Below are 230,686 nucleotides of genomic sequence, written 5' to 3' on the forward strand. Positions count from 1 at the left end.
GAAAATCCATCATGCAAAGAAGAGATACAGGAGCGTTTTCTAAAATTAATTACAGCTGTAAAAAACATAGAACCAATGCTTGCTTCTATTCCAAATGATTGTAAAGTGGAGCATCCTGGACTTGGGTACTTAAATGCTGCAGAGTGGTTCCAGCTCATTTCTATGCATTTTTCACATCATCTTCGTCAGAAAGAAAGATTAGAACTTAAGGTTTGCTCAGTGTAAACATTTCCACTAAAGAGAGACTGCCAATATTGGCAGTCTCTTCACTGACTATACGATTACTCATAAAATCCTGTCTCCACGCATGTTGCTTACTACTAACAGAACATCCCTCTTTTTATTCAATATAAAAACCCATCAACACGTCGTCTCCATATGATCCATCTTCATATTTAATTTGCTTTCTTTGTCTTCCTTCTTCTACAAATCCCATACGTTTATACACCTTAATCGCCCGATTATTAATAGAAACTACGCCTAAGCAAATTTTCTCTAAACCTTTCTGCTCTTTAGCCCAACTAATAAGAAATTCAATTAGTTTCGTACCAATGCCTTGATTACAATACGCCTCCCTAATCCCCATTCCCATTGTGCCTGCATGTCGTAACCGTTCTAGTTCATATCGATTGAAAAGTAAAAAACCAACTACCTTACTATCTACTTCATAAACTATATAAAGATTACCTTTTTCATTGCTTTTCCGTATCTTTTCTCTTTCTAAATCAATATCATTTGGTAATTTATTTGGAGATACTATGAAAAACTTTGTAGTACTTCCCGATAATATAATTTCCTTTCTAATATTCATAATTGATTCCGCATCAACCTCTTTTGCTAATCGTATCACCGAATCACCTCTTACCTTTTTCTTAAAAGACTAATACTGAATCTATCAAACTAAGAACCTCTAAAACTCTCAATATGCAACATTACATATTGAGAATCTTTTCACTTTTGATACAATATTCTTACATCTATATAAAAGGAATGCATAAAATGAATCCAATTTTAACAGCTGCAAAACAACTACTATATAAAGGTGAAGTTATTGTCTCTATTTTAAAATGTTCACTTACTGACTATATGAATACGCATAAAGTCCCGTATCCAGGTATGTTATTTGCTACTAACAGAAGACTTCTCTTTTTGGGCCAACATAAAAATACATTAATTGCCGAATTTGAGTATGAAAAAATTGTATCTATAGAAACGAAGAGAAAAATCTTTGACAAAAAAATAATATTTTATTATGAAGATGAATATATAACGGTGGGATACATTACAAGTTCAAATATTGCAGAGTTCATAGACTTACTACAAAGAAAAATGCAAGACTAGCGCGGGCTACTAATCGGGCATTTACGGGCAATTGATCTCCCACCTAATTTCTTTGCTCCAGCCAAATTTTGAGGTGGGAGTCTTACTGCCCGGCAAATAGCGGGATAAAGGGTGGTTTGTCCATATCCAGACCACCTTTTTCATACAAGCTTATAATTATACTTCCCACCTATCCTTACGGTTTAGATATTTCCTGCATAAATCCAGCCATGCTCGCTAATAAACTAGTGAAAACGAAAAGTACAATAATAAGAGGAATAAGCTTATCTTTATTTAAATTCGTAATCGTTTTTAAACCTATTCCTAATAAAACGTAATACCACATGTTAAATATATCTATTCTTTGAGCGATTGTATGCAAGATCATATTATCTGTCGCTATTGCACCTAAACCTGTATAAGATATCTCATATCCACTTAGAGAAAATGCAATTAATCCGTTTAAAATCATCCCTATCCTTAATACAAACGAAGCATAAATAATTACCGGGAATGTTTCTTTATAGTTAATATCAACTCCAAAGAAAATCATAATATTCTTATAGAATATAGGTGCAAAAAGTATAGCTACGATTCCGCCGACTGCTGAAATTCCAAATGTGGTAAAGAAAGTTATGTATTTTGGAACAGTAAATCCCGTTTTATCATGAAACATACTGAGTGCAGGATTATTTAAAGAATTCCAAGACATTAAGGCACTTGAAATTATAATAAGCACAATTAAAAGAGCTAGTGGGAATAATATATTTCTTTGATTCTTCATCCTTTTGAATTGTAGTGTTGGCGAAGTAAATATCCCCAAAATCGATGGTTTTTCCGAAAGTTCTTCATGCATAAGACTACTAGCTTGCAAAAAAATTCCCCTTTCTCATTACATTTATAACTCTTCCCATTTCCTCCATACTTCTCTCTCATTTACACGATACACATTATCCTCTCGATCCATAAACCCATGCACGATAAATTCTCGTCTAATCGTACAAAAATCATCATGATATTGTTTTATGAACGTATTAATTTCTTTTTCCGTATACTGATTTTCAGCGTTTAATTTGCTAATCAAATGTTCTAATAACACTAACTTTTTCTTCTTTTGACCTGGAATCGATTTTAAACGATTCTCTTTATCAAAAAAGTTACGAATGGTTGTATCACGAAATTTCATTTCACTTTCGGTCATTTTGTTGTCCTCCATCAGTCTTTATGTAATAAAACTTTATCCCGCATTAATGGGCAGTAAGACCCTCACCTCAAAATTCAACGGAAGCAAAGAAGTTAGGTGCGGGATCAACTGCCCATAAAAGCCCGATTGGTTCAACTAATAATCAGTGGGGGATGAACAAAACCCCCACTGATTAAAGTTTCACTTTATTGTTTGTCCTGATCATTTTTCTTCATTCTTTCACTTACAACATCCATAAAGTAATACCCACTAATTAGCACATAGTAGACTAAAAGTATTCCCAGTGTATCTTTCATACTTGTATATTCTTCTTTATGAAACAAGATAGGTGAAAGGGTGAAAACAAGAAAGAAGATTAACGGATATAAGATAAAATAATAGGTTAGATTTCCTTTCATCATATCAACTCCCCTATTCTAGTTTTCTCTGTAAATTGTTGTTATTCCTTTTCTTTCGTTTAGACTACACATACGATATGGTAAAGTTAAGGAGAAGGAGGGCTACAAATGACATTCCACTCTAAAATTGATAAATTTTTCTTATTTATTATCTTTTTTGCTATTTTCACCATAGGTGCTTCAACACTGCTTCCTCTCTTCTTTGATGATGAAGCTACTACTACAGACTTATACATTCTACTATCTATTTTCTTTGTATCTTCTGGCTTCCTATTATGGAGTTCTTTTTCTATTACATATACATTCTATGAAAACCACTTATTTGTTAAAGGTGGTCCATTTCGAAGTAAGATTCCGTACGTTCATATAACGAAAATCTCAAAAACAGATAACATTTTAATCGGATATCGTATTCTCTCTTCGAAAGATTGCTATGAAATCTTTTATACATCAGGAGCTTGGGGAAGTGTAAAAATCTCACCAAAAGATCCTGAAAAATTCATATCCGAACTACAAAAAAAATGCCCTGCACTAAAATAAAAAAAGCACCAAAAAGGTGCTTTTCTCTACGCTTCAACCGATTGATTTTCAACAACATTTCTAAATTGTCGTTTATGCATCCAAGTTAATGAAGCGATTGTTCCAAGTGATAATACGACGATAAAGATCATGAGTATTCCTATGTTTTGCCACATGAAGTTAAAGTCTCCGCTTGATACGACTGCTTTCAATCCTGATACAGAGTATGTCATCGGTAGCCAAGCATGAAATGGTTGTAAAAACTTCGGAATCAATTCTAGCGGGAATGTTCCAGCACTTGTTGTAAGCTGAATAATTAATGTGATGATGGCAATGAAACGCCCTGCATCACCGAATGCTGTTACTAAGCATTGAATTAATGAAATAAACGCTAAACTCGTAACAATGCTAAAGAGTATGAAGTATGGAATACTTTGTACTTCTACACCTAATCCGAATAGTAATATGACATCTGCTACTATTGCTTGAATGATACCGACTGATAATAAAACGCCAAACTTACTAATAAACCAGCTGAATCCTGATTTCGGAACGCCGACTGTATCGCGTAATGGGTATACGATAGATAATAGTAATGCCCCAACGAATAAACCGAGTGATAAGAAATACGGTGTGAATCCTGTTCCGTAGTTTGGAACTTCCGCTAGTTTCTCTGTCTTCACTTTTACAGGGCTTGCAAACATATCATACGTTTTATCTGTTCCTTTTACTTCACCTGTTTTTTCTGCACCTTCACCAAGTTTCTCAGCCAGTGTACCTGAACCATCGTTTACTTTCACGAGTCCATCTGTCACTTTTCCTGATCCATCTGCTAGTTTATTTACTCCGTCGATTAGCTGGGTTGAGCCAGTTGACATTTTATTTAGACCACCATTTAAAGTGCCTATGCCTGTTGTTACTTGGCTTGAACCGTCTGCTAATTGTGTTATTCCGCCTGTCATTTGGCTTGCTCCTACAGATAATGTACCTAAACCGCCTGTTACTTGGCTTGAGCCATCTGCTAATTGGGTTACTCCATCAATTAATTGACCTGATCCGTTATTTAATTTATCTACACCTACTTTAGCATTACTTAATCCTTCACCAAATCCATGAAATTTACTTACAAATTCGTTTTGCGCATTCATTAATTTCTCAATACCATCCGTTAAAGTTTTGACCCCTTCTGAATTCGGTAGTTTGTTTTGCATTTCACTTGTCGTTTGATTTATTTCACCTTTTAATTGTTTTACTTCTTCATTTAATTTATTTGTTCCACCTGCTACTCCAATGGCTTTCTGCTGAACTGTCGCTGTACTTTTTGCCGCATTTGTTATATATGGTTGTAACTGCTCTTGATATTCTTTCGGTAAACTTTCAATTTGCTTTTGCAAATTCGCTACATCTTGTGCTGCCGTTTTTGCATCCCCTGCTGTTGATTGAGTAAATTCATTTAACTGATTTACATTTTCCCCAGCTCCATCTATTTTCTGATTTACCGTATTTAATATAGAAGGAACTTTCGACTGCATTCCCTCTAAACCTGCAACAGAATTTTTCACTGTACTATTTAACTCTTGCAAACCCTTTTCAATTTTTTGAGAACCTTCTTCTAATTGACTTTGTCCTCCAACAAGTTTTTCCATACCAGTTGATAATTCACTCGTTCCTGCTTTTAATTCACCTGTTTTACTTACTAATGTATTTAAACCTGCTGTTACTTTCTGAGATCCATCTTGTAATTTTCCTATACCAGTCTGTATTTCACCTGTTTTGCTATTTAATGTATTTAAACCTGCTGTTACTTTTCCGGACCCATCTTGTAATTTATTAGATCCATCTGCTAATTTCTGAACTCCATCTTTCATCTCTCCAGACTTCCCTTGAAGTGTATGAAGACCATCCGTCACTTTACTTGAACCATCATGCAGCTCACTTGATCCGTCATGTAGTTTATTTGCCCCTTCCGCCCCATCTGCTAATCCTTTTGAGACGTCTTTAATGGAATCAAACATTTTCTCTGCATATGTTTTCGTTAACGTGCTTGATACTTCACTTTTAATTTTTTCAATTGCTGTTCCGCCAATTTGTGAAGATAAGAAGTTTAAACTTTCATTTGGAATATATTCTAAGTTTAATGGTTTCGGATCGTCTTGTAATAACGTTGTAGCGTTACTGGAGAAGTCATCTGGAATACGTACTAACATGTAATACTTTCTGCCTTCCATTCCCTCTTTCGCTTCTTTTTCACTTACAAATTCCCATTTAAAACTTTTATTATCTTTTAAGTTATCAACGAGCCCTTTCCCGACCTCAATTGGTTTCCCATCAAGTTCTGCACCTTTATCTAAATTAACTACCGCAACTGGCAAGTCATCTAGCTGTTCATACGGATCCCAAAAGGCCCATAAAAACATACCCGCATATAAAATCGGTACAAATAAAACCGCAATGATTGGGATTAATATTTTTTTACTTTTTATAATCTCTGCAAATTCTTTACTAAGCAACTTATGCCATTTCATAATTTATCCCCCTTTTTAAAAATGACCAAAATGTCTATTTAGTCATTTTTACCCAAATAAAAAGGCTATATCTGTTCATACATATGCCTTATCCCCAAATTTATACTATGCACATTTTCATCTACTTGATTATACTATTTAACCACCCCTCTCATACATTTGACCATTTTGTTCAATTAGTCATTTTTTATAATAATAAAAGGATTATCTTAATTTGACAATCCTTTTAGTAAATAAAGTTCGAATAATTCCGATATTTTCTCTTTTTCTAACGGTTCATGATTTTTTTCCCAATCAAAAATAAGCGATACGTATAGGCGAAGCATAATAAACGCTGTAATTTCTGGATCACATTTGCTAATTTCACCTTTTTCAATTGCAATCTCTAAATAAGATTGAATGACAGAAACGATTTCCACATCTACTTGTTGCATCACTTCTTGTACTTCTTTCGTTCCCATATCGCGCTCTTCTTGAATTAATTTAATCATGAGCTGATGTTCTTTTCTAAATTCTAAGATGCTATATAATGCTCTATGTACATTTTCAAAAAATGAAATATCTGAACGAATTGCGTCTTTTGCGACTTGCTTCATTTCTGTAATTAAATTAGAAATAATTTCGCCAAATAGTTCTTCTTTATTTTTGAAAAAAGTATAAATTGTTCCTTTTCCTACATTCGCTAACTTCGCAACTTGATCCATCGTCGTCGCCTTATAACCGAACGCTGAAAAAGACTTTGTTGCAGCTTCAATAATAGAACGTTTTCGATCTATTGCCACATCGTCACCTCCAAAAATGACCAATTGGATAATATAGTCAATCGGTACATATTTGATATTACCACACGCTTACATTCTATACAAGTTCTCTTTTTTAGTTATTCCCAGTTTAAAAAAATTCCAGTCAATCTATATAATACTGTCATAGTGTATCAGAAAAAAAGGGGAAAGGAAAAGATGTTCTTCACATATAATTTTTATGAACACCTTTTTCTTATTTCAGCGTAGAAAGCGTAATTTTGTCTAAACTTGAATTCCATATGTCCTCTCTTTTCCTTTCACTCTGAAAATCTTCTTCCACAGTTAAACCTTACCTAACAACAACGAAATCCCTCTTTTTCTAATAAACAAATAAAAAAACAAGAAAATCCTTACATTTAATAGTAATATAGAAAGTAGACAGATTTATAAAAATAGTGGAGGCTTTTTCAGTCATGATGCGTGCGCTTCGTTTAAATATAAGGCAAGCTTTTGGTAATCGTGTTTCTTTAATTATTATGTTTAGTGGATTAGCTCTTATTTCTATTTATCATTATTATTATGTAATTCGTTATTTAGGAGACGCAACGAATGGAGCTATAGCAACTGCTTTTAAATGGATCGGGTTTCGTGATAATGAAATGGATGTTTATTTATTATTAATGCCTGTTATTGCAAGTTTACCATTTAGTACAAGTTATAATTCCGATAAATCCGATGGTTTCAAAGCTTTTATAAGTAAGGAAATTTCCCTATTCTCGTATTCCTTTACAAAATATATCGTTACATTTTTCTGCGGTGGATTTCTTTATACTTTACCGTTCATTCTTTCTTTATTACTTTGCAAATTAACAATTCCAAATGGAGATCCAACCGTCAGTACGAGTATGATAAACGGCAACGGAATGTTCGCAGAATTATATTTCTCTTCTCCCATCACTTATATTTATCTATATATTGGGATTAATTTTTTATTCGCTGGTTTAATGGCCCTCTTAGGTTTAGCAGCGTCCACATGGTCACAAAAGGAGTACATGGCACTTCTATTTCCATTTGCAGTTACTTCCATTCCTTTCGTCCTAATAAATACAGTATTGCCTACAATAGGCGGAGCACCTATTCACTTATATGATCCGAAACAACCATTACACGGGATGTCACCGTACATTTTACAATGTACATTTTTCTTCCTTGTCAGCTTATTCATGTACATAAAAGGAGTACAACGGGACAAAAAAAGATATATGAGAAGACTTCAAAAACGAGATCGATGTAGAAAGGCTTTTCAGCCATTATAAAAACCTAATTTCCTCACGTTATCTTGGAAATTAGGTTTTTTATATTCATTTACGGCGTACCAGCCAATCCCCACAAAATAACAACAGCCGCAAAGTAAATTGCTTTAATAGCTACCACTAAACATAATGAAATAATTGCATATTTACTTAATTCTCTTCTTGCACCGATCAAAGTAAAAATAACCGCCAAACTAAACGTTATATAGGAAGTTGCTGTATTCATTAAGTAATACATACTATCTAGATTCTGTGTAAGCCCTGTTATATCAGCTACAAACTGAAGCATGACGATCGTACTAAAAAAAATTGCAAGCTGATTCATTAATTTTCCATTTATTCGGGCTACCATATGTCTACACCTCCTCCGCATTAAAGAGTGAATGTTCAATCTATTTTACCATAAAAATCCCTAATAATGTAAAAGAACGCTTAGTATATTTCTAAGCGTTCTTTCTCGACTATTTAAGAAGCCTTCTTCAAATCAATTTGAACAAGTACTGGATCGTGGTCACTTACACGTCCATGTTCTTTCATAATGTTTGAGTTTAAGTGTACAGGGTCTACAATTGTGTGCGGTGCAATGTTATTTGTTACTAAAATATGATCTAGCACTTGTGCGTTACCTTCATGAATGTACGTGTAACGATTCTCTTTCGGCACTGTATTTAACATATCTTTTAATATAGTTCCTTGCAGCGCTTCTAAAGGTTTAGAGAATTCAAAGTCATTCATATCACCTAATACAACAACTGGCGCATTCGTATTCTTTTTCTGAATACCTTGTACGAAATGATTCACTTCTTGTGCTAATTGAACTCGTTTTTCTTCACTCTTTAATACGAGCGGCTGCACTTTTCCAAATGGCGTTGCATCTCCTATTTTTGAGTTTAAGTGATTTGAAATGACAACAACATTTTGTCCTTGGAACGTAAATTCTGCTGCTAACGGTTTACGTGTACTTTCAAATAATGAATTTTCATCTCCAATACGAACAACATTTTTATCAAGTAACTTTGGTACTGTCGCTAATTTCACACGTGATGGATTATAGAAGAAACCGACGCGAATGTTCGCCCCTGGTGCTCCTCCGTCTTGATTATTGTTCGGAGCAATTTCTACATACTCATACTTCGGTCCACGAATTTCTAATACCGCATCAATTACACGTTTTGCGCTTAAAGATGCATCTGTTGTACCGTCATTAATTGATCCATTATTATCTTGCATCTCTTGGACGCCGATAATATCAGGCATTTTCAAGTTATATTTAATAGAATAAGCTAACGCTTTTACTTTTTCGTCCGTTGTTTCTTTTTTGTTCGCTGAGAAGTTTTCAATATTATATGTAGCAACTGTTAACTTATCAAGACGCGGCTGAATATTTGCCCCTACTTGCTTAAATCCACCGTCCGTTACAGGTGGTAATTCCGTTACTGGCGAAATGCGGAACGCACCGTAGTCATATCCTACTACGCCTGTTATATTACCAGTGAACGTATCCCCTACTTTCGCGACATAATCACGAGGTACTTTTACAGAAAGACGCTCTGGGTTTAATTGCTCTTTATCTAATAGCGGTGTGCCATACTTCGTTATAACTTTATCCCCACCGTTTTTTACTGTTACATATAAATTCCCGTTTTTCTGAGGAGCAATAATTTTTGGCGTTGGCATCGTAACTCGCATACCTTCTACACTTTCATAAAAATCGATTGCATCTTCGTTCGGATCAAATAGACCAAATCCATCATTATCAATAATTTGATCTGGAATTTTCACTCCGTTTTCTCCTAATACAATCGCTTCTGGTAAAGTTTGATCTTTTGCGATTACACCAATACGACTCGCCTTAATTTCAGTCGTCGTTAAGTCTGTTTCAAATCGTTCTGCATATCCAGGTCCAACATATTCTTCTACTTCTCCATCAACTTGGACAAGATCTCCTACCGCTACATTCGCATCTTTTTTGTATACGTAAATACCTTCTGAAGTAGCTGGATCATTATCCGGCTGATTATCTTCTATATAAAAACCGTTTTTATCAAGCGCTGTGACAACGCCTTCCACATTGTTTACTTTCTTCCCAGTGTAAGGAGAAATATGTGATTTCCCTTGAATATCATGAATACGAACTGGTTCATTGTTTACGATAATAAATGAAAATGTCGAAACTGCTGAAGAAGTAAGCCCTTCTTTTTCTGCGATTGCTTTCACTACACTATTTTCATTCACTACAATTTGTCCGTTATAACGAACACTTTTATTTGTAGGATTAGATCCATCTAACGTATAGTAGATTGTTGCTCCTTCTGTATTCGTTGTTAATGTTACCGCTGTCCCTTTTGCAACTTCCCCGCCATTTGGTGATGCCACTACATCGCTAACGCGGTTTTGTTCTTCCCCTTGAAACTTATGAGCTGTTACTGATTTTAAACCAGGACTACCGAAATATAACTCAAGCGTCCCTGTTAACCTAACTTTCTTCCCGATATTTTCAGGATGGTCTTTCACATTTACAGCCGTCCTCACATCACCTTTTGGCAATTGAACAGGCATGATTTTGTCTGGATTTGTTTCGTTTGGCGAATCGGCAATTGCCACGTTTGTGTCGTCAAACTTAGCCGGATCTTTCGTGTATTTAGAAGGACTTTGTGTATATCCAACGATATATCCTTCCACTATCCCCTTTGTTTTCCCTTGCTGCTTGAATACTTGAATTGCTTTTTCTACTGACATAGAAGTATTTTCTTCTGCTTGTGCCAAAGTTCCAGTAAATGAAAGCAATAGTATGAATGATAAAAAGATACTTAACAGTTTCTTCACAGTCATTTTCCTCTCCCTAATTCATATTTTCTCAGCATATCTATCATAACAAAAGATTCGTTATATAGAACTATATTTCGACAAGTTTTACACAAAATTTATTTAATTTACAAGTTTTCAAACTATAATACAAAATAATAATTTTACAGATTCTACGAATGCGCTCTATAATGTTAGGGAGAGAAAACAGAAAATACCGAATTTTTTATCGGTATGTAAAATGTATTCATTTGAATTGGAGTTGATTGGATGGAAGTACAAACGGAAACATACCGTGCAGCTATGAATGGAACATTAGAACGTCATTTTTCAGATATGATTGCTGTTATCCCAACTAGAATTACAATTGATCAGCTAAAACAGCGGCTAGAAACTATCTCTACTAAAGTTGATGAATTAAAAATTGTTTATAGTGATGAGACAAGCCTTATTGTTGAGTTACATATGGATGAAAAAGTCATACCGTATGAACTGCATATTGATGAAACTAATGATCCAGAAGAATATAAAATGTACAATAGACAAGATTCCACAATAGTAGACCGTACTTTTGAAGATACGGCTTTCGGCACTGAAATTTTCACTCGTACGCTATTTGTAGGCGATGTACTCAGCTGCTTTTTCCAGCAGGTACAATTTTTATGGCACCTCGCACCAGATTTGTTATTTGTAATCGATTCAAGTGCAGCAATGAAAGTGATATCTAGAAACTATATTGAATATCACGTTGAAAATGAATTGTTACCTGACATTCCTGACTTATACGTTATTCATTCCGTTTATGAAGATGATAAAGAAGGCGAGCCTACGCAATATTGGTTTCATACACACGGCCTTTTAAGAGCAGGCGTAACTGAAATAGAATTAATTATTCCAAATCGCATTTCTTCCTACTACGGCATTGGCGATCTTTTTCAAACATTTGCTAATAATGCCGTTGAGAATGGCCAAGTCCCAATGAATGAGCCTATCATTATCGCACATAGTCAACAAGGTTCCATACATACAGTAGCTGTTCCGTGGGAAAAAGGTTTATCTTATATTGGACGTAAAACGAGTATGGATCAATTATCTTCAATTGAAGATGAAGAAGTGAAATTACAACCAATAGATGCACAAAACGTATTCCTTGGCGGGATGGATTCCCGAGATGAGTACCATCAATCTCCATCTGTTCTCTTGTTCCAATATAATACTTCCGGAGAATATATAGAAAGCTTTTTCAAAGAACATGAAGAAGCTACAGGGCTCATGTTCTATAAAACAAACAGTGAAACGGCTCGTATGGCTTATAATGCAAAAAATACTTTCGGGTATTTCAGCAACATTTTTCAAATTGAACAATCAAATGAAGATTTCCGTTTCCTCGCTAAGTTTGGTGTCTCTTACGAAGAAGGGAAAAGTGAACATATGTGGTTTGAAATGCAAGACCTTACTGAAGATCTCATTCAAGGAATACTCATTAATGAACCGTATTTTATAGAAGAGATGCATGAAGGGAATTCTTATCATTTAGATTTTGACAACTTAACAGAGTGGGTTATTTATGCGGGAGATGCGGTTATAAAACCAAATAACTTATATATGTTTATTGGTTAATAAGTATTTTATATAATAAACGAAACGCCTTCAATATGATTGAAGGCGTTTCGTTTGAAATATTTTAATGTGCAACTAACTCAGTTTCCGCTACCTTCTCTAAATGAAATACTACCCGCTTTGCCGCTAACTCACCTTGCTCAATACAAGCCGGAAGACCAGAACCAGCGTAAGAACTACCTGCCAAATACACACCTGGCAACTCATTCTCCATAAATGTTGTGAGCTTCTTCATTCGCTCTTTATGACCTACTGTATATTGAGGCATCGCTTCTTTCCAGCGGCTTACAATTGTAAACTCTGGATCCTCTGTAATATCCATTGTCTTTTGTAAATCCTCTAATACGAGCTGCACAATTTCTTCGTCAGTTTGTTCAACAATCGCTTCATCACCTGGGCGTCCGACGTAACAACGAAGAAGCGCTTTTCCTTCTGGCGTTGTATGTGGCCATTTTTTGTGTGTCCACGTACACGCTGTAATTGTGTAATCACTATTTCTTGATACGACAAATCCTGTACCATCAATATCACGCTGAATTGCAGACTTCGGGAAAGCAAGTGCCACGTTGGCAACTGATGTAGACGGAATGTTACGAAAGAAACGAAACTGCTTGTACTGTGCAAACATAGAAGGCAATACTTTGTGCGGCGTCGCAACTACAATCGCATCTGCTTCCATTTCTTTTCCGTTACTAAGAGTAATCGTATAACTATCACCAAGTTTTGCAACTTTTTCAATACGAGTTCCCTTCATTACCATATCATTAGGAATCTTCACTTCAAGAGATTCTACTATAGATTCTAAACCGTTTTTCACAGTTTTAAAGATTCCCTTTTTCAATTCAGCCTTCTCTTGCTTTGGAGCGAGCGTACGCATACCGAGTGAAATGCTACGATGCTCCTGTTCAATTTGATAAATTTGAGGGAATGTTGACATTAAACTCATTTCATCAATATCCCCTGCATAAATACCAGATAATAATGGCTCAATTAAATTTTCAACAACTTCATTTCCAAGGCGATGCCTGAAAAACTGCCCGAGTGATTGGTCAGATACTGGCTTTGATCTAGGCATTAACAGATCAAAACCAGCTCTTAGTTTACCAATTGGGGAGAACAATCCGGAAAATAGAAACGGCGTAATTTGCGTTGGAATTCCCATCATTGAACCGCTCGGCATTTTATGTAACCGATTGTTTACGAGAACGAACGATTGACCGGCCTTATTATTTACAAGTTCAGCATCAAGTCCTAATTCTTTCACTAATTTAGCTGCGCTCTTTTTTCTTGCTAAGAAAGAATCAGGACCGCGTTCAATTGTAAATCCATCTTTTTGAACGGTTTGAATTTTCCCGCCAAGTTTACCGGACGCTTCTATAAGCAATGCATCTATCGGCAAGTTTTTTTCACGAATTTCTTTTTGTAAGTTATACATTGTTGTTAATCCTGTGATGCCACCGCCGATGATCACAACTTTTTTCCTCAAGTAAGCTCCCCCTTTCTACTTACATTACAGATTCTTTTTTCTTTAATACAACATCTGCTAAACAGTCGATAAATGCGTCCGATGCGTTGGGCATTTCTGGACGATAATATTTCGCGCCAATTTCATCAGTTACTACTTTACACTCAAAGTCATTGTCATATAAAACTTCTAAATGTTCCGCAACAAATCCAACTGGTGCATATACGAATGAACTGTAGCCGTACTTTTCATTTAATTCTCTCGTTAAATCTTGTACATCTGGACCAATCCAAGGATCTGGTGTATTTCCGGCACTTTGCCAGCCAACTGCATAATTTGCTACTTCTGCACCACGTGCAATATAGTCAGCTGTTTCATTTAATTGATCTGGATATGGATCGCCAAGTGCGATAATTTTTTCTGGTAAGCTATGTGCAGATACGATTAACACTGCTTTTTCACGTTCTGCTTCTGACATACCGTTATATATACCTTTCACTGCATCGACCCAATACTGAATAAATTTCGGTTCTTTATACCAGCTATCGATGCCGTGAATTGTTAAGTTTCCAAGTTTCCCTGCTTCTTCTTGCGCTCGTCCTACATACGACTTCACGCTAAAAGTAGAATAATGAGGGGCAAGAACGAGTGCAATTGCATCTTCTATTCCATCTTTATGCATAGCTTGTACTGCATCTTCAATGAACGGTTCAATATGTTTTAAACCAAGATACATATGGTACTCTACTTCATCTTGCATTTCATTTAAACGCGTCTCTAACTTTTTAGCTTGCTCTAATGTAATAGTAGCCAAAGGAGAAATACCACCAATTGCACGGTAACGCTCTGTTAAATCTTCTAGCATTTCAGGACTTGGCTTTCTTCCTCTGCGAATATGTGTATAGTAACGTTCAATATCTTCTTCTTTATACGGCGTTCCGTATGCCATTACAAGCAAACCAATTTTCTTTTTCATACAGCCAATCTCCTTTACTTCGCTAACTGTTCTTTAGAGTACTCATGAATAAATGTAGTTAATCGTTTTAATATATCTGGATTTACTTCTGGGAATACACCGTGACCTAAGTTAAAGATATAACCTGGCTCTTTCATCCCTTGATCTAAAATACCTTTTACATGTTCTTCAATAACAGACCATGGTGCTAGTAAGAACGAAGGATCCATATTTCCTTGTACCGCCTTATGAACGCCACGTGCGCGTGCTTCTTCAATCGGTAAGCGCCAATCTAAACCTACTACATCAAGAGGTAAGTCGTGCCATTCATTCACTAAATGTGCAGCACCTACGCCGTGCATAATCATTGGAACACCCATCGGGCGAACTTCTGCAAAAATACGCTCCATCGCTGGTTTAATAAATATACGGTAATCCGCTACATTTACTGTTCCAACCCAAGAATCGAAAATTTGAACAGCTTTTGCTCCTGCGTTAATTTGCGCTTTTAAATATGTAATAACCATATCTGCAAGCTTATCCATTAATGCGAACCAAGCTTTCGGCTCTGCATACATGAACGCTTTCGTATTATGGTAGTTACGAGAAGGACCGCCTTCAATCATATAGCTCGCTAACGTAAATGGAGCTCCTGAAAAACCGATTAACGGTACATCTAACATTTCTGTCGTTAATAAACGAATTGTATCTAGTATGTAAGGTACGTCATCTTCTGGATTGATTTCCCCTAATTTTTCTACATCTTGTAAAGAACGGATTGGATTATCAATTACTGGACCAATACCAGATTTAATTTCCACATCAACACCAATTGCAGGAAGTGGTGACATAATATCTTTATAAAGAATTGCTGCGTCTACGTTATATTGATCAACTGGCAACTTTGTAACGTAAGCGCACAACTCTGGATTATGTGTAATTTCAAATAAAGAATAGTTCTCTTTTATCTTTCTATATTCCGGCTGTGAACGACCTGCTTGACGCATATACCATGCTGGTACATACTCTGTACGTTCCCCCCTACATGCTTTTAAAAATGTCTCATTTATAGTTCTTACCAAGACTCTAGCTCCCTTCCTTACCAATGCTTTTTCTTTAAATATGCTCTATTCCGATATTTATCTTTTTTTACTATACAGCTTGTAAAAACAAAATGCATAACATTATATACGTTGTTCATGAAATTGACACAAATGTTCGTAAAACCGCTTACTATTTTCACAACATTCTTATTATAGCACAGAGAAAAACTACGGTTTAGCTACTTTTGATTTTTCTCCTTCACGGTTCGTTTGTGTGTTAAATGGTACAACGTAAAAACTTGGTTTTGAGAATATATTAATAAACTTTTCCTCATATTTCCCTGTTCCTTTTACCGTTCCAACGTGAGTATGAATTCCTTTTTCAACTTTATAAATCCGGTACATAATTCGCTCATCAGGAAGCGGTGTCCAGCTTAGTTTCATTGCAAATAAACCGAAAGGACTAAAAGCCAGTTTTGCTTCCACGTTTTTAATCTTATCTAAACGAATTGGCAGTCCAATTGTTTCAACACCTTTTGGCCTATGAAAACTCGCTTTATCTTGTATATGTGCTTTCGTTAAAATCTTTTTAAATAACATCGTTGCAGATGCATTTCCATCTTGTAATTGATGCTCTTTATCAGTGCGGTCATAGCCAATCCAAACTGCACCTACTAAATTCGGTGTATATCCAACAAACCACATATCACGCGCACCATGGTCATCATTCGGCAGTGAAGTTGTACCTGTTTTTCCAGCTAAAGCTCCATTATATACACCAGCTTTCGCCGTACCTTCTTTCACAACCCCTTCCAGCATCTTTGTCATATACCATGCCGTTTGCTTTGAAAAGACTTTCGTTTCAGCTTTTGATGACTCTCCAATGACTGCCCCGTGTCTATTTAATACTTTATCGATAACGTGCGGTTCGATAATATTCCCGTTTGCTAAAAAAGAGCGGTACATTTTAACAAGATCAAATGGAGAAACACCATTTTTCAGTCCGCCAAGTGCTGTGCTTAAACCTGAGTCCGCAATATGAACATTCCCTTTCTCTAAATATTGCTTTCCCTCATCTACCCCTAATTCATTTAATAAAGATACAGCTGGCACGTTTGCTGATTCTAATACCGCATCGTACATCGTCATCTCTTTCGTATACTCATGATTGTAATTTCGAGGTTCATAGCCTTCAAACGAACTTTTTTCATTCGTTAATAAAGAATACGGATTATATTTTTTCGTCTCAAGTGCAGGTCCATATACGATAAGCGGCTTTAAAACAGAACCAGGCTGCCTTTTTGCAAAAACCCGATTAAGCCCTCTCGGAACATACTCTCTTCCGCCAATCGCAGCTTTAATTCCGCCAGTCTGATTATCCATTAATAAAAATGCACCTTGGGTCCCGTTTTCTTTACCAGGGAAATTTCTCGCATCTTGAAACTGGTTATATGCTACCTTTTGAACTTTTTCATCCATCGGTACGACAAACGTATATCCTCCGCGCAGTACTTCTTGATGCGATAAACCATATAAACGCGCCGCTTCATCTATAACCATATCGATATACGGCATATATGCGAGTTCACGTTCATCTGAATTTTTATAAAGAGCGATTGTTTTTCCTTGGTAACGAACACTATCTTCCGCTGTTAAATAGCCTTGTTTATGCATAAGTGACAAAACAAGATCACGGCGTTCCTTGCTCTTCTCAGGAGATAAGTACGGTGAATAGCCATTTGGCGCTTTCGGAAGCCCTGCAAGCATGGCTCCCTCTTCCACAGTTAAATCCTCTATATTTTTATTAAAATACAATTTTGCTGCCGCTTGAATTCCATATGCCCCGTGGCCAAAATAAATATGGTTCATATACATTTCAAGAATTTGCTGCTTCGTATATTTTTGCTCTAATTGAAGAGAAATTGCGACCTCTTTCAATTTACGCGTAAATGTTTTTTCGCGAGTTAAAAAGACATTTTTAGCTAGTTGCTGCGTAATCGTACTACCGCCTTCTACCTTCTCTCCAGCTAACGCGTCTTTATAAAGCGCCCGAAATATAGAAGGGTAATCAATTCCTTGATGCTCATAAAAACGAGAATCTTCCACAGCAATAAATGCTTGCTGCACATACTTTGGAATTTCTTCGATCGGCACGAGCTCCCTATTTTCTACATATAATTTCGTAATTTCTTTTCCTTTCTGGTCAACGATACGTGATGAAGAGTGGAAAACAAGCTGCTTTTCATCCATCATATAGCCACCAGTTAACACAATAAGTTTATAAAATACAATTGCTACTACAAACGTTGCTAACCCGCCCAATAAAGTCCACTTTGCTTTCTTCATACATCGTCCTTCTTTCCAAATGATGGTACATTTATTATTTGAAAAAGAAGTATCTTTATGTATATAATCTTCGAAGTTTTTTAAGAGAATTGATATAATAGAGACAAACCATAAAGGGGGCATTAAAATGAAGGCTATTATTTCATACGAAACACCTCTAGAACAAGCACATTTCACTGCAAAAAATAACGAAAAAGATATGTTTTATAAAGAAAATACTGAAGAATCTGTAGAATCCACACTTCAATATGACGTATTAGACGCTGTTGGAGAATTTAAAGGACAACCTGGCTACATCGTTTGTAACAACATTTCTGTAACAGACGAAGGTCGCCCTGTATTTGAAAACCGTTTTAAAAACCGCGCAGGTCTTATCGAAAACGAACCTGGTTTCCAAGCAATTCGCGTTCTTCGCCCATTAAGTAACGATACATATGTCATCTTAACGATGTGGGAAACTGAGCAAAACTTTAAAGACTGGACAGAATCACGTTCATTCGAAAACGCTCATAAAAAACGTCCTGCACAAGCAGAGGGACAAGCTCAGGCTCAGGCTCAGGCGCATCCACATGCAGAACAGCAAAAAAGCATTTTCTCTCGCCCGTCGTTCGTGACTACTTTTGATGTTTTAGTTTAATTTTCTTGTTTTAGAGACCTCGGTACATGAAATTATATTAGCGATTTTTCGAATATATCGACTTATCGACAAATCACAACACAAATAAAGGAAACACCATTACACGGTGTTTCCTTTTTCTTTATACCAATTATATATGCGAAGCGCGTCTTCTTTTTGCATATGCTTCACTTTATACCTCTGCCCCGCTACTGATACGGCAGCTGTACATAACTCGTCTTTCTTTTGAAAATGCGATTGATTGTATCCTATTGCTTGAACATGCCTTCTTCTCATGATCCCTGTATATTTCGCAAGACCTCGGTACACCATTATTAACTGATTTTCTCGTATCATATATCCACCACTTTTATATCTAGCGTATGCAAGTATTGTAAATACAATAAATAGTGGGATAAGAACGAATAACGCAGTATGTTGTTTAAAATATATACTCGCACCAGCGATCGGGACAGCGAGCACAGCACTTGTAATCCAGCCCATTACGACGTAACGGCGCAAAGCATCCTTCGGTAAATGAACGATTTCCTCTTCCATTTCATACGGCAACTGCAAATACGTAAGTAACTGCTGTACATCTTTTTTCTTCATAAAAGGATGTAACATCACTTCATTCCCGGCGGATTCTATACTTTGAATGATTTCCACTTTGACAGAACAATAACCGAAAGGCTGGCGGAGAATTCCTTCTTTCACCGTAATCGCTTGAATGCGGTGTAATTTTAAAACAAACTCTTTCTTATCAAATAATCCTTGAACGATGCGAACTTCATTTTCATTGCGCTCTATTTTAAAGTTCGCATATTTTAACGCATAGCCAGCTGTCGAAACGACCCACGAAACTGCCATTAAAATCGCGGCCATAACGATTAATTCATATACACCGTTATCCATCACATACGCTTCCACTTTATTTATGAGCCATTCTGGAAGAAATTGATTAAACTCTGTGTAAATAAGAAGTAATCCAGAAAACACTAATCCGAATCTACCAGACGTAATGGAAGCCACTAAAATCTCTTTCATCGTTAACTGATAAATCGTCTTACTTTCTTCTGCCATGGGTACTTCTTCACTCGCAGCGCTTCTTTTTTTATTTAATAAGGCAATCAGTTCCTTCGCTTCATCTTCTTTAATGCCAGCTAACATCACTTCTGGCTCACTACCGCCGCCCGCTACTTCTATATTTAATTTCGTAAGTCCAAGCATTTGATAAATGACATTAGAAGATGTACTAATATTTTGCACACGGTCTTTATTTAAATAACTTTCCTTCTTTACAAAAACACCGTGTTTTATATGTAAAATATTATTCTCAACCCAGTATACTTTGAAATACCATTTTACAGCTGAAAAAATAGCCATAATAAATAATATAGCCAAAAGAACAAGATGTAAGAAATACCAAGGCTCTACTTCACCATCTGAACGAAATAGTACAAGTAAAATAAAAGGCAACAAATTCACAATTTTAATGCCTAATAAAATCGTAATCGGATGTTGCCTCTTATACATCCTCATCACTCACTTTCGCAAGCTCTCCAATTTGTCTTTTCAACTGCTCTGCTTCTTCTTTCGTTAAACCAGGAATACTATGAGAAGTTGCCGCTGTTGAAATATGTAATTCTGCTAAATTATACTTTCTCATAATTGGTCCTTGCTCAATTGTTACGTGCTGCACGCGGATCATCGGAATAAGTACGCGTTTTACAACGAACATTCCCTTTTGAATTTCAATCTCTTCTTCATTTAATCTGTAACTATAGTAACGTTGACGTAAATTTGGAAATACAAAATAGTCGAGTGGTATATATATAACTGCTCCTGTCACTAACAATCCAAACAACCAACCCCACCAGTTAAAGCTAATCATAAAAAAGAAATACGCAATTACGACTGCTAGTATAACCACTGCCCCAATTAAAGCGTGAATTCTCCACACTTTCAGCATATTAGAATGAATCTCCTTTTCTAACGGCTGCATCTCATCACTCCAATTATATGAATTTATTAATTATATACTAGTTGTTATATACAGTTTTGTAAAATTATAGTTTTTCACATCGTATCCATTACTTCTTTAAAATTCCCTTCATTTATGGAATACACCTGAAACTGAATGTAATCTGTTTCATTCGTATTAGGACGAGCATATGGCAAAAGGTTAAATTTAGAAGCAGATCTTCCTAACATATCCGTAACCATAAGGGCGACGTCAATATACTCAAAATCTACACGGAATACTACCGCTTCTCCCGTAAATTCATAATCTTTAATCGCATCATAAGACTTATTTGCACTAATTAACGTCACTTTTAATAGTTGGTTCAAATTTTCTGGTTTGAAATTAATCATTTATACAACTCCTTTTTCGAATAAAACACTACGAAAATAGTGTAATCTTTTACTTTCATAGCCTCACACATTCATTATATTAAAAATAAAGCTAGTTTTTTATAATTTTTTTGATATAATTACTTACGGGAAACGGGAAGAACTTTATCTTCCCTTGTGTTTTTTATTTGCATCTAGTACTTTTGCTAGATGCCTTTTTTTATGCCAAATAAGCTAAAAAAGGTATCCTCAAATACTTTGAGGATACCTTTTCACTTTCATTATCTCTGTTTTTTTCTACCTAATACAAGTAAGCCAAAACTCATCATTACAAGAAGTGCTCCCATATATGGTTCCACAGGCATTTTCTGCCCTGTCTTCGGTAATTCTTTTTCAGGCTTCTCTGGGTTCGTTGTTCCAGGCTTCTCTGGATTCGTTGTTCCAGGTTTCTCTGGATTCGTTGTTCCAGGTTTTTCTGGATCTGTTGTTCCAGGCTTCTCTGGTTCTGTTGTTTCCGGTTTTTCTGGACCTGGTGTTTCAGGCTTCTCTGGTTCTGTTGTTTCCGGTTTTTCTGGACCTGGTGTTTCAGGCTTCTCTGGTTCTGTTGTTTCCGGTTTTTCTGGACCTGGTGGTGCTAAAGGAATCAATTTGTTTAATACTTCTAATTGAACTGAACTTATCATTCCTTTTGTAATTTCAAATGGAATTGGATTAGTTAATTTTTCATATCCTTTTGGTGCTTCTACTTCTACAAGTGTATAGTTACCTACAGATAGATCTGAGACTTTTGCTTTTCCTTCTTTATCTGTTGTTACTCTCGCTACTACTTTACCTTTTTCATCTTGTACTTCAAACACAGCTCCTGATAATATATTCTTGCTTTCAGCAGCCATTTTTGTAATTTCCACTGAACCTTTGTCTAATAGTTCATTCTCTACTTTCAATGATAAAACTTTCGTCATACCTTTTGTAATCTCGAATGATACTGGTTCTGTTAGTTTTTTGTAGCCTGGTAAGCTTTCTACCTCTACTAGTTTGTAACTTCCTACAGATAAATCTGAAACTTTTACTTTTCCTTCTTTATCTGTCGTTACTTTTGTTACTACTTTACCTTTTTCATCTTGTACTTCAAAAGTTACGCCCGCTAATACTGCACCACTTTCTTTGTCCACTTTTGTAATTTCTACTGAGCCTTTATCTAACTGCTCATTCTCCACTTTCAACGATAGGACTTCTGTCATACCTTTTTTAATTTCAAATGATACTGGTTCTGTTAATTTTTTGTATCCTGGTAAGTTTTCTTTCTCTACTAATTTGTACTTACCTACAGATAAATCTGAAATTGTTGCTTTTCCTTCTTTATCTGTCGTTACTTCTGTTACTACTTTGCCTTGCTCATCTTGTACTTCGAAGACTACGCCTTCTAATACTTTTTGGCTATCTTTGTCTACTTTTGTGATTTCTACAGATCCTGTATCAATCATTTCATTTTCGACTTTTAAATCTAGTAATTTTGTCATGCCTTTTTCAATTTGGAAAGTAATCGGATCTACTAGTAACTTATAACCTTTTGGTGCTTTTACTTCGACTAATTTGTATGTGCCAACTGATAAATTAGTAACTTTTACTTTCCCTTCTTTATCTGTCGCTACTTTTGAAACTACGTTTCCTGCTTCATCTTGAATTTCAAATACTGCATCAGCTAAAGCGTCTTTATTTTCTTTGTCTACTTTTGTAATTTCTACATTTCCTGTATCCACTAATTCATTTTCGACAGTTAACTTTAATGCTGTTATTCTACCCTTTTCAATTTCGAATGAAATTGGTTTTTCAAGTGGTTTGTATCCTGCTGGTGTTTCTACTTCTACCAACTCATACTTCCCAATAGATAGATCTGAAACATTTGCCTTTCCAGATTTATCCGTTGTTACTTTCGCTACTACTTTACCTTTTGAATCACGTACTTCAAATACAACACCTTCTAATGGCGCTTTACTATCTTTATCTATTTTTGTAATTTCTACATTCCCCGTATCCACCATTTCATTTTCTACAGTGAACACTAGAGATTTCGTCATACCTTTTTTAATTTCAAACGGTACCGGCTTTTCTAATTTTTTATAGCCTGGTAAGTTCTCTACTTCTACTAGTTTGTACTTTCCTACTGATAAATCTGAAACGTTTGCTTTTCCATCTTTATCTGTCGTTACTTTTGTTACTACTTTTCCAGTTTCATCTTGCACTTCGAAGACTACACCTGCTAACGGTGCCTTATTATCTTTATCTATCTTCGCTATCTCTACATTTCCCGTATCTATCATTTCATTTTCTATTTTTAATGATAGAACTTCTGTCATACCTTTTTTAATCTCGAATGATACTGGTTCTGTTAGTTTTTTATATCCTGGTAAGCTTTCTACCTCTACTAGTTTGTAACTTCCTACAGATAGATCTGAAACTTTTACTTTTCCTTCTTTATCTGTCGTTACTTTCGTTACTACTTTATCTTTTTCATCTTGAATTTCAAAGACTACGCCTGCTAATGTCTTCTGGCTGTCTTTATCTACTTTTGTAATTTCTACTGAACCTTTGTCTACTAGTTCGTTCTCTACTTTCAGTGATAAGACTTCTGTCATACCTTTTGTAATTTCGAACGATACTGGTTTCGCTAGTTTTTTGTATCCTGGTAAACTTTCTACCTCTACTAGCTTATATTTTCCTACTGATAAATCTAAAATTGTTGCTTTTCCATCTTTATCTGTCGTTACTTTCGTTACTACTTTATCTTTTTCATCTTGCACTTCGAAGGTTACGCCTGCCAATGCTGCGCCACTTTCTTTGTCCACTTTTGTAATTTCTACTGAACCTTTATCTACTAGTTCGTTCTCTACTTTCAGTGATAAAACTTTCGTCATACCTTTTTTGATTTCGAACGATACTGGTTTCGCTAGTTTTTTGTAGCCTGGTAAGCTTTCTACCTCTACTAGCTTATATTTCCCTACTGATAAATCTGAAATTGTTGCTTTTCCATCCTTATCTGTTGTTACTTTTGTTACTACTTTATCTTTTTCATCTTGTACTTCGAAGGTTACGCCCGCTAATACTGCGCCACTTTCTTTGTCCACTTTTGTAATTTCTACTGAACCTTTATCTAACAGTTCGTTCTCTACTTTCACCGATAGGACTGTCGTCATACCTTTTTTAATTTCGAACGATACTGGCTCTGTTAGTTTTTTGTATCCCGGTAATCCTGCTTTTTCTACTAATTTGTACTTGCCTACAGATAAGTCTGAGACTTTTGCTTTTCCTTCTTTATCTGTCGTTACTTCTGTTACTACTTTGCCTGCTTCATCTTGTACTTCAAAGACTACGCCTGCTAATGTCTTCTGGCTGTCTTTATCTACTTTTGTAATTTCTACTGAACCTTTGTCTACTAGTTCATTCTCTACTTTCACCGATAGGACTGTCGTCATACCTTTTTTAATTTCGAATGATACTGGTTCTGTTAATTTTTTGTATCCTGGTAAGTTTTCTTTCTCTACTAATTTGTACTTACCTACAGATAAATCTGAAATTGTTGCTTTTCCTTCTTTATCTGTCGTTACTTCTGTTACTACTTTGCCTTGCTCATCTTGTACTTCGAAGACTACGCCTTCTAATACTTTTTGGCTATCTTTGTCTACTTTTGTGATTTCTACTGAACCTTTATCTAATAATTCGTTCTCTACTTTTATTGATAAAACTTCTGTCATACCTTTTTTAATTTCGAATGATACTGGTTTCGCTAGTTTTTTATATCCTGGTAAGCTTTCTACCTCTACTAGCTTATATTTCCCTACGGATAAATCTGAAATTGTTGCTTTTCCATCTTTATCCGTTGTTACTTTTGTTACTACTTTATCTTTTTCATCTTGCACTTCGAAGGTTACGCCCGCTAATACTGCGCCACTTTCTTTGTCCACTTTTGTAATTTCTACTGAACCTTTATCTAATAGTTCGTTCTCTACCTTCAATGATAAAACTTTCGTCATACCTTTTTTGATTTCGAACGATACTGGTTCTGTTAGTTTTTTGTAGCCTGGTAAGCCTGCTTTTTCTACTAATTTGTACTTTCCTACAGATAAGTCTGAGACTTTTGCTTTTCCTTCTTTATCTGTCGTTACTTCTGTTACTACTTTGCCTGCTTCATCTTGTACTTCAAAGACTACGCCTGCTAATGCTTTTTGGCTGTCTTTATCTACTTTTGTAATTTCTACGTTACCCTTGTCTAACATTTCGTTTTCTACTGTTAAAGTAAGAGATTTTGTCATGCCTTTTTCAATTTGGAAAGTAATCGGATCTACTAATTGCTTATATCCTTTTGGTGCTTTTACTTCTACCAACTTGTATGTTCCAACTGATAAATTAGTAACTTGTGCGTGCCCTTTTTTATCTGTCGTTATTTTAGCAACCACTTGTCCTGCTTCATCTTGAATCTCAAATACGGCATCCGCTAAAGCATCTTTATTTTCTTTGTCTACTTTTGTAATTTCTACATTTCCTGAATCCACTAATTCATTTTCGACAGTTAATTGTAATGCTGTTACTCTACCTTTTTCAATTTCGAATGAAATTGGTTTTTCTAGCGGTTTGTATCCTGCTGGTGTTTCTACTTCTACCAACTCATACTTTCCAATAGATAAATCTGAAACATTTGCTTTTCCATCTTTATCCGTTGTTACTTTAGTAACTACTTTCCCTTTTGAATCACGTACTTCAAACACAACACCTTGTAATGGCGCTTTACTATCTTTGTCTATCTTTGTGATCTCTACATCCCCTGTATCTACCATTTCATTTTCTACAGTAAATGTTAAAGACTTCGTCATACCTTTTTTAATTTCAAATGATACTGGTTTTTCTAACTTTTTATAACCAGGTAAACTTTCTACCTCTACTAATTCATACTTTCCTACAGGTAAATCTGAAACATTTGCTTTTCCATCTTTATCTGTCGTTACTTTTTTCACCTCATTGCCCTTTTCATCTTGGACAACAAACGTTACTCCCGCTAACGGTGCCTTATTATCTTTATCTATCTTTGTGATCTCTACATTTCCCGTATCTACCATTTCATTTTCTATTTTTAATGATAGTACCTCAATCATGCCTTTTTTGATTTCAAATGATACTGGCTCTGTTAGTTTCTTATAGCCTGGTAAACTTTCTACTTCTACTAGTTTGTACTTTCCTACTGATAGGTCTGCAACTTTTGCTTTTCCATTTTTATCTGTTGTTAATTTCTTTATTACTTTTCCAGCTTCATCTTGCACTTCGAAGACTACACCTTCTAATGCTTTTTGGCTGTCTTTATCTACTTTTGTAATTTCTACTGAGCCTTTATCTAACTGCTCATTTTCTACTTTCAATGATAAGACTTCTGTCATACCTTTTTTAATTTCGAATGATACTGGCTCTGTTAGTTTTTTGTAACCTGGTAAGCTTTCCGTCTCTACTAATTTGTATTTTCCTACTGATAAGTCTGAGACATTCGCTTTTCCATCTTTATCTGTCGTTACCTTTTTCACCACTTTGCCTTTTTCATCTTGGACTTCGAAGACTACGCCTGCTAATGCTTTTTGGCTGTCTTTATCTACTTTTATAATTTCTACTGAGCCTTTATCTAACTGCTCATTTTCTACTTTCAATGATAAGACTTCTGTCATACCCTTTTTAATTTCAAATGATACTGGCTCTGTTAGTTTTTTGTAACCTGGTAAGCTTTTCGTCTCTACTAATTTGTAATTTCCTACTGATAAGTCTGAGACATTCGCTTTTCCATCTTTATCTGTCGTTACCTTTTTCACCACTTTGCCTTTTTCATCTTGGACTTCAAATTCGACACCCGCTAATACTGCGCCGCTTTCTTTATCCACTTTTGTAATTTCTACTGAGCCTTTGTTTACCATTGCATTTTCTACTGTTATTGGGAATATGCCGTCCCCTGCTACATTTACTTCGAACTCTTTTTCTTTTAATTGGTATCCTTCAGGCGCTTTCGTTTCTTTTAAAATATATTTTCCTGGTGCTAACGGTTTAGAGATTGCCTTACCGTCTTTATCTGTAATAATATGTTCAACTACTACACCGTCTTTTACTACATCAAACTCTGCATTTGCTAATGCTTTACCACCATTTTCCGAATCAATTTTCTTTAATTCAATTTGACCCTTTTGCATGGTATTTTTAATTTCAATTGTCTTTGTTTCTCCAGCTTGAAGTGTAACCTCTACTGGTTCTTTTAATTTTTGATATCCTTCTGGTGCTACTGTTTCATAAACTTTATACGTCCCAGGAGCTAAAGTTTGAGGTACTGAAAAACCGTTTTCGTCCGTTTTCAGTACTGCAACAACCTTATCCGCACTATTTCGAACTTCAAATTCTGCACCTGTTAACCCTTTATTCGGATTCTCAGCATCTATTTTATGAATAGCTACTGTACCGTCTTTTGGAGGTTCAGGCGGTGTAACAGTTACTTCTTTCGATGTTAATTTATTATCATCAAAATGTAACTCTGCTTTATTAGGAATTTTCTTATCTACATAAGAAGATAAGTCTGCATCAGCTTTAATTTTCGCCTTAATATTCAAGTTAATTATCTGGTCTTCATATGACTTATAGTCAAAGCTCTCACCGAACGTAAATGTTACTTCACTTTTTTGTTTATCTATCGTTAGTGTTCCTTTAGAAGTAATATCTTGGCCATTTTGATCATATACTTTTGCCTCTAATACTTCTAAAACATCTTCTAAATCATCACTAATTACCATTGATGTATACTTAGGCGGATCTTTCGGTATATGCGTACCAACTTGATATTGAATAGGTTGTTCCATTTGTGTTAACTGCTGATTCTCTACAAGCTTACCATTCTCATCAACTATATTTTTGTCAATGCTAGGTGGATTATTGTCACCTGAACCGCTTCCTCCCCCACCACTTACAAATACTTGTCCTACTTTTTCTTCAGTTTCAATATTTTTGCCTTCTAATTTCACTGTATTTTTATGAGGCTTTGCAGCAGGATTTGTAATTTTTGTTTTATATCTTAAAATATAACCTTTTGAGCTGTCTGGAAATTCAATTGTAAATCCAGTCTTCGTTGCATTGATTTTAATTTTAGATAAATCTGCTGGCTTAATATTTGTTGCTGCATAACCATCTTCAAATACAGCCTCTTCTAATACTATGCTGTCTGTAATTAACTCATGCCCAGGTCCTAATGTGTCTGTTAATTTAAGATCTTGCATTTCTGTTCCAGTTGCATTTACATATACAAGCCAATCAGCAATAGACGGATCTTCTTGATTGTAAGAACCCCATTTCAATAGATTATCTGTATTGGGCTGCGGCTTCGGTCTTTCTGTCGTATTACTTACATTTACTTCTTTATTTACGATTTGTCCATCAACGTTAAATTCTAATGGGATTTTTTGGACACCATCATATGCTTCTAGAGCAAAATAGAATTCTACGAATAAAGAACCTTTAATATTATTCTTTCCTTCTACATAATCACCCATAGTACACGTCAATAGACCCTTTTTCATCTCACATGTACCAACTATTTTTCCTTCAGCATCTTTTAAAGGAAAATTCATATTCATAAGATCTTTTCGAAATTCTTTTGGCATATCAATTGTGAATTGATCTCCACTTTTTATCTGCTCTTTAGCTGACCACTTCACTTCTACTTTCATACCATCTGAAGCCTGATATGGTTCAGATGTCGTGCCATCAGTACGGGAAATGCTAATATCATCCACTGGACTTTTCATCACAGCAGCTTGAATAACTGGAGCCCACACATTCAGCACTGAAAATAATACTAGAAAAACTAATGAAACCATTGAAATGTGCCTTTTAGTACTTTTTGTTTGCATATTTTCCTCCTTGAATATTATATTTATATAATAAAAAAGATCGTCCGGTTGCATCAAAATGTGCAACCAGACGATCTTAGTAACCAATATATATTACCGTAGACTCTAAGCTTTGCGGCCTATCCTTTCGAATAGTGTGCTAAAAATATTTTCTATTATTTTTTTGTTTCATTTTCCTTTTGAACCAAATATTACTATACCGTCTAGACGGTTATAATTCAACACTCTATACAATTGTTCTATTATTCTAATAAAAAAATAATTCCCCACCAGATTAAATAAACCAATGGGGAATTACTTTTAATTCTATAGTTTATATATTATATTTATAGGAATTATCAATAAGGGCTTGAATCACTTTTTCTCTTAATTCGGGGCTTAGTCTTCCAACCCCTAAACATTCCGAATACCATAACCCATCTGCTGCTAATCTAATAATTGTTGCACAAACTGAATCCATTTCATCATTTTCTATTTTAGTTTGCAATTGCTGAAATGCTTGTTGTAATGGCTCAAGTAGTTCAGGTTTTAGCATTAATGCTGCCATCATACTACTAGACAACTCTTCTGTTCTCCTCTCATTACTTAATCTTTCCTCTACAAAAGAGCGAACCCATCTTCCTTTCCTCTCTGGGTCTTCCTCTACTTTATTGTGAATAGCACCCTCATAATCCGCTACGCCTTTAAGTATCATACCTTCTATTAAAGCTTCTTTATTTGAAAAGTGATACAACAGTCCACCTTTACTTACACCCGCTTCTTTTGCTACTGATTCTAAGGTTAATTTAGCAACCCCTTTATATTGCACAATTTGAGAAGCGGCCGATAAAATTTTTTGCCGTGTTATGCTTGTACTCATTCCTTTTTAAAACCCCATTTCTACTAAAATTATATAAATACATATCTTATTTTTAATATTGTTGAGTACTACTAAGTATTTTCTTTATACAACAAAGGCTTCATTACCTTTGAATTGTTAGTTGCTTCTTCTATTAAAAATTTCTATATCACAATATGATAACATCAAATACACAACGTTGACTATACATCTATACTTTTATATTCATTCCTAATATATCCATTAATATGAAATAACCTTTTAACAAGTTGATTCTCCTCATACATTTAATCTATAATTTAAAAGAATTTATATTTTTAAAAAAATACCTAACTGAGGCAATCAAAATTTTATAAGGATGATTCCATTGAAAAAATTTTCTATTAGCTATTTAACATGCTTACTAGTTTTCTCTGTCGTTGTGAATGTTTTACAGTATACACTAGTTCCAAATTATGCAGATTCATGGGGACCGATTTGGGTATCAATTATTATGTATGTGATTCTTGGAAGTATTCCTGTTCTTATTGGTTGTTTATTGGGGGAGTTTTGCTATAAAAAAATAAAGATAAGTCACGAATTAAAAATCGGAATTCCTTTATTCTTATTATTAGGTTTCTTCTATAATTATTTATTCGGTATATTTATGACTAGAGAACTTTTTATATCTTTTACTCCAATAGGATTTACTGGTTTAGATCTTCCTATTACTTTATCATCTTTATTGTTTTACTTTATAAGACGACGGTAATTCTTTCATCACTAAATAAAAAATGTTATTACTCCCGTTGAATTGAGTAATAACATTTTTTTATTTATAAACTACTTAACAAATTCACTTCACAAAGAACGAATTTATCAAAGTCTTCTATTACTACAATTTTGTGCACATTTAAGAAAAATCAAACCACCTATCCCCTAAAGAATATAGGGAACAGATGGTTTAGATGTTTTATTAGAAAGTAGTACCTTCTTTTTTATAATATTCTTTTGAAATCTCTTCATAAAATGCTGCCGATGTCGCGTAGAAATAAGGTGCTAACCATAAGAAACCGATTCCTACAGTAAGAATACTTAAAATGAACCAGCCAAGGAAACTTAAGCATAGTAAAAAGTAATCCATTTTATGTCCATTCATCATACGACGACTTTCAGTAATTGCTTGATTCGCTGTGTATTCTGGATGATCATTCAAAATAAAATACGTCATAGAATAAGAAAATGATTTAATAATACCTGGAATAATAAGAAGTAATGTCCATAGAATTACGTATACATACATTAGTAAATATGTTAAAAATGCCTTCATAAACTTACTTCCATCGCTAAACCATCTAAATAAATGACCAATACTAGCATTAGTCCCACGAATTACATTTAAAACAAGGTAATAGGCACCCATTGTTAACGGACCGATAATAAGCATTGCAATAATACTTACTGTAAGCGACTCACTTGCTTCTTCCCAACCCCAAAACATCGAGAAAACACCTGTGGTTAGAAGTTCGATAGCTCCAATAAGGATTCCAAGTAATAAGGTTGCCCCTACCGCTAATCCCCATTTTCCTTTTAATGCATCAAGTGCTTCTCTTTTCAACTGACTTATCATATATAACCTCCTAATACTATTTCTACATTAGTATACCATTTATATCAAAAATTCCACTAATTTTCCTGAAACGGAAGTATTATACCTTTTTTCTGATACGTATTGATAAATGTGCGCTATAGTTGTACTAATAGATTAAACTAAAGAAAACCTGGGCCAATTAAAAATTACTTATTTCTTATTTCTATATAACAAAAAAGCCTGCCTTTCATACTAGGCAAGCCTTTTCAGGTTAATTCTCACTTATTCTCTTCTTATACCAATCCAGCATTCTCTCCGCATCTTCTACTCTCGTATGCTCTAGTTTATAATTCGATGATGCACTAGAAAACGTATACGTACATAAATCCGCTCGGCGCTGGAAATATGATTGTGTTTTTTCAATTGATTGGACGTGTCTTCTTCTTACAAGTCCTGTATGTTTCCCAATACTACGATGTATAATCGTAATTTGTTCTCCGTTTACGCCGTAACCATTTGTTTTAAATGTTGCATATCCAAGTGTAAAGATGAGGATAGCAAGTGGTAGTAACGCCCACATGATGTAATACTTTTCAAAGTATATGCTTATCCCAGTAAGCGGGATTGCTAGCATTGCAAAGAAAATGAAACTATCAATTAAATAACGGCGCAAGGCTGCTTTTGGTAATGCAATAATGTTTGTATTCAGTTCATATGGCAATTGTAAATGAGCGAGTAACTCTTGCACACGATCTTTGCGAATAATCGGATGCAGTGTAACTTTTTCTTCTTTTCCCTCACTTTGGATGACTTCTACTTGCACAGCACAATAACCGAACGGTTGGCGTAAAATGCCTTCTTTTATCGTAATCCCTTGAATACGATGCAGTTTTAATACGAGTTCTTTTCTCTCAAGTAACCCTTGGGAAATACGCACTTCATCATTTTTTCGATTTACTGTGAAGTTACCATGCTTTAACGCATAACCGATTGTGGATATAATCCAAGAAATGACAAGCAAAATGGCTACCATGTAAATCCAGCCATATATATCATGGTCCATTACATAGGACTCTACTCTATTTTTGATCCATTTCGGAATGTACTCGTCCACTTGGTTATAAACGAAGAATATTAAAGAGAATAATAATCCAAATTGACCAGATGTAATAGACGCTATTAAAATCTCTTTCCACGTTAATTTGTATTCTGTCGCTTGCTTCTCCTCTGTAATGACTTCTTTTTCTACTACTTCTTCTAACGTTTCTTCTGCTTTCACTTCTGGAGTTGGCTCATTTAGCAAGGAAATAAGCTCCGTCGCCTCTTCTACTGTAATACCAGCTAAGCTAACTTCTGCATCATCGCCTCCGCCAGCTGTTTCAATCTTAATTTTCTTTAAACCGAGCATTTGATATAACACGTTAGAACTTGTGTTTATCGTTTGGACACGTTCTTTATTTAAGTAACTCTCCTTTTTCACAAAGAGCCCTTGTTTAACATGTAATACGTTATTTTCAACCCAATATGTTGTGTAATACCATTTTTCAAACGCTGAAAAAACGGTGAGTAAACCGAATCCAGCGGGAATTAAATACCAAAATGGGAACTTTCCGTTTAAACTAAACATGAAAATAAGTAATGGTATAAAATCTGTTATTTTTAATTCTAATAACATCGTAATGGGATGCTGCCTCTTATACATCCTCATCACTCACTTTCGCTAATTCTGCGATTCTCGTTTTCAGCATTTCTGCTTCATACATCGTTAAGCCTGGAATACTATGAGAAGTTGCTGCCGTTGAAATATGTAATTCTGCTAATCCGTGTCTTCTCATAATTGGCCCTTGTTCAATCGTAACGTGCTGTACACGAATCATCGGTACTAATACACGCTTCACTACGAAAAGACCGTGCTGAATTTCAAGCTCTTCTTCATTTAATTGATAGCTATAATAACGCTGACGTAGTTTCGGAAACGTAAAGTAATCAAACGGCGTATATACAATTGTTAATCCGATGAGCACATAGAAAATCCAAGCCCACCAATTAAACTTAATCATAAAGAAAAGATATGCCAAAATGACTATAATACTAATTCCTAGCTCAATTAAGGAACGCGTTTTCCACACCTTGATCATGTCAGGGTGAATTTCATTTTTCAATGGATCCATGTAACCACTCCAAATCTATTAATCTAATATATGAATACTCTCAAACTATATTTTACATAACTTTACAGAAAATTGAAATTCAATTATCTTTCTTCTCAGGAATAAAATATCCGAACCAAAGTAACCACACGAAACCGATTAATGCAAACCAACCTTTATCCGCTTGAAAAGCTTCAATCATACCTGGAATTTTATAAACGCCAATAAATCCAAGAAAACCGAGCCACCAGTTTTTTTGCATTTTCATCTTTAGTCCTCCTTCATTACGTTTTTCACATTTCGAATCCAAATTTCTTTATACTTTAAATCGAATCCTATTAATATGTAATTACTCATATTATCAATAACGAGCGCTAACGTATGCGCGTTTTCTTCTGTCCCATGTTTTGACACAACACCAAGTTCCACACCTTGCTTTAATAAATCGTGGAATCCATTTAAGAAATCTTCTTGTATTTCAAATAAACGCTTCTGGTACTTTTCATTTCGCGTCGCAGTTACGATGAATTCATTTATAACGCGTAATATGCCTTCTTGACCTCTATACTCCGACAACATATGTAAACCATCTGCGATTAACTTTTCTGCAAAGTTTTCTTTCGTATATTGTTCTTTAACGAAGTAACCCACGAATCGATATTCAGAAAAAATCTCTTCAAATAAAAAATCAACTAGCGCTTCTTTAGACGGAAAATGATAATAAATAGCTGGCTTTGATATGCCTACTTCTTTCGCAATCATTGAAAGACTCATCTTCTCAATGCCGTGCTCTGCCATTAGTTTAAATGATGCATCTACAATGTGCTGCGATGTTTGTAAATTTTTTGTCATACTGTACCTCTTTTATTTTTACTTACCGGTCGGTAAGTAAATTGTAAAATGAAAATGAATAATTTGCAAGTTTTCTTTATTAAAACTACTATATGGTACTTTCTTGATCTACATTATGGATCCGAGCCATATTCCTCAATAATTACTACAGTAATCTTTAATCCATTTAAACCACAAAAAGCACCTTTATGAGTGCTTCTTGTAATCTAATATTTAGGACCCATGTAATCATAACTTTGGTCCAGCGCTTTTAGTAAATCAATCGCACCCTTTAACTCTCTTTTATCAGACTCTAATTCTTCCATCCTTCTTTCGATATCTTTTTTAAAAGATTCTAAATCGCTAATGGCCTTCTTCCCCACTTCAAGTTGCGACCAGCTTGATAAGAGTAAATTATGTACATTACTTACAACTCTTTTATTATGATTTAAGTCTTGAATCATAATAAAAGAGTTGTAAAGCTTGATTCAAAGCTTCTTCATTTAAGTAAATTCTCGGCATCCTAATCTTCTCCCTTAATATTGTTGATCCGTCTTCTTATAATCATCGGCTTTCTTCTCAATAAAATCTGAAATTTCCGTTGCTGTTCGTATGTACCAAAAACTTAAATGCTCTACATGTGCACGTATATTATTTACTTTAGCTTCTACCCGTCTACTTTCAGCCGTTTCTAATAATGTCATCATATTAGAAATTAACCTCGGTACTCTATCTTGAAATTCTTGTGCGTTTCGCTTCATTTCTCTTACGGCTTGTTCTAAATCCTCTACAACTACACGAATCTCTCCCCCGCCTAATAACGCGCCTGGTGAATCATAAACTCTTTCATTCGTGTCTACATTTAACAAGTATTTATTGGATAAAGACCCATTCTCTCCAAACCGGAAGTTCTGATCTGTTTGATAGTGATAACCAGGGCCACTTATCGAATTTAAAAATCGAGTAACATCCATCCCAAGCTTTTGCTGTAATGATAGCTTTGACATTTCTTCTTTCGAAATTGGTGGTGTTACCGCATAAGTAGATCCTATATGACTTTCATATGCACCAAATGGTCCGTAGCCAATTGAATCATTTCCATGAACAACACTTACAATTCTATAATTAAACTCACCCTTATTTGCTCTTTCTTGTAAATCAGGTGGTAACAAATGTTTTGCACTCGGCGCATTCCATGACATACATCTTACATTGTCATTAGATGCCGCTGCATATTCCGCTAAAGCTCCCCCTAACGAATGACCCGTCGTATATATCTCCACATCATCTCTGTCTTTGTATGTATCCGTTACTTGTTTCATGACCCTTTCAGCTTGTTCGAATTGATTGTGTGTTTCCCAGCGCTGATTCTCTTCATTCCAATATTTCTTTGAACCTGCATTCTCAGTCCCTGCTACAGGAGGTGCTGCTGGTTCATGAACACCTTCTCGTAATACAAAATGATTTACATCCGCTTTGGCATCCTTCATACCTTCCCCTGGCTTCATCGGAATGCCTAAAGAGTTTTTCTCTATAATTTTATCCCCTTCTGTACCTCGGAAAGCTACCATAACTTGCTTTTTTCCATCGATAACTCGTTCAAAGGCTACTGCATCCATTCCAGTTTGTTTGTCATGGAATGTTTCTCCTACTTTCCATGTTTGTACCGTACCCTCTTCAGCATTTTTAATGTTAATACTATCTTCTAAATCCTTATCATTTCGATAAGCCTCTTTAGATAAACGGTAAAAAGTTTCATCTGTAATTTTATTATTTTCTTTCAAAATATCCCCTCCTTGTAAAAAATGGTATATTCTAATAACTAGGATAACATCATTGAAGGGAGAAAATGGTTATCAAATTCAAAAAAATTAGTTTTTATTTCCTTTTAATCTTTGTATTTGCTACTTTAGGAGGGTGTACTGTGGATAATAAAAAAGAAGAGCAACTAATAGTAGATAAGGCTACAGAAACAACTATTAAATATTTTAAAGAAAAAGAAAATCTAGATGTAGTGATTACTAAACATAAATTTGCCCCGAAGGACTTTCAAAGTGTTTGGATTTCAGGACATGTGAAAGATGATAAAAATAAAAAATTTTCGGCAGATGTTGAATTCGCTAATGATTATCACATCGGTTCCATTTCCACATCTGAAGGTTTTGATTTAAAACACTAAATCTAATAGTTTCACTTCAACATAACTATTTAAGTTTGCTTCTTTAATTCAGGAGTGTTCCTTATAAGAAAGAAAAACTAAAAAGCACCCAACATCAAAAGAGATGTAAACATAGAAAGGGAACGAAAATCGAAAAGCTACAGCAACCATTGATTATGAAAACAATTACGAAATGGAATCAATTAGTTTAGATCCAGAAAAATAACATTTTGATGAAGCACAATACATACAACTTTAAGAGGATTCAAGTCGGAGAAAGGCACCTTAGGGTGTCTTTTTTACGTAAAATATTTTAGCATATGAAGTTTTTTTCTTAACAAAATGATTTGTATCTGTTTTTAAATCCTTCATACCTTCCCTGGCTTCATTGGAACGCCTAAAGAGATTTTCTCGATAATTCCGTCCCCTTCTGTCCCCTAGAAAGCTACCATAACTTGCTTCTTCCCATTTATATCTCGTTCAAAGGCTACTGCATCCATTCCGGTTTGTTTGTCGTAGAATGTCTCATTTACGCCCCACTCTTGCATTACATTATTGCTACTATCTTTAATATAAACTCTATCTTTAAGTTTCTTATCATTATAATATGCCATATTAGATAATTGATAATATGTACTATCTAAAACTTGATTATTTCCAGTCATCTTTTCTCCTCCTATAAAAAAAATATTATAATAATTAAGATAACATTTTTTGGAGGGTAATTATGGCAAATAAAAACAAAAAAATTAGTTTTTATTTAGTTTTAATTCTTATTCTTACTATATTAGGAGGGTGTACTGTGAAACAAGAACAAGACGAACAACAAATAATTGAAAAGGCCAAAGAAGAAACCATTCAATATTTCAAAAAAACAGAGGGCTTAGATGTATCAATTACTGATCATGAATTTGGACCAAAAGACTTTCAAACTATCTCTATATCAGGCTATGTGACTAATGATAAAACTAAAGAATTTACTGCTTCAGTTGAATACGCAAATAATTATCATATCGGCGCTATTTCAACCACCAAAAATTTAGAGCTTAAAAACTAATAATCCAGGCACTTTAGAGTGCCTTTTCTTTATACTTCACCACACAATGTTCAGTGAATATAAAATTTATTGAAGAGGAATATAACGCAACATTCATGGAGTGATTATTCGTGAAAAAATATGCTATAAGATTATTCTTTATCTTTACACTTATCCTTTTAGGAGGGTGTACTATAGATCAAAAGAATGAGGAACAACAAATCATTGAAAAGGCACAAGAAAGAACCATCCAATACTTCAAAGAAAAACAAGACTTAGATGTAGTAATCACTGATTATAGATTTGGTCCAAGTGATTTACAAGGTATCTTTATCTCCGGCTATATAAAAAATGATGAAAGCAAAACATTTAATATTACAATAGAATACGGTGGAGATGAATATACAATAGGTTCTATCTCTACAAGTGAAAATTTACATTTAAAATAATAAAGAAAAGGCACTCTTTTAAAGTGCCTTTTCTTTATACCCCACCACAATGTTCAGTGGGTATAAAATTTAGGAAAAAGAAATATAACGCAATATTAATGGAGTGATTCTACGTGAAAAAATTTGGTATAAGATTATTCTTTATTTTTACACTTATACTTTTAGGAGGATGTACTATGGAAAATAAACAGGAAAAACAACAAGTAATTGATAAAGCGAAAGAAAAAACTGTTAAATATTTCAAAGAAACAGAGGGCTTAGATGTAACAATTACTGGTCATAAATTTGGACCAAAAGATTTTCAAACTATCCTTATCTCAGGTTATGTAACAAATGACGAAAGTAAAAAGTTTACTGCTTCAGTCCAATACGCTAATGATTATCATATTGGTTCTATTTCAGCGTCTAATAATTTTGATTTTAAACACTAAATCTAATAGTTTCACTTCGAAATAATTATTTAAGTTTGTTTCTTTAATTCAAGAATGTTCCTTATAAGAAATAAAAACTAAAAAGCACCCACTATCAGAAAAAGTGAGTGCTTTTTTTGCTTCTAGGAGTACGCCAGTAAAGTGGATATAAACATAGGCACGCAAAATAGAAAGCCCCGGTTATATTTAACAGCCAGTGCTTTCTATTTTCTGTATTCTCATAAATGTTAGTGTTTCATCTATATTTCCAACTCGTATGCGCGGGCGCTCTCTCACAAACATAAATCATTATTGATCATCCACAATAATATATGCTGTTCTAATTGGCCCGTGTACACCTACGACAAGGTTCATTTCAATATCTGCGCTATTTGACGGACCAGAAACGAAGTTCACACAAGCCGACAGGTTTTCTCCCGCTTTACTTTGATCATGAATCAGTTTTGTAGCTTGGGTTAACCTTGGTACGATCGTACTTTTAGGAACGATTGCAATATATGACTCTGGAAGCAAACTAACATGCCTTCCTTTTAACCCATCATTAAATAACACAACGGTTCCTGATTCCGCTAGAGTCATATCACTGAACGTAATGCCAAGATCAGCAGCTTTCGCAAATTTTATGTCCTCTTCTTTATCATCTAATCCCCATGCACGAAAATGTGTTGTACCTTCATTTTTGAAAAATGGAGTAAGACCATACTCATTAAAGCGCCCATCATTCGCATACATAGCAGATTTGATATTCCAATCTTTTATAAAAGACCCCAATGTTTCAACAAGATTTTCCTTTGTTGTTCGCTTTACTTCTGTATGAATGACTTCGCAGTGTTCTATTAACTTTAATACAAGTTCGTCTTGCGAAAGTCCGTCAAAAACAGTCCACTGCGGTGAAACAGACCATTTCGGTTTTTTCACTGCTTCTGGACGTTTCCTACCAAGTTTTTCTGATAATTGGAGTAAAAATTCATCACGATTTTGGATGGCCATCATTGTTCTCCTTTTCGTGTTTTTTAAACCACTCTCGAAACGGTTGTTTTTTCGGAACCGGAAAATCTCTCGCATCCGTCCAATCTTTTAACGGCCCAATGCCGCGCTCGATTTTATCTCCTTTTGCGAGAGGTTTTAATGCATACGGAGCGCTCTTCGCAGCAAAAGAAAATAATCTAGGACTCTTCACCACTTTTTCAAAACCTTTCATAGCTACGTTCCAAGCTACAGGCGATTGTTTTTCTTCTACGATGCGGCTGCGATGTTTAATTAATAAGTCGTGTAACGGGATTTTCACTGGACACGCTTCTGTACAAGCTCCACAAAGGCTAGATGCATAAGGTAAATCCTTATATTCATCATATCCCCCTAAAAGCGGTGTTAACACAGCTCCAATCGGTCCTGGATAAATAGAGCCGTATGCATGTCCACCAATATGCCTGTATACAGGACACACATTAATACATGCCGCGCAACGAATGCACTGAAGGACACTTTGGAATTCTGTTCCTACAATATCGGAACGACCATTATCAACAATGACTAAATGGAATTCCTCAGGTCCATCTGTTCCGCCGGGCTCTGTTAACCCTGTAATATAACTTGTTAACTTTTGTCCTACAGAACTTCGGCATAGAAGTGTGACTAAAACATCAAGCTCTTCCCACGTTGGAACAATACGTTCCATCCCCATAACTGTAATCAACGTTTTCGGAAGTGTCGTAGTAAGTCTTGCATTTCCTTCGTTTGCTACGATAGAAATTGACCCCGACTCTGCAACAGCAAAGTTACATCCAGTCACCCCTATATCCGCTGCAAAAAAATCATCACGTATATACGATCTTACAAACCTCGCCATTTCCGTAGGATCAGATGTTCCGGTATACTCTAACTTTGTTTTAAATATTTCACAAATGTGTTCTTTATCTTTGTGAAGACACGGAACAACAATGTGTGATGGAGGATCGTGGTCGTTCACTTGTAGAATAAATTCAGCAAGATCTGTTTCTAACACTTCCGCTCCAGCTTCTTCAATTGCTTCATTTAAACTAATCTCTTCCGTTACCATAGATTTTGATTTCACAATTTTTTTCGCGTTTTTCTTTTTTACAATCTCTTTTACATATTCCCTTGCGTCTTCTGCAGTTTTTGCGAAATAAACAAAACCACCGTTTTTCTCAATATTTTCACTCAGCTCATATAAATAATAATCAAGGTTTTCTAATGTATGCTTTCGAATTTCTTCTCCTAAAGCTCGCCATTCCTCCCAATTCCCAAGACTCTCAGTAGCTTTTAATTTCTTGACTCTAAGACCATCTTGCGCTTTCCTGACAGCCTGTCGCATAAATTGATCCCCAATGCCTGTTTCAGTACGCTTATGAAAGGGATCGTTCCCAATTTTCATTCCCATCTCTATATCCCCCTCTTATTTTCGATCTTCATTTAATACTTGAGCAATATGTTTTACATCAATTGGATAACCATTACGTGTTAAACGTCCTTTTATATTCATTAAGCAGCTACAATCCATCCCAATTAACACTTCCGCACCGGTTTCCATAATATGCTTTACTTTTTCCTCAACCATTTGCTCAGAAATTTCTGGCATTTTCACTGAGAATGTACCCCCAAATCCGCAGCAATCATAATTATGCGGCAGTGAAACAACTTCCAGTCCCTTTACACATTTTAATAATTTTTGCGGCGGTTCCTTAATCCCCATTAATCGGCTCATATGACAAGATGTATGAACCGTTGCTTTTTTATGAAGCTCCGCACCTAAATCTTCTTTTCCTAATACTTCAACAAGAAATTGTGTGAATTCATATGTTTTATTTCCAAGTTCAGTAGCTTTTTTCTTCCAATCCGCTTCACTTTCAGAAAATAAGCTAGAAAACTCGTGAACCATCATAGCGCAAGACCCCGATGGTGCCACAACATATTCTGAACTAGCAAAGGCTTCAATCATATGTTTTGCAGCTGTTTTTGTTTCTTTAACATACCCGCTATTATAAGCAGGTTGTCCGCAGCAAGTTTGAGTTTTAGGAAAATCAACTTCACATCCTAAATCTTCAAGAATTTCCACAACATCTCTTCCTACTTCTGGATAAAAAACATCTGCAACACAAGTAATAAATATTGATACTTTCATATTTTGCACCCCTAAATACAGTAAAGTAAGCTCAAGCAACTTTATAACCAAATCTACTTTATCTGTATATTATTGGTAAAAAATTAAAAAATATGAATAAAAATAGCAAAAAGCATCCTAAATTACATATTTAGGATGCTTTCTTTTTAATTTCTATTCAGCAATCGCATACGATAACAATTCATCGTCACTTCCCCAAGCCTTTGCAATAATTGATAATTCGCATATGCTCCGACCGGGGCACCGATGATTGGAACGAGTTGAAGCATTTTTGCTAAATCGATATAGTCTCGGTACTCTGTTTGGAACTTTTCCCAGTCCATATGATTTTCTTCTTCTGTATCCCAAGTTTCAATTGCTTTCCATATTTCTTTTCTATGATCATCACTCGAAAAAGCAAGCTGGAAAACGTGAAGAATAAAAAGACGCTCTTCTTTTTTACTCGTATCAAATCCGTATAATGTCGCTGCATCAAATAAAAATTTTATTTTAATAGTAAGTAATAACGGAAAATCGGCAAGACCGAGGAGAATACCACCTGCTCCCGTTCCGGCTCCTTCTGCCGCTGCGACTTTTTTGTACTCATCCATTTTTTTACGTACTTCATCGTCTCTTCTTTGCAGTGACCAGTTCGTTTCTTTTAGCTTCGGTTTTATGAAGTTTGATCCAGCACTAATTGTTTGTACCATCATCCGAATCGTTTCTGTTAGTAACTTTTGCACTTTCGCCGGAATGAGCTGTTGTACTTTCACCTGCACTTTTTTAGAGAACCGTGTCATCATAGAAGAATCTTTCATGAATGTAGCTTTCCACTGCTCCAATTCTTTTATAACCTTCTCTTCATATGTAATCATAGGTTCATTCCTTTCAGTTTAAACGCTCAATGCGCTTCGCACCGTATTGATAAACGAAACCAATACTAAATAATATGCTTACGACAAATAAAATGCCGGTCATAATGAAATCTTTCGTCGCAAGTGCAAATAAAATTGTAAATACAGCACTACCGATGATAAGAATCGCATTTAATAAAGTAAGAAAATCTTTCTTCTTCTCATCTCCCCCTACCGGATATAAATCAAGCCAGATTTTCATACGGTGATGTTTCCAAAGGGTTAATAGCTGGTAACCGATTAAGTATAAGAAAACAAGGCTTACGATAAAGCGTCCATATAAAAATGGGATAAAGTAAAGAATGACTCCTCCAAGAACGAGTAAACGCATATATAAGCCGAAATAGTTACCTGATCTTAAAAACGTTCTCGTATATAAGTATAAATATGTACGTTTCTCACCGATCATCGAAAGGATGAAATCAAGCCATTTCCTACGTGATACTCTCTCTTTTAACGCCGGTACATCAACGAACATATTCGCAATGCGGTACAGCAGCATCATTTTTTTACCTTCTTCAGAAATTAAATACTCCCAGTTCAGCGGCTTCCCTTTCACCCTTTGATGCATAACAGCAAGGTATAGCGCCATTAAAAAGACAATTACACCGGTAAAAATGACTGAAGTACGTTCTACAAGGAAGTACACAAATAAGCCGTTTAAGATAAAACGAATGAACCAATCTGCTTTTTGAACGCTTTGATCTGTTAAAAATGATTTTTCCCACGCTACGAATAAATTCCACGCCTTTACAATGACAAGCGCGATTACAATCCATATGTAATTTGCTCCTGTTTGTTTCATTTGCTGGAAATATAACGGAGCAAGCGAAGCTGCTACCATTGCGATTATGTATAACTGAATCATAAACGTAAAGAGAAATGCCTTTGTAAAGTAAGGCTTTAACTTTTCTTCAACTGGTAGTAAATAAACGAGGTCTGCTTCTTTTAATAACGTTTGGATTGATCCAGCTGTTAATACGAGGCCAAGTAAGACTGCCATAACAATCGCTGTCGGAAACGAAGGTGTTAACGTTTGTAACCATTGCTGGTAATAATACGCCCCTGCACCGATGATAAATACGAAAATAAATTTCAAATGATCATTAAATACGTATTTACTATATGTACGAACTTCTTTTAGAAAGTGCCGAAATCGTTCTTTCCATAACGCTGTGCTATTCATAATCTTCTTCCTTTGTTAACGCAATGTAAATATCATCTAACGTTGCACCAGGCATATTAAATTGTGATTGGAGCTCTGATAGTGTTCCCATCGCTCTCACTTCACCTTGATGCAAAATGATGAATGAATCACAATAGCGCTCTGCTGTCGCTAAAATATGTGTACTCATTAAAATGCCCGCACCACTCTTTTTCATTTGATCCATCATTTGAAGAAGTGATTGAATCGCTAACGGATCAAGCCCAACGAAAGGTTCGTCCACAATGTAAAGTGACGGTTCAACTAAAAATGCACTCATAATCATTACTTTTTGTTTCATCCCTTTTGAGAAATGAGACGGAAACCATTTCAAGCGATTTTTCATGCGGAACTCTTGTAATAGTTGTCCTACACGTTCTTCATATTGTTTTTCATCTACACCGTACGCCATCGCTGTTAATTTCAAATGCTCTTCTAACGTTAATTCATCATATAATACTGGCGTTTCTGGAATGAAGGAGAAACTAGAACGGTACGCTGTCATATCATCACGAATTGTTTTCCCGTTAATTGTGACAGTTCCTTTTTTCGGTTCCATTAAACCGATGATATGTTTAATTGTCGTACTCTTTCCGGCTCCATTTAAACCGATTAAGCCGACAAGTTCGCCTTTATTAACAGAGAACGAAACATTTTGCAGTACAGGTCGTTTCGTATATCCTCCTGTAACATTTTCTACACGCAATAACTCGCTCATACGACACCACTTTCTTCATTAGTATTCATTCTACATTCATCTTACCAAAAATGGCGCTGTACTACATAGTATCGATGTCTTAAAAAAAAATTTAAATTTCTTGGCATATATTTTTACGAAAGCGGACATCATAATTAGTGAAGAAGGAACACATTGAAAAAGCAACCACCAATTGATGAGTACAACAACATAGTGAAGTCATCATGAAATGGGGTGTCCAAGTTGGACAATGAAATTTACACATAACCAGATAATTTGTTTCATTTTCGAAACGGGGTGTCTCCGAAAGAGCATATACTGTTTTAAAAAATAAACAATTTCATTTTAAAAAAAGATTGCAATTCATTTCACTTGAAAATGGGGTGTCTACGGCAGAAACTTTAGCCGATTTACCGTGCATTTCTTAAATAAATGAGGTGTCTGCGAACCGTAAATTATAAAAAATGCTTTTTCAATCCATCTTCAGAAAACAGGAAGCTGAGTCAGCTTCCTGTTTTTCGTGTTTGTTCTCCTATGTAATTATGGTAAAATACGGCTAAGACTATTTGAAAGGATGAGATCGATGAATCATACAGCGGACAATTGTATTTTTTGTAAAATCATTGACGGGCAAATCCCTTGCTCAAAAGTATACGAAGATGAGCATGTACTTGCATTTTTAGATATTAGTCAAGTAACAAAAGGACATACTCTTGTTATTCCGAAAGTACACAAACAAGACATTTTTGCGTTAACGCCAGAAATCGCATCACATATTTTTGCTGTCGTTCCAAAAATCGCAAATGCAATGAAAGCAGAATTTAATCCAGTTGGCTTCAACTTGCTTAACAATAACGGCGAGAAAGCTGGACAAACTGTATTCCACTTCCACCTTCATTTAATTCCACGCTACGGTGAAAACGATGGTTTCGGTGCTGTTTGGAAATCACACCAAAATGAATATACAATGGAAAATTTACAAAACATCGCAAGTACAATTGCAAATAGTGTGAAATAGTGCCACTATAATAAGAAGTAATACATAACAAGCCGATTCCTCTGGCATTTATTGCATGGCTTGTTTCTTCACAAAAGATGCCGGGGGTATGATTTTTTTTGTGCATAGCATGTACAAGAGAGAAAACTCACTTTTCTTCCCCTTGTCTTAAAGATATGCACACTTTTATACATCATGAATACGAACGAAAAATAAGGAGGTTTCCTTTTATGTCAAAAGCTAAATCCTTTATTACAGGTGTAATTTGCGGCGGAGCAGTTGCTGGACTAGCCGTTCTTTTCTCAACTCCTTCTTCTGGTAAAGCTATGCGCGGTAAGCTGAAAGAAAAAGGAACTGATATTAAAAAGACTTTAGCTGATATTACAGCTGATACGAAGTTATTAAAGCGCCAAATCGTTGAAACTGCTTCAGAAGGTAAAGAAGTATTCCAAGAACTAAAAGACGATATGCAAGACACGCTGTCTAACTGGAAACAAGATATTTCTCAAAACAAACGACATATTGAAAAAGAAATTTTAGACATTCAAAAGTCAATTGAGAAACTACAAGAAGCCGTTCCAGAAAAAGCGTAAACATATTCCTGCTTAGTTTTTTGCATATAACAAATATTTTTCATACGAATTGACCTTAACACGGCATATCACATAGATATGCCGTGTTTTTATGCATTTACAATATATGTTATCTCTTAACATGTAAAGAAAACACATGTATTCTTGACTCATAAAACGCTTCCATAGTTATGCATGATTTGTATAGAATGTTGTTTTTGCGAAAAATTTTCACAATTCTCACAAAAAGACTTTATTAATTTTTATTTTACTGGCATAATAGATAATAATGAAAAAAGAATGTTAAAGTGGGTGAGTAAATGAAAAGTGGAGAAAAAGATTACTCGGTAAAAGAAGCGATGATTTTCAGCCAACGTATTGCTCAATTATCGAAAGCGTTATGGAAATGCGTAGAGAAAGATTGGCAACAGTGGATTAAACCTTACGATTTAAACATTAACGAGCATCATATTTTAACCATTGCTTATCATTTAAAAGGGGCTTCTATTTCTGAGATTGCTAAGTTTGGAGTTATGCACGTATCAACGGCGTTTAACTTCTCTAAAAAGCTAGAAGAACGCGGCTATCTTGTATTCTCAAAAAAAGAAGATGATAAACGAAATACGTATATTGAAATTACAGACAAAGGGGAAGAATTACTACTTCGCTTAATGGAGGAGTATGATCCTGAAAATAATTCTGTGTTTAATGGGGCTCTTGCACTTCGTAATTTTTACGGTAAGTTCCCAGAAAATATCGAACTTATCGCGATCCTTCGCAATATTTACGGACAAGACTTCATCGATATTTTTGAGAAATCATTAGAAGATATTGAGGAAAACTTTACGGAATCCGATCAAAAGTTAGTTAAGAAATAATCTATTTATTTTTTCGCAATCATGCTTAAGAATTCATTCATAAGCGGCTTAAATAAACCTTGTTTTGCTAGCGCTTCCGCAGTTTCGTGTACTTCGAGCTGATGTGGAAGCGCTTTTTCAAATTGATCTAATAGCGCATCAAACAATAAAAGGCCTTCTGCTTTCTCCACTACATATTGTTCGTTCAGCTTTTCACAAAGTTTTAGTATACGTTCAATATCTTTTTTACGAGCTTTTTTCTTTATGATTAAAGAATAAAATGGACACTTTTCTTCATCAATCATTTTAAATAGTAGGTCTACGTAGTATTCAGCTTGTTCTAGTCTTCTTACAACGTCCATTTTCTCCCTCGCTTCCTAACACAAAGTCTTCTATTTCTGAATTTTATAACACGAACAAAATATCGTATGATACAATATATAAAGTATATGTATTTTAGCCAAAAGGAGGTCTCGCCTCATGACTCTTATAACCGTTGTTTTTGTCGCATTCGCACTTCTTGTTATATTTTACACGAATTTCATGACACATACACTGTGTGAGCGAAAACAAATATCTGCGAGCCGCCAGCCCGGTGTCTTTCGAGTTATTAATGTATGTATTACCATTCTATTAATTTCTAGTTATGTAGAAATTATATTTCATGGAAAGTGAGGAAGGAAGCCCCTTCCTCATTTTTTTCCTCTATAAGCAAATTATACCTACTATAACTAATAAAATAAACAGTACAAGTAATAAAATAAGTTTTGAGTTCATCCCGCATCCCCTCCTCTTTTCTGTATATGCGGCATGCGCCCAATATGGTACCTTTTCAAAATCTGACACAAACTGGTTAAAATTTCTTTATCAATAGGAAAACCCGTCGAAATATGATATATTAAATTTTGTACATATTGCTTATACTATGAAATAAACGACACGCATCTAAACTTTATCCTAAAGCCTCGGTAAGCCCTGTTAAGCGTGCTTTTACATATAAAAAAAGCAAAGACATCAGTGAGACTTAATCAGGTTCTTATGAACGAAAATAACCTATCATAAGGCGTTTCTTCATTTGTACGGGATAAATTAAAAATACATAATAGTAGGAGTGTTTATTGAATGAAGAAAGCTATGCTTGCCTTAGCCGCAACAAGTGTAATCGCATTATCAGCATGTGGAACACCATCATCATCAGACAAAATTGTTACATCTAAAGCTGGTGACATCACTAAAGAAGAGTTCTACAATCAAATGAAGACACAAGCTGGTAAACAAGTACTAAATAACATGGTTATGGAAAAAGTACTTATTAAGAACTACAAAGTCGATGACAAAGAAGTGGACAAAAAGTACGATGAAATGAAAAAGCAAGTCGGTGATCAATTCGATACACTAATGAAACAACAAGGTCTTAAAGAAGAAACAGTCAAAAATGGTGTTCGTGCTTCATTAGCCCAAGAACAAGCGATTGAAAAAGCAATTACTGATAAAGACTTAAAAGCAAAATATGAGGACTATAAGCAAGAAATTAAAGCAAGCCATATTCTTGTAAAAGATGAAGAGACTGCTAAAAAAGTGAAAGAAGAACTTGCACAAGGTAAATCTTTCGAAGAGTTAGCGAAAAAGTACTCTGAAGATCCAGGTTCCAAAGAAAAAGGTGGCGACTTAGGATTCTTCGGACCAGATAAAATGGTAAAAGAATTCGATGAAGCTGCTCGTAAGCTGAAAAAAGACGAAGTAAGTGAACCAGTAAAAACACAGCATGGTTACCATATCATTAAAGTAACTGATACTCATGCTGACAAAACTTTCGATCAAGCAAAAGCTGACATCAAAAAAGAAGTAGTTCAAGAAAAAACACAAGATGCTCAATTTATGAACGATCTTATGATGAAAGAAATCAAAAAAGCTGACGTAAAAGTTGACGATAAAGATTTGAAAGATCTTTTCGAAGAACCAAAAGCTGACGCTAAAAAAGACGAAAAGAAATAATGAAAAACTCGGGCTAAGCCCGAGTTTTTTTGTATGTACAAATACTTTTTTAAATAAGAAGTAGTCCAATTTTACGGTAAATGAAATTATATCGATGCTTTTTGGAATATATCGAACACAACTGCAAATATATCGACGCAAATTGAAATATATCAATCGCAACTCTTATTATATCGACTTACCGACAAAATCAGACATGAGTGCCCTCTCCTCTTTTAAAAAGGAAAACAAAAAACCTTGGTCCCACCACATGCGGAACCAAGGTTTATCTTATTATCATTGATTAAATTAAAAAACTATGTTAAATTAGTACAGAAACACGTTTTCGAAAATACAAAGAACGTATTTATCCGTATCTTAATTGTACACCAAAACACATCTTCAGTCAACCTCTATTTTTCACTTTTAAAGGAGTGCTTACCGTATGAACAAAAAACTTGATTTAGAGCAAAAACGATTAGATAACGTAATAGAAACAATTACGGAGCAAATTGATAAACTGGAAAGCGAAACTGGCAGACGCCGGGCAGAAGTAATCAACATTCGTAAACACTTCTGGGATGATGTAAAAGTTAACACTGATACTTTTGACGATTATCTTGAAACAGTTATCAACTTAAGACAACAAGCTCAGTCACTAGCCGTAACACAAATCACCCATAAGCACACCTTTAATCGACTTGCCGCACTACGACGTATGCATAAGGCACCTTACTTCGGACGAATCGATTTCAAAGAAGAAGGAGAAGTTGGTGCAGAACAAATTTATATCGGCGTTGCTACACTTACCGATGCAAGCGGAGAAAACTTTCTTATATACGATTGGCGCGCACCCATTTCAAGTGTTTACTACGATTATCCACCAGGACCGGCTGAGTACAGTACACCAGGAGGCGTAATCCACGGTAATGTGGAAAAGAAATTGCAATACATTATTCAAAATGGCGAGATTGATTCTATGTTCGATACGAGCCTTACAATTGGCGATGAAATCCTGCAACAAGCGCTCGGAAAAGGTACAAACAAACATATGCAAAGTATCGTTGCTACGATTCAGCGCGAGCAAAATGAAATTATCCGTCACGATGAAGGGCGACTACTTATCGTGCAAGGCGCTGCTGGTAGTGGTAAAACATCAGCTGCTCTGCAGCGAATCGCTTACTTACTATATAAATATCGCGAATGGCTAAAAGCAGATCAAATCATTCTCTTCTCCCCTAACTCCATGTTCAACAGCTACGTATCTAACGTATTGCCAGAACTCGGTGAAGAGAATATGCAGCAAGTTACATTCCAGGAATATTTAAACCATAGACTAAGTAAGTCATTTGACGTTGAAGACCCTTATGAGCAATTAGAATATATGCTAACTGAAACGAATAGCCCTGCTTATAAAACTCGAAATGCGAGCATTCGATTTAAAGCATCTACTCAATTTTTCGAAATGATTAGAGCATACAGACAATCTCTTGAATCTTCAGGCATGCTATTTAGAGGAATGAAATTTAGAGGAAAACTGATTGCCTCCGCTAAAGAAATCGCAGAGCAATTTTATAATACTGACTTCTCCCTCCGCTTCCATAGTCGAATTGAGAAGTTAACAGATTGGCTAAATAAGCAAATAGATGCACTTGAAAAAGCAGAACTGAAAAAGCCTTGGGTAGAAGAAGAAATTGAATTACTTAGTAAAGATGAATATCAAAAGGCTTATAAATACTTGCAGAAAAAGGGCGAGTTTGACGACAACTCCTTTAATGATTATGAGAAAGAAACGAAAGTACTTGGACGTATGATTGTCCGTAAAAAATTAAAACCGTTACGTAAAGGCGTTCAAACATTGCGTTTCATCAATTTTACAGGCATATATAAACAACTCTTCACAGATGCATCATGGGTTACTGGAGAAAAGCCGAAAGAATGGGACGACATTTGCTCACTAACGGTGAACATGCTTGATGAAGGAAAGCTATATTACGAGGATGCAACTCCATTTTTACTTTTAAAAGAGTTAATTGAAGGCTTCCAAACGAACAGATCGATTAAACACGTTCTCGTAGATGAAGCGCAAGATTATTCTCCGTTTCAGTTCGAGTTTTTAAAACGTCTCTTCCCTGCTGCAAAAATGACTGTACTCGGAGACTTTAACCAAGCGATATTTGCCCATGCGAGTGAAGCAGTGAATTTCAATACACTTACTAGCTTATACGGACCAGATGAAACGAACGGCATCAACTTAACTCGTAGCTATCGCTCAACAAAACCGATCATTGAATTTACACGTGCTCTCGTACCAGAAGGCAAGAACATTCACGCATTTGAACGTGACGGCGAAAAACCTACAGTAACTAAAGTATCGAATAACAGCGAACTGCACGAGCATATTACTGCCAAAGTTGCTGAACTACAAAAACAACAGCACAATACAATCGCAATTATATGTAAATCTGCAGCTGAAAGCGCCGCTGCCTACGAGGCACTCAGTCATATCGAGAATATAAAACTTGTGCAAAGTAACTCAGCCGAGTATGAGCAAGGCATCGTCGTTATCCCTGCTTACTTAGCGAAGGGTATCGAATTTGACGCTGTTATTATTTATAATGCTTCTAAAGATGTGTACAGTGATGAGAGCGTTCGTAGATTGTTTTACACCGCTTGTACGCGGGCTATGCATGAATTACAACTTTATAGCGTTGGCGAGGTTAGTCCTTTTATACTCGGGGCTGCTTCAGAGAGTTTTGAACTTATTACAACACCTTGATACGAATCAAGGTGTTTCTTTTTTATGCAGGATTTACACCTTTAAAATAGAATATATCATTTTAGAAAAAAGTAAGGAGTGAAAAAATGAATCATTATTTTATCGCTATTTGTGACGGTGAGTTTCCTGCCGAAAAATTACATACCATTTTAAAGTCTAATTCTACTTTTACCGACCTAAACGTCCGCACCATTTCAATCTCATCACCAAGACCTTTCACATTATTAGTTGACGAAGAACATGATGCACTCACAACTGGACTTACAGACAAATACCACTTATTAACCAAAGAGTTGCAAGCACTTGAGCAGCACGAGAAATACTATTACGTATACGATTATAAAATTAGAAAAACCATCGAGAATCCCACCCAAAAATGCTTTCCATTAGCAAAAATCAATATAAATGTTACGAAATTTCATCAGATGATTCAAAAAGTAAAGGACTTAAAACGACCTGTATTTGCAGGTTATAACATCATTTCTCATGATGCAGACATACTTACGATTGATGTACTTCTTTCTTCGCCTTTATTGGATCCTAACACTTCCGAAAAAAACACAGAAGAATACGCCTATTTACAGCAACTAGCTGAATCAGTTTCTCGTTCTGAATTATGTACTTCTATTAAAGCGAGTTCACTTATTTAAATAGTAAAAGAGGGTTATTTATCATAACCCTCTTCTGCTATCTATTTACGTTTGTACTTGATCATATACAACTTATAATAAGTATCAAGGTGTTTTTCTCATTCTAAACGACATATCTTTACGCCGATATACACTTAGCACGATTCCCATTATAAATGCGTGAAACAGAGTTGGTACTAATCCATAACTAATAAAAGGTAATGATATAGAAACACGTGGTAATAATCCTAAAATCATGCCCACGTTATAAATGAAATGGAATACAAAAAGAGTTACTCCACCAACGAGTAGCAATTTACCATATCGATCGTTTATTTTATAAGATATGGTCATTATTCTTACTGCAAAAAGAGAAAGAATCAAGACAAGAACTAGCGCAAGCACATATCCATAATAGTAAGTCAAACTTGCAAATACAAAATCAGTATGGGTAGCAGGGATAGACTTTATATTTCCATATGTACCAAACCAACCTGCCGATGCCATTGCCTCTTTTAAACGTAAATACCATTGATCATGCTCTGGGTTTAAAAACCCTAAAATTCTAGCTATCCGGTATTCTTTTACGGCAGACCAGGAAAATAAATCCCTAATAATAAAGAAACAAATCGGTAACATTGTAATGAGCCATGCCGTTTTCTTTCCTAGCTTACTCCACCAAAGCATAACAAATACCATCGTGATATAGATGAACAGTGGTAAAAGAGTTGATGTAGTTAGAAATAAATATAAAGAAAATAAATACAACATGAGAAGATGTATAAACTTTAATCTACTGTTATTGAAAAAAGAAGCCCAGGCTAGAAAGAAGAATGGTATCGTCATTAAACAGTCAATTGTGATGGAACCAATTTTTATTAATGGCTCTCCAATCAAAAAAGCAGTAGGAAAATACTTTATCATTAACAAGATAAGTACGCCAATTGTATAAAACAGCCACCCGATTTTCTCTAACCTCCGATAATCAAATAGCATCATCCCAATAGCTGTTACAACACCGAGAATAACAAATATCACCTTATTCATTAATAAGTCAGCATGTCCAAAAGTTATAACCGGCAAAAAACCTAACCCCATAGCAGCCACTAATAAACCAATTAAGAACCAATCAACCTTTGGCTTATGCAGTTTGTTAAGTTCTTGCCCTAGTTTAATTGGACTTCCCATTTGTTCAACGGCCTTATCTTCAGCAACTTCCTCACTTAATCCTTTTTCTATCCACGTGTTCTTCGCCTGTTTCATGTGAAAATCTAGTTCAGTTGCCACAAAGCTCTTTGCTTCTTTTGATTTAATATGATTGGTAACTTCGCTTAAAAAACGCTCCCTTTTTTTATTCAATTCCGCCTCACTCCTGTACTAAGCCTTTTAATATAAACCGTGCCTTTGTAGAGTTTTTCTCTGCCTTTCGTAGCATCTTTCTTCCTTTATCATTTAATTGATAATATTTCACCCCTGCTTGATCCCAACTTGATTGGATAAAACGGTTCTGTTCTAGACGATGTAATACGGTATATAAAAAACCTTCATTTCCTTCGAATTTCCGAATCCCTCTTCCCCGTAATAACTGCATCAGTTCGTATCCTGTTTTTTCATTACCGAGGAGTTGTAAAACTGCTAAAAGGATATCTTCTTCCTTTTCGTTTGATTGATTGATTTTTTCGCGCACCTGCTTTCGATGCTGATTAGAAAAACTCAAATGTTTAAACGTTGTATTCTCCATTGATTTTCGTAGGCCTTTTAATCTATCTTCCATTTGATTATTCCTCCAATCCTTTCTTCAAAAGCTCCTTCGCTCTTTTCAGCCTCGTTTTTATCGTGTTTTCTTTCACCTCTATTACAATAGCAATATCTTTAATTGATAATTCCTCATAATAAAATAGATAAATGACTTCTCGATATTTTATCGGTAAATTCATTACTGCAGAAGCCAGCCTACGGTCCTCTGCATTTTGAATAACAGTTTGTTCAACACTTTCTTTTTGACTCCCAATATACGTAAATTCATCTTCTGTAACGATTACCTTTTTGTTGTACCAACTTTTTATATAGTCCTTACAATGATTAATGGCGATTCTCCATAACCACGTTTTTACATTTGACTTTCCTTTGTATGTATGAAGAGATTTATAGCATTTCACAAATATATCTTGCGTTAAGTCCTCCGCAACCTCTTTATTATTCACATATGAATACACAAGCTGCAAGACCTCTTGTCCATGCTTGTTCATTATTTCGTCGATAAGGTCCTCCTTATCTTCTATTTCAAACGCTTCTACCGTTAATTCATCCACATCATTTCCTCCTTCCCATATATTAGACGACGCACTCTATGGAAAAGTTTTATAAATGCATAAAAAAATACGGATGGCAATGTCCATACCGTTTTTTTATGAATATTTATTTGCTTCTTGTCCCCTGACACTAATGCTCTGCTTAAAGATAGGAATTTTCATCCATATGTCTTGTTCCCTATTTTAAAACATAATACAATTGAAATGTAACTTAATAAGCTATAACTAGTAGGTGTGGTAATCATCTCTTCCATTTTGAAAAAAGGGGGGAGGTGATAAAATGATCGCGATGTTTGTAATTAAATTAGTGTATGGTATCCTAACCGGAGCTGGCGTTGTCATCGGTAGAAGATACGTCGGTCCGTGGCTAATTTCTGTATACAAAAAAGCGAGAACCACCCTGCTTCGTGGAAAAGGTAAGGGCGGTTCTCGGCTAAAACGTTAATGTAATTGTCTTATAACCGCACCTACTACCACCACAATAGCAAGTTAGGTTACACAAGGCAGAAGTTTCTCAGGCTTCTGTCTTCTTTATTTTATGCAAAATTCATACTACATACTCTATCATCATTGTAACACATTCTATTTATTTTTAGTCAAGATAAAAAACACCTGAAGGGCTCTCCTTCAGGTGTTTCTCTATTTTACGCTAACGCAGCTGCCTGTTCTTGTTGATCTACAGGAATTACAGCGTCTGTTAGTGCTTTTTCTAGTTCAGCTGTGTATTTCATTTGCTCTTCTTTGCTCCAGCCAAGTTTCGCAGCCATGTAGTTGATTACTGCTTCTTTCCACTCATATACCCAGTGGATGTTGAAGAATACAGCGCCTCTGCGGCGTACGAAGAAGTCAACTGGTTTCGCTGTCATTTCGTAATCCATTGCGTATACAAGCGGGATTAGAACGTCAAGCGGCATGTTGTATTCTTTCGCTTCGTCTTTATGTTTTTTTGCTAAGTCGAACAGTACGTCAACGTTAGAGCCGTAGAATTTCGCGAATTCTTCCGCTTGCGCTGTTGTTAAACCGTATTTCGTACCTTCGCCTGCTTTTTTCGCGATAAATGCCGAGAATCCGTGTGAACCACTTACATGACCACCAGAGATTGGCATATGTTTCGTGTCGCTCTTCGGATATGCACTATGACCTTCTTTTTGTAATAGATTCGTTACGTAGTCTACTACCATTTCAGCCATTTTGCGGTATCCTGTTAATTTACCACCTGCGATTGTAATTAAACCAGATTCAGAAGTCCAAATTTCATCTTTACGAGAAATTTCAGATGCATTCTTACCTTCTTCATAGATTAACGGACGTACACCAGCCCAGCTTGACTCCACATCTTTTTCTGTAATTTTCACGCTTGGGAACATATAGTTAATCGCATTAATGATGTATGTGCGATCTTCTGTTGTCATGTGCGGTACAGCTGCGTCTTTATCATAGAACGTATCTGTTGTACCTACGTACGTTTTTCCTCCGCGAGGAATCGCGAACACCATACGTTTATCTGGTGTATCGAAGTAAATCGCTTGCCCTAATGGGAAACGTTTTTGGTCAATTACTAAGTGAACACCTTTTGATAACTGTAGTACTTTACCTTTTTTCGAGTTATCTTTTTCACGAAGTGTATCTACCCAAGGACCAGCTGCGTTTACAATTTTCTTACCGTAAACTTCATATACTTCTCCGTCTAGTAAATCGATTACACGTACACCGCATACTTTTCCATCTTTATATAAGAAACTGTCTACTTTTGCGTAGTTAACAGCTTTCGCACCGTGTTCAATCGCTTCTTTCATTACTTCAATTGTAAGACGCGCATCGTCTGTACGATATTCTACGTAGTAACCGCCGCCTTTTAATCCTTCTTGTTTTACAAGAGGTTCTTTGTTCAGCGTTTCTTCACGGTTAAACATCTTTCTGCGCTCGCTTCGTTTTACACCTGCTAAGAAGTCGTATACACGAAGACCAATTGATGTACTAAATGACCCGAACGTGCCGCCTGTATGGAACGGAAGTAACATCCACTCTGGTGTTGTTACATGGGGACCGTTCTCATATACGATCGCACGCTCTTTCCCCACCTCTGCTACCATTTTCACTTCAAGTTGTTTTAAATAACGTAAACCGCCGTGTACAAGTTTCGTTGAACGACTTGATGTACCTGCTGCAAAGTCCTGCATTTCAAACACAATCGTTGATAAACCGCGTGTTGCCCCATCTAATGCAATACCAGAACCAGTAATACCTCCACCAATTACGATCACATCTAACTCTTGTTTATTTACTCCATTTAATACGTCTTTACGTTGTTTACTTGAAAATTTCATGGTAATTCCTCCCTTTGATAACGAAAAAAGAGACCACGAACTCCGCTATAGATTTCGCCTCTATAGCGTGTTGTGGTCTCTCCAAATCTCCTACCGAATTATTAACTTGTCACCATTATAACACTGTTTATGATTATTTGAAAGCTTTTGTTGCTTCAATTGCTTTTTTCCATCCAGCATATAGCTCTTCGCTTGTTTCCGCTTCCATTGCTGGTGTAAAGCGTTTATCCATATGCCACTGCTCTTTAATTTCGTCTTGATTTTTCCAATATCCAACCGCAAGACCAGCTAAGTATGCTGCCCCTAAAGCTGTCGTTTCATTGATCACCGGGCGTTCTACAGGTACGTCTAACATATCGCTTTGGAACTGCATTAAGAAGTTATTCTTAACTGCTCCCCCGTCAACGCGTAATGTGTTCAGTTTAATACCTGAATCAGCTTCCATTGCACATAATACATCTTTCGTTTGGTATGCTAAAGATTCTAGCGTCGCACGAATGAAATGCTCTTTCGTCGTACCGCGTGTTACACCAAACATAGCGCCGCGCACTTCACTATCCCAGTACGGTGTACCTAATCCTACGAATGCTGGTACAACGTATACGCCGTCAGTTGATTCAACGCGAGAAGCGTACACTTCACTCTCACTTGCATCTTTAAACATGCGCATTCCGTCACGTAACCACTGAATTGCAGAACCTGCTACGAAAATACTTCCTTCTAATGCGTAATTTACTTTACCATCTAAACCCCATGCAATTGTTGTTAATAGGCCATGCTCAGAAGCAACTGCTTTTTCACCTGTGTTCATTAACATGAAGCAACCAGTTCCGTAAGTATTTTTCGCCATACCTTCACCGAAACAAGCTTGTCCAAATAATGCTGCTTGTTGGTCACCAGCTACACCTGCAATCGGTACATTTTGACCGAAGAAGTGATAATCAATTGTTTCTCCATATATTTCAGATGATGGACGTACTTCTGGAAGCATACTCTTTGGTACTGTTAACATGTCTAGAAGCTCATCATCCCACTGTAAGTCGTGAATGTTAAACATTAATGTACGTGATGCATTTGAGTAATCTGTTACGTGCGCTTTACCACCAGACAATTTCCATACAAGCCATGTATCAATTGTTCCGAATAATAGCTCGCCGTTTTCCGCTTTTTCTCTTGCACCTTCAACGTTATCTAAAATCCATTTTACTTTCGTACCAGAGAAGTATGCGTCAATTAAAAGACCTGTTTTTTCGCGAACCATATCGCTATAACCTTTTTCTTTTAACTCATCACAAATTTCAACTGTTTGACGAGATTGCCATACGATTGCGTTATAAATTGGTTTTCCAGTTGTTTTATCCCATACAACCGCTGTTTCACGTTGGTTCGTAATACCGATACCAGCGATTTGTTCCGGTTTTACATCCGCTTCACTTAAGCAAGTTGCGATAACTGCTAAAATAGATCCCCAAATTTCTTGTGCGTTATGCTCTACCCAGCCTGGCTTTGGAAAATGTTGCGTAAACTCTTTTTGAGCTGAATGAACGATTTTTCCTTCTTTATTGAAAAGAATTGCGCGTGAGCTTGTTGTTCCTTGGTCTAATGAAAGAATATATTTTTTCATATCGGTTTCCCCCTATGCTACTTTTCTACTTTTTGTAGTTGTTCCACTTTTTTTACTTGTCATATAAGAGATTGCTAGTACAATCACAGTTGCAATAATCACATAAATAAGTGCTGAATTTTGTTTTCCTTCAAATACAACTTGATGGAATAAACCTGCAAGTGATCCACCTAAAATTGGACCAACTACTGGAATCCATGCATACTTCCAATTTGAACCGCCTTTTCCTGCAATCGGAAGGAAGAAGTGTGCAATACGCGGACCTAAATCACGAGCTGGGTTGATTGCGTATCCTGTTGTTCCACCTAATGATAAACCAATACTTACAATTAAGAAACCTACGATAAATGGATTTAATCCATCTGCAAATTTATTTGCTCCAATTGCTAATATACCAAATACTAAAACGAATGTTCCAATCATTTCACTTAAAAGGTTTGTAAATGTGTTCGGAATTGCCGGACCTGTTGCAAATACACCTAACTTTGTTCCTGGATCTTCTGTTTCTTTCCAGTGTGGTAAGTAGTGTAAATATACGAGAACTGCCCCGATAATTGCCCCAATCATTTGTGCTGCGATATACATAGGTACATCACTCCATGGGAACGCTCCCTTAAAAGCAAGTCCTATCGTTAAAGCCGGATTCAAATGTGCCCCACTAATTGATCCAACTGCATACGCTGCCATAGCAACCGCTAGACCCCAACCCATTGTAATTACAATCCAACCAGAATCTTTCGCAAACGACTTCTTTAAACTTACACCAGCGCAAACGCCGCCACCAAGTAAGATTAACAACGCTGTCCCTATTAATTCCCCTAAAAATGCTGACATAAAATCCCTCCACAATCAATTTAAATGCTTTCGAAAAGTGATAGAGGTAAAATGAATGGCCATTCGTTTTTTTTCAAAAGAAAAAGATCCACAGCTTACATGCTTCTATATAATATATATAGAAACAATAAAATGTGGATCTCTTCTTTTCTCCGTCACGTTTATTAACTTGTCTATAATGTTAACCTCTAATGAAAGCGGTGTCAACAGAATTTTTTCACATTTTCGTCACTTTTTTTGGTAATGTTTCCATAGTTCTTTTTTCGATGTCGTAATTGCTGTCGCACCAGCGTTTAAAGCTCTTTCAACATCCTCCACAGTACGAATGAAACCACCCGCTAAAATCGGTACACCTGTACGCTCTTTCACTTCAGCGATCACATCCGTTAGCGCACCAGGAAGCACCTCTATATAATCCGGCTTCGTCTTTTCTAGCAAATTACAGCTCTTTTCCATCGCACTAGAATCAATTAAAAAGATGCGTTGAATGGAGACGACACCCTTTTGCTTCGCCTTCATAATTACGCTCGCCTTTGTTGACAATAACCCGTACGGTTTATATTCTTGGCATAAAAACTCCGTCGCATGCCCATCACTTTGTAACCCATGGATCAAATCAACATGTAAAAACACCTTTTTAGAATGTTGCTTCGCAAGTGACACAACACTCTTCAATTGACCAACATGAATATCTAAAATAACAATATACTCATACGAACTATGTAATAGCTTTTCCAAATCTTTAATTTGCCTCACTGCCGGCAAAATCTTTTGCTCATGAAATTCCATTCTAAATGTCCCCTTCTTTATATCATCCTATCCTTTATAGTACACAATTTAAGTGAAAAGAACAGCTAGTGTAGGGGATTTCTTACAAATCTTTCTCTTATCTATATATTTTCTTCAGCTTATCAGAAACCGTACCACCTATAACCATTAATATGAGCGGTAAAAAATTCATTACATATGGTGCATCTGCTACAATTGTAATGCTTGCTCCTGCAAACTTATTTACCATCCATACAACGATTTTTGTAATAAACAAAAATACCCCCAGCATGAATAGACTATCAAAAAACACCTTCCATTTTGGATATGCTAATTGTTTACTATCTTCAATTACTTTCTGCGTCAACTCTTCATCACTCCTCAATAACTCATCAATTGTAATACCGAACAGATCACTTAAATGAATAATAATTTCAATGCTCGGATAGTTCTTTCCCGTCTCCCATTTCGAAACAGACTGCCTACTTACATGAATTTTTTCAGCCAAATCATTTTGCGACCAATTTCGTTTTTCTCTTTCTTCTTTTAAGCGTTCACTAAAAATCATACTGTGTTTATCACCTCTCTACGTCTAGTATGGGCAAATAAATGATGAAGAGTAAAGCTAGTTGTCGTTGCGTAACTTACGCAACTTGTGCGTTACACCTTATAATGGCGCCGTTTCATACTCTATGTCATGCAGATTTCATATGTTTTTCTTCTATAATAATTTCCCGAACAATAATACAAATAACGAATACTAGTAAAGACAGGACTAGACATAAAAAATACGCCATTCCTTCCTATAGTTCTCCAGAAAGAATAACGCATATATCCATGTTTACTCATCCGTTTTCGGTTTATAAGAAAAACCCGGATATTTCACAACAGGCCACTTTTCTTTACGTAAAGAATCCATCAATTGCGGGCCAACATGTACATTACTTTCCACTATTTCTTTAGGAGTCAGTGCCATCCATTGATTTAACGATACATCTTCAAAACGGTTACTTTTAAACATCTCTAAAAACCATAATGTTTCATTGCCTGTGTTTTGAATATAGTGTCCAGTCGCAAACGGTACATATCCGACATCACCAGCTCTATAATCAAATGTACGAGCTGTACCATTTCCAAGAAACACCGTCATTCTCGCTTGCCCGGTAAGATAATATTGCCACTCATCATTATTCGGGTGCCAATGAAGCTCTCTCATTCCACCAGGCTCAATTTCAACGAGCGCTGCTGCGATTGTTTTTGAAATAGGGAAATTCGTAGAATCTACAATTCGAACGCTACCACCAGGTGTCTTAATCGGTTTTTGTTTTAACAGTTCATGTTTAAACGTTAAAGGAACTTCTCCTTCTGGCGACTGAACTTCCTGGCTCTCAAGCGAACCCGGTACCTCCCCTTGATAAATATATACTTGATCTGTAGGAATGGAGTTAAAAGCACTCTCTGGTACTCCGAAGTTAGCCGATAGAACTTCTTTTGGCGTATGTGCAAACCAGTCGGAAATAGCTAAGGTAGATAAATCAGAAAAGTGTCCATCATCGAATGCGAGTAGAAATTCACAATGTTCCAATCCTTGAATGGAATGCGGAATTCCAGGTGGGAAATACCAAAGATCCCCTGGACCAACATCAGCAATAAAATTCCGTCCATTTTGATCAACTGCAGTTATTCGTGCCCGTCCTAAAAGCATATACGCCCATTCTGCCTCTTTATGCCAATGAAGTTCACGTACTCCCCCGGCCGTTAAGCTCATATTTACCCCAGCAATCGTAGTCGAAACCGGAAGTTCCCTAACAGTAATCTCCCGAGACCACCCACCTTGTTTTAAAATCATAGAAGTGTCTGAGAACGAAAATTTCAAGTTAGGAACTAATCCCGCATCCGTAATAGGCGGCACGAGCATATTCGGATTTTGAATATCCCGCATAACATTACGTGGCCCAGAATCAATCGCACCTGCTCCATCACTGCGGATTGGTTGTGGCACATTCCCTCCTGTTTCATTAACAGTACGTTTTTTCATCATTACACTCCTTTTTCATCCGATTATTAAGTAAAAAGCCTCCACCATAGTGTATGAATTGGGCTTTGGATGGTTACTATGCCTATGCATACAAGGGTTTTCCTTAACAATCCAATAAAGCTTGATTCGACCTTAATTTAAAAGGAAGTATCCAACAAACTAACATATAAAAAAGAAGAGAAATCCCTTTCTCTTCTTTACAAGTTTCTATTAAAGTAATACCGAATCTTTATCACTATCCTGATTCCGTTTCTCTCGTTCTTCTTCTAAGCGCTTCATATATACTTCGCCTTCTTTTTCGATAAAATCATTATCCATCTCTTGCTCTTTTTTCGAAGTATATAAAACCATGTAGCCACTTAATACTATCCCAATGATTACAAGATAAATCCACCATGGTAAAGTTTCCACTTTCGTTCATCCCTTTCCTTAGACAAGCCTTATTAGTTTCACTCTATGAGGAAAGAAGTGGATTTATGCTTAAAATTTATTGTGGATTCTTCGCGAAGAACGCTTGTACATATTCCATAAACTCGATTGGCTCCTGACGGAACGGTGCGTGGTATCCTTTTTCAATAATATGAAACGTACTATTTGCGAATAACTGATGATACAGTTCACCATTTTTCCAAGAAACGCTCTTATCGTGCCTACCCCAAATAATTAAAGTCGGCACCTTAATTTTATCGGCTTCCATCGCAATGCGGCGCTCTCTCATTTTCGTAAGCTGATCGTAATGCTCTTTATCATCACGACTATTTTTCACTTCATTTTTATTATAATCCGTAATCTCTGTTACAGTTTGTAAGTCCGTCGATAGTGGCGTCACTTCATAACTTTCTTTTTGCTGGAAAGATTCAATCCCTGTAGAATCCGCTAAAACGAGATGGGTAACCGCGTCTGGATATAGGTACGCTAAATTAAGCGACATCTCTCCCCCCATCGAATGACCAAGTACCGCAAATTGATCATATCCAAGTTTCTTCATTAACTTATAATATAAATTAACTTGCGTGGGAAACGAATACTGAAAATCAATCGGCTTAGAAGAACGCCCAAATCCTAAAATATCAACAGCGATAATCGTATGATCTCCCGCGAGTTCCGGATAAATATCACTAAACCCATCTGAAGAACCACCAAACCCGTGAAGCATAAGTAAAGGCGGTTTTCCTTCACCAATTTGCTTAAAATAAATCGTCTGTCCATCAATCTGCGCCATCTTCTCTTTCGTATTTATCTTCATCATAACAGTATCCTTCACTTCTTCAACCTTCGCAATCGGTTTATCAACGAAGTTACATACTATTAACAAAACGAGCACAATACCGCTAATCATATAAAACTTAAACCGTTTCAAAATCCCCGTCTCCTTTCTCATGTTGCTATTTAAAGTTTTTACATTTTTTGGTCGTTTTATGTTCTTTTTTAATTGTAACCATAGCAGTTACAATTATATTAAAAAAATATTACTCACCGCTATTACAGATGGTTGTTATGTAACCATTATAGTTACGTATTAAAAGTAAGTCAATTCTTTTTAACCGTAAAAAGAAAAGGGACCTCGTTGTGAGGTCCCTTCACTTTATTATTTAGTTTAAAAATGATCAGCGTGTGAATCTTGCTTGCTAATACCGCCACCGTCTCCTTTATTGAAGTTAGCTGGCGCTCCTCCATCGCCTTTATTATTTGCTGGTGCTCCACCTGTATCTCCTATATTAATGTAGTCTGGTCTTGCTGGTGCTCCTCCCGTGTCCCCTATATTAACGTAGTCTAGTCTTGCTGGCGCCCCTCCCGTGTCACCTATATTTACAGCTTGATTTGTAAAAGAACTATTGAATCCAATTGATAATCCCCCTACTAATGCAGCACCAACAATAGCTAAACGAAATTTCTTCATTAGTTTAACGCTCCCTTTTCCAATATATTTTTTTGAGCCTTATTATTCATATAAAAATATTTACTTGCCTTAACATGATCATCAACCTCATAAAATTTCATTGCTAAAATTTCAGTGTATTCTTGAATACAATCCCATAATCTTTCTCTCTCAAAATAAGAAAGGCCTTTTAAAATTACATCTTCAATAATTGATATAGAAGAATTTCCATTGAGTTCTTTCAAAATTTTAAACCGATGTTGAAATTCTTTTTCACCTAAATCAATACAAATATTTAAACCTTTTTCAACAATTGGATTCGCTAAATTATATTCTCCTAATTTGTAATGTTCACGTGCTTCTACAAACAAGGCTTTAAAATGTTCTGGGTAATTTTTTGTCACCTCAGATATATGGCGAATCGCTAATTCTGAAAGGTTTTGACTGGCATAAAGCCAAGCTAAATTATGTCGAACCATTAGCGTATATTTTTTTTGATTTGCTTTTTGCAATACTTCCATAGCAGCATTAAAGTTCTCTTCCGCTAATTCATAGTGATCTATGTCTACGCAACATAGTCCAAAAGCATTTTCACATAATCCTACTTTTATTTCATAGCCTGGATATTTCAAGAATACCGCTTTGGCTCTATTCAAGTAATCTATTGCATGAACTTGGTCATATTTTTGATAATAGAAATTCCCCATCCGATAATTAAACTCCGCATGCTCTATCGGATCTGCAATATATTTCAATAGCTTCTCAGCTTGTTCATACTGTTCTTTCGCTTCGTTATAATTTGAAATTAATGTACTATGAAATCCTTTAAAAAAGTAGTAGTAATACGCTAAAAATCCTTCTGCTGGAATTTCAAAAGATTCCACTTTATCGAAACTATCTTCTCTAATTGAAATCCAATCAACTAATGCATCATATCTGAATTTCAATAACGCATGATAAAGCAATACATCTTGATCTACTTCCAAACCACTAATCTTACTATCAATCTCCTCTTTCATTTCTGTAGCTTTCTCTATATGTTGCTGCAACATTACACGATACCAATCATCTAAAGAATGTTTCATTTGCTCCTTCGTTACTATATTCATTCCCATACCTTCGCCTCTCCCTTGCCAAATTATAAATTTGGGATATTTATACAATTATCCAAATTGTATATTATCACCTCTTTTCTATGTATTGAAAAATAATTATCAGAAAATTTATAATTTAAATGAATTATACCGAATTTTTCTATTTATAAAACTTGAGAAACATTTTTCAGAAAACTTTATAGCCCAAATAAAAAAGCAAGTAGTTCTAGCGATTCACTAGAACTACTTGCTCTCCTACTTATTATCTCTACTTTTACTCTTTAATAAATTCCTTCGTACTTCTCACTGTATCAATTGGACGAACTAATTTTTCGATTTCTTCACGTTTTGGCTCTAGGAACGGAGGTAACGATAATTTTTCTCCAAGTGTTTCGTATGGCTCATCTCCCATAAATCCTGGGCCATCTGTTGCAAATTCAAATAAAATTTGCGGTGCAACTCTTGCGTATAATGACTCGAAGAAGTGACGATTTACATATCCAGATGACGGAAGGCCAACGCTACCGATTCTCTCAATCCACTCTTCTAATACAGCGCGATCTTCTACGCGGAATGCAGCATGGTGCACTGTACCAAATCCTTGTTGTGCTTCTGGAAGAACCGTATTATGTTCTACAATGACAGAAGCACCGTTTCCACCTTCGTTTACTTCAAATAAATAGAATTCTCCTTCTTGCGCAATCTCTTTAAATAATAGAACTTTTTCTAACACTTCTTTAAAGAAACTAAAGTTTGCAATACGGATAAATACAGGTCCTAAGCCAGTAATTGCGTACTCTAATGGAACTGGACCGTTTTGCCACGGTGTACCTGATTCTATCCCTTTATCTAATTCATCAGATATTAATTGATAGTGTTGATCATCAAAATCAACGAAAGAAAGAGTTTTCTTACCAAATTGCTCTTTAATTCCTGTATGTTCCACTTCAAGACGGTCAAAACGTTTCACCCAATATGCTAACGCTGCATCAGTTGGAACGCGGAATGAAGTTTTTGAAATTTCATTTGTACCGTGTACTCCTTTTGGAACGCCTGGGAAGTCAAAGAATGTCATATCTGTTCCGGCACTACCTTTATCATCTGCAAAGAATAAATGGTACGTTTGAATATCATCTTGGTTTACCGTTTTTTTAACTAAACGCATTCCTAACACATGAGTGAAGAATTCATAGTTCTTTTCTGCACTACTTGTAATCGCTGTAACGTGGTGTATTCCTTTTAATTGATTCATTTTATATTCCTCCAATAGTTTTAATTTGTATTTTATAATTTTATTTCTGCTCGTTGATCAACGAAGCACGTGTTTATAAAAGTAATCATTTCATTTTACTAGTCAAGTGATAACCGAGAAAATAATTCGTTCGAAAGTAATAATTCCTTTCGTTACTATCACTTTACAACTCAAGTGATTAAAAAGCAAGTAAATTATCTTGAATTCGAGATATTTTTTAATATCTCAGTATTAGTTTAAAATGCTATATGTTTTGTGGCGTAATTATTTTCATATCTACTGGTAATAAAACCTTTTCACTCGCCAAAATAAATAGCCTACAATCAATGAACTAATCATAGGCTATTAAAATTCTTTAATGGTTAAATATCCTTACAATAACTTGTAATTTTAGCGAATAATTAATATTAGTAATTCTCTGTTTCATTAAACGATTTATTTTATATATTCCAAAAATCACTATTTATATCACTGTTATATTTATAATCAACCTTTTCTTTACCACATTTTTCGCACTTATAAATATTAGCTGTCCCAATCTGCCCTGTTTTAAAATTTTCACTATCCTGAGTTTTAATAAATTTATAATTGTGTATACATCTAGGTTCTCTTACTTTATCCATCCATTTTCCTAGCATAAAGTAATCACTCTCCTTAAAAGAATATTCCTAATACAACTCTATATTTAGAATACTCTACAAAAGATTTCCAATCAACGAACACGTTCTCTTGCCTCCCGTGCATCACATGATATGCAAAAGAATTGTTTTGTCTAAGATCCGTTTTTTTATTGAGAACAGACTCTCATCCATTAGCTTTACACGAGCTAATGCAATATAAATTTGCCGTATGATTTACTTCTTTTTCTCTCATTATTTCTTTCCTCATCAAGGAATAAATAATGATTTTTAAAGCTGTTTGCAGTGTCTTCCCTTATCAGGGCAATAAAAGATGGTGTGAAAACTTAATTTCACACCATCTTTTTAAACAATTTTATTGTCATGCCACACTTAATGAGGCCATTCTATTCACAATCTTAATTATGGAACGTCGGTTTATAGAACGAACGATTATCAAGAGCAAAGACACGCTCTGTGTATTCGCCTGGTTTTGTACGTCCTAATGCGCGGTCCATCATGTTCATTTTTGCATCTAAGTTATCGATGTAGTGCAGAATTTCTGCTTCTTTTACTAACGGTGGTTTTGGGCTACCCCATTCTGCTTTTCCGTGATGGGAAAGGACGATGTGCTGAAGAATTAATACTTCTTCTGCATCGATTTGTAGTTCATCTGCTGCTTTACCAATTTCGTTCACCATGATAGAGATGTGGCCAAGTAAATTTCCTTCTAACGTATACGTTGTAGAAATTGGGCCAGATAGTTCGAATACTTTACCAAGGTCGTGTAAAATAACACCTGCATAAAGTAAATCTTTATCTAACGATGGGTATAGAGCCGAGATAGCTTTCGCTAAATCTAACATCGATACGACATGGTAAGCTAGTCCAGATACGAACTCGTGATGATTTTTCGTCGCTGCTGGATATTCTAAAAATTCGTTTTGATGCTTATTTAATAAATGTCTTGTTAGACGCTGAATGTTCGGGTTTCTCATTTCAAATATGTATTGCGTAATTTTCTCAACCATATCTTCTTTTTTCACTGGTGCTTTTTCTACGAAATCCGAGATATCTGTTACTTCATTTTCATTCGCAACACGGATTTGTTTCACACGTAATTGAATACGCCCTTTGTAGTTTAGAATATCTCCAGCTACTTTAACGATCGTTTCCGCTACATATTGTTTTTCAACTTCTGGTGACACGTCCCATAGCTTCGCTTCAATATCTCCACTTGGGTCTTGTAAGATTACTGTTAAAAACGGCTTGCCATTGCTTGCGAGACCTTTCGTCGCTGTTTTAATTAACAAGAAAACATCGACTTGTTCACCAACTTCATATTCTGCAATTTTCTTTTTCATTCGAATTCCTCCACCAAATCAGTTACTTTTAGTATAGCATACTACAACTCATTTTCTTTACGCTTACGTGTTAATTTTATAATCTCATTTTCTGTAAAATACGTTAATAAATGCGCATGACATGTAAAGAAGATAACTTGTCTATCTTTCGCAATTTCCTTTATTAGTTCAATCGTTCGATTCGTCCTTACCGCATCAAAATGCACGAAACTATCGTCAATAATAAATGGATAATCGTGCTCAAACGTTTTCGCTAGTGCAAATCGTAACGATAAATATAACTGCTCCGCTGTCGCTTGGCTTAGTTCATGACTGTAAAAACGCATACCATCGTTACGTTCGACAATGAACGATTCCGCCTCTGACGGTGAGAATATTTTACTATATCTTCCGCCCGTTAAATACATGAAATACTCTTCGGATTTTTGTAAAATACGCGGAAGATGCACTTCATGATAATATTGCTTCGTTTTCGTTAATACTGTCTTTGCGGCCGCATATGCAGCCCACTTCTTCACTTGTTCACGCACTTGTGATTTTTTCATTTCCCACTCATGTAGTAAATCACCATACGTACTGCCTTCTTCTAAATTCGCAATTTCTATTCGATGCTTCGCAATACGCTCTGTCAGTTCTTTCTCTTTCGCAAGACAGTTTTGCGCGGCTGTAATTTCTTGCTTTAATTTTTCATCATAACCGTCAGCCTCATAATGCTCAGCTAACGACAAACTCGTTAAGCGCTGTTCTAAAAGATCAATTTGAGGTAATAAACGCCCCACTTGCTTATCCGCATCTTCACGTTTTTCCGCCAATTTTCCTGCTTCTAAAAACATCTCTTCATCTGTAGATTCTGCGATATGCCATAACCCATCTCGCTCTACTAAAAGTTGTTTTAATTGCTCTTGCATGAACTCGTATTCTTCTTGCCATTCCGCCAGCTTCTCTTTCAGCTGCTTACAAGTTTGGCGCTTCTCTTTCTCATTTTGCATACGACTTTGCGCCTCATGCAAATTACTATACTCTTTACTACCGATAACAGTTTCTAGTTTATGTTCAAAGTGCGAAATCATTTCATATAATGAGGATTTCCGCTCAACTTTTTTCTCTAGCTCACGATATAATTGCTGCATTTTTTCAATACGCTCAAACGCTGGCAATATGTGCACATACGTATAAAATTCCGGGAACATATAGCGCGTTTTATACGCATCTACTTGTTCTCCCATATGGAAAGTTTCTCTCTCCCATTCTTCATACGATGAAACGACTTTATCATAAGCACGTTCCATTTGCTGCAATTTATAAGACTCTCGCTCAAATAACTTGCGAATCTCTTCATCCTTTTCTAACTGATAGCGAACCGACATCGCTTCTTCACTTTGACGCCCGCCAGCACTTTGCTGAAGAGTAAGAAGCTCTTCTTGCAATCCACCCGAAGGATCTTTATATAAAACGAGAGCAAGGACGATCCCTACAAAAACAATAACACTAATAAATAACAGCACGCGGTTATCTATAAATAGACTCGTGAATAAAACAAGCGTATTAATAAGAAGTAACAGAAGACAAACTCGTTGCCACTGCTTTTTCTTTTGCACCGCCGCTCCTGCTTTTTCCTCATACTTACGCTTCATTCTTTCTGCGCCCATACCGATAAACGCCGCATCTTGAAATGATTTTTCTTTCTCAACTAACATATTTCGTTCTTTATCAGCTAACATTTGCTGGCTTATTTGTCTTATATTTTCTTCTTGCTCTTCTAATTGCTCTTGAGCCGTTTTAAAACGTTCATCTAGTTGTGCTTTTTGCGTTTCTAATTCACGCGCCTTTTGCACAGTTTGCGTAATTAATTCTTTCGTCGCTAAACTTATATCAAACGAAAGAACTGTTTCTTTTTCAAAAGTAGCGCCAATTTGCTGCTCTAATTCTGCGATTTCTTCTTTTATATTCGCAATACTTCCTGTCATATCACGCATTTCTTGGCGTGCATTTTCATAAGACATGTGCTGCATACGAAGTTCTTCTACGTAACTTTCTTTTTGTAAAAATGCTTCATCTATTTCTGTGGAATCAATTTCTGATTGCACTGTTTCTATCTTTTTTTGAAGTGAATCTACTTGTACTTGCAGTGGTTCTATCTTTGCCTTTACCGCCTCATAGCGCGCCATCCCGTTTACAGGAAACTGCCCGTGCTCGTTTTCTAACACTTTCTCGTGCGCACTCTTTTCAATAACGAGAGGCTCAAGCGCCGCTAATATTTCATAGTCTTGCTTTCGTCTTTCCGCTGACTCTTTTTCCGCACGAACAGAAGCAAGTTTCTCTTCACTTTCTTTTAACTGCTCGACCTGTTTTTCATACGTGCCAATTTTCCCTTGCCACTCTTTCATCTTCTCTTCAAGCTTCTTCATTTCTTGCAGTGACACGTTAATTTCAGGATTACGACCACTCGGCTTAAAACGCTGATTCATTTCTTTTTCTAACTTTTTATCTAACTGCAATAACGCATCACTACCGACTGCGCTGGCCGAAAATAAATAATTACCGATATCTGCTTCGCCGAGCTGATGAATATTTTGAAGACCGTGCATATCAAATGAAAAGACTGAATCAAATAAGCTTTCATTCATGCCGCTTAATATATCGTTTAAAATATCTTCGCCGCCAGTTTTCCCGTCTTCAAAATAAACGGTCACCTCGCCTACTGCCGTCTTTGGCAATCGTTCAATTTTCAAACGACCGTACTTCTCTGTTTGAACAGTCATCGCTCCGCCGTACTTCCCGCCTTCTTTCGGCTCATAACGGCGCTGTCCTCTCGTCGGAAAACCGAATAAAATACTTTTCATAAACGAGCGAATTGTCGATTTACCCGCTTCATTTTCACCGTACAACACCGTCAGCAATGAAAGATCCATTTCCACATTTTCTAGTTTTCCATAGCCATAAATATGGAGTTTTTCAATTCTCATTTTTTATCCCTCTCTTGCTGGAATAATTGCTCTAAAATAATATTTTCCGCTTCCTTTTGAATCTCTCTCTTCTCTTCTTCTGTGAAAGATTCAATGCTATTACGCGCCACAGGAGATGTCCAAATGGTGCGCAACACTCCGTCCATATTTGTGAAAGCTTCTAACTCTTTCAGCACACTACCGACGAAATGATTTTCTTCTTTCAAACGTTCAATTTCCGCAAAAGAAACCGTCTCATTTTTCCACTTCATCGCATACACAAAGTCTTTTCGCTCTTCTCCTGCTGCTAAAATATGAAAAATCTCTTCCACACGCTTGTCTTCACGTAAATAAGGAGAAAGTGGTCCCTGCCCTGTAAATACAACAGTTAAAAGCGTGCCTTCCTCTTCTCTTCTGCATTCATTCATCGCAGTTGACGCGCTCGTCATAAGATCATCAACAGTTTCAAGTCCATCGATACTCACTTCTATCTCATCCCACACAACATCCGCAGTATGGAAAAACGAACATTGCGATCCTTGTTTCGTAAGTTCAATAAGGTATGCACCCTTTTCCCCTGTTTCCTTACGATGACGACCTTGTATATTACCCGGATAAATAATGTACGGCTCTTCTGCTAGAATTTCACGTTTATGTATATGGCCAAGAGCCCAATAATCAAATTGCTTTTCTTTCAGCTCACGAATTTGAAACGGCGCATAGCGATTATGCTCTGTATCCCCTTCCACACTCCCGTGAAGCATCCCAATATGAAAAGGCGCATCACTCATTTTCATATACTGCGCTGTCATATTATCCGTTACCGCTTGCTGCAAATAACTAAACCCGTAAATAGAAGCTACAAGCTCACCATTTTTATAAAACGATTTCTCTTCCACATAAGGCTCCGTAAACACATGAACATTTTCCGGAAACTCAATTGCTGCCCAGCTTCCTCCTAAATGATCGTGGTTACCGTGAATAATAAAAACGGGAATATCGTACTGCGAAAGTCGCTTCATTTGCTCACGCACAAATACTTGCGCTCTCAAACTTCTCGTCTCCGCATCATACAAATCCCCAGCCAGTAATACGAAATCAACGCGCTCTTGAATCGCTTTATCAACAATACGCTCGAACGATTCAAACGTACTTTGCTTCATTCTCTCCCAAACAGACTGCGCAACATTCATTTCCATCCCTTTAAACGGACTATCCAAATGCAAATCAGCCGCATGTATAAACTTCACTTGTTTCACAAATAAACGATCCTTTCTTTTTCCGTAATTTACTACGAATAGTAAACCCACCGATTAAAGTTTCACTCTATTTTACCACGCAATGTCATATATTTCTTTGCATATTCTATTGATTTATGACAAAATAGTTATAAGATTCTGATTTTAATTATTGGAGGGAATTTTCATGGGAGTATACGTTCTAACAGTCTTTGAAAAAGATGGTTCAAAAGCATTAGACGAATCATTCGAGGCGGCAACTGAAAAAGAAGCGAAAGCAAAAGGCGAATCTATTTTACAAGAAAAAGGATTGTATGAAAAAACACATCGCTGCACATCTTCTGCAGGTAAGCTTGTTTTATTCCAGCGCTAAAAAAAGAAGCGTCATCCGCTTCTTTTTCACTCTACTATATCTTCGTCACACCACGTAAACTCCACATCTAGAATACGATTACCGATACGTACGCGCTTATTCCATTTTCCTGTTTGGATCTGATGTTGCAATTCTTTCTTCATCTTTTCCGTCCAGTCGTGAATCGTTTCACTGCCGTCGTACGGATATACGCTCGGAAACTCTTCCTGCAGAAGATGAAGGCTCTCTGCATCAAAATGAAAATGGAAGAAGTAGTTTGCTGTAAGCGATGGTTCTTGTAATTGTAAAAAGTAATCGTCAACTTGCTTTCTATTTCGATAGAAAGTAAAGATATTCACCTTACCGCTCGTAATTTGGTCAATTTGAATTTCGTGCTTCTCTATAATCACGTCTTGTCCACCTCGTTGTATACTATCTTTAGTATATATGTCTTTTGCAACAAAGTTAACCATTTTCGCGCGAAATTCATTTCCTTCATTATATTACCTGTACCTCCAAGTACAATCAGAACTACTAAAAACAAAGTTGAAGGGGAGCGATCACATGTATTTCGGAAGCAAAGGTTGGTATGTAAAAGAACTTAAAAAATTAGGTATTCGTACTTACGAAGGTAAAAAACTAGAATCTTATCGTACGCATATTTTATCTAGCTTACTTGAGAGAATGAAGAAAGCTTCGGCTTAATAGATGTAGGAAGCAACAATTTGTTGCTTCCTTTTACTTTTATTTAGTAAATAAAAACTGGAATCATTATAAATTAACAATCTACCTTTACTATTATACTATCTTGATAAAAACCACCTAATATCAACTGAACCTTTATTATCAAATACTCTTCCAGATGATTATTCGTATATATTTTAAATTCTCCATACTCATTAACCCGTCCACTTCCAACAAGCATATCGCCGCTCGTTATGACAATTGTTGCATAAGGTTCCGCATGGCCCGATACATAATTATCACCATATTTCACAAAATCTATCGTTATTTTCTCATAAATATTACTAACTGAATCTATACATTTCTTTTCATACAAATTAGCATTTAGTTCTTCGGCCCTCGAAAACGCTCTATTCCTGCTAACCTTTTCTGAAGAAAAAGCAAAACTCCCCAGCCAACTAAACCTATAAAATGTAGTAATAGGTAGAAACATCTGTGTTAACTCCCCCATTTCTTATCAACTGCAATCTTTGAATGAATTTACAGCAATACGTTCTATGTTGGGATAAAAGAAAACGTCTGTAATTGTACTGTTCTTAAATCTCTCATACTTTCTGAAGCATAACATAAGGAAGAAATAAAAAAATCGTACAAAAGGGCAAGCCTATAATGTACGATTGGGCATATATAATGTTTTAAAAATGAATTAACTTCCTTTCAATAGATACAGCTACCGCTTCTGACCGTGAATTAACACCTAGTTTATTGTATATATTTGTTAAATGCGCTTTTACCGTTCGCTCAGCTATCCCCATATCAAATGCAATTTCTTTATTCTTATATCCGCGCGCAATAGCTTTCAGCACAAACAATTCTTTAACCGTTAAGTTATTTTCTGCAACCTTATCAGCATATACTTCTTTCCTTTTATACTTCACTATCTTTTCCATAATATTTGGTTGTAGTAAAATCTCACCTCGAATAGCCGCTTCCAACGTTCGAAACAAATTCTCACGATCCGTATCTTTTAGCAAATATCCTTTTGCTCCTAACTCAATTCCCTTTAACATTAATTCATCTTCGTTATAAGTAGTTAATATAATAATCGGCGTATGATTTTGTTTTTTATTTAAAGCCTCAATTGTTTCTAAACCACTCATTTTAGGCATATTTAAATCCATTAAAATGACATCAGGTTTCTTTTTTTCTATGAAAGAAAGGGCTTCTTCTCCGTTTGCAGCCTCACCTATAATTTGAAATGAATTACTCGTTTCTATTATTAATTTCAGACCTTCTCTTACAACGAAATGATCATCCACAATTAATACGTTATACTTCATGGCTATCTCCTTCTTTATTTATAGGCACTTGAATATACACTTTCGTACCCTTCATCTTTTCACTCAATATATGTATTTCTCCCTTAATCAATCGAACACGCTCATTTAAGCCAATTAAACCATAGTGTCCAGGATTCTTACCGATATATCCAGTGTCAAAACCAATTCCATTATCTTCAACTTCAATAGTAAGCTTTTCAAGGTCATCGATATATTCAACTTTTAAATTTACATCTGTTGCCTGTGAATGTTTTGCGATATTCGTTAAACATTCACTAATTACATATAAACAGTGCTCCTTTACTAAACTTGAAATATGCGGGGGGCTTTGAATAGTAAATCTCACATGTATAGACGTAGCCTCAGAAAAACGTTGAACCTCTTCCTCTACTGCTTCATTAAATGAATTGGTAGTATGACGCAAATCATCAATAACCAACCTTGCATCATGTAAAGTTTGTCTCGCTCTTACCATAGTTTGTTTCATAATTTCTTGAGATCGTCCTGTATTCCCTTTTTGCATATGGGCATCTATCGCTTCCAATTGCATAATTAAGCTTGCTAAACCTTGAGCTAACGTATCATGTAAATCTCTTGCCATACGCTGCCTTTCATTAGCTAATGTCAATTCTTCCACTCTCATATATGCAGACTCTAACTCTTGAATATAGCTCTGTATACGATTACGTGCATCAAATTGCTGCTTATTAATATAAGAAAAAGGAATAATAATTGCTAACACTAAAAGAAACATAGAGATAAGAATAGCTAATTTATTCACACCATAATTGATACTAATTGCAGCACAAAATATTGCATACATAAGAGTAAAAACTGCCATTACTTTAAATATATTGTTATAAACATATAAACTTTGGGCGATTAAAATAGGAGTTAATCCAACAAAAATCGCTATCGAAGCATTTGTTGCAATAAATGCAGCCAAAAACACAATGAAAAGTTGTACAAAAAAGAAGTACAACAATTGCCTATTTTTTAATGAACTCGCATACCAATGAAAAATAGTATGAATAACAATGACTATTGTAAAGAAAAAACTATCCATAGAGAAAATATTATTACGAAATTCTAAAAGCATTGAAGCTATATATACGAGTGTAATCCATAAAATAATAAACCTTCTTGGAATAAATACCACTTCCAATACATTTGTATCCAAATCTATATTTAAACTTATTTTTTTCATATCTGACCTCCACCATTACATTATACAAGATGCAACTTACATTTTGATAAAGTGAAGGCTTTTACATACAGCCCGACTCCCACAAATAGCGGGATAAGTCACTGATTTCTCTTCATCCTCATTACCGAATACAAATATGAAATATTGCATATCGAAATGCATTGATGTATTTGTAAACGCTTACTATAATGAGGGTATAAAGATTCATTACATCTTACTATTAAAAAAAGGAGGCAATCATATGGAAATCGCAATGGCAGTTTTAAAATTCGTAGGTGGAGTAATCCCGTTGGTTCAAGAACTTTTAAAAGCATTCATGTAAGGTTATCATTCAGCAATTATCTATAAGAATTATCATGCAAATGATCTGTATATCAAAACAAATTGATACACAGATCATTTGTGTGAGTAAACTTTAAACGAGAGCTATGTATCCTAATAGAACAATAATGATACATCTATCTCAAGTCGGAAAAAGGCGCTCACAAGGGCGTCTTTTTATTATATTACTATGTACCTAATAACTTATTCAGGAAATCGATTTTACAATCCATACAATGCTACATAATTCATGTATCTTTTTGAAATTTGCACAATCAAAATCCCCTCAAAGTATAAACGACGACCTTCTGTTCCCTTTTATTTAGTTCTAATGAAATAATCATTTAAACCCCAAATGCTATAATTAACCCAATTACACTAAGGGGGAAAATTTATTTTGCGCGGAAAATACATTCAATTTCATGAGTTTGGTAACCCAAAAGATGTATTACAAGTTGAATATAAAAATATAGAACCATTAAAAGATAATGAAGTTTTAGTTCGTATGCTAGTTAGACCGATCAATCCATCTGACTTAATTCCAGTAACCGGAGCGTATGCACATAGAATCCCTTTACCTAACATACCTGGTTATGAAGGTGTTGGTATTGTAGAAAATGTAGGCTCTTTCGTTTCTAAAGACCTTATCGGTAAGCGTGTTTTGCCATTACGCGGAGATGGTACTTGGCAAGAGTTCGTTACAACATCAGCTGACTTTGTAGTCCCTATTCCTGATTCAATCGATGATTTTACAGCGGCACAAATGTATATTAATCCCCTTACAGCGTGGGTCACGTGTACCGAAACTCTAAACTTAAAACGTAATGATGTTTTATTAGTGAATGCTTGTGGATCCGCTATTGGCCATCTTTTTGCTCAGTTATCACAAATTTTAAACTTCCGATTAATTGCAGTTACTAGAAACAATAAGCATACTGAGGAATTACTTCAGCTCGGTGCCGAATATGTAATTGATACTTCCACTACCCCGCTTTATGAAACCGTTATGGAATTAACAAACGGGATCGGTGCAGATGCTGCGATTGATTCTATCGGAGGACCCGATGGAAATGACTTAGCTTTCTCCTTACGCCCAAATGGACATTTTTTAACTATCGGTCTTCTATCAGGAATACAAGTAAACTGGGCAGAGATTGTCACGAAAGCAAAAGTGCACGCGAACATATTTCATTTACGACATTGGAATAAAGAAGTGTCACCATATAAATGGCAAGAAACGTTTCGTCATTTAATTCGCTTAGTAAAAAATAAACAATTACATTTCATGACAGTCCATTCTACCTATGACTTAGCAGATGTGAAAACTGCGGTTGATGTCGTTCAGTCTGCTGAAAAAACAAAAGGGAAAGTGTTTTTGACGAGTTATTAGATTCATTTTGATTGATCTTTTAAAAAGACTAAATTAATAAGAGGATAGTACGTTCAACTATCCTCCCACCTTACAAAATTGTAAGTATCTGGTATGATTCTGTTAAAAGGTGAAAGGAGATTCTAACATGTGGTTAATCACAGCAATTGCGCCTGTTGTAATAGTCGGAGGAATTGTATTATTTGTAATTGGAAGACTTAAACATAAATATAACGAAGGAAAATTAGGTCAGAAAAAATCAAAAGAAGCTCAAACTTTATTATTTTAGCCAAGAAGACTCCTTCCTCAAGGAACGTGAAGGGCCACATGGTGAGTAGGTGGGAGATGAATTGGCTTCGGACAAGGGATGGCAGGAAGCCATCTTAATTGTTCGATGCATAATAGACATATATCGAAATGGAGGTGAAACTTATGATTATCAATAAAGCATATAAATTTCGTATATATCCAAATAAAGCACAAGCAACTCTAATCAATAAAACGATTGGTTGTTCTCGTTTTGTATTCAATCATTTCCTATCTCTATGGGATAACGCGTACAAAGAAACAGGAAAAGGTTTGACATATGGTACATGCTCTGCCAAACTTCCTGCCATGAAGAAAGAATTTTTTTGGCTAAAAGAAGTGGATAGTATTGCTATTCAGTCGTCTGTTCGCAACCTTGCGGATGCTTATACACGTTTTTTCAAAAAACAAAACAGTGCCCCACGTTTCAAATCTAAGAAGAACAATGTACAATCTTACACCACAAAACAAACAAATGAAAACATTGCAGTTGTAGGAAACAAAATTAAATTGCCAAAACTAGGTCTTGTTCGATTTGCCAAAAGTCGTGAAGTAAACGGACGTATTTTAAACGCTACGGTTAGACGGAACCCTTCTGGTAGATACTTTGTGTCATTGTTAGTGGAAACAGAAGTGCAAGAATTTCCAAAGACACATTCTTACACTGGAATTGATGTAGGACTAAAAGATTTCGCCATTTTGTCAGATGGAACAACCTATAAAAATCCGAAGTTTTTTCGATCATTAGAAGAGAAGTTGGCGAAAGCACAGCGTGTTCTTTCTAGAAGAATGAAAGGATCTTCTCGCTGGAATAAACAACGGGTAAAGGTAGCTAGAATTCATGAATACATGACAAACGCTAGAAAAGATTACTTGGACAAAGTCTCAACTGAAATCATCAAAAACCACGATGTTATCGGTATAGAAGATTTGCAAGTATCGAATATGTTAAAAAATCAGAAGTTAGCAAAAGCAATTAGTGAGGTATCATGGTCACAGTTTCGAACCATGTTGGAATACAAAGCAAAATGGTACGGCAAACAAGTCATTGTCGTATCGAAAACATTTGCTTCAAGCCAATTATGTTCTTGTTGTGGATATCAAAACAAAGACGTTAAAAACCTAAACCTACGTAAATGGGACTGCCCTTCTTGTAGTACACATCATGATAGGGATATTAACGCAAGTATCAATCTAAAGAATGAAGCGTTAAGGCTTCTAACCGCAAGGACTGCGGGGATAGCCTAATAAATTAGAGTTCGATAGAACTCTTTACTTAGGAATCCCCCACTTTCGCTTCTAAACGAAGTGAAAGTGGGGGTAGTTCAATAGTTAGTTTAATACCTATGGGAATGCTTATTGGTTGTATTATCGGTTTGATTTTCGGCATGTTCTACCCGTATTCTTTATTGCTTACAGTTAGTTTAGGAGCTGGAATAGGCTATTTATTTGGATTTTTTGCTTATGAAATTTATAGCAAGACAGGCAACAATTATTCATAATCGAGAAACAGACGCGATTGTGGCATAAACGGGGCAGGACATATTAGTCATGTAAAATATGTCCTGCCCTTTCATTTATTCATCAACATTATTAACCTGACTTCTCTCCCCCTAAAAAATAACATTGTCAACAGACCTTAAATTGGTTATTATAAAAGCGAATATAACAGGAGATGAGCAGATGAATATAAACGAAAAGAAATCTTTTTCAAAAGTTTCTCGCCGAAAATTAGTCGATGAAGTGTTGGAACGTCTACAAGAAAAAATCTTTTCTGGCGAGTATGAAGTTGGTGATCGCCTTCCTACAGAGCCGCAATTAATGGAAGAGTTAGGTGTAGGGCGTTCGACGCTGCGAGAAAGTGTAAAGATATTAGTACATGCTGGCATATTAGAAGTTCGACAAGGACAAGGTACCCGTATTGTTTCACTAAATACAACGCAAGATTCATTTGAAAAGCGACTGCAAGCAGCTAATATTAATCATGTGTATGAAGCACGAAATATGTTAGATAAAGAAGTAGCGATGTTAGCGTCACAGCGCCGAAGCGAAGAGGATCTTTTATACTTAAAAGGACATTTAAATAAAAGAAAAAATGCCCTTCAAGAAGGAAATTATGTAGCATACATAGATGCAGATATTCAGTTTCATCTAGCCATTGCAAAAGCGAGTAAAAACGAAGTTCTACTTGATTTATATCAATCTTTCGTACCTGCCCTTCGCCACATTTTAAGCCAATTAATATTAAATACAGCGAACTATGAAGATAACTCTAACATTCATGAAAAGTTATTCCAAGCTATTTTAAAACAAAATGCCGAAGAGGCTCGAACATACGCTATTCAAAATTTGGAGCTGAAATAAGCTCCTTATATATTACACTTAAACATCAGATGATATACTCAATAACATCTGATGTTTATGAGAGGAGAAAAGCAAATTGAAGCATCGAGAACGAACTTATTTGTATATACTAGCACTATTTTTTGCTTCTATTAATTTACGTATCGGAATTACATCTGTTTCACCTTTATTAGAAACAATCCGACAAGACTTAAATATAAGCAATTTTTCCGTTAGTTTTTTAACAGCAATCCCTGTTTTTTGTATGGGGGCATTTGCCTTATTAACCGGGAAGGTAATAAAAAAATTCGGGGCAGAAAAAGCAATTATGGCTTGCCTTATTTTAATTGGCTTTGCAACATGTATGAGAGCTTTTACCTCTTCCATTTTCACCTTATTCACAAGCTCTCTATTTATCGGCATTGGAATTGCACTTGCAGGCCCGTTACTATCAGGTTTTATTAAAGAGAAATTCCCTACGAAAATCGGCTTAATGATTGGAATATATTCAGTAGGCATGGGAACTGGCGCTTCTTTAAGTGCAGGATTAACGATTCCTTTACAACATGTATTAAAAGACGATTGGAATATGGCGCTCGCTTTTTGGGGTGTACTTACTATTATCGCTATTATATTTTGGTATCCAGTTATGAAACGAAAAAAGAATACGAGCACACGAGATAAGAAGAATAATAGCTTACCTTTAAGAAATAAAAAAGCATGGTTGTTTACAATCTTTTTCGGACTACAATCAGGAATCTTTTATTCCATTACTACTTGGCTTGCGCCAGCAAATCAAAGTATGGGCGTAAGTGGCGAACAAGCAGGTACTCTCATAACTGTTTTTACAGTTATTCAAATGATATGCAGCTTTTTAATTCCAACATTAGCGGATATTTATAAAAACCGAGCACTTTGGTTATTAGGAAGTATATGCTTTGTACTCGTAGGTTTATCGCTTATGATTTACCCATTAACTCCGCCATGGATTCCTTCTATTTTACTAGGTATCGGGCTCGGCGGCGTATTTCCACTCGCTCTCATGCTACCGCTATATGAAACAAAAACTTCAGAAGATGCGAGTGCATGGACTGCTATGATGCAGTCAGGAGGATATATTATGGGCGGATTCATTCCTGTCCTAGCAGGAATTGCTCGTGACTATTTTAATGGTTATACGCAAGTTTTTATTATAATGGCACTTTTAAGCCTAATTTTATTCATGTTAACTTTAGTCATGAACAAAAAGAAAGTAGAAGCGAAAGATCTTATAGCTTAAATAAAAAGAATGGGATTTTTCCTAAAGGATCAAGCTCATTCTTTTTACTTCTACAACTTGAAAACAAAAAAAACCCTCAAAGCATAAGCTTCAAGGGGTGAGCCTGTTTTTTTATTCTATTATATACGTACAGCTGTACCACTTACAGCAACCATTAACATTCCATCACGAACAACTTCATAATCTACGTCAATACCAACGATAGCGTTCGCACCTTTTTGTTTTGCAAGTTCTTTCATTTCGTCCATCGCGATATCACGAGCTTCTTTTAACTTGCTTTCATAAGAACCAGCACGACCACCGACAACATCACGAACTGAAGCAAATAAATCACGAACAATATTTGCACCCATAATAGCTTCACCATTTACAATATCAATATACTCAATAATTTCTTTACCTTGGATTCCAGACGTTGTTGTTACAATCATGACTGACACTCTCCTAATAACTTATAGTTTTTTGATTAGCTTTCTTATGTCTTTATTATGACATGGAAAAAGTATCTAATCTATTGAATTACCTTACATGAATGTGACAATTTTGTAAGAGTGAAATATTATTCTACCTTTTCCTTACAATAACTACCTAAATTAACAGAATATTGTTATAATTAAATTAGAGGAGGAGATAAAATGAAAAAAATCACTTACATATGTGCTCTAAGTGTTCTATCTTTAACTTTAATAGGTTGTACAAGCACTTCTACTACAAACAATACTCCAAAAACTAAGCAAGAAAATACGAAAAATGCCATTCAATTAAACTCTGCAGACATTACAAATATTGAGTTACTTAGAACAACAAGTAATACTAGTTCCAAATCTCAAACAGATAACGAGGAAATGATACAATCAATTGCTTCAACAGTCCAAAACGGAACACCGAAAACAATCACATTAGATCAAAAAAAGAGAGCATCTGCGCATTCTACTATAACCGTTACACATAAAGATGACTCAAAAGAAGAATTTCTTGTTTGGGTTGATAATAAGGAACAAATTACGATTGCTAAAGATGAGAAGAAGGATAAAGTAGAAGCTGTGACGGTGAATATTAAAGGCGCTAAGATAATGAAGGACTTTTTTAAAAATGATAAAACGTAAAAGGATCTCCATCAACTTAAGGATTCAAAATTAGCACAAAATTTTGTTCAGAAACACTATAAAATTTCAGCCTAATAGGTCAGTGGCAAGACCGTATATTATTAAACTTAAAATGTTTCAAATCGAAGGAAGACACCTTATAAGGTGTCTTTTCTTTATTTTCAAAAGGACCTGCTCCATTCATAAATGCATAAAGTAAATTGAATCCGTTAAAACACATGAGTGAACCTTTGTTTTCCCCCTCCTATCTAAAGGAGGAACTGTTATGGGCTTTGGTGGTAGTTGTGGCGGCTGTGGCTTCGCTGGAGGATTTGCTTTATTAGTTGTATTGTTTACATCGTTGGAGCTGCTTGCTTCTGCTAAAAAACTATCGGAAAAGACACTCATGTGAGTGTCTTTTCTTCATGAAAAAATCCCCGAGCTAAACAAAAAATAAAATAAGCTGGCCATATGGACAGCTCATTTACATAATTATCGAAAGCGGAAGTTAAAAATTCTTAGTTTCTTGCTCAATTAAAGCACTACATTAATCTAGAAATTCAAGTAATTTCAATTCTTCAATTATCATTGACTTATATTTGATAGCTTCATACTGTGAATTATCAATTTTTGTCTTTTTTATATTTAACATATCAAATATTTCTCTTTCAATATCTCTTCTTGCTTCTAAGACTTTAATTGTTCCGTCTAAACCGTGATAGCCTTTCATTTTCGCATACCCTTGATTTGTATAATACTCAATAAATCCAGCAGACCATTCTTTTGCTCTTTCATTAAATACCTTTCTGAATGAGAATTCCAAATCATCTTGTTCTATATAAAACAATACTGGATTTAATTTCTCTATGATTTTCGCTAATGCATTAATATAACTTATAACTTTCTCTTTTTTTTCACCATATTTAACCATTCCGATTGTTAATGGATTTTGTATGAAGCAACATTCAAAAATATAAGTTTTATTTTCGTTGTTGGCTATTTCAACAAAATCCCTCCATTTTTCAGTTATTAATTCAATATTCCTCTCTAGCGGTAATTCATATATATCATTTTTGAAAATGGTATTTAATAAATTTTCAGGAAAATTAGAGCTGGATTCATTTTTAATTTTTTTATATGGCAATAAATAATTGTTTCCTCGCTTCGTGACTCTATCACTAATTACTTCCCTAAAATTACCACTATTCACTAACAAACTTTCGAATTCACTTTTATCAAAACAAGATACCCCATCATAATCAGCAGGGTGGTCTGGATTCCCTTCAAGAAATAACTCAACCTCAATATTTTTTTCAATTAGAATATCGTAAAGCAAGTTTGCAGTGGTGGATTTCCCAAAGCCAGGAAGCCCTTCTACTATGATTAATTTTGTATTCAAAAAAATCTACACCTTTCTAAGACAAAATAAAAAGTTTTAAATTAAAAATAAATTGTCCACTGAACTCACCCTTACCTCTTTTTCTAAATTTTACCATCTTAATAATGTGGTAGTAAAGAAGTTTTTCTTGTATATCGTATACATAATCGGTTGACATAACGTCTCATTATCGGTAGCAAGGACAAGGGGGAATCCCATTTTCACAGGGGAACCTCCTTTTTTGTTCTATCGATCTATGTATTTTATATATATTCCTATTCTGTCGCGGTTTTAGAGTTCTCGTTTGTTACTGGATTAGCCAAAAAACTGTATAAAATCTTGCATGCTCTTAGCGGGGTACCACCAACAAAACGCGATTTCGTACGCTAAGAAAACAGCCTTGCTACATAGGTAATGTAGCAAAGCTGTTTTAAGTTGTTTAATTCTCGCTCCACTATCGGCTTTGTTAACTAACACTTTAATTATTTTAACAGCCTTTTGTTTAATTCCCACAAAGCCGTTTTGTTACTATCCCATTTTAAAAGCGTTACGGCTTCCTCAAAGCACAGCCATTTATAATTGAAGTGTTCTTTAGATAACTTAATATTTTTTGTAGGAACTTTAACTCCAAAAGAAAATTCTTTTATTACATAAACATCTTCGCCCCAAAGAAATTCACCAACTACATCCTCTACTGGTAGTGAAGATACAGAATCTAGTTTTATATATGGACTTTCTCTTGTAATACCAGCCTCTTCAAACGCTTCTCGTTTTGCTGATTCAATAGGAGTCTCACCATCTTCTCCACCACCAGCTATTCCTTGCCAATAACCATAATCACTTCGATTAAAAATGGCATATTGAATGGAATCGTCAGTTTTTATATAAGGAAATATCAATACTTGATACGGTGCTCTCATTGCTTAACCTCCTTCCGAAAAAATATGAACAATTTATTCACTAACTTGCTATTTTAGTAAATAAAGTATTTGCATTTAAACTTTATAAAACTCAAATGTATTTTTTTCTAAACATATTGTTTCATTGGAATTTTTGATAATAATATTAAAACGTTGACTATACGGATGCATAAACACTTCATACTGAATCCGACGTTCTTCATGAGACTTCCTTAAGTAATTAATATCGGCTCCTCTTTCAATAATATCACGGCTAGACCTTCTCATTAATTCTGTTTCTCCATCTGTATAGAAGTAAATTTTCAAATCAAATAAATTTGGATTAATAAATGCGACACTCATTCCTTCTACAATCGTCACCTTATTTTTCGAAGAAATTAACTCACTTTTTATATAATGTGTATCCATTGTATAAAAATCTAAACCAGCTCTTACCATTTGAACATCTCTTTCTAATGCAGACAAATGATGGGCTGATGGATGACAAGCTGTCATTTTGTCATAATGATTTTCATTCTGATATGTATAGTGGATATTTGTATACTTTCGTACATTTGAACTAACAATGTATGGATCTGTATTAATATAACTCACTTTATTTTGATTTAATTGGTTTATGAGCTTATTGGCGAACGTTGTTTTTCCGGCAGCACCGTGTCCTGAAATGCCAATAACAATCTGTTCATCGGTCATACTGATCCAATTTATAATTTCTTGTAATAACTTTTTCATTATTCTCCCCCTGTTACTAATATACTCCCCTTATTTATATTATCTTAATATAGAGGTATCCTACTGTAAAATCATGCGTGAAGTGAAAAAATGGTATGATTATCCATCATATCATCTCTATTTTTAAAAAACTATATTAATTTTCGAAGGATTTTATTGTTATTTAGGGTAGTACCACATGCCCATCAAGCTAACCAAGTACACCATTTACAAATTCAAAAGAATCCCCCTCAAAGCATCAACTTTAAGGGGGTCCTCCTAGTATTTTCTCTCTTCATACAATCGATTTGCTTTATATGAGAAAAAGAAAAACATACCAATCGCAGCTGGGATAAACAACCATGAAATGCCCCTCATTAATGCAAATGGTGTTTCAAATAAGAATGATCCTAAAAATGCTGCACCGTGCATATCCCATAATCCTGGTGTATAGTATAAGTCTTTCGGATTTAAAATCGCTCCTAGATCAATTGTATCATTAAACATGAATAGGATTAACAGCGGTAAATAACATATCGCCACTTCTAAAAATGTCTTAGATAGACGCTTATACTTCCCTGCTCGTGACATTTGATCTGAAAAGATGTCATCTTCACTTTCCTCATCTACCTTTTTAAAATATTGCGTACCAGACCACCATTTACCGGCTATATGCTTCCAGCCACTATCTTCAAATAACGTACAATAATTAATAAAATCACTTCGTCTATTAAATACTCTATGGTCTATTTTAATTTTCGTATCTTCCGGTTCTGCGATTTTAAATCTATAACCGAATGTATCACTTTTTAGTTGATAGCCTTTCCAAGCCATCTCTTCTAACCATTTCTCCTCTTTCTCAAAGTCTAAAAAGAATTTCAATCTCCACATCATCGATTCCCCCTAACTATACATTTAATAAGCTTTTTGTAACTCCAACAATGTGCTGCATCCTCATAAAGTCTAAATGTAATACTTCTTTCCCTCGTTCAGTAATGACATACACTTTTCTTCGTTTATCTTCACTTTTTACCGACTCTATTAATTGTTGCTTTAATAAATTTTCAACCGCACCATACAATGTACCCGCTGCGATTTTCACTTGATGATTACTAAGTTCCTCCACCTTTTGCATAATTAAATATCCATGTGCTGGCTCTAATAAAGCTAAAAGAACGTAATACGTTGTTTCCGTTAATGGTAAATTTTTATCTCTATTCATAAAGACCTCCAATGTAACGATAAATATATAGTCAAACTATATAGTTTGACTGTACAGTTTCATTTTATACAGTATAACTGTATATGTCAAATTTAGGTACAAAAAAACAACCTAGATCTCATAGGATCTAGGTTGCTTTTTTACATAAACGTAATCGTCACTAAAGAATATCCTTCTTTCGCATTATACGGCTCAGCTTTATAAGAAACACGGTTCGCTCCTTGCGGATAACCGATTTCTCCAATTACTTTTTTCACATCTTGCAATGCACCATCCATTGATTGTTTATAAAGGATTTCAATCTTTGCTGACTTTGTGCTATAACGTTGCTGCATTTTATTTTTGAATTCATTATAGTTATTTGCAATATATTCATTTCCTAAATAATTTAACTTTGTATCTTTTAATATTTGCTGATATGCAGGGGCTTTCGCACCACCCGCCGCAATTTTATTTGTTAATGTACTATAATAGTTTGTTGTAGCTTGCGGATAATCCTCGCGGTTCCACTCATGATTTCTTGCGATTTGCTCATCTGATAAATTGAAATAGGAATACGTAACGCGGCCTTGTTCATCTGGTACAGGATCATCGAATGTTGTATCAAGATGGTACCATTTGTTATCGATTTTAACTAAATTCCAAGCATGAGGCTGACCGTCTCCAGTTCCTACTAAAAAATGATTCTCAATTCCAGCTTCTTTTAATAATTGATAGGTTAATAGTGTGTAACCTTGGCAAACGGCAGAACGATTCGCGAGTGCCTCATATGCTGTATACGCTTTATAAGACGTATCGTAAGAGACATGTTTTACTACGTAATCATGAACCGCCTTCACTTTTTCATGATCATCCATTCCCGTTTGAATAATAGAAGAAACGATCGCTTTCGCTTGTTTCATTACATACTCTGTTTGTTCTTTCGTTTCGCGATATGTAATATTTAGCGTAAATGTATAATTTCCAGGTGATCCAGATAGTGAGTATGAAATATTCGATCTATTATAATTTGTATATTCATTTTTATTTGCGACTTCTTCATATGCGTTAAAAAGTGTATTCATAACTTCTTTTGTATTATTATTTTTCGTTTTATATGGAAGTGTAATGTTCGTTTCATACGTATTAATACGTGTTTGCACTTCATTTTTGAATGCTGTTAATAATGCCGCATCTTCTGTATCTTGCACCGCAACCTCAGGCTTTTTATATTTCAATGCATTATATAAAAACTGTGCATACTGTTCACGCGTTACCGTTTTAGCTGGTTCAAATTTTCCGTCTCCTGTACCAGATGCAATCCCGTTTGACTGCACCGCACTAATCGCGTTTTCTGCCCAAAACCCATTTGGAACATCATTAAATGTATGTTTTTGTTTAGCTGAAACTTGGAACGCATTTTTAATAATTTGCGCCATTTCTGCACGGCTAACAGAATCTTTCGGTCTAAAACCGCCATTTCCATCGCCTTTAAAAACCCCCAATTTTGTTAACGTTAAAACCTCTTCCGGAAACATTGTAGAACCTGAGCGAATATCACGATACGGATTATTTAAAGTAGACCCATCTTTTAATACATAACGAGCACCATCATTACTAAACGTACCACCTTGCTTATTCGGTACTAACACACGATAAATTAAAGCTGCAACTTGCTCCCTCGTCGCAACATCACCAAAACCAAACATCCCATTTCCATAACCTGAAATAATATTTTTACTCGCTAAGTCTTTAATCGCAGGATAGGACCAGTGCGATGTAGGTACATCCGAAAAAGCACCCGTTTCAGCAGCTTTCACATCACTGCCATTTGTATATAATAAAGCACCACCAATAAGTGATAATGATGTAATTGATTTTAATAGTTTTATGTACATAATGCATTCTCCCAATACGTCTTCTATTTTTGTTATTTTTTGTCAAAAAATCTAAAAGAATATGACAAAACACATTATACAATTAAAACTTTTCGGAGGATATATTAAATTTCAAAATATGCAAAAACTCATATTGTTATATTTTTCCGTATTAATATTATGCTATTTTACTTACGAATATATAAATAAAAAGGAAAATACTAATGTAACATTCATTATGCATAGCGCTTTTTGAGATTTTATCGAAAATGAATTTTATATCTTCCTTTTCTACAATAAAAAGAGAGCTGCCCATAAGTCGGTTTCACCAACTTACGGGGCAGCTCCTCTTAGTTTCCCCTTATTCTATCGATGAATCCAAACTGCACCTGCAGACTTGTCTTCAGCTTGACCTACTACTTCAAACTTCAATCCTAGTTTCGGCAACTTACGTCCTGCATCTGGAATCATGCTGTTGATGTACTGCTTAGAATCATCAAATTTTGCAACTCCTGGTAATCCTTTATAGTCAAAGATACCGCGAGTTGGCGAATTCACTTTCCATGCTGGCGCTTGATCAAATGAGAATGCCGCATCGGCAATTTGATAACGCGTACTGCTCTTCACAGTCGGTTGTCCGTTTAATGTCCCTACAATTGCCTCTGGATGAGAATCTACTACTCCTAAGAATCCTTCACCTGGATGAACGCCTACCCAGTTATCTGTAAAGCTTTGATCCGCATACCATACAACCATTCCTGTATTAAACACTGGACCACGCGCATGTTGTAACGCCGTGTCAGAACCAGCGTAATTTCTCCACTCTACATAGTAGTTATTTTTTTTCTGTTCCAATCCGTTAGATACAGTAAATCCTTTTAACGTCATTGCTGGCTGGCCTTCTGCATCATCAGAGAAAACAACTTTGCCATCTACAGTTAATGCAGCATTATCTAACGCAAATCCTTTATAAGCTACTGCAATATCTGTTAAATACTCAAATTGCAGTTTTACTTTTTTCCCTTTGAATTGGCTTAAATCGTAAGTTTTATCAACCCACTTACCATCAGTTGTATCTGCGCCGCCTTTTACATCTTTTTCGCCCATTCTATCAATACGTGTCTTCGTTCCATCTTCCGCAATCGCATTTACATCAAGGAAATCATACTTCGCTTCAAGTTCGTAGAATGCCTTATAATCGAACTTAGCATTCGTTGCATTTGTTAAGTCAAATACTGGTGTCTCAAGTGTTGTATGAATGTCATTTCCTTTTGTACTGTAATAAAACTTCTTACCAAATGCCGATTCGATATTTTTGATATCTTTGTCCGGCAAGTTAACACGAACGATTCCTGGTCGTTTTGATTTTGTAACACTTTGATCTAAATATGTTGCAACACCAACTCCCGTGCGAAGTTTATCATAATCTACCTCAACGATATTCGCCCAGTTGCCCTTCATATTCTTTTGGAAAAACTCTTTATTTTGTGGTGAGAAACTCGTTGGCTCTGTTCCTGCAATTTTTCCAGCCCAGCTGCCGCCGCTCATAATAGACCATGACTCAACAGGTTCACCTTGTCCTGAATACTTTGTATCGTACTCATCTGGTAAGCCTAAATCATGACCATACTCATGCGCAAACACACCAACCGCTCCATCTTCAGGCTCGATTGTATAATCGTATGCAGCCATCTTTCCGCCCCAATTCGAAACAGAAGATTTTGTGCCATCAATCGCATATGGTTTTGATCCAAGTTTTGAACGATGAGACCAAATCGCATCATCTTTCAATTTACCGCCGCCAGCTTCTTGACCAACGCCAGCATGTACAACCATTAAATGATCAATAATGCCATCTGGCTCGTTTTTATTTCCATCACCATTTTGATCGTATTGATCAAATTGATCATAGTCTGCTAAATTAATTCCTTTTGCTACCGCTGCTTTTAATGCTTCTTTCACAAAATCTTTTGGCCCTAAAGGACCCTTGTTATCATGACCAGTGCCCGCATCCGAACCGTAATCTGAAGCTTTTCCTGGAACAGTAAGCCATTCCGTTACAGTTCCATCAACTGTGTAGCTACCACCAGATTGTTCTTCATAATATTGTTTAAATGTGTTAATCTTCGATCCATCAAATAACGTAAATGGTTCATCACCAAATAACATTTTTTGATAATGTTCACGATTAAAGTCCTTAGAATACATGTATCCTGGCTCTTGATCAATATTGTTATGCTTAAAATCGCTAAATTCTACAAGTAAAACAAGTACTTTATCTTTTCGAACAGCACCGTTGTACTCTTCTTGCTTCGCTGGTGCAGTAGGTACTTTTCCATTTAATTTACTAGAATTCAATCCTGCATCTTGTCCAGCTACCGGTCCTACTGTGGGCTGCTGCGCCTGTTCATTTTCCTTCATTTTTGCATCTTTTACTTTTTTCATAAAATCAGAAGCTTCTTGCGTAAGACTATCTCCTGTCAAGATTTCTTTACCAGGGTTTTCCCCTTTCTTTTTCTCAACATATTTCTCAACAGCCTTTGACGTCTCAGCTTGTGATGCAGATTGATCAATTACCCCCCGTTGTTTTAGCGCTTCTGCCAAACGCTCATCTGGTATTAGATGCTCATCTATTGGTAGAGATGATGTTGTTGGTGTCTCAGCATACGCCGCATGACTTCCAAAAGCAAAACTACTACTTAGTACTGCCGCTGTTGCTAAAACTGATAATGGTTTTAACTTCTTATTCTTTTTCAATGCATTTCCTCCCCAGTGTCTGCGAATTATCGTTTTTTTTGCCGATAGAAACATAATATTCTCTTTATAGAGAATATTCAATCTTTTTCAACAAATAAAATGTTGAGAAATATTTTTTCGTGCAGGGTGGGATACGTAGGATAAAAAAATACAAAACTTCTACTAGTTTATGTTTTGCACATAACCATACAATGGAATCACTCGTTCTTTTTTCTTGATGCGATGGAGTAGTGCTAGGAAAGGAAAGAAAATACAACATACAACATACAAACAGCCCAAGTTTCTTATTCGAACTTGGGCTGTTTTTTAATATAAACTGATACTTTTCTTTCTGATGCAAAAACTCTAAAAACCTTGTAAGTACTCTCTTAAACTTGGACATACTGATACTATTAATTTAGCAAAGCTTTGCACCAGAACCTTATTTTTTAATCAACATTATTTAACTGACTCTACTTGTTTTTCTAATTCTATTCCAAGGAATTTAGCAAGCTCAAACATACCAAATTGATTAGCTACAGACTCCGCGTCAGAATTATAGTTTGTGTTTGTATTAATATCATACGTATAAATTGTTCCATCCGAACTGCGAATAAATTCAATACCAGCAACGGTAATTTCATTTTCTTTCAAAAATTCTTTGTATTGTTCAATGATTGGCTCTTGGAAGTCCGATATAATTTCAAATTTTGTTGACGACTCTTTCTTACTCTCTTCTCCTACTGGGCAAAAAGCATCGTGAATAGAGCACGCATCTGCTGGACAAAGCTCAAATCCTTCTGATGTATCTACTTTAACTGCATATACAAACTGACCTCCTACAAACTCACAACGTGTAATATATGGTTCAGGTGCTTCAATATACTGCTGGATTAAAGTAATTCCATCAATCGGTTCTTCAAATGTCGGACCATCTAAATATTGCTCTAAAGCATCAATGGAATGAAATAATTGAACACCAAGGCCTTTACCTGCGCGGTTATGCTTTGTAATGAACGGTACTTCCCCTAACTCCCTTGCTGCTTTTACTATATTATCACGGCCAACAGCACCAATTGTTTTCGGCACTTGTATCCCAAAATTTCTTAATGCTGCATATTGATTTAATTTACTTACTTCAAGGCGTAATGCACGAGACCCATTAAATACTGTTCGCCCGTATCCCTCTAACCAAGCAAGAACCCCTTCAGTCAACTCAGGTGCATATCGATGCCCTCTCGTATATGAAGAGGCACTCATGCGGCTATAAAAAACACCATGGGGAGGTTCTTGTTCTAACGAAATGGTTCCTTCATCTAAAAACCATTCCTCATAACCTATAAATGGGATACCGCCAGCATTTTGGAAAATAACCACGCTAAGAGTATGCAAGATTTTATACAGTTTTTCGACTCATTCAGTAACAAACAAGAACCTTAAAACCACGCCAGGATAGGAATTTATAAAAAGATGAATAGAGTTATAGAAAAAAAAGGCGACTTCCTTTTGAAAGTAGGGATTCGCCTTTTTCTTGCTACCGATAATAGGATGTTATGTTAACTTGAGATGTATACTTATTCATGTTGCTTTTCTCTTTTTTAGTTGCTATCTCTTTTCTTCTTTCTCTATTTCTGACACTGATTTTTCAGGATCTTTTATAAGTTCCCCTAGTTCTCCAGAACGTGACAATTTATCTTCGAAATTTTTTGTTGTACTAATACTTGCATCAAACCATAATTTCGGATTCCCATTAATATATCCTTCTACAGACGGAACACCCATCGGACTTACATCATGTTTTGTAAAACTAATTGATTTTACATCTTTTACATTATAATGAATATACTTTTCTATCCGTGCTTCTTGTTCTTTCCAATATTGCTCCTCTTTTTCTTTTTGTTTCACATATTCCATCATGATATACCCTCCTGCTATAATACAAATAATGCTTACTGTAATTACCAATTTCTTTTTCATTTGGAATCTCCTTGCATTTAAATATAATCAAAATATATCACGAAATGAGTTGGAATATATGAGTGAATTTCAAAGAAACCCGATTGCCACAGAAGAAGATTACTATGAATTATCAGACAAAGTATATAAAGATAAATACTTAGATAAAGGAACTGAAATAAAAGGTAGTGGAGATAAAAAATGGGTTGTTATCGAATCTATCGATACAAACAAAACCGAAGCGAAAAACGGACTCCAAGCTATCGCTGTTGTACCTGCAGACAAATATGAAAAGGGAAAAACACAGTATGACGATATCATCTATTCTTTCCGAGGAACAGAGTTCGGAAAGTTTGATGGCGATTTATCGACAGATGTATTCCAAATTACAGCGGGACAGAAACACAACTGGGGTGCTGTCGGCGGAGAATTTCAAAATCTCCCAACATCTTTTGATAGTTCACTAGAATTTGTAGACAAAGTGAATCAAACCTATAAACCAATTTCTGTCCATACAACTGGACATAGTAAAGGTGCTGCGGAAGCTGCCTTTGTCGCTGCCGAAAGAAACTTTTATTCCACAACCTATGCGGCACCTAATATATATCGATTATTAAGTGATAAAGCGAAAAAGCGTGTAGATGAAGGCGTGATGGAACATAAAGTAGTCGATTATACACATGAAAAAGATGCTGTAGGGAATTTCGAACAATTTGGCGCAAATCCAATCGGTAAACAATACGTCGTAAAAAGTAATGGAACTTCTCATGGTTTAATGGGTCTTTTATTTATGTCAGAACATCCTATGGATACATTTCAAGGTATGTTTCACTCCGATGGAAGCCCATTGTTAGTATCAGAACCTCGTGGTGTTATTCAACAAGCCAAAGATACAGAAATTCAACTGAAAGTCGAAGATATCCAAGCCATTTCAACAGACTTAAAACGTGAAATAGACCATATTAACCAAAAAATCGTAGAAGCCAGTGCAAAGATCATACAGGTATTACAACAATCGCCAGCTAGTGTAGATGGTCATTTAATCCCTACCATCACGTACGCTGTCAATCAATTTCAAAGAAGCTATATAGAATCTCTACGTTCCACATCAGACTTTATTTATCAAAAAGCAAACGAATTTGAACGAGTAGATAATGAAGGTTAAATAGGAGAACATAACATGAAAAATTATGATGTCATTCAACATTCACTAGATGTACAAAGAGCAACCAATCAATTGGTTACATGTTTATCAGATTTAGAAAATCACAAAATCAAACTATACTCTATCCAAACATTATTAGCTCATAACTGGAAAGGTAACACTGCAAAAGAAATTGAAAAAAGATTAAATGAGACTGAAGATAAACTAATGTATATACTTAATCAGTTTCAAAATATAGAAAATGATTTAGAAAGATACAAGAAAACAGTAGACAGTTTTGCTAATCAATTTATGATGATGGGACCAAAATATTAATCTAAAAAATTAAAAATGAATACAGATAGCTATACGTTACCACAAATAAACGCCCAAGAATCTATGAATTCCTGGGCGTTTATTTGTACTTCGGATAACGAATTTTATGTAAATAAGCTGTTAAAAGTTTATTTTATTAATTGACTAAGTAATATTTTGAAAAAAATATCACTATAACAGAAAGAAGATTCTGTGTATTATGTTAATGCGCTGAATAGGTACATTATTGTATGTTAAAAATTTAGCTTAAGTTGGGATTATATATGACTGAATATAAAAGACTGAAAAAACCGGTGGTAAGTTTTATATTACGAACCAACATTATTTTTTGGCCACTTTTTCTTCTCGTTGGAATTACAAAGTTATTAGATTTTCCAACTTGGATTTTTGATGTAATGCTTTGTATATCAGCTTGGTTTTCCACCTTTGCTTTTGTGTTTCTATAAATTTTTTATAATTCTTGATTTCTCATTTTTCATTGCATGATAAATTTCTCTATACTCATTAACAACTAACATTAAAACCATTAATCCAATAGATTCTTGGAAAAAAGTGTTTGGACTTCTCTTAACAATTACCGTTACATTACTAGTATGGCAGCGCGAATCATTGTTTAACATAATGTTGAGAGCAGTTGGAATAATCCCATTTTCAGAAACTGGGACTCGAAACACTCCAGTAGATTTATGAGCCATATAATCACATCCTTTCAAAATAAAATATACTTACAATATATTAAATGCAAAAAACGTTCATTTTGATAGGGACAAATTATGTGATTAATATATCCATAATAACCCTCGGTATTACTAAGCCAATGATTTAAAAGATTAACAAATATCGCGAAAAATGCGGAAGAGAACCAATCGAATGTATATTAAAAATAAAAAGAATAAGGTGTCTAAAAGGACGCCTATTTTGAGCCAAAAATGAGATATTATGTTAACCTTAATAGAATCGCTTTATAATATGTATAGTTGCACAAAATTGAGAAACTTAAGGAGACAGATAAATTTTATGAGGAAATTATCCATATTACTTATTTTAATTCTAGTATTAGTCAGTGTTACGGCTGCTTGCACACAAGATAAAAAAGATAGTGCCGTTGAAAATGGTCCAATAGAAGAACCAACCGCAAAAAATGAAAATGAAGAATTAATAAATTTTGAAGAAAAAGAAGATATAAGCCGCTTGGAACAAGGTGTTTTATTAGTTAGCGAGAGTGCTAAAGGAGGCTATTACTTGACCACCGTTCAAAGTGCACATTTAAATGCTAGCAACGATTCCGTCGTTGTTAATGTCTCTATAAAAAATGTACGAGGTCAAATGATTGGACTATCAGAATTAAAATATAACTTAAAAGATGAAAAAGACGGAAAGGCCTATGAGGGAAAGGTGCTTGATCAAAACCCTTCTGATATACAAGTTAAACCAAATGAAACGGTAGAATTGAAAATAGCTTTTGAAGTACCAGGTACCGCAGATGAATATATGTTTTATATTGAAAGCTCTTTAGACCCTCTAGAAGCACACTGGAAAATTGATAAGCTGCAATCACAAAAAAACTAAGTCTAAAATACAATTTGATTGAAGAAATCTCTCAAATAAGCAAAAAGTACCGGAAAAATTTGATATAGATACAAATGAATAATATATAAAAGTCCCTCCACCTTAAGGCAGAGGGACTTTCTAATTACTATTTCAAACTACCCGAAATCTCCGTAAAGATAACCCCAAGTGCATGCGCACCTGCATCTGGATATCCTAAACTTCTTTCGCCAACTGTACCAGCGCGGCCCATGCGAGCTACGATTTCTTTCGTGTACTCTGCTCCTTTAACCGCTGCTTCTGCTCCTTTTTCGAAGGCATCTTTCATGTCTTCTTCGTTTGAAGCACTAGCTAACCAAGAGTCTACACATGGAGCAAGTGCATCAACAAGTGTTTTGTCACCAACTACCGCTCCTCTACCGAACGATCTTTCACCGATAGATTGTATGCCTTGAAGAGCTGATTGCAACATTTCAGCAAATTCTTTCACTGTTAGCTCACGCTTCTCGCCTGCTGCTTTACTAGCTGCGCGGAATGCACCGCCCCAAATTGGACCAGATGCGCCGCCGCAATGTTCCATAATAATCATAGAACAACCGTCAAGGAATGATCCGATCGTTACATTTTCTTGATCTACAATAGAATGCCACTCACGTTTTAATTGCTTAAATCCTTTTGCAACACTCATTCCGAAGTCACCGTCACCTGCATGTGTATCTAACTCACAGAACGGTACTTCATTTTTAATAATAATGTCGCTCATTTTATCAACGAGATAAATCATGTTGTTTAATGTAATGACATTATTTTTAATAACAGCGTGCTCTTCCGCTGTTTCTATTTCAAAGGAAACTTCCTTCTCTTCTACATCTTCAAGTACATTCACGTACTCAACACTCTCAACTGGTCCATCTACTTTAAACGCTGGTGTATCACATTCTTTCGATAGTAATGTTTTTAGCTCATCATCTAATTTCATTACTGTTAAAGACATACCCGCCATATCGATACTCGTCATATAATTGCCGACGAATACTCTATTAATTTTAATGTTTCTAGCAGCTAATTCTCTCGTAACTGCGTTATTAAATAAGTAAAGTTCTTGTAGTGGAGTTCCGCCAAAGCCATTGACTAGAAGTGCAATTTCCTCGCCGTCTTTTACTCCTAAATCTTTCATTAAATCATTTGTCATACGGTTCGCTAATTCATCTGCTGACATCGTTTTTTCACGTTTAATACCTGGTTCACCGTGAATACCTACGCCGTATTCCATTTCATCTTCCGCAAGTGTGAAAGTAGGTGATCCGCTCGCTGGTACTGTACAAGAAGTTAATGCTAAACCGATTGTGCGCACGTTAGCCGCTGCTTTTTCTGCGATAGCTTTTACTGCACCTAACTCCATACCTGCTTCCGCTGCTGCACCGGCAATTTTATGAACTAAAATAACGCCCGCAACACCGCGGCGTCCTACTGTGTACAGACTATCTTCTACCGCAATATCATCGTCCACTTTTACATAGTCGACTTCAATTCCATCTTCCGTCGCTAAATGCGCACCGTTTTTGAAATTCATAATATCGCCGCTATAATTTTTAATAATTAATAACGTACCTTTTTTACTAGCTGTCTCTTTAATTGCTTGGTATACCTGAATTTGCGAAGGTGAAGCAAACACATCTCCGCACACTGCGGCATCTAACATTCCTTTTCCGACTAGTCCTGCATGTGCTGGCTCATGGCCACTACCGCCGCCACTAATTAACGTTACTTTATTTTCGTTCATTTCTTTCTTCTTAATGACTTTATATTTTTTCAAAAGCTCAAGCTCTGGATGAGCCATAACCATTCCGTTGCACATTTCCATTACTAATGTTTCTGGTTTGTTTATAATCTTTTTCATTGTGATTCTCCCTCAATTCCTTTAATATATTGTGATATATTTGAAATCTTCTTCTTACTACTCATAGTAAAATGAAAGCGTTTTATAGTAAACGGACAAAATGGACAATCTGTCTAAAGACACCGCTCTCATTTTTGAATAGGATTTTTATATTACTAACATTCTAGGGATGATTCAGATGACCTCTTCTATAATTTCTAAAAAGATAATCGCGAATTCATTGAAATATTTAATGGAAACAGAATCATTTCATAAAATATCAGTGAGCGATATTATGTTACACTGTCAAATGCGTAGGCAAACTTTTTATTATCATTTTAAAGATAAATTTGAACTATTAAGCTGGATTTATAGAGAAGAAACGAAAGAAAATATTATCGACTTTCTCGACTATGAAACATGGGAAAACATTTTTGATTTATTATTTGATTACTTTTATGAAAATCAAAAATTTTACCGAAATGCTTTTAAAGTCATTGAGCAAAACTCGTTTAATCACTATTTATTTGAGCATACGAAAAACTTATATATGAAGATTATTGATGAACTATCTGTGAGCTGTGGATTCAGCCTTTCTGATGAGACAAAAAATACGATTGCCTCCTTTTATAGTCACGGCTTCGTTGGAACGATAAAAGATTGGATTGAAAGCAAATGCGAAGTAGATCCGTCCATTATGTCTTCTCTCATGAAAAATATGATAAACAATCAATTACTACTTTTACTTGAGCAATCAGCAAAGTAATCAAAGGGTGGCAAAAGCAATGAAAAAGATTATGAATGATGTAGAAAATATTGTTCAAGATATGCTGCATGGCTTTTATTTTGAACATAATGACAAAGTAAATTACGACGAAACACATAACATCATTTATGTAAAAGATATCGGAAAACTGAAGCAAGACGTCGCTATTATAAGCGGCGGTGGTAGCGGACATGAACCTGCTGATATTGGTTATGTAGGAAAAGGAATGCTTACAGCGGCAGTAAACGGAAATATCTTCACTCCGCCTACAGTGGAACAAATCGTCACGGCAACTCGCTTAATGCCAAAAGATAAAAGTATTTTATTCATCATTAAAAACTTTAAAGATGACGTAGAGAACTTTTTAGCTGCAGAACAAATCGCAAAAACAGAAGGAAGACAAATTGACCACATCATCGTAAATGACGACGTTTCAATTGAAGATGATGCTTCTTTTAATAAAAGAAGACGCGGCGTAGCTGGCACCGTTTTCGTTCAAAAAATATTAGGCGCGGCCGCTCTTGAAGGTCATTCTTTAAAAGAACTAACAACGCTTGGGCAAGCTGTCATCAAAAACTTACACACATTAGGAGTCGCCCTTTCACCTGCAAATGACCCGGTGAAAGGAAAAGCTTCATTTTCACTAAACGACGATGAAGTATTTTACGGCGTCGGCATCCATGGCGAAAAAGGTTACCGTAAAGAAGCGCTATCCTCTTCTGAAATATTGGCAATCGAACTTATGAATAAACTAAAAAGCATTTATCGCTGGAGAAAAGGTGACAACTTCGCTATCCTCATTAACGGACTCGGCGCTACACCATTAATGGAACAATACATTTTCGCAAACGATATTCGCCGTTTATGCGATTTGGAAGGCTTACATGTGAAGTTCGTTAAGGTCGGTACCCTTCTCACTTCTTTAGATATGAAGGGTGTTTCGCTCTCTTTGCTTAAGGTAGAAGATTTGGATTGGGTAAAGTGGTTGAAGGCGGATGTTGGAGCCGGTAGTTGGTAAGATTAAATAAAATTGATCAGAGAATATAGGGGTTTGTACTATCCAATATAAATATCCATCCCCCTTCTTCTCTCTCATTGGCTTATTCTAGATTAATTATAAATCAGTTAGTAAAATGAATCCTGAAATTTCCAAATATAAATTATGCGATGCATTAAGTAAATAATTTATATAAGGTAATATCTTTTTTAAAGATATTACTTTTGCTACAAAATATAGATTTGATTATTAAAGACACCACAAATGGTGTCTTTTTGCTTATGTAACTATATATTTAGCAAAGACTTCATTATTTCAAACTATTTTCAAAAAGTAGTTTTATCTCCTTTATTTGTTCTATGTGACGCTGTTCATGCAAATATATCAGTTCTATCCATTGATCAAGAAATAACTCTCCCAGAGCAGGATGCTTCACTGATTTTTTCGCTAACATGGATTCATCTTCTATTGTACTAAGAAAAGTCATCAACTTTTTTCTCGAATCGTTTAACAAATCAATCATTTGTTGAACTTCAAATGGTTCCAAGCTTGGTTCAAGAATTTCTGGAGCTGTAAATTTTTTCGTTCTATCTAACAATATAGAGTGAATTTCTTGACGCTCTTTTTGGGTACTATCAATCTCTTTTAATCCAAATGAAATAACTTTTATAGCTGCCTCATCTAATAAAACTAAGTGATGACAAACTTGTGCTATACTCCATTTGTTCATATCTGGCTTACTATCGAATTGAGCATCACTTAATAAAGTAATCTCCTTTAGTAGGTTATTTCTCGTTTCATAAAACTTGTCATTCACAAATTTATCCATAAGATTTCTCCCCCCGCCTGAAAGTACATACTTATATTCCTATTCTGTATATATTCTCTACGACAAAAAATTTCCCCTTCACCATTCTACGTTAAGGAGTAGTACCAACTACCCTGTCATCACCCCTATTTATCAGTTCAACAAGTTATATCTGAGAATGAAAGTAAGACTAGACCTATTTTTGCACCAGAACCTCTTATCTTAAATAACTGTAGACAGATCAAATTTTCCTTATGGAGAACAATGAATTTCTGCATTTTATAGTGCAGTACCCTATAAAGAAAAGACACTCTCATGAGTGCCTTCCCTTAGCAGCCGAATCCGCTGCAACTAGCTCCAACTATTATTAATAAAATAAAGAGCACAACAAGTAATGCGAATCCGCCACCAAAGCCACAGCCTCCACCACAACTACCGCCATATCCCATATTAATCCCTCCTTTTTTAGGAGAAAACGCGAGGTCACACATGCATTCCACTTGGTTCACTTTACTTTATGTTTTTAGGGATTAATTGAGCAGGTCCTTTAAGAAAAAAAGACCGCCTACTATGGGCGATCAATTTTTACTAAGTATTTTTTAATGTCTGTTTTAACGTTTCACCTGTTTGTTCAAGCCATTCTAGAGGAGTCAGTTTTAAAGCAGGAAAATAAATGTCAGTATAATATTCAATGAATTCTTCTTTTTTTCCGTGGATGGTTTCCGTGGCTGGATCACTGTTTAAAAATGTAGTTATGTACTTTATAGTATTTTCTATACAAACTTTGTGGGCTCCAATCTTTATGGAAGGGATTTAGAGAGGGCATCTAGAAAACTAAACTTATTCCCGAAAAAAGGCAGTATTTTCGCCCTGCTCGGCTCCAATGGGGTGGGCAAGACAACTGTTGTAGAATAAACATCTGATGAACACATGGCTCTATGCTAAGTGCAGGACATATCTCGATTCTGATAACCTAGAAAAGGAAGCGCGTCAGATTTTGATTGCCAGTATTCATTCTCTTTTGTTATTCATGCATCGAATCCACCTTTTTGACAAAGGGCTTTCAAGCATGAATAACAAAAGAGAATTTGTAGTTTTAAAACAATAGGGCTGGGAAAAAAGGAGAGATTCATGATGGGACAAAGTAACAAAGGCTTCTCCGAAACAGGGCTGCACAAAATGCGTAACGTGCTAGCACAACATGTCGATTCTGGGAAGATTCCTGGGGTCGTTGCCTTAGTCAGCCGGAACGGTGAGACGCACGTCGAAGCGCTCGGCACGATGCGCCATGATGGTGGTGCGCCGATGCGCCGGGACACGATCTTTCGGATGGCCTCGACGTCCAAGCCGCTTGCGATTGCGGCGGCAATGATCCTGCTCGACGAGTGCAAGCTGCGGCTGGATGACCTGGTAGACACATGGCTACCGGAACTCGCTGACCGGCGGGTGCTGAAGCGGCTCGACGGCCCGCTGGACGATACCGTTCCAGCACGGCGGCCGATTACCGTACGGGACCTGCTGACTTCCACGTTCGGGCTCGGCATGGATATTACGTCGCTAGGCACTCCGATCATGAACGCGATCTTCGAGAAGGGGCTCACGCCCGATCTACCGGTGCCGATGCCCGAGCCGGATGAGTGGATGCGCCGCCTTGGCGAGCTTCCGCTGATGTACCAGCCCGGAGAGCGCTGGCAATACCATATCAGCAACGATTTACTTGGCGTGCTCATTGCCAGGGTCACGGGCCAGTCATTTGAGACGTTCCTGCGCGAACGCATCTTCGACCCCCTAGGCATGAAGGACACCGGTTTCCACGTGCCCGCCAACAAGATCGACCGGTTTCCCACCCTCTACGCCCCCGACCCGCAGACTGGAGAGTTCATCGTGTGGGACGAGGCCAAGGGGGGACGCTGGAGCCAGCCCCCGGCGTTCCAGGGCGGCGGCGGTGGGCTGGTCTCCACCGTCGACGATTACAACGCTTATTTACGGATGCTGCTGAATCACGGGATGCACGAAAGCGAACGGATCCTGTCCCGGCCCGCCGTCCAGCTGATGACCACCAACCGCCTCACGCCCGAGCAGCAAGCAGCTCGAAACGCCATGGCCAAGGGCAACGTCCATGTGTCATTCGGCCAAGGGCAGCACGGCGGATGGGGCTTCGGGATGGCAGTTCGCACCTACCGTGGCGACTACGCGCCCATCGGCCAGTTCGGCTGGGACGGTGGAAGCGGCACCACGACCTACGCCGACCCGCACAACCAGCTCACCGGAATCCTGCTTACCCAGGTCGGGCTGTCAGTCCCGAATTCGGCACGGCTGATCCACGACTTCTGGACTACGGTCTACCAGGCAATCGAAGACTGACACCGATCCTGCGGTTCGTCGTTCGTTTAAAAAAAGGCCAGTGAATTTGAAATGCACCCCAATTATTAGACACTGTCTAACAATTGGGGTCACTTCAACAAGATCAACTTTTTTAATGGGTTAAAACTTCCTAAGCGTTGTAAATCCGCATAAACCTGACGCTACCCCATGCCCATCAACTTAAGAAATTTTAATACCCCCAAGTACCAAAAATCTGTTTCTTTAAAATAAAGTTTTATCAATCATGTGCTAACAACCTTGAAAAAAATGAATATTTTGGAGTATATGTTGTTGAGTATTAGCACCCTTTACCTGAGTAAAGAGAATGTTATTCATGTATGTAATTTATAACTTCTCGAATGTAACTTTCTAAAGGCTGTTTAGTATCTACAACTAAACACTTATATTCAGGAGGTTTTTTACTATTCTTGATGGTATATTGAAAAGATTCTTCAGACTGTATCTCTTTAATTTGGCTTAGCATTCTATCACGGTTTTTTAATCTGAAATTTATTTCATTACTATCATCTAGGTAACATTCAATATATTTATATTTAACATTATATTTTTTTGATAAATCTGTTCCTTTTTCAACCATTTCTTCATACAAGCAAGGACTATCAAATATTACAGCCTGTCCCTCAGATAAGTGAAATTCAATTAAAGACCAATCAATATTGTATGAAATCTTACCAGCAAGCTTTACATCAATTGGAGCTTCCTCAATAGAAAGTAATAAAGCGGTTTTTACAATATCGTGGTCAATAATAACTGCTCCTGTTCTCTTAGCGATTTTTCGAGCAAGTGTTGACTTACCAGAGCCAGGGAAACCTGACATTTGAACAAAAAACATATAAAACACCCTCTCATGTATTCTCTTTTAACTATCCTTCATCCGTCAGTTTAACTGAGTGAAAATTCCAAATTTTTATTATAGGATTTTAACCAAACCTTATTACAAACAATCAATTTTTATTATACATTAACAAACTTTATTCATAAGAAAACGTCATCCTTCCTAATTTAACTTGTTTAGAAAGAATAACGTTTTTTTGTACTTGGGGGTATTAAAGTTTCTTAAGTTGATGGAGATGGGGTAGCGTCAGGAAAATGCGGATTTACAACGATAAGGGAATTCCAAATTAAAAAGCCCAACTTCTCTGCAAATCAAAATAGAGAAATTGAGCTTTTTAGTTATTTCATTTATTTATTGAATTCATTAAATGGAAGAAGTATTCAGGTTTATGAGTCTTATTTAGGTTATACCATGAATGTAATGCATCTGGTGTAAATACATCTATTTTTTTCAGTACCTCCATTGCAAATTCCAGAGGAGCTATTCCTGATGCAGTAACTAAATTCGCATCAGATACCGCAGATCCCAACTCATAGAACTTTTCTCCTTTATAGTTAGGACATACCATTTTAGTATATTCTAAGTTATTACTTGTATGCTTTCTAGTATCCAAGTATCCCATATTCGCGAGGGCATCAGTTGCACCACAAATTGCAGCAACAATAGTGCCAAGCTTTAAAGCTTGGCCAATTCTTTCCAAGATAGGTTGATGAATTTCTTCACTCCAAGTAGTCCCTCCTGGTAAAATTAAAAGATCTTTACTCTCAAGAGTACATTCATCAAGGGAAATATCTGGTTTTATGCTCAGTCCTCCCATAGTAGTAATCATTTCTTTATTAACTCCTACTGTAATTACTTTTAAAGGTGCTAAATCTTTTTTGAAATATCTTCCTGAGTTTAGTTCAGCAATTAAATATCCATATTCCCAGTCCGACATTGTATTAAATACATATAGAAAAGCTTTTTTTGTTTGCATCCAATAACACTCCAATCACAATTGATATAGCCATTATAATATAACTTCCCTGACAGTTAACGTCAGGGAAGTTATCATACTTGATGAAATTTTATTAATTCCGACAGAACTTCAATAAGTCTTTTCTTAAGACTTATTGGCTCAATAACTTTAATAGATTTATTGTACGGTAAAAGTAAATAAGGTACATATTTATGTATCATATCTTTTTCAAGAAGAAAAACTGCTTGATTTGAAGTCCGTTCTTGTAAATAATGTCCTAAAAACCAATGTTGGCAACTATCAGCCAATACACTTTTATCCCCATTAATAACCAAAGAAATAATACCTTCCTTATCTTCTATAGTTGGAAGAAGACTTTTTATAAAAAAGTCACGTGCTGAAAAATTTTCTGGCCGGTTAAACTTATTTTCGGTTAGCATTAGACTTTCAATTCGATCTACTCTAAAACTACGGATATCATTCCTAAGATGACAAAATCCAATCACATACCACTTATTATTCCAATAGATAATTCTGTATGGATCGACCAATCTATAATTTAATTGCTTTTCGCCACTTTTATGGTAAAGAATTTTTACTGAGTACCCGTCAGCTACGGCCTGCTCCAACTCCTTCAAAAAAGGTTCTATAGAGAGTGAACTTAATCGACTTATTACTTCAAGACTAGTTAAATGTTGGTTTATCTTTGTTTCCTGCTCTTGATTTGAGTATTTACTTAGTTTTGAAATGGCCCTATTTAGTGCTTCACCTCCATAATATCCGGCTTCTTCTGCAAAAACAGCAGCGTGAAATAGTGAAGTTTGCTCCTCAAAATCAAAAAAAAGAGGAGCCTCAATAAAATTGTTCAATAAAGTGTATCCACCGTTATGTCCTGGTTCTGAAATTATAGGTACGCCACTTGTTGAAATTGTATCAATATAACGATACACAGTCCTTATATTCATCTCTAACTTTTCTGAAATTTGTTTTGCAGTAATTTTTTCACCTGAACGAAGCATTCATAGAATTGCTAACATATTGTCAATTTTAGGCATATAATTCCACCTCTATATGAAATTTATTTTCTATTATATATTTCCGATTTTTGGTATACCTCATCAACTGTTCCTTTCCGATAGCTTTCTATATAATGAGGCCCTAGACACATTTGTAATTTCACAAATTTGATTTACAGTCATATCTCCCTCTTTATAAAGCTTTACTGCATAATTCATTCCTGCATGGTTTTTATGATATTTCTTTAAACGGCCTTTAAACTTTCCTTCTTTCTTATTATATTGTTTTGTCTAATAAAAAAAGACACCCTAAGGTGCCTTCCTCTGACTTGAACCACTTTAATTTTAATAATATGTATTGGACTCCCATCCGAATATTATTTTACTATGTTAAGTAATATTTGGGTACCGCCAGCATTTTTGAAAAAAAACACGCTAAGTAAAAAATACAATAAGCTGCCCATATAAAACACGATCAGATAGATCATCTGTTTTATGGGGGTAGCAGCTTATCGTTATTCATATTTCTCTGACTATATCCTTTATTTATCAGAGTCTTTTAATATAGTCCTTTCTTTAGGAGGGAAGAATCAAGTTAGCCACAACTCCTGCATGGTCAGAAGGCCATAGTGCCGTTGGTGTACGATCCTCTTGCTCTTCTCCTACAACGTCCACTTTTTCAACTTTGAAATCGCCTCGAAAGAGAATTAAGTCTATTCTAACAAATAGTTGCGAGATCAAATTTAATACATCAGCATCTTGGCAACATGTTAATCCATTGCCTTTGCCTGCGATAGTCCATGTATCTTTAAATCCAGCATTTATCAAAAAGTTGTAAGATGAACCACTGCCGTCAGAATTTGAGTTGAAATCCCCTATGAATACTAAGGGAAGATCAGTCGCTCCCGGGCCAGTTAAAAGTTCGCGAGCTTGAGCGAGTTGTATTGGAAGTGTTTGGGGGATTTCAGGTGTAACGGGTTGTAAATGAGTATTTACGAGTCTAAATTTCTTTCCGGATATTTCGACATCAACAGATATAAAACCAAACAGGAGTTTTTCAACATTACCGCCAACTGGAACGGGAAGAAAAGCTTCAAAAATCTTTGTTTGTATATTTGAGAACTTAAGTCCTGAATTTTTTCGCACCAAAATCGCATCTCGATCTACAAATCGAACGTTGAAGCCCGTGCTACTAGGTAACGTAACATCCGTAGTGTCTACTATTGCTAAAACTTCATAATGCAATCCTCTTTTTTCTAACTCCTTGAGAAGGATCGAAACAAAATCATACTCTACTGCTACTTCAGAATTTTGAGGTAACAAAAGTTGCCATATTGCTGCTTCTTGAAGACCTATTATATCTGGTTTTTTTCTTGCAATTTGATCAGCAATAGCCCCTGCTCGTACCGGAAAATTTGTTGCTTGAAACAGTATAAAGACCTCAGTAACACGTTGTGGGAGTTGCTCTGGAGTGGTTCCTACTAAAGGCGATAAGATAGTTCCAAAATAGATGTTCCATGTCATGATCGTTAGTGGTCCTTGGGGTTCTGGAATCGGAGGGACAGCAGGTGGAAAAGCAGGAAAAAGTCTATGACAGCATCTTTGTTTTGAAAAATATGAGTTCAAAACAATTCATCTCCTTTTTTTCGAAATTTAATATAATTATTTATATTCGAATCTAGTACTTTGGCTTGTATGCTTGTTTACGCCTAATAAAATTCATGATGTATATCTTATACATGTAAGGTTAACATAACGTCTCATTATCGGTAGCAAGAAAAAAGTGGATTCTTACTCTCACAAGGAATCCGCTTTTTCTTTTTCTATAATTCTATTCATTTTGTATACATTCCTATCCTGGCGTGGTTTTTTCCGAAATGTTGTCGATATCCTTTTTGGAAATAAAGAAAAGACACCCTAAGGCGCCTCCCTTGATTTGCTAATCTAGTTTGATTGTATTACTTATTAGAATTGTATATGTATGTTAATGCGACTATAATAGCAAAAATAATGAATACTGTAGCTTTGAAATAAAGTTTGATCATTTTTGTGATCTTTCCTCCATTAAAGCGCCCGATTGCGGAAAATGATTATGATTGCTGCTTATAGCTTGTTGAACTAACGCACCCGTTACTTTAAGTAAATTGATTCACAATTTTACTGGGAATTTACCTAAAAAAGCTGAATTAACTTAATAAAAAAAGGACTCCCTTTTTGGGAATCCAATTCATTCAGTGTCACTTTGGTTAAAGTCTAATCTTCTCGGTTCGCAACACTGTCATTAGCCTCATCGGCACCTTCGCCGACTTTGTTACCCATCGCTCCTCCTGCAACAGCTCCTGCAACGGTACCAAGTGGACCAAGAACAGAACCCAAAGCAGCTCCAGCGACAGCACCGACACCAGTTCCTACCGCTTCGCCAGCATCATTATCGACACGGTTACGTTCGTTTTTATCAGCCACTCATCTCACTCCTTATTTAGAATAGGCAAGTGCTTTCCAGCACACTACCTTACATATTTTCCCCTATAAGGACAGATTTATGCGAAGTTTAAATCTGTCCTTAAAACTTTGCAATCCCCAAAAGTGTCTCTCCCTACTTGATCCACACAAGCTTTTTCTTGCAGCACAAATATATCTGGGTTCCCACCTAATTCTATTTTTCTACATCTATTTATAAAGTTTAATTAATTTAATGTGAATTTTATAAAGAAAAAACACCCATATAAGAGTGTCTTTTCCAATAGTTTTTTAGCAGAAGCAAGAAGCTCCAACGATGATTAATAAAATAAATAATACAACTAATAAAGCAAATCCTCCAGCAAAGCCGCCGCCACAACTACCACCAAATCCCATTTAAATCTCTCCTTTGAGTAGGAGGGGAAAATTAAGGTCACTCATGTATTTTAACGGGTTCACTTTACCTTATGCTTTTATGCATTAATTGAGCAGGTCCTTTTGGAAATAAAGAAAAGACACCCTAAGGTGCCTTCTTCCGACTTGAACCACTTTAATTTTAATAATATGTATTGGACTCCCATCCGAATATTATTTTACTATGTTAAGTTATTTTGTTCATTGAGGAATATGGTTCAAATCTGGGGTAGTACCACATCGCTATCTAGCTAAGGTTTTATGCTGCCCCCAAAACAATAATTTTTTACATTTTTACTCTGAGGATGCCAATTTTCTCGTTTGGGGATATTTACTTTTCTTAGCTTGATGGTCACGGGGGACTCCTATTAAAGAAAATTCCCATTCTAAAATTGAAGATACTTGTAAATTTAGTACGAATCTAAGTTGAACTCCTTTTACTTAATTGTCCCCATCGCACCAATTTCTACATTTACCTTGACGTTTACATCGCCCTTTGCTAATGCATTATTCCATTTGTATTGGACTTTTTTCCATTCTGGATATGTATAAGTTCTTGCGTATCCCCCAAGCCCAATAGGATCGATATTCGCATCTTGTATTTTCTTTATTACTTGCTTGAAATCTTCTTCTAATTTCGTTTCAATTGCCTTCTGTAATTTCGCTGCATCCTTTCTTATATTGAACGTAAAAAGCCGTTCTGTTATGCCAACTCTCATCTTTATATCTGTATCAAATATAAATTTATTGTCATACCTTGCCTTTGTTTTCACTTTAATACTATAGACGGAAAAGCTCATCCAATCTTTTTCCTTACTATCAGACTTTAATTTAATTGGAATTGTAAATGAAAACTCACCGGTAGTTTTTTGTTGCAAAATACGTAATAGTTTATTTTCATCGGGATTGAGCGTTAATTTATACTTCCCTTTTTCATCCAATAAAGCTGTACCTGTTACAATTATTTTATTTGTTTTTTTTATCTCAGTAATATTTGCTGTTTTCCCTTTGTCCGCCATTTGTTCATGTAGTTCTTGAAGATTTGTTTTTACTGTGATATTTCTTAAAGCTGCCGTCTCAATTAGCTTTGTTAAATATAAAGGAAGCCGTGGCTTATCTTTTTGTTTATGAAAAAAAATGTTCGAAACAGGTCCATCTACAGCAATAACTTTTGTTGTAACTGTATTTTTAGGATCTCGATAAAATGGATCAAGATTCTTTACCCAGTTTTTCTTTTTCAGTAACCGTTTTCCAACTAAAATAACTTGCATTTTGCTACCCGAGGTAAGTGCGAAAACAGTAGCATCAAATTTGTCTCTAGAATTTCGAATCGTTGTAGCTTTTACACCGACAATTTCTTCTTTGATCTTTGCTTCTTTATTAAAAATCGGGCTTGACTTGTAAACCAACAAATTATTATTACGATCTAAGTCGATGCCAATAGCAAGGGAAAGGGAAACATCTTCAATATTGGTTTGGTCATAGCATCCAGTCATCATAAATACCGATATCAAAATACAACATAATGCTTTTCTTTTCAATGCGTTCTCCCCCGATGCAGCTTCTCATATAACCAGCCATACATCAATAAAATGATAGGCAACATATAGGATAATACTACCCCCGCATTCGAAAATACTTGTTGCCAAATTTCAGCTTCATTCCAACTTGGACGAGTCCAAAATATGAAACCGATAATAAGCAATAAGAGAACAACTACATGAGAACTGTGATCTTGTTTCCCAAGTAATTGACTCGAACAAAATACTGAGCAGTATAGGGCAGGAATCCAAGATGTGGAAACAATTGTTAAGTATACAGCCAATAAAATCATGTCAAAGCGTTCTAAAAAACGAAATTCAATTACTTTAAGTAAATTTAGTACTGGTTGATTAAATTGAGTAATACTATCTGGACTAAAATAAGCGAAGCAAACAATAGTAGCAAATAAATAGAATAACATCGTTAAAGTGTTTGCAATAACCATTCCATGAACTGCATACTGCTTTTTTTGTAAAAATGGATATAAAAAGAAAGCAATATCAAACCCTAAATATGCAAAAATAGTGGTCGGTACAGCCGTGAATACAGATTTCCACCCTTCTTTTAAAACCGGAAAGAAGGGCATCCAACTTCCGCTCTCTTTTAGAGGTATTAAAAAGAATAATGGTATCCAAATCATCATATAAAAATTAAGTTCGGAATACCGTCCTATAATACGAGGGCCTTTACGTGCAACAAGTAAGGTAGGAATCGTAAACAAAAAGATAACAAGATAATCTGGTGTTTTCGGAAGAAGCCATCCCTTAAGATAAAGCATAGCGTTCACTAAAACGATGCAAGAATAAAAAGCGAAGTACATCATATAAGCAACAACTAATGCTTTCCCTACTATATTTCCAAAGAATCGTATAAGAATTTCATAAATTGTGTCATCGGGGTATTTTGCAGCTGTTTTTACTATAAAAACACCTGATATTGTAGAGACTAGCCAACCAATCAATATAGCTATCCAACCATCTGTTCCAGCTTTTTCTGCAAGAACACGCGGAAGAGATAGAACACCAGTGGCGACCTGCATTCCATTAATTAAAAAGATATACTGCATAAGAGTGATGTCATTATAGGCATATTTTTTCATAGTTTCACCTTTTATTATGACTCTTTCCTTGTCGAATAGATTGAATCGCACCTGTACCGTTCGATCGCTTTCTTATCGCCCATAAAGGAAAGCGCACAAAAGTATCTTTCATATCCCCAAAACGAAACGGTGCTAACGGTGTTCCATAAGGGGTTCCTAGCGATTCAAGAGTGATAAGATGCCCAAGTAATGTCATCCATCCGATTACCAATCCTACAATTCCAAATAATGCAGCTAAGATCATCATTGGAAATCGTAAAAGTCTAACTGCGGATCCCATATCATAGTTAGGGATAATAAAAGATGATATGGCTGTAACGGCAACGACAATAATCATAATGTTACTTACAATTCCCGCCTGAACAGCTGCTTGTCCAATAATAATACCTCCTACAATTCCAACTGTCTGACCAATCGGGGTAGGCAAGCGTAAGGCCCCTTCTCTCATCGTTTCCAAAGTTATTTCCATAAGTAACGCTTCCATTACTGGCACAAAAGGTACGCGTGTCCTTGACTCTGCAATAGATAAATAAAGTTCTACAGGAATCACTTCAAAATTAAAAGAAATAAACGCAACATAACTCGCAGGCAAAAATAAAGCAACCATAAAAGCGATAAAACGAAGTATGCGAATAAACGAAGCAACTAGCCATCTTGTACCGTAATCATCCACCCCTTGAAAAAAGGAGATAAAATTTGTTGGAGCAATTAAAACACTTGGCGAATGATCCACTACGGTCACAAATCTTCCCTGTAGAATATGCGATACGGCTAAATCAGGCCTTTCTGTTAACATAAATTGTGGAAATGGTGAATACGGGCTATCTTCAATGAATTCAATAAGTTCACCAGTACTAGTAACAGCATCAACCGTTATGCTTTGAATCCGTGTTTCTAATTCCTTCAGCACATCCTCAGAAGCTACATCTTTCAAATATAAAATAGAAATCTGTGTTTTGCTTCGCATACCAATCGTTATTTCTTTTATCACTAATTCACGATGAGGAATATACCTTCGAATCATTGCAATATTTTGAGCTCCAGTTTCTACAAACCCTTGATGCCCACCTTTTAGAGATATTTCGTTATGAGCATCTTCAATACTTCTTTGCGGCCATCCTTTCGTATCCAATTGATGAGCAGTTGTTTGATCCTGAACTAATAAAACGCTATCTCCTCCCAAAATAGCATTTTCAATCTGACTCCACGTATTAATATTTTTAATTTGTCCCAATGTAATTGGAAGTTCTGTATTGGTATCAAAATCACTATTCATCAAAGGACGTAGAACATGATTTTGAATCAATTCTTTATCTGTTAATCCAGACAAATATACTAAAGCGGCTTCTAATCCAGAGTCTGTTGTTTGAAACCGCCGAATCACTAGATCAGGTGATTGACGAAACACATTCTGAAGCTCAGCTATATTTTTCGATAAACTAGCTTCTAAGAGAGATTCCTCAATATTTTTTTGGGGAACAGGAGTATCGTTTCGTATGGAACATGATTTAGGATTTTCTCTATATTTTAACCATTTCAGAAATTTTCCCATGACTTCCTCACCTTCTATGCACCTTCTATAGTATGTTTAGTATGCATATATGAAGAAAAAATATCCTAATAATTAGAGAGGTAACGCCAGACTTATTACTATAAAGTTTTGGTGCATATTTCTTAAAAATCACGTTGCTATTCTCATTAACATAAGAAAATAGTAACTTGCTTTTAACTCCAAGAATAGTCCAAATCCTTAAGTTGATGGATGTGTGGTTCTACCCCATCACCATCAAGCTAAGGTTCTTAATTACCCCCAGAATGAAAATTTTATATCTATACAAATTGTATTACTATGCAACTTGAAGACAAGTTTTATTATCATTATGACAAGTTAACTTGTCATAATGATAATAAAACTGTACAATAAAAATATAATTAATAAGGGGTGGTTACTAATGATGCAAAAAGAGGAGATATTAAGAAAATACAAAAAAATGGGGAGAGATGAACGTAAAGAACTTATAGAATTAGATTCATCTAGTTACGGTTTAATGGCTGTGCTTGTTTTAGTCCTATTTTTTAGTTCTTGGAAATTGATGCATGGTATTAAAAGTTACGAATTAATTTCAATTTTTTCTGGTTATATAGCTAGTACAAGCTTTTATAAGTTTAAAAAATTGAAAGCACAAAAATTTCTTATTGCAAGCATTTTAGCAATAATGAGTACAATTGCAAGTGCCATAGCTTTCTTTCTGGAGGGATGATAATTGAAAGATGAATTAGTACTGCAAAATCGTTTGAAAGTAGCAAGAGCTGAGAAAAAAATATCACAGGGAGAATTAGCTGAAATGGTAGGAGTATCTAGGCAAACAATTAGTTCTATTGAAACAGGACAATTTTGTCCAACTGCAAAGTTAGCATTAGTACTTTGTATAGCACTAGATAAAAAATTTGAAGAATTATTTTATTTTTGATTAATTGGTGTACTTGGAGTCAAAATAAATCCCTATCAATCTAATTTTTTATTATCCATAAAGCAAAAAATACGCCATCCTTTCCTATGAGCCTACCGAAAGAATAGCGTATTTTTTCATTTTAAGAAAATTTAATTTTGTTAGCTTAATAGCGATATATGTGCTCTTTAAATAAGTTATTAGAATCTTGATGCTTTAAATAAAAATTTATATAAAATATAGAAAAATAAAGTTATCAAGGCACCTTGCCATAAACTTAAGTTATAAGAAAGATAAGGGTGTTTTTTAAAATACATATGTAATAATACTGATATTCCAAATGGAATAGAAATTGATAATACAAATATAATTCGGCTCTTCCAATTCATTATGAATTTAAACGAGAATCCTTTCATTACATATAAAATAATATAAAGACCTCCAATAAGAATTATGACAGACAGTGTGGTTTCCAGAATATCAAATGACACACCTTCAGTTGGATAGTTTTTTTGAAAAAACGAAGTTATTACAGCAGATATCGTATCTATTCCAAATTGAATAGCAAGTAGTAAACTAATAATAAAACCAATTGTTGAAAATTTTTCAAACATTGTTTGTTGAGGTAGGGCGGCAATTAATTCGTCACAATACGCTGGAAGATCCTCCCCAAATACATCATAAGCATTTTTTCCTTCTTTTTGAGATTCAAGAAGGTGGTCCAAAATCTCCAATAATAGTTCTTCTGATTGCCTTTCAGGAACATTTGAACAGCGAATATACACTAACATATTTCCATAAGCTAGTTCATTTTCTTCTGTTAGTAGCTCTCTTTTTTCATTATTCATTTTAGCCAGTTCATCTGGTTTCATTTTGTTTTTCCCCTCCTAATAACCGATTTACAGTTGTTGATACCATATCCCAACTTTCCTTAAATACCTCTAATTGTTCTAATCCCTTCTTTGTTAAATGATAATACTTACGTTTAGGTCCTAGATTAGAGGTTTTCAAAGTTCCTTCGATTAACTTTTCTTTTTGCATACGCAATAAAAGTGGATAAATACTGCCCTCACTTACAAACGTAAAGCCATATTGATTCAATTTGGTACTTAGCTCATAACCGTATACTTCTTCTTGTGAGATGATATATAAAATACAGCCTTCTAATACACCTTTTAGCATTTGGCTATGCATCGATTCATCTCCTTTCAGTAGATTGCTATGCAAGTTAGCATGTAGTTAGAGTGTAACACCAGGTAACTTGCTTTGCAAGTCACCTGTTAGTCTTTATTAAAAGACTAACAAAATCCCTAACAATTCTTTTGGATATTGTTAGGGATTTTTTCTATTTATGTTTTGTATTACTCCACGTTGTCAGCAAATTAAAAATTGCATGGTTTTCTAAAATAAAAAAATACGCTATTCTTTCTGTAGAATCATAGGAAAGGATGGCGTTTTTTATGTCTGTTTCTGTGTCTGACGAATTACAACTATTTGCTCAAGAGATTCAAAGTTTTTTATCTCCAAATACCTTACGAGATCTTGCTAGAGATGTTGGTTTTGTACAACGAACCAGTAAGTATCAAGCAAAAGATTTAGTAGCTTTATGTGTATGGGTGAACCAAAATGTAGCTATGACTTCTTTAACTCAGTTATCTAGCTGTTTAGAAGCATCAACAGCGGTGCTCATCAGTCCTGAGGGACTGAATCAACGATTTAATAAGAATGCCGTCCAACTTTTACACCACCTACTAGCCGAACTACTAAGCAAAAAATTGGCCGCATCTATGCCGATTTCTTCTCCATACACTTCTGTTTTCAAACGTATTCGTATTTTAGATTCAACTGCATTTCAACTCCCGGATGTATTTTCAACGGTTTATCCAGGTGCAGGAGGCTGCAGCCATACAGCTGGGATAAAAATTCAACTTGAGTATGATTTGTTAAGTGGACAGTTCCTTCATATTCATACAGGTCCAGGTAAACAACATGATCGCACTTACGGCTCTCTGTGTGCCCCAACTGTGAAAGCGAATGATTTATGTATCCGAGATTTAGGTTATTTTCACTTGAAAGATCTTCAATATATACAAGATAAAAAGGCTTACTATATCTCTCGTATTAAATCAAATACACGTATTTATCAAAAAAATCCCACCCCTGATTATTTTCAAGATGGAAGAATTAAGAAAGGTACAGAGTATATACAGATAGATATGGAGGTCTTAATGAACTCTCTTCAACCAGGACAAACATGTGAAATATCCGACGCTTATGTAGGAATGACTGATAAAGTCCCAACTCGTGTAATTGTTCATCGGTTAACAAAAGAACAACAACAAAAACGATTACAAGATCAAGCTGTAAGAGAAAAAAAGAAAGGAATGAAGTATTCTCCGCGTAGCAAACGACTCAGTGGCATCAATGTATATATGACAAACACCCCTACAGATATTGTCCCGATGGGACAGGTACATGACTGGTATTCTTTGCGTTGGCAAATCGAAATTTTATTTAAAACGTGGAAGTCATTCTTTCAAATTCATCATTGTAAAAAGATAAAACCAGAACGATTAGAGTGCCATTTATATGGTCAATTGATTGCCATTCTACTCTGTTCTTCTATCATGTTTCAAATGCGCCAATTGCTCCTCATGAAGAAAAAAAGAGAGCTTAGTGAGTATAAAGCCATATATATGATTAAAGACTATTTTCTTCTTTTATTCCAAACTATACAAAAAAACGCCCAAGAGCTATCAAAGGTGTTACTTCGCTTGTTCAATCTCCTACAGCAAAACGGGCGGAAATCTCATCGATATGAGAAAAAAACGGTCTTTGATATACTAGGTGTCGTTTACAATTGTACCATGTCTGATAATCAAGCCGCTTAATTCAAAAAAGTGAAACCCGTTAGGGTTTATTTCGTATGCAAATCTTTCAATCAACTACACTTGCCCTTTAGAAAAAAGAAACAATCTCGTCTAAAATTGACTTTGCATAAGCTTAGCTTGATAGCGATGTGGTTCTACCCCTATAAGCGCAAAAAAAGACACCTTAAGGTGCCTTCCTGCGACTTGAACCATCTTAATTTTAATAATATGGGGTACCGCCACATGCCCATCAACCTATATTTGTACCACCTGAGGAACAAGGCACCATACAGGGTAATCCGAAAATCTTGAGAGGTATTGTGTATAGTATGTTTACCTCAGGTACAACAAAAGAGCCTTACCTCTGTAGGCAAGACCCCACTAGTGTAGTTGTATAGTATTTATATAACAACTAAGAAACTGAAAACATATAACACCAAGTAGCAGAACCCTAACATTCCGCCTACAGCTAGTACCTGTTTACCCCAGCTCTTGAGTTTCAGATTACTGTCAATCGCTTGCATTCTTTCCATATATCGTTTCCTCCTATTAAGGAGAACCCTTGAAGACTCTCACCTCGCTATGATACCATTAAGAGATGACTAATAGAGGTCTAAATGTATAAATATGCAATATTACATATTAAAATGCATTATTATTATATATATATAAACACTTACTATAATAAGGGTGTAAAGATTTACCACATCATGTATGTCTCCTTATTTACAGTATAAACTCCTCCTTAATTGAAGCTGGATTTGTTTTATTCCAACCATTATTCTCTACTTTTACATACTCTCCAATTTTTACAGTAGATTTAAAGTCATATTGTACATTTATTGTTTCATCTGATTGTTTGTTTTCCGTAATTGTGACCTACTTCAATTACTTATTTCATTTGCGATGGTGTAATATGGTCTAGCCATAGAATACCATCATATTGTTCAATTGGATTCATTATTTCTTCAGATTCTTTCAGACCCCAGTATCTTCCCGCAGTAGGAGAGAACATCCAAGAGGTTTCTGGACGGTTTCTTTCACCTTTTAAATTGACAAATATATGTGGGTATTGTGCAGCACTTAATATTTTTTCAATACTCTGTTCCGTGTGATCAGTTTCTACAGGAACTATTTCACTAATATCGCTATTCCAGCTGCTTCCACTACAAGCGTACACACCGACCATATACATTTGATCTTTAATACGTTTAGGCATGTAATCAATCATAGTCGGTGCTACAAAGTTATGTTTTTGTATATCAGTAAAATCGAGTATCATCTTTGAATTTTGTTTTCGAATATGATAGTTATGTCCCCATACGATGATTTTTTTGTTTTTGTATTGAATATCACTTAACCATGCTAAAGTTTGTCCCATTTTCTGATCTCGAATATAAAATGAGAACTCAGACGCTTTTGGATTCGGTGAGAATATGAAGTTTTTTTCTTTTACTTTAGCATCTTGATGAGTTTTAATCGTATCAATTCGTATACTAATGGCTTTCTCTAACAGATTTACATCATATGTATTAACTGGCGCGACCTCGAGTAATTCAGTTTTATGCTCTTGAATAAATGCTTTGATTTTTTCGTATTTGTCTATTACTGGCTGAATGTCCTTTTTATATTGTTCATACGGATACTGATTATTTTTTGGGTTAAATGTCCGCTCTATATCGACCAATTCTTTATCCACTAATTCAACATCATTAGCAATTTCAGGACTAATTTTCTCTAACCATTCTTTTGCAAATTGTGGGAAAGATGAATTCCACCAAATTTGAGTATCAAATCCAGTTAAAATCAGTGGAGTCCCTTTTTCTTTTTGCTCTTTTAGATAATGAAACAGTTCCTCAATTTCTTCTGTATGCCATACGGTTTCTAAAGATTGTTTCATGGCTTGAGTAGCAGTTAATCGGTCCAGTTTTTGGTTAACAGCATTTGCTTCTGCAAATCCAGATTCAAATGCCAGTACATCATATCCCATTTCTTCATGCAAATACTTAATGATCCGTACTTTAGATTGGTTTATTTCTTTGGCACCATGTGTACTTTCACCGAGAAGAACAATACGTTTATCCTGTACTGTTTCTTTTAAAAAGGACAAATCTTCAGTTGTCTGAGCATTAGGCTTGTTTAATTTTTTTGCATGCTCCTTTACCCATTCTTCCCATTTTGGTTGATCTTTAGGTTTTTCTTCTGCAGAAACAACGGATGTAAACGTCATAAATGCTAGGAGAGAAGCAACCATACCTACTTTCCACTTTTTAAACACATATTTCCCCTCCATTAATATATTTTTAGAAAAATAGAATAACCATCCAAATATTTACTATTTTCCCCTCGTGTTTATAATACTTAATAATATCAAAAGTAACAAGTTGAATATTCTTAATGTTTTATATTAAAAGAATTATATTTTCTCATTTTGAAATGAAAAAATAGAGCCGCAGCCCTCAATGAAAAGTATGGTGATAATTTACCAATGGATATTGGAGAAATCCACCTTTTTTCTAATTAGGAATTTCCACCTATGTTGTGCAAATATTGAATAATGTTTTTTATCAGATTAATAGGGGGAGGTATGGTTTTACCGTGGGAAGGAGTGCGTTTCAAAAGGTGTAGAAGCGATGCATATGGTCAAAAAAGAACAAATTGATTTACGGGATCAGTCTCTCCAAAGTCAAAATATTTTTATCAACCAGCTGTTTGGATTAATTGCTTAACAGGTGATTCCGTTAGGAATCTTTGATTTTTTTTATTTATCATTTTTTTGCATCAGAACCAATAGCTCTCCGCCCAACGCTACAACAATTAATAATGTTTTTTATAATCATTAGCTGTATCCAGTGAAATTCATTAATACCACATCCTCACCTTAAAACACTTTAAATACTTTAAAAAATCAATATAGTTATTCTTTATTTAAAGATAAATAAAAACCATAAACCTTACTTAAAGAATTATAAGGACTATGGTTTTATTTAGTATAGTTAATACACGTATCTCGGCTGAACCCCGTTATAATTAAATCGTTTCCTTTTCGCCATTTATTAAACTAACGGGCAGGATATGTTAATCAATTCGCGAATACTTCAAATAATCATTAGCAAAGATTCTGCATGAACCATAAAAAATGGTAACCTAAAAAAAGTGAAGGGGCAGCATAGCCTTATGAAACTAGGACATATAATGATTTTCGTCAATGACATGACAAAGGCGAGATGGTTTTATTCTGAATTGCTGGGTTTGCAAACATTGTTAGAGCAAGAAAATAAGCTTGTATTTGCCCTTGACGGCTGTCAGCTTATAGCTTTTAAGTGTGAAAAGACCAAAGAAATTGGAGATTATTCAAACGAGGCTAGAACAGTTTTGGTGTTTGAGGTTGTATCTGTTGAGCAAACTTATAAGGAAATGAAGGAAAAAGGTATTCAATTTTTGCATGATAAACCTACTCAAGGGCGATATGCTGCTTTCGTTGATCCGTTTGGTAACGTGCATGAAATCGCTGAATCGTTCGTTAACTTTGTTACAAACAACGTGGTGAAGCATATTACAACTGAAAAAGTAGAAAATCAGGAAAAATAATAAAATTTTTATAGATGTTTTGAAGCCAAAAGATGACTTATTCAATGTCATCTTTTGGCTTTTTTCTAGTGAAATTAAAAGTAAACTTCTAATAGGGGGGGCACCACATTGCTATCAAGCTAAGATTTTAAAGTACCCCCTAAACGAAACGATAATTTTATGTTTTTTACAGCACCGAAGTTCATTTTTATCGTTTTGGGGCAACCTTTTCTGTTCTTCTACGATGTTTCAAATGCGACAGTTTCTGCTTGAAAAGAAAAAGCAGGAGCTGAGTGAATACAAAGCGATTTATATGATTAAAGATTACTTTCCTTTACTGTTTCAAGCAATAGCCGTTAACAAACATACTATGTAACAGCAAACGAAGCAAAAAATAAGCCCGTTACTAAAGCACATCATTCACATTTAAAAGGATATACCTATACCTTCTTTCCTTAAAATTACCAAAATCCATTTACAAATCTATAAAAGTAGATATAATATCCTTATGGAACCTTTATTAATTTATAAAGCATTGTCAAATGAAACACGATGTCAAATTTTATCATGGTTGAAAAATCCAGAAAACCATTTCGATGAAAAACCTTATCTAGAACAAGGCCTTAACTTTCAAGTTGGAGTATGTGTAGGAGATATCCAGCTTAAAACTGGCTTAGCCCAATCGGTTATTTCTAGCTATTTATTAACTATGAAAAAAGCAGGCTTACTAGAATCTGACCGAATTGGAAAATGGACATACTATCGCCGAAATGAAAAAACAATACGAGAGTTTTCTGAATACGTTCAAAACGAATTATAAAGTAAAAGCTACTAAGCAACCTACCAATTGATTAGTAGCTTTCACACATTCTGCTTTTTACAGGTATCCAATTACTTTTTTATAAAATTGCACTACCTATAAAAGCAAGAAACATAGAAAGGAGAAAAATTTTTAATATATCATATCTAGTTATTTAGATATCTGTTATTGTATTTCGAATTACATAATCCTGATAATATTGGCATCCAATCATGCTTGTAATAATGTTTCTTTGTTAATGAATTTACTTTCAAAATACTGATACGAATGGAGAGTTTTATAAATGAAAAAAGTAAATCCTTTACTTATTCTGACACTCGCAATAGGTGTGTTCGGAATTATTACTACCGAGATGGGTATTGTTGGCGTATTACCACAAATCACTCAAAAATTCGGAATTTCAACTACACAAGCTGGATTTTTAGTAAGTATATTTGCACTAGTTGTTGCTATTTCTGGTCCGTTTTTAATTCTGCTCGTCTCTAGTATTAATCGCAAAATAATTTTATTAACAGCAATTTTTATATTTGTTATTTCAAATATAATCTACGCTTATACAACACAATTTGAAATCATGCTTATTTTTCGTATTTTACCGGCTGCACTTCATCCACTCTTCTTTTCAATCGCTCTTGTAACAGCTGCTAAACTTGTCCCTCCAGAAAAGAGCGGTCAAGCGGTTACAAAAGTTTTCATGGGAATTACTGTTGGCTTTGCTTTAGGTGTACCACTAACCTCTTACCTTGCAGACCAATTTTCACTCGAAATTGCTTTCTTATTCGGAGCGTTCGTTAACACTCTTGCATTCATTGGAATACTAACCCTACTTCCTTCTATGCCTGTTAAAGAAAAAATGTCTTTCGGCAAACAAATTCGTATACTCGGCAAACCAGGTTTATGGTTAAATATTTTAACCGTCACATTCCTTTTTGCAGCCATGTTTTCCGTATACAGCTACTTCGCCGAGTACCTTGCAAAAGTAACTTCCATGAACGGATCTCTCATCAGTATCATGCTATTCATATTTGGTATAGTTATGATTTTAGGTAATCATTTATTTGGTAGTCTCCTGCAAAAAAGCATAATAAACACCGTAATATCATTCCCTATTCTATATTCTGTTGTTTACATATTGGTTTATTATTTAGGTTCCTACCTTGTTCCAATGATTTTTATAGTATTCATTTGGGGAATCGTACATGCTGGTGGATTAATTGTTGGTCAAACATGGTTAATAAGCGAAGCAAAAGAAGCACCTGAATTTGGTAATAGTCTATTCGTTTCGTTCTCAAATCTCGGAATTACTTTAGGAACAACAATTGGAGGCTGGTTCATTTCAAACTTAGGTATTCACCAGCTTATTTGGAGCGGATTTATATTCACACTACTCTCATTTCTATTAATTATAATAAAACTAAAATTTTTCAATTCAAATAACCAGGCTTCATTATCAAGTTAGTACATTTTCAGTTTCAAATTTGATAAAAAAATACTATAAATTCTTCTCATAAGATTTTATAAACTAAAAAGTATAATGCTCAAAGCCTTTAGCCATAATTACGACTAAAGGCTTTTTTGTATATAAAAATAAATCTAAAAGGAGCTAATTTTATGGAACATAATCAAAATGGAATACTTGCTTTAATTGTTTTGTTTTTAGGATTAGTATTTTTTGTTAGTGGCATGGTTTATCATTTGTGGGGTTCTTATTAATTTCAACTTTTAAACAAATAAATAATTCAAAAACTAAAACGTGTATTGTAATTATCGATATGGAATATTTCCAAAAACAACTTAACATGGTAAAATAATATTCGGACGGGAGTCCAATATTATTAAAATTAAGATGGTTCAAGTCGGAGGAAGGCACCTTAGGGTGTCTTTTTTTCTTAAAGGACCTGTGCAATTACGGTTGGAATTTCATTCTGTTTGACACATATCCCCAGGCTATCTGGACATGATACAAGATGAGGTGACTGACATGAAGGATAAAATATTAGAATTAGTACCAGGATCGGTAAAAAAATTACTCCTGAAAAAAGTTAAAGATGGAAACCGATGCATCATTGATTTGGTTGTGGATGATGCAACTGCTTATGGATTTGAACCGGAGCAAGTAATCCCCTGTATCATGGCGGGTTATTATGTTTATGAATCCACCACCTATCCCAGTGAAATGGAGGAAGAATGGAAGCTGAACTTGGTTTTTCATGCGGCCAATCGCTCGGCAATGAAGCTGCTGTCTTATGGAAAGTATAAAGCGAAACAATCTGAAGATGGATGGATGAGATATACAAATCCATAAGCTTTACTTAACATACACTAACTAGCTTGGTGAGTATGAGGCACCGTCACATGCCCATCAACTTGAGATTTTGAAATACCCCCAAGTATTTTGGTGAAAAAATGGATTACTCTTCTCTTGCCTATTTATAATGAATAACATTTCAAGAATACCAATAAAAAGCATAATCAGTCATAACTGAAGAATCACCCAACTGATGTAACATAGCTGAAATATTCCCTCTATGATAGGTTCCATGATTCACAACATGTAAGACCATTTCAGATATACTTGTTTCTCTTAATCCTGCCCATGGATTATCCAACATTATTCTCTTTTCCATATCTTCCTGTCTGTTCAAAAAGGTTTTAAACCGAGATGTTAAAGTGTGAAATTCCATTTCTAAGTCTTCAATGGGCAGTTTCTCAATCTTTTCTTGAATTTGAAATGAAGATTGCATTGCTTCATTCATACTCTGACCCTCGAGGGTATGAAGCCATCCATATTCCACCAAATAGAGATGAGATAAAACCTTTGAAACAGAAGAAAAGACACTTTTCATTTCCTTTTGATATTTCTCAGGAGAAAGTGTCTTAAGATGATCAATAATCCGTTGATTTGCCCATACATGATAGTTATATAGATTTTCTACATGATTTACCATACAATCCCCTCCTTATCATCACGTTTTTTAATATTCTTTATCAGAATGAATTATTCCTTTAAATATTATTACTTATCTGATGAGATCTTCAACTAAATGGCCCGATTGCTGAATAAGAAAAAATCCTGCACATCAACACAGGATTTTGATCAAACTTTTTTACATATTATCAATCTTTATTTTGAACAATCAGACCTTTTGTAAATTATTAAACTTTGTTTTAAAGCCACACTTTTTACAATTTAGGTCTTAATAACTTTAAAACAGTTAAACTTTATTTCAAAGCCACAGGGATCTCTCCGTGGAGATAATGGGAAATGCCGTATTTAAGCTAATGAAGCTTATGTTTCTCTCTAAAATGAGTGCGCTTTGGTACATTATGTTATTTACACATATTGCAACTAGTGTAGTAGCATTAGTAATTGGTCCTTTTACATTATCCACAAAATTTAGAGAAAAGAATATCAGTCGCCATCGAATGATTGGAAAAATCTATATGATTGGTGTATTATTTGGCGGCGTTTCAGGACTTTATTTATCCTTTTACGCTACGGGAGGATTGGTAGGAAAACTTGGTTTCGGTTTGTTATCCGTACTTTGGCTAACATCGGCATATCAAGCATTAAACAGAGTTAAGAATAAAAAAATTCAAGACCATCGGAATTGGATGATCAGAAATTATTCCTTAACCTTTGCGGCAGTTACATTAAGAATTTGGCTACCTTTATTTGTATTGCTATTTGGACTGAAGCATTTCGAACTTAGTTATGCTGTTATTGCTTGGTTAGCGTGGGTGCCAAATTTAATCATTGCAGAATTATTTATAAAACAAAGTCTTAATAAAGGACAACAACAGAAAAATGCTGATTTACATTTTTGATGCAATTTATACGTAACTCGGCTGAATCCCTTGATGGCAACCCGAAAGGAAGGCCGATGTCTTCCCGCCCTACATAAGAAGATCACCTTAGGGTATCTTTTCTTTATTTTCAAAAGGACCTGCTCAATTATTGCGTAAAAAGCATAAAGTAATTTGAATCCGTTAAAATACATGAGTGACCCCGTGTTTTCCCCTCCTATCTAAAGGAGGAACTATTATGGGATTTGGTGGTAGTTGTAGTAGTTGTGGTGGCGGCTTTGCTTTATTAGTTGTATTATTTATTTTATTAATCATAGTTGGAGCTAGCTGCTTCTGCTAAAAAACTATCAGAAAAGACACTCTTATATGAGTGTCTTTTCTTTATGCGTTAAAAAGCCCGCCTATTTCCGTAGGTGGGCTTTATCTTTATTACACAATACCAAAGTATACTCTCTTTTTCTCATAAACTTTATGTAATTATACATATTTGTAAAAATTACACTAACTAAATATTACATGTAGTAAAATGTAAATTGTGGACACGTTCTATAAAGCAGATTCTCCGATTAGAAGGCGTAACACATCTCAACCATATAGATGTGGCGTTGCTTTAATCTAGCCAAACAAACGATCTCGATTCTCTTGTATTTGTACACTAACAATCTGGTGAAAATAAATGATTCTATTTTATAGGACGTGTTTACTTAATGTCCAATACATATTATTAAAATTAAGATGGTTCAAGTCGGAGGAAGGCACCTTAGGGTGTCTTTTCTTTATTTTCAAAAGGACCTGCTCAATTATTGCGTAAAAAACATAAAGTAATTTGAATCCGTTAAAATACATGAGTGACCCTTTGTTTTCCCCTCTTATTAAAAGGAGGAACTATTATGGGATTTGGTGGTAGTTGTGGCGGCTGTGGATTTTCTGGAGGCTTTGCTTTATTAGTTGTATTATTTATTCTATTAATCATCGTTGGGGCTTCTTGCTTCTGCTAAAAAACTATCGGAAAAGACACTCATATATGGGTGTCTTTTCTTTGTAATAAAAAGCTCTCTATCACTTTCGGTCTTTAGTGTGAAATACAAATAATCCTTCTACGGGTAACCATATTTTTAAAAGGCCGATTGGTGTGTGTTGATTAAAGTTTCACTTTATTTCTTCGCATCTTTCATGCTGTAATATCCTAAATTAATAATAATCAAGAAATACCCACTCATAATTCCAGCAGCAAATGTCCACATGAAATTATGGTGTTCAATTTCATACATAATAATCGCGCCGAGTATCGCGGCTGCACACCGATTCATCATTCCCAGCATCGGTGCTTTTTCTTTTTTTACAATGCTATCTCCAAACTTTTCAATACGCCTTCCTAAAATCCAAACGCAGTACATGCTCACCAAAAGGCCAATGCTTATCCCTACAAACTGGGCTGGGAAAGGTGTTATAAACCATCCCAATAACATCACGCCTAGCAAACTATACATTTGTATGTTAAATGATCTTAGCGCCATACGAATCATGCCGTACCCCTTTACCTTTCTCATTATATTTACGTATCATCAATTCCATCTTTCAGACTCCAATTTTTCCGATATATCTTTTTTAAAATGTGGGAATTTGATATTGCTCACCATTAAATAAGCAAGTACGCATGTACCAAACGCCACAGAAACTGGATTATTCAAGAAACATAAAATGAGGAGGCACATTGCCGCAAATGGAATGGGCATTCCGATAAAGTGAAACTTTAATCAGCGGGGCTTTTGTTCCTCCCCCACTGATTATTAGTTGAACCAATCGGGCATTTATGGGCAGTTATCTCCCTCCTAACTTCTTCGTATTTACAGAATTTTGAGGTGGGAGTTTACTGCCCGTTAATGCGGGATAAACGTTGGGAGTTTACTTTGCTGCGTGTTAAATCTCGCAAGTCGAAGCATTCCACAAACACTGTAAGCAAGCGCACATAGCATGCCGATAGACTGCAAATCTTTTAAAGCGACACTATATGCAAGAATAGACGGTGCCACACCAAAGGTCACTAAATCCGCAAACGAGTCTAACTCTCCACCTATTTCCGAAACAGCATCAAGTTTCCGGGCAACCATGCCATCAAAAAAATCAAATAACATACCTGTAATAATAAAAACTGCTCCCAAATACATATCGTGAACGAAAACAGCGTAAATAGCCAAAAGCCCACATACAAAATTTGCTATCGTAATCATATTTGGTATGTAACTCATAACACGCTTCTCCTCCTTTCTACTAATTGCTTCATCCAGGTTCTTACTCATTACAATCAAGATCCTTCTGTTTTTCTTCCAGTATCACTTTATTTATTTTCGTTAACGTATCGGTCATTTGCTCTAAAGCATTTATATCGATTTTAGAAAAGTATTTCTCAATTAATACATCATCTAACTCAGACAACCGCTCTATATACTTACTACCATTTGGACCAAGTGTAAGGAAATACTCCCTTTTATTGTTGGGGTTTACTTGTTTCGAAATCATCTTCTGTTTTTCCAATTTCGATAAAACTTGGCTCACAGCACTTTTCGATATATTAAAAGTACTCGCAATGTTATTTGCTGTCGTGTTTTCATTTAAATTGATATGAAATAGCATGCTCTCTTGCTGTCCTGTAAGACCGAACTCATCCTTTAATTCCTGAAATAGTAAAATGTAAAATTCATTATAAGCCCGGTTCATTTCATTAATTACTTCTTTATACGATCTAGTCATAGCATTCTTCCTCCACTCATGCTGTTTTTTCGTTTCAACATATAGTTTAGTTTAGTTAACTAAACTAAATTATACCTTTATGTTCGTGTAAAGGGAAATATAGCTCCATCCTTTACTTACCATTGTACAAAAAAGAAGACATCTTAATTGATGTCTTCTTTTTACATGTGACTTTACCCACAAAGTTGCCGCTAAAGAAAGCATATCTTTGCCGTGGATTAGTTATTAACCCATAAGCTTGCCGTGAATGCTGTTGGTTTGTAATAAAGTTTGATTAAAACGCTTGGGTTATTTATTGTTTGTGAATAATTTTTTAAAAAAATTTACTCCTTTTTCTACCTGTGTTTGCCCAACAATCGCGCCCTATTGTTGAATAAGGCTCAATTTCAAACAAATAAAGCCATTAATATTAAATCTTGATAGTCGCCATCCAATTTTACACCCTTTGCTTTTCTACCCTCTTCAAAAAAGCCTAAATTCTTATATAACTGGATTGCCCCTAAATTATCTTCCATTACCTCAAGAGAAATTTTTTCAATCTTACTGTTATTTTTAGCCCAATTGATTAGCGTTTCTAGAAGAGCTCTTCCAATACCATAATTTCGATATTCAGGTAGTATGGTCATCGCAAAAGCCCCTTGATGACTAATTTTTTCTTTGTTTCCGTTCTTAAAATCGATTGCACCGACTAACTTACCATCAACTTCAGCAATAAACTTTACATAATTTGGATTTTCATAATAAGCTTTTAACGTTTTTTGAATAGCATCAACACTCGTCTTTTTTACATCCTCAACCGTACTTAGCATGTATGGAGCGTTTATTAAAGCTTTTGAAGCAGCATCTAGCACTCTTTCTGCATCCTGTTCTTTAGCTTCTCTAATTGTTACTGTTTTTCCGTCTTTAGATTTATAAGTAAAAACGTTAGTTGATAATATATTACACACACCCTTTCGGAATATAATTAATCAGATTTTTTAACTATTCCAGAATTCTTAAGTAAGAGAAAGTCGTATCACCTTTTTCTGCAATCGCTCTCCTTCAACCTAATAACAATCATTTCAAATATTTTCAATTTTGACAAGAATTCATTCCATTATATGGCCCTTTAGTGGAGTAACTTTATTGCTACTCAACAGTTCCTTAATCCGCCTTTCAGTCCAGACCTTCTTTTCACTATAAAAACATCTCTTTAGATAAACAGATTCAAAAGGACAAAACATCACGTCTTTTTTATAAACACCGTGACTTTATTTAAAAGCGGCATTAAAAATATTCTTCAAATCCTAGAAGCATAAGTTTGCCGCAACCAAAAAACATAAGCTTGCCGTTTCGGCAAACTTATGTTCATATCACATTACACTTAAGACTCCAAACTCTCACCATTCGTCTCAATTACTTCTTTATACCAATTGAAACTGTTCTTCTTCGATCTTTTTAATGAACCTTTTCCTTCATTATCTTTATCAACGTATATATATCCGTAACGTTTTTTCATTTCTCCAGTAGAGGCACTTACAAGATCAATCGGTCCCCAGCTTGTATATCCGATAATATCTACCCCGTCTTGGATTGCTTCTGACATTTCCGTCATATGTTTTTGCAAGTAATCAATACGGTATTCATCATTCACTTCGTCTTCACCATTTAATTGATCAATTGCACCAAGACCATTTTCAACAACAAATAAAGGTTTTTGGTAACGATCGTAAAGTTGGTTCGCTGTAATACGGAAGCCTTTCGGATCAATTGTCCATCCCCACTCTGATTTTTCAAGATATGGGTTTTCAACAGAACCAAATACATTTCCGCTCGTTATACTTTTTAGCACTTCGGGATCCGTACTTGTTGCTCGGCTTGAATAGTAGCTAAAGCCAATATAATCAACGGTATACTCTTTTAAAATTTCCTCGTCTTCTTTTTCCATCTCAATTGTTAAATTGTTATCTTTAAAGAAGCGTTTTGCGTATCCCGGATATGCCCCTCTTGCTTGTACATCAATGAAGAAGAATGATTCACGGTCTTGCTCCATCGCACGTAGAACATCATCTGGATTACATGTATATGGATACGTCGCACCTGCAGCAAGCATACAACCAATCTTCGCATCTGGAATAATTTCATGACACGCTTTTACAGCTAAAGCACTTGCGACAAGTTGGTGATGCGCTGCTTGATATTGAATTTGTTTTTTGTTCTCACCTTCTTTAAATGCTAGCCCTGCACCCATGAAAGGTAAATGTAAAAGCATATTAATTTCATTAAATGTCATCCAATATTTCACTTTATCTTTATATCTATTAAAAATCGTTCTTGCATACGTCTCAAAGAAAGTGACAAGTTTTCTACTTCTCCAGCTTCCATACTTTTCTACTAAATGAATAGGAACATCAAAGTGAGCCATCGTAACGACTGGTTCAATGCCATACTTCAACAGTTCATCAAATAAATTATCATAAAACTGTAATCCTGCTTCATTCGGCTTTTCATCTTCACCATTTGGGAAAATACGTGTCCAAGCGATAGATACACGCAGCGCTTTAAATCCCATTTCTGCAAACAGCGCGATATCTTCTTTATAACGATGATAAAAATCAATCGCTTCGTGTGATGGATAAAACTCCCCTTCTGCCGGTGTAAAGGAATGAATATTCCCCTTCATAATATCCCAACGTTTTTCACCAGTTGGTAATAGATCCACCGTCGTTAACCCTTTCCCGTCTTCTAAATATGCGCCTTCCACTTGATTGGCTGCGATTGCTCCACCCCATAAAAATCCTTTAGGAAAAATAACTTTAGACATATAGAAAAACTCCTTTATATAAGAATTGACGAGGAAAGGCATTACTATTTTTAAAGAATACCTTTCTTCGTTTGAACCTGTATGCAATGTAACTACTATTTAACTCCTAACGTTAGTAAGGAATCTCCTGCTTGAATCTTTTCTACTTCAGTTTTTTTAATGCTATATTTATCATAATTTGTAACAACAACTGGTGTTGTCACAATATAACCCGCCTTTTGAATTTCAGCTATATTAAATTCAATAAGTAATTGCCCTTTTTCTACTCTCACTCCTTGTTCAATATGAGAAGAGAAAAATTCGCCATTTAATTTCACAGTATCCATACCAATATGGATTAAAATTTCAGCACCTGAATCCGCCGTAATTCCTACTGCATGATTCGTTGGGAAAAGTGCAGAAATCGTACCTGATATTGGTGAAAATAACTTTCCTTCTGAAGGCTCAATTGCAACCCCTTCACCTAATGCACCTGATGCAAATGCAGCATCATCAATATGTTGGAGTGGCTTAACTACACCATGAAAAGGACTAAAGATTACTTCATCATCGTTTGATGCAGCAATTTTATCAATTGTTTCAGCTGTTTCTGTAGATGTTTTCTTTTTAGTAAAACCAAATAAATAAGTAAGAACAAAACCTAATATTAAGGAAACAACCATCGCAATAATTGCGCCCCAAAATCCAGCCGTGATACCTTCTTTCGGACTAATAAATGTTGGAAGCGCAAATATCCCAAGACCACCTGTCATATAAGCTTGCGTACCGAATACGCCAAGTATTCCGCCGCCAATTCCTCCAGCAATACAGCTCATAATAAATGGCCTTTTAAGAGGAAGTGTAATACCATAAATCGCCGGCTCTGTAACTCCGAAAATACCTGAAATAAAAGCTGGAATACTTAGCGTTTTTATTTTCTGGTCTTTCGTTTTCATCCAAACTCCAAGAACAGCCCCAATTTGAGCAAATGAAGTAGCGAATATGAGCGCTAATATAGGATCAATACCGTGCACTGCTAAATTATTATAGCCAATCGGGACAATTCCCCAATGAAGTCCGAAAATAACGAGCACTTGCCAGAAAGCACCAAGTACTATCCCTGCTACTAATGGACTTAAATTATAAACCCAAAGTGTAGCCTGTCCTAAAAATTGACCTGCCCACGTCGCAATCGGGCCAATCACAAGAAATGTAACTGGTACAACGATAAGTAATGTGAAAAATGGTACTACAAATGTTTTAACAACATCTGGAATTACTTTCTTTAAAGTTCTTTCTACTTTCGATCCAAAATAAGTAGCGAGAATAATTGGAATAACTGATGACGCATAATTCATTAAAATAACTGGTATTCCTAAAAACGTAATATGAATTGGTGATTCAAACATCGTTCCAGCAAATAGCGTATATAATGGCTCACTTGCTTTTAAACCTGATAAAGCCGGATAAACTAAAGCTCCTCCAATCGCCATACCAATGAATGGTGATCCCCCGAATTTCTTACTTGCTGTATATCCAAGGAAGATCGGGAAGAAATAAAATAACGAATCGCCAACTGCATTTAATATTTGATACGTTCCTGACTGTGTACTTAACCAGCCTAACGCTACAAATAATGCATTAAATCCTTTAATCATCCCAGTTGCAGCTAACACTCCTAAAATAGGAGTGAAAATGCTAGAAAGAATATCTATAAGACTACTCTTTTTCTTCTCACTCTCATTTTCTTCCTCAGCTTCTTGAAACCCTCCAGCAGCAATAACCGCTTTGTATACGTCAGATACATGGTTACCAATTACAACTTGATATTGCCCGCCGCTTTTCATAACAGTCACAATATCTTCCATACTTTTCAGTACTTCTGTATTTGCTTTCCCCTCATCTTTTAACTGAAATCGTAAGCGAGTTATACAATGTACAACGCTATGTATATTTTCTCTCCCGCCAACATTCTTCAGTATGTCTTTTGCTAATTTTTCATACTTCATAGTAACTTTCCCTCCCTACAATCATCCTATTTATCATTTTTATAAAAGAAAAAACCTAAACTAACCATAACGGCGTGATACATACGAATCACTTCATTAAAAGTCAATTTAGGTTTTGCCTGCCAAACAGTAACAATCCCGTCTATTCAATTACATAGTTCATTACGCTTCGTTACACGATGAATGTGCAACGTTACATACACTTTTTCATCTTTTGAAAGATGACTATTATGTGCTTTTCGTAAGTATGCTTCTATTTTTTCTGTACAACTATATGCTTCATGATACTTACTTCTCACTTGCTCATATAAAAAATCATCTTCGGCCGAATTCAATTCCTTCTGCATTAAACGCTGCGCAAAATATCGTAAATGCGTTACAAAACGACTATAATTAAATGAACTTTCATCTAAGTTCATCTTATAGTGGTACTTTACAACATTTAAAATATCTTGGACGATTTTCGTCATCGCCACCGTTTGCTGCATCGCCGGCTCTCCTTGCTGCGCATTAACGAAATGTAGTGCAATTGACCCTGCTTCATCTTCAGAAAGTCTAAACCCAGTCTCTTCTTCAATCATATTCAAAGCTTGTAGACCAATTTCAAACTCTTTCTGATAAAACCTCTTAATCTCCCAAAGCAAAGTATTTTTAAGATCCATTCCTTCTTTATGCCGAGTTAAGGCGAAACTTAAGTGATCCGTTAATGTAAGATAAATATAATCACTTAAAGTCCCCGGCAAAACTGTCTTAGCAAACTGAATAATTCTCTCTGTAATCTCTAAATTTTCTACAGGAATTTCAGTTAGCAACCTAGCAAGTTTCTCTGATAATTCTTTTGTCTCTAACACAAAGGTTTTTTCTACCTTAGATTCATCAATAGTATCGCCAACTTTTTTCTGAAATCCCAAACCTCTGCCCATCAGTACAACTTCTGTCTCATTATCCTTCATCGTACAAATAACATTGTTATTTAAGATTTTATGGATTCTCATATTGTTCCGCCTTCTTTTTCTACTAATATCACAAAAGGGTAATAAAAAAACCTAAACTGATTCCAAAAAACTACATATGTAGCCTCCTTGGATCAATTTAGGTTTTGCCTGCCGAACAGTAACAATCCTTGTAATTATTAACTTACCTTTATTATACACAAGAGGTAAGCGTTTGCAATGATAAATTATTGAAATTTTTTTTACAAAGGAAAACATGCCTAATCATTTTTCAATCCCTCATTAAATTCCATATAGACCCATTACTGGTTAAAATGTTATAATTAAATCACCCTACATAGTTACTCATATTCCGATTGAGGAACTAGCGTCTTATTAAGCAATGCGCATAACTCAAATAAAAAAGACACTTGAAAGTGTCTTTTTTATTTATTTTCATAGGAATTATTTCTTTTATAAACAAAATCTATTCAACAACAAAGGAGACTATCAAATGGTGAATACTGTATCAAGAGAACTACGTAACATACGTATATACCTTATCATCTTAATCATTGTCATTGCTTTTTGGGACCGTGAGAAACCTGTGGAGATCACTGATCACGGTAGCGATCCTATCTTAAACACCAGTAATATGACCCAAGTTGGCGATAATACATTTGCCTATAAAATTGAAGAAATTTTATTTACTGGATACGAAAATGAAGAAGAACTTTCCTTACGAAAAGAACTCATATGAATTTTTAAAGAGGATGCAAAGATGCATCCTCTTTAATTTATCTTCCGTCCGAAAAATGTAAAAACAAAAACATCTTTTGTCCATTTTCCTTTCCCATACATATAAAATACAAATCCACTAATACTAGTTAGTATAATAAGTACAGCGAAATATATCCAATTTCTGTTATTACCATTCTTTAAGCTATCTATAATTTGCTCCTTAGTATTTCCAATATAAACAAATTCCCCATATCTACTAGGTAATTCTTTTATTACTTTTCCATCTACCGATCCAAGTACAACTACATTTTCTTTATTTTCTACTGCTCTAAATGAATAAAAGCGTTTTTTTCCATCTGCTAACTTTGTTACCCCCTATTTAAGTAAACGTCAAGTAACGCCGAATCTAAACGCTCATTTGTATTTTGCTCTTCCATTTCAGATGATAATGTTTTTAGCCAGTAATATAGCCGATGAACTGGTAAGTTTTGTTTTCAGCACCAAAAATCTTTTGATAATCCACTGTTTTTATAGTCCTGAATATACGTTTCCCACTCTTTATTTAATAGGTTTCTTTTCATAAGAAAACCTTTACATGTAGCATGTAAAGAGAAATAATAGACAACAAAAATATATATAAAAAATCTTATAATTAATATATATGCATTATTTCATAAAAATTCTTTATTATTACATGCTATACTAAAACAGGAGTCGACAATCGTTATTTTCTTCTTATTTTTAAAGCAATATGGATATATCTTCTTAACTTCATTTGGATTGTACAAGCAAAAGAAGACATCTTAATTGATGTCTTCTTTTCTTATACTTTTATGAATTCTTTTGAGAAGATGCTCTCCAATCACGAAAAGATGTTGGGCGTCCAGAATTAGCTCTTTTCTTTGAATCAGCTGGTTTTTCTTCAAGAGCATTCGGTTTTTCTTCAAGAATGGTCAATGCTGTTTGCATTTTCTCCAGCTGTTCTCTTAAAGCTTGCTGTTCAATCTTTAAATCCGTAAGTAAACGTAATATCATCTCAGAATTAGCCATAACGATCTCCTTTCCCCAAATACACAGAATAAAATACCATATGTAATAAGCGTAATACTCGTGACAAAAATAAGTTCGTCAACTCTCTTAAAATACCGAGTACTTTTATTTTTTCAAAAGGACCTGCTCAAGTTTATCCGTAAAAACATAAAGTGAAATAAATCCATTAATATATGGACTTTATGGAAGGAGGAGTTAATATGGGCTATGGTGGTAGTTGTGGTGGAGGCTGTGGTTTTGGCGGTGGATTCGCCTTACTTGTTGTGCTCTTTATTTTATTAATCATCGTTGGAGCTAGCTGTTGGGGCGGCGGAATAGGCTGCTAATAAGAGGCACTCTTGAGAGTGTCTTTTTTTTATTTCTCAATATACGGCTAACATATATGTGTTACTATCAAAGTGCGAGATTCCCTAAGCGTAATATAGTAGTTTACCAACTATGAAAGCCACTGTCACAAGAAAACAGTAGGCTTTTATTTTGTTATTTAACAAGATTAGAACAGGTATTATCATTTCCCCTCAGTAACATTTTTAAATTGACATAGCACTTCATGCACCATATACTGTTAACAACAGTATACTGTAATTAACAGTATATATTCCAATTCATTCTAGGAGGTATATTCATGAAACATACAGGAAGACATACAGGTGCATTTCTTTTGTTATTTTTAGCAGAAGGTGATAACTATGGCGGGCAATTACTTCAGAAATGTGAAGAAGAACTTCCGGTCAATCCAATCGATAGTGCCATCCTTTACCGCACGCTGAAGAAATTAGAAAACGAAGGTGCTATTGAATCTTATGTAAGTACATCAGTTCCAGATAAGCCGAGAAAGATGTACAAAATTACTACAGCCGGAAAAGAACAATTAGCAGATTTTCAAATGGATATTGAGGAAAAAATGAAAAACTTATCATTTTTCTTAGACAAATATAAAGACTTAAAGGAATCTAATCATGATTAATGGCGCTATCCTTTACACTTTGGCCATTATTCTTACGGGGATTTCTTTTATGAAGGATCGTAATAAAACGAAAGCTGCCCTGTTAAAATCATGGAAAATATTTCAAAACCTTCTCCCTGCCATGCTCTCCATTATGCTTTTCGTTGGCTTATCGCTTTCTATATTAACACCGTCCTTCATCTCTTCCATCATTGGAGAACAGTCTGGATTTTTAGGTATTATTTATTCAGCAATACTCGGCTCTGTGGCACTTATCCCTAGCTTTGTCGTCTTTCCTCTTGGTAATACGTTAGTAGAGCACGGCGCAGGCCTTCCTCAAGTTGCGGCACTTATGTCTACACTCATGTCAGTAGGAATTACAACCTTGCCGATGGAACAAAAGATATTCGGACGAAGCTTCGCTTACGCTCGTAATGCATCTGCATTACTCATGTCACTTCTATTCTCATATATTATTTGGGTGGTGATGGTATGAATGAACTAAAAAGATATCGCTTCTTTTTCATATTACTGCTTGGGCTCCTCTTATTAACTTTTATAAACCAATCTTTAGGATGGAGCGCATTACAATTAACGGGGAATAGCATTTTAGATATGTTGTTTCTACTCCCCCCTGTCCTAATATTTGTAGGGTTACTTGATCAGTGGGTGAAGAAAGAAACACTAATGAAATATATGGGAGAAAAGTCCGGCATATATGGAATCTTATTCTCCCTATTATTAGGCGGAATTGCAGCTGGTCCCCTCTATGTTGCCTTTCCAATTGCAGCACTACTATTAAAAAAAGGCGCAAGTATTAGATACATCGTATTTTTCTTAGGCGTTTGGACAACTGCGAAATTACCAATTATGGTGTATGAATTTTCTTCATTTGGAGCGACATTTACACTTATTCATATTTGTTTCGGCTTAGTATTCTTCTATGTAATGGGTCTTATTTTTGAGAAGTTTTATGACCAGGGACAGTTGTTACAGTATGATGTTACGGAGGAAATGTAAAAAGACATCTTTAATCGTAAAGATGTCTTTTTTATATGAATCTTAATTCTCGTTCTGTAAAACCCCCGCTGCCTTTACTCCCTCTTTCTCTTCTTTTAAGAACAAAGATACGATAAAAGCAATAATGATAAAGATTAACCCAAGTGTAAATGCACCTTGGAAGCCGGATGTTAAACCGTTTAACTTCTCTACTGGATCCATTGGATTTGCGGAGCTTTCCATATACTTAGTTGTTCCTGAAGACATTTTCGAAATAAATATAGCCGTACCAATTGCGCCAGCTACTTGCTGTAACGTATTAAACAGCGCTGTTCCGTGCGGATATAGATCTGGTGTTAATTGATTTAACCCATATGTTTGTGCTGTCATTACAAACATGAGTCCGACCATTAATACGCTATGCATGACAATAATTTGTACCATTGATGTGTCAGGAGTAATGCCTTTAAATAAGAACATTGCAATCCCTACTAACACAATACCGGGAACAATAACAACTTTCGGACTAAATTTATCAAATAGTTTACCTGCGATTGGTCCCATTATGGCGCTAATAATACTTCCTGGAAGCATTATTAGTCCTGATTTAAAGGCTGTAACGAGTAAAACTGTTTGCAGAAACATCGGTAATAAAGTCATCGTTGAAAATAAGGACATCATAACAATGACGATTAATCCAACTGATATTGTAAACATCGGAACCTTAAATGCACGTAATTCTAAAATTGGATTCTCAATTTTTAATTGTCGAACGACAAAAATACATAGTGATATAAGCCCAACAATTAAGGCGCCATACACTTTGGCATCCGACCATCCTAAATCACCGGATGCACTAAAGCTATACACAATCCCGCCGAAGCCTAATGTTGATAAAAGAATAGATGGATAATCTACTTTTGGCCTTGTTAACTCTGAAACATTTTGAATGTACTTCATTCCAATTACAATGGAAATAATTACGATCGGAACGACAAAGTAGAATAACCAGCGCCAATTCAGTGAATCAACAATTACTCCAGATAATGTAGGACCAATTGCTGGGGCTGACATCATAACGAGTGCGATTAACCCCATTGTCGCACCACGTTTTTCAGGCGGACAAATAATTAAAATCGTATTCATTAATAACGGTGAAATTAACCCCGTCGCTATTGCTTGGACAATACGGCCGACTAACAAAACGGCAAATGTCGGTGCGAATCCCGCAATTAATGTACCGACTAAAAATGTTACCATCGCGATCAAAAACATTTGTCTCGTTGTGATCCATTGCTGAAGTAACGCTGTAATTGGGACCAAAACCCCAACCACCAACATGTAAGCTGTAGAAAGCCATTGAATAGTTGAAGCTGTTACGTCAAATTCTTTCATTAATACCGTTAACGCATTACCCAGTAACGTTTCATTTAATAATGCAACCATTGCCCCTAAAAGTAATGCAATTAAAATCGGGGTATGTTTCATATTAGAAGTATCAACTTTGCCACTTGTAGGGCTCTTAGTTGTCATATTCATGTATTGATTCTCCTCCTGTTTTTTTACTTAAAAAGCTTTAAATACACCGGAACACATGTAATATAATATACATATGTAGATTAAAAAGGGAGAATCAATTTAAAGCCATTGTATATTTAATCTACAAAAAAGGAGAATTGTAGATGAACGATAGTGAAAAACAGCTTGATTTACGTATTAGACGTACACATAAATTACTATGGGATTCCTTATTTGAATTAATGACGCAATCAAAACAGAAATATAGTTCTATCACCATTAACCAAATATGTGATCGCGCGATGGTACACCGAACAACCTTTTATAAACATTTTGAAGATAAAGATGCTTTATTAGCATTTGGGTTTAAACGATATGGCGAGATGATTACTGAAATACCGATTTCAGATCGATTAAGTAAGCCATTTCAAGTAATGGAACAATTCCTACATCATGAAGAAATCGGTAAAATATTAGAGACGCAAATGTCTGATGAACAATTTAATAGCCGCATACATTATTTAAGTCACGAAACAAGAAAACAAGAAACAGAAGCGTTAAATCAACTTTGCAAAAACCATACGATGCCAAATGATTTAATCATTGAATTTTATTCAGGAGTAATTACCTCATTAAGCACATGGTGGTTTCAAAATGAAAGAAAAGTTTCTGCGGCAGAAATGGATAGGCATTTCCATCAACTTATTAATCGGGATATTTTTCAGTTTGAAAAGGAGTAGTATTACAACTTTTAGATCATGTAATCAAATTGACCCAAAAGTAGACATATGATATATTTTCAGTAGAATACTATATAAGTGTGACATCGAATGAAATTGCATATAATAAAAAGAAGAGATGCGCTAACATCTCTTCCCTAACTGCTACCGTATAGGGTGGTGGTTATTATAAGTTATTTCTTTTTACGAAACCCACCCTTCTGCTTCCTACGGCGCGGAGTGGGTTTTTTGTTGTCCTTATCCAGAAGTTGCTTCCGCAAAAAATACGCTGAAACTTCACGTACAGTCGCTTTCACAAACTCTTTTACAAGTTCAAACAAAAACTCCATATTATCACCTCCTTTCCTTCCAAATAGAAAGAAGGGATAACCACCCACCCTCACAATATGCAGTTAAATATATTTTACCAAACGGTTGTTAAGATATTATGTAAACAAAACAAATGAAATTTTACATAGAAAAAAGCCCTTCTGAAATGGGCTTTTTTTCTATATACTATTACTTACCAATCTTATTCAAATCCGAACTTTCAACGATTGAATGAGAATATCCATCTTTCCCAACTCGCACCATAGCTCTTCCCAATTGCTCAGAAGTTATAACACTGCCGAATCGCTTCAATAGTGGATTAAAAGGCTTCATCACATCGTACATCAATTGGTACAATTTCGTTTTTGATTTCACACTATTTGCCGGAATGATTAATCCTGGTCTAAACATATACACAGATTTGAAAGGTAAACGTAACAATTCATTTTCCGTTCGTCTCTTCACTCTTGCCCACATTGTACGTCCTGATTCCGTACTATCTGTGCCGCTACCAGATACGTAAATGAATGTCATTTTCGGATTTAACTCCGCTAATGTTTTCGCGGCAGATAACATTAAGTCATGCGTAACTATAGAATTAAACGTCGATAAATTTTTGTTCCAAATATTCAGAATTAATATTAAAATAAACAATGGGGATAGGGGTATGGGATCATAAATTATACATAACGAGGGAATAGAAATGAAAATTCAATTAAAAGCTGATTTAATGCTACTACTAGTTACATTTTTTTGGGGTGCATCCATCCTACTTACAAAGGTTGGTCTTGATGACATAGAAGAATATAATTTAATCGCATTGCGATTTATTATTGCCTTTCTTTTATCAGGTTTAATATTTTACAAACATTTATTCAAAGTCGATTTAAAAACTGTAAAATATGCTTTTATACTAGCTTCCGTTTTATTTATCGTCTATATTTTCGCGACTTTCGGTACAAAGTATACAAGCGTGTCTAATGCCGGTTTCTTACTATGTCTCACAGTCATTTTCATTCCGATATTATCAGCTATATTTTTAAAACACATTCCTGAAAAGAAAGTTATATTAGGAATTGTGTTAACGATAATAGGAATCGGATTACTAACATTAACTAGTGAATTCAAGATCGGTAACGGCGATATATTTTGCATACTGTCTGCCTTATTTTATGCGATTCACGTCATCATTACTGGAAGCGTAACAAAACATGTGAATTCAATTGCACTTGGAGTAATACAACTAGGTTTTGTCGGCCTATTTAGTCTTCTTTTTTCATTAGTGATGGAAACTCCAAAACTTCCTAGCACTATCGACTCCTGGCTAATAATCTTAGCCTTAAGCATATTTTGCACCGCAGTCGCATTCATTGTGCAAGTTATCGCCCAGCAATACACTACACCCACACATACGGGTCTTATCTTTTCATTAGAACCTGTCTTTTCAGCAGGATTTGCCTTCTTCTTCACGGGTGAAACTCTCACAGGGAAAGGATACTTAGGGGCGACACTTATATTAGTAAGTGTATTGATTGCTGAGGTGGATTTTAAGGGGTTGTTGCGGGTTAATTATAAGAAGAATGTGGAGTAAGTATTTTATTAAGATAGTTAAACATACCCCGAAAATAGTCGTTTGTATTATTTTCATTCTCTTAGCTTAAATTTTCTTTTAAATGACCTTTTTTTAGATGCTATCTTCGAATGAGGTAGCATCTAAAAAATGTTGAAAATTACTTAATGAATATAATCATAAAGATTTTTCGCTAACAATAAACAAGTTACTGTAATGAAAAGGGCACGAACATAACCACTTCCTTTTTTTATAGCAAATTTGGAGCCAACAATCCCTCCAGCAATTTGAGCAATCCCCATTATAAAACCATACGCATAATTCACTTGCCCTACATACATAAACATCAACAATGCACCAACATTACTTCCTAAATTAAGAAGCTTCGCATTACCTGCTGCTTTTAAAAAATCATACCCAATAAATAAAAGAGAAAACATTAAAAACGAACCTGTTCCAGGACCTAGAAATCCATCATAAAAACCAATAGCAAAAACAAAGAAAGTAAAAATAATGACGTGTCGACCAGACAATTTCTTATGAGTGGAAATACTACCCCAATCCTTTTTAAATATCGTATAAATAGCGACCGCACCAAGCATGATCAGCATCAATGGCTTCAGTAGTTCTGGGTTCATTAAATGAACGGTCCATGCCCCTATTATGGAACCTATGAAAGTGAGTGGAACTAATTTAAACGCCGATTTCAAATCAAGATTACCAGAACGATAAAACACAATATTACTAGTTGCACACCCCATTGTCGACGCTAGTTTATTCGTAGCTACTGCACTTGCTGGATTCAATCCTGTAAATAATAAAGCAGGTAAGGCAATGAGTCCACCACCACCTACAACTGAATCAATAAATGCAGCTAAAAATCCAAAAGCAATCAAAATAATTAATACGGATGGGTCTAAATAAAAATCCATATTGTTAACCTCCCCTTTAGTCACTATCCGAATAGTAACTAATAATTTGCTAAATGTAAACAGTTATTGTAACGTTAAAATATAAAAGCAAACATCGGAGGACGAAAAAAGTGGACTACATAGTGCAACAGCTAAAAAAAATTGGTTTCAATGAATATGAAGCTAAATCTTATGTATCTCTTGTTAAACAGGGGCCTGTCACAGCCTACCAAGTAAGTAAGGATTCAGGTGTCCCAAGAGCGCGAATTTATGAGATTTTAGGTAACCTTGTAGAAAAAGGAATTGTCATGAAGGAAGAAATAAATGACACCACTCGCTATTCACCTCTACCTGTTGAAATCTTTTTACAGAAGGCTCAATCAGAATGGCAGTCTACTTATGAAGGAATCAGTGATTCATTAAAAAAACTAGAAACTTCCGAGGAAAAAATGGATAATCGAGTGATTACTTTAAAAGACAATAAAACAATCATTAGCTATTGTCAGGCATTAATAAAAAAAGCAGAACGACGTATTATCATTTCAATGTGGGATGAGATGTATGAAGCGTTAAAAGAAGATCTATCTGAAGTAGCTGATAAAGTTACAATACAAGGTATTACCCTACATGTTGAAAATCCCATTAAAAATCTAGAAACCCACCGTATAACACCTTATACCGAAACCCGGTCTACAGAACATTGGTTTATTTTGTCGATAGATTCTAAAGAGATGATTTATGGACCATCACTTGAAGAGCGTAATATTGCTTTTTATACAGATGACCCCGTTCATATATACCTATTAGAGGATTACGTATGGCATGATGTTTTAGTAAATCGACTTGTCCGACGTAGCCAAGATGATTTGCAGCAATGGATTACTACAGAACGAAAATCCTTCTTTATGGAAAAATAAGAAACATATTCAAAGAATCAAAAAATAAAGCATAAGTGAATGAAATAGAACACTTATGCTTTATTTTATTTACAAAGTGATACTCCAGTCTTTTAACTATTCCCCTCCACAAACCGCCCAAACTCCTTCAAAAATCTCAGCTTAAAACTCCCCACAGGTCCATTCCGATGCTTCGCCACATGAATCTCCGTCATCTCTTTCTGCATCGTTTCCTTATTATAATAATCCTCACGATACATAAGCATAATGACATCCGCATCTTGCTCAATTTGTCCCGTCTCTCTTAAATCAGACAAAAGTGGTCGCTTATCTTGACGTGACTCTACGGAACGAGACAATTGCGATAACGCCACTATACAAACATTTAAATCACGCGCTAACAACTTAAGCTTACGTGAAATTTCACTAATCTCTTGAAATCGATTGCCCTTATGCTTCGGATCGCCCGTAATGAGCTGCAAATAATCTACAATAACTAAAAGCTTTTTATCACTGTGCTTCCTCTTTAACTTACGAGTTTGCATCCAAATATCTTGCACCCTAACACCTGCATTATCGTAAATCTCAAGTGGTAATTCCCCGATCTCCGCAAACGCCTTACTCACCTTTTCCCAGTCTTCCATCGCAAAACGGTGCTTCGGATTTTTCAGCCTGCCTCCTGACACTTCACCCGCGCAAGACGCCAGCCTTTTTAACAATTGCTTACTACTCATCTCTAATGAAAACAGCCCAACTGCCGCTCCAGACTTCGCCGCATGCAGCGCGATATTTAACGCAAACGCAGTTTTCCCCATAGAAGGACGTGCACCAAGAACGACAAAATCACCTTCCTGCAATCCGCACGTCATTTTATTTAACGATGTATAACCAGTCTCAATACCAGTATTCTCTTTCGCATCTTGATGAAGCTCCTCATACAACCCAACTAACGCATCCTTCAAATCAAACTCACATACACAGTCCTTTTCCTCTAACTCACAAAGTTCCGTAATCGTCTCACCAATAATTTTCTCATTCTTCTCCGCAATAAGACGCTCTCCCATCTTGTGTCCAAGAACACCAGCCTGATACATCTTCCAGGCACCTCGAACAAGCCCCTCATAATAAGAGAAGTTGCTAGTCGCAGGCACACCATCCATTAACCCTATAAAATACTCCATTCCTCCGATCCCCTTCAAAAAATTCGGATCTACTCTAGAAATGAGCGTCACAAGATCAATCGGTTGCCCCTCTTCTTCCATTTTTCGCATTAACTGAAATATAGACTTATGCACTGGCATAGAAAAATACTGCTCCGTCAAACGGCACTCCTTAATAAGCTCTCCATCAAGTAACAGAGAACCTAACACCGTCTTTTCCGCCTCCACATTTTGAATACTCATGGCCGCCACCCGCGCTCCGCTAAAAAGCGCTGCAACTCTTCCTCAGACGGCGCATTCTTCTCCCACTCCTCACACCTCGCCAAAAACTCCTCCGTCTCCCCCGTACTAACAGACGAATCCTTATTCCTAAAGCTCGCCGTATCCGCCTCAACCTCAGAAACTTTTGTAAATCCTTTCCCGTGCCACCCTCTCAAAATGCCCTTCACATAAGCAACCGTCCGCTTATTATTCTCAAACGCAATTTGAAGAGCCTTCAGCACAAGCTCCTCTGACAAATCTTCCATCCACGCACTCAGTTCCTCTACAGTATGAGGAGACAAACTACCAAAATGTTGCTCATAAAAAGAAAACACGCGACTCCCCGTCTCTTCCTCTATAACCTCTTCTTCCTCTGCCTCCTCACAAACTGGCTCAACATCATCCACAGCTAAATCACTCGGCATACCGAAATGTGCTAAAAGCATCGGAACATTCAGCTCCTCCTCAGCGCACTTCTGAAGAAACATATGTACAAACTCCTTATTCTTCACACCCTTAAGTTCACGAAGCACACACTTCTCCACATTCGTATTCGTCACCGGATTATAACGAAGCCAATTTAAAACGAATAACTCTCGTGTATCCGCATCATAAAGAATCTTCCCATAATCAATGAAACGCTGCACAAGCTTATCAACAGTCTCCCGATTATAACCCGTCTCCATCTCAGCTAACCGCTTCGGGAAAGGAAAAATACCACACTGCGTCGTCTTCGAACAAGTTAATAAGTAAACATAAAAATACCGCTCCTCTGGCGTCAAATCCAAAACAAAATCATCCTGCCAAAAATTCACCTGCACATTACGATACACCGCCATCAAAGTTCCTCCCGTCTCCATTCAAAAATGAAAATTCCTCTTTGTACTATATATAGGAAGGAGGGCCCGGTTTTTGGCGTGTTATTTCAAAATTTTTTTGACTACTACTACTACGGTGTTTGTTGGCGTTTTTGTTTTGTTGTGTTTTTTCTTAGTGATTTATTACTTGATAGGGGCTTGTAAGGGGTATGGAAGGGGCTTATGAGGGCTAATTATCGGTTACTTTGATTAGGAAAACTCGATTTGAGAAGCCGCCTCTTTCTTTTGCTTTCTTTTTACGGATGTTGTTGATTTCTTCTAGTGTTGTGCCTTCGAGTTCGGCTAGGGCGTTTATTAGTTCTAATAGGTCGGATAGTTCTTCTAGTTTGTGGGGTTTTGTTTTTGCTTCGATGTATTCCGTTAGTTCTTCTTGTGTTTTCTTGCAGATTTCTTTTATGTATTCGTCTTCGGATAGAATTCTTGTTGTGGGTGTTTTTCCGTTGGTTTTTATTATTTGTGGGATTTTTTTCGGATTAGTTTGTTGTAGGTTGGCATGGGGGTTTCCCTCCGTTTGGTTTTTCTTCTATAAATTATTTAATTAATTTGTCAGATAATACAAATTGAAATTCATCAAATGAACTACCTGTAAAAATACTTATAAAGGTAAAAAAACAGAAGAATTTATCTTACGATGATACTCAATGAAAAAAGGATAAAATATGATATCGAGAATAGTTTTTAGGCTTAATAAAATAGAAGGACAGCTTCCCTATTTTATTACTAATGGGGAAACTGTCTACTTACAGGCTATATTTTATTCATCGCTTCTTTTATATACTGTTCTTCCTCACTCGTAAAAAGAGCGGGGAATTCGCCCATGGGATTTTAGATTGTTTGATTATATCCTCTATATCACCTTGAGGGGTATCAAGATAATTCGTTATCTCTTCTATTAAATTGAAAAATCCCTTCAAAGTAACTTGAACATCATGATGACTCGGATCCTTCTCCTCTTCCTTATATCTTTTCAACTTCCCTATCACATCCATAAAACGCTGATCAAACTTTTCTTTTAATTCCTTACTGTTATAAAACACTTGAACACTCTCATTTGATAAGTGTTCCCTTAACCATTCTTTATTTTCTTTTTCCCATATAAAAGTTTGAAGAAACGAAGAAAACAAAGCGATATCCACTCTTTCTTCCTTTTGAAACTTCTTCGTCATCTCATCCATATGCGAAAGTACCTTCGCAATTCTTTCTTGCTCTGCCAAAAGCACTTCTCTTTGAAAATGCATTTGTCTTAAAAAATCTTCAGTCTCTACATCACGCTGCAATATAATATTTTGAATTTCCCCAAGCGAAAAACCGATATGCTTATATTACATTAGATGAATTTCAACAACTACAATTGGGTATGACATATGAGGAATGTATAAAACCTATTGATGGTGAAGGGAAATTAACCTCCGAAAGTTATAATTATAAAATATATGAATTTGAATCTTTATCTGGTAAAGGTATCGCACTACTAAGCTTTTATAACAATAAATTGGAATCTAAAACACAAAATGGTTTAAATTAAACAGTAATTCTCCTTAAGATTTAATGTCTTCCCACCTACAAATACAATTTCACAAAAAGTCCCTTCTTTATTATTAAGAGGGGACTTTTACACTTATATATCAATATCTAAGAGGCTATCTTATCATTCAATTAGCTCACAGAATTTAAAACAAAAATATTTGTTCAATCATTTTTTCATATCCTTCTAAAAATATTGTTACATTAATAATTTTTCATTACTCAATATAAAAATAGCAATACTCCACACCCCAAAACACAAAACTAATGTACATACGGTATCTTTTCGGCTACTATTTTCTATTTGATGTGTCATCAAATTTAAAAAATTCAGTTTGGAGTTCCATCCAATAGTTAATGTCTTTAACATCTTTAACAGTACTCACCAATTTCTTTTTAGTAAAATCTATTACATAAAAAGCATCTATCCATTCATTTACACCTTTATTCCTCATATTATTAATCTTCTGTTCAATTAACACCCCATAATCTTTTTCTCTATATTTAGAAAAAGAATTTAGTTCCTGATAATTTATCTTGTACTTTTTATAAACTAGTTTTTTTCCAGCTATATAAAAAGCCTCCTCGCCCATAACAGTATATTGTTTAAAAGCAAAATTATCTTTAAAAGGATTAGCTAGATAATTCAAGAAATTTTCTAAACTAGGTGCCTTAGAAAAATCCCACCAATGCTTTATTATAAAATTAACCCCTGTCTTGCTTAATCTATTTATATCCTGGATTAAAACAACAGGATAAGCAAAAAATCTCCAGAAATCTTCTCGAGTTAAAATGGGAACATTTTTATTTAAATGTACTCCAGAAAACTTCCCTTCATTTGTTAATAAAAATCCCTTTACCTCTTCGAAATCAGGTACATCAATATTCTTTTCTTTTTTTAATTTAGCAATAAATAAATCTTTATTTCTTTCAATAAATTTACAAATATAATCTACTTGTATAATGCCATCATATGTATAATTTAATTTTCTTAAATTACTTATACTTTCAAATTTCTTCATAGTGTGTTTGACATCAGCAATAAATAATGTTTTGTCATACATAAACATCAAATCAATCTCTATTGATAAATCTTTAAACTCTATATTCTTTGGATAGACTAAAAATTCGTTATTGTTCTTAAACAGTAACTCTTTTACTACCTTTAAATCATCTATAAGTTCAGCTTCATAAAACTTCTTATCTATGGCTTTAGGAACAATATTATTTAGCAAATATGTAAATTCAATATCTGTGCCCCAATTTAAAATCAAATATTGAGATTTATACTTTTGAACAGGATACAAGTACAAATCAACTTTCTCTATATTCGATACAAAATAGTTCTCAAGAACTTTGTAAAACTGTTCCTTTGAAATAATTTTTTTAAAATCCTTTTTGATAATTCCCTCATAATTTATCCTTAACCAAGTTGATTTAGATGTATTAATATTATCAACAAATTCGCAAATACTATCCCAGACATTATAAATATCTTGAATAGTAATACCATTTTCTATTTCATCATCTACTTTATATCCAAAATCTTTATACAGAAATTCTAAACTTGTTCTTCTGAATAATGACCGGGTAAATCGCTCACCTCTTCTATCTAAAGATATCATTCTTCGCTGTTGTCTGTTAGCCTCATATAAAATCGTCACTAAGTCGAGATTATTATCGGAGGATTCGAAAATATAACAATTTTCATTTAATGAAAAATTGTATCTTCCACTTAATAAATCAAAAAAGTTATTCTTAAACTCTATTATCAAGCCGTATTCCATTATTAGCCTTTTTACAAACTCTTCATTATTATTTCCACACCTAATTTCCTGCTTTTTCTCTAATTCTATGCTATCAGCTAATAAATTAGTGTCGTATAAAAATTGACTATATATTTCTAAACACTTTTCATTTGAATGCCTTTTATATTCTTGGAAAATCAATTGTTCAAAATAATATAGTACATTTTTTATGTCCTTTTTATTTTTACTAAGTAACTCATTTATCATTTGATTCTTATTTTCTCTTGATTTTTGATAAACTGGTAAAAAATCCCTGTATATTTTTTTTATATTTTGACAGAAATCCAACGCTTCATTAGAAAAATTAGAACAAATATATTCATCCTTTTCTATTAACTCCAAAAATTCATAGACTCTTTTGTAATCTTCTCCGAACATATCATATACGTTACTTTTTAGTACGACAAAAAAAGTTGAACCACTAATTTCGCATCCCTGTTTTAGATATATACTTGCCTTATCTATATCGGATTGTTTCAGGCTTTTTTTTAATTTTTTTAATAATTTCTCCATATTTCTAGTTAGCTGATTCTTTGACATATCTATACTCCTTCCATGTTTTTTTAAAAAATTTACTCCTCAATAATACACATTAAATTATTTTAATCAGATATAACAATTCGTTTTATATTTTGTAATGTTTTACCAACCTTTTAGAATCTTATTATACCAAAAATTACATAAAAAATTAGAATAATTTGGTTATCCTTGTATAGGAAGTTCCTATATTTATCAATATTTTAATCTTATAAAACAATATATTATAATCGACATTTCAATAACTGTTACAAATAAACAAACTCATATACAGACAACTAAGCACATAATTTTGTGGTCACAAATGGTCACAGAACTTACAATAACCATTGCTTTTTTAATGGAATTTCATTTATACAAACCTGTGAAAACCCCTTTAAATCAACGTTTCTCCCGTAGCTCAGCAGGGAGAGCGCCACCTTGACAGGGTGGAGGTCGTGAGTTCGAGCCTAACCGGAATCACGTTTGCTTGCTATTACTGAATTTCCCAGTTAACCATTTCTTTTCTGGAAGTAAAGTTCTATTACCTCGTCTGTTTCTGGATGTGTAAACGTTCTTTTCGCAGTTTTACTTTCATCTAGCGTTACGTATAAGCCATCTTGCTTCACTTGAATAACATCTTAATTGAGAACAAAGCATCCGCAACGTAACATCCTCCCCCCACCACTTGCAAACTGACTAATCATATGCACCTTATCATCACCTACTCTGATAACCTCTATTTACACACTGCAGCATATAAGAAAGATCCATCCCCATTGAACCTACAAACCTAACAAAAAACACATTAAATTCTAATAAATAAGGCCATATCAAAAGCATACTCCAATGCCATTTTGATACAGCCTTATCCTATCCACTAATACTACTATCCCGTTAATCATTTTTAAGCTAGACAAGCATTAAAAATTTAATCTACCTAAAAAATATTACTATCCTTTAAATAATCATACAGCTTATTATCCACCGATTTCTCCATAATCATATTCATCGTAACAACCGGTAGTTCTTTTCCACTTTTATCTTGCATTTCAGTTTGTTCTACACTTGCTTTATCAGGTCTCGCTTTTCCTAAATAGTAAAAGTCGCTTCCCTCGTCATCATCTTTTTTCACAAAAATATGGACATCAATATTATTTTCTTTAGCATCAATAATTGTTTGAACTTCCTTTGACTTTAATGTTCTATTACTTCTTGTATACCATTTAAGAACATCTTGATTAAGGAATTCATCACCATAGTTCACACTGGATTCTACCTCATCGTTTTTATGATATGTGACAAATATTGGGCAAGTAGAGTATTTGGTTTTATAGCCATACATAGTTGAAGTCTCATCAATGTGCCAATTTAAAAGTTTACATGCATCTTTTCTTGAGTATTTTTTATATATAGTAAGGTTACTATCACACTCATAGTTTTTGTTCTTTTCTTTCGCACTTTTAATGATGTCCATTACCATATACTTGAAGTATTCATTCTTTTCTAAACTTTCTCGGATTAGATCATTAAACATGTACGTATTATCTTCTTGCAATACGAGAATCGGCTTTTCACCATATTTTTTCTGGTTATTCTGTGTGAAAAATGATAACTCAAAAACCCGCTGCACAGACGTAATCGTATCATCATCTGTTAAGCAATTAGATTTTTTAAGTTGTTTTAAATACTCATCTTTATCAACTTTTCCTTGCTTTAGTAACAATTCTAATAAAACAATTTCATTTTTACGTTTTCCATTTAATACTTCTAATGAAAACATTGTTAAAACTTTATTTTCGTACTCTGTTAATACAGGGACATCCTCTTTCATTTTCAATAGAAACTGATAATAATTCGAATATCCTTCCACAAGTACAACTGGATCAATAGAATGGTTTACTATAAAGTCATATAGATATGGAATTCTTCCTATTCTATTTTTCAACTCACCAAAAGCTTCTTTTAATATTTTCATTGCTGTTAAATTACTATCGTTAATCGCTTTAAAGATTTGCTTTTTCGCTATCTCTTCAAAGTTAACTGTTGAAATGCCTTTAATATAACTCGTGTCATTTGTATATCTACGTATATTATCTTTATTTTGTGATCTATCCCCTGAAAGAGCAATCGGAATTAAATAGTTGTTTTTATAGTTTCCAATAAAATCAATAATCGTAACAAAATCTTTCGAATTGTGTTTTCGAAGCCCACGCCCCAGCTGCTGTATAAAGATAATACTTGATTGAGTTTGTCTTAACATAACAACTTGGTTCACACTTGGAATATCAATTCCTTCATTAAAAATATCTACTGTTAAAATATAATCAAGTATGCCATTTTCTAATTGGTTCACACGCAGTTCTCTTTCCTGTTGTGAATGATCGCCGGTTAATGCAAATGTGCGAAAACCTTTGTTATTTAAAGCATGTGATAATTGTTCAGCCTCATCTTTTCGGCTGCAAAACATTAATCCTGTTACCTTTTCACCAGAAAAACCATAGTATTTTACTTTTTCAACTATATGATCCACCCGTTCTTCCGTAACAAGTTTAGATAAAATCGTAGTGTCATCTATCTTTTCACCATTATATTCAAAATCAGTTACTCCAAAATAATGGAACGGACAAAGCATATCTTCTTCAAGTGCTTCTTGCAAACGAATCTCATAAGCAATGTTGTAATCAAAGAGCTCATAAATATTAAAATTATCTGTACGTTCAGGTGTAGCAGTCATTCCCATTAAAAATTTAGGTTTAAAATAATCCATAACCCTATGATAAGAACTAGCACCAGCTTTATGAACTTCATCTATTAAAATATAATCGAATAGCTCAGGATCAAATTGATGTAAAGTGTCCTCTTTTGAAATGGTTTGGATCGTCGCAAATAAATATTTAGCATTCATTTGCTTATTTGATCCTGATAAAATCCCAAAATCCTCATCGGCTCCACCAAGAACTTTTTGAAAATCTGATTTTGCTTTATTTAATATTTGCTCTCGATGAACAATAAATAGCATCCGTTTAGGTGCAAAATTTCTGACATCAAATGCTGAAAGATATGTCTTCCCCGTTCCTGTTGCAGAGATAACTAATCCTTTTTCTTTTCCAGCGTCTCGAATAGCTTGTATTTCTTTTAACGCAGCTTGTTGCATTTTATTTGGAGTAATTTTCAAAGCTTCTTCAATTGAATTATGATATTGACCAGGTAATTCTATAACTCGATCTAGTAACTTATTTTCTGCAACTTGTTCATATATTGTTTCGTAATTTCCAATTAACTCTTCAGTTAATACTTGAGAATGCTCCCAAACTTCTTCAAATTGATTCTTAAAATGCTGTACAATCTCTCCATCTTCATGCGATGTTAACTTAACGTTCCATTCATAGTTTACCTTCAAAGCATGTGCAGTCAGATTTGAACTACCGACAATTAATGAACAATGTGTTTTGTTATCAAATATGTATCCCTTTGAATGAAAACCAGATAAATTTGTTAATCTTACTTCTACATTTTCAAGTTTCATTAACTCTCTAAACACTTTTGGTGTATTAAAATTTAAGAATGTAGATGTTAATATACGTCCTTTAACCCCTTTTTGTTTAAGATCAAGGAAATGTGACTTTAAAGTCGCTAGCCCACTTTCCGTAATAAAAGCCACTGAGAAAATAAAGGCTGTACTATTTTCAAGCTCTTCCAACAATGAGCTTAAAACAATTTCATTTTTCTTCGTATTGTTTACTAATAATTTAGGCTTATATATTCCAGAATGATTATGTTCTTGATCAATAAATCCTTTATATAAAGACCCTTCTAACTTTTGAATGAAATTCTCCATATGATCACCATTTATGACAAATTTTTATACTAATTGTATTACTCACTGATTTAAAGTGCAAATTTATTACAATAAAAAAACTATCCGCATAAAACGAATAGTTTTTAATCAAATCACTTTACAAGCGATTCTTTTGATAATTTCTCAATAGTCGGGATATCCGCAGGTGCCCACTCTAAATCTGCCAGTTCATTCGGATATAACCATTTAATTGCTACGTGCTCAGTTAAAACCGGACTTCCTTCAACAAGTTTACAATAAAAAGTTTTCAAATGAACAATACCAAAATCATACTCATAGGCTGTATAATCAATTTGTTCACCAATCTGCACGCTACAATGCATTTCTTCATCGATTTCACGCTTTAACGCCTCTTGAGGTGTTTCTCCCTCTTCTATTTTCCCACCTGGAAATTCCCACATAAGAGGTAGCGATTTAGATGGCCCTCTTTGTGCACATAAAATTTTCTCATCTTGGACAATTACTGCTCCAACAACATAAATATTTTTCTTCATTATATCCTCCTTAAATCTCACAGAAACTCTATAATTTACATTCCCACACCTTATAGACTGAAAAATGCCTTTTATATCTTTTAACGACTAATATATTTTTAAACAGTAAGACAGAATTTATCTATTCCTATCTAGCACCTTTAATGTAATTAGCCTAACACTCTCATCTCTTTTATATTATATAGAAGTAACTACAAAAATAAAGCATGATCGAATACTTCCCTCTTAAGCCTCTTTTTTCACCATCTCCTCATACCTAAAATCACTCTCCTCCAAAAACCCCCTACTCTCCCCACTCCCCTTATAAAAACTCTCCCAACCCCTCTCCCTCAAAATCCCCTTCCAACTATCACTCTCCACCATCTTCTTAATAACACTATCCCAATAAGCAATCTCTTCCTCCGTCATATCTTTCGGGCCCATAATCCCTTTCCAGTGCTGGAAGACAACGTCGATTCCTTGTTCTTTCCATGTTGGGATTTCTGGTAGTCGGTCTAGTCGTTTTGGTGCGGATACGGCTAGTATTTTTATTTTGCCGGCTTTGTATTGTTTTTCGGCTTCGGATAGGGTCATGGTTGCGGCGTCTATTTGTTTGTTCGTTAGGGCGTTTATGATTTTTTCTTTGTTTTCGTAGACGAAGAATTGTAGTTCGGCAGGGTTTATGCCGAATGCTTTGCTTACTTGTATGAATGATAGGTGATCGTCGTTTCCTAGGCCGGGAGCCACGCCGATTTTGAAGTTTTTCTTGTCTTGTTTTAGTTGTTCCATTAGTTCGTTTGCGGTTTCTATGTTTGAGTCTTTTGATACGACAACGACTTCCCAGTCCGATGCGAGTGTCGCGAGCGGTGTGAAGTCTTTATATGTTAATTTACTGTGGCCTAGTAGGTTGTTCGTTATGAGTAAGCTTGAGTTAATCGCCAGTACGTGATCGCCTTTTTGTTTCGTATATTTCCATCCGACGTCACCGCTGCCACCTACTTTGTTTGTGACTGTGATTGGTTTTGTGAAGATTTTTTCTTCTGTTAGTGTTTTTTGCATTGCCCGTGCTGTTAAGTCCCATCCAGCTCCTGGAACGTTTGGCGCAACGATTTCTACTTCTTCTATGTTTACTGTATTCGTTTGAGATTTTTCCGAGGAACAACCAGCTATTACTCCTGTCATGATCCATATACATAGTAATAATCGTTTTTTCATAGTCCTCGTCCTATTCGATATTTTCGTTCTGGTCGTCCGATAATGCCGTATGTGTACTCTACTGTGCATTCATTTGTCGCTACTAAGTATTCTAAGTATCTTCTTGCGGTTGTTCGGGAGGCCCCCATTTGTTCTCCCATTTCTTCTATTGTAATACCCTCTTCGAATCCTTTTATAATTCCTTTCACTTTTTGCAGTGTTAACGGATCGACACCTGTCGGTAAGTTTTTCATATCTTGTATTTGCGAAGTGCCGAAGAAGTTATCGATGAGTGTTTGATTCACTTCATTGTTACTATGTAATAATTGCTTCTTTCTCTTATAGTCTTCAATTGTGCGAACGAATTTTTCTAACGTGACCGGTTTTATAAGGTAGTTGCTGACGCCGTTTCGAATTGCTTTTTCTAACATATGATTTTCATTCGCCGCAGTAACCATAATGACATCAACGTTTGGAAAGTCAGCATGGATTTTCGGCAATAAGTCTGTACCAATTCCATCTGGCAAATAATTATCTAATAGAAGTAAGTCGATTTCTTCCCTTTGTAGTAATTCCATCGTTTCTTTCGCGTTCAATGCTTTTCCAATCACTTTTACGTCCTTTATTTTTAATAAAAACTCTTCTTGAATTTGCGCGACGCGGAAATCATCTTCTGCAATTGCAACCTTCAACATATGCCCATCCCCCTGTTTGTTATGTACTTTCTCTCAATGTTTTCGGAAGGTAAATTGTAAAAATAGCTCCCCCATTTTTCTCGTTTTGAATTTCAATTGTTCCTTCTAGTACATCTACCATTTCTTTCACGTTTGCTAGTCCGTAACCACGATCATTTCCTTTCGTTGAAAATCCTTTTTGAAAAATGGTCGCGATTTTTTCTGCTGGTATTCCTGCTCCACTATCTATCACTTCAAATACAATATCGTGCCCAATATCCGTAACAAAGAAGGAAACACTCTTCTCCTCTTGTGTACTCACTGCATCAAACGCATTATCGATTATGTTTCCAAGTATCGTAATAAGATGCGAAACTTTTATATGATCTGGTAACGGATGAAGCGCACTGTCTCCTTCAATATGAAAATCAATTTTCTTTTCAGACGCTGTTCCGAGTTTTCCTAATAAAATAGCTTGTACTTTCGCATCATGAATTTGATGGAATAAAATATGGTTTTGGCTTTGATGAATAGTAGATTCTTGCTGAATAAATTCAATCGCTTCTCTGTAGTGCCCTAACTGAAGTAATCCTGATAAGACGAACAGCTTATTTGTAAATTCATGTGTTTGAGCGCGTAAATCCTCGGAATACTTCCTTACCTCAGATATTGTGTTCACAAGGTTTTGCAGTTCTGTTTTATCTCTAAAACTACATACAACGCCTACCGTATTATTATTTTCGAGTATCGGTGTCATGTTTAAAATAAACACTTTATCTTGAAATGCGATTTCTTGATCGTTTTCTAGTACTCTCTCCATATGAAATTCCGGTAAAACTTTTGAAATGTGCCGCTGCATATAATCACCATTTACATGTAGCATTTCTTCTGCCGACGTATTCATCATCGTAATAAAACCGTTTTGATCAATGGCGATAATTCCTTCTTTTATAGATAGTAGTATCGCACTTCGCTCCCGGTATAACGCTGCAATTTCATTTGGCTCTAAACCGAGTGTATCTTTACGAATGCTACGCGCTAAAAGGATGCCACCAACAATGCCGGCTAATAATACAGCTACAGAAAAGAGTATAATTTCTTTCGTTCTGCTCAGTATGTTAGATTCAATACCTTTTATTGAAAACTCTACTGTTACAACACCTACTACTTGATCGTAGTCTCCGTTATGAACAATAATAGGTGCTTTCGCCATTAAAGACGGACCACTTTCACCATTTCCTTCAAGCGTATAATAGCCACCAAAAGTGAGTGCTTCATAGTTATATGGATTGTTACTCTTTGTACCAATTAACTCCGAATTAGAATGGGAATACATAACCCCAAAGCGATCTTCTATAATGACATAATCTGCGCCAGCTTGCTCACGAACTTGTTCCGCAATGGATTGAATCGTACTTTTATGCTCGTTATTTTGAAAAGCATCTTTTATAGCTGGCATAAAAGAAAGAGATTTAGCTGTTTGCAGTGCTAGCTGCTCCACTTGACGCTTCGTATCAACGGACTGAATGTAAACAAATATCCCCGCTAACAGGAGAACGACAAATAAAATTAACGCGATAATTAAGCTTACTATTTTCGTTTGTAACGACACTTTTCGTGATTTCTTCATACTTCATATCCTTTGATAAAATATTCAAAACTATCAATCTCCTTTTTCTATTATTATGACAAAACTGAAAATGAATCAACTATTAAAAACTCCATGTACATAAAGTACAAAAAGAATAAAATTGTCATAATATTGAGATTTTAATTAAAGGACAGTACAATTCAACTACGATGAACACGCTTTCATATATACCTTTTATTTATAAGCAAGAGGAGGAATTATTATGGCTCAAGCAAAATCTAACCGAGTCGCCGGCAATATTTTCAAAGGTTCTGTCGGCAATTTAATTGAATGGTATGACTGGTACGTTTACTCTGCTTTCGCTGTTTATTTTTCAGCAGAGTTCTTTCCTAAAGGAGATCCAACGAGCCAGTTACTAAACACAGCAGCTATTTTCGCAGTTGGTTTTTTAATGCGCCCTATCGGAAGTTTATTAATGGGACGCTATGCAGATCGGCACGGACGCCGGGCAGCATTAACGCTTTCGATTACGGTTATGGCCGGTGGTTCTTTAATTATCGCCTGTACACCTAGTTACGAAAGCATCGGTATTATGGCACCAATTATTTTAGTTCTTGCCCGTTTACTGCAAGGATTATCACTCGGCGGAGAGTACGGAACTTCCGCAACGTATTTATCTGAAATGGCTAGTAGTGGACGCCGCGGTTTTTATTCAAGTTTCCAATATGTAACGCTCGTTGCTGGACAGATGGTTGCGTTAGGCGTTCAAATTGTTCTTCAGCAATTACTAAGCGAACCAGATATGAAAGCTTGGGGATGGCGTATTCCATTCATTATTGGAGCAATGGGCGCAGTAGCTGTATTATGGCTTCGCCGTACGATGGATGAATCGGAGCAGTTCTCAAATATGGAATCGAAAAACCGCGAAAGCGCAGGAACCGTTCGCGCTCTTATGAAACACCCGAAAGCAGTATTAACAGTAGTCGGTCTAACACTAGGAGGCACTGTCGCATTCTATACGTACACAACATATTTACAAAAGTTCATGGTAAACACAGTCGGTCTCCCGAAAGAAGTTGTAAGCTGGATTAACTTTGTCGCACTACTTATATTCGTCGTACTTCAACCAATTGCAGGGCTACTATCCGATAAAATTGGACGCCGCCCACTATTAATGGCTTTCGGTATTCTCGGGACGTTACTAACAGCACCGATCTTCTTCTTTATGGAAAAAACGACAGAACCAATTGTTGCATTCTTACTCATGATGGTCGGTCTCATTATCGTTACTGGTTACACTTCCATTAACGCAATTGTAAAAGCAGAGCTCTTCCCAACTGAAATTCGCGCACTAGGCGTAGGTTTACCGTATGCACTAACAGTTGCGATATTTGGCGGAACAGCCGAGTTCATCGCATTATGGCTAAAGAGTATCGGGATGGAATCACTATTCTATTTCTACGTAGCTGGATGTATCGCGATAAGCTTTATTACGTATTGGCGTATGGATGAGTCATCGAAGACTTCGCAGATTGAGGCGGAGCTTAATGGTGGAGATAAACTAGCTAATAATAAATCTAGTTAAAATTATGTATTCTATGATCTTCGTTTATCTGAAAAAGCATAATTCATTAATATGCAATTCAAAAACCTCTACTTATATGTAGAGGTTTTTGTATGACGAAAAAACACGTAGTTCCATTGTTATTTTACAAACCCCAAATTCTTCTTCATCTTAAAGTGGAACAAATTTATTACTTAGAGTGTCTAATAAGTGTATTTCTAATATGAGTTGTCCAGATTGGATACAACATATCCCGTTTGACATCTATTTTTATGTATTACAAAAAAATGAAAGGACTTATTATTCCCAAAAGTAAAAAACCTGTATTGTAATACTTTCACAGGTGAACCATTACAAGTGAAAACAAAAAAGAAACAACCCAAACCGTGACTTATCAATCATATAAAGTGAAACTTTAATCAGTGGGGGTTTTGTTCATCCCCCACTGATTATCAGCCCTCACCAATCGGGCTTTTACGGGCAGCCCGCCCCCTGCCTAACTTCTTTGCTTCCGCTGAATTTTGAGGTGGGGGTCTTACTGCCCGGCAAATAGCGAGATAAACGTTTTGGATGTCCTTTAACCTGTGAAATTTTAGCTGCAGTAGTATTGTTACCCTATGCCATCTTTAATTGCATTGGTATTTAGAATACCTAGACAAAATCCATATATTCTTGAAAGAGGTTGAAAATTTATGTTCGTTTTAAACAAGTTCTTTAACATTTTACATTACAAAAAGATTGTACCTGTAGTATTACTTTCATGTGTATCACTTATAGGCTGTTCCAATAGTAACACTCAATCTGAACCACCTAAACAAACGAATCAAGCTAATCAAATTAAACAAGAAAATACAGGTAATCAATCTTTCGCTAAACTTGAAAAAGAATATGATGCTAAGCTTGGTATTTATGCACTGGACACAGGTACAAATCAAACTGTTGCTTATCATTCAGATGATCGTTTTGCATTTGCATCTACATCTAAATCATTAGCTGTGGGCGCTCTTTTACGCAAGAACTCATTAGAAGCTCTTGATCAAAGGATTACGTATACTCATGAAGATCTTTCTAATTATAATCCAATTACTGAAAAGCATGTTGATACAGGAATGACGTTAAAAGAACTTGCAGATGCTTCTGTTCGATATAGTGACAGCACAGCACATAATTTGATTCTTAAACAGTTAGGGGGCCCCTCTGAATTTGAAAAAATCTTGAGAGAAATGGGAGATACTGTTACTACTTCAGAACGATTTGAACCTGAATTAAATGAAGTGCATCCAGGAGAAACACATGATACCAGTACACCAGAAGCGATAGCTAAGACACTTCAATCATTTACATTAGGAACTGCACTTCCAATAGAAAAACGTGAACTATTAGTAGATTGGATGAAGAGAAATACAACTGGAGATAAATTGATTCGTGCGGGCGTACCAAAAGGATGGGAAGTAGCTGATAAAACAGGCGCGGGATCTTACGGAACAAGAAATGATATCGCAATTATTTGGCCACCAAATAAAAAGCCGATTGTTCTTGCTATACTTTCTAATCATGATAAAGAAGATGCTAAATACGATGATAAACTTATTGCAGACGCAACCAAAGTCGTGTTAAATACCTTAAAAGCTACGGAATAAATGATAATAGGTTAAAAGTTTTCTATTTTAGGCGGGTGTTTTCATCAACTAAAAATTTAATAGTGTCCCAAAAACGAAATTTGGCGCTAACTTGTAATAAAAAGCTCATTTTTATTGTTTGGGGATAAATCGTTCTTTAAGCTTGATGGCGATTTGGTGCTATCCCTAAAACATCTGGACTTTAATAGCCAACTAAAAAATGCAAACAAAAAGACCTTTAATCAGTCGTTTTGTTTGCATTTCCTTTTTCTAAAACCACAGAAAAGATAAGTACTATAGTTAACAGCATAATAAACCTTACTTCACTTCCATCACTTACAAAAAATGAATACAAAGTATAAATTAAAATTAATATTCCATAAATAACTTTGTGCAATGAACTCCCCCCTTTTTGCCGTATATATTTTAGTGTAAAAATTTAATTCAAGCCCTATATCAAAATGAAAATAAAAAGCACCTGTGATATACACAAAGTGCTTTTCTCTTGTCAATTTATCTATTTTCACTATATTTATCTATTTTCTTTTTATAACTCAAATTTCTTCAAATCGTACTTTTCTAGAATTTGCTGCAATTCATTTTGTTCATATGGAATATGTTTATCTGTCTGTACATCTTCAACATTTTCTCCACCTGTTAATAATCTCCTGTACTTAAAAGAGTGCCCTGTTAATACTGTTTTAATCATTTTGTATTGCCCTCCTTTTGTTTGATTACTTGTATCATAAAACAAGTATCTGAAGTTGATATGTAGTTTATCTAGAGTGTATGTAAATTTAAAAAATCTCTAATAAAATATTTATGTTGTAACGTTACCACCAAAACTAGTGCTTCAAAGACCATGATTTGAAGAGACAGTAACCCATATTCTAGCTTGAATTCCCGCTACAGTTCTATATTGAGTAACACCAGTCGATTCCTATAATATAAAAAGAGCACCACTTTTTGGATGCTCTTCGTTATAACTATATATTATTTAATTTCCTTCTTTTGTTGGTACCATTTTTCCTTCTTGAGAGTCTGTGCCCTCTGTTCTTTCAACAGTTTTTGCATGTTCTGATTTTTCAGGGGCTCCCATTTCAAATCCAGGTTGAGAATCTGTACCTTCTTTTGTTGGTACCATTTTTCCTTCTTGAGAGTCTGTACCCTCTGTTCTTTCAACAGTTTTTGCATGTTCTGGTTTTTCAGGGGCTCCCATTTCAAATCCAGGTTGAGAATCTGTACCTTCTTTTGTTGGTACCATTTTTCCTTCTTGAGAACCTGTACCTTCTGTTCTTTCAACAGTTTTTACATCTCCTTTAGGAGTTGCTGGCACTGCATCCTTAGGTAAATCAAAGTTTTGTGAGAAAGACGTTGTTCCATCTGCACTTTGTGTAATTACTTGATTTGAACTATCTTCATTTGACTTTAAATTGTCCATTTTCGTATCATCTGCACCTACTGCACCTCCCGCTACCAATCCTGTACTTAAAAGTGCTCCTGCTAATAATGTTTTAATCATTTTTCATTACCTCCTGTTTATTTGTAATATTCATCAAAAAAGTATCTAGAGTTAATGTTTTAGTCATTATCTTTATCTACTTGCTTTTTGATTACATTTAGCATAAGACAAGAATCTATAGTTGATATGGACTGTATCTGGAGATTATGTAAAGAAAAATAGATGATCAATTGTATATCCTAATGGATGCTTAGACAAGATTGAAACTTTATATGAGTTTGAACAATTGAATTCCCCTTTGTTTTTGGGTGTGAGGTTTTTAGCTGGAGTGCAGTGAAGTGAGGGACTAACCTTTTCTAATTTGAAAGCAAACTTTTTATTATTAGTTTACATTCAAAACACTGTAAATAAAGATGTTAAAAATCCGTGAACAAAAAACCACATCTCATTGATGTCCACCCCATCAGAAGTATGGAAGGGAATTAAATATAGACTTAAATATTTTTTTGAAAGGATATTGTTTAACAAACATAAAAAAGAGCTAAGGCTGTATGAGAACCTTAGCTTTTTTTATATTTATTGTTTATTATATAAATTATTTAGCACTACAAGTCATACCAGCTGTTATATTACCAACTGAAATATCACCAGGCTCCCCCGATGTTCTCTCTCTAAAACAAATGACAAGCCACCTCATGCCCCTTCGCAATCTCCACCATCTTCGGTACTTCCTGCGCGCATTTTTCAGTAGCGAATTTGCATCTCGTCCTGAATTTGCAGCCGGATGGTGAGTTTAGTGGGCTTGGTACTTCCCCTTGCAGAATGATCCGTTCTTTGCCTGTGTTTGTTGGATCTGGTTCTGGCATGGATGAGAGTAGTGCTTGTGTGTATGGATGTGCCGGTTTTGTGTATAGGTCTTCGCTGTCGGCAATTTCTACTATGTTTCCTAAGTACATGACTCCGATTCTATCTGATATGTGTCTTACCATGGATAGGTCATGTGCGATGAATAAGTATGTGACGCCTGTTTCTTCTTGGATATCTTGCAGCATGTTTACGACTTGTGCTTGGACTGAGACATCTAGTGCTGAGATTGGTTCGTCACACAGGATGAAGTCTGGTTTTACAGATAGTGCGCGCGCGATGCTTATGCGCTGTCTTTGGCCTCCGCTAAATTCGTGCGGGTAGCGATATAGGTGTTCTTCTTTTAGTCCTACTTTTTTGAGCAGGTCTAAAATGATTTCTTTTCTTTCTTCCTCTTTATAATATCCGTGAATGTTCATCGGTTCGCTAATAATTTGGAATACGTTCATTGTCGGGTTTAATGATGCGTATGGGTCTTGGAAAATGATTTGCATTCGTTTTCGATATTCTTTTAGTTCACTTTCTTTTAGATCTGCGATATCTTTTCCGTCGAATAGGATGTTACCTGAAGTGACATCGTGTAAACGAATGATGCTTCTTCCTGTCGTTGATTTTCCGCAGCCGGATTCTCCTACTAGCCCGAATGTTTCACCCTTTTTAATTGTGAAGCTAAGGTCATCGACTGCTTTTAATTGCTCTGTTTTTCTGCCGAATAGCCCTTTTTTAATAGGAAAATACTTTTTTAAGTTCCGTACTTCAATTAAGTTTTCTTCACGCATGGGAATCACCTACCGCCCTATCGTTTAGCCAGCACATAGAGCGTCTTCCGTTTCCGATTTCAAAATATGGTGGACGTTCTGTTTCACAAATGTCCATTTTATGTGGGCAACGCTCTGCGAATGGGCATCCTTTTGGCGGGTGTAATAAGTTTGGCGTTACACCTTGAATTGGCGCTAGTCTTTCTTTTACTCCGTTCGATATTTTTGGCAGAGAGTTTAATAGCCCTTTCGTATATGGGTGATTCGGCGATTGGAAAATATCAAGTACATGTCCTTCTTCCATAATAAGCCCGCCGTACATAACGATGACGCGTGTACAGTTTTGCGCAACAATTCCAAGATCATGCGTGATGAGCAATAACGACATATTCGTTTCGTTTTTTAAGTTTTTCATTAAGTCTAGTATTTGCGCTTGTATCGTTACATCAAGCGCTGTCGTCGGTTCATCCGCAATGAGAAGGTCTGGGTTACAAGACATTGCCATCGCGATCATAACCCGCTGTTTCATTCCACCGCTTAGTTCATGCGGATATTGTTTTACTCTTTCTTCCGGTGAAGAAAGACCGACTTGTTTTAGCAAGTTGACCGCGATATTTTGCGCTTCTCTCTTTTTCACTTTTTGATGCCTTATAATTACTTCCGTCATTTGCTTTCCAATTTTCACGACTGGGTTTAATGCCGACATTGGATCTTGAGAGATAAGTGAAATTTGATTTCCTCTAATAGAGCGCAATTCTTTCTCAGATTTAGAAAGCACGTTTTCATTTTGAAAAAGAATCTCTCCTTCTTTCACTTTCCCTGGCGACGTAACGAGAGCCATAACGGATTTCGCCATAACGCTCTTTCCGCTTCCCGATTCGCCAACAATCCCGACGACTTCACCCTTTTTCAAACTAAATGAAACACCGCGAACAGCTTCTACTTCGCCGTCTTCTATGAAAAAAGAAGTCTTTAAGTTTTTTACTTCTAATAGTTTTTCAGACACGCTTCTCACTCCTTTCACTTAACACTTTAGTTCTCATGTCCAGCCCCTTTTGGTGCGAAAGCTTTTTTCAACGCTTCACCGATTACGTTAAAACTCAGTACTGTTAATAGAATAAGGAACCCTGGGAAGAGTGTTAAATACCAAGCTTCACCTATATATCCTTGCGCATTATTTAGCATGCTGCCCCAAGAAGAATCTGGTTCTCTAATACCTAATCCTAAGAAGCTAAGTGATGATTCCATTAAAATCGATGTCGCAATTGTTAATGTCGCTGCGATTATAATGGTCGATAAAATGTTAGGAATGATGTGTCTTATAATAATCATGAGTGATTTTTGTCCGGATACTTTTGCGTATAACACGTACTCCCGCTCTTTTACAGATAACGTTTCTGCCCTTACGATACGTGCGGTGTCCATCCACGTTAATAATCCGATAATAAGAACAAGCGTTGTAATTCCTGGTTTTAAATAAGCATTTAATAACAGCATTAAAAAGAATGAAGGAATTGACATTAAAACTTCAACAATTCGCATTAAGAAGTTGTCTAACTTTCCGCCGAAATATCCGCTAATTGTTCCTACAGCGGTTCCGATTGTAATAGAAACAACCATCGCTAGAAAGCCAACCGCAAGGGAAACTCGTCCGCCATATAACGCTCTCGTTAAGTAATCCCTTCCGTAATCATCCGTTCCGAAAGGATGACTTAAACTCGGTTCTTGTAAACGATCTGGAATCGACATTTTACTAGGATCGTACGGTGATACGAATGCAAAAATTGATGCGATCGTTAAAACCGCAAGTATAATAACTCCCATCAGTACAAACTTATTTTTCGTAAAACTATTTTTTATCGTTTGAAATCTCCTATTATTCATTCCAAATCACCCCCTCATTCGAATGCGTGGATCTACTACGCCATATAAAATATCAGCAATTAAATTACCGAGAATTAACATGAACGATGATAATAATGTGATTGCCATAATAATTGGATAATCAAATCTAAAAATAGCATTCACCCCAAGTGAGCCAAGTCCCGGCCATGAGAATACTGTTTCCGTAATGAACGCCCCGCCTACTAAACTCGGAATTGATAATCCGAAAATTGTAATGATCGGTATTAATACGTTTCGAAGTACGTGATTAAATAAAACTGTTTTCTTCGAAGCGCCGTACGCATATTGAATTTGTACGTAATCTTCTTCTAATTGCTGGATGGTACTTGAACGAATATATCTCATATAAACAGAGACGTTTTGGAACGCTAGCACCGCGCAAGGTAAAATGCCGTGCTGGACAATATCCCATAAGGAATCTTGACCGACTGTGCGCATACCCATGCTCGGAAGGAGGTTCAACTTTAAAGAGAATAAGTAGATTAATAGTAACGCGAACCAAAAGACTGGCATTGAGATTCCCACATAGGAGATAAAGTTCACAATGCGGTCAAAGAACGAGTTCTTTTTCACCCCTGTAAATAGTCCAAGCGGTATTGCGATTACAAATGAGACGAGTAAAGATGATCCCATTAATCCGATTGTTGCGGGTAATCTTTCTGTGATAAGTTCTAAAACTGGGCGGTGATTTTGAAGTGAGTATCCAAAATTCCCTGTTAAAATATTTTTTAACCATAAAAGATATTGCATGTAAATCGGTTGATCTAGTCCTAAACTTTTGCGAATACGCTCGACATCAATCGGACTCATATTCGGCGTTACAAAGTTTCGAACGGGATCGCCCGGCGCTAGTTTTATTAATAGAAAAGAAATAATAGAAATAACAAATAAAAGCGGAATTGCATTTAAAAGCCTCTTTGCAATTACTTTATACACAAACTTCCCCCCTCAAGATAAAGTGAAACTTTAATCAGTGGGGGTTTTGTCCATCCTCCACTGATTATTAGCCCGTTAAAGCGGGATAAAGAAGCTGATTTCCACCAGCTTCTTTACAGTTTCTTATTTCACTTCATAAATTTTCGATAGATCTTCAAACATTGTAACTGGAATTGCTTTTGCTTCTTTTAATCCATCAAACTTTTTATCTACTGCAATAACTGCTTTCGGGTATGCGATTGGAAGATAAGGTAAGTCTTCTCGAGCTGTATCTTGGATTTTATGGTAAAGCTCTGCGCGTTTCGTTTTATCTGTTTCAACTGCAGCTTCTTCCCATAACTTATCGAAATCAGCATTTTTATAACGTGCATAATTGTATTCTGCATTACTTAAGTACAGACTCTTATATGAATCTGGCTCTGGTCCCATTATGTAACCACCGAATGTAATGTCATATTCTTTATTTTCTTTATCTAAGCCTTTTTCACTTGCCGCACTAGCATCTAATGCATTCAGTTCAACTTGCAAACCAACTTCTTGTAATTTTTGCTGTGTATAAAGTGCTAAGCTTTCCATAATTTTATTATTCGTTACATACATAACGCGTATTTTTTCTTTATCTTTCACACCAGCTTTTGCTAATAAATCTTTCGCTTCTTTTTGATCATATTTATACTCTTTAATATCTTTCGCATAATACATAGCGTCTGGCGTTAAGATTGAATTTGCCGGTTCTGCAAATTGACTAGAAACGAATGCTGAGTTAATCATTTCTTTCTTATCTAATGCATGCGCAATTGCTTGGCGCACTTCCTTTTTCTTCATAAGGTCTGTATTAAAGTTATAAGCTAAGTAGAACAATCTACCTTCTGGGAATGTCACCATTGAGAAGTTCCCAGTGCTATCTAATTTCTTAAAGTCTTGCGGCTCAATCATCTTCATATTGATTTGGCCATTTTGCAATGAAACGTTTGCTGTATTACGGTCTTTTACAACACGGTACACGATAGAATCTAATTTCGCTTTACCAGCAAAATAATCATCGAATCGCTCTAAAGCAACATATTCATCTGACTTAAACTCTTTTAATTTAAATGGACCTGATCCAACAGGTTGCAGGTTTTTCTTACTCTTCACTAAATCTGCTTCACCTTCAAATACATGTTTCGGAATTGGGAAGAAATCGTTCATAACCCCTTCGAAAGATGCACTTACTTGTGGTAATACAAATTGAGTCGTTAGCTCATCCACTTTTTTCACCTCAAGTGGCTTTCCTTTAAAAATAAAGTTTTCACGGCTTGAGCTATTTTGTTTCTCATCTAAAATAGATTGGAATGTAAATGCAATATCGTCTGATGTAATTTTCTTACCATCATGCCATTTCAAATTATCCTTTAGTTTTAAAGTCCATGTTAATTGATCCTCTGAAGGCGTAAAGCTCTCAGCAAGAACAAACTTTTTCTTACCGTCTTCCATATGATACAGCGGTGCATATAAAGCTTGCTGTATCGTTAACGACACACGATCATTCGCATAAAGCGGGTTCATCGTATCTGGATTATCACTAACACCAACTGTTAACGTTCCTCCATCTTTCGGAGTCCCTGACGTACTAGTTCCTGCTTGCTTCGAAGAATCTTTCTCCCCTGAGCAAGCCGCTAATGCAATAAGTAATAGTAGGACAAATGGTAATGCAAACAACTTCTTCTTCATATTTCGACCCCTCTCGACTATTTACACCTATAAGAAAACTCGGAATTAATACCGAGTTTTCTTATAGGTTTTAAATTACCACTACCCGTATGTATTGTCAAACTTTTTCGCAAAGGTAGAAAGTTTGAAATCTATTAATGAATCCTTGCGATAAACTATATTTATGCGGAGGGTAAAATAAAAAGACCACCCAAAGGCAGCCTCACAACTGAATCGTAGTACCTACTCCACGCTCCATAGCTTTTTCATATAAGTATTTCGCAACGATAATATCTACTACCGCCAAACCTACTGATTTGAAAATAGTAATCTCTTCATCGTTCTCTCTACCAGCTTTTTCCCCACTTATAATTTGACCAAGTTCGGCGTGGAGATCGCTTGCTTTAAATAAGCCTTCCTTTATCGGAACTTGAAGGTCACCTGTTTCTTCTAATGCTGCTTCTTTTGATTCGACTACTACTTTGTCAGCGCCCGCGATGGCGTGAGATGGTAGTTCTTGCATGCTCGGTCTAAATGAACCGACGGCGTTTATGTGGACGCCTTTTTGTAGTTTTTCTGAGAAGACTGGTGTGGACGCATTCGTTGTTGTGACGATGATGTCTGCTTCGCTTATTGCTTCATTTGAATCTCTGTAGACGTACGCTGGTTTGTTAAATTTCTCTTGTATATATTGCGCGAATGCATACGCTTTTTCTTCCGTTCGGTTGTATAAAATTACTTTTTCAATATCTCTAACCGCGAATACAGCTTCTGCAATTCCTTTCGCCTGTTCACCTGTTCCGATGATACACAAGTTTTTTGCATTATGACGAGCTAAATGTTTTGTCGCTACACCTGATAAGGCGCCTGTTCGAATCATCGTTAAGTACGATCCTTCTAAAAGTGCGAGCGGTTCTCCCGTTTGAAAGTCTGATAGCATAACAACTCCGTTTATCGTTTTCTTTCCTATCTTTTTATTATGAGGAGCTACCGTTACTACTTTTAAACCGAGTGCTTCAAGCCCTTCCGCTACTGAAGGCATAATTAATGCGGTATTTTGCTCGTTCGCAAATGGTAATGAGCCGCGAATTGGCGTAATCGTTCTTTCTGCGGAAAATTCTTTTAAAGCAAGCGCCGCGTATTCAATGACTTCATTCATATTTACTAAGTTTCTTTGTTCGTTCGCGTTTATGACTAACATATCTTTCCACCTCCTCCTTTTATCCTAACAGAAACCCCCGATTCAACACATCCCTCGGATCTACAACAAACTGATGAAATCCTGTAATAAACGCCTGCCCCGTCACTTTCGGAATGATTGCTTCATATTTATCTACCTCTGTTACAGATAATACTTCTCCCTCAAATTGACCATCAGTAATGCATTCGTGGATAAAAGTTGCTCTCTTTTGTAAGGCACCTTTTTCAAAAAGAGTTGCGAGTCTTGCGGAAGTTCCTGTGCCGCAAGGAGAACGGTCTACTTGCCCGTCAGCGAAGATCGTTACATTTCGTAAAGTGGCGTCTTTTCCTTTCGGTTCATCTGAGAAAATAACACCGTATATTCCTTTTAAATCTTCTTCAAGTGGATGTTTTACTTCCATTTGGCTCTCAATGTAGTGCTTAATTTTACCGCCCCACGTTTGAATTGCTGGTAAGTCTTTAAAATCGACTTTCAAACCAAATTCTTTACAGTCTACAACAGCGTAGAATGCTCCGCCAAACGCAATATCTACTTGGAATTCATAGTCATCTATTTTTATAGGAACGTCTTTCTTGTATACAAACGAAGGAACGTTTTCAAATGATACTGACTCTACTTCGCTCCCGTCAAACTTTGCGTACGCAACAACTTCCCCTGCAGGGCTATCAATAATGAATTTTTGTTTTTCACCTGTCACTTCAAACATACCGGTTTCAATTCCTACTGTAATAACAGCGATAATTCCGTGACCACACATCGTACTCCAGCCTTCATTGTGCAAAAATAGTACGCCAAAATCAGCGTGAGCACTTGCGGGCGGTGTAATGATACAACCGTACATTCCGTGATGTCCTCTCGGTTCATACATAAGAACCTCGCGAAGATGATCCAAATGTTCCATGCAGTATGCGCGTCTTTCTAGTTGCGTTTCCCCCTTTATTTCTGGTACTCCGCCTGTAATGATCCGAAGTGGTTCCCCAGCTACATGAGCATCAATTGTTGTGTATACTTTACTAATCTTCATTTCTATCTCTCCCCTATATGTTGATACTATTTTCATTGCAAGTATCATGCCAACGCATAGAGTATAAATCTGTATACATTTTTTGAAAAATACACACTACTGTCTACTTTTTTATACAGTAGGTGATTATTCACCCCAAAACAAAAAAATCCCCCGAAAACTCAGGGGGGATTTAAGCCATAGCTTTACGGGATTTGAGTTAAAAATCGAATTTATTCTTCACTCTCCAAGCTTTCCCACTCACTCAAATACATGACGTCTTGTTTTACTTTTTTCTTTTCAGGAAGTAAACATAGAAATTCTAAAGAATTGCCGTCAGGATCGTAAAAATAAAGATTTGCACTAGGTGTCCAAGTTTGAACCATAGGCTCGGAAGGTTCAAGACCGAAAGCAGCCCTTGGGTTTATTCCTTTATTAAGAAGCCATTCTCTTGCATGAATGATTTCTTCATAGTTAACCTTGAATGCAAAGTGACTTGTATGGAATGCTTCTTCCGATACTTCCCAAATGCCCAGCATTTGTTCCTTCTTATTTTCTTTATCAAACCAAAAAAATGCTACACGGCGTTCTTCAATAGTGCGAGCATGAAATAATCCAAGTTTAGTATAAAACTCTTTTGCCACTTCTAAATTTTTTGTTTTAACATGTGTTTCATATAAAGTACCTGGAAACAAAGCGTATCCCTCCTTTATATTTTTAGAAATTCTTACTATAAATACTATTTTAATAAACTAGAAATAGAAGTGATGTCGTATTTTCTTTAAATATTTTTCAATTTCATAGTCCTAATGCTGAAGAAAAACTACCACTGATTAAAGCTTCACTTTGTGAGAAGGGATTCTTCAAATTCATGATTTACGGTAATATTACGCTTCAAAATGAGGCGGACTTATGACTCAAATCACTCTGGGGAACCATCAAACCCTAACCGCCACCACATCCGGCACTTGCTTAGCAATCTCCTCACCAATCTTTATACTAGCCGTTGCCGCCGGAGACGGTGCGTTGCAAATATGTAGAGAATTGATGCCTGGAATAATGCAGAAGTCATCAACCATATTTCCATTCGATAATATAGCCTGTGCCCTTACTCCTGCATGGGTTGGCACGATATCTTTCTCTGTAAGTTCTGGCATTAGGCGCTGTAAGCTTTTTAAAAATGATTGTTTACTGAATGAGCGCACCATTTCTTTTATGCCTTCTTTCATATTTGGCATCGCCATTTTCCAAAAGCCTGTGTATGTCATTGTTTCCATAAAGTCTTTAATATCAAAGTCTGTTTTCATATAGCCTTCTCGCTTAAAGCTTAATACTGCGTTTGGTCCTGCATGTACGTCCCCGTTTATCATTCTTGTGAAATGAACACCTAAAAACGGGAATTCTGGATTTGGAACTGGATAGATTAAATGTTTTACAAGATGGCGTTTTTCTGGGACAAGTTCGTAATATTCACCACGAAACGGAACAATTTTCATATCCGTTAATATGCCTGTCTTTTTCGCAATGCGATCACTATGTAAGCCGGCGCAGTTAATGAGAAATTTCGTTTTAAATGTGCCTTTGTTTGTCTCAATTGTTACAGCGTCTTTCTTCTCAGTAATACGCTCCGCCGCTGTTCCTAAATGTACTTCTCCCCCGCTTTCCTGAATTAAGCGCGCAAATGCATAACTTACTCCTTTATAATCAGCAATCCCGCAAGAAGGAACACGGATTGCCCCAAGTCCTTTTACATGCGGTTCAATTTCAGCTAATTCTTCCTTATCTATTTTTAGAATATGTAAATCATTTTGTAAGCCTCTCTCATATAAGTTATGTAAAAGAGGAAGTTCGTCCTTTTCTGTAGCGACAATTACTTTTCCGCACATGTCATAAGCGATATCATTTTCTTTACAAAATTGAACCATAGCCGCGTTTCCTTCTTTGGCGAACTTCGCTTTATAACTCCCTGGTTTATAGTAAATTCCAGAATGAATTACACCGCTATTATGTCCAGTTTGATGATGTGCAAGTTCCTTTTCTTTTTCAATGATCGCGATTTTCGCACGAGGGAATTTTTTCGTTAAAGCCATTCCAGTTGAAAGTCCAACAATTCCTCCGCCAATAATTATAAAATCATACATCCTACTTCCCCCTTAATATGATGAAAGGCAGGCCTTTTTTAAGACCCGCCGTACAAACTTATTTAGAAAAACAACCACGTTGACGCATTAGTTCTCTATATAAATCTTTGTTTTTTTCAAATGCAGCTCTTCCGTGCATCCAAAATAAGTTGTTTAAAAGAACTAAGTCACCAATTGGTAATTTCAATGCATGTGTTGCTGGTGAATTTTCAACAGAATATGATAAGTCTTTCAAATAATTTGCTTGTTCAATATTATCTGGATAAGCGAACTGATCAATAAAGCAAATACACGGTGCGTTATTTACGTCAAAAAATGTTTCACGATAGACGATTTCTTGCGAATTTTTACTTGGTGGTGCTTTATACGTAATTTTAACAGATGCGAGTGAATGCTCTCTAAATTTATGAAGATCTTCCCAATCGTCTAAATGTAGTAAACGAGATTCTCCGCCTACTGCATTTTGCTCTTCAATTTTCATCATAAGAAGCCAATCTGTCGGCTCATCAACGAATGTACCGTCTGTATGCAGTGTAAACAATCGGTACGCTTGACGAAGGTAAGAATCACTACTATCTGTATCTTTCACATTAAATCTAGCATAATACGTTCCTGTCATTGCATCAAAGTTTGGCTCCCCGATTAAATGTGTTAACGCTGTTGCAAATTTCACGTAATCTGCTGGATCTGACGTTTCACCTTGTACCCCAATTGTAAACCCGCCCGTTTCACGGTCATGAACAATGCCGCGAATGTTATCCATAAATGATTGCCCAAAAATCTTTCTCATTCCATCAGCAAGATTAAACCGAGAATAAGGAATGTATTGTAATGACTGCTCTGAATGCTCTTTTACCTCTTCAAAAAACTGCTTAAGCAATTGCTGATTTAACACAATATGATATAAACGCTTATGCTCTGGATGAGGAACAATTTCATACCCCTCATATTTCTTTGCAAATTTCATCTTCGCATTTTGTTCTGTAATAATCGACATTTCAATTCCTCCCTAATTTAAATATGAAGAACGTATTGACGCTTTTTACAGACAGTTATCCTTATCTTCTTATGCTGAGATTCGGTCTTACTGTCCTAACAACGAAAAAGCCAGTCATACGCATACCACGACATAAAATCGTAGAAACGTACAACTGGCTCATAATTACGAATGTTCTTTAATCTCTTAAAGTACAATAATAATAGACAGTTTGTATGAAAAGATTTGTAAAACAGGAAAGCAAGATCGGATATAGAGAAGGCTAATTTCTCGTATGGATCTTATTAATTAAATAATAATTCAAAATATTCCAACTGTCAATTCGTTTTTTATTATTTTCTCGACATACTTTACACATTTTACAAATCCCCTTACTTTCCGTACATTCTCTTTTTTTTCGTCTCTTGTTTTACAACTTGAACTTCACTTAACTTTTTCATAGTTCTTGCCTCCTCAATATAAAAAGCCAGTCGTATCTCTTTAAAAAGAAATACAACTGGCTCTCGTTTATGATTAGATAAACTAGACAGTTTTTATGGTGTTGTTTCCTCGTACTCTCCTCTGGGCTGTTCATCATTTAAATAACTTACATATTGGCGATGCAAATCTTTTACCGCACTAACGATAGCATTTTGCGCTTTTCCTTGATAATGGTCCGTAATATCTTGAACGATTTCTTCAATACCATCTTGCAAACTATGTCCTCTCAACATTTGAGCGACGAAGTCTCTACCATGCTCTGTCGCAAGCGTACATGACGCTTCAATAATGACATGATATTTATGATCTGCCTCAATTGTAATTGTTAATGTTTCATACATACTGCGAACAGCCATACCTTTCGGAAGTCTCGAATGTCCTGCCATAAAAAAAGTCCCTTTACGCATATTTCATCCTCCGTTACTATGTTAAGAGCCAGAAAAACAATGTACACATTTGCATTGAATTTTACTACCCTTATCCTTATAGCTCGTACTTCTGCTAAAGAAGCTCAAGTGGAAAGAAGTTACTCTCTTCATTTTCAAACATAAATCCGGGCTTACAGCGAGGCTAATCACTGTCATCCGATAATAAGTTAATCATAATAAAAATAAACTGAATATTCAATATTAAACTCCGCAAATTTCATGAATAAAAAAAGAAAATTCTCTCACCCAGGCACATATACTGTTCAAAAGAAAAAAGGAAGTGGTCTCATGTATTACGGAACAAAAGGCTGGTACGTAGCTGAGCTAAAAAAATTAGGTGTTCGCTATCATGAAGGACGAAAACTAGAAAGTTACCGCGCACACGTATTACGCAATTTATTAATCGCACAACAAGAGACAACGAAAGAAGAGTAATTTGATATCCGTTGATTCTCTGAATATATCAGCAATTCGACATAAAATATCGACTTATCAACAAATCCCGCCAAATCATCCCTCCATTCCACCAACCAATCACACATCAATACAAACCAAAAAAGGTCACCCAAACGGGTGACCTTTCTTTCTTATTCACAAACAAGAATTTGTCTAGAAAATGATCCTTTTCTTGTGATACAGCGGTCTGTAATTTCAAATCCTGCTTCATGGATCATGTCGTCCATTGTTTCCATCGTGACAACGACTACCTTTTTTGCAATGCGGCGCGCACTAGAAAGAATGGAGAACTGGTCTTCTGGTGTTGCATGCGTAAATAAGTCGTAGGGCATATCGATAATTGCAACGTCGTAGTTCTCAGTAATTTCCTCGATTGGACCTTTTGTTACTGTTCCTTCAAACCCGAAATGTGCAATGTTTTTTCTCGTTCCAAGCACCACAAGTGGATTTATATCTCTACCAACGATGTTAATCCCCATAGAAAGTGCTTCTACTACTACTGTTCCAATACCGCAGCAAGGGTCAATTGCTCGTACTCCCTCTGGATTTGGTACAGCGATATTTGCAACTGATCTCGCAACACGTGTGCTCAGTGATGTCGAATAGCTATGCGGTTTTTTTATGTGATGATACCAAACTGGCTCACTTTCTACATAGTGTCCGAAGTACCAGCGTCCTCCAAGAGGAACAATCCCGAATACACGCTCTGGATTACGAACATCCGCTTCTCCTTCAATATGCATACCGAGGTCGCGTTCAATGAGACGTCTTTCCCCATATTCAATTTTATTTTCTTTCCCAAGATCATTGATTTTAACGAAGATAACTTTAAATGACGCCCCCGCCAAATCAATTTGTTCTACTTGTTTTAAAATACTTTCTAAGTCGTCTCCTTCATACATAACCTCAACGCGCTCTTTCATAAACGCACTTCTACTCGGATCAATTTTGACATCACTTTTCAAAATATTAACGTGAGACTCCATCCCAAAGAACGAGCGCATTTCCAAGTAACATAAAGCACGCTCCTCTTCGCGAAATGCATACGTATATATACATGCAGGTGTTTTACTATGATTACTCAATCTATTATCATCCTTTATCGTTTAAAATTGTTATGATCAAAATTACTCAAATACTTTTTTCATATAAAATTAAATGATATCATATGCCCGAAATAAAGAGAAACCTTTATAATTTGTTTTATAAATAAAAAGAGACTGCCTATGGCAATCTCTTTTATTTATTAACGGAAAGAAGATACGTTGTTACCCATTGCTTCGTAGTAATCTAAAATCCCTTGATAAATAGCTTCTGCTGCACTTTGTCTCTGTTCTGGTGTAGCAATTTTATCAGCATCGCTTTTATTATCTACAAATGCTAATTCTGCTAATACAGCTGGCATTGTATTTTCTCTAGTTACGTATAAGTCCTGATGTTTCGCACCACGATCTTTTGTTCCAAGTGCATTCACAAGACGTTTTTGAATTTTTTCTGCTAATAAACGACTCTCTTCTACATTTGGATTCGTTGCTCTTGCTCGTGCTGAATCATAATATAATGTTTCTGTGCCTTGTCCATTTTTCAAGTCAGAACCATTAGCATGGATACTTACAAAAATATCTCCATTATTTTGCTGTGCAAATTCTACACGTTTTTTTAAAGAATCAGGACCACTTGTTCCTGGACGTGTATCATCTGTACGAGTGAATAACACAGTAAACGGTGTCTTTTTCTCAAATATTTTCTGTAATCGTAATGATACATCTAATACGGTTTTACTTTCTTTCTCATAATAACCAGGGTTCCCCGAATCAATTCCACCATGACCTGGATCAATAATAATCGCTTTACCTTCTAGGAAGTTACCTTGCTTCACTGGGTTTAATTGATTTTTATCCACCCATTGGAAACCAGCCCCCATACGGATACGAATCCAGCTATCTTTTTCTTCAATAACAGTTACTTGTTGTGCTTTATGTGTGCCTGCCACTGTAGACGTATGTGAAGCTTCTTGATATGTAGTGAATTCTTCATTAATAGACTCTGTTTTTTCTTGTGATGGTGTCCACTTCTCACCTTTACTCGTTACAACTTTCAACCAACCGTCCGCTCTTTGCTCTGTCACTTCAATCATTTGTGGCTTATGTTGAACGTCAGTAATACCAGATGATAACGATGCTTGATGATATGTAATAAAGTTTCTATTCATATACATTCTTTTCGATGTATTTGTTTTATTTTTATCTGCCATCGCGATGAACTGAGCTGCTTCAGCACGAGTTACAGTACCATCAGGATTCCAGCCATTTCCTGTACCCATTGAAATCTCTAAAGCTACTAAAATATTAGCTTGTTTCTTACCCCAATGAGGTTCCAAATCATTAAACTGTGTTGGAAGTTCTCCAATAATTTTCTTGTCTAATGAATATGCTTGTACAAGCATAGATGCCATTGATGCACGGTTAATTTGGCTTGATGGATTGAATTTCCCAGTACCATCTCCATTAATTACACCAGCTTTTTCTACCGCAGCAATATATGGTGCTGCCCAATGATCTTGCGAATCTTTAAAAGATGGTTTCGCTTTTGGATCAATTGGTAAGCCAAGAACTGCTGCTAATATTTTTGCAGCTGATCCTTTATCTACTGCTTCAGATGGAGAAAACGTTCCATCTGGTTTTCCATCAAGCGCTTTTTTCCCTACTAAATAGTCAACCGATTCCTGCGCCCATGTAGGAACATCCGAAAACTTCTTCGCTGCTGCGAAACTACTAACTGGAGATGATAATAAACTTGCGGCTAAAATACCAGCCGCGACTGCACGATACTTCATAAAAAATAATACTCCTCTCAAAAATCATTTATAATAACGCGTAATCTTAATATGCAAATCATAATAAATCCGAACAAAAAAAATTAGTGCGCCTCTATCATTCTATAATACTAGAATTCTGTAGTAAACCTACTTTCTTAATATTGTAAAATAAAATACAATTTAAGTAGTTTTTATACACAAAAAAGTGGCTGATTCATAGAATCAACCACCCTCTCACTATTCTACTATCATTTTTGATAACACATATACATAAACAAGTGCTTCTGTATGTGCAATTGAGCTTTCATGCGTACGCTCAAATGCGTGAGAAGAATCAATACCAGCTCCAATTAACGCATGTTTCACATCAAATCCGGCGTGAATCGCAGCTGATGCGTCTGATCCGTAGTATGGATAAATATCCACTTTATATTCAATAGCGTTCGATTTCGCCAGTTCAACTAAATGTTTACGTAAAGCGTAATGGTATGGACCGCTAGAATCTTTCGCACAGATGGATACTGTATATTCATCAGATGTTTGTCCATCACCTAACGCTCCCATATCAACTGCTAAATATTCTACCGTTTCTTCTGGAATATTTGAGTTTCCACCGTACCCAATTTCTTCATTATTAGAAATTAGGAAATGTGTTGTATATGGTAATGTTACCTTTTCATCTTGCAATCTTTTAATTAATTTTAATAGAATTGCTACACTTACTTTATCGTCTAAATGACGTGATTTTATGTATCCACTCTCTGTAATTTGAACGCGTGGATCAAATGAAACGAAGTCTCCTACTTCAATTCCTAACTCACGTACTGCATCTGCTGAAAAGACACGCTCATCAATACGCACTTCAATATTTTTCTCATCGCGCTTCGCTTCCCCTGCATCTTTGTACACATGGACAGAAGTTTGATGCATTAAAATTGTACCTGTATACTTCTTACCGCTTGACGTTTCAATTTCGCAATATTCCCCTTCTACAGAGTTCCAGCGAAATCCGCCAATCATAGATAGACGAAGACGACCGTCAGGCTTAATTTCTTTCACCATTGCACCTAGCGTATCAACGTGTGCAGTTAATAAACGATGCTGCTCATCATTCTTTCCTTTAACCGTTAAAATAAGAGCGCCTTTATTATTACGCTTCGTCTCTACATTCCACTCACTTACATAGTTTTCAATAAAATTAATAATTTTCGCCGTGTTTCCAGATGGACTTGGAATAGAGACAAGCTCTTTAATTAATTCCATCGTTTCTTTTGCATGATGTGCCATTGTCGTTTCCTCCTCATTTTCTCTACTATTTAGTATAGCGAAATTACGATAAAACCTCTACTCATATGGTTTAATTTTCTAAATTATAGTAAAATTTAGTTTAGTGATTGAAAAGGAGATTACAAAAATGAATGTAACGAAAAAACATGTACATATTGCACTTATTTGGTTTTTATCATCATTACTATGTTTACAAGTTTCTTATGCCGTTCACACTACTACTTCTATCGCAATCGGCTGGACATTAACAGCTATCTTTTTAATCGTTAGCCTAATTGCAGGAAAAAAGCACAGCGCTACTAAGTAAGCTGTGCTTTTTCTATAAAACTACTCTTCCGAAACGTCCATCAAATAAATCCCTCTTGTAAATCCGCCGCGCTCTTCTTCTTTTTGCTTGCGAATACGCTCTATATCTTCAATTGTTGCACCTTCTGCGCGCGCTAATGAAACAATAACTTCAAGTGCATCTGCAAGTGAATCTAGCGCATGTTCACGCTCTTTCATCGAAGCAAATTCACGAATTTCTTCTGTACCAATTTTCGCTAACGCTTGTATGTAAGCTTGTCCTGTTAATTTTTGTGCTGTATATGTTTTTCCAGACATCAAAATTTTCTCTGGGACACGATCTCTTACTAATCTGTTATAAGTTGACATCACTTTTCCTCCCACTTTTAATAACACCTAAGCTCTGCTTTATAGAAAAACCACTCTTTTTTCACACAAGCACTTAACATATCAATTCCTGATCCGTGCGCTCTTACTACCGGAAAGAAGTAATGCTCTGGTTCTTCTTTCTTATCGTCGTATAAGGTCCGGTACTCATCAGGAATCGCCTCTTTTTTCACATCCCGTTCTTTCTTCACTTCACCAGAGAAAGCAACAGTTGGATGTCCCTCAAAGAATAATGCAATCCGTACCGCAAGAGATGGTGTACTATGCAAAGCATAATATGTAAGTAAAATAATAACGATAACACCGATAATTTTCTTCATTTATTACTCCTAAAAAAAGTGCCAACACAATTATACTAAAATGTGTTAGCACTTTCTTCCCTTTATCTCGAATTAACGGGCAGTAAAACTAATAATCCGCGGGGGATAAACAAATCCCCGCAGATTAAAGTTTCACTTTATTCCCCTTTAAATACCGGTAAACGTTTTTCTAGAAAAGCAGCAATACCTTCTTTATGGTCCGCTGTTTGTCTCATCGCATATTGACCACGCTTTTCGAGCTGAAGCGTTTGTTCTAAATTAGAACGATTGACTTCACATAAAATTTGTTTCGTTTGAATCATCGCCTTGATTGGTTTTTGTAACCACTCATTAATTTTTTGCTTCACAGCCATTTGGAAATCCTCACCGATTACTTCATCAATTAAACCGATGTCTAATGCTTCTGTTGCCGATAACTTCTTCCCTTCCCAAATGATTTTCTTCGTCATATTTTCACCCACGCGCTTTTGAAGGAAGAAATGACCGCCACCATCTGGAATTAAAGCGATTCCAATAAAGTTCATCGCAATAACTGATGATATATCTGCCATGACATAATCAGCTGTTAATGCAATACTTAATCCAAGTCCAGCAGTTGGTCCATGAATTGCACTAATAACAAGCTTCGGCATCGTATATAACGTCACAACGATTTCAGAAATTGTATTCATGATGCCTTCAAACTTACTTTCATCATTACTTGAAAGCATCGATTTAATATCTCCACCCGCAGAAAAACCACGGCCACTTCCGCATAACACAACAACGTGAACAGAACTTTCCGCCACTTCTTTCAACTTTTGTAATAACTCTTTTAACGTCGGTTCATCTAGTGCATTTAAAACCTCTGGACGATTGACCATAACCGTTGCTACGCGCCCTTCATATTTCACTACAACAGATTCTGTTTTACTTGTTACTTCCATTATATATACCCCTCTTTTCTACATAAAGATTATACTTATATAATTATAGAAAGCATGTTAAAAATCCTTCTTTTTTCTCAATTTTCTGTCTAATTTTCTCGTAATTTGTATATATCTCCGTATAAAACATACAATTTCGTTAAAAAATATAGAAATTAAAGTCGGTTTATCATTGCTTTTCGTCTATTTACCATTGCAATAAAATGGTGTATTCTTAAGTTTGATGCAAAAAAATAAATATTGAAATTCATTCACCTTACTATATTAATAAGGCTTTTATCCCCATCTCTTGGGTATTGAACTAAAGGAATGAAGAAATGGAGGAATATATGGTTAATAAGTTGAAACAAACGGATAACTACTTCCCGCATTTCCTATTGCTATTCATTGTGTTTCAACCAATTTTAGATTTATTAACGTCTTTTTCAATCTATGTATTACACATGAGCGCAACAGTTGGAATCGTAGTCCGTTTCGCCTTTATGCTTCTTGCATTAGGTTATCTACTTCTTCATAGAAATCAACATGGAGCGAAAAAGTACATTCTCTATTTATGCCTACTCGGTATCGTACTAGCAATTGGTCTTGTAAATAATATGATGATTAAATCCCCAGTTTCATTTGGCGAAGAAGTGAAATTTATTTTAAAGAGCATATATCCAATTGTACTACTGTTTGGATATATTATCGTCTTTAAAGAGTTAAAAAATAAAGAATATGCATTTCATAAAATCATTACATATTTCTTATATGCAACTTTAATTTTGAGCATCACACTGATTGTTGCAATGCAATCTGGTACAGATTTCCCAAGCTACCCTCACTCAAAGATCGGTTCAAGAGGTTGGTTCTTTGCTGGAAATGATTTAAGTTCTATTTTTGCAATTATGTTCCCAATCGTAGTGCTCTATTCGATTCATAAAACAACTTCTTTCTCGAAAATCTATTACTGGATTCCAACAATACTTGCGATGTATGCAAGTATTATGGTCGGAACGAAAGTAGGATATGGTGCAATTGTTCTAACGCTTGGCGTGGCACTTTTATTCTCATTCATTGAATATATGATTCATCGCAAAAAAGAAGGTAAAGGGTTCACATATCTCGTAAATACAGTTGTTGCCGCTGTTGTACTAGGAGGTTTAATTGCACTTACACCGCATACTCCTATCGCAAAAAACATGGGCATTCATATGCAAATATACGAATACAAAAAATCAGTACAAGAAGAAAAAGATAGAAAAGAAGGAAAAGTAATTAAAGAAGATCCAGACGCAGAGAAAAAACATGCAAAAGGTGAGCTAACAGACTCTGAGGTCAAAAGTTTAATTTACAGTGATCGCGATAAGTTTTTAAAAGTATACAAACAATACTATAAAGACGCACCACTATCACAAAAATTATTCGGAATGGGCTATGCTGGTAACTATACGGTTAAAATTAAATTAATCGAAATGGACTTCCACGATCTATTCTTTGCATTCGGAATCGTTGGCTTCCTTATTTACTTAATACCACTTCTATACTTCGGTATTAAATTATTCATTCGCATCATAACAAACTTTAAGAAAATAATAACCGTGAAATATATGCTATTAGCTAGCACCGTTGTACTATCACTTGGAATCGGCTTTATGTCCGGCCACGTATTAACAGCGCCGTCCGTTAGTATTTTCTTCGTCGTTATACTCGCTTACTTAATTGTTGATTTAGAGGCGGAATAAAAAAAGCAGCATCCATTTGGATGCTGCTTCTTCTTTTGAAAGTAATACATGAAATTATATTAACGATTTTTTTAATATATCTATCATAACTCAAAATATATCAACGATTTTTCATAAGATATCGATTTACCGACAAAGTTTGATAAAGCAGTAATCTACAAAAAAAGACTAGATCACATTATGATCTAGCCTTTTACAATCCCCCTATTGAAAAGACGCATAAATCTCCTCCAACACCTCATCAATATTATCCTTCGTAATGACAATACCGAAATCTTTCGGGACGTTGCCATCTTCTTCATTCACAACTTTATGCGCAATCAACTTTCCAACTTCCGGTCTAAAATGATGCCCATCCATATAGTTATCTAAATTCGTTGTAACGGAATTAAGATACATGAAATGGTGAACTTCTCCAAATACATCTACAGCGTCATGAAGCCATCTTTTATAATCTTCCCATCGCCCTGATTGAATCATCGTACGGAACAGAGGCTCTGAAACAGGCGTTGTAAAAATATAAAACTTCGTGTTCGGATTATGAGCCTTTACTGTTCCTAATATTTCTTTCATATTTTGATACTCATAATTCCCGCCGTAAATCTCTTTACTAAACTTATCTACTTGCGCCGCTATTTGCGCATCACGTTCTTCTTTCGTATAATCGCGCATCGATTTTATATTCTCTCGATTGTACCGGTCAAGATTCGTACTATGATGAGTGGAATTTGCAATTGTATTCTTTGAATAAGTAATCCCGTCCATACTTACATACGATTTGACCGGATACAATAAACTTTGCGCCTGATTAATATACGCTTCTGGTTTATCAAAACCAATTTCCCTATTTTTGTTCGTTCCAAGGAAATCTAAACCAAGTACAATAGACTCGAGTTCACTACCTTTTTGTTCTTTTGCATATTCAATATATGCATCATATTCACGCGGGTCTGTACTACTTACCGCATAATTAAATGCGTTTAACCCGGTGAAGTCATTCTCGTTAATAAAAGTCGTTCTACTACTTCCAAGTATAACTCCATCATATGTAAACGGACGGTATGTTATATAATTCGTTTTCTGTTGTCTCTCGTTAAACCCGTACTGCACATCATTCCACTTATTTTTATGTGGGAATAACCAAAGAGAATCTATATAGCTATTAAATATCCCGACACCTGCCAGAGGAACAAAAACACATACAAAAACGAAAATAAGCCAATGTTTGTTTTTCATATTCTCCACCTAGAAATTAAAGTATAAAAACTCACTAATACTCGTTAAATGTAACACGCTATATACGAGTAATACTGCAGTAAATAAAGCAGTCCATACATTCGGACGGAATGAATCTTTTAACTGAATTGAATTTTTTAAGAAGAAACTAATACATAACGCTCCGAAAATATACGCTACCATTTTCGGATCTAATAAAGAGACATGGTACCCTTCTGTAAATGAAACACCGTACTCTTTTAAAAATTGCAGCTTCTCTATTATAAATGCCGGGAATACACTATTTGCTAATTCGATTCCATTTAGTCCGAACATTCCTTTTAACACTTTCACCGCATCATGCATAGATGTTGCCCTAAAGAATACCCACGTTATATTAATGAAGAAAAACGTAACGAACCAACCAGCAAAGGCCGGCATGCGCCCTCCCGCTTTACTCCATAAGCGATGAATAACAGAAGCTAAACCGTGCAGAAATCCCCAAAAAATAAATGTCCAACCAGCTCCATGCCAAAGTCCACTTATTAAAAATACAATCATAATATTTACGTATGTACGCGTAATCCCTTTTCGATTTCCTCCTAGAGAAATGTATACGTACTTCGTTAAAAACTGGCTAAGCGTCATATGCCAACGATGCCAAAAATCTTGTATATTCACTGCTTTATACGGTGAATTAAAGTTTTGCGGTAATTTAATATTAAACATTAAAGCGATTCCAATTGCCATATCACTATATCCACTAAAATCAAAATACAATTGGAACGTAAACGCTAACGACGAAAGCCATGCTTCAACAAATGTTAATGATTGCTGCACATCAAACCCTTCATGTACAAGGGGAGATAATACATCTGCAATACCTACCTTTTTGAAAATACCAACTGCAAATACGAATATACCAAGAACGATATACTTCGATTGCCAGCGCTTTTTACTATCGTCAGCAAACTGCGGCATAATTTGCGCATGATGCACAATCGGCCCTGCAATAAGCTGCGGAAAAAACGTTACAAACAATGCGTAATCAAGAAAATGACATGCCTTCGTTTCACCACGATACGTATCTACTAAAAATGCGATCTTTTGAAACGTATAGAAACTAATCGCAAGTGGTAACGTTAAAGATAATAATGTAAACTGAGTTCCAAATAACGAATTCACATTTTGTAAGAAGAAATCATAATACTTGAAATAACTAAGCATTCCTATATTAAATATTAATCCTACTGTTAAAAGAAGTTTACTCTTATGTTTTACGAGCCTCATTCCGATAAAGTAGTTCACAATGAGCGACACTAACATAAGCGGTAAATATTTCACATTCCAATAACTATAGAAAAATAAAGAGGCCGCAACGAGCCAAGCTTTCGCTAATGTAGCATGTCCAAATTTATTTAATAGAAAATATAAAAGAAATGCTATCGGTAAAAATAAAAAAATAAACTCAAATGAGTTAAATAACACACCATCTCTTCCCTTCCAAACAAATCACACCTTATTCATCTTATCTTATCCAAATAGTGAGTGTCAAAAGGATTCCGCTCCCCTTTTCTTCTATTATATATATTAATCATTTTAATCGAATTATTAACATGATAAAATATTAAAGGCGCTTTTATACAAAAAAATATATAATAGAAATGTCGGTTTTTTGCACGAAATGTATTTTTGAAAAAGTGAGGAGAGTTCTTTGGTATTTAGTAGTTCTATTTTCTTGTTTATCTTTTTACCTCTCGTATTATTTTTCTATTTTATAGTGCGTGCCGAGCTTCGTAATTTCGTATTACTTGCATTTAGTTTAATTTTCTATGCATGGGGAGAACCACGATTCGTCCTCTTAATGCTCTTTTCTATTCTTTTAAACTACTGCTTCGGTCTACTCGTGCATCATTATGATAAACGAAAAAATATGAAAGTCACATTTTTAATTATGGCTGTGGTCGGAAATATTTTATTACTTTCTTATTTTAAATATATTTCCTTTTTCACAGATATTTTGAATCAGCTATTACACTTATCTATTCATGTGGAACCTATTCCACTACCAATTGGAATTTCATTCTATACGTTCCAAGCGATGTCATACGTCATCGATATATACCGTAAAGATGGCGCAGTTCAAAAGAATCCACTTAACTTAGCGTTATATATATCAATTTTCCCGCAGCTTATTGCCGGACCAATCGTTCGTTACAATATCGTTGCTGATCAAATTAAAACGCGCATCCATTCTTTTGAACGATTTACAGAAGGTCTCCAAATTTTCATTCTAGGATTAGCGAAAAAAATATTGATCGCCAATCAAGTCGGACTTGTCGCAGATAAAATCTTTGCCTTACCGCCGTCTGAAATGAGTGTTGGAACAGCTTGGATCGGTATTATCGCCTATACACTTCAAATCTATTTCGATTTCTCAGGATACTCTGATATGGCAATTGGACTTGGAAAAATGTTCGGATTTGATTTCCCGAAAAACTTCAATTATCCGTACATCTCGAAATCCATTTCAGAATTTTGGAGAAGATGGCATATTACACTAGGCTCTTGGTTCCGCGACTATATATACATTCCGCTTGGTGGAAACCGTGTTTCCAAACTAGCAAATTACCGTAATCTCTTCATCGTATGGGTATTAACCGGTTTATGGCACGGAGCAAGCTGGACATTTATCGCCTGGGGATTATATTATGGCCTTATTATCTCGATTGAAAAAGCTGGATTCGAGAAAATATTAAATAAGCTATGGAAGCCGCTGCAACATGCATATGTACTAATCATCGTTATGATTGGTTGGGTCTTCTTCCGAGCTGATAACTTCGCATACTCGTTCCAATATTTAAAAGCGATGTTTGGCATAGAGAGGCAATCTTTCATCGATGACAACACAATGCTATATATACATGAATACATTGTCATATTTATCATTGCCTTTATCGCAGCGACACCAATTTTAAAACGTATTAAAAACATATTAGAACTTGCGCCAAAAACGTATACGTTCGGGATGCAAGTTGTACGTCCTATATTATTACTAACATTATTTACGGTTTCGATTATGTATTTAATCAATTCGACGTATAATCCATTTATTTACTTCAGGTTTTAACTTATCCCGCTATTTGCCGGGCAGTAAGACCCCCACCTCAAAATTCAGCGAAAGCAAAGAAGTTAGGTTGGGATCGGGCTGCCCGTAAAAGCCCGATTGGTTAAGGCTGATAATCAGCGGGGGATGAACAAACCCCCCACTGATTAAAGTTTCACTTTATGTAGGAAGGAAAAGTTATTATGAAAAAATTGGGGAACATCGTCCTAGTTATCGGTTTTCTCACCATTATCTTTTCATTTGGCATATTATCGCTTCTCAAAACTGACCGAGCAGTTTCGCCCGTTGAAAATCGTCCGCTCGCTCAAAAACCAGCTCTTACAAAAGAAACTGTCTTAAATGGTAGCTTCTTTAAAGACTTTGAGACATATACAAACGATCAATTAATCGGCAGAGATGAGCTCATTAAAATCTATACACTTGCTCAAATTAAAATGGACAAATCTCTCATTAACGATATTATTCTAACTGATGATAAATGGCTTCTAAAAAACCCAGCTTGGACTACAAAATATAATGAAATCGACCAATCAATGCCAGCTGTAAACGACTTATCTCAGTTTTTAAAAGAACAAAACATTGAGTTTTACTTTGCCTTACCACCGTCCAAAACGAATGCATTATCATTTAAATTACCTTCTCATATTCACACATATGCACAGGAAAATTTAAATTATTTTCTAAATAAACTTCCAGCGGACGTAAAGCCAATTAAACTCATGGAACATTTTAAGAAAAACTATACAAATGAAGAAATACAAAGTATGTACTTCAAAACAGACCATCACTGGAATATGGATGGTGCCTTCTTAGGCTATCAATATATAATGAGCACAATCGCGCAACAATCTTCTATATATACAGGAAAAGAAATAAAAAAAGAAGATTACACTCGTACGTGCGCTCCAAATAAACATCTAGTCGGAAGCTTTAACAACCAGTTATATCAACTAATCGATGCGACTGGAGAAAAACTATGCTACTACCCGCCGAAAGACGGCTTCAACTTTACGAGCGTAGCTGCAAAAGATGTAAATGGTACAGTATATCGCACATTAGATGAACTATATGGCGTAGAAAAACAAAAAGACACAACATCATACGCCGGCTATTACACAAACGACTATCCAGAAATCGTCATCGAAAATAACAACGCACCAAATGATGTACGAGCTTTAGTCCTAAAAGACTCATTCGCAAACGCAATTGTGCCTCACTTAGCACAAAGCTTCAAACACACATCCATCCTCGACCTTCGTCACTATCACGAAAAGGATGTATATCAATACATTAAAGACAACAACATTAACATGGTATTGTTTGTGTATAGTGATTCGAATTTGAGCGGTGAGATGTTTAAGTTTAAGAAATAATTATTAAAAAATAGGTCCCTTTAGAATCCTCTAAAGAGACCTATTTTTTTCGAAACAAAAAACAATCCCCATGTCATTATGACATGGGGATTGCAAATCTAATTATTAGATTTCTTCTTTAATAACGTTGATTGTTACAGCTTTTGTACCATACTCAGTAGTTGGTGCAAGTCTGTCTTTCACAACTTTAAAGATTACTGTACCATTATCTCCAAACGCAGTTGTTACACCCTTGAAGACGTCATTCTTCTTATCAGCAGTTTCGTCAGTTAAGAATTTGAATAAGTCATTTCCTTCTTTAGAAACTGTATCATTTGATTTAACAGCTGTTACATAACCAAGCGCAACATCGTTACCGTCAAATGTAGCATTGTCGTTACGATCTAGGTAAACTTTACCTTGCTCTGTACCTTCAGCATCAACGATACGTACTTTATGTTCTGTTGAGATGTTTAATTTGATGCCATTTAAAACATCATCTTTATCACTCTTCACAACGTCTAGTACTCTGTCGATATTAACTTTGCGGTTTTCGAATTGCTCAGCCTCTACATCTTTAAATTTAACAGATGTAATTTGGATGTTTTCTTGTGTAACAGTAATTGTTGCGTGTCCAGCTGTAGCGCCATCTTTAGTTAAGATAACATCTGTAACACCTGCTTTTTTACCTGTTACTTTTAATGTTTTTCCTTCAATTTTAGCTGAAGCGATATTCTCATTACCTACTCTGAATTCATATCCTGCTAAATCAGCTGCATCAGCATATACGCCTTCTGTAGTGTAATTAGATAATTGATAGTTTACTGTACTTCCAGCACCAATTGTAGTATCAGCAGCTTCACCTTTTTGACCAGCTTTAGAAACAAGCTCTAAGCGTGGAGCTTCATGACCGATGTTGCTCTTCGTAACTTCAACATGAAGTGATCCGTAACCTTCACCACTTGCATTTGGATTTTGGAAGTGGATTGTACCAGCTCCAACTTTTGCACCTTTAACTTGAATAGAAGATGTACCGATAGAACCTTCATTTGTTGTAGTAACATCTAATTCAGTTACAGCGCCTGTTTGTGGGAATACTTCTTTAATAGCACCAGTATTCGCACCAAATGGATCGCCGTATTGGTCAGTCGTTACGAATGTTACTGGTAACGATTTACCATCTACAACTTTTAATTGATCTGGGTTAGCTTTTACAGTTGTAAGTTTACGAGTATCCGTTTTTACAACGAAATCAAATGATTTTGTTACATCGCCCACTTTAACAGTAATTGTTGCAGAACCAGCTGCTTCTGCTTTAATTTCACCGTTTTTAACAGAGATAACACCTGGGTTAGATGATTTTAAGCTAATCGCGCTAGGATCAACAACTTTGTTCTCTTTGTTAATTTGAGCAACCACTTTATGGATACCAGCTTTTTCACCAGCAACTAATGTTTTGCTGTTTAATGTGAAGTCTGTTCCACTTAAAGCTTTAGCGTAATTTACACCAGCTTTATCTGTATCTACCGCAAATACAACATCTTTAATTGCCGTTGCTTCTGCATCAAGGTTTTTCACTTCAATGATACCAGTGTTAGAAACTGTGATGCCGCCACGTTTTGTAACTTGTACTTCAACTTTGTATTTACCTTCTTCGATACCAACTGCTAATTTACCAGTTTTTGACTCTGCAGTACCACCTTCAAAGATATTTGCTGGAGTACCATCTAAATTATTCGCAACAAATTTCACATCATGACCAGCGATATCTAAATACTCGATATCAGCATTGCCTTTTTCTTCATTTAATTTGAAGACAACTGCTTGATCTGCACGATCGTCATCGAATGTAAGTTGTTCTACGCGTAATTTTTTCACTTCGTATACATATTTCACAATAAATGAGTTGCCTTTTACTTTAACAGGAAGCTCTTTATTTGGAGCGATTTTTCCGCTTAACGTTACAACTGCAGATTTTCCATCTTTACTTGCTTCAAGTGCGATCGCTTTATTTCCTTCAAGCGTAACATCTTCAGCAGTTAGATTGTTTAATCCTGTACCAGTTAACGTTAATTGTGTTGGCTCAGTAGCAGTAACGTTTGTTACGTTCGCAACACTGTTATCTGGTTTTGCGAATTTTTTATCTGTTACTGCGATAAATTGAGCTGCTTCTGCACGAGATACAGATTTATTTGGCTCCCATTTGCCGCCAATACCTGCAGAGATTCCAAGATTAATTAGGATGTTTGCTTTTTCTTCACCCCAATGTCCTCTTAAATCATCAAATGTTGTAACTAATGTGCCATCTACTTTTTCTTTTAAGTTATAAGCACCTACTAGCATAGATGCGAAAGAAGCACGGTCGATTTTCCCTTCTGGATAGAAGTTATCTTTACCGTCACCTTTAACGATACCTGCTTTTTCAACTGCTGCAATATATTTAGCAGCCCATGTATTTTTAGCATCTTTGAAAGATGGCTGAGCGTTTTCATCAACTGGTAATCCTAAAATTTGAGTGAAAATTACAGCTGCAGAAGAGCGATCAATCGCTTCATTTGGGCCATATGTGCCGTCTGGCTTACCTTTAATTGCGCCTTTTTCTACTAAGTAATTAATAGAATCTAATGCCCAATGATCAGCTGGAACGTCCGGGAATGATTTACCTGCTGCTGCTACTGGAGATACAACTCCTGCTACCATTGCTGCTGTCATTGTACCTGCGATTACTTTTTTGTAAGAGTTAGTCTTTGCCATTTTATTATTTTCCTCCTTCAGGACTATGTGCTACTAGTTTCATATCATATGTAATTTGAAAACTAGTTACTTAAAAACCCATAAAACAATAAAAATACAAAATATCATGCGTAAAGTAGTTCACATAATAAAACGATACAAACCGTTAAATGTAAATATAAGGTTTAAATACCATTTTTTGAAACAAGTTCATCATACTATACAAAACTATTCGTTATCAAGAACTTTCTCAAAAGAAGATTCGACACATTCTGATAATTCAGTCTTTTAATTGTGTTATTAAGATATTAATAATACTAAAATATAGAAATGAACAAACTTTTTTCCTATAAAACTACTCTCACTGCGCTTCGTATATTTTTCATATCAAATACACAATTGGAATTATAGCACATATTTCCACTTCATCACCTAAATGTTTTTTACAATAAATACAATTTTCAGACTATATTCGACTGGAATTATTGTGATTCGACATTTTTTTCTTCTTTTCGAATGTTTTTTTAACGAAAAAAGGTGTGAATTTACAAAAGATTTACATATTAATGGGGTGTTTTTCTATTTTTGAAAACGTTGTCATTTTATTTCTCAATAAACTAACTATCAATCTTCAAAATATGCTCGCTTTTTCAAAGATCGTTTTATATGAAAATTAGACCATAAAAAAAGAGCCCACATAATGTGGACTCTTTCTATTGAAATGAATTTCAATTAGCGAGTTGCTGTTACTGTTTTGAAAGCAACAAGTTTGTTTCCTTCAAGGTCAATTGTATTTAAAGTTGCGTTATCTTTAAGTTCTTTTGCTTTAACTGTTACTGTACCAGTTGCTAAGTTAACATCTGTTGGAGCTGTTACTTTAAGTACTACTTCTTTAGCTGCTTTGTCTTCAGCTTTTGCTACTGTTAACGCTACACCATTTAGGTCAATAACAAAGTCAGTTGCATCAACGTTCACAGCTTCAGAGAATGTTAAAGTAATTTCTTTAGCGTCAACTTTTGTAATTTTAGCTGCTTTAAATTCAGGAGCTTTTGTGTCTTTAACATCTAATAATAGGTTTGTTGTACCCATTTTTACTCCGTCTTTGTTTGCAACGTTAGCTGCTGTGAATTTAACTGTTTCTGATTTTTCGAAAGTAAATGTTTCTGGTAATTCAATTGTTACTGATTTACCATCAGCATTAATAAGAATTAAAGCACCTTCTGGTAATTTAGCACCAGCTAATGTGTAGTTGTTTACATTAGAAGCTGAATCCGCGCCTTGACCACCTTTTACTTCTTTATCAAATGTTACTGTAAGTTTGTTTTTGCTACCATCAACAAATTTAACATCAGTTGCTTTTGGTGCAACTTCGTCTTTTTTACCTTCTTCTTTTTTCTCTACAACTGTTACTTCTTTATTGAATGCTGCAGATTCATTACCAGCTGTATCTTTTACAAAACCTTTTGTAGCAGCTACTTTGTAGTTACCTTTTGCTGGGAATGTTAATGTGATACCTTTTTTATTATCTTTAGCTGCTGTAACAATTACATCAGCAGTTACATCTTTACTTGTATCTAAGTTGATTACACGAAGTTTTCCTTCTTGTGCAGTTACTTCTTTATCAAAAGTGAATGTAGCTGCTTTGTCTTGATCAGCTTCAACTTTTACGAAGTTAGGAGCTACAACATCTTTTGCAACTTTTACTTCTTTAGATACTTTAGTACCTACATTGTTAGCTAAATCTTTGTAACCAACAAACTCAACAGTAAGGTTTGCAGCCGTTTCTTTATTTACAAGAGCACCTGGTACTGTAACTGTTGCTTTTGTTTTATCTTGATCAAGAGCGATTGTAGCACCTGCCACTGCCTCTTTACCTTTTTTAACTACTACAGAACCCGCTGCTGAAAGCTCTTCTGAGAATGCAACTTCTAATGTCGCTTTGCCTTCACTGTCGATATCTTTAACTTTAACATCTTTAACTTCTGGAGCTGTAACATCTTTTTCTACTTTGTAAGTAGCTTTACCTTCGTACATTTCCATTGCGTTACCTGATAAATCTTGAGCACCCGTTACGATAACTGAGAATTCTTTACCGTTCTCAAGGTTTAAAGTGTTAGTAGAAGTGAAAGTATTATTTTCAACTTTTCCGTCTACTTTTTGACCATTAACGATTACAGTTACAGCTTTTGCTGTATCTAATTTTTCACTAAATACTACTTTAACTTTTCCGTCTGGAGTAGATACTGTAGATACAGTTGGAGCTACTTCGTCATTAAAGAAGATAACTTCTAATGCTTTTGGAATTTCTTTACCATCAGCAGCTTTTAAGCCTTCAACAGTTAGAACGTAAGCTTCTTTATTTTTAAATTTTGCATCTCCATCTAAAGTTACGATTACAGATTTTTTATCTTCACCGATTTTTGTAGTAACTGCTGTTGCGTTAGTTCCTTGAGAAAGAGTGAATTTCGCGTTCTTCACATCTTCTTCTTTCACTGTAGCGCCAAGTTTAACTTCGATCTCTTTAGCATTGATTGCTTTAATAGACTCAACTTTAGCTTCTTCTTTTTGTCCGAACTGCTTGTCAGTCTTAGCAATGAATTGAGCTGCTTCTGCTTTAGTTACAGTTTTCGTTGGCTCCCAAGTAGTAGCTGTAGTACCTGCAGAGATTCCTAATTCAACTAGGATGTTAGCTTTTGCTTTACCCCAGCTATCTTCTAAGTCTTTGAATTTAGTTTCTGGAGTACCAGTTACTTTAGTATCTAATTTGTAAGCTTCTACAAGCATAGATGCCATTGAAACGCGGTCCATTTTTCCGTTTGGATCAAATGTGCCGTTACCTTTACCTTTAACTACACCAGCTTTTTCTACAGCCGCGATGTATTTTACAGCCCAGCCCTCTTGAGCGTCAGTGTAAGATGGTTTAGCGTTCTCTTCGATTGGTAAGTTTAAGATTTGAGCCATCATTGTAGCTGCTTCTGCACGAGTTAATTCTTTTCCAGGCTCGAACATTCCTGTGTCAGTACCTTTGATTGCGCCTTTTTCTACTAAGTAGTTAATAGAATCGATTCCCCAGTGATCAGCTGGAACGTCTGGGAATGTTTTACCTGCTGCTGCTACTGGAGATACAACACCTGCTACCATTGCTGCTGTCATTGTACCAGCGATTAATTTTTTGTAAGAGTTAGTCTTTGCCATTTTATATATTTCCTCCTTCAGGAATGTAATACTAGTTCCATAATGTTTTAAATAGATATTCTATTTAATGTTGAAACTAGTAAATATAAATGTAGTTAAGATCCTATATATAGAAATGATTCCACAATATAGAATAATAAACATATTACACCGTTTTTACTCAAATTTAAATCCTTAAATTCGACAAAAAAGTGAATTTTCGTAATTCTAATGTTCATTTTTTTCGACTTTTAATTTAAATAACCCGATTATAAAATCAGAATATTTTAAATGTACAAAACAATGCATCAGAACTACATTTGTACAATATTTATATAACCATTTACAACTATAGCAGAAAAACGTTTGCAATTTCAATATCTAACTATGAAGATATTACGACATAAATCGACACTATACTTCTATAAGTTTCGACATTATTCTTAAATTCATTTTTTTGAACAAAAACCACCTAGTGATCCAAGGTTTTTTGTATAAAACGCATTATATCAATATTCTTTATATGCTAATGTTATGATTTTAAGATGATAATACCGTGAAAACATACATATTCAGGAAAAACAAAACTCGAATCTTTTGTTTTTTTCGACATTATTCTACATTTTTATATTTTTTTGTCGACATTTTATTTTTTCTTCAATACGCTTCTCTTTCAAATTCTTACTTACATAGCAAAAAAAGAACAGGTGATCCCTGTTCTTTTTTTCTACTCAATTATGTAATTAAAAGAGGAATGGCCTCTAATCCTAAGATTCCATTCCTCTTTTTATAGACTCTTTTGCATGTAAGTCATTAATAATATATTTGGATGCTATGGAAATTTGCTCTCGCAATTCCTCTACCCTTTGTCCTAAAGTTTCTTGTACATATTCTGTTTGTTCTAATTGTTTAATTGCCACACTATATAATGTTTCTGCCGTCCAGTCTCCATCTACATTCCCGATAATTGGCTGGTTTACTTGTTGTAAAAACGAATCAATCTTCGGATCATATGAAATTCCAATCATAGGCGTGTTTGCAACTGCCGATAATATAAGAGCATGCAGTCTCATCCCTATTAAAAGAGAGCACTCTGATAAAATAGAGATTTTCTCGTGAATATCCATTTTATAAGGGAGCATGTGCGCTTCTTCTCCCATCAAATTAATGATATCCCTTGATGCATTTTGATCAAATGGTCCATGCATCGGTACAAATAAAATATGGTATCCCTCTTGCTTAAGCTTTTTAAGCGTATCTGCTAACTTCTTCATATAATCTTCTTTTGCATCCCAGTACCTTACACTAACCGCAACGACTTTTCCTTGCAGCGAATGTTTTTGAAGCCAATCGGATTTCTTTGCTTCTGGCTGACAAGCTAATACTGGATCTGGAACAAGTTCAATGTCTTTCTTAATACCAATTTCTTTTAAGTACAAAAAAGAGTCTTCATCACGTACTGATATATATTCAGCCTTTGATACATGCCATTTCACTAATAAACGATTTTGCTTCTTCGTAATAGGTCCGATTCCTTGGGCGTAAATATAATACGGCTTTTTCAAAAAACGAGCAAGCCGCATAATACCTGTATAATATAGAATACTCTTAATACTCGTCTTATCTTGCAAGAGACTTCCGCCTCCGCTAATTAAACCATTACTTCTCTTTATTTCTCGGTAAATCGCTCTTATATCCCAGCGGTTTACTGCTTCTACACCGTACATTTTCCTTGTATAGTCGGGGTCATTTGAAAGTACAACAAGCTCAAGAGTAGGATCCTCTTCATGTAGCGCTTTAATAATTGATTGCAAAATTGCTTCGTCCCCAACATTATAAAAACCATAATATCCTGATAAAACTAACCGCACTCTTAATCTCCTCCAACATTTCGCAATCAACTCTTTTTGTAATTAAACAAATTGTTATCCATTCCTTGCCGAGAAAGGCTTGATAACTTCAAATTGATTTCTTTCACAAACATCTAACAAGTCATACCCATTTATAATATTGTTCATTTTCTATAATAAACGATTTTATTTACGTAAAAATGGAATTTGTTCTTTCGATATCCAGTTTAGTTTCAATGCACATATGCCATATAACACTGAAGCTACACTTAGCGCTACAGCACTATATATCATTGCCAAAATTCTGGAATCTGTCACATTGATTAATGTGGATACAAAGTATAATGCTATACCTAAAATACTAGATACTCCAATCACAGCCAAAAATCTCCCTATATCTCTTGGATAGGAAAGATCTTTTCTAATATAAATATGATTTACGATACAAATCATTATATAAATAATTAGAGTACTATACGCTGCTCCATTTATACCGAATTGGTTTACTAGTGCTATATTTAATATAATTTTTACAAAACTTGCACCGATGACAATCCATGCTGCTCGCATCGAACGATTAATCCCTTGCAAGATTCCTATTGATAATACCATAAGTGATGTGAAATACGAGCTACCAATTAAAATAGCTAACATGCCACTTCCTTTTGTATCTGTAAATAACGCAACATTCAGCGGTACTGCAAGCGCCATAAGCCATATCGTTATCGGCATTGTTAAAACGTGCGCAAATTCATTTGTACGTTTTACTGTCAGTTTAGCTAAAGCTATATCTTTTTTTGTTAAAGCAGCTGTTAATAATGGAATTAACGGAAATACTATCGCACTTGCAAATACAACAATTAATTGCGTAAATGCAAAACCACGGCTATATATACCAAATTGTTCCTGAATCGTTGTAGAAGATTCATGTAATACATGTGGAATTGTTACAGAATCAACTAAATTTAAAACAGGCATCGATAACGCTCCAATTGCAATTGGAATTGAAACACGGAGTATGTTTTTCGCGTTTGTCTTAAAATCTTGTAATGAATATGTTTCGCTCTTATAGCGATACGTGCTTTTCACATATTTCATTCGCAAATATATGAGTGACGTAATAACACCAAAGCAAGAACCAATCATCGCTCCGCCTGTTATGATATCACTACCTTTATTCCAATATACAAATATATAAGCAATTGTTAGCATAAAGAATACGCGTATCAACTGTTCAATTACTTGTGATACACCAGTAGGTATCATATCTCCGAACCCTTGGAAATATCCACGGTACACTGCCATATATGGTGCGATTAATAAAGCAAACGAAGTAACAATTAATGCTAGCCTCGTCTCTTGCCCACCAAGCATATTTGCAATGCTACTCGATCCAATGATAATAATTAAAAATCCGAGCACCCCAAATATAACACCGATAATAGATGCTGACGTAAACAATTTAGCTATTCCGTCACGATCATTCTTTTCATGAAGATCAGCTATTAACTGGGATATTGCTAGCGGGACTCCCGCTACTGATAAAGTTAAGGCTATCATATATACAGGAAAAACAAGGCGAAAAATCCCAAGTACTTCATCCCCTGCTATATTTTGCAATGGAATTTGAAAAAAACTCCCCACTACTTTCGATATAAACGTTGTAACGGTTAAAATCGCAGCGCCTTTTACAAACTTTTTATTCATCTTCTATCTCTTTTCTTTCAATATATAATCTACATAAAATATTAAATCCGTATTATTCATTCATCTTGAGAATCATCACTTTATCTCATTTAGTTATCATACCAAATTTCTTATATATTGAATACTCTCTTTCTTTTTATGTTTTAAATATAATATGTGCCATATATATCTTTTTTTATCCAGTTTTTTCTTCAATTTACTACTTCTACTTGTTCAAGATAAACATGTGCTATAATGTAGCTATTGTCAGTAAGAGGAGTGTTTACAACATGCTGAATTCGGTAAAGAAATTGTTAGGAGATTCTCAAAAGAGAAAGCTAAAAAAGTATGAACAACTCGTTCAAGAAATTAATGATTTGGAAAAACAAATGTCTGATTTACCTGACGAAGAATTACGTCACAAAACTGTCACATTCAAAAATATGCTTAAGGATGGCAAAACAGTTGATGACATAAAAGTAGAAGCATTCGCTGTTGTACGCGAAGCCGCAAAACGCGTGCTTGGATTACGCCATTACGATGTACAGTTAATCGGAGGACTTGTATTACTAGAAGGTAATATTGCGGAGATGCCAACTGGTGAAGGAAAAACATTAGTTTCCTCTCTCCCAACATATGTACGTGCTCTTGAAGGAAATGGCGTTCATGTTATTACTGTAAACGATTACTTAGCGAAGCGTGATAAAGAATTAATTGGCCAAGTCCATGAATTTCTCGGCTTACAAGTTGGATTAAATATTCCTCAAATCGATCCTTCTGAAAAGAAACTTGCGTACGAAGCTGATATTACATACGGTATTGGAACAGAGTTTGGCTTTGACTATCTTCGCGATAATATGGCTGCTTCACAAAGTGATCAAGTTCAGCGCCCCTATCACTTTGCTATTATCGATGAGATTGATAGCGTTTTAATTGATGAGGCGAAAACGCCACTTATCATTGCTGGGAAGAAATCAGGTAGCTCTGATTTACATCATTTATGTGCAAAAGTTATTAAATCATTCCAAGATACCCTTCACTATACATACGATGCAGAATCGAAATCAGCTAGTTTTACAGAAGACGGTATTACAAAAATAGAAGATTTATTTGATATCGATAACTTATATGATTTAGAGCATCAAACATTATACCATTATATGATTCAATCATTACGTGCCAATGTCGCTTTCCAGCTGGACGTTGACTATATTGTGCATGATGAAAAAATACTACTTGTAGATATTTTCACAGGACGTGTTATGGATGGTCGCTCTTTAAGTGACGGCTTACATCAGGCACTAGAAGCAAAAGAAGGTTTAGAAATTACAGAAGAAAACCAAACACAAGCTTCTATTACAATTCAAAACTTCTTCCGTATGTATCCAGCATTATCAGGTATGACAGGTACAGCAAAAACGGAAGAAAAAGAATTCAACCGTGTATACAATATGGAAGTTATTCCAATTCCAACGAACCGTCCTATTCTTCGTGAAGATAAAAATGACGTAGTATATGTAACAGCTGATGATAAATATAAAGCTGTGCGTGAAGAAGTTCTAAAACAGCATAAGCAAGGACGCCCTATTTTAATTGGGACGATGTCTATCTTGCAATCTGAAACTGTTGCTCGTTATTTAGATGAAGCAAACATAAAATATCAATTATTAAACGCTAAAAGTGCAGAACAAGAAGCAGACTTAATTGCAACTGCTGGACAAAAAGGTCAAATTACAATCGCTACAAATATGGCAGGCCGAGGTACTGATATTTTACTAGGTGAAGGTGTCCACGCCCTTGGTGGATTGCATGTAATTGGAACAGAACGTCATGAATCTCGCCGTGTTGATAACCAACTTAAAGGACGAGCTGGTCGCCAAGGAGATCCTGGAAGCTCTCAATTTTTCCTATCTTTAGAAGATGAGATGCTAAAACGCTTTGCTCATGAAGAAGTGGAAAAGCTAATAAAATCACTGAAACCTGACAATACAGGACTTATTCATACGTCTAAAGTTCATGATTTCGTCAACCGTACACAATTAATTTGTGAAGGTGGCCATTTCTCAATACGTGAATATAATTTAAAATTAGATGACGTAATTAATGATCAACGTAATGTTATATACACACTACGTAACAACCTTCTAAAAGAAGAAACAAATATGATAGAACTTGTTATTCCAATGATTGAACACTCTGTGGATGCAATTGCTAAGCAGCACCTTTTCGAAGGAATGCTTCCTGAAGAATGGGATTTCACTAGTTTAACAGCATCTATTAAAGAAGTTTTAGCGGCTGAAACTTTGCCGTCATTATCTGCGAACGACGTACATTCGCCTGAGGATTTACAAATCGTTTTAAAAGGTACAATTTCTAGCTATATCGAACGTGTACAAGAGTTAAATGACCATGCGGATTTACAACAATCACTGCGCTACGTTGGTTTACACTTCCTAGATCAAAACTGGGTAAATCACTTAGATGCAATGACTCACTTGAAAGAAGGTATTGGCTTAAGACAATATCAACAAGAAGATCCAACTCGCCTTTACCAAAAAGAAGGTTTGGATATTTTCTTATACACTTATGGTAATTTCGAAAAAGAAATGTGCCGCTATATCGCGAGACATTTAGCAGTTCCAGAAAACGTACAATCATGAGGTGAAAATTTATGTTATCATTCCTGAAAAAGGCAAAGAAAAAAGGAAAAGACACTACTGTTTCTAGTAATCAATTATTTGGACAAGAAGAAACTACTTCTCAAAACAAAACGGTAAAGCCCGTTCTTTACTTCCATCCTAGCTGGGGTGACGTAGCACAAGAACAAAAATACATTTATCAATTTTTACATAAAGAATTACCACGTTTACAAGAATACCAAATTTCTTTATCAGGAATTGAAATTGAAAAACGTGATGACGCATACGATGTAGCTGCATTCATTCGCAGCAGTGTCCCAAAACCGATTTCTTTCGAAGAAGTTACATTACTTCTATTAAATAAAGATAAAAAGCTGTGCGCACGTAAAACATTTAACCTGTCTGCTCTTGGCGATATTCCTGAAAACGTAAATATGCCGTTCGTATTTACATTTGAGCAAGAAACAATAACTGACGCTGAACTATCTCAATCAGATTGGGAATTAGCTTTCGAACTTGAAAGTAAGCATCAACTAGATTTAGATCCATCTTGGGAAGCGCAGTTACCTGAAGCAAGCAAAGAAGCTTTACGTAATTTTGTAGATAATTTAACACCTCCAAATGAAGGTGAAATTAACTTCCTAGGTTTACAAGCCGCACTGAAAGAGAACGGTGATTTACATACAACACTTCTAATTCGTAACGGCTGTAAAGATAACATTCAACTAGAACAACTTCCTCTTCATATTGAAGATGCTTCTGGAGAAGTCGTTGTTAAAGGTGCTTTCACGTTACCTAATCTTGAAATTAAAGCGAATACTACAAAACCATGGTCATTTGTTTTCCCTGCTTCATCCATCTTGAAACAAAATATGGATTTATCTAGCTGGAAAGCATTTGTACCACAAGACTAACATACAAAAAAGCCTATCCTAAAAGATGGTCATCACACCTTTAGGATAGGCCCTTTTTTTATGTAAAATCTACTTCGTTACTAATAAACGTTCAATATGGTACTCCGCTTCTAGTTTACACATTTCATCTACATGCTTTACGTTGCTCTTTTTTAACAGCTCTAATTGTTCTTCGCTCGGCTGCTCACTAATAAGCTCATTAATTTTTTCATTTACTTTCACCGCTAATGCTTGATGGAAATCTGGATGTCCCTTCAACTCGTCGTCTACTTTATTAATCCAAGTTGATTTTGTGTATAAATATTGTTTCCACTGTTCAACAAATTGCTGCATATCAAATTTTTCTTCATTCCATTCAATTTCTTTCATATACTTCTCAAAAGAAACAACAATTGATCGTGTAATCCCGATCTTCACTCCATGTGGTAACTGTTTGTACATCAAATATTCCCTCCAGCTTAAAGCTCTTCCTTCTGAATATAAAGGAATCTCAAAATTCGTATATCTTCTTAATAATAGCACATTGCTAATCTAAGATGTTACTATACTGCGTAGAAAATCAATTGTCAACAAACGCGCAACATCTAGATATACGAATTTCACATATAATAAACACAGTAAAAATAATAAGAACTTTCACAAGAAATACTTTGCAGATTGTGAAAGTTCTTATTATTATATCGCTTTAGTTTTCAAAAATTGTAATTTCTCTTTTTGCTCATCATTCGCCATCATCACTATCGTCTTTTCAACATGCGGATGTACATGTTCAAGTGTCACACTCGCTCCTGCTTTATCCGATTGCTCAACAAAGTTTAATAACGCCATAGCTCCTGATACATCCATATAGCGTACATCTTTCATACACAAACTAACTGGTGACTTCACATCTTGTAAAGAAGCAAAAATACGATCTACTGATAGAAATGAAAGTGGTCCTTGAATCGTATACGTCGCTTCTTTTTCCTTTATAATAGAAGCTTTACGTTCTTTACACTTCACCATGTATATAATGAAGGAAAGAATAATGCCAAACGCAACAGCAACCATTAAATCGAATTTCACTGTCACAAACATCGTCACGAACATAACAATCACATCGCCTCTCGGTGCTACATGCGCTTTCCTCATGCTTTCCCAATCGAACATCCCGATGCCAGTTAAAATTAAAATACCTGATAATACAGCAAGCGGAATATATTGTACCACTGAACCGAGTCCCATAATGAAAATGAATAAGATGACGCTATGCATACAAGCCGAAAGTGCCGTCTTCCCCCCGCTTCTTATATTGACGATAGATCTAACAGTTGCACCTGCTCCTGCTAATCCGCCGAACAAACCACTCGCAATATTACCGATACCTTGTCCAATTAACTCTTTATTACTTTTATGACGTGTCCCCGTCACATTATCCATTACGACAGACGTTAATAACGAGTCAATTGATCCTAGTAAAGCAATACTAAGCGCTGGTAATACAAGTGCTAACATGCCATTTGCGTCTAAATTCGGTACGTGAAGAGATGGCATCGCCTCTGGAATTACACCTATCTTTTCAATCATCTTATTTAAAGAAAGAGTTCCTACAACTGGTAAATTTACCGTAATTCCTTGTAGCAGAGAAGAAAATAACGGCAACGTTACTGTAACACCTACTAACGCTACTAAACTTGATGGAATGGCCTTAATCCATTTTCCAGAAACCATCATTACAATGATTGTTAATAACACAAGTAGAAAGCTATTTTGTACGTGCTTCATTTCACCTAAAATAATAATCAGTGCAATCCCATTCATAAACCCTGAAACGACAGGATACGGAATATATCGAACGTAAGAACCGAGCTTACATACACCAAATAAGATTTGAAATAACCCTGCCATCATAAATGCAATAAAACTTGCTTCTAATCCGTGCGTTGCAATAACGCCTGTTGCAATAACTGTAATCGGCCCAGTAGGACCCGTTACTTGCCCCGGTGTACCGCCAAATAACGCCGCAAACAAACCTGCAAAAATCGCACCATACAATCCGACTAGCGCTCCCTCAGACGTTCCCGTTGCGGCAATACCAAATGCAATTGCTAACGGCAAAGCAACAATCGCAACAGTAAACCCTGCTAAACATTCCTTTGCTATTTTTTGAAACATAAGAATAACCACCTTTGTATAAAGTCCATTTTCCATTGTACACCTAAAAGGATACATTCGTTAGTGTACTTTTTACAGTATCGTGACGTAAACGGATTCAATGAAAAGTTTCCCCCTTACCTTTGGAAACAATTGCAACTATGCTATAATGAACAAATTAAATCTTTTACTATATACTTGGAGGCACTATGCTAACTTTTGAAGAAAAATTATCAATTATTGAATCTTTCCCGGAATTAGAAAGAAAGAACGTATCATTAAAACGCGTAAACTTTCACTTTGAAGAAAGTCGTTTAGATAAAAAGAACGTTGTATATCATTTACATCCAAACGGAAACGGGTTTGTATACGCAAACTTCATTAAAGGTTATAAAACAGATGATAAAGGCATGATTAACATCCGTGAGTTTTCAGAAGAAGAACTGCGTTCATTAATTGAAAAAGTAATTGAACGTCTATCACAGGAGCAAGAGGAAATTGTAGCACCAATGGAACCTGCTGCAGAAGAAGAATGGAAGAACGAAGACGGTCATATCCTAACTCTTATTCAAGAGGATGATATGTGGAACGTTTACGCTGGCGTAAACTTAGACGGTACATTCAACTCTTATCCAGAAGCTGCGGAATACCTTGATGAAGAAGGATTTTCACGTAAATAATACGTTCCTTACTAATCATGAGACCGTCCCAATTTTTTTGGGACGGCCCTCTTTTTATTAATAGATAGGCTATCATTGTCGTATTTTATAGTTAAGTCGATATAACGAGAGTTATGTTGCGATTTTACCCAATAAGAACCTAACTCCATTTCAAAGTTAGGATTTTGGGACAGTCCCCTCCATAAAATTAAGGAATCAAAACTTCTTATTCTCACTATCCCCTATAAAAATTTGAATTTGACAACTATAAGACTCCGCATTAAAAATATCACTAACTAACTCCACTTCAATAAAACTTTCCACTTCTATATCGTTTTCTTTTATATATTTAATCATAGTATTTCTACGTTCTTCTTCATTTTCTTTACTGTACGCTAATGTTACATATTGTCCGCCCGGTAATACTTTTATATTTTGTATCTCTTCCATATGTACATCATCTCGTACTTTATTAAAAACATACTTCGGTTCTACATCCCACTTTTCATTGACATTGTAGAGAATTCCCATTTCCATTGCCATTTTCTCTTCATAATCTTGCACGATTTTCTCTAAATCGGAATAATACAGTAACTCCTGTAAACTCCCCACTTCTTTACAAGGCGCTACAATTACATAACGCTGTTCAAAGAACTGAATAGATATTTCATCATTCTTTAATATTTCCTGTGAACTCCCTACTTTCTCATTTAACCCATCAATCGTTTCAATTACCTCTTTCATTTTCTTTATATGTTCTTCTGCTTCCGCTCTCTTTAATTGTAAAAATTGTAGCAACTTGTCCGTATTACATTCCTTAAAAATCTCTTGAAGTTCTACTATACTAGTGTTCAACTCTCTACAGCTTTTTATAATATCAATGTGAATGAATTGATCTATGGAATAATATCTATATCCTGTTGATTCCTCAATATGCTTCGGAATAAGAATCCCCATCTTATGATAGTACCGTAATGCTTTTATCGTAATATCCTTTATTTTTGCAACTTCTCCAATAGAAAATAATGTTTTCACCCGAATCTCTTCCTTCTTATTTTTTCGCATGTAACTATTGACTCTCCCCTAAGAGGAGACCTTACTATTTATAATAAGTTATTTACATTGATAAAGGGAGTATATAATTATGAACACAGTAAAATATAGAAGTCTTGTTAAGGAAGACTATGAACCTATAAAACATTTAATTGGTGAGGCATTTGGATTTAATGAATTCATTACAGATAAAAAATTTTTAAACCCCATATTAAACGTCTACCTACACAGTTGCATTTTAGAAAGTTCCTTTAGTAAGGTAGCTGAAAAAGATAATAAAATTATCGGTGTCATTTTAGGCGATTCCGAAAAAGATAAAAACCGTTTAAAGAGATTCCATAATACGTTTAGCTTTGCCTTTAACACGCTGAAACTATTCATGACGAATAAAGAGAATAGAGAGTTTTTAAAAACGTTTATAAAAGTTCAAAAAACATATAAAGAACTCATTCAAGGAAAAGAAGAGCAGTTTCAAGGTTGTATACAATTATTCATCGTATCCGAAGAATCTAGAGGTCTTGGAGTTGGGAAATATTTATTAAATAATTTATTACAATACATGACAAACGAAGAAGTAATATCTTTATACTTATATACAGATAATGCATGCAACTATAGATTTTATGACAAACAAAACTTCCAACGTATACAAGAAAAAGCAGTTAAATTTGGGCCAAAAGAAGAAGATTTCAACGTATTTTTATACCGCTATGACTTTAACTAATAGTAACATTTACACTTCGATGCTCTTTGCTAATTAGCAAAGAGCTATATTAAGTATGCCTATCACTCGCGAGTGGTTGTCAAAAAATCATACTAGCTAAAATCCTCCTGCCAAACTCTTCTACTACTATTGTTTCAGTTCGATTAGCGCGAAAAAGAGGAAGATGTGTAATAACTTCAATGTAAAAAGGAGCGCACAACATGGAATGGATTCACGAATTATTTCAGCAATATGGGTATTATGTAGTACTCGTTGGATTACTTTTAGAATATATCGCTCTTCCATTTCCAGGAGAGCCAACATTAGCCTATGCAGGATTTTTATCACATCAAGGTGATTTAAGTTTACCAATTTTAATTGTTTTATCCTTTATTGGGACAAGTGTCGGTATGACATTCCAATACTTTTTAGGAAATAAACTTGGTATGCCTTTCATTCAGAAATACGGGAAATATGTATTTTTAACAGAACGAAAAATTAATTTAACGAAAATGTGGTTTGATAAATACGGATATTTTCTAATCTTTATCGCTTTTTTCATTCCAGGCGTCCGCCACTTCACGGGCTACTTTGCAGGAATTATCAACTTACCGTTTCGCCGCTTTGCGATGACAATTTATTCAGGCGCCCTATTTTGGGTATCATTCTTCTTAATCGGTGGTTACTGGTTAGGGGAAAACTTAGAAAATATATTCCTAGTACTTGAACAACATATTTGGAAAATTATCTTCGGTATTATTATCATTACGCTAATCACCCGATTTCACAAAAAAATAAAGCATGTGTTTGTAAAAAACATAAATTAATATGAAAATCATTTCATTTGAACTTTTCATCAATAAATAATAAAAAGCGGAGACCCATAGTCTCCGCTTTTTCACATACATTCTGTTTCCGAACTAACTCTCACGCTCATTAATTTTTTTTACGTCTAAACAACATCGCTCCAAAAATTAATGCGAACATACCTGCAATAAGAGACGTAGATTCAGTTGATGTTCCCCCTGTTTGAGGAAGTAATTTTGATTGCTTACTATTTTCTTTACTAGGTGATACTTCAGATTTACTTTGTACATCTTGTTTGCTTTGTACTTCTACTTTATCTTGTACCTCTGGTTTGTTTTGCACTTCTACTTTATCCTGAGCCTCTGGTTTGTTTGAAACTTCCGGTTGCTCTTTTACCTCTGGTTTGTTCGGTACTCCCGGTTGCTCTTCTGTTACCTCTAGTTCTTCTTCTTTCCACTCTTCTGTTGTTTCAACTTCTACTTTTTCTTCTTCTGATTTTACCCAAATTTCCGGTTTGTCTGTTACCTCTGGCTTCTCTAACACATTCGGTTCTTCTGTCACCTTTGGCTCTTCCGGTTTTTCTTCTTTTGACTCTTCTGTTGTTTCTTCTTTATTTTGCTCTTCTTCTGATTTTACCCAAATTTCCGGTTTGTCTGTTACCTCTGGCTTCTCTAACACATTCGGTTCTTCTGTCACCTTTGGTTCTTCCGGTTTTTCTTCATTTAACTCTTCTGTTGTTGCTTCTTTATTTTGCTCTTCTTCTGGTTTTACCCAAATTTCCGGTTTGTCTGTTACCTCTGGCTTCTCTAACACATTCGGTTCTTCTGTCACCTTTGGCTCTTCCGGTTTAGTTTGGACTTCCATTTCTTCTATTGTTTCTTCTTTACTTTGTTCTTCTTCTGGTTTCACCCAAATTTCCGGCTTGTCTGTTACCTCTGGTTTTTCTAACACATTCGGTTCTTCTGTCACCTTTGGCGATTCCGGTTTAGTTTGGACTTCCATTTCTTCTATTGTTTCTTCTTTACTTTGTTCTTCTTCTGGTTTCACCCAAATTTCCGGCTTGTCTGTTACCTCTGGTTTTTCTAACACATTCGGTTCTTCTGTCACCTTTGGCGATTCCGGTTTAGTTGGGGCTTCCAATTCTTCTATTGTTTCTTCTTTATTTTGTTCTTCCTCTGGTTTTACCCAAATTTCCGGTTTGTCTGTTACCTCTGGCTTCTCTAACACATTCGGTTCTTCTGTCACCTTTGGCTCTTCCGGTTTTAATGACTCTTCCAATTCTTCTGTTGTTTCTTCTTTATTTTGTTCTTCCTCTGGTTTCACCCAGATTTCCGGCTTGTCTGTTACCTCTGGTTTTTCTAACACATTCGGTTCTTCTGTCACCTTTGGGTTTTCCGGTTTTAATGACTCTTCTATTTCTTCTGTTGTTTCTTCTTCAATCTTTTCTTCTTCTGGTTTCACCCAAATTTCTGGTTTGTCCGTTACCTCTGGTTTTTCTGGCTTATTCGGCTCTTCTGTCACCTTTGGCTCTTCCGGTTTTAATGACTCTTCCAGTTCTTCTGTTGTTTCTTCTTTACCTTGCTCTTCTACTTCTGTTGCTTCATGGATCTTTATATTTGTAATATCATATCCGTTAACTTTCGATTGATATCCTGATACTGGTTGTTCTTTCACTTCATACTTATAAGCTTTTCCCTCATTATCAACTGCTGGTAACTTTTCAAACTCGTATTTCCAGTCATTTGCTGCAGTAACTTCCTTCGTTGCAATGACTTTACCATTTTGCAGTAAATCTACTTTAATGTTCTCTGGGCGATCTTTTACTTTGTCATCTTTCCACGTTTTCGTTCCTGCAACAGATGTAGTTTTCAACTTATTTGGAACCATAAGTTTTATTCCATTTACATCATCCTTCTTAATTGTAAAAGGAATTTTCGTTTGCGGATCGAACTCTACATAGTTCGGTGCTGAAATTTCTTGTACATAGTAATTACCTGGAGCAAGATTTGGTACTTCAACTACTCCGTCTTGATTTGTTGTATAAGAATCACCAATTTGCTGACCTGACTCTGTGTATAATTTAAAAGAAACACCTGGAATAACTTTCCCTTCGTTCCCTTCAATATGCTTAACAATTTGCAGCGTTCCTTTCGCAGGTAAATCCCCTTCAGCTCCGCCGCCAAATGATATATTTTCAACTTTTACACTATTAGATTCTGAAACAGGTTTCTCATATAAAATTTGATAATCAAGTTTATAGTCATTTTGTAGGAATTTTAAACTTTTTCCACTCTCAGTTATAGTTGATTTATAAGCAACAGTAAATGAAGTGGCGTTCCCCATATGTCTATAAATTACAACTTCAAATGAGTTATCACTAGTAAACTTAATATATCCATAACCTCGCTTTTGAAATTGCTCAAGAGACAAATTTTCTCTACTATTAATAGTTATATAAAAACTATCTTTATTAAGCATTTGTCCTTCTTGTAAAGTATCTTTCAAAACGATATTGTCATGTAAATATTGTTTCTTTAGATTGATATTTAAAAACCAACGTATTTCATTACTTTTGTCTGGCTGAATATCACCAGCTTTATAGAAAAAGATCCCCGGTCCTGTACCGTCCCCTTTCGAGTGAGTAATGCTAACCGTTTGTTTTTCTAAATTTGTCCCCAAATTCGTTTGTACATCTTTCGTTTTTCCTGCTTCTACATTCGTACCCTGAACAGTAAAATTAAAGTTCCCTCGAATATTCTCAAGCTTCTCTACCGTATCGTTAAATGTACAAACCACATTATTTCTATTGATCTGGCACGTTCCAAAAACGCGTCCTGCCTCATCCTTTAATGCAATCGTTCCACTATAACCCTGTAATTCTGGAGGAAGCGCTAACGTTAATGTATCCCCAGACTTCATCTTCTTTCCAGGTTTTTCACTAAAGTTTACATGTATTGTAGTCTTTTCCCCATAATTTAATGTTGTCTTTTCGATTGTAAAACTATCAACTAATCCTGTTGTGTTTAATTCTTGAGCATGACTTATAATAGGCATAAAAACTTGTCCAATAATAACAGTAAAAATAAAACAAATTACAGATATTCTTTTTAAATATGTACTCATAACGCCTCCATTTTTAATCATCAAATTTTCCTGCGGTGAAATCCTTTCCACCCTAAACCACCTTGAAAAAAGGTTACAACTAAAGAATATTTGCAGAATCAAACTATCTTTAATCCTACAAAACAAAGCAGTAAACAACACGATTCATTAACCATATTGTTCGCTTGTTTTGGCAGCCAACAATAAATATTAGTACTTATGAAAATGCATTACAAGACTGTTCATTCACATATTATTTTGTTACTATGTTAGTAGTAACCAAAATACACTGAATGACCATTTTATTCATACGGTCATCTGATGACTGACTATTTTTCTCTTTCGAATATTATCCATTACCATTCTCCCCTAATAACTTTATTCCACTAGTACTGAAGAACGAACATATTCCGAAATTACACATCCATATTTACTATTTTAATATTTCTCATCACTTCAAAACCCAACCTATTTAACACAAATCATATGGTTTTAAAATTAAAACAGTAAGCAATAAAATACATCCTACTATAATAATAAAAAGTAAGTATAAATAGAGGGTACATACAAATTTTTCAAGCTTGCTATCTCCTCATTTTTAATAATTTCACAATAATAAGGCTACCTTTCCTTATTAAGAAAGATAGCCTTATTTATATAGACAAATGCTCTACCGCCTAGTTTTTCGCGCCTTTCAACGACTCTCTCAGCACAAACTTTTGTAATTTCCCACTCGCATTACGCGGAAGTTCATCCACAAATAAATAATGACGTGGACGTTTATAGTCTGCTAATTCATCACTTTCTTTACAATATGTTTCTAAATCAGCTTCTGTAATCATTTCATCTTTCTTTACAATGACGGCCACAACACGTTCTCCCCATAATTCATCTGGCTCACCAAGTACTGCAACATCTAATACACCAGGGTGACTATGAAGGAAATCTTCAATTTCGCGAGGATAAATATTTACGCCACCGCTAATTACCATATCATCAACGCGATCTGCAACGAATAAATAGCCGTCTTTATCGAAGTAGCCTAAATCACCAGAATGATACCACCCTTTATACATCGATTTTTTATTTGCTTCTTCTCGGTTATGATATCCAGCCATCATGGTCGGGCCGCGTAAAATAATTTCCCCTACTTCATAAGGAGGCAATACATCATCTGGCTCTGCTGGTGCATCTTCGTTCGGTTTCACAATTCGAATTTCATGGCTAAAGCAGGGCGTTCCTGCTGAACCAGCTTTCGTAATTTGATCCTCTTCTACTAGAAACGCAACAACTGGTCCCATTTCTGTCATCCCGTAAATTTGGACAAGATCAATATAAAGACGCTCTTTACATTCCTTCACTAACGCTGGAGCCATCGCAGCCCCGCCATATACACCGATTTTCATCGAAGTTAAATCATACTCGGCTAGATCTTTTTGCAGTAACATATTCCACATCGTTGGTGCTGCAAAAAACGTCGTAATCTTCTCTTCTTGAATTGTATGTAATACTCTATCCGTATCAAAATGATGTAAAATAACATTCTTTCCGCCAACTTGAATGCGCGGTATAATTCCAGCGTTTAACTCGCCACAATGATATAAAGGCGCTACCACAAGTCCGGCGCTATCCCTGTTATATTTTATAAAATACGTACAAATCATACTATGCTCAGCCATATCACGATGGCGATGTAGTACACCTTTCGGATGACCAGTCGTACCACTCGTATAAAGCATAGAGCAATAGTCCATTTCATCGACTACGATATCTACTTTTTCAGCTGATGCTTCATTTACTTTTTCATGGTAGGAACTAGCGTAGGAAGGTGCATCGTCTTCTACATACCAAAAAGACGAATTTGGAAAATCTCGTTCAATCATAGCAACAGTTGATTCAACTGCTTTTTCAAAGACAACTACTTTCGAGGCTGCATCTTGGAGGATATATGATAATTCTTTTGCTTTTAAGCGGAAATTAATTGGGTTGAAGATTGCGCCAATTTTGGAACAGGCTAAGTAAACGTTTACAAATTCGCGACAGTTATATAAGTAAACAGATACACAATCTCCCTTTCTTACTCCTTCTTTCAATAGAGCTTGCGCCGTTTTATTTATTTGCTCATCCCACTGTTTATATGTCCAGCGAATATTTTTTTCTGGTTCTACTAACGCCTCTTTATTCGGATATTTGCCAACTGCCAAATCAAAAATTCTCCCTATCGTCATGTACATGCCAACAATTTCCCCCTTTTCTCTTTCATAAATCTATCATTTCGTCTATAAGTAGACATAGTCCTCTAATAATTTGACTAATTTTTCTGATTATTATCGACATAGTTTTACAAATGGACCGTTCAGCGGTAAATGAAATTACATCGGCGGTTTTTAAGATATATCGATTTACCGACAAAAACTAACAACACTAGTCCCCTATATGAAAAAGAAGCCATCCCAAAATTGGGACAGCCATCTTCTCCTTACACGAATAGCTCTTCTAAAATTTTCAGTTTATCTTCTGTATATTTCACGAAGCCATCGTTATATGATTTTGGATCTTTCGGATTCGCAAAGTGTGTAATTGCTCCTGTTTGTGGGTGAACAAATTTACTTGATGCCCCGCAACCAAGTCCGATAATCGATTGTACTTCTTCCATAATAACAATATTGTAGATACTTTCTTGCGTCGGTATTGCATACCCAACGTTTTCTAAGTTACCTAAAATATTTTTTTGACGATATAAATAGTATGGCACGTAATTATGGTTCTTCGTCCACTCTTCCGCCTCATGCATCATCGCAGTAATTTCTTCGCGACCTGCTACTTTATATTTACGTTTGTTTTGCGTCATTTCAGAAGCACGTTTAAATGATAACGTATGAACTGTTAACGATTCTGGCATTAACTTTTCTGTTTCATCTAACGTATGCTTAAAGATGTCTAATCCTTCACCAGGAAGACCAATAATTAAATCCATATTAATATTGTTCATTCCCATTTCACGTGCTAAATGATACTTCTCAATCGTTTCTTCTACAGTGTGATGACGTCCAATTGCTTTTAGTGTCTCTTGATGGTATGACTGCGGATTAATACTAATACGGTCAATGTTCCATTTATTTAACACTTCTAGCTTTGCTGGTGTGATTGTATCTGGGCGACCTGCCTCAACTGTTACTTCACGTACATCTTTCACATCTGGGAAAGCTTGGTACATTTCTTCATACAACATATCCATCTCTTCTGCTGTAATACTCGTCGGTGTACCACCGCCGTAATAAATCGTCGTAACTGTAACACCTTTTTCTTTTAAAAACTTACCAATTTCACGAACTTCATAATGTAACCCGCCTAAGAACGAATCAACTGATCCTTGGCGTCCGTTAATTGCATAAGCCGGGAACGTACAGTACGCACATTTTGTAGGACAAAACGGAATACCGATGTAAATACTTACTTCTTCTTTCAATCGGTATAAATCTGGAACAACCGCTAATTGGCAATCAACGATACGCTGAAGAAGCTCAATTTTTTCTTCATGAATTAAATAACTTTCACGAAGTTCTTTATGTGCTTCTTCTTTTGACATACCATTTTGAAGCAGTTTGTGAAGAAGCTTCGTTGGGCGTACCCCAGTTAATATTCCCCAGCTCTGTTCAAGTCCAGTTAGCTGTTGAAGTACAGAAAGATATACGTAAGAAACAACATGTTTCACTTGCTTCATACGTTCTTTTTCTTCTGTGAAAGCAGATAAATCTTTCGCGAATGTTTCTTCATACACATTTCCGGTTGCAACATCTGTTAAACGAGCTGATGCTGTCACATTACCTTCTATCTGTATATCAACGATAAGATTTGCTTCTTCTTTATCAAACCCTATCGTGCTCTCTTCAAAAAATAAACCGCCAATATTTTGTAGCGGACGTAAAAAACGATCATCTTGTAACGTTTTAATTGAAATTAACAACATTATCACCTTTTCATTTGCAAACTCTCTTTAGTTTACTTGAAGGGCGTTTGCAGGTCAATACAGAAGGTTTTACCTTATTTCCATATCACATTTACAACATACTGAATATTGATTCTTCATAAACCTCTCCTAGTTGTATAGATATTATAATATGCCCTTGTTACAATCTAAAACGTATTAGTACTAACTACTAGTTTAAATACATATAAAGGAAGCCTGTTAACACAAGATTAAAAATCTAACGTGTTAAAACAACTATGAAAAAAAGTTTCACAACGTTTTAGCACTCGCTCTTGCACTACAAACTTTTGTAGCACCTACTTATTCATTCGCAGAGAATGTAGAGAAAACCACGGAATTATCTACTGATGAACAAGCTCTAAAAAGCATTGAAGAACATGCAAAAAAACATCGACATGCTGAAGAGAATCACCTTGAAATAAATGGTGAATATCTTCTCCATTTATCAAAAAAACTTCCACTATATGACTCGAACAATTTAAAGAACAAAACAAATATTGAAGTTACCGAACAAGTCGTAAAGGCGACAAAGAAAAAAAGATAATGCATATTATGTACAAACTGCATCTAGTTCTGGCTGGATCAATAATGATGATAATAGTTTAGAAGTACGAGAGATTCATAAACTCTCTAACAAAAAATTAATTATAAAAGAAGAGACTTTTACATATTCACTTCCTTTCGAACCATTTAAAGAAGAGAACAAAATACAACCACAAGCACTCACTCCTACCGAACAGTCTGGGAATTGGTTTAAAATTCAATTAAACGAAACACCAAAATGGATTTACGCACCTTCAGCTACATTTGAAGGTACGAAAGCATCATTATTCGAAAATAAGGGTTCAACGGAAAATAAAAATCTATATAGAACTCCCGCAAATTTATATACAAGTAATATTTATGGTGCGACATTTAAAGAAATGATTGTCCCAAAAGGTACAGCAACACGTGGTGAAGCTGCTGCATTTTTAAATAGAATGCTTAAAGTAATCGAAGCATAAAAACAAAAAAAGAAACGTAGCGAAAATGCTACGTTTCTTTTTTCATCGTTTCGGTGTATGTTTATGATTCTTTAAAAATGGAAGCGGAAATTGCTTACGGAAATGCTCTTTAATCATATATTCTACGCCGTTCTCAGTATTAGAACGTGTAATCCAGTCTGCGGCTTGCTTTAATTCTACAGGGGCGTTCCCCATTGCTACCCCGAGCCCAACATTTTCAATTACCTCTAAGTCTTCTATGCTATCTCCAATCGCAACCATTTCACTAAGGTTAATATTTAAATGCTCCCCAAGTAATTGTAAACCACGTAGTTTTGATACATTTTGAGGGAGAATTTCTATACGTCTCTCATCACACTCAACGTACTCTACATCTTGAAATGCCTTTCTTAACGTATTCATCCCTCTTTCTTTTTCACCTTTCGTATGGAAAACAATATCAATTTTTGGTGCAGCTACTGGATGATCACGCAGTGCATCCCCTAGCGAATCTACAAATTGAACTGGATAAAATAACGGATCTGCGCTTGATAATACAGTACGCGCAATTAAGTTTGGTGTATTTCTCTCACGATTCCCAATTGAATATCTTTCATGAGAAATGCGAACATTACAATCAAAATGCTCTAACACTTGCACAATATTAAAGGTTTTCTCTTCAGATAATCTCCTTTGAGCGAACGGCTTATCTAACGATGCTGAAACGAAAGCACCGCCATGCGTAACTAATATAGAATCTAATTTTAACGCCTTCGCTATTTTATGGGCAGATTGAAAATTACGATTCGTAAATAATGTAACGTATACATCTTTTCTTTTCACAAATTCAATTGTTTCTCGTATCCCTTTTGCGATTTTTCCGTTGTTGTATAGTAGTGTCCCATCTATATTAAGAGCTAGTAAGCGATAAATCATGTCGCACTCCCCCTCTTCGCTGTTGTACTCTATCCATAATTTATGAAATAAATGTAGCAAATAGAACGAGTTAGAATTACTACTGGAAATTTGGTTTACTATATACATATACAACTGGCAAAGGAGATAGTACAATGCAGGCACCTCCTTCTTTTTATGAAGGCGATACGTTAGAGGTCGCAAAGAAGTTACTCGGACATAAACTGGTACATATTGTAGACGGCATAAAGCGGAGCGGAATTATTGTAGAAGTAGAAGCATACAAAGGTCCAGATGATAAGGCCGCACATAGTTACGGAGGAAGACGGACTGATCGAACAGAAGTAATGTTCGGCGTACCAGGACATGCTTACGTATATTTAATTTACGGCATGTATCATTGCTTTAACGTAATTACAGCACCAATCGACACCCCGCAAGGAGTTCTCATTCGTGCTCTTGAACCTGTAGATGGAATCGAAGACATGAAACTAGCACGCTACAACAAAACCGACATTACGAAAGCTCAGTATAAAAACTTAACAAATGGCCCCGGAAAACTATGCCGCGCACTCGGAATCACTTTAAAAGAGCGCGGGGTATCATTACAAAGTGATACGTTACATATTGAATTAGTTCCGAAAGAAGAACATTTATTATCCATACATAACATAATAGCTGGCCCTCGTATTAATATTGATTACGCAGAAGAAGCCATTCACTACCCATGGCGGTTTTATTATGAAAAGCATCCGTTTGTTTCAAAATAAAGAAGCTATCCTATAAGTCAGTGAAACCAACTTATAGGATAGCTCTTTTTTCGTAACTCATCACACGTCGAAAAGCCGAAATCCGGGCTCGGATTTCGGTTTTGTTTCTATAAAAGAAACCGTTGTTCCTCCAACATTGCCAAATATAGCTCATCTCCAAAGAGAAAATCTTAAAAGCATTATTTTTTTAATGCATAATAATTATCTAAATTGAATTTCGACATAATGAAAGTTCCTGTTGGCGTTAAAAGTTGTGACATAGATTGTATGACCTGAGGTAATTGAGCTAACTCAATAGGATGTGATAACAAAATGTACTGGAATTTTTCATCTGTAAATACCTCATGTAACTTGTCATACTCAGCAGAAGTTGTAGGAGCTACCCTATTTGCAAGAGCTGCTGCTTTTTCATTAATTTCTGCTCCAAATATGGAAACTGCCGGGTAACGCCTTTTCATTTCTAATAAAGTTGCACCAGATCCAGCTCCTATATGAAGAATATTCACTTGATCAGGCGCAAATCGATCTACAATTGCTAGTAAATCATAATGAATGTATAAACTTTCACCATAAAATCCCCATTTTTCATACAATTTTATATTATTTGCATGTAAAACTACAGAAAATTTCATACTATCTTCTTTCCATGAGACACTTCCGTAGTGATGAATAAATGTATCTTTACATAAATACAATTTATATCCTTTTTCAAACATTCTTAGTGACAAATCATCATCTTCATAATTCCCCGGTGTAAATCGTTCATCTAATAATCCAACTTCATCTAACACTGATTTTTTTATAAGCATACAGAATCCGATTAATTTCATACGTTCTTCCCATTTATTTTTATCACTTTGATTATATAAAGTTGCAAACTTCTGCATTCCTTCAATATCTTTATAAAATGTTGGTATAGCAGTATAGTAAGCGGCATTATTAGTTATGGGCCCTACCGCTCCAGTATCCTTACTTTCATATAAACACCGAATTAAGTTGCTTAGCCAATTTTCAGTTACGACCACATCATTATTTAATAATAGAATATTATCACCTTTTGCCTCTTTAACCCCCTGATTGCATCCCTTTGGAAAACCCATATTCTCCGCATTTTCCACTAGCATAATATCCGATTGTTTTTGTAACCATTCTACAGTACCATCTGTTGACGCATTGTCCACAACTATTAACTCATACTCTTGTTCCACTGTATAAGTTCTAATACTTTGGATGCATTCTTTTGTATATTGTAATTGATTATGAGTCAATATAATTATACTTGTGAGCATGAATCAAACTCCTCTCAGCAGCCAAAATGATTATATAGTATTATTAAACACTATTCTTTTGATAAACTATCAAAATATTTTCTATTATATTCAATGCTTGGATTATTAGGTATGAACTGTGCAGCTTGTTCGTTATGATAAATGGCCTTTTCATATTCTTTTAATCGATCATAACAAATACATAGTTGAATATGCGGCAACCATGTATGACACTCTTCCCGGACAAATGGAGAATCCTTTGGCCTTGGCCCGTCAATTGCTGCATGGTACCAATATATCGCTTTGGAATATTCGTTTTGTTGCAAAAATACACGTCCTAAGTGGCAACAAAGTTCTCCTCTAGGCGTGTCATACGTAAATGATTGTAAACAAGACTGTATAGATTTTTTTAAGTCCCCCAATTCTAAATAACATTCGGCTCTTTTTAAACAAGCTTGAATATTATCTTCAACCCAACCCTTTTCTTCATCTAAAAATTTAGAATACCCCTTAACAGCCTTATCAAATAATCTGTGATCCTTACATTCATTTGCATAATAGTACACATCACGGGGACTAAATTCTTTTCCACTCTCAAGATGTTTTTCATATATTTTTAAATTACGATTAGTATATGCTTTTATTTTTTTATGACTTACCCCTACATCACTATTTATAAGATTTCCATACACCTCTAAATATTCATGAACAAATCCATACCATTGAAAATTTCTACTTCTGTTTACTAATCGATATCGCCTTAAAGAATGTGTTGGATTTCCTTCTATATCAAAAGTTAAATAATATTTCATAGATACTGCATCCGTACTACGATCTAACGTACTTTTTAACTGCAACAATTTCTTTATATCTTCCGTATCTATTATGTCATCTGCGTCTAGCCAAAGAATGTATTCTTTTGTAGCTTTAGAAAATGCAAAATTTCGTGCCGCTGAAAAATCTTCAATCCATTGAAAATCATAAACTTTCGCGTCGTACTTCTTCACAATTTCTTTTGTAGCATCTGTTGAACCTGTATCTACAATAATTATTTCATCCACAACACTTTTGACCGATTCTAAGCATGTTGATATAGTTTGTTCTTCATCTTTTACAATCATGCATAAACTAATAGTAATTGAGTTTCCCATCATATCCCCCCTATCCTTTTGATGTATATGTTTGGAGAGAAATTTATATTTCTTTTGCTTCAAAATTGAGTTTTCATTTTACAAATTAAACATAATGAGGCCTGCAGTGAAATTAGATAGGGGTATTTTACTCGAAGATTGTGAATCAATGAAAAAAACCGAAGTCTGAACAAGACTTCGGTTCTTTATATAGAGAATACATAATTTCAATTCCTTTTTACTCCGCACCTTCCGCGGTAGCAATATCATTCTCTAAGTTTTCTCTTGATAATTCAGCCGCCATAAAATCAGCTGTTTCAGGAAGTGCTAAATGCATATGAGCTTTTTGACAAATTTGGATCGTACAGTTTTCTACAACATAGTCGAAAACATGTCCGCCCCCGCGTATTTCATCATCAATGTAATGTAAGTGGAAACCAGCTACACCAATACCTTGCGCGTAATCCGGTGTCCAAAATCCAGCCATCGTTCCATCCGTATCTTTAAACGAAAAAATCGGTTGTGATTTCGTCACTTCAACGAGCGGTGTATACGGCTTTTCTTGTCTTGGCACTGTTCTCGTTCTTACTTCACGGAACGTACCGTCCATTCGAATTGCATAAAATAAATTTTTACTTGGCATTAATTCATGTAATAATGCTTCCACTTCTTCACGATTCATTGGGCGCTCTACCGTATAACTCATTTCTTTTTCAAAAAACGTTACAGTTGCAAACGGCGTTGTTTCTTCAGGTTCTACTTTTTCTGCTGAACCGTCTGAACGTAAATGATAAAACTCATTATCAAATGCGATCATTTCACCATCTAATTGATCAAATGTGCCGATGCCGAAATCACCACGTTCTTTCAGTTCCTCAAAATTAATAACACCATCATATATACCATCTAATAGCGCAAGCATTGTTGAAGTTTGATATACTTCATTATTCGTTTTCGTTCTTTTTGCATCAATGTCAATTACTTGTGCAACAGTCATCTCACTCATGCCCCCATTAGTTTAATTGGTTTGGTAATAGTTTTTCACTTAATTTAATGTTGTCACGATAGTCAATTGGAATATCAATAATGACAGGACCGTCTGCTTCTAATGCCGTTTTCAATACATCTTCTAATTCATCTGGTGTATTGACACGAAGACCTATTGCCCCGAAACTTTCTGCATATTTCACAAGATCAACATCGCCAAACTCTGTAGCTGATGTTCTACCGTATTTCATCATTTGTTGGAACGCAACCATATCATATGTACCGTCTCTCCAAACGAGATGTACAACCGGTGCATTTAAACGTACCGCTGTTTCTAACTCCATCGAAGAGAATAAGAAACCACCATCACCTGACACTGAAACAACTTTTTTACCCGGCTCAACTAAAGTAGCGGCAATTGCCCAAGGAAGTGCAACACCTAACGTTTGCATACCGTTACTAAATAACAATCTTCGTGGTTCATAAGAACGGAAACATCTCGCCATCCAAATAGAATGTGAACCGATATCACATGTAACCGTTGTATCGTCACTAATTAAAGAACGCAGTGTACGAATGACTTGAAGTGGATGAGTAACACCTTCTGAAGCACGGTTTGGAACTTCCGCTTGCTCTGATAATTTCGAGCGTAATCGTTCTAAAACTGCTTCTGATTTCGTATTTAATACAAGTTTCGGTAATTTCTCTGCGATGCTATTTACAGTTAAAGCGATATCGCCAATTAATTCACGCTCTGGTTGGTAATCATGATCGATATCTGCTTGGTGGTCATCAAGGTGAATAATTGTTCTGTCTCCAAGTTTATTCCAGAATTTCGGATCATACTCAATTGGATCATAACCGATAGAAATAACAAGATCGGCTTCTTCTAGTAAAATATCACCTGGTTGGTTACGGAATAATCCAACGCGGCCGAAGAAATGATCTTCTAACTCACGTGAAATCGCGCCAGCTGCTTGATATGTTTCAACGACAGGAAGTTCTGTATCAGCAATTAATTCACGAACCGCTTTCGTTACTGCATTCGTGCTCGCTCTCATACCGAGTAAAATAACTGGTAATTTCGCTGATTTTATTTTTTCTACTACATATGTAATTTCATGTGTGGGAGCGATTCCAAGCTGTGGCTTAGAAAGCGCACCGATAGACTCTACAGTCGTTTCCGCAGTCATAACGTCTTGCGGAAGACTTACTAAAGTAGCTCCTGGATTTGTGGAAGTCGCACTTCGAAATGCATTTGATAGTGCTTCTGGCACATTATCAGGATGCTCTACTTCTACGCTATATTTTGTGATTGGTTCGAATAGTGCAGCATTATCCATAGATTGATGCGTACGTTTTAATCTATCAGTACGCGGAACTGCACCAGCTAAAGCAACAACGGGATCACTCTCCGCATTCGCAGTAACAAGACCTGTCGCTAAATTCGATGTCCCTGGTCCTGAAGTTACAAGACATACACCCGGTTTCCCTGTTAATCTACCAATAGCAGCTGCCATAAATGCTGCATTTTGTTCATGACGACAAACAATTAACTCTGGTCCTCTTTCTTGCAGTACATCAAATACAGAGTCAATCTTCGCTCCTGGAATACCGAAAACATGTGTAACACCTTGTTTAATTAAACAATCAACAACAAGATCTGCTCCTCTTGTTTTTGTTTTCACGTCGTTTGCTTTTACACCTGTACTCAAACTAATCATCCCTTTATTTCATAATGTGTGTAATAAAGATTTTAATTTCACCTAGTTAATTAATGTGGTGAAGTATTATTTATTATTATAGTACAAATGCATTATTTTTCCAACTATATGCATTTGACAGTATTTTGACAATGATTTAAGAATACGCTTACAATCTTTTATTTATCTTAAAATACCATTCTGATATCCTCCTCTAGAAATAGATAAAAAGTCTTTCATCTATTCATGGTATTAACAATATTACAGTACCTTGCAAAGAATACTAGTAAGTGGTATATTTGTAAATAATTGAATACCCAATAATTGGAACTAGAGTTTAGATTAGTATATATCCTGTAAATATATACACTTCAAAAGGTGCAGAAAGGTTATGCTATTTACTCAAAAACAGATAAGATTCCCAGATGTGATTAATCATTTTATAAAGGAAAGTGATTGTATTGAACAAAAGTGAATTTTTAGAACAACTTAGTTCCTCCCTACGAAATATGCCTAATTTAGAAAAGAAAGATATTATCTCGGAGTACGAAACTCATTTTATTAGCGGTAAACAGGACGGAAAATCTGAGGAAGAAATTTCTAAAAAGCTAGGAAACCCTAAAACTATCGCTAAAGAACTTAATGTTACATATGCAATAAGCAACGCTGACAAGAAACGAAGCCTCAAAAATATTATAACAGCAATATTTTCTGTTATGAGCTTAAGTGTTTTAAACTTTATATTTATCATTATCGCCTTTTTCTTATTACTCTTTCTATTACCGATTCTTCTAGCACTTATAATTGCCACACCATTGTTAATCATTTCACCTATTTTATTACTAGGATTAGGATTTTTTAAAGGATTTCATCAAATCAGTTATTCAGATGTATATAGTGTGTTCATAGCTTTTTGCATCGGTTTACTAATTTCTGTGATATCTTACCAAATGATAAAGCATGTATACTCAATTTTAGTAAAGTATTTAAAGTGGAATTTTGCCATTTTACAAAGATATTAATGAATGAAAAAGGAGATTAAAATGAAGAAATATACTTTATATCCACTCATACTGCTTACTCTTTTATTTATATCAGCTTGTTCACACAGTGCACAATCTAATGATGCGAACAATACACAATCTGATAAATTAGACGATGTACAATCTATTAAAGATGTTACTATTAAAATTCCAGAAAATATATTTAACTCTCAAAAAAAGAACGAAAATATTAATGAAGACGAAATGAAACAAAATATAAAAAATTATTTAGATTATAGCGGAGAGTTATTTGAAAACATCGTTCCCCTTTCATCAGCCATGTCTGACGAGAATGTCACTGAATCCGACCGAGAGAAATTAAAAAAACTAATAGATTTAGCAAAACAAAATGATGCAAATTTCCATGATTTTATTAGTAACAACACTATACCTGATGATTACAAAAAGCCTTCAAAAGAAATCTATGAATTTATTTCATCGTCTACCGCACTTTCAATAGAGCTAGATCAAGAAATAGAAAAAATCGCTCAAGATGGTAACTTATTCAAGGCCGATTTTTCTTTTACAAAGCGCTTTGAGAAAGTTAATGGTAGAAAGCAAAAAGAGATTGAAAAGTTTTTGAAGGAAAAAAATATTAAAACTGAGTATTTCAACAAATGATAAAATATTCAAAAATTGTAGAATCTATCATAAGCCCATTCAAAATAGTCACTAAAAAGACTCTTTTGAATGGGCTTTTTTGTGGAAGGACTATCAAAATGCAATTCATCCATTTCATAAACAAAAAAGACGCCCCCATACTAGGAGCGTCTTCTATCATTAAGCTTGTTGTTGCGCGCTATATAATTCTTCAAGTGGCTGCATAATGATTTTGTTAACGTCAGTGATAACGATGTTTAAACGTTGCTCAGTTTCCATTAACTTTGTGATTTTAGCATCTTGTTGAATGCGAGCTACAACTTCTTGTGCTTTTTGGTTGTCTTCTTCAGTGATTTCTTGACCTTGCATCATTTTTTGTTGTAGGCCAAGTTGCATCGCGCGGAACTCTTCGAATAAGTTCTTTGACTCTGCATCTCCTTGTACTGCTGCGTAGCTTGCTTTTAGTGTTTGGAAATCTTCGTTTTCAGCGATTGCTTTTTGTAATTCATATGCAACATCATGAATGTTTTTTGTCATTTTATTTTCCTCCTTTAGAAGGCTAGCGCTTTTCATGCGCACTGCCTTTTAAGTGCATTTACATCCGCACCTCTTCTTACCATATCAAACTATGCAAGAGATGTGAAGAAATTTCACTTTTATTTCTATGTACTCATCTTTATTACCTAAGGAACAACAGTAACACCCCTTGCATAAGTCCAATCATTCCGCCTAATAATGCGCCTAAATACGTAATCATTTTCAATTCATTTTTTGTTATGGACAAGACAAGATCTTCTAGTCTCTCTGTTGAAAATGTAGATACTTCTTGCTGCACAATTTCCGCAAGCTGTAGATTTTTCAATATACTCCCGACGTTTTCTGTCCCCCACTTCAAACCTTTCGTTACTGCGCTTGGAACTACTTTTTCAATAACCGTTTCTCGAACTGGATCACATACTTGCTGAACAGATTGATTTAAAAATCTACTCACAGTTTCCTCTACTTTAACAGCTGACAATATAGAGCTCACAATCATTTCTTTCTCTACAAACGTTTCTAATTCTTGTACATCTCTTCCTTTTAACTTTTCCCACTCTTTTTGCAGTACATCAGTTAAAAGCCGCTCTGTTTCGTCTTGTCCTAAAAACTTAATTACTTCCGGTTGCACACGATCCACTAAGCTTACATTTCCTAAAAACATACCGACTAAATTAAGCATCGTCCCGCGAGAAGCGAAAAAGTCATCAATCATTTTTGAAAGGCGTGCCTTTCCTTCTTCACTTTCAAAAAAGCTAATTCCTCTTTTCAAAACAAAAGACGCTACATTCGGAATCGCATTTTCTACTTTTTCATGAACAGAATGAGGTAAAGCCTGTTCCCATGTATATGTATAGTACTCTGCTAAAAATGCATGAATTTTTTCTGTAATAACATGTTCGATTTTCCCGATCGCCTCTTCTTCTACATGTTCTAAATTCCATTTTTCTAACATATCCCGTAACGACTGTTCATTTGTAATTACTTTATCAACTTCCACTTGTGCCCAACGAATTAAACTGGTTTGAAACTCTTCATTTGTTAATTTCTTTCCGATTCCTTCTGGTGTTAACAAATGTTCTACAACCATTTTACCTAATTGAACAGCAAGCTCATCGCGGCGCTTCGGAATTAACCCTGGCGTAAATGGAACTTGAAACTTCCCAATATAAATAGGACGATGAGGACGGAATAACATTTTTATTGCTAAATGATTCGTGTATCCTCCAATAATCGCCCCGAGTCCTGTCGTTGTTAACATATTCAACCATATATTCATCATAATCAACCTTTCACTTCTCCAAAACTATAGCATATCATCATACGGACAAAAGTATAATGGTATAAAAACGTATTTGCAATATATAGCTTCGCCTATTATGCAAACATCTTATTACTAAAGGAGTGATTTCGTTGGTTCTTGGTCTTTTAACTTCTAAATTTCATTACGAGCAAATGTATTATACCGAAATCGCTAAGCGAGCTCGTCTTTATCATAACGTCGTTGCCCAATTCACACCGTTTAGCATTGATTCAAAGACAGATCTTGTTTCTGGTCTTATTTATGATACAGATACAGGAAATTGGATAGATCAAACCTTTCCCATTCCTTCATACATATATGATCGCTGTCATTTCAAAGAGGATAAAGAATTCCAGCAAGCAAAATCGATTATTCATTCATTACACAAACGTTCCTCGACTACTTTTTTAAACAACACGCTTATTAATCCAAGCGATTTGCACAATCTTTTTCTTACTAACAAACGTCTTTCCTCTTACGTGCCAAAAATAAAAGAAGGAACAGTACAAGGAATTTTCAAATTACTACTAGAAACAAGAGATATTATTATAAGACCAATCAATATACATTCCAATGAAAATTTATATCGGGCCACTTACAAAAATAAAACATTTCATATCGATACAATAAATGAAAAGCAGCATACTTCTACTCAATTCAAACGGACAGATGACTTTATATCATGGTGCAAATCGAACGTGCACTCATCCCATTATATGATCCATCCAATGTTACAACCTCCAAATCAACTATCATATCCAATTCATATTCGAACCATTATGCAAAAAAATAAAGAACAGACTTGGAACGTTCTCGGTCAATTTATACAAAAATCTTCATTCCCAGCACAATTTTTACTTTCAGCAACAGAACGTTCTAAGTTACATCCGTTTTCTAAAATTAAATATTTACTTTCTCCACCTGGCGTTCAATTATTGAAAGATGCTTTACATGATGTTGTAACCGAAGTTTTTAAAACACTTGATCAATCATATTCTTCATTATTTGAACTAGAGCTTTCTACCATTATGGATCAAAAAGGTGCCATTTGGCTCATGTACGTCAATACGATGCCATCTTATGAAGTTTACACCCGGTACAACGACCAGTTAGCTGAACAAATTTTTCATGGTCCATTAAAGTTTAGCCGATTTACACCATAACGAAAGGAGGAAATCCCTGTTGAAAGAGCACATATATACATTAAGGATTTCAGATGAGCATCCAAATAGTATTACTTTACCTTACGTTTTTTCTATTACACCACCAATTACATCCTTCTTCTTTGGCTTGCGTTATATTACATGTGAGAATATTAAAATTCATTATTCATTCACTCGAGAAATCATTATTGGAGAACAAATTGCAGCTAAACTTTTACTACCGCATTCAGCAACAGTCCATGCCTTCATACAAAATCAAACCATTGTTTTCGGCCCATTAATCGGGATTTTCACAACTGGCTTTAACGATGATTCTAATTCTCCTTTAGGAAATCGTTCCATTTCTCTCGGTGAGCTACTAACACCACCATTCACATTGCAGCCATTTGTATTTGTCTTTGGCCTTCAACATATAAACTGGGAAGAGGAAACAATTGAAGGGTACTTCTTTCAAGAAGGAAAATGGGTAAAAAACAAAGTCCCTTTACCAAATGTCATTTACGACCGATTACCAAATCGCCAAGCAGAAAATTACAAACCTATCGTAAGAGCAAAGAAACGATTGGAAAGCGACTATGCGATTCCGTGGTTTAATCCAGGATTTTTCAACAAATGGGAAGTTCATCAACTTTTAATAAAAGAGGATTCGATTAAACCATTCTTACCAAAAACAGAGGCATTTCAGCATTTTGAACAAGTAGAACGACTTCTCGGTACGTATAAGTATATTTATATGAAACCAATACACGGTAGCTTCGGAAGAAACATTCATCAAATACTCTATTCGCAAACTGATAATCGCTACTATTGTCGTTATCGTGAAAATGATCAAAATAAACTAAGAAAGTATCAATCATTAGAAGCACTTCTTAACCATGTGTTAAAAGGACATGATTTAAAAAAGTTTATCGTACAACAAGGTATCTCGTTGCTTCGCTTCGAAGGGCAACCTGTTGATTTCCGCATTCATACAAATAAAAATCATTTCGGCCAATGGGTGGTCAGTGCAATCGTCGCAAAAATCGCCGGCAAGGGTAGCTTAACAACTCATGTAAATAGCGGTGGTGATACGAAATTACTTCAGGAACTATTTCCTGATTCAACAAAGCAAGTTCAAATTGAAAATAAACTAAAACAAACAGCCTTACAAATCAGTTATGCACTCGATCAACAAGTAACCGGGAACATTGGAGAAATTGGTTTTGATATTGGTTTAGATACTGCGGAAAATCCGTGGCTATTTGAAGCAAATTCTAAACCAGGGCGAACTGTATTCCAAGATGAAAAGTTAAAAGAACAAAGTGAACTTACGCGCCAATTATTTTATGAATATGCCATCTATTTAACTGAACACTCTTTGCGCTACACGAAAGAAAAAATATCGCAAATAAAATCAGATCCTTCGTCAAATACCGAAAACATCCCTTCCCCTATGATTAACTCACAAATACAAAAACTTCCACCTCATTCATAAGGTGGAAGTTTTCTATTTAAACGAGTTTCACTACAACTTCTGTTTCCACATTACATACTCCGCAATAAAAAACATGATTGCAATACTCCTGTGAATTATTATGTGTTAAACCGTCTACTGCACTTAATAATTCTTGATCCATATATGCACTGTAATCGTCTATGTAATCTACAGTTTTCCCATAATCTTGGAGTATACCTTGGCAATTTTGACAAGAATATGTTTGTGATTCTAGTGCGTTGCAAAGCGGGCAAATTCCCATCATGATTCCTCCATACGTTATCGTTTAAAGACAATTAAAAAGCCTTTTTTTTAGATCGAAGAGAGCATCTAGCCGTGCATAGACGCGGTCAGTTCCTTTTTGTGCCCCATCCCGAGTTAAAACAGAACTATGCAGTTGTTGCCGTTTAATTTTTATTTTACTAAGCTGTAAGCCAAGCTGGTTATACAAAGAAAAAACACGCATATGATTTCGCTCTTAGTTTAGCCTTCTTTCTTAAAAATACAACGATTACTCTTATTTCATAATTTACAAAATAGCGATGATTTTTTTACAAAATTTACAAATTATTATTTTGTATATCTTTCTAGGTAACATCCATACTATGAGTACAAACTTAATTACCGATGGATTAGCGCCAAACGGGGCGATAATCTGGTTCAAATCCAGCTAGTCCAACCAAAAAAATTTTTATAACTCTAAGGAGGATATATTCCTATGGCAAACCAAAGTTCTTACAATCAATTAGTAGTACCTGGAGCAACAGCAGCAATCGATCAAATGAAGTACGAAATCGCTCAAGAATTTGGTGTACAATTAGGAGCAGATTCTACGGCTCGCGCTAACGGTTCTGTTGGTGGAGAAATTACAAAACGTCTAGTTGCAATGGCTGAGCAAAGCCTTGGCGGATTCCAAAAATAAATATATATGGCAAAAAGGTCTCAGGGCATATGCCCTGAGACCTTCCTTAATTTACTGCAACATTTGTAAAAACTTCTTCGTTCGCTCTTCTTTTGGATTTGTAAATACATCTTCCGGTGTACCTTGTTCGACAACGACACCGCCATCCATGAAAATAACACGGTTCGCAATTTGATGAGCAAAGCGCATTTCATGCGTTACAATGACCATCGTCATTCCTTCTTTAGCAAGTTCTTTCATAACCTTTAAAACTTCTTGAACTAGTTCAGGATCAAGAGCTGACGTTGGCTCATCAAATAGTAATACTTCCGGCTCCATCGCAAGCGCACGAGCGATTCCAACGCGCTGTTGTTGTCCACCTGATAATTGGAACGGATATAAATCCACTTTATCCGCAAGACCAACTTTTTCAAGGAAGTAGTTTGCTTTTTTCTTCGCTTCTTCTTTCCCCATCTTTTTCACTGTAATGAGCCCTTCCATTACATTTTGAAGTGCTGTTAAATGCGGGAATAGATTATGGTGCTGGAATACCATACCTGTTTGCGTACGAAGATTTACAATATCTTTCTTCGATACTTTTTGAGAGAAATCGAGCTCTTTATTACCGATGCGAATGTTACCAGCGTTCGGCGTTTCTAGCACGTTGAGGCAACGCAAGAATGTCGTTTTACCAGATCCAGATGGCCCGATAATAACAACCACTTCGCCCTTCTCAACTGATAAGTCTATATGTTTTAGTACGGTATTATCTCCGAAACTTTTTTGTAAATGTTGAATTGAAATCATAAAAACAAAAACTCCTTTTATGAAAGGGTTATTTTAGAGTATAACGTTCTGAACGTTTTTCTAATATTTGTTGCACGATAGATAATAAGAAGCAAATTACCCAATAAATTAGACCTGCTTCAAAATAAACAATTAAAAACTCATAGTTCATTGCCGCAATTTCCTGCGCTTTTCGGAACATTTCTGTTACTAAAATTAACGACGCTAATGAAGTATCCTTCACTAAACTAATAAATGTATTCGAAAGCGGCGGAATAGATACACGCGTCGCTTGCGGTAAAATAACACGTTTTAATGCTTGCGGATATGTCATCCCAATTGTGTAAGCTGCTTCCCACTGTCCTTTCGGAATAGAAAGAATAGAAGCACGAATAATTTCAGATGCATATGCACCAACATTTAATGAAAAACCAACAATTGCTGCTGTATATGGCTCAACCTCAATATTAAGAGTTGGAAGCCCATAGAAAATAATAAATAACTGTACAAGAAGTGGCGTTCCGCGAATGATAGATACATAGATACGAGCAATCCATTGTAAAATACGACTACCTGAAATACGTGCGAGCGCTGTTAACGTCGCAAGTATAATACCGATAACAAATGTAATAAGCGTTAACGGAATTGTCGTAAAGACAGCTTCCTTCAGCATAGGCGTGAAGGAAGTCTGCATAATATCTATCCAAGTAGACAATCGATCTGAGACCACTGCACTACTTAGAAACATTTTCACCGAACCATTTTTTCGTTATTTTATCGTACGTACCATCTTTTTTCATATCTTCTAACGCTTTATTTACTTCTTGTACAAGTTTGTCGCTACCTTTACGGAATAAGAATCCACTTTGTGATGCTTCTTTTTCTGTATCTACAATTTTAATTTTTGCATCTTTTTTCGTTTCTAAATAGTTTAACACTGATAATTTATCATTGATTGTGAAATCAACGCGGCCAGAACTTAATAATTCTGCTGCTTGGCTAAATCCTTCTACACCTGTGATTTCCGCACCATTTTTCTTAGCAATATCTGCGTAGTTACTTGTTAAAGATTGTGCTGCTTTTAATCCTTTTACGTCAGCAAATGTAGCAGGTTTATCTTTATCTTTCGCAATAACTAATGCTGCTGAAGAAGAAATATATGGACTAGAGAAGTCATATTTCTTTTGGCGATCTTCACGAATACCAACTTCGTTCGCAAC

212 protein-coding genes, 1 tRNA gene, 14 pseudogenes and 1 riboswitch (2 of these 228 running past the window's edge) are annotated in these 230,686 nt (G+C 35.5%); of the genes and pseudogenes, 76 read left to right on the top strand and 151 right to left on the bottom strand.

Going from position 1 to position 230,686, the window contains the following annotated elements; all coding sequences use genetic code 11:
* A protein-coding gene (locus QCI75_RS21375) for a DinB family protein (RefSeq protein WP_353761122.1) crosses the window boundary here: on the top strand, window positions 1–225 show its 3' portion. It extends 300 nt beyond the left edge of the window; the window shows 225 of its 525 coding nt (coding positions 301–525); the start codon falls outside the window, past its left edge; it ends in the stop codon at window positions 223–225.
* A gap of 115 nt (window positions 226–340) precedes the next feature.
* On the opposite strand, the gene QCI75_RS21380 is transcribed toward QCI75_RS21375, so the two are convergent.
* Window positions 341–850, bottom strand: coding sequence for a GNAT family N-acetyltransferase (locus QCI75_RS21380; RefSeq protein WP_113709065.1), 510 nt, complete (start codon window positions 848–850; stop codon window positions 341–343).
* Window positions 851–999: 149 nt separating this feature from the next.
* Between QCI75_RS21380 and QCI75_RS21385 the strand changes: the two genes are divergently transcribed.
* Window positions 1,000–1,341 carry a PH domain-containing protein gene (locus QCI75_RS21385; protein WP_353761123.1) on the top strand — a complete coding sequence of 114 codons (342 nt, stop codon included), beginning with the start codon at window positions 1,000–1,002 and terminating at the stop codon, window positions 1,339–1,341.
* 175 nt (window positions 1,342–1,516) lie between these two features.
* Here the strand turns inward: QCI75_RS21385 and yknW are convergent, their stop codons facing one another.
* The 3 genes from yknW to QCI75_RS21400 all read right to left on the bottom strand — a co-directional run bounded on the left by yknW (window position 1,517) and on the right by QCI75_RS21400 (window position 2,925).
* On the bottom strand, window positions 1,517–2,194 hold the full coding sequence (gene yknW, locus QCI75_RS21390) for a YknW family membrane protein (protein ID WP_353761124.1): 678 nt from the start codon (window positions 2,192–2,194) through the stop codon (window positions 1,517–1,519).
* A gap of 24 nt (window positions 2,195–2,218) precedes the next feature.
* Window positions 2,219–2,521, bottom strand: a complete 303-nt coding sequence (locus QCI75_RS21395) for a DUF2087 domain-containing protein (RefSeq protein ID WP_353761125.1) — start codon at window positions 2,519–2,521, stop codon at window positions 2,219–2,221.
* Between the two features lie 188 nt (window positions 2,522–2,709).
* On the bottom strand, window positions 2,710–2,925 hold the full coding sequence (locus tag QCI75_RS21400) for a hypothetical protein (RefSeq protein ID WP_144506589.1): 216 nt from the start codon (window positions 2,923–2,925) through the stop codon (window positions 2,710–2,712).
* 105 nt (window positions 2,926–3,030) lie between these two features.
* Here QCI75_RS21400 and QCI75_RS21405 point away from each other — a divergent pair, with 105 nt between their 5' ends.
* Window positions 3,031–3,462, top strand: a complete 432-nt coding sequence (locus QCI75_RS21405) for a PH domain-containing protein (protein WP_000142744.1) — start codon at window positions 3,031–3,033, stop codon at window positions 3,460–3,462.
* Window positions 3,463–3,488: 26 nt separating this feature from the next.
* On the opposite strand, the gene QCI75_RS21410 is transcribed toward QCI75_RS21405, so the two are convergent.
* The gene (locus QCI75_RS21410; protein WP_353761126.1) at window positions 3,489–5,966 is read right to left on the bottom strand and encodes a YhgE/Pip family protein; all 2,478 of its coding nucleotides are present in this window, start codon (window positions 5,964–5,966) and stop codon (window positions 3,489–3,491) included.
* 209 nt (window positions 5,967–6,175) lie between these two features.
* Window positions 6,176–6,748, bottom strand: a complete 573-nt coding sequence (locus QCI75_RS21415) for a TetR/AcrR family transcriptional regulator (protein WP_002168940.1) — start codon at window positions 6,746–6,748, stop codon at window positions 6,176–6,178.
* 434 nt (window positions 6,749–7,182) lie between these two features.
* Here QCI75_RS21415 and QCI75_RS21420 point away from each other — a divergent pair, with 434 nt between their 5' ends.
* Window positions 7,183–8,025, top strand: coding sequence for a hypothetical protein (locus tag QCI75_RS21420; protein WP_353761127.1), 843 nt, complete (start codon window positions 7,183–7,185; stop codon window positions 8,023–8,025).
* A gap of 49 nt (window positions 8,026–8,074) precedes the next feature.
* Here QCI75_RS21420 and QCI75_RS21425 read toward each other — a convergent pair whose 3' ends face one another.
* Together QCI75_RS21425 and QCI75_RS21430 are read right to left on the bottom strand one after the other, a co-directional pair.
* Window positions 8,075–8,374, bottom strand: coding sequence for a hypothetical protein (locus QCI75_RS21425; protein ID WP_144506591.1), 300 nt, complete (start codon window positions 8,372–8,374; stop codon window positions 8,075–8,077).
* A gap of 113 nt (window positions 8,375–8,487) precedes the next feature.
* Window positions 8,488–10,854 (bottom strand): DUF6359 domain-containing protein, encoded by a 2,367-nt coding sequence (locus QCI75_RS21430; RefSeq protein ID WP_144506592.1) that lies wholly within the window; start codon window positions 10,852–10,854, stop codon window positions 8,488–8,490.
* Window positions 10,855–11,097: 243 nt separating this feature from the next.
* Between QCI75_RS21430 and QCI75_RS21435 the strand changes: the two genes are divergently transcribed.
* Window positions 11,098–12,447, top strand: coding sequence for a DUF4026 domain-containing protein (locus tag QCI75_RS21435; protein WP_353761128.1), 1,350 nt, complete (start codon window positions 11,098–11,100; stop codon window positions 12,445–12,447).
* 64 nt (window positions 12,448–12,511) lie between these two features.
* Here QCI75_RS21435 and hemY read toward each other — a convergent pair whose 3' ends face one another.
* The 4 genes from hemY to QCI75_RS21455 all read right to left on the bottom strand — a co-directional run bounded on the left by hemY (window position 12,512) and on the right by QCI75_RS21455 (window position 18,256).
* Complete coding sequence (gene hemY / locus QCI75_RS21440) at window positions 12,512–13,933, bottom strand: protoporphyrinogen oxidase (RefSeq protein WP_144506594.1); 1,422 nt, start codon at window positions 13,931–13,933, stop codon at window positions 12,512–12,514.
* 19 nt (window positions 13,934–13,952) lie between these two features.
* Window positions 13,953–14,888 (bottom strand): ferrochelatase, encoded by a 936-nt coding sequence (gene hemH / locus QCI75_RS21445; RefSeq protein ID WP_002087136.1) that lies wholly within the window; start codon window positions 14,886–14,888, stop codon window positions 13,953–13,955.
* A 14-nt stretch (window positions 14,889–14,902) separates the two neighbouring features.
* Window positions 14,903–15,949 (bottom strand): uroporphyrinogen decarboxylase, encoded by a 1,047-nt coding sequence (gene hemE / locus QCI75_RS21450; protein WP_144506595.1) that lies wholly within the window; start codon window positions 15,947–15,949, stop codon window positions 14,903–14,905.
* A 189-nt stretch (window positions 15,950–16,138) separates the two neighbouring features.
* Window positions 16,139–18,256, bottom strand: a complete 2,118-nt coding sequence (locus QCI75_RS21455; RefSeq protein ID WP_144506596.1) for a transglycosylase domain-containing protein — start codon at window positions 18,254–18,256, stop codon at window positions 16,139–16,141.
* Between the two features lie 127 nt (window positions 18,257–18,383).
* On the opposite strand from QCI75_RS21455, the gene hmoB reads away from it, so the two are divergent.
* Window positions 18,384–18,893, top strand: coding sequence for a heme-degrading monooxygenase HmoB (gene hmoB / locus QCI75_RS21460; RefSeq protein ID WP_353761129.1), 510 nt, complete (start codon window positions 18,384–18,386; stop codon window positions 18,891–18,893).
* A 99-nt stretch (window positions 18,894–18,992) separates the two neighbouring features.
* Here the strand turns inward: hmoB and QCI75_RS21465 are convergent, their stop codons facing one another.
* The 5 genes from QCI75_RS21465 to QCI75_RS21485 form a co-directional block, all read right to left on the bottom strand.
* Window positions 18,993–20,408 (bottom strand): PH domain-containing protein, encoded by a 1,416-nt coding sequence (locus QCI75_RS21465; RefSeq protein ID WP_144506597.1) that lies wholly within the window; start codon window positions 20,406–20,408, stop codon window positions 18,993–18,995.
* Complete coding sequence (locus QCI75_RS21470; protein ID WP_144506598.1) at window positions 20,401–20,877, bottom strand: PH domain-containing protein; 477 nt, start codon at window positions 20,875–20,877, stop codon at window positions 20,401–20,403. The genes QCI75_RS21465 and QCI75_RS21470 overlap by 8 nt, the downstream gene beginning before the upstream one ends.
* A gap of 74 nt (window positions 20,878–20,951) precedes the next feature.
* On the bottom strand, window positions 20,952–21,248 hold the full coding sequence (locus tag QCI75_RS21475; RefSeq protein WP_144506599.1) for a protoporphyrinogen oxidase: 297 nt from the start codon (window positions 21,246–21,248) through the stop codon (window positions 20,952–20,954).
* A gap of 260 nt (window positions 21,249–21,508) precedes the next feature.
* Window positions 21,509–29,149, bottom strand: a complete 7,641-nt coding sequence (locus QCI75_RS21480) for a SpaA isopeptide-forming pilin-related protein (protein WP_353761130.1) — start codon at window positions 29,147–29,149, stop codon at window positions 21,509–21,511.
* 58 nt (window positions 29,150–29,207) lie between these two features.
* Window positions 29,208–29,300: riboswitch (cyclic di-GMP riboswitch) on the bottom strand.
* A 162-nt stretch (window positions 29,301–29,462) separates the two neighbouring features.
* A complete protein-coding gene (locus QCI75_RS21485; RefSeq protein ID WP_353761131.1) occupies window positions 29,463–30,008 on the bottom strand; it encodes a TetR/AcrR family transcriptional regulator in 546 nt (181 codons plus the stop codon).
* A gap of 346 nt (window positions 30,009–30,354) precedes the next feature.
* Here QCI75_RS21485 and QCI75_RS21490 point away from each other — a divergent pair, with 346 nt between their 5' ends.
* On the top strand, window positions 30,355–30,738 hold the full coding sequence (locus tag QCI75_RS21490; RefSeq protein WP_144505620.1) for a hypothetical protein: 384 nt from the start codon (window positions 30,355–30,357) through the stop codon (window positions 30,736–30,738).
* A 204-nt stretch (window positions 30,739–30,942) separates the two neighbouring features.
* Here the strand turns inward: QCI75_RS21490 and QCI75_RS21495 are convergent, their stop codons facing one another.
* The 7 genes and pseudogenes from QCI75_RS21495 to QCI75_RS21525 form a co-directional block, all read right to left on the bottom strand.
* Entirely contained in the window at window positions 30,943–31,596 is a 654-nt protein-coding gene (locus tag QCI75_RS21495) for a DUF975 family protein (protein WP_144505619.1), read from the bottom strand.
* A gap of 232 nt (window positions 31,597–31,828) precedes the next feature.
* Window positions 31,829–33,259, bottom strand: a complete 1,431-nt coding sequence (locus QCI75_RS21500) for a PH domain-containing protein (protein WP_144505618.1) — start codon at window positions 33,257–33,259, stop codon at window positions 31,829–31,831.
* On the bottom strand, window positions 33,252–33,728 hold the full coding sequence (locus tag QCI75_RS21505) for a PH domain-containing protein (protein ID WP_144505617.1): 477 nt from the start codon (window positions 33,726–33,728) through the stop codon (window positions 33,252–33,254). Before QCI75_RS21505 ends, QCI75_RS21500 begins: the two co-directional genes overlap by 8 nt.
* Before the next feature lie 79 nt (window positions 33,729–33,807).
* Window positions 33,808–33,975, bottom strand: coding sequence for a hypothetical protein (locus QCI75_RS21510; RefSeq protein WP_180235384.1), 168 nt, complete (start codon window positions 33,973–33,975; stop codon window positions 33,808–33,810).
* Window positions 33,976–33,977: 2 nt separating this feature from the next.
* A complete protein-coding gene (locus QCI75_RS21515; protein ID WP_144505616.1) occupies window positions 33,978–34,559 on the bottom strand; it encodes a TetR/AcrR family transcriptional regulator in 582 nt (193 codons plus the stop codon).
* Between the two features lie 206 nt (window positions 34,560–34,765).
* Window positions 34,766–35,060 (bottom strand): annotated as a pseudogene (locus QCI75_RS21520) (hypothetical protein).
* Window positions 35,061–35,074: 14 nt separating this feature from the next.
* Window positions 35,075–36,322, bottom strand: a complete 1,248-nt coding sequence (locus QCI75_RS21525) for a lipase family protein (RefSeq protein WP_353761132.1) — start codon at window positions 36,320–36,322, stop codon at window positions 35,075–35,077.
* A 65-nt stretch (window positions 36,323–36,387) separates the two neighbouring features.
* Between QCI75_RS21525 and QCI75_RS21530 the strand changes: the two genes are divergently transcribed.
* Complete coding sequence (locus QCI75_RS21530) at window positions 36,388–36,717, top strand: DUF1433 domain-containing protein (protein WP_144505614.1); 330 nt, start codon at window positions 36,388–36,390, stop codon at window positions 36,715–36,717.
* 306 nt (window positions 36,718–37,023) lie between these two features.
* On the opposite strand, the pseudogene QCI75_RS21535 reads toward QCI75_RS21530, so the two are convergent.
* A pseudogene (locus QCI75_RS21535) lies at window positions 37,024–37,361 on the bottom strand (lipase family protein); the annotation flags it as partial.
* 62 nt (window positions 37,362–37,423) lie between these two features.
* On the opposite strand from QCI75_RS21535, the gene QCI75_RS21540 reads away from it, so the two are divergent.
* The 3 genes from QCI75_RS21540 to QCI75_RS21550 all read left to right on the top strand — a co-directional run bounded on the left by QCI75_RS21540 (window position 37,424) and on the right by QCI75_RS21550 (window position 38,612).
* A complete protein-coding gene (locus tag QCI75_RS21540; protein WP_002188639.1) occupies window positions 37,424–37,753 on the top strand; it encodes a DUF1433 domain-containing protein in 330 nt (109 codons plus the stop codon).
* A gap of 110 nt (window positions 37,754–37,863) precedes the next feature.
* Window positions 37,864–38,181 (top strand): hypothetical protein, encoded by a 318-nt coding sequence (locus tag QCI75_RS21545; protein ID WP_353761133.1) that lies wholly within the window; start codon window positions 37,864–37,866, stop codon window positions 38,179–38,181.
* 113 nt (window positions 38,182–38,294) lie between these two features.
* On the top strand, window positions 38,295–38,612 hold the full coding sequence (locus QCI75_RS21550) for a DUF1433 domain-containing protein (RefSeq protein ID WP_353761134.1): 318 nt from the start codon (window positions 38,295–38,297) through the stop codon (window positions 38,610–38,612).
* Between the two features lie 288 nt (window positions 38,613–38,900).
* Here the strand turns inward: QCI75_RS21550 and QCI75_RS21555 are convergent, their stop codons facing one another.
* The 6 genes from QCI75_RS21555 to ecsA form a co-directional block, all read right to left on the bottom strand.
* On the bottom strand, window positions 38,901–39,602 hold the full coding sequence (locus QCI75_RS21555) for a LutC/YkgG family protein (protein ID WP_353761135.1): 702 nt from the start codon (window positions 39,600–39,602) through the stop codon (window positions 38,901–38,903).
* On the bottom strand, window positions 39,583–41,013 hold the full coding sequence (locus QCI75_RS21560) for a LutB/LldF family L-lactate oxidation iron-sulfur protein (RefSeq protein ID WP_353761136.1): 1,431 nt from the start codon (window positions 41,011–41,013) through the stop codon (window positions 39,583–39,585). Before QCI75_RS21560 ends, QCI75_RS21555 begins: the two co-directional genes overlap by 20 nt.
* A 15-nt stretch (window positions 41,014–41,028) precedes the next feature.
* The gene (locus QCI75_RS21565; protein WP_353761137.1) at window positions 41,029–41,754 is read right to left on the bottom strand and encodes a (Fe-S)-binding protein; all 726 of its coding nucleotides are present in this window, start codon (window positions 41,752–41,754) and stop codon (window positions 41,029–41,031) included.
* A 146-nt stretch (window positions 41,755–41,900) separates the two neighbouring features.
* The gene (ecsC, locus tag QCI75_RS21570; RefSeq protein WP_353761138.1) at window positions 41,901–42,608 is read right to left on the bottom strand and encodes an ecs operon protein EcsC; all 708 of its coding nucleotides are present in this window, start codon (window positions 42,606–42,608) and stop codon (window positions 41,901–41,903) included.
* Between the two features lie 13 nt (window positions 42,609–42,621).
* Window positions 42,622–43,833: an ABC transporter permease gene (locus QCI75_RS21575; protein ID WP_353761139.1), complete on the bottom strand. Its 1,212-nt coding sequence runs from the start codon at window positions 43,831–43,833 to the stop codon at window positions 42,622–42,624.
* Entirely contained in the window at window positions 43,826–44,569 is a 744-nt protein-coding gene (ecsA, locus tag QCI75_RS21580; RefSeq protein WP_105586545.1) for an ABC transporter ATP-binding protein EcsA, read from the bottom strand. Before ecsA ends, QCI75_RS21575 begins: the two co-directional genes overlap by 8 nt.
* Before the next feature lie 562 nt (window positions 44,570–45,131).
* Between ecsA and QCI75_RS21585 the strand changes: the two genes are divergently transcribed.
* The 3 genes from QCI75_RS21585 to QCI75_RS21595 all read left to right on the top strand — a co-directional run bounded on the left by QCI75_RS21585 (window position 45,132) and on the right by QCI75_RS21595 (window position 46,995).
* On the top strand, window positions 45,132–45,566 hold the full coding sequence (locus QCI75_RS21585; protein WP_001016832.1) for an HIT family protein: 435 nt from the start codon (window positions 45,132–45,134) through the stop codon (window positions 45,564–45,566).
* A gap of 209 nt (window positions 45,567–45,775) precedes the next feature.
* Window positions 45,776–46,138, top strand: coding sequence for a YtxH domain-containing protein (locus QCI75_RS21590; RefSeq protein WP_000030296.1), 363 nt, complete (start codon window positions 45,776–45,778; stop codon window positions 46,136–46,138).
* 299 nt (window positions 46,139–46,437) lie between these two features.
* Window positions 46,438–46,995, top strand: a complete 558-nt coding sequence (locus tag QCI75_RS21595) for an HTH-type transcriptional regulator Hpr (protein WP_000834924.1) — start codon at window positions 46,438–46,440, stop codon at window positions 46,993–46,995.
* A gap of 5 nt (window positions 46,996–47,000) precedes the next feature.
* On the opposite strand, the gene QCI75_RS21600 is transcribed toward QCI75_RS21595, so the two are convergent.
* Window positions 47,001–47,336, bottom strand: coding sequence for a DUF1878 family protein (locus QCI75_RS21600; protein WP_002134804.1), 336 nt, complete (start codon window positions 47,334–47,336; stop codon window positions 47,001–47,003).
* A gap of 118 nt (window positions 47,337–47,454) precedes the next feature.
* On the opposite strand from QCI75_RS21600, the gene QCI75_RS21605 reads away from it, so the two are divergent.
* From QCI75_RS21605 to QCI75_RS21620, 4 genes are all read left to right on the top strand, one after another.
* Window positions 47,455–47,649: a hypothetical protein gene (locus QCI75_RS21605; protein WP_000172693.1), complete on the top strand. Its 195-nt coding sequence runs from the start codon at window positions 47,455–47,457 to the stop codon at window positions 47,647–47,649.
* 447 nt (window positions 47,650–48,096) lie between these two features.
* Window positions 48,097–48,969 carry a peptidylprolyl isomerase PrsA gene (gene prsA / locus QCI75_RS21610; RefSeq protein ID WP_144505607.1) on the top strand — a complete coding sequence of 291 codons (873 nt, stop codon included), beginning with the start codon at window positions 48,097–48,099 and terminating at the stop codon, window positions 48,967–48,969.
* Window positions 48,970–49,393: 424 nt separating this feature from the next.
* Complete coding sequence (gene helD / locus QCI75_RS21615; RefSeq protein WP_353761141.1) at window positions 49,394–51,727, top strand: RNA polymerase recycling motor HelD; 2,334 nt, start codon at window positions 49,394–49,396, stop codon at window positions 51,725–51,727.
* Between the two features lie 86 nt (window positions 51,728–51,813).
* On the top strand, window positions 51,814–52,377 hold the full coding sequence (locus QCI75_RS21620; RefSeq protein ID WP_144505605.1) for a hypothetical protein: 564 nt from the start codon (window positions 51,814–51,816) through the stop codon (window positions 52,375–52,377).
* 84 nt (window positions 52,378–52,461) lie between these two features.
* Here QCI75_RS21620 and QCI75_RS21625 read toward each other — a convergent pair whose 3' ends face one another.
* From QCI75_RS21625 to QCI75_RS21635, 3 genes are read right to left on the bottom strand one after another with little or no spacing between them, the layout of a single operon-like run.
* Entirely contained in the window at window positions 52,462–53,715 is a 1,254-nt protein-coding gene (locus QCI75_RS21625; RefSeq protein WP_353761142.1) for an FtsW/RodA/SpoVE family cell cycle protein, read from the bottom strand.
* Window positions 53,716–53,722: 7 nt separating this feature from the next.
* Window positions 53,723–54,130 (bottom strand): PadR family transcriptional regulator, encoded by a 408-nt coding sequence (locus QCI75_RS21630; RefSeq protein ID WP_144505603.1) that lies wholly within the window; start codon window positions 54,128–54,130, stop codon window positions 53,723–53,725.
* 4 nt (window positions 54,131–54,134) lie between these two features.
* Window positions 54,135–54,668 carry a sigma-70 family RNA polymerase sigma factor gene (locus QCI75_RS21635; RefSeq protein WP_144505602.1) on the bottom strand — a complete coding sequence of 178 codons (534 nt, stop codon included), beginning with the start codon at window positions 54,666–54,668 and terminating at the stop codon, window positions 54,135–54,137.
* Window positions 54,669–54,948: 280 nt separating this feature from the next.
* On the opposite strand from QCI75_RS21635, the gene QCI75_RS21640 reads away from it, so the two are divergent.
* A complete protein-coding gene (locus QCI75_RS21640) occupies window positions 54,949–55,113 on the top strand; it encodes a hypothetical protein (protein WP_000561154.1) in 165 nt (54 codons plus the stop codon).
* Between the two features lie 199 nt (window positions 55,114–55,312).
* Here the strand turns inward: QCI75_RS21640 and glpD are convergent, their stop codons facing one another.
* From glpD to QCI75_RS21715, 15 genes are all read right to left on the bottom strand, one after another.
* Entirely contained in the window at window positions 55,313–56,995 is a 1,683-nt protein-coding gene (gene glpD / locus QCI75_RS21645) for an aerobic glycerol-3-phosphate dehydrogenase (protein WP_144505601.1), read from the bottom strand.
* A 133-nt stretch (window positions 56,996–57,128) separates the two neighbouring features.
* A complete protein-coding gene (glpK, locus tag QCI75_RS21650) occupies window positions 57,129–58,619 on the bottom strand; it encodes a glycerol kinase GlpK (RefSeq protein WP_144505600.1) in 1,491 nt (496 codons plus the stop codon).
* Between the two features lie 12 nt (window positions 58,620–58,631).
* Window positions 58,632–59,453 (bottom strand): glycerol uptake facilitator protein GlpF, encoded by an 822-nt coding sequence (gene glpF / locus QCI75_RS21655; protein ID WP_144505599.1) that lies wholly within the window; start codon window positions 59,451–59,453, stop codon window positions 58,632–58,634.
* Between the two features lie 228 nt (window positions 59,454–59,681).
* The gene (gene glpP / locus QCI75_RS21660) at window positions 59,682–60,242 is read right to left on the bottom strand and encodes a glycerol uptake operon antiterminator GlpP (protein WP_000394295.1); all 561 of its coding nucleotides are present in this window, start codon (window positions 60,240–60,242) and stop codon (window positions 59,682–59,684) included.
* Window positions 60,243–60,339: 97 nt separating this feature from the next.
* Window positions 60,340–60,789, bottom strand: a complete 450-nt coding sequence (locus tag QCI75_RS21665) for a helix-turn-helix domain-containing protein (protein WP_078174800.1) — start codon at window positions 60,787–60,789, stop codon at window positions 60,340–60,342.
* 273 nt (window positions 60,790–61,062) lie between these two features.
* Window positions 61,063–62,259: an oxalate decarboxylase family bicupin gene (locus QCI75_RS21670; protein WP_144505598.1), complete on the bottom strand. Its 1,197-nt coding sequence runs from the start codon at window positions 62,257–62,259 to the stop codon at window positions 61,063–61,065.
* Window positions 62,260–62,469: 210 nt separating this feature from the next.
* Complete coding sequence (locus QCI75_RS21675; RefSeq protein WP_002087191.1) at window positions 62,470–62,670, bottom strand: sporulation YhaL family protein; 201 nt, start codon at window positions 62,668–62,670, stop codon at window positions 62,470–62,472.
* Window positions 62,671–62,746: 76 nt separating this feature from the next.
* A complete protein-coding gene (locus tag QCI75_RS21680; RefSeq protein WP_144505597.1) occupies window positions 62,747–63,619 on the bottom strand; it encodes an alpha/beta fold hydrolase in 873 nt (290 codons plus the stop codon).
* A gap of 237 nt (window positions 63,620–63,856) precedes the next feature.
* Complete coding sequence (locus QCI75_RS21685) at window positions 63,857–64,159, bottom strand: Phr family secreted Rap phosphatase inhibitor (RefSeq protein WP_353761143.1); 303 nt, start codon at window positions 64,157–64,159, stop codon at window positions 63,857–63,859.
* The gene (locus tag QCI75_RS21690) at window positions 64,159–65,253 is read right to left on the bottom strand and encodes a response regulator aspartate phosphatase (RefSeq protein WP_353761144.1); all 1,095 of its coding nucleotides are present in this window, start codon (window positions 65,251–65,253) and stop codon (window positions 64,159–64,161) included. The genes QCI75_RS21685 and QCI75_RS21690 overlap by 1 nt, the downstream gene beginning before the upstream one ends.
* Before the next feature lie 253 nt (window positions 65,254–65,506).
* A complete protein-coding gene (locus tag QCI75_RS21695) occupies window positions 65,507–66,484 on the bottom strand; it encodes a ring-cleaving dioxygenase (protein ID WP_353761145.1) in 978 nt (325 codons plus the stop codon).
* A gap of 440 nt (window positions 66,485–66,924) precedes the next feature.
* The gene (locus QCI75_RS21700; protein ID WP_002150116.1) at window positions 66,925–67,122 is read right to left on the bottom strand and encodes a hypothetical protein; all 198 of its coding nucleotides are present in this window, start codon (window positions 67,120–67,122) and stop codon (window positions 66,925–66,927) included.
* Window positions 67,123–67,520: 398 nt separating this feature from the next.
* Entirely contained in the window at window positions 67,521–68,465 is a 945-nt protein-coding gene (gene yhaM, locus QCI75_RS21705; RefSeq protein WP_144505589.1) for a 3'-5' exoribonuclease YhaM, read from the bottom strand.
* Between the two features lie 41 nt (window positions 68,466–68,506).
* A complete protein-coding gene (locus tag QCI75_RS21710; protein WP_353761146.1) occupies window positions 68,507–71,431 on the bottom strand; it encodes an ATP-binding protein in 2,925 nt (974 codons plus the stop codon).
* Window positions 71,428–72,669: a metallophosphoesterase family protein gene (locus QCI75_RS21715; protein WP_353761147.1), complete on the bottom strand. Its 1,242-nt coding sequence runs from the start codon at window positions 72,667–72,669 to the stop codon at window positions 71,428–71,430. The genes QCI75_RS21710 and QCI75_RS21715 overlap by 4 nt, the downstream gene beginning before the upstream one ends.
* A 166-nt stretch (window positions 72,670–72,835) precedes the next feature.
* Here QCI75_RS21715 and QCI75_RS21720 point away from each other — a divergent pair, with 166 nt between their 5' ends.
* The gene (locus QCI75_RS21720; RefSeq protein WP_000539551.1) at window positions 72,836–73,021 is read left to right on the top strand and encodes a YhzD family protein; all 186 of its coding nucleotides are present in this window, start codon (window positions 72,836–72,838) and stop codon (window positions 73,019–73,021) included.
* A gap of 26 nt (window positions 73,022–73,047) precedes the next feature.
* Here QCI75_RS21720 and QCI75_RS21725 read toward each other — a convergent pair whose 3' ends face one another.
* Window positions 73,048–73,410: a hypothetical protein gene (locus QCI75_RS21725; RefSeq protein WP_144505586.1), complete on the bottom strand. Its 363-nt coding sequence runs from the start codon at window positions 73,408–73,410 to the stop codon at window positions 73,048–73,050.
* 154 nt (window positions 73,411–73,564) lie between these two features.
* On the opposite strand from QCI75_RS21725, the gene QCI75_RS21730 reads away from it, so the two are divergent.
* Window positions 73,565–73,705, top strand: coding sequence for a YflJ family protein (locus tag QCI75_RS21730; protein ID WP_000273535.1), 141 nt, complete (start codon window positions 73,565–73,567; stop codon window positions 73,703–73,705).
* Between the two features lie 73 nt (window positions 73,706–73,778).
* Here the strand turns inward: QCI75_RS21730 and QCI75_RS21735 are convergent, their stop codons facing one another.
* The 3 genes from QCI75_RS21735 to QCI75_RS21745 form a co-directional block, all read right to left on the bottom strand.
* Window positions 73,779–74,177, bottom strand: coding sequence for an Ig-like domain-containing protein (locus QCI75_RS21735; protein ID WP_144505585.1), 399 nt, complete (start codon window positions 74,175–74,177; stop codon window positions 73,779–73,781).
* 202 nt (window positions 74,178–74,379) lie between these two features.
* The gene (locus QCI75_RS21740) at window positions 74,380–75,024 is read right to left on the bottom strand and encodes a response regulator (RefSeq protein WP_353761148.1); all 645 of its coding nucleotides are present in this window, start codon (window positions 75,022–75,024) and stop codon (window positions 74,380–74,382) included.
* Entirely contained in the window at window positions 75,014–76,231 is a 1,218-nt protein-coding gene (locus tag QCI75_RS21745; protein WP_144508552.1) for a sensor histidine kinase, read from the bottom strand. The genes QCI75_RS21740 and QCI75_RS21745 overlap by 11 nt, the downstream gene beginning before the upstream one ends.
* 136 nt (window positions 76,232–76,367) lie before the next feature.
* On the opposite strand from QCI75_RS21745, the gene QCI75_RS21750 reads away from it, so the two are divergent.
* The 7 genes from QCI75_RS21750 to QCI75_RS21780 all read left to right on the top strand — a co-directional run bounded on the left by QCI75_RS21750 (window position 76,368) and on the right by QCI75_RS21780 (window position 81,849).
* Entirely contained in the window at window positions 76,368–76,553 is a 186-nt protein-coding gene (locus QCI75_RS21750; protein WP_002030171.1) for a hypothetical protein, read from the top strand.
* A gap of 396 nt (window positions 76,554–76,949) precedes the next feature.
* Window positions 76,950–77,942, top strand: coding sequence for a zinc-dependent alcohol dehydrogenase family protein (locus QCI75_RS21755; RefSeq protein WP_144508553.1), 993 nt, complete (start codon window positions 76,950–76,952; stop codon window positions 77,940–77,942).
* Between the two features lie 127 nt (window positions 77,943–78,069).
* Complete coding sequence (locus QCI75_RS21760; protein ID WP_186320984.1) at window positions 78,070–78,210, top strand: hypothetical protein; 141 nt, start codon at window positions 78,070–78,072, stop codon at window positions 78,208–78,210.
* Window positions 78,211–78,353: 143 nt separating this feature from the next.
* Window positions 78,354–79,475 carry an IS200/IS605 family element RNA-guided endonuclease TnpB gene (gene tnpB, locus QCI75_RS21765; protein ID WP_353761149.1) on the top strand — a complete coding sequence of 374 codons (1,122 nt, stop codon included), beginning with the start codon at window positions 78,354–78,356 and terminating at the stop codon, window positions 79,473–79,475.
* 98 nt (window positions 79,476–79,573) lie between these two features.
* Window positions 79,574–79,729 (top strand): hypothetical protein, encoded by a 156-nt coding sequence (locus tag QCI75_RS21770; RefSeq protein WP_353761150.1) that lies wholly within the window; start codon window positions 79,574–79,576, stop codon window positions 79,727–79,729.
* 181 nt (window positions 79,730–79,910) lie between these two features.
* Window positions 79,911–80,591 carry a FadR/GntR family transcriptional regulator gene (locus QCI75_RS21775; RefSeq protein WP_353761151.1) on the top strand — a complete coding sequence of 227 codons (681 nt, stop codon included), beginning with the start codon at window positions 79,911–79,913 and terminating at the stop codon, window positions 80,589–80,591.
* Window positions 80,592–80,667: 76 nt separating this feature from the next.
* On the top strand, window positions 80,668–81,849 hold the full coding sequence (locus tag QCI75_RS21780) for an MFS transporter (RefSeq protein ID WP_144508556.1): 1,182 nt from the start codon (window positions 80,668–80,670) through the stop codon (window positions 81,847–81,849).
* 119 nt (window positions 81,850–81,968) lie between these two features.
* Here QCI75_RS21780 and QCI75_RS21785 read toward each other — a convergent pair whose 3' ends face one another.
* Window positions 81,969–82,280, bottom strand: coding sequence for a YbjQ family protein (locus tag QCI75_RS21785; RefSeq protein WP_000637510.1), 312 nt, complete (start codon window positions 82,278–82,280; stop codon window positions 81,969–81,971).
* 204 nt (window positions 82,281–82,484) lie between these two features.
* Between QCI75_RS21785 and QCI75_RS21790 the strand changes: the two genes are divergently transcribed.
* Window positions 82,485–82,955: a hypothetical protein gene (locus tag QCI75_RS21790; RefSeq protein WP_144508557.1), complete on the top strand. Its 471-nt coding sequence runs from the start codon at window positions 82,485–82,487 to the stop codon at window positions 82,953–82,955.
* Between the two features lie 265 nt (window positions 82,956–83,220).
* Window positions 83,221–83,318, top strand: a pseudogene (locus QCI75_RS21795) (YjcZ family sporulation protein).
* 163 nt (window positions 83,319–83,481) lie between these two features.
* Here QCI75_RS21795 and QCI75_RS21800 read toward each other — a convergent pair.
* The 9 genes from QCI75_RS21800 to QCI75_RS21840 form a co-directional block, all read right to left on the bottom strand.
* Complete coding sequence (locus QCI75_RS21800) at window positions 83,482–84,333, bottom strand: P-loop NTPase family protein (RefSeq protein ID WP_144508558.1); 852 nt, start codon at window positions 84,331–84,333, stop codon at window positions 83,482–83,484.
* A 461-nt stretch (window positions 84,334–84,794) separates the two neighbouring features.
* Entirely contained in the window at window positions 84,795–85,232 is a 438-nt protein-coding gene (locus QCI75_RS21805) for an NUDIX hydrolase (RefSeq protein ID WP_001202613.1), read from the bottom strand.
* Window positions 85,233–85,307: 75 nt separating this feature from the next.
* Complete coding sequence (locus tag QCI75_RS21810; protein WP_341307503.1) at window positions 85,308–85,964, bottom strand: uridine kinase family protein; 657 nt, start codon at window positions 85,962–85,964, stop codon at window positions 85,308–85,310.
* 258 nt (window positions 85,965–86,222) lie between these two features.
* Window positions 86,223–86,834: a DUF2812 domain-containing protein gene (locus tag QCI75_RS21815; protein ID WP_353761154.1), complete on the bottom strand. Its 612-nt coding sequence runs from the start codon at window positions 86,832–86,834 to the stop codon at window positions 86,223–86,225.
* Window positions 86,835–86,850: 16 nt separating this feature from the next.
* Window positions 86,851–87,165: a PadR family transcriptional regulator gene (locus QCI75_RS21820; protein WP_002134744.1), complete on the bottom strand. Its 315-nt coding sequence runs from the start codon at window positions 87,163–87,165 to the stop codon at window positions 86,851–86,853.
* Window positions 87,166–87,305: 140 nt separating this feature from the next.
* Entirely contained in the window at window positions 87,306–89,042 is a 1,737-nt protein-coding gene (locus QCI75_RS21825; RefSeq protein ID WP_353761155.1) for an S-layer homology domain-containing protein, read from the bottom strand.
* Between the two features lie 345 nt (window positions 89,043–89,387).
* Entirely contained in the window at window positions 89,388–91,778 is a 2,391-nt protein-coding gene (locus QCI75_RS21830; RefSeq protein ID WP_353761156.1) for an immune inhibitor A domain-containing protein, read from the bottom strand.
* Between the two features lie 438 nt (window positions 91,779–92,216).
* Window positions 92,217–93,134: an ATP-grasp domain-containing protein gene (locus tag QCI75_RS21835; protein ID WP_235676405.1), complete on the bottom strand. Its 918-nt coding sequence runs from the start codon at window positions 93,132–93,134 to the stop codon at window positions 92,217–92,219.
* 228 nt (window positions 93,135–93,362) lie between these two features.
* On the bottom strand, window positions 93,363–93,734 hold the full coding sequence (locus QCI75_RS21840) for a DUF1433 domain-containing protein (RefSeq protein WP_144508039.1): 372 nt from the start codon (window positions 93,732–93,734) through the stop codon (window positions 93,363–93,365).
* A gap of 58 nt (window positions 93,735–93,792) precedes the next feature.
* Here QCI75_RS21840 and QCI75_RS21845 point away from each other — a divergent pair, with 58 nt between their 5' ends.
* The 3 genes and pseudogenes from QCI75_RS21845 to QCI75_RS21855 all read left to right on the top strand — a co-directional run.
* A complete protein-coding gene (locus tag QCI75_RS21845; RefSeq protein WP_144508037.1) occupies window positions 93,793–94,878 on the top strand; it encodes a cytoplasmic protein in 1,086 nt (361 codons plus the stop codon).
* A gap of 15 nt (window positions 94,879–94,893) precedes the next feature.
* Window positions 94,894–95,193, top strand: a complete 300-nt coding sequence (locus QCI75_RS21850; RefSeq protein ID WP_144508035.1) for a hypothetical protein — start codon at window positions 94,894–94,896, stop codon at window positions 95,191–95,193.
* Window positions 95,194–95,456: 263 nt separating this feature from the next.
* Window positions 95,457–95,636, top strand: a pseudogene (locus tag QCI75_RS21855) (CPBP family intramembrane glutamate endopeptidase); the annotation flags it as partial.
* Here the strand turns inward: QCI75_RS21855 and QCI75_RS21860 are convergent.
* A complete protein-coding gene (locus tag QCI75_RS21860) occupies window positions 95,634–95,867 on the bottom strand; it encodes a hypothetical protein (protein ID WP_353761580.1) in 234 nt (77 codons plus the stop codon). The pseudogene QCI75_RS21855 and the gene QCI75_RS21860 overlap by 3 nt on opposite strands.
* Before the next feature lie 343 nt (window positions 95,868–96,210).
* Here QCI75_RS21860 and QCI75_RS21865 point away from each other — a divergent pair, with 343 nt between their 5' ends.
* A complete protein-coding gene (locus QCI75_RS21865; protein WP_144508031.1) occupies window positions 96,211–96,762 on the top strand; it encodes a DUF4352 domain-containing protein in 552 nt (183 codons plus the stop codon).
* Window positions 96,763–96,889: 127 nt separating this feature from the next.
* Here the strand turns inward: QCI75_RS21865 and dhaK are convergent, their stop codons facing one another.
* Window positions 96,890–98,641, bottom strand: a complete 1,752-nt coding sequence (gene dhaK / locus QCI75_RS21870) for a dihydroxyacetone kinase subunit DhaK (protein WP_353761159.1) — start codon at window positions 98,639–98,641, stop codon at window positions 96,890–96,892.
* Between the two features lie 178 nt (window positions 98,642–98,819).
* Between dhaK and dhaS the strand changes: the two genes are divergently transcribed.
* Together dhaS and dhaQ are read left to right on the top strand one after the other, a co-directional pair.
* The gene (dhaS, locus tag QCI75_RS21875; RefSeq protein ID WP_000204220.1) at window positions 98,820–99,386 is read left to right on the top strand and encodes a dihydroxyacetone kinase transcriptional activator DhaS; all 567 of its coding nucleotides are present in this window, start codon (window positions 98,820–98,822) and stop codon (window positions 99,384–99,386) included.
* Between the two features lie 19 nt (window positions 99,387–99,405).
* On the top strand, window positions 99,406–100,404 hold the full coding sequence (gene dhaQ, locus QCI75_RS21880) for a DhaKLM operon coactivator DhaQ (protein WP_353761160.1): 999 nt from the start codon (window positions 99,406–99,408) through the stop codon (window positions 100,402–100,404).
* Between the two features lie 289 nt (window positions 100,405–100,693).
* Here dhaQ and QCI75_RS21885 read toward each other — a convergent pair whose 3' ends face one another.
* The 3 genes and pseudogenes from QCI75_RS21885 to QCI75_RS21895 all read right to left on the bottom strand — a co-directional run.
* Window positions 100,694–101,212: a DinB family protein gene (locus QCI75_RS21885; protein WP_353761161.1), complete on the bottom strand. Its 519-nt coding sequence runs from the start codon at window positions 101,210–101,212 to the stop codon at window positions 100,694–100,696.
* A gap of 308 nt (window positions 101,213–101,520) precedes the next feature.
* Complete coding sequence (locus QCI75_RS21890; protein ID WP_070141115.1) at window positions 101,521–101,640, bottom strand: YjcZ family sporulation protein; 120 nt, start codon at window positions 101,638–101,640, stop codon at window positions 101,521–101,523.
* A 139-nt stretch (window positions 101,641–101,779) separates the two neighbouring features.
* Window positions 101,780–101,983 (bottom strand): annotated as a pseudogene (locus QCI75_RS21895) (contact-dependent growth inhibition system immunity protein); the annotation flags it as partial.
* A gap of 342 nt (window positions 101,984–102,325) precedes the next feature.
* On the opposite strand from QCI75_RS21895, the gene QCI75_RS21900 reads away from it, so the two are divergent.
* A complete protein-coding gene (locus QCI75_RS21900) occupies window positions 102,326–103,555 on the top strand; it encodes a serine hydrolase domain-containing protein (RefSeq protein ID WP_353761162.1) in 1,230 nt (409 codons plus the stop codon).
* A gap of 328 nt (window positions 103,556–103,883) precedes the next feature.
* On the opposite strand, the gene QCI75_RS21905 is transcribed toward QCI75_RS21900, so the two are convergent.
* The 10 genes and pseudogenes from QCI75_RS21905 to QCI75_RS21950 all read right to left on the bottom strand — a co-directional run bounded on the left by QCI75_RS21905 (window position 103,884) and on the right by QCI75_RS21950 (window position 113,452).
* On the bottom strand, window positions 103,884–104,408 hold the full coding sequence (locus QCI75_RS21905) for a P-loop nucleotide/nucleoside kinase family protein (RefSeq protein ID WP_144506751.1): 525 nt from the start codon (window positions 104,406–104,408) through the stop codon (window positions 103,884–103,886).
* Between the two features lie 346 nt (window positions 104,409–104,754).
* Window positions 104,755–105,387 (bottom strand): type 1 glutamine amidotransferase family protein, encoded by a 633-nt coding sequence (locus QCI75_RS21910; protein WP_144506752.1) that lies wholly within the window; start codon window positions 105,385–105,387, stop codon window positions 104,755–104,757.
* A gap of 74 nt (window positions 105,388–105,461) precedes the next feature.
* Window positions 105,462–106,388 carry a helix-turn-helix transcriptional regulator gene (locus tag QCI75_RS21915; protein WP_353761163.1) on the bottom strand — a complete coding sequence of 309 codons (927 nt, stop codon included), beginning with the start codon at window positions 106,386–106,388 and terminating at the stop codon, window positions 105,462–105,464.
* Window positions 106,389–106,487: 99 nt separating this feature from the next.
* Window positions 106,488–106,661 (bottom strand): annotated as a pseudogene (locus QCI75_RS21920) (helix-turn-helix domain-containing protein); the annotation flags it as partial.
* A 300-nt stretch (window positions 106,662–106,961) separates the two neighbouring features.
* Window positions 106,962–108,011: an endonuclease/exonuclease/phosphatase family protein gene (locus QCI75_RS21925; RefSeq protein WP_353761164.1), complete on the bottom strand. Its 1,050-nt coding sequence runs from the start codon at window positions 108,009–108,011 to the stop codon at window positions 106,962–106,964.
* 627 nt (window positions 108,012–108,638) lie between these two features.
* The gene (locus QCI75_RS21930) at window positions 108,639–108,848 is read right to left on the bottom strand and encodes a glycine zipper domain-containing protein (RefSeq protein ID WP_000764044.1); all 210 of its coding nucleotides are present in this window, start codon (window positions 108,846–108,848) and stop codon (window positions 108,639–108,641) included.
* A gap of 288 nt (window positions 108,849–109,136) precedes the next feature.
* Complete coding sequence (locus tag QCI75_RS21935; protein ID WP_063219790.1) at window positions 109,137–109,241, bottom strand: YjcZ family sporulation protein; 105 nt, start codon at window positions 109,239–109,241, stop codon at window positions 109,137–109,139.
* 455 nt (window positions 109,242–109,696) lie between these two features.
* Window positions 109,697–110,800 (bottom strand): Ger(x)C family spore germination protein, encoded by a 1,104-nt coding sequence (locus QCI75_RS21940; RefSeq protein ID WP_353761165.1) that lies wholly within the window; start codon window positions 110,798–110,800, stop codon window positions 109,697–109,699.
* The gene (locus tag QCI75_RS21945; protein WP_144506756.1) at window positions 110,797–111,900 is read right to left on the bottom strand and encodes a GerAB/ArcD/ProY family transporter; all 1,104 of its coding nucleotides are present in this window, start codon (window positions 111,898–111,900) and stop codon (window positions 110,797–110,799) included. The genes QCI75_RS21940 and QCI75_RS21945 overlap by 4 nt, the downstream gene beginning before the upstream one ends.
* A gap of 4 nt (window positions 111,901–111,904) precedes the next feature.
* Window positions 111,905–113,452 (bottom strand): spore germination protein, encoded by a 1,548-nt coding sequence (locus QCI75_RS21950; RefSeq protein WP_144506757.1) that lies wholly within the window; start codon window positions 113,450–113,452, stop codon window positions 111,905–111,907.
* A gap of 403 nt (window positions 113,453–113,855) precedes the next feature.
* Between QCI75_RS21950 and QCI75_RS21955 the strand changes: the two genes are divergently transcribed.
* Both QCI75_RS21955 and QCI75_RS21960 read left to right on the top strand, forming a co-directional pair.
* A complete protein-coding gene (locus tag QCI75_RS21955; RefSeq protein WP_016127755.1) occupies window positions 113,856–114,161 on the top strand; it encodes a DUF6442 family protein in 306 nt (101 codons plus the stop codon).
* 3 nt (window positions 114,162–114,164) lie between these two features.
* Window positions 114,165–114,371 (top strand): helix-turn-helix transcriptional regulator, encoded by a 207-nt coding sequence (locus QCI75_RS21960; protein ID WP_000651002.1) that lies wholly within the window; start codon window positions 114,165–114,167, stop codon window positions 114,369–114,371.
* A gap of 179 nt (window positions 114,372–114,550) precedes the next feature.
* On the opposite strand, the gene QCI75_RS21965 is transcribed toward QCI75_RS21960, so the two are convergent.
* Both QCI75_RS21965 and QCI75_RS21970 read right to left on the bottom strand, forming a co-directional pair.
* On the bottom strand, window positions 114,551–115,222 hold the full coding sequence (locus QCI75_RS21965) for a hypothetical protein (RefSeq protein ID WP_353761166.1): 672 nt from the start codon (window positions 115,220–115,222) through the stop codon (window positions 114,551–114,553).
* Window positions 115,209–115,544, bottom strand: a complete 336-nt coding sequence (locus tag QCI75_RS21970; RefSeq protein ID WP_002191906.1) for a PadR family transcriptional regulator — start codon at window positions 115,542–115,544, stop codon at window positions 115,209–115,211. Before QCI75_RS21970 ends, QCI75_RS21965 begins: the two co-directional genes overlap by 14 nt.
* 266 nt (window positions 115,545–115,810) lie before the next feature.
* Between QCI75_RS21970 and QCI75_RS21975 the strand changes: the two genes are divergently transcribed.
* Window positions 115,811–117,241 carry an IS4 family transposase gene (locus tag QCI75_RS21975; protein ID WP_353761167.1) on the top strand — a complete coding sequence of 477 codons (1,431 nt, stop codon included), beginning with the start codon at window positions 115,811–115,813 and terminating at the stop codon, window positions 117,239–117,241.
* 380 nt (window positions 117,242–117,621) lie between these two features.
* On the opposite strand, the gene QCI75_RS21980 is transcribed toward QCI75_RS21975, so the two are convergent.
* Entirely contained in the window at window positions 117,622–117,753 is a 132-nt protein-coding gene (locus QCI75_RS21980) for a hypothetical protein (RefSeq protein ID WP_353761168.1), read from the bottom strand.
* A gap of 359 nt (window positions 117,754–118,112) precedes the next feature.
* On the bottom strand, window positions 118,113–119,498 hold the full coding sequence (locus QCI75_RS21985; RefSeq protein WP_353761169.1) for an erythromycin esterase family protein: 1,386 nt from the start codon (window positions 119,496–119,498) through the stop codon (window positions 118,113–118,115).
* Window positions 119,499–119,838: 340 nt separating this feature from the next.
* Between QCI75_RS21985 and QCI75_RS21990 the strand changes: the two are divergent.
* The 5 genes and pseudogenes from QCI75_RS21990 to QCI75_RS22010 form a co-directional block, all read left to right on the top strand.
* Window positions 119,839–119,949: pseudogene (locus QCI75_RS21990) on the top strand (IS6 family transposase); the annotation flags it as partial.
* A 448-nt stretch (window positions 119,950–120,397) separates the two neighbouring features.
* Window positions 120,398–120,742, top strand: a pseudogene (locus QCI75_RS21995) (VOC family protein); the annotation flags it as partial.
* 556 nt (window positions 120,743–121,298) lie between these two features.
* Window positions 121,299–121,610 carry an ArsR/SmtB family transcription factor gene (locus tag QCI75_RS22000; RefSeq protein WP_002159054.1) on the top strand — a complete coding sequence of 104 codons (312 nt, stop codon included), beginning with the start codon at window positions 121,299–121,301 and terminating at the stop codon, window positions 121,608–121,610.
* 283 nt (window positions 121,611–121,893) lie between these two features.
* Window positions 121,894–123,069 carry an MFS transporter gene (locus tag QCI75_RS22005; protein WP_144506760.1) on the top strand — a complete coding sequence of 392 codons (1,176 nt, stop codon included), beginning with the start codon at window positions 121,894–121,896 and terminating at the stop codon, window positions 123,067–123,069.
* A 522-nt stretch (window positions 123,070–123,591) separates the two neighbouring features.
* Window positions 123,592–123,915, top strand: a complete 324-nt coding sequence (locus tag QCI75_RS22010) for a hypothetical protein (RefSeq protein ID WP_144506761.1) — start codon at window positions 123,592–123,594, stop codon at window positions 123,913–123,915.
* A 142-nt stretch (window positions 123,916–124,057) separates the two neighbouring features.
* Here the strand turns inward: QCI75_RS22010 and QCI75_RS22015 are convergent, their stop codons facing one another.
* Complete coding sequence (locus QCI75_RS22015) at window positions 124,058–124,558, bottom strand: DinB family protein (RefSeq protein ID WP_098778629.1); 501 nt, start codon at window positions 124,556–124,558, stop codon at window positions 124,058–124,060.
* Window positions 124,559–124,868: 310 nt separating this feature from the next.
* On the opposite strand from QCI75_RS22015, the gene QCI75_RS22020 reads away from it, so the two are divergent.
* The 3 genes from QCI75_RS22020 (at window position 124,869) to QCI75_RS22030 (ending at window position 126,415) form a co-directional block, all read left to right on the top strand.
* Window positions 124,869–125,438: a DUF2306 domain-containing protein gene (locus QCI75_RS22020; RefSeq protein ID WP_483299467.1), complete on the top strand. Its 570-nt coding sequence runs from the start codon at window positions 124,869–124,871 to the stop codon at window positions 125,436–125,438.
* A gap of 217 nt (window positions 125,439–125,655) precedes the next feature.
* Complete coding sequence (locus tag QCI75_RS22025; protein ID WP_000505688.1) at window positions 125,656–125,757, top strand: YjcZ family sporulation protein; 102 nt, start codon at window positions 125,656–125,658, stop codon at window positions 125,755–125,757.
* A 550-nt stretch (window positions 125,758–126,307) separates the two neighbouring features.
* A complete protein-coding gene (locus QCI75_RS22030; RefSeq protein WP_000505673.1) occupies window positions 126,308–126,415 on the top strand; it encodes a YjcZ family sporulation protein in 108 nt (35 codons plus the stop codon).
* A 156-nt stretch (window positions 126,416–126,571) separates the two neighbouring features.
* Here QCI75_RS22030 and QCI75_RS22035 read toward each other — a convergent pair whose 3' ends face one another.
* The 8 genes and pseudogenes from QCI75_RS22035 to licT all read right to left on the bottom strand — a co-directional run bounded on the left by QCI75_RS22035 (window position 126,572) and on the right by licT (window position 133,954).
* Window positions 126,572–126,943, bottom strand: a complete 372-nt coding sequence (locus QCI75_RS22035; protein WP_353761565.1) for an ATP synthase subunit I — start codon at window positions 126,941–126,943, stop codon at window positions 126,572–126,574.
* 39 nt (window positions 126,944–126,982) lie between these two features.
* A pseudogene (locus tag QCI75_RS22040) lies at window positions 126,983–127,162 on the bottom strand (CDP-diacylglycerol--serine O-phosphatidyltransferase); the annotation flags it as partial.
* Window positions 127,163–127,312: 150 nt separating this feature from the next.
* Window positions 127,313–127,717 (bottom strand): annotated as a pseudogene (gene pssA, locus QCI75_RS22045) (CDP-diacylglycerol--serine O-phosphatidyltransferase); the annotation flags it as partial.
* Window positions 127,710–128,168 (bottom strand): MarR family winged helix-turn-helix transcriptional regulator, encoded by a 459-nt coding sequence (locus QCI75_RS22050; protein ID WP_144506763.1) that lies wholly within the window; start codon window positions 128,166–128,168, stop codon window positions 127,710–127,712. The pseudogene pssA and the gene QCI75_RS22050, both read right to left, overlap by 8 nt.
* A 386-nt stretch (window positions 128,169–128,554) precedes the next feature.
* On the bottom strand, window positions 128,555–129,115 hold the full coding sequence (locus QCI75_RS22055; protein WP_353761172.1) for a GNAT family N-acetyltransferase: 561 nt from the start codon (window positions 129,113–129,115) through the stop codon (window positions 128,555–128,557).
* Between the two features lie 416 nt (window positions 129,116–129,531).
* Window positions 129,532–130,971, bottom strand: a complete 1,440-nt coding sequence (locus tag QCI75_RS22060; RefSeq protein ID WP_353761173.1) for a 6-phospho-beta-glucosidase — start codon at window positions 130,969–130,971, stop codon at window positions 129,532–129,534.
* Between the two features lie 95 nt (window positions 130,972–131,066).
* On the bottom strand, window positions 131,067–132,959 hold the full coding sequence (locus QCI75_RS22065; protein WP_353761174.1) for a beta-glucoside-specific PTS transporter subunit IIABC: 1,893 nt from the start codon (window positions 132,957–132,959) through the stop codon (window positions 131,067–131,069).
* Window positions 132,960–133,105: 146 nt separating this feature from the next.
* A complete protein-coding gene (gene licT, locus QCI75_RS22070; protein WP_353761175.1) occupies window positions 133,106–133,954 on the bottom strand; it encodes a BglG family transcription antiterminator LicT in 849 nt (282 codons plus the stop codon).
* Between the two features lie 451 nt (window positions 133,955–134,405).
* Between licT and QCI75_RS22075 the strand changes: the two genes are divergently transcribed.
* Window positions 134,406–134,651 carry a YmzC family protein gene (locus tag QCI75_RS22075; RefSeq protein ID WP_144508360.1) on the top strand — a complete coding sequence of 82 codons (246 nt, stop codon included), beginning with the start codon at window positions 134,406–134,408 and terminating at the stop codon, window positions 134,649–134,651.
* Between the two features lie 812 nt (window positions 134,652–135,463).
* On the opposite strand, the gene QCI75_RS22080 is transcribed toward QCI75_RS22075, so the two are convergent.
* On the bottom strand, window positions 135,464–135,682 hold the full coding sequence (locus tag QCI75_RS22080) for a preprotein translocase (protein WP_144508358.1): 219 nt from the start codon (window positions 135,680–135,682) through the stop codon (window positions 135,464–135,466).
* Between the two features lie 200 nt (window positions 135,683–135,882).
* On the opposite strand from QCI75_RS22080, the gene QCI75_RS22085 reads away from it, so the two are divergent.
* The 4 genes from QCI75_RS22085 (at window position 135,883) to QCI75_RS22100 (ending at window position 137,648) form a co-directional block, all read left to right on the top strand.
* Window positions 135,883–136,008, top strand: coding sequence for a YjcZ family sporulation protein (locus tag QCI75_RS22085; protein ID WP_000540378.1), 126 nt, complete (start codon window positions 135,883–135,885; stop codon window positions 136,006–136,008).
* Between the two features lie 299 nt (window positions 136,009–136,307).
* Window positions 136,308–136,649, top strand: coding sequence for a PadR family transcriptional regulator (locus tag QCI75_RS22090; RefSeq protein ID WP_002159060.1), 342 nt, complete (start codon window positions 136,308–136,310; stop codon window positions 136,647–136,649).
* A complete protein-coding gene (locus QCI75_RS22095) occupies window positions 136,642–137,124 on the top strand; it encodes a hypothetical protein (RefSeq protein WP_098778869.1) in 483 nt (160 codons plus the stop codon). The genes QCI75_RS22090 and QCI75_RS22095 overlap by 8 nt, the downstream gene beginning before the upstream one ends.
* Entirely contained in the window at window positions 137,121–137,648 is a 528-nt protein-coding gene (locus QCI75_RS22100; protein WP_353761176.1) for a permease, read from the top strand. Before QCI75_RS22095 ends, QCI75_RS22100 begins: the two co-directional genes overlap by 4 nt.
* Before the next feature lie 42 nt (window positions 137,649–137,690).
* Here QCI75_RS22100 and QCI75_RS22105 read toward each other — a convergent pair whose 3' ends face one another.
* Entirely contained in the window at window positions 137,691–139,166 is a 1,476-nt protein-coding gene (locus QCI75_RS22105) for an MDR family MFS transporter (protein ID WP_353761178.1), read from the bottom strand.
* A 143-nt stretch (window positions 139,167–139,309) separates the two neighbouring features.
* Here QCI75_RS22105 and QCI75_RS22110 point away from each other — a divergent pair, with 143 nt between their 5' ends.
* Entirely contained in the window at window positions 139,310–139,885 is a 576-nt protein-coding gene (locus QCI75_RS22110; protein ID WP_078184573.1) for a TetR/AcrR family transcriptional regulator, read from the top strand.
* 173 nt (window positions 139,886–140,058) lie between these two features.
* On the opposite strand, the gene QCI75_RS22115 is transcribed toward QCI75_RS22110, so the two are convergent.
* Both QCI75_RS22115 and QCI75_RS22120 read right to left on the bottom strand, forming a co-directional pair.
* Window positions 140,059–140,214, bottom strand: a complete 156-nt coding sequence (locus QCI75_RS22115; RefSeq protein WP_259416910.1) for a hypothetical protein — start codon at window positions 140,212–140,214, stop codon at window positions 140,059–140,061.
* A 169-nt stretch (window positions 140,215–140,383) separates the two neighbouring features.
* On the bottom strand, window positions 140,384–140,770 hold the full coding sequence (locus QCI75_RS22120) for a Rossmann-fold NAD(P)-binding domain-containing protein (protein WP_483299468.1): 387 nt from the start codon (window positions 140,768–140,770) through the stop codon (window positions 140,384–140,386).
* Window positions 140,771–140,897: 127 nt separating this feature from the next.
* Here QCI75_RS22120 and QCI75_RS22125 point away from each other — a divergent pair, with 127 nt between their 5' ends.
* Window positions 140,898–141,785, top strand: coding sequence for a DMT family transporter (locus QCI75_RS22125; protein WP_078184571.1), 888 nt, complete (start codon window positions 140,898–140,900; stop codon window positions 141,783–141,785).
* Between the two features lie 143 nt (window positions 141,786–141,928).
* Here the strand turns inward: QCI75_RS22125 and QCI75_RS22130 are convergent, their stop codons facing one another.
* Window positions 141,929–142,696 carry a TSUP family transporter gene (locus tag QCI75_RS22130; protein WP_078184570.1) on the bottom strand — a complete coding sequence of 256 codons (768 nt, stop codon included), beginning with the start codon at window positions 142,694–142,696 and terminating at the stop codon, window positions 141,929–141,931.
* Between the two features lie 110 nt (window positions 142,697–142,806).
* On the opposite strand from QCI75_RS22130, the gene QCI75_RS22135 reads away from it, so the two are divergent.
* Entirely contained in the window at window positions 142,807–143,592 is a 786-nt protein-coding gene (locus tag QCI75_RS22135) for a TrmB family transcriptional regulator (RefSeq protein WP_353761181.1), read from the top strand.
* A gap of 92 nt (window positions 143,593–143,684) precedes the next feature.
* Here QCI75_RS22135 and dnaB read toward each other — a convergent pair whose 3' ends face one another.
* The 5 genes and pseudogenes from dnaB to QCI75_RS22160 form a co-directional block, all read right to left on the bottom strand.
* A complete protein-coding gene (dnaB, locus tag QCI75_RS22140; RefSeq protein ID WP_353761182.1) occupies window positions 143,685–144,974 on the bottom strand; it encodes a replicative DNA helicase in 1,290 nt (429 codons plus the stop codon).
* Window positions 144,971–145,831, bottom strand: coding sequence for a DnaD domain-containing protein (locus tag QCI75_RS22145; RefSeq protein ID WP_353761183.1), 861 nt, complete (start codon window positions 145,829–145,831; stop codon window positions 144,971–144,973). Before QCI75_RS22145 ends, dnaB begins: the two co-directional genes overlap by 4 nt.
* A gap of 208 nt (window positions 145,832–146,039) precedes the next feature.
* Window positions 146,040–146,365, bottom strand: a pseudogene (locus QCI75_RS22150) (nucleoside triphosphate pyrophosphohydrolase).
* A 252-nt stretch (window positions 146,366–146,617) separates the two neighbouring features.
* Window positions 146,618–147,192 (bottom strand): annotated as a pseudogene (locus tag QCI75_RS22155) (MerR family transcriptional regulator); the annotation flags it as partial.
* Between the two features lie 495 nt (window positions 147,193–147,687).
* The gene (locus tag QCI75_RS22160; protein WP_078184566.1) at window positions 147,688–149,742 is read right to left on the bottom strand and encodes a hypothetical protein; all 2,055 of its coding nucleotides are present in this window, start codon (window positions 149,740–149,742) and stop codon (window positions 147,688–147,690) included.
* Between the two features lie 390 nt (window positions 149,743–150,132).
* Here QCI75_RS22160 and QCI75_RS22165 point away from each other — a divergent pair.
* Window positions 150,133–150,198: transfer RNA gene (locus QCI75_RS22165), tRNA-Val, on the top strand.
* A 35-nt stretch (window positions 150,199–150,233) separates the two neighbouring features.
* Here QCI75_RS22165 and QCI75_RS22170 read toward each other — a convergent pair.
* From QCI75_RS22170 to QCI75_RS22195, 6 genes and pseudogenes are all read right to left on the bottom strand, one after another.
* Window positions 150,234–150,359, bottom strand: a pseudogene (locus QCI75_RS22170) (nuclease domain-containing protein); the annotation flags it as partial.
* Between the two features lie 299 nt (window positions 150,360–150,658).
* Window positions 150,659–153,559: a DEAD/DEAH box helicase gene (locus QCI75_RS22175; RefSeq protein WP_078184565.1), complete on the bottom strand. Its 2,901-nt coding sequence runs from the start codon at window positions 153,557–153,559 to the stop codon at window positions 150,659–150,661.
* Window positions 153,560–153,672: 113 nt separating this feature from the next.
* On the bottom strand, window positions 153,673–154,074 hold the full coding sequence (locus tag QCI75_RS22180; RefSeq protein WP_002134691.1) for a (deoxy)nucleoside triphosphate pyrophosphohydrolase: 402 nt from the start codon (window positions 154,072–154,074) through the stop codon (window positions 153,673–153,675).
* A 225-nt stretch (window positions 154,075–154,299) separates the two neighbouring features.
* Window positions 154,300–155,268: a tripartite tricarboxylate transporter substrate binding protein gene (locus QCI75_RS22185; RefSeq protein WP_353761185.1), complete on the bottom strand. Its 969-nt coding sequence runs from the start codon at window positions 155,266–155,268 to the stop codon at window positions 154,300–154,302.
* Window positions 155,265–155,942 carry a response regulator gene (locus tag QCI75_RS22190; RefSeq protein ID WP_151627823.1) on the bottom strand — a complete coding sequence of 226 codons (678 nt, stop codon included), beginning with the start codon at window positions 155,940–155,942 and terminating at the stop codon, window positions 155,265–155,267. The genes QCI75_RS22185 and QCI75_RS22190 overlap by 4 nt, the downstream gene beginning before the upstream one ends.
* A gap of 19 nt (window positions 155,943–155,961) precedes the next feature.
* A complete protein-coding gene (locus QCI75_RS22195; RefSeq protein ID WP_353761186.1) occupies window positions 155,962–157,551 on the bottom strand; it encodes an ATP-binding protein in 1,590 nt (529 codons plus the stop codon).
* A 223-nt stretch (window positions 157,552–157,774) separates the two neighbouring features.
* Here QCI75_RS22195 and QCI75_RS22200 point away from each other — a divergent pair, with 223 nt between their 5' ends.
* Window positions 157,775–159,097 carry an MFS transporter gene (locus QCI75_RS22200; RefSeq protein ID WP_016103884.1) on the top strand — a complete coding sequence of 441 codons (1,323 nt, stop codon included), beginning with the start codon at window positions 157,775–157,777 and terminating at the stop codon, window positions 159,095–159,097.
* A 671-nt stretch (window positions 159,098–159,768) separates the two neighbouring features.
* Window positions 159,769–160,716 (top strand): class A beta-lactamase BlaIII, encoded by a 948-nt coding sequence (gene blaIII, locus QCI75_RS22205; RefSeq protein ID WP_002016516.1) that lies wholly within the window; start codon window positions 159,769–159,771, stop codon window positions 160,714–160,716.
* A 217-nt stretch (window positions 160,717–160,933) separates the two neighbouring features.
* Here the strand turns inward: blaIII and QCI75_RS22210 are convergent, their stop codons facing one another.
* From QCI75_RS22210 to QCI75_RS22275, 14 genes are all read right to left on the bottom strand, one after another.
* Entirely contained in the window at window positions 160,934–161,092 is a 159-nt protein-coding gene (locus QCI75_RS22210) for a hypothetical protein (protein WP_000549711.1), read from the bottom strand.
* A 150-nt stretch (window positions 161,093–161,242) separates the two neighbouring features.
* Window positions 161,243–161,404, bottom strand: coding sequence for a hypothetical protein (locus QCI75_RS22215; protein WP_186321001.1), 162 nt, complete (start codon window positions 161,402–161,404; stop codon window positions 161,243–161,245).
* A 288-nt stretch (window positions 161,405–161,692) separates the two neighbouring features.
* The gene (locus QCI75_RS22220; protein WP_353761187.1) at window positions 161,693–162,217 is read right to left on the bottom strand and encodes a hypothetical protein; all 525 of its coding nucleotides are present in this window, start codon (window positions 162,215–162,217) and stop codon (window positions 161,693–161,695) included.
* A 611-nt stretch (window positions 162,218–162,828) separates the two neighbouring features.
* Window positions 162,829–163,800, bottom strand: coding sequence for an ABC transporter ATP-binding protein (locus QCI75_RS22225; protein WP_353761188.1), 972 nt, complete (start codon window positions 163,798–163,800; stop codon window positions 162,829–162,831).
* The gene (locus QCI75_RS22230) at window positions 163,793–164,785 is read right to left on the bottom strand and encodes an ABC transporter ATP-binding protein (RefSeq protein ID WP_144508846.1); all 993 of its coding nucleotides are present in this window, start codon (window positions 164,783–164,785) and stop codon (window positions 163,793–163,795) included. The genes QCI75_RS22225 and QCI75_RS22230 overlap by 8 nt, the downstream gene beginning before the upstream one ends.
* A gap of 26 nt (window positions 164,786–164,811) precedes the next feature.
* Window positions 164,812–165,663, bottom strand: a complete 852-nt coding sequence (locus tag QCI75_RS22235; RefSeq protein ID WP_353761189.1) for an ABC transporter permease — start codon at window positions 165,661–165,663, stop codon at window positions 164,812–164,814.
* Between the two features lie 6 nt (window positions 165,664–165,669).
* Entirely contained in the window at window positions 165,670–166,620 is a 951-nt protein-coding gene (locus QCI75_RS22240; protein WP_353761190.1) for an ABC transporter permease, read from the bottom strand.
* 123 nt (window positions 166,621–166,743) lie between these two features.
* On the bottom strand, window positions 166,744–168,333 hold the full coding sequence (locus tag QCI75_RS22245; protein WP_353761192.1) for an ABC transporter substrate-binding protein: 1,590 nt from the start codon (window positions 168,331–168,333) through the stop codon (window positions 166,744–166,746).
* A 202-nt stretch (window positions 168,334–168,535) separates the two neighbouring features.
* On the bottom strand, window positions 168,536–169,513 hold the full coding sequence (locus tag QCI75_RS22250; protein WP_353761193.1) for an ornithine cyclodeaminase family protein: 978 nt from the start codon (window positions 169,511–169,513) through the stop codon (window positions 168,536–168,538).
* Window positions 169,514–169,532: 19 nt separating this feature from the next.
* Window positions 169,533–170,585, bottom strand: a complete 1,053-nt coding sequence (locus QCI75_RS22255) for a proline racemase family protein (RefSeq protein WP_353761194.1) — start codon at window positions 170,583–170,585, stop codon at window positions 169,533–169,535.
* Between the two features lie 164 nt (window positions 170,586–170,749).
* Window positions 170,750–171,211: a VOC family protein gene (locus QCI75_RS22260; RefSeq protein WP_002125581.1), complete on the bottom strand. Its 462-nt coding sequence runs from the start codon at window positions 171,209–171,211 to the stop codon at window positions 170,750–170,752.
* Window positions 171,212–171,454: 243 nt separating this feature from the next.
* Window positions 171,455–172,657: an L-2-hydroxyglutarate oxidase gene (gene lhgO, locus QCI75_RS22265; RefSeq protein ID WP_353761196.1), complete on the bottom strand. Its 1,203-nt coding sequence runs from the start codon at window positions 172,655–172,657 to the stop codon at window positions 171,455–171,457.
* A 58-nt stretch (window positions 172,658–172,715) separates the two neighbouring features.
* The gene (gene glaH, locus QCI75_RS22270) at window positions 172,716–173,654 is read right to left on the bottom strand and encodes a glutarate dioxygenase GlaH (RefSeq protein WP_144506994.1); all 939 of its coding nucleotides are present in this window, start codon (window positions 173,652–173,654) and stop codon (window positions 172,716–172,718) included.
* 533 nt (window positions 173,655–174,187) lie between these two features.
* The gene (locus QCI75_RS22275) at window positions 174,188–174,541 is read right to left on the bottom strand and encodes a DUF3870 domain-containing protein (protein WP_001225455.1); all 354 of its coding nucleotides are present in this window, start codon (window positions 174,539–174,541) and stop codon (window positions 174,188–174,190) included.
* A gap of 240 nt (window positions 174,542–174,781) precedes the next feature.
* On the opposite strand from QCI75_RS22275, the gene QCI75_RS22280 reads away from it, so the two are divergent.
* Window positions 174,782–174,997, top strand: a complete 216-nt coding sequence (locus tag QCI75_RS22280; protein WP_002030060.1) for a YflJ family protein — start codon at window positions 174,782–174,784, stop codon at window positions 174,995–174,997.
* 152 nt (window positions 174,998–175,149) lie between these two features.
* Here the strand turns inward: QCI75_RS22280 and QCI75_RS22285 are convergent, their stop codons facing one another.
* The 3 genes from QCI75_RS22285 to QCI75_RS22295 all read right to left on the bottom strand — a co-directional run bounded on the left by QCI75_RS22285 (window position 175,150) and on the right by QCI75_RS22295 (window position 179,123).
* A complete protein-coding gene (locus QCI75_RS22285) occupies window positions 175,150–176,103 on the bottom strand; it encodes a TRM11 family SAM-dependent methyltransferase (RefSeq protein WP_012260407.1) in 954 nt (317 codons plus the stop codon).
* A 161-nt stretch (window positions 176,104–176,264) separates the two neighbouring features.
* Window positions 176,265–177,854 (bottom strand): N-acetylmuramoyl-L-alanine amidase, encoded by a 1,590-nt coding sequence (locus QCI75_RS22290; protein WP_144506993.1) that lies wholly within the window; start codon window positions 177,852–177,854, stop codon window positions 176,265–176,267.
* Window positions 177,855–178,073: 219 nt separating this feature from the next.
* Entirely contained in the window at window positions 178,074–179,123 is a 1,050-nt protein-coding gene (locus QCI75_RS22295; protein WP_144506992.1) for a M42 family metallopeptidase, read from the bottom strand.
* Window positions 179,124–179,250: 127 nt separating this feature from the next.
* Between QCI75_RS22295 and QCI75_RS22300 the strand changes: the two genes are divergently transcribed.
* Entirely contained in the window at window positions 179,251–179,430 is a 180-nt protein-coding gene (locus QCI75_RS22300) for a hypothetical protein (RefSeq protein WP_144506991.1), read from the top strand.
* A gap of 20 nt (window positions 179,431–179,450) precedes the next feature.
* Here QCI75_RS22300 and QCI75_RS22305 read toward each other — a convergent pair whose 3' ends face one another.
* The 3 genes from QCI75_RS22305 to QCI75_RS22315 form a co-directional block, all read right to left on the bottom strand.
* Window positions 179,451–179,777, bottom strand: coding sequence for a nucleoside triphosphate pyrophosphohydrolase (locus tag QCI75_RS22305; protein ID WP_002159106.1), 327 nt, complete (start codon window positions 179,775–179,777; stop codon window positions 179,451–179,453).
* A 17-nt stretch (window positions 179,778–179,794) separates the two neighbouring features.
* Entirely contained in the window at window positions 179,795–180,115 is a 321-nt protein-coding gene (locus QCI75_RS22310; RefSeq protein ID WP_353761198.1) for a hypothetical protein, read from the bottom strand.
* Window positions 180,116–180,252: 137 nt separating this feature from the next.
* Entirely contained in the window at window positions 180,253–181,041 is a 789-nt protein-coding gene (locus QCI75_RS22315; RefSeq protein WP_353761200.1) for an enoyl-CoA hydratase, read from the bottom strand.
* A gap of 329 nt (window positions 181,042–181,370) precedes the next feature.
* Between QCI75_RS22315 and QCI75_RS22320 the strand changes: the two genes are divergently transcribed.
* Complete coding sequence (locus QCI75_RS22320; protein ID WP_353761201.1) at window positions 181,371–182,765, top strand: O-antigen ligase family protein; 1,395 nt, start codon at window positions 181,371–181,373, stop codon at window positions 182,763–182,765.
* Window positions 182,766–182,969: 204 nt separating this feature from the next.
* Here QCI75_RS22320 and QCI75_RS22325 read toward each other — a convergent pair whose 3' ends face one another.
* Entirely contained in the window at window positions 182,970–184,001 is a 1,032-nt protein-coding gene (locus QCI75_RS22325) for a hypothetical protein (protein WP_353761202.1), read from the bottom strand.
* 9 nt (window positions 184,002–184,010) lie between these two features.
* The gene (locus tag QCI75_RS22330) at window positions 184,011–185,468 is read right to left on the bottom strand and encodes an MBOAT family O-acyltransferase (RefSeq protein ID WP_144506986.1); all 1,458 of its coding nucleotides are present in this window, start codon (window positions 185,466–185,468) and stop codon (window positions 184,011–184,013) included.
* 226 nt (window positions 185,469–185,694) lie between these two features.
* Between QCI75_RS22330 and QCI75_RS22335 the strand changes: the two genes are divergently transcribed.
* Window positions 185,695–187,110 carry an MBOAT family O-acyltransferase gene (locus QCI75_RS22335; protein ID WP_353761203.1) on the top strand — a complete coding sequence of 472 codons (1,416 nt, stop codon included), beginning with the start codon at window positions 185,695–185,697 and terminating at the stop codon, window positions 187,108–187,110.
* 179 nt (window positions 187,111–187,289) lie between these two features.
* On the top strand, window positions 187,290–188,480 hold the full coding sequence (gene patB1, locus QCI75_RS22340) for a secondary cell wall polysaccharide O-acetyltransferase PatB1 (RefSeq protein ID WP_353761204.1): 1,191 nt from the start codon (window positions 187,290–187,292) through the stop codon (window positions 188,478–188,480).
* 105 nt (window positions 188,481–188,585) lie between these two features.
* Here the strand turns inward: patB1 and QCI75_RS22345 are convergent, their stop codons facing one another.
* From QCI75_RS22345 to QCI75_RS22360, 4 genes are all read right to left on the bottom strand, one after another.
* The gene (locus tag QCI75_RS22345) at window positions 188,586–191,213 is read right to left on the bottom strand and encodes an S-layer homology domain-containing protein (protein WP_353761205.1); all 2,628 of its coding nucleotides are present in this window, start codon (window positions 191,211–191,213) and stop codon (window positions 188,586–188,588) included.
* Between the two features lie 711 nt (window positions 191,214–191,924).
* A complete protein-coding gene (locus tag QCI75_RS22350; protein WP_353761206.1) occupies window positions 191,925–194,387 on the bottom strand; it encodes an S-layer homology domain-containing protein in 2,463 nt (820 codons plus the stop codon).
* Between the two features lie 746 nt (window positions 194,388–195,133).
* Window positions 195,134–196,237, bottom strand: a complete 1,104-nt coding sequence (gene csaB, locus QCI75_RS22355; RefSeq protein WP_144505864.1) for a polysaccharide pyruvyl transferase CsaB — start codon at window positions 196,235–196,237, stop codon at window positions 195,134–195,136.
* A 165-nt stretch (window positions 196,238–196,402) separates the two neighbouring features.
* The gene (locus QCI75_RS22360) at window positions 196,403–197,923 is read right to left on the bottom strand and encodes a putative polysaccharide biosynthesis protein (protein ID WP_144505863.1); all 1,521 of its coding nucleotides are present in this window, start codon (window positions 197,921–197,923) and stop codon (window positions 196,403–196,405) included.
* Window positions 197,924–198,192: 269 nt separating this feature from the next.
* On the opposite strand from QCI75_RS22360, the gene secA2 reads away from it, so the two are divergent.
* Together secA2 and QCI75_RS22370 are read left to right on the top strand one after the other, a co-directional pair.
* Window positions 198,193–200,562 (top strand): accessory Sec system translocase SecA2, encoded by a 2,370-nt coding sequence (secA2, locus tag QCI75_RS22365; RefSeq protein ID WP_353761207.1) that lies wholly within the window; start codon window positions 198,193–198,195, stop codon window positions 200,560–200,562.
* 11 nt (window positions 200,563–200,573) lie between these two features.
* Window positions 200,574–201,455, top strand: coding sequence for an accessory Sec system S-layer assembly protein (locus tag QCI75_RS22370; protein WP_144505861.1), 882 nt, complete (start codon window positions 200,574–200,576; stop codon window positions 201,453–201,455).
* A 69-nt stretch (window positions 201,456–201,524) separates the two neighbouring features.
* Here the strand turns inward: QCI75_RS22370 and QCI75_RS22375 are convergent, their stop codons facing one another.
* Window positions 201,525–201,896: a hypothetical protein gene (locus tag QCI75_RS22375; RefSeq protein WP_144505860.1), complete on the bottom strand. Its 372-nt coding sequence runs from the start codon at window positions 201,894–201,896 to the stop codon at window positions 201,525–201,527.
* A 234-nt stretch (window positions 201,897–202,130) separates the two neighbouring features.
* Window positions 202,131–203,609 (bottom strand): SulP family inorganic anion transporter, encoded by a 1,479-nt coding sequence (locus tag QCI75_RS22380; RefSeq protein WP_144505859.1) that lies wholly within the window; start codon window positions 203,607–203,609, stop codon window positions 202,131–202,133.
* Window positions 203,610–203,797: 188 nt separating this feature from the next.
* Between QCI75_RS22380 and QCI75_RS22385 the strand changes: the two genes are divergently transcribed.
* Window positions 203,798–204,268 carry a hypothetical protein gene (locus tag QCI75_RS22385; RefSeq protein WP_002159114.1) on the top strand — a complete coding sequence of 157 codons (471 nt, stop codon included), beginning with the start codon at window positions 203,798–203,800 and terminating at the stop codon, window positions 204,266–204,268.
* A 195-nt stretch (window positions 204,269–204,463) separates the two neighbouring features.
* On the opposite strand, the gene QCI75_RS22390 is transcribed toward QCI75_RS22385, so the two are convergent.
* Window positions 204,464–205,312, bottom strand: coding sequence for a MerR family transcriptional regulator (locus tag QCI75_RS22390; protein ID WP_144505858.1), 849 nt, complete (start codon window positions 205,310–205,312; stop codon window positions 204,464–204,466).
* A gap of 79 nt (window positions 205,313–205,391) precedes the next feature.
* Between QCI75_RS22390 and QCI75_RS22395 the strand changes: the two genes are divergently transcribed.
* The gene (locus tag QCI75_RS22395) at window positions 205,392–206,024 is read left to right on the top strand and encodes a GNAT family N-acetyltransferase (RefSeq protein WP_353761209.1); all 633 of its coding nucleotides are present in this window, start codon (window positions 205,392–205,394) and stop codon (window positions 206,022–206,024) included.
* A gap of 200 nt (window positions 206,025–206,224) precedes the next feature.
* Complete coding sequence (locus tag QCI75_RS22400) at window positions 206,225–206,830, top strand: DedA family protein (protein ID WP_144505856.1); 606 nt, start codon at window positions 206,225–206,227, stop codon at window positions 206,828–206,830.
* A 109-nt stretch (window positions 206,831–206,939) separates the two neighbouring features.
* Here QCI75_RS22400 and QCI75_RS22405 read toward each other — a convergent pair whose 3' ends face one another.
* From QCI75_RS22405 to QCI75_RS22415, 3 genes are all read right to left on the bottom strand, one after another.
* On the bottom strand, window positions 206,940–209,933 hold the full coding sequence (locus tag QCI75_RS22405) for a Cna B-type domain-containing protein (RefSeq protein WP_353761567.1): 2,994 nt from the start codon (window positions 209,931–209,933) through the stop codon (window positions 206,940–206,942).
* A 656-nt stretch (window positions 209,934–210,589) separates the two neighbouring features.
* Window positions 210,590–212,146 carry a fatty acid--CoA ligase gene (locus QCI75_RS22410; RefSeq protein ID WP_144505855.1) on the bottom strand — a complete coding sequence of 519 codons (1,557 nt, stop codon included), beginning with the start codon at window positions 212,144–212,146 and terminating at the stop codon, window positions 210,590–210,592.
* Between the two features lie 245 nt (window positions 212,147–212,391).
* Window positions 212,392–213,882 carry a coproporphyrinogen III oxidase gene (locus QCI75_RS22415; protein ID WP_060750045.1) on the bottom strand — a complete coding sequence of 497 codons (1,491 nt, stop codon included), beginning with the start codon at window positions 213,880–213,882 and terminating at the stop codon, window positions 212,392–212,394.
* A gap of 259 nt (window positions 213,883–214,141) precedes the next feature.
* On the opposite strand from QCI75_RS22415, the pseudogene QCI75_RS22420 reads away from it, so the two are divergent.
* Window positions 214,142–214,844 (top strand): annotated as a pseudogene (locus tag QCI75_RS22420) (S-layer homology domain-containing protein); the annotation flags it as partial.
* Window positions 214,845–214,949: 105 nt separating this feature from the next.
* Here QCI75_RS22420 and QCI75_RS22425 read toward each other — a convergent pair.
* A complete protein-coding gene (locus tag QCI75_RS22425) occupies window positions 214,950–215,822 on the bottom strand; it encodes a Cof-type HAD-IIB family hydrolase (protein WP_113709744.1) in 873 nt (290 codons plus the stop codon).
* 134 nt (window positions 215,823–215,956) lie between these two features.
* Here QCI75_RS22425 and QCI75_RS22430 point away from each other — a divergent pair, with 134 nt between their 5' ends.
* A complete protein-coding gene (locus QCI75_RS22430) occupies window positions 215,957–216,571 on the top strand; it encodes a DNA-3-methyladenine glycosylase (RefSeq protein ID WP_353761210.1) in 615 nt (204 codons plus the stop codon).
* 179 nt (window positions 216,572–216,750) lie between these two features.
* Here QCI75_RS22430 and QCI75_RS22435 read toward each other — a convergent pair whose 3' ends face one another.
* From QCI75_RS22435 to alsS, 4 genes are all read right to left on the bottom strand, one after another.
* Window positions 216,751–217,860, bottom strand: coding sequence for a glycosyltransferase (locus QCI75_RS22435; RefSeq protein WP_353761211.1), 1,110 nt, complete (start codon window positions 217,858–217,860; stop codon window positions 216,751–216,753).
* 50 nt (window positions 217,861–217,910) lie between these two features.
* A complete protein-coding gene (locus QCI75_RS22440; RefSeq protein WP_144505852.1) occupies window positions 217,911–218,990 on the bottom strand; it encodes a tetratricopeptide repeat-containing glycosyltransferase family 2 protein in 1,080 nt (359 codons plus the stop codon).
* A 217-nt stretch (window positions 218,991–219,207) separates the two neighbouring features.
* Window positions 219,208–219,966 carry an alpha-acetolactate decarboxylase gene (gene alsD, locus QCI75_RS22445; protein WP_144505851.1) on the bottom strand — a complete coding sequence of 253 codons (759 nt, stop codon included), beginning with the start codon at window positions 219,964–219,966 and terminating at the stop codon, window positions 219,208–219,210.
* 16 nt (window positions 219,967–219,982) lie between these two features.
* Window positions 219,983–221,671 carry an acetolactate synthase AlsS gene (gene alsS / locus QCI75_RS22450; RefSeq protein WP_353761568.1) on the bottom strand — a complete coding sequence of 563 codons (1,689 nt, stop codon included), beginning with the start codon at window positions 221,669–221,671 and terminating at the stop codon, window positions 219,983–219,985.
* Between the two features lie 449 nt (window positions 221,672–222,120).
* On the opposite strand from alsS, the gene QCI75_RS22455 reads away from it, so the two are divergent.
* Complete coding sequence (locus QCI75_RS22455) at window positions 222,121–222,681, top strand: HAAS signaling domain-containing protein (RefSeq protein ID WP_353761212.1); 561 nt, start codon at window positions 222,121–222,123, stop codon at window positions 222,679–222,681.
* Between the two features lie 21 nt (window positions 222,682–222,702).
* Complete coding sequence (locus tag QCI75_RS22460; RefSeq protein ID WP_353761213.1) at window positions 222,703–223,323, top strand: NDxxF motif lipoprotein; 621 nt, start codon at window positions 222,703–222,705, stop codon at window positions 223,321–223,323.
* Between the two features lie 159 nt (window positions 223,324–223,482).
* On the opposite strand, the gene QCI75_RS22465 is transcribed toward QCI75_RS22460, so the two are convergent.
* Window positions 223,483–223,839, bottom strand: coding sequence for a YlbF/YmcA family competence regulator (locus tag QCI75_RS22465; protein WP_070141041.1), 357 nt, complete (start codon window positions 223,837–223,839; stop codon window positions 223,483–223,485).
* Window positions 223,840–223,981: 142 nt separating this feature from the next.
* Window positions 223,982–225,127, bottom strand: coding sequence for a DUF445 domain-containing protein (locus QCI75_RS22470; RefSeq protein ID WP_353761214.1), 1,146 nt, complete (start codon window positions 225,125–225,127; stop codon window positions 223,982–223,984).
* Between the two features lie 125 nt (window positions 225,128–225,252).
* On the opposite strand from QCI75_RS22470, the gene QCI75_RS22475 reads away from it, so the two are divergent.
* Entirely contained in the window at window positions 225,253–226,305 is a 1,053-nt protein-coding gene (locus QCI75_RS22475; protein WP_144505846.1) for a YheC/YheD family protein, read from the top strand.
* Between the two features lie 19 nt (window positions 226,306–226,324).
* Window positions 226,325–227,779 (top strand): YheC/YheD family endospore coat-associated protein, encoded by a 1,455-nt coding sequence (locus tag QCI75_RS22480; RefSeq protein ID WP_353761215.1) that lies wholly within the window; start codon window positions 226,325–226,327, stop codon window positions 227,777–227,779.
* A gap of 16 nt (window positions 227,780–227,795) precedes the next feature.
* Here QCI75_RS22480 and QCI75_RS22485 read toward each other — a convergent pair whose 3' ends face one another.
* Window positions 227,796–228,041, bottom strand: coding sequence for a hypothetical protein (locus QCI75_RS22485; RefSeq protein ID WP_002087367.1), 246 nt, complete (start codon window positions 228,039–228,041; stop codon window positions 227,796–227,798).
* 456 nt (window positions 228,042–228,497) lie between these two features.
* Between QCI75_RS22485 and sasP the strand changes: the two genes are divergently transcribed.
* Window positions 228,498–228,701, top strand: coding sequence for a small acid-soluble spore protein, SasP family (gene sasP, locus QCI75_RS22490; protein WP_000013349.1), 204 nt, complete (start codon window positions 228,498–228,500; stop codon window positions 228,699–228,701).
* Between the two features lie 51 nt (window positions 228,702–228,752).
* Here the strand turns inward: sasP and QCI75_RS22495 are convergent, their stop codons facing one another.
* The 3 genes in view from QCI75_RS22495 to QCI75_RS22505 are tightly spaced (at most 28 nt apart) and all read right to left on the bottom strand, a layout consistent with a single transcriptional unit that may run on beyond the window.
* Entirely contained in the window at window positions 228,753–229,487 is a 735-nt protein-coding gene (locus QCI75_RS22495; RefSeq protein WP_064473846.1) for an amino acid ABC transporter ATP-binding protein, read from the bottom strand.
* 28 nt (window positions 229,488–229,515) lie between these two features.
* A complete protein-coding gene (locus QCI75_RS22500; RefSeq protein ID WP_144505844.1) occupies window positions 229,516–230,214 on the bottom strand; it encodes an amino acid ABC transporter permease in 699 nt (232 codons plus the stop codon).
* Window positions 230,201–230,686: the 3' portion of an amino acid ABC transporter substrate-binding protein gene (locus QCI75_RS22505; RefSeq protein WP_000732862.1), read on the bottom strand. It continues 312 nt past the right edge of the window; the window shows 486 of its 798 coding nt (coding positions 313–798); the start codon falls outside the window, past its right edge — the gene reads right to left on this strand; it ends in the stop codon at window positions 230,201–230,203. The genes QCI75_RS22500 and QCI75_RS22505 overlap by 14 nt, the downstream gene beginning before the upstream one ends.

This window comes from Bacillus cereus group sp. RP43, from assembly GCF_040459645.1.
Classification (GTDB): domain Bacteria; phylum Bacillota; class Bacilli; order Bacillales; family Bacillaceae_G; genus Bacillus_A; species Bacillus_A mycoides_C.

Excerpts from the sequence above, each read along its gene's own strand:
- QCI75_RS21385 (WP_353761123.1), top strand. The coding sequence starts at position 1,000 with ATGAATCCAATTTTAACAGCTGCAAAACAACTACTATATAAAGGTGAA.
- QCI75_RS21395 (WP_353761125.1), bottom strand. The coding sequence starts at position 2,521 with ATGACCGAAAGTGAAATGAAATTTCGTGATACAACCATTCGTAACTTT.
- QCI75_RS21400 (WP_144506589.1), bottom strand. The coding sequence starts at position 2,925 with ATGATGAAAGGAAATCTAACCTATTATTTTATCTTATATCCGTTAATC.
- QCI75_RS21405 (WP_000142744.1), top strand. The coding sequence starts at position 3,031 with ATGACATTCCACTCTAAAATTGATAAATTTTTCTTATTTATTATCTTT.
- QCI75_RS21410 (WP_353761126.1), bottom strand. The coding sequence starts at position 5,966 with ATGAAATGGCATAAGTTGCTTAGTAAAGAATTTGCAGAGATTATAAAA.
- QCI75_RS21420 (WP_353761127.1), top strand. The coding sequence starts at position 7,183 with ATGATGCGTGCGCTTCGTTTAAATATAAGGCAAGCTTTTGGTAATCGT.
- QCI75_RS21425 (WP_144506591.1), bottom strand. The coding sequence starts at position 8,374 with ATGGTAGCCCGAATAAATGGAAAATTAATGAATCAGCTTGCAATTTTT.
- QCI75_RS21430 (WP_144506592.1), bottom strand. The coding sequence starts at position 10,854 with ATGACTGTGAAGAAACTGTTAAGTATCTTTTTATCATTCATACTATTG.
- QCI75_RS21435 (WP_353761128.1), top strand. The coding sequence starts at position 11,098 with ATGGAAGTACAAACGGAAACATACCGTGCAGCTATGAATGGAACATTA.
- hemH (WP_002087136.1), bottom strand. The coding sequence starts at position 14,888 with ATGAAAAAGAAAATTGGTTTGCTTGTAATGGCATACGGAACGCCGTAT.
- QCI75_RS21455 (WP_144506596.1), bottom strand. The coding sequence starts at position 18,256 with ATGAAGAAAGCAAAGTGGACTTTATTGGGCGGGTTAGCAACGTTTGTA.
- hmoB (WP_353761129.1), top strand. The coding sequence starts at position 18,384 with ATGAAGGCTATTATTTCATACGAAACACCTCTAGAACAAGCACATTTC.
- QCI75_RS21465 (WP_144506597.1), bottom strand. The coding sequence starts at position 20,408 with ATGTATAAGAGGCAACATCCGATTACGATTTTATTAGGCATTAAAATT.
- QCI75_RS21470 (WP_144506598.1), bottom strand. The coding sequence starts at position 20,877 with ATGCAGCCGTTAGAAAAGGAGATTCATTCTAATATGCTGAAAGTGTGG.
- QCI75_RS21475 (WP_144506599.1), bottom strand. The coding sequence starts at position 21,248 with ATGATTAATTTCAAACCAGAAAATTTGAACCAACTATTAAAAGTGACG.
- QCI75_RS21480 (WP_353761130.1), bottom strand. The coding sequence starts at position 29,149 with ATGCAAACAAAAAGTACTAAAAGGCACATTTCAATGGTTTCATTAGTT.
- QCI75_RS21485 (WP_353761131.1), bottom strand. The coding sequence starts at position 30,008 with ATGAGTACAAGCATAACACGGCAAAAAATTTTATCGGCCGCTTCTCAA.
- QCI75_RS21495 (WP_144505619.1), bottom strand. The coding sequence starts at position 31,596 with ATGATAAGTCAGTTGAAAAGAGAAGCACTTGATGCATTAAAAGGAAAA.
- QCI75_RS21500 (WP_144505618.1), bottom strand. The coding sequence starts at position 33,259 with ATGTATAAGAGGCAGCATCCCATTACGATGTTATTAGAATTAAAAATA.
- QCI75_RS21505 (WP_144505617.1), bottom strand. The coding sequence starts at position 33,728 with ATGGATCCATTGAAAAATGAAATTCACCCTGACATGATCAAGGTGTGG.
- QCI75_RS21510 (WP_180235384.1), bottom strand. The coding sequence starts at position 33,975 with ATGAAAATGCAAAAAAACTGGTGGCTCGGTTTTCTTGGATTTATTGGC.
- QCI75_RS21515 (WP_144505616.1), bottom strand. The coding sequence starts at position 34,559 with ATGACAAAAAATTTACAAACATCGCAGCACATTGTAGATGCATCATTT.
- QCI75_RS21530 (WP_144505614.1), top strand. The coding sequence starts at position 36,388 with ATGGTTATCAAATTCAAAAAAATTAGTTTTTATTTCCTTTTAATCTTT.
- QCI75_RS21540 (WP_002188639.1), top strand. The coding sequence starts at position 37,424 with ATGGCAAATAAAAACAAAAAAATTAGTTTTTATTTAGTTTTAATTCTT.
- QCI75_RS21555 (WP_353761135.1), bottom strand. The coding sequence starts at position 39,602 with ATGGCCATCCAAAATCGTGATGAATTTTTACTCCAATTATCAGAAAAA.
- QCI75_RS21560 (WP_353761136.1), bottom strand. The coding sequence starts at position 41,013 with ATGGGAATGAAAATTGGGAACGATCCCTTTCATAAGCGTACTGAAACA.
- QCI75_RS21565 (WP_353761137.1), bottom strand. The coding sequence starts at position 41,754 with ATGAAAGTATCAATATTTATTACTTGTGTTGCAGATGTTTTTTATCCA.
- ecsC (WP_353761138.1), bottom strand. The coding sequence starts at position 42,608 with ATGATTACATATGAAGAGAAGGTTATAAAAGAATTGGAGCAGTGGAAA.
- QCI75_RS21575 (WP_353761139.1), bottom strand. The coding sequence starts at position 43,833 with ATGAATAGCACAGCGTTATGGAAAGAACGATTTCGGCACTTTCTAAAA.
- ecsA (WP_105586545.1), bottom strand. The coding sequence starts at position 44,569 with ATGAGCGAGTTATTGCGTGTAGAAAATGTTACAGGAGGATATACGAAA.
- QCI75_RS21585 (WP_001016832.1), top strand. The coding sequence starts at position 45,132 with ATGAATCATACAGCGGACAATTGTATTTTTTGTAAAATCATTGACGGG.
- QCI75_RS21590 (WP_000030296.1), top strand. The coding sequence starts at position 45,776 with ATGTCAAAAGCTAAATCCTTTATTACAGGTGTAATTTGCGGCGGAGCA.
- QCI75_RS21595 (WP_000834924.1), top strand. The coding sequence starts at position 46,438 with ATGAAAAGTGGAGAAAAAGATTACTCGGTAAAAGAAGCGATGATTTTC.
- QCI75_RS21600 (WP_002134804.1), bottom strand. The coding sequence starts at position 47,336 with ATGGACGTTGTAAGAAGACTAGAACAAGCTGAATACTACGTAGACCTA.
- QCI75_RS21605 (WP_000172693.1), top strand. The coding sequence starts at position 47,455 with ATGACTCTTATAACCGTTGTTTTTGTCGCATTCGCACTTCTTGTTATA.
- prsA (WP_144505607.1), top strand. The coding sequence starts at position 48,097 with ATGAAGAAAGCTATGCTTGCCTTAGCCGCAACAAGTGTAATCGCATTA.
- helD (WP_353761141.1), top strand. The coding sequence starts at position 49,394 with ATGAACAAAAAACTTGATTTAGAGCAAAAACGATTAGATAACGTAATA.
- QCI75_RS21620 (WP_144505605.1), top strand. The coding sequence starts at position 51,814 with ATGAATCATTATTTTATCGCTATTTGTGACGGTGAGTTTCCTGCCGAA.
- QCI75_RS21630 (WP_144505603.1), bottom strand. The coding sequence starts at position 54,130 with ATGGAAGATAGATTAAAAGGCCTACGAAAATCAATGGAGAATACAACG.
- QCI75_RS21640 (WP_000561154.1), top strand. The coding sequence starts at position 54,949 with ATGATCGCGATGTTTGTAATTAAATTAGTGTATGGTATCCTAACCGGA.
- glpD (WP_144505601.1), bottom strand. The coding sequence starts at position 56,995 with ATGAAATTTTCAAGTAAACAACGTAAAGACGTATTAAATGGAGTAAAT.
- glpK (WP_144505600.1), bottom strand. The coding sequence starts at position 58,619 with ATGAAAAAATATATTCTTTCATTAGACCAAGGAACAACAAGCTCACGC.
- glpF (WP_144505599.1), bottom strand. The coding sequence starts at position 59,453 with ATGTCAGCATTTTTAGGGGAATTAATAGGGACAGCGTTGTTAATCTTA.
- glpP (WP_000394295.1), bottom strand. The coding sequence starts at position 60,242 with ATGGAATTTCATGAGCAAAAGATTTTGCCGGCAGTGAGGCAAATTAAA.
- QCI75_RS21665 (WP_078174800.1), bottom strand. The coding sequence starts at position 60,789 with ATGATTTTTAGTGAACGCTTAAAAGAAGAAAGAGAAAAACGAAATTGG.
- QCI75_RS21670 (WP_144505598.1), bottom strand. The coding sequence starts at position 62,259 with ATGAAAAAACGTACTGTTAATGAAACAGGAGGGAATGTGCCACAACCA.
- QCI75_RS21685 (WP_353761143.1), bottom strand. The coding sequence starts at position 64,159 with ATGAAGAAATTTCGTTTAGCTATTGTTGGTGCTGCATTAGTAGGGGGA.
- QCI75_RS21690 (WP_353761144.1), bottom strand. The coding sequence starts at position 65,253 with ATGGGAATGAATATAGTAACGAAGGAGCAAATGAAACATTCTTTAGAT.
- QCI75_RS21695 (WP_353761145.1), bottom strand. The coding sequence starts at position 66,484 with ATGAATCAATTAAAAGGAATACACCACGTTACAGCGATTACAAGTAGT.
- QCI75_RS21700 (WP_002150116.1), bottom strand. The coding sequence starts at position 67,122 with ATGCTAGGAAAATGGATGGATAAAGTAAGAGAACCTAGATGTATACAC.
- yhaM (WP_144505589.1), bottom strand. The coding sequence starts at position 68,465 with ATGAAAAAGAAAATTGCAGAATATGAAGTTGGTGAACAAGTCGATGTT.
- QCI75_RS21710 (WP_353761146.1), bottom strand. The coding sequence starts at position 71,431 with ATGAGAATTGAAAAACTCCATATTTATGGCTATGGAAAACTAGAAAAT.
- QCI75_RS21720 (WP_000539551.1), top strand. The coding sequence starts at position 72,836 with ATGGGAGTATACGTTCTAACAGTCTTTGAAAAAGATGGTTCAAAAGCA.
- QCI75_RS21730 (WP_000273535.1), top strand. The coding sequence starts at position 73,565 with ATGTATTTCGGAAGCAAAGGTTGGTATGTAAAAGAACTTAAAAAATTA.
- QCI75_RS21735 (WP_144505585.1), bottom strand. The coding sequence starts at position 74,177 with ATGTTTCTACCTATTACTACATTTTATAGGTTTAGTTGGCTGGGGAGT.
- QCI75_RS21740 (WP_353761148.1), bottom strand. The coding sequence starts at position 75,024 with ATGAAGTATAACGTATTAATTGTGGATGATCATTTCGTTGTAAGAGAA.
- QCI75_RS21745 (WP_144508552.1), bottom strand. The coding sequence starts at position 76,231 with ATGAAAAAAATAAGTTTAAATATAGATTTGGATACAAATGTATTGGAA.
- QCI75_RS21750 (WP_002030171.1), top strand. The coding sequence starts at position 76,368 with ATGAAATATTGCATATCGAAATGCATTGATGTATTTGTAAACGCTTAC.
- QCI75_RS21760 (WP_186320984.1), top strand. The coding sequence starts at position 78,070 with ATGTGGTTAATCACAGCAATTGCGCCTGTTGTAATAGTCGGAGGAATT.
- tnpB (WP_353761149.1), top strand. The coding sequence starts at position 78,354 with ATGATTATCAATAAAGCATATAAATTTCGTATATATCCAAATAAAGCA.
- QCI75_RS21770 (WP_353761150.1), top strand. The coding sequence starts at position 79,574 with ATGGGAATGCTTATTGGTTGTATTATCGGTTTGATTTTCGGCATGTTC.
- QCI75_RS21775 (WP_353761151.1), top strand. The coding sequence starts at position 79,911 with ATGAATATAAACGAAAAGAAATCTTTTTCAAAAGTTTCTCGCCGAAAA.
- QCI75_RS21785 (WP_000637510.1), bottom strand. The coding sequence starts at position 82,280 with ATGATTGTAACAACAACGTCTGGAATCCAAGGTAAAGAAATTATTGAG.
- QCI75_RS21790 (WP_144508557.1), top strand. The coding sequence starts at position 82,485 with ATGAAAAAAATCACTTACATATGTGCTCTAAGTGTTCTATCTTTAACT.
- QCI75_RS21805 (WP_001202613.1), bottom strand. The coding sequence starts at position 85,232 with ATGAGAGCACCGTATCAAGTATTGATATTTCCTTATATAAAAACTGAC.
- QCI75_RS21810 (WP_341307503.1), bottom strand. The coding sequence starts at position 85,964 with ATGAAAAAGTTATTACAAGAAATTATAAATTGGATCAGTATGACCGAT.
- QCI75_RS21815 (WP_353761154.1), bottom strand. The coding sequence starts at position 86,834 with ATGTGGAGATTGAAATTCTTTTTAGACTTTGAGAAAGAGGAGAAATGG.
- QCI75_RS21820 (WP_002134744.1), bottom strand. The coding sequence starts at position 87,165 with ATGAATAGAGATAAAAATTTACCATTAACGGAAACAACGTATTACGTT.
- QCI75_RS21825 (WP_353761155.1), bottom strand. The coding sequence starts at position 89,042 with ATGTACATAAAACTATTAAAATCAATTACATCATTATCACTTATTGGT.
- QCI75_RS21840 (WP_144508039.1), bottom strand. The coding sequence starts at position 93,734 with ATGAAAAAGAAATTGGTAATTACAGTAAGCATTATTTGTATTATAGCA.
- QCI75_RS21845 (WP_144508037.1), top strand. The coding sequence starts at position 93,793 with ATGAGTGAATTTCAAAGAAACCCGATTGCCACAGAAGAAGATTACTAT.
- QCI75_RS21850 (WP_144508035.1), top strand. The coding sequence starts at position 94,894 with ATGAAAAATTATGATGTCATTCAACATTCACTAGATGTACAAAGAGCA.
- QCI75_RS21865 (WP_144508031.1), top strand. The coding sequence starts at position 96,211 with ATGAGGAAATTATCCATATTACTTATTTTAATTCTAGTATTAGTCAGT.
- dhaK (WP_353761159.1), bottom strand. The coding sequence starts at position 98,641 with ATGAAAAAGATTATAAACAAACCAGAAACATTAGTAATGGAAATGTGC.
- dhaS (WP_000204220.1), top strand. The coding sequence starts at position 98,820 with ATGACCTCTTCTATAATTTCTAAAAAGATAATCGCGAATTCATTGAAA.
- dhaQ (WP_353761160.1), top strand. The coding sequence starts at position 99,406 with ATGAAAAAGATTATGAATGATGTAGAAAATATTGTTCAAGATATGCTG.
- QCI75_RS21885 (WP_353761161.1), bottom strand. The coding sequence starts at position 101,212 with ATGGATAAATTTGTGAATGACAAGTTTTATGAAACGAGAAATAACCTA.
- QCI75_RS21890 (WP_070141115.1), bottom strand. The coding sequence starts at position 101,640 with ATGGGATATGGCGGTAGTTGTGGTGGAGGCTGTGGCTTTGGTGGCGGA.
- QCI75_RS21900 (WP_353761162.1), top strand. The coding sequence starts at position 102,326 with ATGGGACAAAGTAACAAAGGCTTCTCCGAAACAGGGCTGCACAAAATG.
- QCI75_RS21905 (WP_144506751.1), bottom strand. The coding sequence starts at position 104,408 with ATGTTTTTTGTTCAAATGTCAGGTTTCCCTGGCTCTGGTAAGTCAACA.
- QCI75_RS21910 (WP_144506752.1), bottom strand. The coding sequence starts at position 105,387 with ATGCAAACAAAAAAAGCTTTTCTATATGTATTTAATACAATGTCGGAC.
- QCI75_RS21915 (WP_353761163.1), bottom strand. The coding sequence starts at position 106,388 with ATGCTTCGTTCAGGTGAAAAAATTACTGCAAAACAAATTTCAGAAAAG.
- QCI75_RS21935 (WP_063219790.1), bottom strand. The coding sequence starts at position 109,241 with ATGGGATTTGGTGGTAGTTGTGGCGGCGGCTTTGCTGGAGGATTTGCT.
- QCI75_RS21945 (WP_144506756.1), bottom strand. The coding sequence starts at position 111,900 with ATGAAAAAATATGCCTATAATGACATCACTCTTATGCAGTATATCTTT.
- QCI75_RS21950 (WP_144506757.1), bottom strand. The coding sequence starts at position 113,452 with ATGGGAAAATTTCTGAAATGGTTAAAATATAGAGAAAATCCTAAATCA.
- QCI75_RS21955 (WP_016127755.1), top strand. The coding sequence starts at position 113,856 with ATGCAAAAAGAGGAGATATTAAGAAAATACAAAAAAATGGGGAGAGAT.
- QCI75_RS21965 (WP_353761166.1), bottom strand. The coding sequence starts at position 115,222 with ATGAAACCAGATGAACTGGCTAAAATGAATAATGAAAAAAGAGAGCTA.
- QCI75_RS21970 (WP_002191906.1), bottom strand. The coding sequence starts at position 115,544 with ATGCATAGCCAAATGCTAAAAGGTGTATTAGAAGGCTGTATTTTATAT.
- QCI75_RS21975 (WP_353761167.1), top strand. The coding sequence starts at position 115,811 with ATGTCTGTTTCTGTGTCTGACGAATTACAACTATTTGCTCAAGAGATT.
- QCI75_RS21980 (WP_353761168.1), bottom strand. The coding sequence starts at position 117,753 with ATGGAAAGAATGCAAGCGATTGACAGTAATCTGAAACTCAAGAGCTGG.
- QCI75_RS22000 (WP_002159054.1), top strand. The coding sequence starts at position 121,299 with ATGGAACCTTTATTAATTTATAAAGCATTGTCAAATGAAACACGATGT.
- QCI75_RS22005 (WP_144506760.1), top strand. The coding sequence starts at position 121,894 with ATGAAAAAAGTAAATCCTTTACTTATTCTGACACTCGCAATAGGTGTG.
- QCI75_RS22010 (WP_144506761.1), top strand. The coding sequence starts at position 123,592 with ATGAAGGATAAAATATTAGAATTAGTACCAGGATCGGTAAAAAAATTA.
- QCI75_RS22015 (WP_098778629.1), bottom strand. The coding sequence starts at position 124,558 with ATGGTAAATCATGTAGAAAATCTATATAACTATCATGTATGGGCAAAT.
- QCI75_RS22020 (WP_483299467.1), top strand. The coding sequence starts at position 124,869 with ATGGGAAATGCCGTATTTAAGCTAATGAAGCTTATGTTTCTCTCTAAA.
- QCI75_RS22025 (WP_000505688.1), top strand. The coding sequence starts at position 125,656 with ATGGGATTTGGTGGTAGTTGTAGTAGTTGTGGTGGCGGCTTTGCTTTA.
- QCI75_RS22030 (WP_000505673.1), top strand. The coding sequence starts at position 126,308 with ATGGGATTTGGTGGTAGTTGTGGCGGCTGTGGATTTTCTGGAGGCTTT.
- QCI75_RS22035 (WP_353761565.1), bottom strand. The coding sequence starts at position 126,943 with ATGATTCGTATGGCGCTAAGATCATTTAACATACAAATGTATAGTTTG.
- QCI75_RS22050 (WP_144506763.1), bottom strand. The coding sequence starts at position 128,168 with ATGACTAGATCGTATAAAGAAGTAATTAATGAAATGAACCGGGCTTAT.
- QCI75_RS22060 (WP_353761173.1), bottom strand. The coding sequence starts at position 130,971 with ATGTCTAAAGTTATTTTTCCTAAAGGATTTTTATGGGGTGGAGCAATC.
- QCI75_RS22065 (WP_353761174.1), bottom strand. The coding sequence starts at position 132,959 with ATGAAGTATGAAAAATTAGCAAAAGACATACTGAAGAATGTTGGCGGG.
- licT (WP_353761175.1), bottom strand. The coding sequence starts at position 133,954 with ATGAGAATCCATAAAATCTTAAATAACAATGTTATTTGTACGATGAAG.
- QCI75_RS22075 (WP_144508360.1), top strand. The coding sequence starts at position 134,406 with ATGGTGAATACTGTATCAAGAGAACTACGTAACATACGTATATACCTT.
- QCI75_RS22080 (WP_144508358.1), bottom strand. The coding sequence starts at position 135,682 with ATGGCTAATTCTGAGATGATATTACGTTTACTTACGGATTTAAAGATT.
- QCI75_RS22085 (WP_000540378.1), top strand. The coding sequence starts at position 135,883 with ATGGGCTATGGTGGTAGTTGTGGTGGAGGCTGTGGTTTTGGCGGTGGA.
- QCI75_RS22090 (WP_002159060.1), top strand. The coding sequence starts at position 136,308 with ATGAAACATACAGGAAGACATACAGGTGCATTTCTTTTGTTATTTTTA.
- QCI75_RS22095 (WP_098778869.1), top strand. The coding sequence starts at position 136,642 with ATGATTAATGGCGCTATCCTTTACACTTTGGCCATTATTCTTACGGGG.
- QCI75_RS22100 (WP_353761176.1), top strand. The coding sequence starts at position 137,121 with ATGAATGAACTAAAAAGATATCGCTTCTTTTTCATATTACTGCTTGGG.
- QCI75_RS22105 (WP_353761178.1), bottom strand. The coding sequence starts at position 139,166 with ATGAATATGACAACTAAGAGCCCTACAAGTGGCAAAGTTGATACTTCT.
- QCI75_RS22110 (WP_078184573.1), top strand. The coding sequence starts at position 139,310 with ATGAACGATAGTGAAAAACAGCTTGATTTACGTATTAGACGTACACAT.
- QCI75_RS22115 (WP_259416910.1), bottom strand. The coding sequence starts at position 140,214 with ATGGAGTTTTTGTTTGAACTTGTAAAAGAGTTTGTGAAAGCGACTGTA.
- QCI75_RS22120 (WP_483299468.1), bottom strand. The coding sequence starts at position 140,770 with ATGTTATCTGCCGCGAAAACATTAGCGGAGTTAAATCCGAAAATGACA.
- QCI75_RS22125 (WP_078184571.1), top strand. The coding sequence starts at position 140,898 with ATGAAAATTCAATTAAAAGCTGATTTAATGCTACTACTAGTTACATTT.
- QCI75_RS22130 (WP_078184570.1), bottom strand. The coding sequence starts at position 142,696 with ATGGATTTTTATTTAGACCCATCCGTATTAATTATTTTGATTGCTTTT.
- dnaB (WP_353761182.1), bottom strand. The coding sequence starts at position 144,974 with ATGAGTATTCAAAATGTGGAGGCGGAAAAGACGGTGTTAGGTTCTCTG.
- QCI75_RS22145 (WP_353761183.1), bottom strand. The coding sequence starts at position 145,831 with ATGGCGGTGTATCGTAATGTGCAGGTGAATTTTTGGCAGGATGATTTT.
- QCI75_RS22160 (WP_078184566.1), bottom strand. The coding sequence starts at position 149,742 with ATGTCAAAGAATCAGCTAACTAGAAATATGGAGAAATTATTAAAAAAA.
- QCI75_RS22175 (WP_078184565.1), bottom strand. The coding sequence starts at position 153,559 with ATGGAGAATTTCATTCAAAAGTTAGAAGGGTCTTTATATAAAGGATTT.
- QCI75_RS22180 (WP_002134691.1), bottom strand. The coding sequence starts at position 154,074 with ATGAAGAAAAATATTTATGTTGTTGGAGCAGTAATTGTCCAAGATGAG.
- QCI75_RS22185 (WP_353761185.1), bottom strand. The coding sequence starts at position 155,268 with ATGAAAAAACGATTATTACTATGTATATGGATCATGACAGGAGTAATA.
- QCI75_RS22190 (WP_151627823.1), bottom strand. The coding sequence starts at position 155,942 with ATGTTGAAGGTTGCAATTGCAGAAGATGATTTCCGCGTCGCGCAAATT.
- QCI75_RS22195 (WP_353761186.1), bottom strand. The coding sequence starts at position 157,551 with ATGAAGAAATCACGAAAAGTGTCGTTACAAACGAAAATAGTAAGCTTA.
- QCI75_RS22200 (WP_016103884.1), top strand. The coding sequence starts at position 157,775 with ATGGCTCAAGCAAAATCTAACCGAGTCGCCGGCAATATTTTCAAAGGT.
- blaIII (WP_002016516.1), top strand. The coding sequence starts at position 159,769 with ATGTTCGTTTTAAACAAGTTCTTTAACATTTTACATTACAAAAAGATT.
- QCI75_RS22215 (WP_186321001.1), bottom strand. The coding sequence starts at position 161,404 with ATGATTAAAACAGTATTAACAGGGCACTCTTTTAAGTACAGGAGATTA.
- QCI75_RS22220 (WP_353761187.1), bottom strand. The coding sequence starts at position 162,217 with ATGATTAAAACATTATTAGCAGGAGCACTTTTAAGTACAGGATTGGTA.
- QCI75_RS22225 (WP_353761188.1), bottom strand. The coding sequence starts at position 163,800 with ATGCGTGAAGAAAACTTAATTGAAGTACGGAACTTAAAAAAGTATTTT.
- QCI75_RS22235 (WP_353761189.1), bottom strand. The coding sequence starts at position 165,663 with ATGAATAATAGGAGATTTCAAACGATAAAAAATAGTTTTACGAAAAAT.
- QCI75_RS22245 (WP_353761192.1), bottom strand. The coding sequence starts at position 168,333 with ATGAAGAAGAAGTTGTTTGCATTACCATTTGTCCTACTATTACTTATT.
- QCI75_RS22250 (WP_353761193.1), bottom strand. The coding sequence starts at position 169,513 with ATGTTAGTCATAAACGCGAACGAACAAAGAAACTTAGTAAATATGAAT.
- QCI75_RS22255 (WP_353761194.1), bottom strand. The coding sequence starts at position 170,585 with ATGATACTTGCAATGAAAATAGTATCAACATATAGGGGAGAGATAGAA.
- lhgO (WP_353761196.1), bottom strand. The coding sequence starts at position 172,657 with ATGTATGATTTTATAATTATTGGCGGAGGAATTGTTGGACTTTCAACT.
- glaH (WP_144506994.1), bottom strand. The coding sequence starts at position 173,654 with ATGTCGATTATTACAGAACAAAATGCGAAGATGAAATTTGCAAAGAAA.
- QCI75_RS22275 (WP_001225455.1), bottom strand. The coding sequence starts at position 174,541 with ATGCGTAAAGGGACTTTTTTTATGGCAGGACATTCGAGACTTCCGAAA.
- QCI75_RS22280 (WP_002030060.1), top strand. The coding sequence starts at position 174,782 with ATGAATAAAAAAAGAAAATTCTCTCACCCAGGCACATATACTGTTCAA.
- QCI75_RS22290 (WP_144506993.1), bottom strand. The coding sequence starts at position 177,854 with ATGAAGTATCGTGCAGTCGCGGCTGGTATTTTAGCCGCAAGTTTATTA.
- QCI75_RS22295 (WP_144506992.1), bottom strand. The coding sequence starts at position 179,123 with ATGGCACATCATGCAAAAGAAACGATGGAATTAATTAAAGAGCTTGTC.
- QCI75_RS22300 (WP_144506991.1), top strand. The coding sequence starts at position 179,251 with ATGAATGTAACGAAAAAACATGTACATATTGCACTTATTTGGTTTTTA.
- QCI75_RS22305 (WP_002159106.1), bottom strand. The coding sequence starts at position 179,777 with ATGTCAACTTATAACAGATTAGTAAGAGATCGTGTCCCAGAGAAAATT.
- QCI75_RS22310 (WP_353761198.1), bottom strand. The coding sequence starts at position 180,115 with ATGAAGAAAATTATCGGTGTTATCGTTATTATTTTACTTACATATTAT.
- QCI75_RS22315 (WP_353761200.1), bottom strand. The coding sequence starts at position 181,041 with ATGGAAGTAACAAGTAAAACAGAATCTGTTGTAGTGAAATATGAAGGG.
- QCI75_RS22320 (WP_353761201.1), top strand. The coding sequence starts at position 181,371 with ATGGTTAATAAGTTGAAACAAACGGATAACTACTTCCCGCATTTCCTA.
- QCI75_RS22325 (WP_353761202.1), bottom strand. The coding sequence starts at position 184,001 with ATGAAAAACAAACATTGGCTTATTTTCGTTTTTGTATGTGTTTTTGTT.
- patB1 (WP_353761204.1), top strand. The coding sequence starts at position 187,290 with ATGAAAAAATTGGGGAACATCGTCCTAGTTATCGGTTTTCTCACCATT.
- QCI75_RS22345 (WP_353761205.1), bottom strand. The coding sequence starts at position 191,213 with ATGGCAAAGACTAACTCTTACAAAAAAGTAATCGCAGGTACAATGACA.
- QCI75_RS22350 (WP_353761206.1), bottom strand. The coding sequence starts at position 194,387 with ATGGCAAAGACTAACTCTTACAAAAAATTAATCGCTGGTACAATGACA.
- QCI75_RS22360 (WP_144505863.1), bottom strand. The coding sequence starts at position 197,923 with ATGAATAAAAAGTTTGTAAAAGGCGCTGCGATTTTAACCGTTACAACG.
- secA2 (WP_353761207.1), top strand. The coding sequence starts at position 198,193 with ATGCTGAATTCGGTAAAGAAATTGTTAGGAGATTCTCAAAAGAGAAAG.
- QCI75_RS22370 (WP_144505861.1), top strand. The coding sequence starts at position 200,574 with ATGTTATCATTCCTGAAAAAGGCAAAGAAAAAAGGAAAAGACACTACT.
- QCI75_RS22375 (WP_144505860.1), bottom strand. The coding sequence starts at position 201,896 with ATGTACAAACAGTTACCACATGGAGTGAAGATCGGGATTACACGATCA.
- QCI75_RS22380 (WP_144505859.1), bottom strand. The coding sequence starts at position 203,609 with ATGTTTCAAAAAATAGCAAAGGAATGTTTAGCAGGGTTTACTGTTGCG.
- QCI75_RS22385 (WP_002159114.1), top strand. The coding sequence starts at position 203,798 with ATGCTAACTTTTGAAGAAAAATTATCAATTATTGAATCTTTCCCGGAA.
- QCI75_RS22390 (WP_144505858.1), bottom strand. The coding sequence starts at position 205,312 with ATGCGAAAAAATAAGAAGGAAGAGATTCGGGTGAAAACATTATTTTCT.
- QCI75_RS22395 (WP_353761209.1), top strand. The coding sequence starts at position 205,392 with ATGAACACAGTAAAATATAGAAGTCTTGTTAAGGAAGACTATGAACCT.
- QCI75_RS22400 (WP_144505856.1), top strand. The coding sequence starts at position 206,225 with ATGGAATGGATTCACGAATTATTTCAGCAATATGGGTATTATGTAGTA.
- QCI75_RS22405 (WP_353761567.1), bottom strand. The coding sequence starts at position 209,933 with ATGAGTACATATTTAAAAAGAATATCTGTAATTTGTTTTATTTTTACT.
- QCI75_RS22410 (WP_144505855.1), bottom strand. The coding sequence starts at position 212,146 with ATGTACATGACGATAGGGAGAATTTTTGATTTGGCAGTTGGCAAATAT.
- QCI75_RS22415 (WP_060750045.1), bottom strand. The coding sequence starts at position 213,882 with ATGTTGTTAATTTCAATTAAAACGTTACAAGATGATCGTTTTTTACGT.
- QCI75_RS22425 (WP_113709744.1), bottom strand. The coding sequence starts at position 215,822 with ATGATTTATCGCTTACTAGCTCTTAATATAGATGGGACACTACTATAC.
- QCI75_RS22430 (WP_353761210.1), top strand. The coding sequence starts at position 215,957 with ATGCAGGCACCTCCTTCTTTTTATGAAGGCGATACGTTAGAGGTCGCA.
- QCI75_RS22435 (WP_353761211.1), bottom strand. The coding sequence starts at position 217,860 with ATGCTCACAAGTATAATTATATTGACTCATAATCAATTACAATATACA.
- QCI75_RS22440 (WP_144505852.1), bottom strand. The coding sequence starts at position 218,990 with ATGGGAAACTCAATTACTATTAGTTTATGCATGATTGTAAAAGATGAA.
- alsD (WP_144505851.1), bottom strand. The coding sequence starts at position 219,966 with ATGACTGTTGCACAAGTAATTGACATTGATGCAAAAAGAACGAAAACG.
- QCI75_RS22460 (WP_353761213.1), top strand. The coding sequence starts at position 222,703 with ATGAAGAAATATACTTTATATCCACTCATACTGCTTACTCTTTTATTT.
- QCI75_RS22465 (WP_070141041.1), bottom strand. The coding sequence starts at position 223,839 with ATGACAAAAAACATTCATGATGTTGCATATGAATTACAAAAAGCAATC.
- QCI75_RS22485 (WP_002087367.1), bottom strand. The coding sequence starts at position 228,041 with ATGGGAATTTGCCCGCTTTGCAACGCACTAGAATCACAAACATATTCT.
- sasP (WP_000013349.1), top strand. The coding sequence starts at position 228,498 with ATGGCAAACCAAAGTTCTTACAATCAATTAGTAGTACCTGGAGCAACA.
- QCI75_RS22495 (WP_064473846.1), bottom strand. The coding sequence starts at position 229,487 with ATGATTTCAATTCAACATTTACAAAAAAGTTTCGGAGATAATACCGTA.
- QCI75_RS22500 (WP_144505844.1), bottom strand. The coding sequence starts at position 230,214 with ATGTTTCTAAGTAGTGCAGTGGTCTCAGATCGATTGTCTACTTGGATA.